This window comes from Luteimonas sp. GW821-FHT14E02 (assembly GCF_058803905.1).
In genome coordinates, this window is sequence record NZ_JBXAPK010000008.1 from 1 (window position 1) to 211,208 (window position 211,208).

Annotated in this window: 176 protein-coding genes, 1 tRNA gene and 2 pseudogenes; 85 read left to right on the plus strand and 94 right to left on the minus strand. The window is 62.4% G+C overall.

Going from position 1 to position 211,208, the window contains the following annotated elements; translation table 11 throughout:
- Positions 1 to 143 precede the first annotated feature (143 nt).
- From AC1RNP_RS13745 to AC1RNP_RS13765, 5 genes are all read left to right on the plus strand, one after another.
- On the plus strand, positions 144 to 905 hold the full coding sequence (locus AC1RNP_RS13745) for an S-methyl-5'-thioinosine phosphorylase (protein WP_493051841.1): 762 nt from the start codon (positions 144 to 146) through the stop codon (positions 903 to 905).
- Positions 906 to 1,017: 112 nt separating this feature from the next.
- Positions 1,018 to 1,224, plus strand: a complete 207-nt coding sequence (cspE, locus tag AC1RNP_RS13750; RefSeq protein WP_226470198.1) for a transcription antiterminator/RNA stability regulator CspE — start codon at positions 1,018 to 1,020, stop codon at positions 1,222 to 1,224.
- A 67-nt stretch (positions 1,225 to 1,291) separates the two neighbouring features.
- Positions 1,292 to 2,557: an FAD-dependent oxidoreductase gene (locus AC1RNP_RS13755; RefSeq protein WP_493051842.1), complete on the plus strand. Its 1,266-nt coding sequence runs from the start codon at positions 1,292 to 1,294 to the stop codon at positions 2,555 to 2,557.
- 124 nt (positions 2,558 to 2,681) lie between these two features.
- On the plus strand, positions 2,682 to 4,361 hold the full coding sequence (locus tag AC1RNP_RS13760; protein ID WP_493051843.1) for an acyl-CoA dehydrogenase family protein: 1,680 nt from the start codon (positions 2,682 to 2,684) through the stop codon (positions 4,359 to 4,361).
- Positions 4,362 to 4,431: 70 nt separating this feature from the next.
- Positions 4,432 to 4,920, plus strand: coding sequence for a L,D-transpeptidase family protein (locus tag AC1RNP_RS13765; RefSeq protein WP_493051844.1), 489 nt, complete (start codon positions 4,432 to 4,434; stop codon positions 4,918 to 4,920).
- Positions 4,921 to 4,986: 66 nt separating this feature from the next.
- Here the strand turns inward: AC1RNP_RS13765 and gnd are convergent, their stop codons facing one another.
- From gnd to AC1RNP_RS13815, 10 genes are all read right to left on the minus strand, one after another.
- Positions 4,987 to 5,892, minus strand: a complete 906-nt coding sequence (gene gnd, locus AC1RNP_RS13770) for a phosphogluconate dehydrogenase (NAD(+)-dependent, decarboxylating) (RefSeq protein ID WP_493051845.1) — start codon at positions 5,890 to 5,892, stop codon at positions 4,987 to 4,989.
- 152 nt (positions 5,893 to 6,044) lie between these two features.
- Entirely contained in the window at positions 6,045 to 7,808 is a 1,764-nt protein-coding gene (locus AC1RNP_RS13775) for an ABC transporter transmembrane domain-containing protein (protein ID WP_493051846.1), read from the minus strand.
- A gap of 178 nt (positions 7,809 to 7,986) precedes the next feature.
- Entirely contained in the window at positions 7,987 to 8,589 is a 603-nt protein-coding gene (locus tag AC1RNP_RS13780) for an IMPACT family protein (RefSeq protein WP_493051847.1), read from the minus strand.
- A gap of 47 nt (positions 8,590 to 8,636) precedes the next feature.
- Positions 8,637 to 9,824, minus strand: a complete 1,188-nt coding sequence (locus AC1RNP_RS13785; RefSeq protein WP_493051848.1) for a hypothetical protein — start codon at positions 9,822 to 9,824, stop codon at positions 8,637 to 8,639.
- Positions 9,821 to 10,417: an RNA polymerase sigma factor gene (locus tag AC1RNP_RS13790; protein ID WP_493052009.1), complete on the minus strand. Its 597-nt coding sequence runs from the start codon at positions 10,415 to 10,417 to the stop codon at positions 9,821 to 9,823. The genes AC1RNP_RS13785 and AC1RNP_RS13790 overlap by 4 nt, the downstream gene beginning before the upstream one ends.
- A 187-nt stretch (positions 10,418 to 10,604) precedes the next feature.
- Positions 10,605 to 12,335 (minus strand): vWA domain-containing protein, encoded by a 1,731-nt coding sequence (locus tag AC1RNP_RS13795; protein WP_493051849.1) that lies wholly within the window; start codon positions 12,333 to 12,335, stop codon positions 10,605 to 10,607.
- Positions 12,336 to 12,452: 117 nt separating this feature from the next.
- Positions 12,453 to 14,978 (minus strand): TonB-dependent receptor plug domain-containing protein, encoded by a 2,526-nt coding sequence (locus AC1RNP_RS13800; protein ID WP_493051850.1) that lies wholly within the window; start codon positions 14,976 to 14,978, stop codon positions 12,453 to 12,455.
- Positions 14,979 to 15,359: 381 nt separating this feature from the next.
- A complete protein-coding gene (locus AC1RNP_RS13805) occupies positions 15,360 to 16,787 on the minus strand; it encodes an aldehyde dehydrogenase family protein (protein WP_493051851.1) in 1,428 nt (475 codons plus the stop codon).
- A gap of 103 nt (positions 16,788 to 16,890) precedes the next feature.
- Positions 16,891 to 18,231, minus strand: coding sequence for an exodeoxyribonuclease VII large subunit (xseA, locus tag AC1RNP_RS13810; RefSeq protein ID WP_493052010.1), 1,341 nt, complete (start codon positions 18,229 to 18,231; stop codon positions 16,891 to 16,893).
- A 67-nt stretch (positions 18,232 to 18,298) separates the two neighbouring features.
- Positions 18,299 to 18,589 carry a DUF2218 domain-containing protein gene (locus AC1RNP_RS13815; protein ID WP_493051852.1) on the minus strand — a complete coding sequence of 97 codons (291 nt, stop codon included), beginning with the start codon at positions 18,587 to 18,589 and terminating at the stop codon, positions 18,299 to 18,301.
- 221 nt (positions 18,590 to 18,810) lie between these two features.
- Between AC1RNP_RS13815 and AC1RNP_RS13820 the strand changes: the two genes are divergently transcribed.
- From AC1RNP_RS13820 to AC1RNP_RS13830, 3 genes are all read left to right on the plus strand, one after another.
- On the plus strand, positions 18,811 to 19,191 hold the full coding sequence (locus AC1RNP_RS13820) for a DUF4180 domain-containing protein (RefSeq protein ID WP_493051853.1): 381 nt from the start codon (positions 18,811 to 18,813) through the stop codon (positions 19,189 to 19,191).
- Between the two features lie 84 nt (positions 19,192 to 19,275).
- A complete protein-coding gene (ispG, locus tag AC1RNP_RS13825; RefSeq protein WP_493051854.1) occupies positions 19,276 to 20,553 on the plus strand; it encodes a flavodoxin-dependent (E)-4-hydroxy-3-methylbut-2-enyl-diphosphate synthase in 1,278 nt (425 codons plus the stop codon).
- Between the two features lie 28 nt (positions 20,554 to 20,581).
- A complete protein-coding gene (locus tag AC1RNP_RS13830; protein WP_493052011.1) occupies positions 20,582 to 21,280 on the plus strand; it encodes a phosphatase PAP2 family protein in 699 nt (232 codons plus the stop codon).
- Positions 21,281 to 21,283: 3 nt separating this feature from the next.
- On the opposite strand, the gene AC1RNP_RS13835 is transcribed toward AC1RNP_RS13830, so the two are convergent.
- The 8 genes from AC1RNP_RS13835 to AC1RNP_RS13870 form a co-directional block, all read right to left on the minus strand.
- Positions 21,284 to 21,901: a hypothetical protein gene (locus AC1RNP_RS13835; protein ID WP_493051855.1), complete on the minus strand. Its 618-nt coding sequence runs from the start codon at positions 21,899 to 21,901 to the stop codon at positions 21,284 to 21,286.
- Positions 21,902 to 21,951: 50 nt separating this feature from the next.
- Positions 21,952 to 23,382 (minus strand): pectin acetylesterase-family hydrolase, encoded by a 1,431-nt coding sequence (locus AC1RNP_RS13840; protein ID WP_493051856.1) that lies wholly within the window; start codon positions 23,380 to 23,382, stop codon positions 21,952 to 21,954.
- Between the two features lie 265 nt (positions 23,383 to 23,647).
- Positions 23,648 to 24,559, minus strand: a complete 912-nt coding sequence (locus AC1RNP_RS13845; RefSeq protein WP_493051857.1) for a DMT family transporter — start codon at positions 24,557 to 24,559, stop codon at positions 23,648 to 23,650.
- Positions 24,560 to 24,663: 104 nt separating this feature from the next.
- Positions 24,664 to 25,716: a UDP-N-acetylmuramate dehydrogenase gene (gene murB / locus AC1RNP_RS13850; RefSeq protein ID WP_493051858.1), complete on the minus strand. Its 1,053-nt coding sequence runs from the start codon at positions 25,714 to 25,716 to the stop codon at positions 24,664 to 24,666.
- Positions 25,713 to 26,771: a quinone-dependent dihydroorotate dehydrogenase gene (locus tag AC1RNP_RS13855; RefSeq protein WP_493051859.1), complete on the minus strand. Its 1,059-nt coding sequence runs from the start codon at positions 26,769 to 26,771 to the stop codon at positions 25,713 to 25,715. The genes murB and AC1RNP_RS13855 overlap by 4 nt, the downstream gene beginning before the upstream one ends.
- A gap of 266 nt (positions 26,772 to 27,037) precedes the next feature.
- Complete coding sequence (locus tag AC1RNP_RS13860; RefSeq protein WP_493051860.1) at positions 27,038 to 27,811, minus strand: class I SAM-dependent methyltransferase; 774 nt, start codon at positions 27,809 to 27,811, stop codon at positions 27,038 to 27,040.
- A gap of 133 nt (positions 27,812 to 27,944) precedes the next feature.
- The gene (amaB, locus tag AC1RNP_RS13865) at positions 27,945 to 29,480 is read right to left on the minus strand and encodes an L-piperidine-6-carboxylate dehydrogenase (RefSeq protein ID WP_493051861.1); all 1,536 of its coding nucleotides are present in this window, start codon (positions 29,478 to 29,480) and stop codon (positions 27,945 to 27,947) included.
- 124 nt (positions 29,481 to 29,604) lie between these two features.
- Positions 29,605 to 29,681 (minus strand) — tRNA-Arg (locus tag AC1RNP_RS13870).
- 138 nt (positions 29,682 to 29,819) lie between these two features.
- On the opposite strand from AC1RNP_RS13870, the gene AC1RNP_RS13875 reads away from it, so the two are divergent.
- The 21 genes and pseudogenes from AC1RNP_RS13875 to AC1RNP_RS13975 all read left to right on the plus strand — a co-directional run bounded on the left by AC1RNP_RS13875 (position 29,820) and on the right by AC1RNP_RS13975 (position 53,082).
- Positions 29,820 to 30,125: a hypothetical protein gene (locus tag AC1RNP_RS13875; protein ID WP_493051862.1), complete on the plus strand. Its 306-nt coding sequence runs from the start codon at positions 29,820 to 29,822 to the stop codon at positions 30,123 to 30,125.
- A 62-nt stretch (positions 30,126 to 30,187) separates the two neighbouring features.
- Positions 30,188 to 31,870 (plus strand): type IV secretory system conjugative DNA transfer family protein, encoded by a 1,683-nt coding sequence (locus tag AC1RNP_RS13880; RefSeq protein WP_493051863.1) that lies wholly within the window; start codon positions 30,188 to 30,190, stop codon positions 31,868 to 31,870.
- A 430-nt stretch (positions 31,871 to 32,300) separates the two neighbouring features.
- A complete protein-coding gene (locus AC1RNP_RS13885; RefSeq protein WP_493051864.1) occupies positions 32,301 to 32,741 on the plus strand; it encodes a hypothetical protein in 441 nt (146 codons plus the stop codon).
- Between the two features lie 76 nt (positions 32,742 to 32,817).
- The gene (locus tag AC1RNP_RS13890; protein ID WP_493051865.1) at positions 32,818 to 33,744 is read left to right on the plus strand and encodes a VirB8 family type IV secretion system protein; all 927 of its coding nucleotides are present in this window, start codon (positions 32,818 to 32,820) and stop codon (positions 33,742 to 33,744) included.
- Between the two features lie 21 nt (positions 33,745 to 33,765).
- On the plus strand, positions 33,766 to 34,524 hold the full coding sequence (locus AC1RNP_RS13895) for a TrbG/VirB9 family P-type conjugative transfer protein (protein WP_493051866.1): 759 nt from the start codon (positions 33,766 to 33,768) through the stop codon (positions 34,522 to 34,524).
- The gene (locus AC1RNP_RS13900; protein ID WP_493051867.1) at positions 34,521 to 35,792 is read left to right on the plus strand and encodes a TrbI/VirB10 family protein; all 1,272 of its coding nucleotides are present in this window, start codon (positions 34,521 to 34,523) and stop codon (positions 35,790 to 35,792) included. The genes AC1RNP_RS13895 and AC1RNP_RS13900 overlap by 4 nt, the downstream gene beginning before the upstream one ends.
- A gap of 21 nt (positions 35,793 to 35,813) precedes the next feature.
- Positions 35,814 to 36,848, plus strand: coding sequence for a P-type DNA transfer ATPase VirB11 (gene virB11 / locus AC1RNP_RS13905; protein ID WP_493051868.1), 1,035 nt, complete (start codon positions 35,814 to 35,816; stop codon positions 36,846 to 36,848).
- A 213-nt stretch (positions 36,849 to 37,061) separates the two neighbouring features.
- The gene (locus tag AC1RNP_RS13910; RefSeq protein ID WP_493051869.1) at positions 37,062 to 37,955 is read left to right on the plus strand and encodes a lytic transglycosylase domain-containing protein; all 894 of its coding nucleotides are present in this window, start codon (positions 37,062 to 37,064) and stop codon (positions 37,953 to 37,955) included.
- 22 nt (positions 37,956 to 37,977) lie between these two features.
- Positions 37,978 to 38,406, plus strand: a complete 429-nt coding sequence (locus AC1RNP_RS13915; RefSeq protein WP_493051870.1) for a TrbC/VirB2 family protein — start codon at positions 37,978 to 37,980, stop codon at positions 38,404 to 38,406.
- Positions 38,399 to 38,719, plus strand: coding sequence for a VirB3 family type IV secretion system protein (locus AC1RNP_RS13920; RefSeq protein ID WP_493051871.1), 321 nt, complete (start codon positions 38,399 to 38,401; stop codon positions 38,717 to 38,719). The genes AC1RNP_RS13915 and AC1RNP_RS13920 overlap by 8 nt, the downstream gene beginning before the upstream one ends.
- Positions 38,720 to 38,890: 171 nt before the next feature.
- Complete coding sequence (locus AC1RNP_RS13925; RefSeq protein WP_493052012.1) at positions 38,891 to 41,353, plus strand: VirB4 family type IV secretion/conjugal transfer ATPase; 2,463 nt, start codon at positions 38,891 to 38,893, stop codon at positions 41,351 to 41,353.
- Between the two features lie 216 nt (positions 41,354 to 41,569).
- Positions 41,570 to 42,391: a hypothetical protein gene (locus AC1RNP_RS13930; RefSeq protein WP_493051872.1), complete on the plus strand. Its 822-nt coding sequence runs from the start codon at positions 41,570 to 41,572 to the stop codon at positions 42,389 to 42,391.
- 49 nt (positions 42,392 to 42,440) lie between these two features.
- Entirely contained in the window at positions 42,441 to 43,265 is an 825-nt protein-coding gene (locus AC1RNP_RS13935) for a hypothetical protein (protein WP_493051873.1), read from the plus strand.
- 56 nt (positions 43,266 to 43,321) lie between these two features.
- The gene (locus tag AC1RNP_RS13940) at positions 43,322 to 44,755 is read left to right on the plus strand and encodes a TrbL/VirB6 family protein (RefSeq protein ID WP_493051874.1); all 1,434 of its coding nucleotides are present in this window, start codon (positions 43,322 to 43,324) and stop codon (positions 44,753 to 44,755) included.
- 20 nt (positions 44,756 to 44,775) lie between these two features.
- On the plus strand, positions 44,776 to 45,294 hold the full coding sequence (locus AC1RNP_RS13945; RefSeq protein ID WP_493051875.1) for a DUF4189 domain-containing protein: 519 nt from the start codon (positions 44,776 to 44,778) through the stop codon (positions 45,292 to 45,294).
- Between the two features lie 214 nt (positions 45,295 to 45,508).
- Complete coding sequence (locus AC1RNP_RS13950; protein ID WP_493051876.1) at positions 45,509 to 46,033, plus strand: DUF4189 domain-containing protein; 525 nt, start codon at positions 45,509 to 45,511, stop codon at positions 46,031 to 46,033.
- Between the two features lie 421 nt (positions 46,034 to 46,454).
- Complete coding sequence (locus AC1RNP_RS13955) at positions 46,455 to 47,114, plus strand: lysozyme inhibitor LprI family protein (protein WP_493051877.1); 660 nt, start codon at positions 46,455 to 46,457, stop codon at positions 47,112 to 47,114.
- Between the two features lie 79 nt (positions 47,115 to 47,193).
- Positions 47,194 to 48,933: a peptidoglycan-binding protein gene (locus tag AC1RNP_RS13960; RefSeq protein ID WP_493051878.1), complete on the plus strand. Its 1,740-nt coding sequence runs from the start codon at positions 47,194 to 47,196 to the stop codon at positions 48,931 to 48,933.
- Positions 48,934 to 49,138: 205 nt separating this feature from the next.
- Positions 49,139 to 50,068, plus strand: a complete 930-nt coding sequence (locus AC1RNP_RS13965; protein ID WP_493051879.1) for a hypothetical protein — start codon at positions 49,139 to 49,141, stop codon at positions 50,066 to 50,068.
- Positions 50,069 to 50,163: 95 nt separating this feature from the next.
- Positions 50,164 to 51,855 (plus strand): annotated as a pseudogene (locus tag AC1RNP_RS13970) (peptidoglycan DD-metalloendopeptidase family protein); the annotation flags it as partial.
- Between the two features lie 366 nt (positions 51,856 to 52,221).
- Complete coding sequence (locus AC1RNP_RS13975; protein WP_493051880.1) at positions 52,222 to 53,082, plus strand: hypothetical protein; 861 nt, start codon at positions 52,222 to 52,224, stop codon at positions 53,080 to 53,082.
- 73 nt (positions 53,083 to 53,155) lie between these two features.
- Here AC1RNP_RS13975 and tsf read toward each other — a convergent pair whose 3' ends face one another.
- The 6 genes from tsf to AC1RNP_RS14005 form a co-directional block, all read right to left on the minus strand.
- Complete coding sequence (tsf, locus tag AC1RNP_RS13980; protein WP_493051881.1) at positions 53,156 to 54,049, minus strand: translation elongation factor Ts; 894 nt, start codon at positions 54,047 to 54,049, stop codon at positions 53,156 to 53,158.
- 142 nt (positions 54,050 to 54,191) lie between these two features.
- Entirely contained in the window at positions 54,192 to 55,025 is an 834-nt protein-coding gene (rpsB, locus tag AC1RNP_RS13985) for a 30S ribosomal protein S2 (protein ID WP_493051882.1), read from the minus strand.
- Between the two features lie 269 nt (positions 55,026 to 55,294).
- Positions 55,295 to 56,320, minus strand: a complete 1,026-nt coding sequence (locus tag AC1RNP_RS13990; RefSeq protein ID WP_493051884.1) for a Csu type fimbrial protein — start codon at positions 56,318 to 56,320, stop codon at positions 55,295 to 55,297.
- Positions 56,317 to 58,740 carry a fimbria/pilus outer membrane usher protein gene (locus AC1RNP_RS13995; RefSeq protein ID WP_493052013.1) on the minus strand — a complete coding sequence of 808 codons (2,424 nt, stop codon included), beginning with the start codon at positions 58,738 to 58,740 and terminating at the stop codon, positions 56,317 to 56,319. Before AC1RNP_RS13995 ends, AC1RNP_RS13990 begins: the two co-directional genes overlap by 4 nt.
- A gap of 19 nt (positions 58,741 to 58,759) precedes the next feature.
- Entirely contained in the window at positions 58,760 to 59,554 is a 795-nt protein-coding gene (locus tag AC1RNP_RS14000; RefSeq protein WP_493051885.1) for a fimbrial biogenesis chaperone, read from the minus strand.
- Between the two features lie 10 nt (positions 59,555 to 59,564).
- The gene (locus AC1RNP_RS14005) at positions 59,565 to 60,089 is read right to left on the minus strand and encodes a Csu type fimbrial protein (RefSeq protein ID WP_493051886.1); all 525 of its coding nucleotides are present in this window, start codon (positions 60,087 to 60,089) and stop codon (positions 59,565 to 59,567) included.
- A gap of 464 nt (positions 60,090 to 60,553) precedes the next feature.
- Here AC1RNP_RS14005 and map point away from each other — a divergent pair, with 464 nt between their 5' ends.
- The 6 genes from map (at position 60,554) to dapE (ending at position 66,958) form a co-directional block, all read left to right on the plus strand.
- Positions 60,554 to 61,330, plus strand: coding sequence for a type I methionyl aminopeptidase (gene map / locus AC1RNP_RS14010; RefSeq protein ID WP_493051887.1), 777 nt, complete (start codon positions 60,554 to 60,556; stop codon positions 61,328 to 61,330).
- 75 nt (positions 61,331 to 61,405) lie between these two features.
- Entirely contained in the window at positions 61,406 to 64,033 is a 2,628-nt protein-coding gene (glnD, locus tag AC1RNP_RS14015; protein WP_493051888.1) for a [protein-PII] uridylyltransferase, read from the plus strand.
- Complete coding sequence (dapD, locus tag AC1RNP_RS14020) at positions 64,030 to 64,950, plus strand: 2,3,4,5-tetrahydropyridine-2,6-dicarboxylate N-succinyltransferase (RefSeq protein ID WP_493051889.1); 921 nt, start codon at positions 64,030 to 64,032, stop codon at positions 64,948 to 64,950. Before glnD ends, dapD begins: the two co-directional genes overlap by 4 nt.
- Before the next feature lie 8 nt (positions 64,951 to 64,958).
- Positions 64,959 to 65,426, plus strand: coding sequence for a hypothetical protein (locus AC1RNP_RS14025; protein ID WP_493051890.1), 468 nt, complete (start codon positions 64,959 to 64,961; stop codon positions 65,424 to 65,426).
- 6 nt (positions 65,427 to 65,432) lie between these two features.
- Positions 65,433 to 65,786 carry a Spx/MgsR family RNA polymerase-binding regulatory protein gene (locus AC1RNP_RS14030; RefSeq protein ID WP_493051891.1) on the plus strand — a complete coding sequence of 118 codons (354 nt, stop codon included), beginning with the start codon at positions 65,433 to 65,435 and terminating at the stop codon, positions 65,784 to 65,786.
- Between the two features lie 38 nt (positions 65,787 to 65,824).
- Positions 65,825 to 66,958, plus strand: a complete 1,134-nt coding sequence (gene dapE / locus AC1RNP_RS14035; protein ID WP_493051892.1) for a succinyl-diaminopimelate desuccinylase — start codon at positions 65,825 to 65,827, stop codon at positions 66,956 to 66,958.
- Between the two features lie 16 nt (positions 66,959 to 66,974).
- Here the strand turns inward: dapE and AC1RNP_RS14040 are convergent, their stop codons facing one another.
- Positions 66,975 to 67,427, minus strand: a complete 453-nt coding sequence (locus AC1RNP_RS14040) for a hypothetical protein (protein WP_493051893.1) — start codon at positions 67,425 to 67,427, stop codon at positions 66,975 to 66,977.
- Positions 67,428 to 67,527: 100 nt separating this feature from the next.
- Positions 67,528 to 68,250 carry an aquaporin Z gene (gene aqpZ, locus AC1RNP_RS14045; protein ID WP_493051894.1) on the minus strand — a complete coding sequence of 241 codons (723 nt, stop codon included), beginning with the start codon at positions 68,248 to 68,250 and terminating at the stop codon, positions 67,528 to 67,530.
- A 263-nt stretch (positions 68,251 to 68,513) separates the two neighbouring features.
- Between aqpZ and AC1RNP_RS14050 the strand changes: the two genes are divergently transcribed.
- The 4 genes from AC1RNP_RS14050 to AC1RNP_RS14065 all read left to right on the plus strand — a co-directional run bounded on the left by AC1RNP_RS14050 (position 68,514) and on the right by AC1RNP_RS14065 (position 72,777).
- Positions 68,514 to 69,173: an ankyrin repeat domain-containing protein gene (locus AC1RNP_RS14050; RefSeq protein WP_493051895.1), complete on the plus strand. Its 660-nt coding sequence runs from the start codon at positions 68,514 to 68,516 to the stop codon at positions 69,171 to 69,173.
- 82 nt (positions 69,174 to 69,255) lie between these two features.
- Positions 69,256 to 70,488: a Tle-like phospholipase domain-containing protein gene (locus tag AC1RNP_RS14055; protein ID WP_493051896.1), complete on the plus strand. Its 1,233-nt coding sequence runs from the start codon at positions 69,256 to 69,258 to the stop codon at positions 70,486 to 70,488.
- 264 nt (positions 70,489 to 70,752) lie between these two features.
- Positions 70,753 to 72,033, plus strand: a complete 1,281-nt coding sequence (locus AC1RNP_RS14060) for a Tle-like phospholipase domain-containing protein (protein ID WP_493051897.1) — start codon at positions 70,753 to 70,755, stop codon at positions 72,031 to 72,033.
- An 84-nt stretch (positions 72,034 to 72,117) separates the two neighbouring features.
- Positions 72,118 to 72,777, plus strand: a complete 660-nt coding sequence (locus AC1RNP_RS14065) for an ankyrin repeat domain-containing protein (RefSeq protein ID WP_493051898.1) — start codon at positions 72,118 to 72,120, stop codon at positions 72,775 to 72,777.
- Positions 72,778 to 72,830: 53 nt separating this feature from the next.
- On the opposite strand, the gene AC1RNP_RS14070 is transcribed toward AC1RNP_RS14065, so the two are convergent.
- From AC1RNP_RS14070 to AC1RNP_RS14110, 9 genes are all read right to left on the minus strand, one after another.
- The gene (locus AC1RNP_RS14070) at positions 72,831 to 73,691 is read right to left on the minus strand and encodes a pirin family protein (protein ID WP_493051899.1); all 861 of its coding nucleotides are present in this window, start codon (positions 73,689 to 73,691) and stop codon (positions 72,831 to 72,833) included.
- 161 nt (positions 73,692 to 73,852) lie between these two features.
- Positions 73,853 to 74,548 (minus strand): class I SAM-dependent methyltransferase, encoded by a 696-nt coding sequence (locus AC1RNP_RS14075; protein WP_493051900.1) that lies wholly within the window; start codon positions 74,546 to 74,548, stop codon positions 73,853 to 73,855.
- A gap of 102 nt (positions 74,549 to 74,650) precedes the next feature.
- The gene (locus tag AC1RNP_RS14080; RefSeq protein ID WP_493051901.1) at positions 74,651 to 75,061 is read right to left on the minus strand and encodes a hypothetical protein; all 411 of its coding nucleotides are present in this window, start codon (positions 75,059 to 75,061) and stop codon (positions 74,651 to 74,653) included.
- 84 nt (positions 75,062 to 75,145) lie between these two features.
- Positions 75,146 to 75,871 carry a deoxyribonuclease V gene (gene nfi, locus AC1RNP_RS14085; protein ID WP_493051902.1) on the minus strand — a complete coding sequence of 242 codons (726 nt, stop codon included), beginning with the start codon at positions 75,869 to 75,871 and terminating at the stop codon, positions 75,146 to 75,148.
- Positions 75,872 to 75,971: 100 nt separating this feature from the next.
- Positions 75,972 to 77,255: a dicarboxylate/amino acid:cation symporter gene (locus AC1RNP_RS14090; protein ID WP_493051903.1), complete on the minus strand. Its 1,284-nt coding sequence runs from the start codon at positions 77,253 to 77,255 to the stop codon at positions 75,972 to 75,974.
- A 15-nt stretch (positions 77,256 to 77,270) separates the two neighbouring features.
- The gene (locus AC1RNP_RS14095; RefSeq protein ID WP_493051904.1) at positions 77,271 to 78,068 is read right to left on the minus strand and encodes a L,D-transpeptidase family protein; all 798 of its coding nucleotides are present in this window, start codon (positions 78,066 to 78,068) and stop codon (positions 77,271 to 77,273) included.
- Between the two features lie 6 nt (positions 78,069 to 78,074).
- On the minus strand, positions 78,075 to 78,926 hold the full coding sequence (locus AC1RNP_RS14100; protein ID WP_493051905.1) for a MurR/RpiR family transcriptional regulator: 852 nt from the start codon (positions 78,924 to 78,926) through the stop codon (positions 78,075 to 78,077).
- 16 nt (positions 78,927 to 78,942) lie between these two features.
- Positions 78,943 to 80,040 carry a dipeptide epimerase gene (locus AC1RNP_RS14105; RefSeq protein ID WP_493051906.1) on the minus strand — a complete coding sequence of 366 codons (1,098 nt, stop codon included), beginning with the start codon at positions 80,038 to 80,040 and terminating at the stop codon, positions 78,943 to 78,945.
- A gap of 33 nt (positions 80,041 to 80,073) precedes the next feature.
- Positions 80,074 to 81,465 carry a C40 family peptidase gene (locus AC1RNP_RS14110; RefSeq protein WP_493051907.1) on the minus strand — a complete coding sequence of 464 codons (1,392 nt, stop codon included), beginning with the start codon at positions 81,463 to 81,465 and terminating at the stop codon, positions 80,074 to 80,076.
- 425 nt (positions 81,466 to 81,890) lie between these two features.
- On the opposite strand from AC1RNP_RS14110, the gene AC1RNP_RS14115 reads away from it, so the two are divergent.
- From AC1RNP_RS14115 to AC1RNP_RS14130, 4 genes are read left to right on the plus strand one after another with little or no spacing between them, the layout of a single operon-like run.
- Positions 81,891 to 83,306: a transglutaminase-like domain-containing protein gene (locus tag AC1RNP_RS14115; protein WP_493052014.1), complete on the plus strand. Its 1,416-nt coding sequence runs from the start codon at positions 81,891 to 81,893 to the stop codon at positions 83,304 to 83,306.
- Between the two features lie 44 nt (positions 83,307 to 83,350).
- The gene (locus tag AC1RNP_RS14120; RefSeq protein ID WP_493051908.1) at positions 83,351 to 86,341 is read left to right on the plus strand and encodes a TonB-dependent receptor; all 2,991 of its coding nucleotides are present in this window, start codon (positions 83,351 to 83,353) and stop codon (positions 86,339 to 86,341) included.
- Between the two features lie 43 nt (positions 86,342 to 86,384).
- Positions 86,385 to 87,965, plus strand: a complete 1,581-nt coding sequence (locus AC1RNP_RS14125) for a serine hydrolase domain-containing protein (RefSeq protein ID WP_493051909.1) — start codon at positions 86,385 to 86,387, stop codon at positions 87,963 to 87,965.
- Between the two features lie 50 nt (positions 87,966 to 88,015).
- On the plus strand, positions 88,016 to 88,675 hold the full coding sequence (locus tag AC1RNP_RS14130) for a M15 family metallopeptidase (protein WP_493051910.1): 660 nt from the start codon (positions 88,016 to 88,018) through the stop codon (positions 88,673 to 88,675).
- A 34-nt stretch (positions 88,676 to 88,709) separates the two neighbouring features.
- Here AC1RNP_RS14130 and AC1RNP_RS14135 read toward each other — a convergent pair whose 3' ends face one another.
- The 3 genes from AC1RNP_RS14135 to AC1RNP_RS14145 form a co-directional block, all read right to left on the minus strand.
- On the minus strand, positions 88,710 to 90,182 hold the full coding sequence (locus AC1RNP_RS14135) for a Gfo/Idh/MocA family oxidoreductase (RefSeq protein ID WP_493051911.1): 1,473 nt from the start codon (positions 90,180 to 90,182) through the stop codon (positions 88,710 to 88,712).
- Positions 90,183 to 90,467: 285 nt separating this feature from the next.
- Positions 90,468 to 90,611: a hypothetical protein gene (locus AC1RNP_RS14140; RefSeq protein WP_493051912.1), complete on the minus strand. Its 144-nt coding sequence runs from the start codon at positions 90,609 to 90,611 to the stop codon at positions 90,468 to 90,470.
- Positions 90,612 to 90,748: 137 nt separating this feature from the next.
- Entirely contained in the window at positions 90,749 to 91,252 is a 504-nt protein-coding gene (locus AC1RNP_RS14145) for a DUF6496 domain-containing protein (RefSeq protein ID WP_493051913.1), read from the minus strand.
- A 611-nt stretch (positions 91,253 to 91,863) separates the two neighbouring features.
- Here AC1RNP_RS14145 and AC1RNP_RS14150 point away from each other — a divergent pair.
- Positions 91,864 to 92,352 carry a hypothetical protein gene (locus AC1RNP_RS14150; protein ID WP_493051914.1) on the plus strand — a complete coding sequence of 163 codons (489 nt, stop codon included), beginning with the start codon at positions 91,864 to 91,866 and terminating at the stop codon, positions 92,350 to 92,352.
- Here the strand turns inward: AC1RNP_RS14150 and AC1RNP_RS14155 are convergent.
- The 4 genes from AC1RNP_RS14155 to AC1RNP_RS14170 form a co-directional block, all read right to left on the minus strand.
- Positions 92,295 to 93,908 (minus strand): MASE1 domain-containing protein, encoded by a 1,614-nt coding sequence (locus AC1RNP_RS14155; protein ID WP_493051915.1) that lies wholly within the window; start codon positions 93,906 to 93,908, stop codon positions 92,295 to 92,297. The two genes, AC1RNP_RS14150 and AC1RNP_RS14155, sit on opposite strands and share 58 nt — an antisense overlap.
- Before the next feature lie 265 nt (positions 93,909 to 94,173).
- On the minus strand, positions 94,174 to 95,064 hold the full coding sequence (locus AC1RNP_RS14160; protein ID WP_493051916.1) for an RNA polymerase sigma-70 factor: 891 nt from the start codon (positions 95,062 to 95,064) through the stop codon (positions 94,174 to 94,176).
- Between the two features lie 85 nt (positions 95,065 to 95,149).
- Positions 95,150 to 95,563 (minus strand): cupin domain-containing protein, encoded by a 414-nt coding sequence (locus AC1RNP_RS14165; RefSeq protein WP_493051917.1) that lies wholly within the window; start codon positions 95,561 to 95,563, stop codon positions 95,150 to 95,152.
- Positions 95,564 to 95,662: 99 nt separating this feature from the next.
- On the minus strand, positions 95,663 to 96,142 hold the full coding sequence (locus tag AC1RNP_RS14170; protein ID WP_493051918.1) for a carboxymuconolactone decarboxylase family protein: 480 nt from the start codon (positions 96,140 to 96,142) through the stop codon (positions 95,663 to 95,665).
- Positions 96,143 to 96,317: 175 nt separating this feature from the next.
- On the opposite strand from AC1RNP_RS14170, the gene AC1RNP_RS14175 reads away from it, so the two are divergent.
- From AC1RNP_RS14175 to AC1RNP_RS14190, 4 genes are all read left to right on the plus strand, one after another.
- Entirely contained in the window at positions 96,318 to 96,584 is a 267-nt protein-coding gene (locus AC1RNP_RS14175) for a sigma factor-like helix-turn-helix DNA-binding protein (protein ID WP_493051919.1), read from the plus strand.
- Positions 96,581 to 97,624, plus strand: coding sequence for a LysR family transcriptional regulator (locus tag AC1RNP_RS14180; protein WP_493051920.1), 1,044 nt, complete (start codon positions 96,581 to 96,583; stop codon positions 97,622 to 97,624). The genes AC1RNP_RS14175 and AC1RNP_RS14180 overlap by 4 nt, the downstream gene beginning before the upstream one ends.
- A 152-nt stretch (positions 97,625 to 97,776) precedes the next feature.
- The gene (locus tag AC1RNP_RS14185) at positions 97,777 to 98,556 is read left to right on the plus strand and encodes an SDR family oxidoreductase (RefSeq protein ID WP_493051921.1); all 780 of its coding nucleotides are present in this window, start codon (positions 97,777 to 97,779) and stop codon (positions 98,554 to 98,556) included.
- A 126-nt stretch (positions 98,557 to 98,682) separates the two neighbouring features.
- Positions 98,683 to 99,216, plus strand: coding sequence for an Ohr family peroxiredoxin (locus AC1RNP_RS14190; RefSeq protein WP_493051922.1), 534 nt, complete (start codon positions 98,683 to 98,685; stop codon positions 99,214 to 99,216).
- 83 nt (positions 99,217 to 99,299) lie between these two features.
- Here AC1RNP_RS14190 and AC1RNP_RS14195 read toward each other — a convergent pair.
- Positions 99,300 to 99,626: pseudogene (locus AC1RNP_RS14195) on the minus strand (SDR family oxidoreductase); the annotation flags it as partial.
- A 146-nt stretch (positions 99,627 to 99,772) separates the two neighbouring features.
- Between AC1RNP_RS14195 and AC1RNP_RS14200 the strand changes: the two are divergent.
- Positions 99,773 to 100,270 (plus strand): DUF2306 domain-containing protein, encoded by a 498-nt coding sequence (locus AC1RNP_RS14200; protein ID WP_493051923.1) that lies wholly within the window; start codon positions 99,773 to 99,775, stop codon positions 100,268 to 100,270.
- A gap of 229 nt (positions 100,271 to 100,499) precedes the next feature.
- Here AC1RNP_RS14200 and AC1RNP_RS14205 read toward each other — a convergent pair whose 3' ends face one another.
- Together AC1RNP_RS14205 and AC1RNP_RS14210 are read right to left on the minus strand one after the other, a co-directional pair.
- Positions 100,500 to 100,949: a fasciclin domain-containing protein gene (locus tag AC1RNP_RS14205; protein ID WP_493051924.1), complete on the minus strand. Its 450-nt coding sequence runs from the start codon at positions 100,947 to 100,949 to the stop codon at positions 100,500 to 100,502.
- A 328-nt stretch (positions 100,950 to 101,277) separates the two neighbouring features.
- The gene (locus tag AC1RNP_RS14210; protein ID WP_493051925.1) at positions 101,278 to 103,485 is read right to left on the minus strand and encodes a TonB-dependent receptor plug domain-containing protein; all 2,208 of its coding nucleotides are present in this window, start codon (positions 103,483 to 103,485) and stop codon (positions 101,278 to 101,280) included.
- Positions 103,486 to 103,839: 354 nt separating this feature from the next.
- Here AC1RNP_RS14210 and AC1RNP_RS14215 point away from each other — a divergent pair, with 354 nt between their 5' ends.
- Positions 103,840 to 104,910, plus strand: a complete 1,071-nt coding sequence (locus tag AC1RNP_RS14215; RefSeq protein ID WP_493052015.1) for a phytase — start codon at positions 103,840 to 103,842, stop codon at positions 104,908 to 104,910.
- A 169-nt stretch (positions 104,911 to 105,079) separates the two neighbouring features.
- Here AC1RNP_RS14215 and AC1RNP_RS14220 read toward each other — a convergent pair whose 3' ends face one another.
- From AC1RNP_RS14220 to wecB, 5 genes are all read right to left on the minus strand, one after another.
- On the minus strand, positions 105,080 to 105,790 hold the full coding sequence (locus tag AC1RNP_RS14220) for a helix-turn-helix domain-containing protein (RefSeq protein ID WP_493051926.1): 711 nt from the start codon (positions 105,788 to 105,790) through the stop codon (positions 105,080 to 105,082).
- A gap of 66 nt (positions 105,791 to 105,856) precedes the next feature.
- Positions 105,857 to 106,759: a DUF4434 domain-containing protein gene (locus tag AC1RNP_RS14225; protein ID WP_493051927.1), complete on the minus strand. Its 903-nt coding sequence runs from the start codon at positions 106,757 to 106,759 to the stop codon at positions 105,857 to 105,859.
- Positions 106,756 to 109,620 carry an NfrA family protein gene (locus AC1RNP_RS14230; RefSeq protein ID WP_493051928.1) on the minus strand — a complete coding sequence of 955 codons (2,865 nt, stop codon included), beginning with the start codon at positions 109,618 to 109,620 and terminating at the stop codon, positions 106,756 to 106,758. The genes AC1RNP_RS14225 and AC1RNP_RS14230 overlap by 4 nt, the downstream gene beginning before the upstream one ends.
- Positions 109,617 to 111,791 (minus strand): glycosyl transferase family protein, encoded by a 2,175-nt coding sequence (locus AC1RNP_RS14235; RefSeq protein ID WP_493051929.1) that lies wholly within the window; start codon positions 111,789 to 111,791, stop codon positions 109,617 to 109,619. Before AC1RNP_RS14235 ends, AC1RNP_RS14230 begins: the two co-directional genes overlap by 4 nt.
- 34 nt (positions 111,792 to 111,825) lie before the next feature.
- Positions 111,826 to 112,971 carry a non-hydrolyzing UDP-N-acetylglucosamine 2-epimerase gene (gene wecB, locus AC1RNP_RS14240; RefSeq protein WP_493051930.1) on the minus strand — a complete coding sequence of 382 codons (1,146 nt, stop codon included), beginning with the start codon at positions 112,969 to 112,971 and terminating at the stop codon, positions 111,826 to 111,828.
- 414 nt (positions 112,972 to 113,385) lie between these two features.
- Here wecB and AC1RNP_RS14245 point away from each other — a divergent pair, with 414 nt between their 5' ends.
- Positions 113,386 to 115,209, plus strand: a complete 1,824-nt coding sequence (locus AC1RNP_RS14245; RefSeq protein ID WP_493051931.1) for a DUF2334 domain-containing protein — start codon at positions 113,386 to 113,388, stop codon at positions 115,207 to 115,209.
- A 1,098-nt stretch (positions 115,210 to 116,307) separates the two neighbouring features.
- Entirely contained in the window at positions 116,308 to 117,075 is a 768-nt protein-coding gene (locus AC1RNP_RS14250; protein ID WP_493051932.1) for a helix-turn-helix domain-containing protein, read from the plus strand.
- Positions 117,076 to 117,126: 51 nt separating this feature from the next.
- Here AC1RNP_RS14250 and AC1RNP_RS14255 read toward each other — a convergent pair whose 3' ends face one another.
- The 11 genes from AC1RNP_RS14255 to azu form a co-directional block, all read right to left on the minus strand.
- On the minus strand, positions 117,127 to 117,855 hold the full coding sequence (locus AC1RNP_RS14255; RefSeq protein WP_493051933.1) for a sulfite exporter TauE/SafE family protein: 729 nt from the start codon (positions 117,853 to 117,855) through the stop codon (positions 117,127 to 117,129).
- Positions 117,845 to 118,048 carry a cbb3-type cytochrome oxidase assembly protein CcoS gene (gene ccoS, locus AC1RNP_RS14260; protein ID WP_493051934.1) on the minus strand — a complete coding sequence of 68 codons (204 nt, stop codon included), beginning with the start codon at positions 118,046 to 118,048 and terminating at the stop codon, positions 117,845 to 117,847. Before ccoS ends, AC1RNP_RS14255 begins: the two co-directional genes overlap by 11 nt.
- Complete coding sequence (locus AC1RNP_RS14265) at positions 118,045 to 120,447, minus strand: heavy metal translocating P-type ATPase (protein WP_493051935.1); 2,403 nt, start codon at positions 120,445 to 120,447, stop codon at positions 118,045 to 118,047. Before AC1RNP_RS14265 ends, ccoS begins: the two co-directional genes overlap by 4 nt.
- A 2-nt stretch (positions 120,448 to 120,449) precedes the next feature.
- Complete coding sequence (locus AC1RNP_RS14270) at positions 120,450 to 120,947, minus strand: FixH family protein (protein WP_493051936.1); 498 nt, start codon at positions 120,945 to 120,947, stop codon at positions 120,450 to 120,452.
- The gene (locus tag AC1RNP_RS14275) at positions 120,944 to 122,497 is read right to left on the minus strand and encodes a 4Fe-4S dicluster domain-containing protein (RefSeq protein ID WP_493051937.1); all 1,554 of its coding nucleotides are present in this window, start codon (positions 122,495 to 122,497) and stop codon (positions 120,944 to 120,946) included. The genes AC1RNP_RS14270 and AC1RNP_RS14275 overlap by 4 nt, the downstream gene beginning before the upstream one ends.
- A gap of 8 nt (positions 122,498 to 122,505) precedes the next feature.
- Positions 122,506 to 122,802 (minus strand): hypothetical protein, encoded by a 297-nt coding sequence (locus AC1RNP_RS14280; RefSeq protein ID WP_493051938.1) that lies wholly within the window; start codon positions 122,800 to 122,802, stop codon positions 122,506 to 122,508.
- Positions 122,799 to 123,728: a cytochrome-c oxidase, cbb3-type subunit III gene (gene ccoP, locus AC1RNP_RS14285; protein WP_493051939.1), complete on the minus strand. Its 930-nt coding sequence runs from the start codon at positions 123,726 to 123,728 to the stop codon at positions 122,799 to 122,801. The genes AC1RNP_RS14280 and ccoP overlap by 4 nt, the downstream gene beginning before the upstream one ends.
- Positions 123,725 to 123,862 carry a cbb3-type cytochrome oxidase subunit 3 gene (locus tag AC1RNP_RS14290; protein ID WP_493051940.1) on the minus strand — a complete coding sequence of 46 codons (138 nt, stop codon included), beginning with the start codon at positions 123,860 to 123,862 and terminating at the stop codon, positions 123,725 to 123,727. Before AC1RNP_RS14290 ends, ccoP begins: the two co-directional genes overlap by 4 nt.
- Before the next feature lie 2 nt (positions 123,863 to 123,864).
- Complete coding sequence (gene ccoO / locus AC1RNP_RS14295) at positions 123,865 to 124,479, minus strand: cytochrome-c oxidase, cbb3-type subunit II (protein WP_493051941.1); 615 nt, start codon at positions 124,477 to 124,479, stop codon at positions 123,865 to 123,867.
- A 10-nt stretch (positions 124,480 to 124,489) separates the two neighbouring features.
- Positions 124,490 to 125,929, minus strand: coding sequence for a cytochrome-c oxidase, cbb3-type subunit I (ccoN, locus tag AC1RNP_RS14300; RefSeq protein ID WP_493051942.1), 1,440 nt, complete (start codon positions 125,927 to 125,929; stop codon positions 124,490 to 124,492).
- Positions 125,930 to 126,139: 210 nt separating this feature from the next.
- Positions 126,140 to 126,604: an azurin gene (gene azu / locus AC1RNP_RS14305; protein ID WP_493051943.1), complete on the minus strand. Its 465-nt coding sequence runs from the start codon at positions 126,602 to 126,604 to the stop codon at positions 126,140 to 126,142.
- A 259-nt stretch (positions 126,605 to 126,863) separates the two neighbouring features.
- On the opposite strand from azu, the gene ubiM reads away from it, so the two are divergent.
- Together ubiM and AC1RNP_RS14315 are read left to right on the plus strand one after the other, a co-directional pair.
- Entirely contained in the window at positions 126,864 to 128,087 is a 1,224-nt protein-coding gene (ubiM, locus tag AC1RNP_RS14310; protein ID WP_493051944.1) for a 5-demethoxyubiquinol-8 5-hydroxylase UbiM, read from the plus strand.
- Positions 128,088 to 128,197: 110 nt separating this feature from the next.
- Entirely contained in the window at positions 128,198 to 128,506 is a 309-nt protein-coding gene (locus AC1RNP_RS14315) for a DUF2249 domain-containing protein (RefSeq protein WP_493051945.1), read from the plus strand.
- A gap of 77 nt (positions 128,507 to 128,583) precedes the next feature.
- Here the strand turns inward: AC1RNP_RS14315 and hemN are convergent, their stop codons facing one another.
- The gene (gene hemN, locus AC1RNP_RS14320; protein ID WP_493051946.1) at positions 128,584 to 129,993 is read right to left on the minus strand and encodes an oxygen-independent coproporphyrinogen III oxidase; all 1,410 of its coding nucleotides are present in this window, start codon (positions 129,991 to 129,993) and stop codon (positions 128,584 to 128,586) included.
- A gap of 153 nt (positions 129,994 to 130,146) precedes the next feature.
- Positions 130,147 to 130,983 (minus strand): 2OG-Fe dioxygenase family protein, encoded by an 837-nt coding sequence (locus tag AC1RNP_RS14325; protein ID WP_493051947.1) that lies wholly within the window; start codon positions 130,981 to 130,983, stop codon positions 130,147 to 130,149.
- A gap of 83 nt (positions 130,984 to 131,066) precedes the next feature.
- Here AC1RNP_RS14325 and AC1RNP_RS14330 point away from each other — a divergent pair, with 83 nt between their 5' ends.
- Positions 131,067 to 131,690, plus strand: a complete 624-nt coding sequence (locus tag AC1RNP_RS14330; protein WP_493052016.1) for an OmpW/AlkL family protein — start codon at positions 131,067 to 131,069, stop codon at positions 131,688 to 131,690.
- 143 nt (positions 131,691 to 131,833) lie between these two features.
- On the opposite strand, the gene AC1RNP_RS14335 is transcribed toward AC1RNP_RS14330, so the two are convergent.
- Complete coding sequence (locus AC1RNP_RS14335; protein ID WP_493051948.1) at positions 131,834 to 132,601, minus strand: oxygen-binding di-iron domain-containing protein; 768 nt, start codon at positions 132,599 to 132,601, stop codon at positions 131,834 to 131,836.
- 213 nt (positions 132,602 to 132,814) lie between these two features.
- Here AC1RNP_RS14335 and AC1RNP_RS14340 point away from each other — a divergent pair, with 213 nt between their 5' ends.
- The 12 genes from AC1RNP_RS14340 to AC1RNP_RS14395 all read left to right on the plus strand — a co-directional run bounded on the left by AC1RNP_RS14340 (position 132,815) and on the right by AC1RNP_RS14395 (position 147,866).
- On the plus strand, positions 132,815 to 134,125 hold the full coding sequence (locus AC1RNP_RS14340; RefSeq protein WP_493051949.1) for an NAD(P)/FAD-dependent oxidoreductase: 1,311 nt from the start codon (positions 132,815 to 132,817) through the stop codon (positions 134,123 to 134,125).
- Positions 134,122 to 134,697 (plus strand): cytochrome b, encoded by a 576-nt coding sequence (locus AC1RNP_RS14345; protein WP_493051950.1) that lies wholly within the window; start codon positions 134,122 to 134,124, stop codon positions 134,695 to 134,697. Before AC1RNP_RS14340 ends, AC1RNP_RS14345 begins: the two co-directional genes overlap by 4 nt.
- Before the next feature lie 34 nt (positions 134,698 to 134,731).
- Positions 134,732 to 134,935, plus strand: a complete 204-nt coding sequence (locus AC1RNP_RS14350) for a YgaP family membrane protein (RefSeq protein WP_493051951.1) — start codon at positions 134,732 to 134,734, stop codon at positions 134,933 to 134,935.
- Entirely contained in the window at positions 134,932 to 136,023 is a 1,092-nt protein-coding gene (locus tag AC1RNP_RS14355) for an efflux RND transporter periplasmic adaptor subunit (RefSeq protein WP_493051952.1), read from the plus strand. Before AC1RNP_RS14350 ends, AC1RNP_RS14355 begins: the two co-directional genes overlap by 4 nt.
- A complete protein-coding gene (locus tag AC1RNP_RS14360) occupies positions 136,016 to 139,324 on the plus strand; it encodes an efflux RND transporter permease subunit (RefSeq protein WP_493051953.1) in 3,309 nt (1,102 codons plus the stop codon). The genes AC1RNP_RS14355 and AC1RNP_RS14360 overlap by 8 nt, the downstream gene beginning before the upstream one ends.
- Positions 139,325 to 139,602: 278 nt before the next feature.
- Positions 139,603 to 140,331: a cyclic nucleotide-binding domain-containing protein gene (locus AC1RNP_RS14365; RefSeq protein ID WP_493052017.1), complete on the plus strand. Its 729-nt coding sequence runs from the start codon at positions 139,603 to 139,605 to the stop codon at positions 140,329 to 140,331.
- A 130-nt stretch (positions 140,332 to 140,461) separates the two neighbouring features.
- On the plus strand, positions 140,462 to 142,789 hold the full coding sequence (locus AC1RNP_RS14370) for a nitric-oxide reductase large subunit (RefSeq protein WP_493051954.1): 2,328 nt from the start codon (positions 140,462 to 140,464) through the stop codon (positions 142,787 to 142,789).
- Positions 142,790 to 142,942: 153 nt separating this feature from the next.
- A complete protein-coding gene (locus AC1RNP_RS14375) occupies positions 142,943 to 144,166 on the plus strand; it encodes an NnrS family protein (RefSeq protein ID WP_493051955.1) in 1,224 nt (407 codons plus the stop codon).
- Positions 144,163 to 144,564, plus strand: coding sequence for a SirB2 family protein (locus AC1RNP_RS14380; RefSeq protein WP_493051956.1), 402 nt, complete (start codon positions 144,163 to 144,165; stop codon positions 144,562 to 144,564). The genes AC1RNP_RS14375 and AC1RNP_RS14380 overlap by 4 nt, the downstream gene beginning before the upstream one ends.
- A 396-nt stretch (positions 144,565 to 144,960) precedes the next feature.
- Entirely contained in the window at positions 144,961 to 146,505 is a 1,545-nt protein-coding gene (gene nirK, locus AC1RNP_RS14385; RefSeq protein ID WP_493051957.1) for a copper-containing nitrite reductase, read from the plus strand.
- Between the two features lie 3 nt (positions 146,506 to 146,508).
- On the plus strand, positions 146,509 to 147,285 hold the full coding sequence (locus AC1RNP_RS14390) for a formylglycine-generating enzyme family protein (RefSeq protein WP_493051958.1): 777 nt from the start codon (positions 146,509 to 146,511) through the stop codon (positions 147,283 to 147,285).
- Complete coding sequence (locus tag AC1RNP_RS14395; RefSeq protein WP_493051959.1) at positions 147,282 to 147,866, plus strand: SCO family protein; 585 nt, start codon at positions 147,282 to 147,284, stop codon at positions 147,864 to 147,866. Before AC1RNP_RS14390 ends, AC1RNP_RS14395 begins: the two co-directional genes overlap by 4 nt.
- A gap of 200 nt (positions 147,867 to 148,066) precedes the next feature.
- Here AC1RNP_RS14395 and AC1RNP_RS14400 read toward each other — a convergent pair whose 3' ends face one another.
- The 3 genes from AC1RNP_RS14400 to AC1RNP_RS14410 form a co-directional block, all read right to left on the minus strand.
- A complete protein-coding gene (locus AC1RNP_RS14400; protein ID WP_493051960.1) occupies positions 148,067 to 148,810 on the minus strand; it encodes a FadR/GntR family transcriptional regulator in 744 nt (247 codons plus the stop codon).
- A gap of 63 nt (positions 148,811 to 148,873) precedes the next feature.
- Positions 148,874 to 149,803, minus strand: coding sequence for a polysaccharide lyase family 7 protein (locus AC1RNP_RS14405; protein ID WP_493051961.1), 930 nt, complete (start codon positions 149,801 to 149,803; stop codon positions 148,874 to 148,876).
- 89 nt (positions 149,804 to 149,892) lie between these two features.
- A complete protein-coding gene (locus AC1RNP_RS14410; RefSeq protein WP_493051962.1) occupies positions 149,893 to 152,829 on the minus strand; it encodes a TonB-dependent receptor in 2,937 nt (978 codons plus the stop codon).
- A 247-nt stretch (positions 152,830 to 153,076) separates the two neighbouring features.
- Here AC1RNP_RS14410 and AC1RNP_RS14415 point away from each other — a divergent pair, with 247 nt between their 5' ends.
- From AC1RNP_RS14415 to AC1RNP_RS14445, 7 genes are all read left to right on the plus strand, one after another.
- Complete coding sequence (locus tag AC1RNP_RS14415; protein ID WP_493051963.1) at positions 153,077 to 155,266, plus strand: polysaccharide lyase 6 family protein; 2,190 nt, start codon at positions 153,077 to 153,079, stop codon at positions 155,264 to 155,266.
- Positions 155,263 to 157,524 (plus strand): alginate lyase family protein, encoded by a 2,262-nt coding sequence (locus AC1RNP_RS14420; protein WP_493051964.1) that lies wholly within the window; start codon positions 155,263 to 155,265, stop codon positions 157,522 to 157,524. Before AC1RNP_RS14415 ends, AC1RNP_RS14420 begins: the two co-directional genes overlap by 4 nt.
- On the plus strand, positions 157,521 to 158,840 hold the full coding sequence (locus AC1RNP_RS14425) for an MFS transporter (protein WP_493051965.1): 1,320 nt from the start codon (positions 157,521 to 157,523) through the stop codon (positions 158,838 to 158,840). Before AC1RNP_RS14420 ends, AC1RNP_RS14425 begins: the two co-directional genes overlap by 4 nt.
- Positions 158,841 to 158,877: 37 nt before the next feature.
- The gene (locus tag AC1RNP_RS14430) at positions 158,878 to 159,630 is read left to right on the plus strand and encodes an SDR family NAD(P)-dependent oxidoreductase (protein WP_493051966.1); all 753 of its coding nucleotides are present in this window, start codon (positions 158,878 to 158,880) and stop codon (positions 159,628 to 159,630) included.
- Between the two features lie 76 nt (positions 159,631 to 159,706).
- A complete protein-coding gene (locus AC1RNP_RS14435) occupies positions 159,707 to 160,870 on the plus strand; it encodes an SGNH/GDSL hydrolase family protein (RefSeq protein ID WP_493051967.1) in 1,164 nt (387 codons plus the stop codon).
- Complete coding sequence (locus AC1RNP_RS14440) at positions 160,867 to 161,979, plus strand: sugar kinase (protein ID WP_493051968.1); 1,113 nt, start codon at positions 160,867 to 160,869, stop codon at positions 161,977 to 161,979. Before AC1RNP_RS14435 ends, AC1RNP_RS14440 begins: the two co-directional genes overlap by 4 nt.
- A 33-nt stretch (positions 161,980 to 162,012) precedes the next feature.
- The gene (locus AC1RNP_RS14445; protein ID WP_493051969.1) at positions 162,013 to 162,210 is read left to right on the plus strand and encodes a tautomerase family protein; all 198 of its coding nucleotides are present in this window, start codon (positions 162,013 to 162,015) and stop codon (positions 162,208 to 162,210) included.
- 263 nt (positions 162,211 to 162,473) lie between these two features.
- Here AC1RNP_RS14445 and AC1RNP_RS14450 read toward each other — a convergent pair whose 3' ends face one another.
- From AC1RNP_RS14450 to AC1RNP_RS14460, 3 genes are all read right to left on the minus strand, one after another.
- Positions 162,474 to 163,394, minus strand: coding sequence for an MBL fold metallo-hydrolase (locus AC1RNP_RS14450; protein ID WP_493051970.1), 921 nt, complete (start codon positions 163,392 to 163,394; stop codon positions 162,474 to 162,476).
- A gap of 618 nt (positions 163,395 to 164,012) precedes the next feature.
- Positions 164,013 to 165,977 (minus strand): TonB-dependent receptor plug domain-containing protein, encoded by a 1,965-nt coding sequence (locus AC1RNP_RS14455; RefSeq protein ID WP_493051971.1) that lies wholly within the window; start codon positions 165,975 to 165,977, stop codon positions 164,013 to 164,015.
- A 108-nt stretch (positions 165,978 to 166,085) separates the two neighbouring features.
- Positions 166,086 to 166,505 (minus strand): MerR family transcriptional regulator, encoded by a 420-nt coding sequence (locus AC1RNP_RS14460; protein WP_493051972.1) that lies wholly within the window; start codon positions 166,503 to 166,505, stop codon positions 166,086 to 166,088.
- A 406-nt stretch (positions 166,506 to 166,911) separates the two neighbouring features.
- On the opposite strand from AC1RNP_RS14460, the gene AC1RNP_RS14465 reads away from it, so the two are divergent.
- Positions 166,912 to 168,822 (plus strand): di-heme-cytochrome C peroxidase, encoded by a 1,911-nt coding sequence (locus AC1RNP_RS14465; protein WP_493051973.1) that lies wholly within the window; start codon positions 166,912 to 166,914, stop codon positions 168,820 to 168,822.
- Positions 168,823 to 168,886: 64 nt separating this feature from the next.
- A complete protein-coding gene (locus tag AC1RNP_RS14470) occupies positions 168,887 to 170,779 on the plus strand; it encodes a di-heme-cytochrome C peroxidase (protein ID WP_493051974.1) in 1,893 nt (630 codons plus the stop codon).
- Between the two features lie 239 nt (positions 170,780 to 171,018).
- Here the strand turns inward: AC1RNP_RS14470 and AC1RNP_RS14475 are convergent, their stop codons facing one another.
- From AC1RNP_RS14475 to AC1RNP_RS14510, 8 genes are all read right to left on the minus strand, one after another.
- Positions 171,019 to 172,266: an acetate/propionate family kinase gene (locus AC1RNP_RS14475; RefSeq protein ID WP_493051975.1), complete on the minus strand. Its 1,248-nt coding sequence runs from the start codon at positions 172,264 to 172,266 to the stop codon at positions 171,019 to 171,021.
- On the minus strand, positions 172,263 to 173,690 hold the full coding sequence (locus AC1RNP_RS14480) for a bifunctional enoyl-CoA hydratase/phosphate acetyltransferase (RefSeq protein ID WP_493051976.1): 1,428 nt from the start codon (positions 173,688 to 173,690) through the stop codon (positions 172,263 to 172,265). The genes AC1RNP_RS14475 and AC1RNP_RS14480 overlap by 4 nt, the downstream gene beginning before the upstream one ends.
- Before the next feature lie 53 nt (positions 173,691 to 173,743).
- The gene (gene phbB, locus AC1RNP_RS14485) at positions 173,744 to 174,490 is read right to left on the minus strand and encodes an acetoacetyl-CoA reductase (RefSeq protein ID WP_493051977.1); all 747 of its coding nucleotides are present in this window, start codon (positions 174,488 to 174,490) and stop codon (positions 173,744 to 173,746) included.
- The gene (locus AC1RNP_RS14490) at positions 174,480 to 174,968 is read right to left on the minus strand and encodes a phasin family protein (protein WP_493051978.1); all 489 of its coding nucleotides are present in this window, start codon (positions 174,966 to 174,968) and stop codon (positions 174,480 to 174,482) included. Before AC1RNP_RS14490 ends, phbB begins: the two co-directional genes overlap by 11 nt.
- 41 nt (positions 174,969 to 175,009) lie before the next feature.
- On the minus strand, positions 175,010 to 176,137 hold the full coding sequence (locus AC1RNP_RS14495) for an ABC transporter permease (protein WP_493051979.1): 1,128 nt from the start codon (positions 176,135 to 176,137) through the stop codon (positions 175,010 to 175,012).
- 2 nt (positions 176,138 to 176,139) lie between these two features.
- Positions 176,140 to 178,821, minus strand: coding sequence for a ribosome-associated ATPase/putative transporter RbbA (gene rbbA, locus AC1RNP_RS14500; RefSeq protein WP_493051980.1), 2,682 nt, complete (start codon positions 178,819 to 178,821; stop codon positions 176,140 to 176,142).
- A gap of 68 nt (positions 178,822 to 178,889) precedes the next feature.
- Positions 178,890 to 179,963 carry an HlyD family secretion protein gene (locus AC1RNP_RS14505; RefSeq protein WP_493051981.1) on the minus strand — a complete coding sequence of 358 codons (1,074 nt, stop codon included), beginning with the start codon at positions 179,961 to 179,963 and terminating at the stop codon, positions 178,890 to 178,892.
- Positions 179,964 to 180,056: 93 nt separating this feature from the next.
- A complete protein-coding gene (locus tag AC1RNP_RS14510) occupies positions 180,057 to 181,832 on the minus strand; it encodes a PHA/PHB synthase family protein (protein WP_493051982.1) in 1,776 nt (591 codons plus the stop codon).
- A 403-nt stretch (positions 181,833 to 182,235) separates the two neighbouring features.
- On the opposite strand from AC1RNP_RS14510, the gene AC1RNP_RS14515 reads away from it, so the two are divergent.
- Together AC1RNP_RS14515 and AC1RNP_RS14520 are read left to right on the plus strand one after the other, a co-directional pair.
- The gene (locus tag AC1RNP_RS14515; RefSeq protein ID WP_493051983.1) at positions 182,236 to 183,009 is read left to right on the plus strand and encodes a DUF4344 domain-containing metallopeptidase; all 774 of its coding nucleotides are present in this window, start codon (positions 182,236 to 182,238) and stop codon (positions 183,007 to 183,009) included.
- A 136-nt stretch (positions 183,010 to 183,145) separates the two neighbouring features.
- Positions 183,146 to 185,512, plus strand: a complete 2,367-nt coding sequence (locus AC1RNP_RS14520; protein WP_493051984.1) for a phosphoketolase family protein — start codon at positions 183,146 to 183,148, stop codon at positions 185,510 to 185,512.
- Between the two features lie 222 nt (positions 185,513 to 185,734).
- On the opposite strand, the gene AC1RNP_RS14525 is transcribed toward AC1RNP_RS14520, so the two are convergent.
- The 3 genes from AC1RNP_RS14525 to AC1RNP_RS14535 all read right to left on the minus strand — a co-directional run bounded on the left by AC1RNP_RS14525 (position 185,735) and on the right by AC1RNP_RS14535 (position 188,828).
- Positions 185,735 to 186,976: an MgtC/SapB family protein gene (locus tag AC1RNP_RS14525; RefSeq protein ID WP_493051985.1), complete on the minus strand. Its 1,242-nt coding sequence runs from the start codon at positions 186,974 to 186,976 to the stop codon at positions 185,735 to 185,737.
- A 220-nt stretch (positions 186,977 to 187,196) separates the two neighbouring features.
- Positions 187,197 to 187,706, minus strand: a complete 510-nt coding sequence (locus AC1RNP_RS14530; protein WP_493051986.1) for a CDP-archaeol synthase — start codon at positions 187,704 to 187,706, stop codon at positions 187,197 to 187,199.
- A gap of 6 nt (positions 187,707 to 187,712) precedes the next feature.
- Entirely contained in the window at positions 187,713 to 188,828 is a 1,116-nt protein-coding gene (locus tag AC1RNP_RS14535; RefSeq protein ID WP_493051988.1) for a zinc-dependent alcohol dehydrogenase family protein, read from the minus strand.
- 144 nt (positions 188,829 to 188,972) lie between these two features.
- On the opposite strand from AC1RNP_RS14535, the gene AC1RNP_RS14540 reads away from it, so the two are divergent.
- Complete coding sequence (locus AC1RNP_RS14540) at positions 188,973 to 190,652, plus strand: ABC1 kinase family protein (RefSeq protein ID WP_493051989.1); 1,680 nt, start codon at positions 188,973 to 188,975, stop codon at positions 190,650 to 190,652.
- Positions 190,653 to 190,941: 289 nt separating this feature from the next.
- On the opposite strand, the gene AC1RNP_RS14545 is transcribed toward AC1RNP_RS14540, so the two are convergent.
- The 4 genes from AC1RNP_RS14545 to AC1RNP_RS14560 form a co-directional block, all read right to left on the minus strand.
- Entirely contained in the window at positions 190,942 to 191,229 is a 288-nt protein-coding gene (locus tag AC1RNP_RS14545; RefSeq protein WP_493051990.1) for a hypothetical protein, read from the minus strand.
- A 92-nt stretch (positions 191,230 to 191,321) separates the two neighbouring features.
- Positions 191,322 to 191,600 carry a hypothetical protein gene (locus AC1RNP_RS14550; protein WP_493051991.1) on the minus strand — a complete coding sequence of 93 codons (279 nt, stop codon included), beginning with the start codon at positions 191,598 to 191,600 and terminating at the stop codon, positions 191,322 to 191,324.
- Between the two features lie 93 nt (positions 191,601 to 191,693).
- Entirely contained in the window at positions 191,694 to 191,903 is a 210-nt protein-coding gene (locus AC1RNP_RS14555) for a hypothetical protein (protein ID WP_493051992.1), read from the minus strand.
- Between the two features lie 105 nt (positions 191,904 to 192,008).
- Positions 192,009 to 193,100, minus strand: a complete 1,092-nt coding sequence (locus tag AC1RNP_RS14560) for a hypothetical protein (protein ID WP_493051993.1) — start codon at positions 193,098 to 193,100, stop codon at positions 192,009 to 192,011.
- Between the two features lie 296 nt (positions 193,101 to 193,396).
- Between AC1RNP_RS14560 and AC1RNP_RS14565 the strand changes: the two genes are divergently transcribed.
- The 3 genes from AC1RNP_RS14565 to AC1RNP_RS14575 all read left to right on the plus strand — a co-directional run bounded on the left by AC1RNP_RS14565 (position 193,397) and on the right by AC1RNP_RS14575 (position 196,421).
- Positions 193,397 to 194,482: a serine hydrolase domain-containing protein gene (locus AC1RNP_RS14565; RefSeq protein ID WP_493051994.1), complete on the plus strand. Its 1,086-nt coding sequence runs from the start codon at positions 193,397 to 193,399 to the stop codon at positions 194,480 to 194,482.
- 173 nt (positions 194,483 to 194,655) lie between these two features.
- Positions 194,656 to 195,675: a sensor histidine kinase gene (locus AC1RNP_RS14570; protein WP_493051995.1), complete on the plus strand. Its 1,020-nt coding sequence runs from the start codon at positions 194,656 to 194,658 to the stop codon at positions 195,673 to 195,675.
- Positions 195,672 to 196,421 carry a LytR/AlgR family response regulator transcription factor gene (locus tag AC1RNP_RS14575; protein ID WP_493051996.1) on the plus strand — a complete coding sequence of 250 codons (750 nt, stop codon included), beginning with the start codon at positions 195,672 to 195,674 and terminating at the stop codon, positions 196,419 to 196,421. The genes AC1RNP_RS14570 and AC1RNP_RS14575 overlap by 4 nt, the downstream gene beginning before the upstream one ends.
- 689 nt (positions 196,422 to 197,110) lie before the next feature.
- Here the strand turns inward: AC1RNP_RS14575 and AC1RNP_RS14580 are convergent.
- The 3 genes from AC1RNP_RS14580 to AC1RNP_RS14590 all read right to left on the minus strand — a co-directional run bounded on the left by AC1RNP_RS14580 (position 197,111) and on the right by AC1RNP_RS14590 (position 198,984).
- Positions 197,111 to 198,049 (minus strand): sterol desaturase family protein, encoded by a 939-nt coding sequence (locus tag AC1RNP_RS14580; protein WP_493051997.1) that lies wholly within the window; start codon positions 198,047 to 198,049, stop codon positions 197,111 to 197,113.
- Between the two features lie 9 nt (positions 198,050 to 198,058).
- A complete protein-coding gene (locus AC1RNP_RS14585) occupies positions 198,059 to 198,352 on the minus strand; it encodes an EF-hand domain-containing protein (protein ID WP_493051998.1) in 294 nt (97 codons plus the stop codon).
- Between the two features lie 107 nt (positions 198,353 to 198,459).
- A complete protein-coding gene (locus AC1RNP_RS14590) occupies positions 198,460 to 198,984 on the minus strand; it encodes a hypothetical protein (RefSeq protein ID WP_493051999.1) in 525 nt (174 codons plus the stop codon).
- Positions 198,985 to 199,177: 193 nt separating this feature from the next.
- Between AC1RNP_RS14590 and ompR the strand changes: the two genes are divergently transcribed.
- Genes ompR through AC1RNP_RS14605 form a run of 3 tightly spaced genes read left to right on the plus strand, consistent with a single transcriptional unit; the run spans position 199,178 to position 202,092 of the window.
- The gene (gene ompR, locus AC1RNP_RS14595; RefSeq protein ID WP_493052000.1) at positions 199,178 to 199,897 is read left to right on the plus strand and encodes an osmolarity response regulator transcription factor OmpR; all 720 of its coding nucleotides are present in this window, start codon (positions 199,178 to 199,180) and stop codon (positions 199,895 to 199,897) included.
- On the plus strand, positions 199,894 to 201,159 hold the full coding sequence (locus tag AC1RNP_RS14600) for an ATP-binding protein (protein WP_493052001.1): 1,266 nt from the start codon (positions 199,894 to 199,896) through the stop codon (positions 201,157 to 201,159). Before ompR ends, AC1RNP_RS14600 begins: the two co-directional genes overlap by 4 nt.
- Positions 201,160 to 201,180: 21 nt before the next feature.
- Positions 201,181 to 202,092, plus strand: coding sequence for an alpha/beta hydrolase (locus tag AC1RNP_RS14605; protein WP_493052002.1), 912 nt, complete (start codon positions 201,181 to 201,183; stop codon positions 202,090 to 202,092).
- Between the two features lie 616 nt (positions 202,093 to 202,708).
- On the opposite strand, the gene AC1RNP_RS14610 is transcribed toward AC1RNP_RS14605, so the two are convergent.
- From AC1RNP_RS14610 to AC1RNP_RS14635, 6 genes are all read right to left on the minus strand, one after another.
- Positions 202,709 to 203,512 carry a CPBP family intramembrane glutamic endopeptidase gene (locus AC1RNP_RS14610; protein ID WP_493052003.1) on the minus strand — a complete coding sequence of 268 codons (804 nt, stop codon included), beginning with the start codon at positions 203,510 to 203,512 and terminating at the stop codon, positions 202,709 to 202,711.
- Between the two features lie 218 nt (positions 203,513 to 203,730).
- On the minus strand, positions 203,731 to 204,624 hold the full coding sequence (locus AC1RNP_RS14615; protein ID WP_493052004.1) for an NAD(P)/FAD-dependent oxidoreductase: 894 nt from the start codon (positions 204,622 to 204,624) through the stop codon (positions 203,731 to 203,733).
- A gap of 80 nt (positions 204,625 to 204,704) precedes the next feature.
- Positions 204,705 to 207,812, minus strand: coding sequence for an efflux RND transporter permease subunit (locus AC1RNP_RS14620; RefSeq protein ID WP_493052005.1), 3,108 nt, complete (start codon positions 207,810 to 207,812; stop codon positions 204,705 to 204,707).
- Positions 207,809 to 208,957, minus strand: a complete 1,149-nt coding sequence (locus AC1RNP_RS14625; RefSeq protein ID WP_493052006.1) for an efflux RND transporter periplasmic adaptor subunit — start codon at positions 208,955 to 208,957, stop codon at positions 207,809 to 207,811. The genes AC1RNP_RS14620 and AC1RNP_RS14625 overlap by 4 nt, the downstream gene beginning before the upstream one ends.
- Before the next feature lie 5 nt (positions 208,958 to 208,962).
- Positions 208,963 to 209,787: an oxidoreductase gene (locus AC1RNP_RS14630; RefSeq protein ID WP_493052007.1), complete on the minus strand. Its 825-nt coding sequence runs from the start codon at positions 209,785 to 209,787 to the stop codon at positions 208,963 to 208,965.
- An 86-nt stretch (positions 209,788 to 209,873) separates the two neighbouring features.
- The gene (locus AC1RNP_RS14635) at positions 209,874 to 210,455 is read right to left on the minus strand and encodes a TetR/AcrR family transcriptional regulator (protein ID WP_493052008.1); all 582 of its coding nucleotides are present in this window, start codon (positions 210,453 to 210,455) and stop codon (positions 209,874 to 209,876) included.
- Positions 210,456 to 211,208: the final 753 nt, after the last annotated feature.

The window sequence follows — 211,208 nt, forward strand, 5'->3', positions numbered from 1 at the left end:
GGGATTGATTTGTCGAGAAAAGCGTTTTTCTTTGGTTCGTTTCTTTTGGGGCTTACCAAAAGAAATGAACTCGCCCCTTCAGGGGCGAAACGCTTTGCTTTTACAATCCAGCCACACCGCCAAATAGCGAGCCAAAAACAACAATGACCACCAACATCGCCCTCGCCATCATCGGCGGCACCGGCCTATACAAACTCGCAGACCTGCAGGACGTGGAAACCCACCAGCCAGTCACCCGCTACGGCGCGCCATCAGGCCCGATCAGGATCGGAATGCTCGCAGGCAAGCGCGTGGCATTCCTGGCCCGCCATGGCGAAGGACATTCCGTGCCGCCGCACAAGGTGAACTATCGCGCCAACCTCGCCGCGCTGCAGGCGCTGGGCGCGACGCGCGTGCTGGCGCTCAATACGGTCGGCGGCATCACCGAGCGTTTCGGTCCGCGCGTGCTGGCCTGTCCGGATCAGGTCATCGATTACACCTGGGGCCGCATCTCGACGATCTGCGAGGAAGAGGGCACCGAGGTGCTGCATGTGGATTTCGGCGATCCCTACACGCCGTCGCTGCGAAAGACGGTGATCGCGGCCGCGCGCAGGGCCGGCATCGCGCTGGTCGATGGTGGCTGCTACGGCGCCACGCAGGGGCCGCGGCTGGAAACCAAGGCCGAGATCGCGCGCATGCGCCGGGATGGTTGCGATCTGGTGGGCATGACCGGGATGCCGGAAGCGGGACTCGCGCGCGAGCTTGGCCTTGAATACGCCTGTCTGGCGATCATGGCCAACTGGGCGGCAGGCGCCGGGCCGGACAGCGATGAGGTGATCACGCTCGACGATGTGCTCGCCAACGTGGCGGCCGCCTCGGCGGGGTTGCCGGCCCTGATCGGGGAGGTTGTGTCGGGCCAGGGATGATTGCCAGCCGCGAATTTGCTTTGCATACTCGCGATCGTGCGCGTTCAGGGGGGCCATCGGGCGCGCACGCTTGGCCATCATGTTTGATCATCTGGACGAGGTAGGGAGAGACATGCAGTACGGCACAGTGAAATGGTTCAACGACGCCAAGGGGTTCGGATTCATCGCGCCAGAGGATGGCAGCGCGGATGTGTTCGTGCACTTTTCGGCGATCAATTCCAAGGGCTTCCGCAGCCTGCAGGAAGGCCAGCGAGTCAGCTACGAAGTCACGCAGGGGCCGAAAGGCGCCCAGGCGGCCGGGGTCGTTCCGGTTGCTTGAGCTTGAAGGCATTGCGATTTCTCGAGCCCCGCTTCGGCGGGGCTTTTTCTTGTGAAGGATCGTCGGCATGAAACCGTTGCAGATTGCGATCGCCGGTTACGGAACTGCGGGACAGGCGGCCGCCGTGTTGCTGTCGCGCGACGGTCATCGCGTGGAAGTGTTCGAGCAGACGCCGCGGCCGGGGCCGGTGGGCGCGGGATTGCTGTTGCAGCCGACCGGGTTGCAGGTGCTGTGGCAGATGGGGCTGTTGCCGCAGGCGCTCGCGCATGGCGCGCCGGTGCGCAGGCTCTACGGCGAAACGCCGCGTGGGCGCGCGGTGATGGACATGCGTTACGCGGGACTGGACTCGCGGATGTTCGGCCTTGGCATGCAGCGCGGCGCGTTGTTCGCGTTGCTCGCGCAGGCTTGGACCGAGGTCGCCGATGACTTGCATCAAGGCGTGCGCATCGATGCCGCTGACGAACGGGGGCGTCGCATCCGCGATGCGGATGGTCGCTGGTACGGTCCATTCGATCTGGTGATCGCCGCCGACGGTTCGGGGTCGCGATTGCGGCAGCACGTCGATCCCGCCGGCCCGGATCGCGTATATCCCTGGGGTGCCTTGTGGTGCCTGCTTCCGCGCGGTGACTGGCCGTGGGCGGACGAGTTGCGCCAGCGCTATGTCGCGGCCCGCAAGATGATCGGCATGTTGCCGGTCGGGACGCGTCCCGACGACGCCATGCCGAGGCTGAGTTTTTTCTGGAGCCTGCGGGCCCGGGACTTCGACGATTGGCGGACACGCGGACTGTCATCCTGGCGCGAGGAGGTGGCGCGCATCTGGCCGGAGGCCGACGCGAGGCTCGACGGCATGGAAGACGCCACATCGCTGGCGCGCGCTGGTTACCGTGATGCGGTTCCGAAGCGCTGGCATCGCGAACGCCTGGTGTTGCTGGGCGACGCCGCGCACGCGATGAGCCCGCAATTGGGGCAGGGCGTCAACATGGCGTTGCTGGACGCATTGGCGCTGCGCGATGCCCTGCGCGCCGAGTCGGAAGTCGCTGGAGCGCTCGCGCGCTACGAGCGTGCGCGTCGCAGGCACGTCGCCATCTATCAGTTCTGGAGCCGCTGGCTGACGCCGCTGTTCCAGTCCGAATACGATCTGATCGCGAAGGTGCGGGACATCAGTTTCCTGCCGCTGGGCAAGCTGCCGGGCGGGCGCGGGCACATGCTGCGTGTGCTGAGCGGCACGCAATTGGACATGTTCGGAAAACTTGCCTTGCAGAAGGAATTCATCGACGCACTGCATGCGAGCCTGCCTTCCGGAATCGAGAAGCCAATGGCACAAGTTGGCTGATGGATGGCCGGAATACGTGAGTTATCCGCATCGGCGGGCGTTTTAACCAAAACCGAACACATCCCCTCTCAAGCGGCCGGAATTTGATGGACAATCCGGATTCCTAACAGGACGTCAGGTACCGATGAAAGCAGAACTGCCGCAGCTCCCGCCCTTCGAAACCCACGCCGTCGACAATCAGCCACCGGAGTTCGCGCCGCGTGATCTGTGGGCGGAGGATGTCGTCCTGCGTGAAGCGGTGGCGCGCGAAGGCGGCGGCGCGTTCGCCGATCGCATCGCGGCGTATGGCGCCGTGGCGGGTGGCGATCAGTACGCCCTGAGTTTCGATGCGCATCGCGACAAGCCGCGGCTGCGCACGCACGATCGCTTCGGGCATCGCATCGATACGGTCGAGTTCCATCCCAACTACCACCGGATCATGCAGGCGGCGATCGAGCATGGCGTCGCCGGCCTGTCCTGGGCCGAGCGGGCTCTCGACAAGCATGCGTCTGGGGCGCATGTCGCACGCGCGGCATTGAGTTATCTGCATCATCAGGTGGAACCGGGCACTAGTTGTCCGTTGACGATGACGCATGCCGCTGTGCCGGTACTGCGCCATGCGCCGGAACTGCACGAATGGGCGGACAAGGTGGCGGCGTGCCGCTATGACGCCCGCGATGTGGCGATCGCCGACAAGTCCGGCGTCACGCTCGGCATGGGCATGACCGAGAAGCAGGGTGGCAGTGACGTGCGCGCCAATACGACGCGTGCGACGCCACTGTCCGCTTCGGACAATTCATACGCGCTGGTCGGACACAAGTGGTTCTTCTCCGCGCCGATGTGCGACGGCTTCCTGGTGCTGGCGCATGCGCCCGCGGGGCTGAGCTGCTTCCTGATGCCGCGGCGCCTGCCGGATGGCACGAAGAACGCGTTCCGGCTGATGCGGCTGAAGGACAAGCTCGGCGATTGGAGCAATGCGTCGAGCGAAGTCGAATTCGTCGATGCGGTCGCCTGGCGCGTCGGCGAGGAGGGCAGGGGGATCGCCACCATTCTCGAAATGGTGATGCTCACGCGCCTGGACTGCATGCTCGGCTCGTCCGGGCAGATGCGCATGGCGCTGGCGCATGCGCTGCATCATGCCGCGCACCGGCGCGCATTCGGCCGGCGCTTGATCGAGCAGCCGCTGATGCGCAACGTGCTGGCCGATCTGGCCATCGAATCCGAGGCTGCGCTGGCGCTTTCGCTGCGCGTGGCGCGCGCCGTCGATGCGGCGGAGCGCGGCGGTGCCGATGACGCGAGCCGTTACGAAACCGCGTTCGCGCGAATCGCCACCGCCATCGGCAAATACTGGATCTGCAAGCGCACGCCCGCTTTCGTCAACGAGGCGCAGGAGTGTCTTGGTGGCGCGGGTTATGTGGAGGAGTCGATCCTGCCGCGGTTGTACCGGCAGGCGCCGTTGAATTCGATCTGGGAAGGCTCGGGCAACATCCAGTGCCTGGACGTGCTGCGCGCCCTGGCCCGGGAGCCGGATACGAGCATCGCCTTGTTCGCCGAGTTGGAATCGGCGCAGGGATTGCACAAGGCCTACGACGACGCCCTGGTCGCGCTCAAGGATGCATTGTCTCCGGGTCGCGTCGACGAGGCCGGCGCGCGCCTGTTGACCGAGCGCCTGGCATTGGCCTTGCAGGCATCCATCCTGTTGCGTGCCGGCAGCCTGGCCGCGGACGCGTTTTGCGTGAGCCGTCTTGGCGGCGAGCGGGGGCTGGTGTTCGGGACGCTGCCGTCCGCGCTGGATTGCACGGGCCTGCTCGAACGCGCTCTTTGACGACACGCTGCTTCGACAACAACAAGCCTAGACATTGAATAGGGGTGGCAGGATGCCAGGCGGGAATCTGATGAAACATGCGCTGGCGATGGCTTGCATGGCCATCGCCTCGACGGCGATCGCCGCGACGCCACCGGCGATGGTGCCGGCATCGCAACGCGCGGATCGCATCCGCGTCGACAAGTCGGAACGGCGCATGCAATTGCTGCGAGGAGACAAGGTGTTGCGCACCTACCGCATCCTGCTTGGCGATGCGCCAGTGGGACACAAGCATCAGCAAGGCGACGAGAAGATGCCGGAAGGCGACTACCGGATCAGCGGACGCAATCCGAACAGCCGCTTCCACCTGTCGTTGCGCATCTCGTATCCCAATGACGCCGATCGCAAGCAGGCGCGGAAACGTGGTGTGGATCCGGGCGGCGACATCATGATCCATGGCGGCAACAGCGTGCTGTATCCCTTCGACTGGACCGACGGCTGCATCGCCGTCAGCAACAAGGAAATCGAGGAAATCTGGAGCCTGGTGCCGACCGGCATTCCGATCAGGATCGATCCGTGAACATTAGTATGTCATTCCCGCGAACGCGGGAATGACGAAAGAAAACAATGAGCGGGCGGAGATTATTTATTCCTTCTTGATCGCGTGCCCGCCGAACTCGTTGCGCATTGCCGCCAGCAGTTTGTCGGCGAACGAATCGTCATCGCGCGAACGCAGGCGTTCCAGCAGCGACAGCGTGATCACCGGTGCCGCGACGTCGAGCGCGATGGCCTCGGCGGCGGTCCAGCGGCCTTCGCCGGAGTCGGCGACCCAGGGCGCGATGCCGTCCAGTTCCGGGTTCTTGCGCAGTGCGTCGGACGTGAGGTCGAGCAGCCACGAGCGCACCACGCTGCCGGTGCGCCAGATCTCGGCGACCTGATGCAGGTCGAGCGAGAATTCGGTCTTGTGCTGCATGATGGCGAAACCTTCGGCATAGGCCTGCATCAGGCCGTATTCGATGCCGTTGTGGACCATCTTGGTGAAATGTCCGGCACCGCTCGGGCCGACGTGGCCCCAGCCCTTGTTGGCGGCCGGTGCCAGGGTTTCAAAGATCGGCCGCAGGTGCTGCACGGCGGTGTCTTCTCCGCCGATCATCAGGCTGTAGCCTTCTTTCAGTCCCCAGACGCCGCCGCTGGTGCCGCTGTCGACGTAATGGAGATCGCGCGCGGCGAGTTCGCCGGCGCGGCGCATGGTGTCCTTGTAGTAGGAGTTGCCGCCGTCGATGACGATGTCGCCCGGTGCGAGCAGCGGAAGCAGCGAAGCGATCGTCGAATCGACGATCTCGCCGGCGGGCACCATCAGCCACAGCACGCGCGGCGCGGGCAGTGCCTGGACCAGCGCTTCAAGCGAATCGGCCGCGACGATGCCGCGCTGTGACGCGGCATCGCGCGCCGCCTGCACCGCATCGAAGCCGTGCACGCGATGACCACCGCGCAGCAGGCGTTCGGCCATGTTGGCGCCCATGCGGCCGAGGCCGATCATTCCAAGTTCCATGGTGACTCCGTGCGTGGGAAACAGGCGGGATTGTCCCACGCGATGCCGCATCGTGCCCGTCAAGGGTCAGGACAGAGCGTCTGGCCGAGAATGAGGAACCAGGCCGCGCTCGTCATTCCCGCGAAGGCAGGAATGACGAGCGTAAAAACGTTCTAGTCGAGGAATTGCAGCTTCGCCAGATCGGCGTACAGGCCGCCTTGCGCCAGCAGTTCGGAATGCGTGCCCTGGGCCACGATGCGGCCGCGGTCCATGACCACGATGCGATCCGCCTTGAGAATGGTGGCCAGGCGATGCGCGATCACCAGGGTGGTGCGGCCCGCCATCAGGTTTTCCAGCGCGTGTTGCACCGCGCGTTCGCTCTGCGCGTCGAGCGCGGAAGTGGCCTCGTCGAGCAGCAGGATCGGCGCGTCCTTGAGCAGAGCACGGGCGATGGCGATGCGTTGCTGCTGGCCGCCGGACAGGCGTGCGCCGCGCTCGCCGAGTTGTTCGTCATAGCCACTGGGCAGGGCGGTGATGAACTCGTGCGCCTCCGCGGAACCGGCCGCGGCTTCGATCTCGGCATCGCTCGCTTCGAGGCGTCCGTAGCGGATGTTGTCGCGGGCGCTGGCGGCGAAGATGGTCGGATGCTGCGGCACGAGGGCGATGCTTTCACGCAACGCTGATGGGTCGAGCGTGCGGATGTCGACGCCGTCGACGGAAACGCTGCCGGATTGCGGATCGTGGAAGCGCAGCAGCATCGCGAGCACGGTGCTCTTGCCGGCACCGGAAGGGCCGACCAGGGCAACGGTTTCGCCGGGCGAGACGTGCAGGGTGAAATCTTCCAGCGCCGCCGCGTCCGGCCGTGACGGGTAATGGAAGGCGACCCGATCGAAGCGCAATTCGCCGCGCACCGGTTGTGGCAACTCCGCCGGTTGCGCGGGCGCGACGATGTCGGAGCGCTCATCGAGCAGTTCCGAAATGCGGCTCATGCCGCCGGCGGCCTTCTGCAGTTCGTTCCAGGTTTCCGCCAGGGTGCCGACCGAGCCGGCGCCCAAAAAAGCGTACAGGACGAACTGTCCGAGCGTGCCCGCGCTGAGCGTGCCGTTGACGACGTCGTGAGCACCCGACCACAACACCAGGACGATCGAGCCGAACACCAGCGTGATGGTCGTGGCGGTGACGATGGCGTGCATGGTGATGCGGCGCCGCGCCGTGGCGATGGTGGTGGCGACGGCGTCGGCGAAACGGCCGCGTTCGTAAGGTTCGCGCGCATGCGCCTGCACGGTGCGGACCGCGCCGAGCGCTTCGCTGGCCAGGGCATTGGCGTCGGCGACGCGGTCCTGGCTCTGCCGCGCGATCTTGCTCAGCCGCTGGCTGCCAAGGATGATCGGCAGCACGCACAGGGGAATGCCGATCAGTGTGTAGGCGGCCAGGCGCGGGCTGGTGACCACCAGCATCACGATGCTGCCCAGCATCATCACGCCGCTGCGCAGCGCCACCGACATGCTGGAGCCGACCACGCTGCGCAGCAGCTCGGTGTCGGCGGCCAGGCGCGAGACCAGCTCGCCACTGCGGTTGCGCTCGAAGAACGACTGTCCGAGCCCGATCAGGTGCGAGTACAGCTGCATGCGCAGATCGGCGACCACGCGTTCGCCCAGCAGCGAGACGGTGAAGAAGCGCGCCGCGGTGGCGAGGGCGAGCGCGATCGCCACCAGGAGCACCAGGAAGAAGGAGGCGTCGATGTTGTCGCTGCTGGAAAACCCATGGTCGATCATCTGGCGCACGGCCAGCGGCAGGGTTAGCGTCGTGATGCTCGAGGCGGCCAGCGCCAGCAGCCAGGCGACGAACAGCGTCTTGTGGCGCATGACGAAGGGCCATAGCGCGTTCAAGCTGCCGATACGGGATTTTGGTTTTGCATCTGACGCTGGAGAAGACATGAATCGTTCCGATGATGACGTGAGCCGACAGCACTCAGCGAATGACAAAAGTGCTTATGCACGATTGCGACGCACGATCTGGAGAAAAGCCCCCTTGAGTCAAGGGGACGCCGCGGCAGCGGCGGGGTTGTGGGGGTTACGGCCGGGACCCAAAGTTTGCGTAGCGAACTTTGGGGCGCTAGCGGGCAGCGCCCGATAGCGCGGCCAAGCGTACCCGATCCCGTGTGGCGTCTCTGAGATGGTCTTTCAAGGTGTCGACACGGTCCGCGGGCAGGCGCAGCCGCAGGACGGCGCCGGCGACATCGAAGCTTTCGTCGAGTTTTTCCGCATCGAACGCCGCCAGCGCGGCATGGATGTGACCGAGATCATCAAAGCCGGCCTGCAATTCGACCAGGGCGTACTCGATCAAGGGCACGCGTTCGGCGCGGCGCAGGCATTCGGCGGCCGCGCCGCCATAGGCACGGACCAGCCCGCCGGCGCCAAGCTTGACCCCGCCGAACCAGCGTGTCACCACGACCACCGCGCGATCGATGCCCTGGCCGTCGATGGCTGCGAGGATCGGCCGTCCGGCGGTGCCGGCCGGCTCGCCGTCGTCGCTGGAACGGTATTCGCCGCCGATGCGGTAGGCCCAGCAGTTGTGGGTGGCATCGGCCGCGGACACCGTTTCGACGAAGCGCAGCGCGGCTTCCGCCGAGGTCACCGGCGCGGCGTGGGCGAGGAAGCGGCTGTGCTTGATCTCGATCGCATGCGACGACGCGGCCGCCAGGGTGTACGCGTTCATTAAAAGTCTGCGCTCATTCCAAGCCTGTGCTCATTACAGGCACGGGCTCATTCCGACAGCAGCGGGCGCAGGTCGTCCGGAATCGCGGCACCGGGATAGCGGCGCCGGTATTCGCGCAGGCTGTCGCGCGCGGCGTCGCGGTCGCCCTGCGTGACCAGCTCGCGCACGCGCTTGAGCCAGGCTTCGCGCACTTCGGGCGAATCGGCGGAGGCGGGCGGTTCGTCGTCGATCGGCTGGTCCTCGAAGCCCTGGACGCGCGAGCCGGTCACTTCGATCGTGTCGAGGGACTTGGCCTGCTTCTCGGATTCTTGTTTCTGGCGCTGCTGATTTTCGTTGGCCCTGTAGCCGTAGCCCGGAGCCACGGTTCCGCTGGCGGCACTGTCGGATGCGACCGGAGCCGATGCTGGCGCCGGCGCTGGCGCCGCCATCGCGCCGGGAGACGGCGCGGGTGCGCGGCGCTCTTTCGCACGATAGAACAGCTGATCTGGCTCGGCTTGGGGCGCGGGCGCCGCGATGGCGGGCTCCGCCAGGGTTCCCGAAGGCGGTTCCGGCGCCGGCGCCATGAGGACAGGCGGCTCCTGGGGCGGCGGCGGTGCCGGTGCCGCGGGCGCGATCGGGGCCGTCCGCGCGGCATCCCCGGCATCCGGCACGGGTTCCATTGTGAAGACTTCCTTCACCTCCGCTGCGTCTTGCGCTCGTGGCGCGCTCTGCTTGAGCACCTTCGCCTGTGCGGTATCGGCGACCGCTTCCGGCGCCGCGACGGCAGCGGCGGCTTGTGCGGCGTCATCGGCGCCGGCTTCATCGTGCAGCACCACCATCGCGGCCTGATCCTCGGCCGATGGCCCTCCCGCGCCGGCCTCGGGGCGCGGCGGAATGCTCGGCGCTTCCGAGGTCATGACCCGCACCTCGTCGACCGGCCGCAATTGCCAGGCCAGCCCGAATGCGAGCGCCAGCGTCGCGGCGACGCCGAACACGGCCGGCCAGCGCCGGCGCTGCGCGCGCCTGCGTGCGGACGTGGCGCGTTTGGCCACTGCCGCGGCGGCGGCCGCTTCCGTGGGATGCGGTGCCGCGACCGCCACCCGTGCGGCACGCAGGATGCTCGCGTCGAGCGCAGGCGACGGCCCCCGCTGCGGCGCGGCGCGGGCGATCTGCTCCGCCAGCGCGCGCTCTTCGGGCGTCAGCACCGCATCAGCGCCGCGCGGATCGATGCCGGAGTTGTCGTGTGGGGTATTCATGCTGGCGGGGCCTCGGCGGACCCCAATCGGGTACGTAGCTTGTCCATCGCGTAGCGCAATCGCGATTTGACGGTTTCACGGCCGACGCCGGTGATGGCGCCGATTTCCTCCAAGGTCAGTTCCTGTTCGAGGCGCAGCAGGATCACTTCGCGTTGTTCGTCCGGCAGTTCGTCCAGCGCCAGCTGCATCAGGCGGCGCTGCTCGAATTCCGACAGGCTGCGCTCCGGCGTGTCGGGATCGGGGATGCGCGCGGCGCGTTCGTCGGCGTTGTCCGGCGCCGGCGGGCGGTGCTTGAGCGCGCGCCAGTGGTCGCCAAGACGGTTGTGGGCGATCCGGTACAGCCAGCTGGAGAACGAGCCGTCCGGCTTCCAGTCCAGGCGCGCGGAAATCACGCGCTGCCAGACATCCTGGAACAACTCGTCGGCGAGCGCCCCGTCGCGCAGCTGCCGCAGCAGGAAGCGGTGCAGGCGCAGGCGGTGGCGGCCGTAGAGCTGCTCGAACGCCGGCACGTCGCCCCCGGCATACGCCGCCATCAGCGATTCGTCGCTGGGGTCGTCATTGACTGTGGCGCTGGCGGCGGCGACATCGTCCATGCGCGGCAGGGTAAGCGTTGCAGCGCCGGAGGTGAAGCCCGCGTTACGTGTGAGCCAGCGCGGGCTCTGCGCGGCACTGCTGCGCAGAGCTGGCGAACGCCCGGCCACGGATGGCCGGGCCGGACTTTCCGGCGCCCATGGCGTGACGTCATGGATGGCAGCGGAATGACGTGTCATGACGCATGGCTCAGTCGGCGACCATGCCGATCTTCGGCGTGTCACCGGCGGTCAGGGCGCGCGCTTCCTCGGCCAGTTCGACGAATTCGGCACGCTGATGCCAGCGATCCTCGCCTTGCGCGCCACGCGCCGTGCGCGTGATGTCATCCCACGTCCAACTGCCCAGATGCGTGCCGCCGCGCAGCGCATCGGCATAGGCGGCGACGGCGCTGGCGAAGCGCAGGGTGTCGCTCGGCGTGGCACGCAGGTCGCGGCGCAGGATGGGTGTGGCGATCAGCCGGCTCTTGTCCTCGCCGGGGCGCTTGTAGCGCAGGCGCAGTTCGGCCAGTTCCTCCGCCTTGGCGCCGGTGGCCGGTTTCGCTTCGTTGCCGTAGCGCAGCGCCGGCAATTGTTCGGCGCCGGAACCGACCGGCGTGATCTCGTACAGCGCCGTCACTTCGTGCCCGGCGCCGATGTCGCCGGCATCGACCTTGTCGTTGCTGAAGTCCTCATTGCGCAGCACGCGGTTCTCATAGCCGATCAGACGATATTCGGCGACCTGCGCGGGATTGAACTCGATCTGGATCTTCACGTCCTTCGCGATCGTGAGCAGCGTCGCGCCCACCTGTTCGACCAGCACCTTGCGCGCTTCCTGCAGCGTGTCGATGTAGGCGTGATTGCCGTCGCCGACGTCGGCGAGCTTTTCCGCCAGCGCATCGTTGTAGTTGCCCTGGCCGAAGCCGAGCGTGGTCAGCGCGATGCCGGACTTGCGCTGATCGGCGACCAGCGTTTCCAGCGCGCCCGGATCGGTGACGCCGACGTTGAAATCGCCGTCGGTGGCGAGGATCACGCGATTGACACCGTTCGCGATGAAGCCTTGCTTCGCCATCGTGTAGGCGAGCCGGATGCCGTCGCCGCCGTTGGTGCTGCCGCCGGCTTCGAGACGATCGAGCGCGGCGAGGATTTCGCCCTGCCTGTCGCCCGGGGTCGGCGGCAAGACGAGGCCGGCGGAACCCGCGTAGACCACGATGGACACGTGATCCTGCGGCCGCAGTTGCCGCGCCAGCTGCGTGAACGCCTGTTTCAGCAGCGGCAGCTTGTCCGGTGAGTCCATCGATCCGGACGTGTCGATCAGGAACACCAGATTGGACGGTGGCAGTGTCGCCTTCGGCACGTCGTACCCTTTGATGCCGACCATCAGCAGCTGGCGCTTGCCGTTCCACGGCGCCGGGCTGAGTTCGGTGGTGACGCGGAAGGGCGTCTCGCGCGTGGGCGGCGCGGGATGGCCGTAGCTGAAGTAGTTGATCATTTCTTCCGCGCGCACCGCATCGGCCGGCGGACGCGTGCCTTGCTTCAGCATGCGGCGCACGTTGCTGTAGCTGCCGGTGTCGACGTCGATCGAGAACGTGGAGACGGGCTGCTCGCTGGCGCGATGCACGGGGTTGTCCTCGCGCTCGGCATATTTCTCGGTGTTGCTCGGTTGCCAGTAGCCATGCGGTGGAGGCGGGGCGGCTGGCGCGGGCGCATACGCCAGATAGCCGACGTTGGATTTGACCCGTAGCTGCATGCGGGTGCCGGCAATGCCATCGACCGAGGTCGCGGCTGCCGCTTCCAGGGGCTCGGAAGTGGGGGCGATTGACGCAGGGGCGGCCTGGCGCGTCTCGTCGCCGTCGGCGACCGATTCCTTGACCTGTTCGGTGGTCGTGCAGGCGGAGAGCGCGATGGCGCAGAGCAGTGCGGCGGCGAGCGTGCGGCGTTGCATGGGAGTCTCCCGAAGTGGACGGGAGAGTGAACGCGCGGAGCCGCGAAACGGGGTTGCGCCGGACGGCGTGCCCGCGGCGGATCGATCCGCCGCGGGCACGTGACGCGGATCAGTGGATCAGAACCTGAAATCGAGCTTGGCGTAGTAATAGCCGCCGTTCGTACCGAACGGCAGCGTTTCCCAGCCGTACTTGAAGCCGAGCTGCGGGAACGGAGCGCCCTCCACCGGATCCCACTTGTCCGGATAGGCATCGAAGACGTTGTTGGCGCCGATGGTCAGCTTGAGGCTGTCGTTGAAGCGATAGCCGACCGCGATGTCGCCGAGCCATTCGCCGCCCCAGGTTTGCTTGATGCCGGGCGTGAAGCCTTCGCCGGACACGCTGCCGAAATAGTTGGCGCGTGCCAGGAAGCTCCAGTCGCCGACGGTGTAGACGCCTTGCAGCACGTGGTGGGCGCGCGGCTGGCCTTCCTCGATCAGCGTGACCTGGGTATCGTCGAAGAGCCTGTCGGGCGGCAGGATCGCCGATTGCGACTTGCGCTTGGTCACTTCGGTCTTGTTCCAGTGCAGCAGGGCGGTCAGGTCGAGGCGCGAGCTGTCGCCGAATTCCATGCTGTGCTCGGCGACGATGTCGATGCCCTGCGTCTTGGTATCGATCGCGTTGGTGAAGAACAGCACCTGTCCGACGCCGAGCGGACTGAGGATGTTGGCGATCGGGCAGTTCGGATCGCCGGGGCCTGCGCAGGTCGACTCCGGCACGATGTTGCTGGAGAAGATGATGCGGTCGTCGATGTCGATGCGGAACACGTCGACGGTGAACGTGGTGTTCTCGTTGGGCTTGAAGACCACGCCCAGCGTGCCGCTGACAGACTCTTCCTCCTTCAGCGGCTGGATGCCGAACGCGCGCGTCACCTCGCTGTCCTGGCGCGCGGTCAGCGTATCGACGAGCACGCCGCTGGGATCGAGGTTGGTGGAGCGCTGGCTGTAGAACAGCTGTTGCACGCCCGGCGCGCGGAAACCGGTGGCGAGGGTGCCGCGGATCGCGAACTTTTCGGTGGCGTCGAAGCGCAGCGACAGCTTGCCGGTGGTGGTGGTGCCGAAATCGGAATAGTCCTCGAAGCGGACGGCCGCGCCGACCAGGAAGCGCTTGGTCAGCCGCGACTCTGCGTCGAGATAGACAGCGTAGTTGTGGCGTCCATCATCGACGGCTTCGGTCGGCGAGAAGCCTGGGAAGCCCTGCATGCCGGGCTGCGCCGTTTCGCCGGCCTGCCCGAGAATCGGAATGCTGCGATCGTTGGTGCGCCCATAGGTGTAGGAGACGGGATCGCCGGGCGTGATCTTGTAATCGTCCTTGCGGTATTCGACGCCGGTGGCCAGATACAGCGGTTCCTCGCCGATGCCCCAGTTGATCGGGCCGCGGAAATCGAGGTTGAAGGTGGTCTGATCGGCCTGCAGCGTGCCGGTGTCGGCGCTGGTCGGCGATTGCCGGTACAGGCACGCCTCGGGATTTTCGGGCACGCATGCGACGCCTGGAATCGGTTCGTACCACCAGCTGACGTTGACCGAGTTCGATTCGACGAATCCGAACTTGTTGCGTCCCTTGTTCACCGAAACGTCCCAGTTCCAGCTTTCGCCCAGCGGCGCGCGATAGCCCAGCGCCAGCGAAGTGTCTTCGACCGTGGTGAGGATGTTGGGCAGGAAGCCGTCGGGATAGAGGTCGGGCACGGTGCGGTTGTCGCCGGCGCTGCGGAAGAAGCCGGACGAATCGCCCTTGCGCTTGGAGTAGCCGCCGAACCAGTACAACTCGCCCTTGCCGATCGGCAGGCCGCCGTTCAACCACAGGTAGGCGTCCTTGGCGTCGGCGTCGCCGAGCCGTTGCGTCACGCGCGGCGGGTCGACGCGCAGTGAGTCGGGGCCGGCGCGATTGGTCTCGCCGCGATCGCGGTATTCGAAGGTGAAATTCAGGAAGCCGTCGTCGGCGAGCGCGAAGCCGGTGTTGATGCCGCCGTGCATCACTTCGCCGTCGCCAGCATAGGTCTGTCCGATTTCAAACGAACCGGACGTGTCGGTACTGCGCTTGAGCACGATGTTGATCACGCCGGAAATCGCGTCGGAACCATACTGCGCCGCGGCGCCGTCGCGCAGCACTTCCACGCGTTCGATCGCCGAGATCGGAATCGCGTTGATGTCGGTGCCGGCCGAGCCGCGACCGATCGTCTGCTGCACATTCACCAGCGCCTGCTGATGGCGGCGCTTGCCGTTCACCAGCACCAGCACCTGGTCGGGGCCGAGTGCGCGCAGCGTGGCGGGGCGGAGGATGTCGGTGCCGTCGCTGACGAAGGTGCGGGAGAAGTTGAAGCTCGGCTCCAGCATCTGCAACGCCTGACCGACTTCCTGCACGCCGGCCGCCTGCAACTGCTCGCGGCTGATCACGTCCACCGGCGCCGGCGCTTCCGCGGCGGTGCGGTTGCGCGCGCGCGAACCGACGACCTCGATCACATCGAGATTCGTGGTCTTGGCTTCCTCGGCGGGTTGAGCCGGTTCCTGCGCCCGCACAGCGGCGGGCATAGCGGCAAGCAGGGCGAGACTGAGTGCACTCAACGGCACTAGCGCGCGTGCAGTCGTGGCATGGCGTTTGAAGGTCATATCGGCTCCCGGTGGCGACGCACGCAATCGCTGGCACCCGGATGAGCGCTCTCCCCGCGATTACGACGTTGTTGTATCTGGATCCCCCGGGGCGGCTTGTAGCATCAGCACGCCGGATTGTGAAGCTTCGATGACGCGTATGGATGCGTGTGCGTTTGCAGCAATCGAGCGAAATGCCGATTACAGAGCGCGGACCTTGAAATGAAAGCAGGCACGAGAACGCGGACAGCGCGTGCGATGAAGTGCACGGATGTCAAAACATTGCCAAGTGTCTCGTTCCGCACGCGACGCCTTGCGGCGTCGAGTGACGAAGAACGTCGATTGGATCGTTCGATCGTGTGAAGGAAATGTGTAGACGAGCCGCGCCGAATTCGTTCCGGGTCAGCTTCGGATCACCAGCAGACGCGGCTCGCTCATGTCCTCGATCGCGTAACGCACGCCCTCGCGGCCGACGCCGGAATCCTTCACGCCGCCGTAGGGCATGTTGTCGACGCGGAAGCTGGGCACATCGCCGACAATCACGCCGCCGACCTCGAGCCCGTCCCAGGCGCGCATCGCGTGTGCGATGCGGCCGGTGAAGACGCCAGCCTGCAGACCAAAGTCGCTGTCGTTGACGCGGGCGATGGCGTCCTCGAAATCGTCGAAGGATTCCAGGCAGGCGACCGGGCCGAAGGCTTCCTTGCGATAGAGATCGGCATCGCGCGGCACGTTCTCCAGCAGCGCCGCCGGCAGCAGGTTGCCGATGCGCTCACCGCTGACGAGCACTTTCGCGCCGCCTTTCTTCGCCGCCTTGATCCAGGATTCGACGCGCTGCGCGGCGGCTTCGTCGACCATCGGGCCGATGAAGGTCTTTTCATCGCGTGGATCACCGGATTTCAATTTGGCGACGGCAGCCTTCAATTTCTTGCGCAGCTTCTCGTACACGTTGGCGTGGGCGAGGATGCGCTGCACACTGATGCAGCTTTGTCCCGACTGGTAGTAGGCGCCGAACACCAGGCGATCGACCAGGGCATCGAGATCGATGCCCGGATCGTCGTCGATGATGCAGGCGGCGTTGCCGCCGAGTTCCAGCGTGACCTTCTTCTTGCCGGCGCGCGCCTTCAGGTCCCAGCCGATCAGGCCGCCAGTGAAGCTGAGCAGCTTGATGCGTTCGTCCTCGACCAGCAGGCTGGCGTCCTCGTTGCTGCAGACCACGACCGAGAACGCGCCGCTCGGCAGATCGGTCTCGGCCAGGATCTCGCCGATGATCAACGCGCCGATCGGTGTTTTCGGCGCCGGTTTCAGCACGAACGGGCAGCCGGCGGCGATCGCGGGCGCGACCTTGTGCGCGACCAGGTTCAACGGGAAATTGAACGGCGTGATGAAGGCGCACGGGCCGATCGGCACGCGCTTGACCAGGCCGCGGTAGCCGCGGGTGCGCGGGGAGATTTCCAGATCGATGATCTCGCCGCCGAGGCGGGTCGCCTCGCCAGCGGCGATGCGGAAAGTGTCGATCAGGCGCGTGACTTCGCCGCGCGCGTCCTTGATCGGCTTGCCGGCCTCGATGCACAGCGCCAGCGCCAGCTCCTCGAAGCGTTCCTGGAAACGGCGCACACAGTGTTCGAGCACGTCGCGGCGCGCGTCGTGCGGCATCGCCGCCATCGCAGGCGCGGCCTTGTGCGCCGCCACGATTGCCTTGCGCACGGCCACCGCGTCGGCGAAGGCGACGCGTGTCGCGCGCTTGCCGGAGTATTTGTCGAGCACCTCGAGATCGGTGTTGGCGGCGACCGCCTTGCCGGCGAGATAGTAGGGATAGCGTTTCTTCAGCATGGGGGATTCGCTCTGCGTGCCGGCGACGCGACTTGATGCACAGGATCGCGCATGCGGCGTGAAAGATCGGTTGCTTGACAGTGACGTGGCGCGTTGTTGTGCATCAGGATTCGGATTCCACGCGCACGCGCAGGCGGCCATCGCTCAGGCGCGCGTCGAGACGATCGCCGGGTCGCGCATCGCCGACGACGCGCACCACGCGGCCATCCTCGTGCTGCAGGATTGCGTAGCCACGTGCCACGGTCGCCAGCGGGCTGACGGCCTCCAGCGAGCGCGCCACGCCGCGCAGGCGCAGCGCTTCGCGTTGCAATTGCCGCGCGATGGCCGCTTGCGGTCGCGGTGCGAGCGCGGACAGGCGATCGCGCAGGATCGCGAGGCGCCGGCGCGGATGCATCGCGCGCAGCACGGCATCGGCATGACGCAGCGTGGCGTTGTCGCGATCGACACGGGTGCGCCAGGCCGCCGACAGGCGCCGGATCGCCTCGCGCTGGCGCTCGCGCAGCGCCTGCAGGCGTGCCTGCGGGCGCAAGGCATTCAGCCGCAACGCGGCGCGGTCAGCGCGCTGTATCGCCGTGCGCATCTGGTGCAGATGCAGGGTTTGCAGACGCCGGTTGAGGTTGGTGAGTTGCGAGAGCAGGTCGCGACGATCGGGCGCCAGCAGTTCCGCCGCGACCGACGGTGTCGGCGCGCGCAGGTCGGCAGCGAAATCGGCGAGGGTGAAATCTGTTTCGTGGCCGACCGCGGACACCACCGGTATCGGCGATGCGGCGATCGTGCGCGCCAGCGTCTCGTCGTTGAAGGCCCACAAGTCTTCCAGCGATCCGCCGCCGCGGGCGAGCAGCAGCGCGTCGTAGCGGTTTGATGCCGCCGCGCGTTTCAGCATTGACACGATCTGTGCCGCCGCCGTCTCGCCTTGCACCGGCACCGGCAGCACGTCCACGTCGAGCAACGGGAAGCGTCGTGCCAGCACGCTCAGCACGTCGCGCACGGCGGCGCCGCTCGGCGAGGTGAGCACGCCGAGCCGGCGCACGTAGGCGGGCAGGGGGCGCTTGCGTTCGGTATCGAACAGGCCTTCGGCCTGCAGCTTCGCGCGCAGTTCCTCGAACGCGCGGCGCAGCGCGCCTTCGCCGGCTTCCTCGAGCGAATCGAGGATCAGCTGATAGTCGCCGCGCGCTTCATAAAGCGTGAGCCGCCCGCGCGCCAGCACGCGCAGGCCTTCGCGTGGCTGGAACCGCAGCCATTGGCTCTTGGGCTTGAACAGGGCGCAGCGCACCTGGGCGCGCGCGTCCTTGAGCGTGAAATAGAGATGGCCCGAAGCCGGTCGCGACAGGTTTCCGAGTTCGCCTTCCACCAGCACGAGCGGGAAGGCGTCCTCCAGCAGATTGCGCGCCAGCGCGTTGAGCTGGCTGGGCGTGAGCACGTTGTCGCGGTCGGGAGGCGGCATCATCACGACAGCCTAGACCACGCGGCCGCTGGCGTCATGTTTCAGGGGCATGCTCGCAGGGCACGCTTCAAGAGACGGCGGACCACGCGATGGTCAGGGTTTCGCCGCGTGCCATGCGGTTCAGGTGTTCGGCGACGACGTCCTGCAATCGCGCGGCATGCGCGGCGTCCGCGGTTTCGATGGCGGCCACCAGCGTCTCGTCCGTGGCGTTCAGGCGCACGCGGGTCTGTGCGTCGAAGGCGATGTCGCCGTGGCCTTCGCTGGATTCCGCTGGAAACTTGTGGCTCCAGTGGGCGCACAGGCGCTTGATGAGGCGGGCGCCGTCGACGGTGGAAATGGTGGCGGAAGTCGTGGCCATGCGTGGCTCCTGGGGGAGGTCGAGCTTCTGTATCTGGGCAGGATCGAGGATTGCAAGGCGGCTGGTGCGCCGAGGCTGCGGGAAGCTGCGTTGCAGGCCTGGGGTCATGATCCGGGTGATCCGCCTGCGTCGGGCGCCCTACGGCACGCATTGGTACAGCCCGCGCGGGGCATGATGGCGGGTAAAATGCCGTCAGGCGGCATCCTGAGCCGTGGAACACCATGTCCGACCTCGATCAGAGCGCAGTCCAGAAGGCGATCCTCGCCGCGAGCGATCATGCGATCTTCATTCGGTCGTCCGGAGACGTCTCCGACGCGCTGGGGGCCTGCTTCGGCGCGCGCGGACTGATCCTGACCGAGGACCGGTTGTCGAGGGAGTTCTTCGAACTCGGGACCGGTCTGGCTGGCGAACTGTTCCAGAAGTTCGTCAACTACCGGATTCCCCTCGCGATCGTGATCGAAGATTTCTCCGCGCATGGGCTTCGTTTCTCGGAACTCGCCCGCGAGCACGAGACGCACGGTGCGGTTCGCTTCGTCCGTTCGACCGAGGAGGCGAGAGCATGGTTGGAATCCTTGTCGCAGCGGGAGATGCTGTTCTCGTGATCCGCAGCCTTTCACCGAAGCCGGAACCCTCGCACGGCGCCATTTGATCGACGCCATTTGATCCAGATAACGATCCAGAGACCCATGTCAGCCCAGCCCTTGCCCTGCCACCAGGAATCGCTACCGGCCTTCGGCCCGCAGCCGCGCCGCGCCACGCGTCAGGTGCATATCGGCGGCGTCGCCGTCGGTGGCGATGCACCGGTGGTGGTGCAGTCGATGACGAACACCGACACCGCCGATATCGCGGGCACCGTCAAGCAGGTGGCCGAGCTGTGGCGCGCCGGTTCCGAACTGGTGCGGGTGACGGTGAACAATCCCGAATCCGCCGCGGCGGTGCCGAGAATCGTCGAGAAGCTGGCGATGATGGGGATAGAAGTCCCGATCATCGGCGACTTCCACTACAACGGCCATCAGTTGCTGACCCACGAGCCGGCCTGTGCCGAGGCGCTGGCCAAGTACCGCATCAATCCCGGCAACGTCGGCTTCGGCAAGAAGAAGGACGTGCAGTTCGCGCAGCTGATCGAATTCGCGATGCGCTACGACAAGCCGGTGCGCATCGGCGCCAACTGGGGTTCGCTGGACCAGGCATTGGCGGCGCAATTGATGGATGAGAACCACCTGCGCGCCGTGCCGTGGGACGCCGGCCGCGTGCTGCGCGAGGCGCTGATCAGGTCCGCGCTGGATTCGGCGGCGCGCGCGGTCGAACTTGGTCTGCCGGCGGAGCGCATCGTGCTCAGCTGCAAGGTCAGCGGCGTGCAGGAACTGATCGCGGTGTATCGCGATCTTGCCTCGCGTTCCGACTTCGCGTTGCATCTGGGCCTGACCGAGGCCGGCATCGGCAGCAAGGGCATGGTTGCTTCCAGCGCCGCGCTGTCGGTGCTGCTGCAGGAAGGCATCGGCGACACCATCCGCATCTCGCTCACGCCGGAGCCTGGTGCGCCGCGCACGCAGGAAGTCGTGGTGGCGCAGGAGCTGTTGCAGACGCTGGGGCTGCGCGCGTTCACGCCGATGGTAACGGCGTGTCCGGGCTGCGGGCGCACCACGTCGGAGTTCTTCCAGGAACTGGCCAAGGTCGTGCAGCAGCACGTGCGCGACAAGATGCCGGAATGGAAGGTGAGCCATCCGGGCGCGGAAAATCTGACGCTGGCGGTGATGGGCTGCGTGGTCAACGGCCCCGGCGAGTCGCGGCACGCCAACATCGGCATTTCGTTGCCAGGCACCGGTGAGGCGCCGGCGGCGCCTGTGTTCATCGACGGCGAGAAGTCTGTGACCTTGCGTGGCGAGAACATCGCGCACGAGTTCGTGGGCATCATCGACGACTACGTCGAGCGCAAATACCGCCGTGCCGAAGCGGCCGGTTGATCCATCCCTGCTTGATCGGCACTCGGTCCTGCGTGAGGAAGCGCAGGTCGGGGCCAGCTTCCTGCGTCGCTATGGCTGGCGGCTGTTGCTGCTATTCGCCGGCGTGCTGTTGCCGCTATGGCTGTTCGTCGAGCTGGCCGACGAAGTGCACGAATCCCAGGCGTTCGTGTTCGACGAGCCGATCCTGCTGTTCGCGCACGAGATCGCGCGATCGGGATTCGATCGCGTGTTCCTGCTGTTCTCCGCACTGGGCTATCAGTACGGCGTCGTGCCCATCGACATCCTTCTCGTGTTGGTGCTGGCGGTGCGCAGAAGGTTTCCCGAAAGCATCTTCGCGGCCGCGGCGCTCGGCGGCTCGGCGCTGCTGAACCTCGCGACCAAGCAGATCTTCGCGCGTGAACGTCCCAGTCTGTGGGAGTCGATCGCGCCGGAAAGCAACTACAGCTTCCCCAGCGGCCATGCGATGGGTTCGATGACCCTGGCGCTGGTGCTGATTCTCCTCGCCTGGCCGACGCGCTGGCGCTGGTGGGCGGTGGCGGCGATGCTCGTGTTCGTGCCGATGGTCGGGCTGTCGCGCATCTATCTGGGCGTGCATTACCCGTCGGACATCCTGGCCGGCTGGGCCGCGGCGGCGGCGTGGGCGGTTGGTGTGTATTCGCTGGTGTTCAGGGGCGGCGTGCTGCCCTGGAAGATGCGAGCCAGTCGTCAAGCCGCGTCGGCCGATTGAGGGTTACTGCTTGTAAGCCTGCTCGCGTGCCTGTTGCAGTCGCTGCCGCAGATATTGATCGCGGGTCAGTCCGCCGGGAATCTCGCGCATGGCCATCACCTCGGCGACGATCGCGCGTTCTTGCGATTTGTAATCCTGGAACTGCGGATCGTGCTGCAGCTGCGAGTTCCACTCGGCCTGGCGACGTTCCGCATTCTGGCGATATTGCTGCACCAGCGCGGAGATCTGTTCGGCACGTTCGACGTTATCGGGCACATTGGCCTCGATCAGGCTGGCGCGCAGCAGCATCGCTTCGCCGGCGGAAAGCTCCTTCGATTTCTCGTAGGCATCGATCCAGGCCGTGTAGACGCGGGTGAATTCCGAACGCTTCACGGGGCTCATGCGTGGCGCGTCGCGCAGGAATTGCTTGATGTTCGCCTCGAACGCCTTGCGGGCGCGCATGTCCTGCGCCTGTGGCGTGGCTTCCAGGGCGGCCAGTTCTGCGTTGGCGGGGGCTGGGGCGGTTGGGGCGCTGGCCGCCGCGGCTGCGGGCGCCTTCGGGAGCTTCGATTGTGCGATTGCCCAGATCACCCCGCCAGCAGCGATGGGTATCAACAGGTATCCCAGAAATCCGCGTTTCATATGTCCTCGTGCGAAGGCGGGAGGCGCCCGCCTTCGCACGAGCGTCCGCATCAGAGCAATTGATCGATGAGCCAGTAAAGCAGATTGAACGGCTTATTGCGATCGGCGGTGTCGTCGGCTTCGGAGGCGTCCAGCACCTTGCCCTGGCCGTCCAGCACGCTGTCGATGAAGTTCTTCAGCTGCAGATTCTGCGCCTGGATGTCGCCGTTCTTGAAGTCGATGATGGTCGTGCAGTGGCTTTCATTCACGGCGCGGTACTGCGGGAAATAGCCGCCGAAGTTGTCGAGCCCGTCCAGCGTGAAGCGCAGGTTCCCGGTGTCGACGAACCATTTGCCGTGGATCAGCTGTTCCTTGGTGGCCTGGTCCGGGGCGTTCTCGATTTCAGGATAGAACCGCTCGTAGGAATAGCTGGAGAAGTTCAGGTCCTGCCAGAAGTGGGTATGGCCGAGCCGATCCTGCGCGAACTTGGACGACAGCGCCGGATAGATCGTGCCGAGATCGTTCTGGTCGAGTAGCGGCAGCAGGCTGGCCAGGTACGGCACGGGGCCGTTCGGCGCGTCCAGGCCCCAGGCGCTGCGGATCTTCAGGTTGAGCGGCTGCGAGGGATACTGCTGCGGATCACCGTTGACGGGCGCGGAGTACACCGGGCCGGAGTCGTCGATCAGGAAGCCCTTGTCCGGCGCGATGTCGCTGCGCAGGCCGACGTAATTGGTCAGGCTGCCGACGCCGCCGGCGCTGCAGCCGGTGGAGAGCATCTGCGTCGGACGCGGCAGGTTGTCCTTCAGCCACGCGGTCACCGCGCGCACGTTGCGCAGGCCGTTGTGGTGCCAGATCAGCGGTGCGTTCTGTCCGGTGGGGTCATCGTAGACAGTGACCTTGTCGCCGCTGTAGATGTCGCCGGTGCAATAGGGCACATAGATCATGTTCCACTGCTGCGTCTTCACCGAATCGAACGGGCTGATGCGCGTCACGAACGGGCTGACCAAGCTGGATCCCGGATTGAGCAGGCTCATGTAATCGTCCGGAATGCCATTCGGATTGCGCGCGCCGCGGATGCCGGTCGCGCCGGTGCAACTGCCGTAATCCCAGCAGGCGCCGCCGCCTTCCATGTAGACGATCGTGTTGCGCGTGTTGGCGACGCGGTTGACGAAGAACTTGTACGGCGAACCGTTGCCGCACACCGCGCCGGTGCCGGGCGCGAGCTGGACCGTCTGCCAGGTGCCGTAGGCGCCCGGATCGAAACCGTCGGCGAATCCCGACGTTGGATTGCTCAGCAGCGGATAGGTGCCTTGTCGCTGCTCCGGCTTCACCTTGTTGTCGGCCGGTGGCGGCGAGACCAGGTTGACCAAGGTCTGCCAGACACTGTAATCGCCTGCTTCAGCCTGCGCCGATTGCGCGGCGAACACCGTGACGGCGGCGGTCGCCAGGACCAGGGGCAAATGCTTGGGCGCGCGCTGCTGCTGCAGCTTACCGATAGCCATGATCCACACCTCCTGAAATGGATTGAATGACGAATTGCGATGACACGGATGGTGTTGCAATCCATTGCTGCATCCGTCTTCGTACGGCGATGACGCTTCGTACGGCGGCGTATGGAGTAGCACCGCGTTTGTGAAGGGGTCAATCACAAGATGCCCGGAATGAGCGAGGTGGCCGGAAATGCCACGCTCTCTTGCCGGTTTGCCCCCCGAAAGTAGTCATGTTGCAACGCGGGAATTCGTGCGCTGCAACATGATTTTGCGGCGACTACTCGCCGGGTTTGGCTGCTTCCACGGGCGCGGCGGTAGCCGCACGCTGCGCCAGCACCGCTTCGCGATGGGCGATGTAGGCGTTGGCGATGAAGATGATCGCCGCGCCGATGAGGGTCGCACGGCCAAGTGCTTCGTCGAAGAACAGCCAGCCGGCGAAAGCGACGATGGGCAGCTGCATGAAGCTGATCGGCGTCAGCGCCGACACGTCGCCGAGCTTCAGCGCACGTGTCCACAGCAACTGGCCGCCGGTGCCGAACACGCCGGTGCCGATCAGCCACAGCCAGGCGATGCCGCTCGGCCATTCCCAGACGAACAGCGCCGGCACGAACGACAGCGGCACCCAAAAAAGATAGGTGTAGAACACGATCGTGTCGGCGGGATCGATGGCCGAGAGCTGCTTGATCTGGATCGCCACCACCGCGCTCAGCACGGCCGCGAGCACCGCCACCAGGCTGCCGGCGGTGAACGCGTGCGACCACGGCTGCACGACCACCAGCACGCCGATGAATCCCACGCACACCGCCGCCCAGCGCCGCATGCGCACGGTCTCGCCGAGCCAGAGCACGGCGGCGATGGTGACGAACAGCGGTGTGGAATAGGACAGCGAAATCGCCTGCGACAGTGGCAGATGGCCGATGGCCCAGAAGCCGGCCAGCATCGATCCGATGCCGATCGCGCTGCGTAGCAGGTAGCGTGGCAATTGCCGCGTGCGTGGGAAGCCGCGCGCGCCGCGCAGCAGCAATGGCAGCAGCACCAGCAGGCCGAAGGCGTTGCGGAAGAAGGCGATCTCAAACGTCGGCAGCGACTGCGAGGCGAAACGGATGGTGATCGCCATCAGGCCGAACGAGAACGTGCTCGCCAGCATCAGCAATGCCGCGCGGATGGGAGTAGGCAGGGGAGGGGACATCAAAGGATCGTTTGGTTTCGGTTCGCGATGCCTGCGGCGCAGGATCGAGGTTGTTCTTGTCTGTCTGTTCTTCGCGATCCGTGGCGTGCCTCAATCCAGAGTTCTCAGTCCCAGATGCCTTGTACGATGCGCGGCTCCGGTTCCAGAGACACGCCGAAGCGTTCCCGCACCGAGGCCGCGATGCGACGGGCGAGGCCGAGCAACTGCGCACCCGTGGCGTGGCCGTGATTGACCAGCACCAGCGCGTGTTTGTCGGACACCCCGGCATCGCCTTCGCGCACGCCCTTCCAGCCGCAGCGATCGATCAGCCATGCCGCCGACAGCTTGCGCGTGTCCGCGCCGCTGCCGGGGAACATCGGCAGCGAAGGATGCTCCGCCTGCAAGGCTTCCGCGAGCGCGAGCGGTACGATCGGATTCTTGAAGAAGCTGCCGGCATTGCCGATCACGGCCGGGTCGGGCAGTTTGCGGCGGCGGATGCGGATCACGGCCTCGGCGACCTGCGACGCATTCGGTACGGTGATGCCAGGCGCGATTCCCATTGCGGCGAGTTCGTCGCGCAAGCCCGCGTAGTCGAGCGCGGGCGCGGCCTCGCGCGTGAGGGCGAACTCGACCGCCGTGACAATCCAGCGCGTTGGATCGCGTTTGAACGCGCTGTCGCGATAGGCGAAGGCGCAGTCTTGCGGCCTCAGCCGTTGCAGCGTGCCGCTCGCGCGTTCGAACGCTTCGACGCAATGGATGCGCGTCTCCACTTCCACGCCGTAGGCGCCGATGTTCTGGATCGGCGCCGCGCCGACGGTGCCGGGGATCAGTGCGAGGTTTTCCAGCCCGCACAGGCCGTGCGACAGCGTTTCCATGACGAAGCGATGCCATTCGACGCCGGCGTCGGCGCGCACGATGATGTGATCGCCTTCCTCGCCGAGGATGTTGATCTGCTGCGCATCGATCGACAGCACGGGAATGTCGGGATCGCCGGCGAAGAGCAGGTTGCTGCCGCCGCCGAGTACGAGCGGCGCGGCGCCGGCCAGTTCGTTGACGAACAGTAACGGCAGGGCGGCGGTGTCCTGCACCTCGACCAGCAGCGGTGCCCGCACGGCGACGCCGAAGGTATTGCGCCGAGTGAGATCGGCGTCCGCGAGCAGTCGATAGCCTGCCGTCATTGCACGATCGGCAGATTGCCGCGGCTGGGACTTTCCTTGCGACGCCGGATTGCGGCATTGCATTCGCCGATCAACCCTGGCCCGCGATAGATCAGGCCGGTGTAGCACTGCACCAGCGTCGCGCCCGCGGCCATCTTCTGCACCGCGTCGGCGCCGGAGAGGATGCCGCCGACGCCGATCAATGGGATCTCGTCCGGCAGGCGCGTGCGCAGCATGCGCAGTACCGCCGTCGATTTCTCCATCAGCGGTGCGCCGGACAGGCCGCCGGTCTCGCGCGCGAGCGGGTGCGACTGCAGGCCCGGGCGCATGACGGTGGTGTTGGTGGCGATCACGCCGTCGACCTGCAGATCGGCGAGCACCCGCGCGGCGGCGGCGATGTCGTCCTCGGACAGATCGGGCGCGACCTTCACCAGCATGGGCACGCGCTTGCCATGCTTGCTGCCGAGGCGTTCCTGTGCTTCGCGCAACGCGCCGACCAGGCGGCGCAGGGCCTGTTCTTCCTGCAATTCGCGCAAGCCGGCGGTGTTGGGCGAGGAGATGTTGACGGTGACGTAGTCGGCGAGCGGATAGACCCGCTCCAGGCAATACAGGTAATCGGAAACGGCCAGCTCGTTCGGCGTGTCCTTGTTCTTGCCGATGTTGATGCCGAGCAGTCCGAGCTTGCGCCGCGCTCGCCCCACGTTGGCGATCAGGGCGTCGACGCCATCGTTGTTGAAGCCGAGCCGGTTGATGATCGCGCGCTGCTCGGGCAGGCGGAACATGCGCGGGCTTGGATTGCCAGGCTGCGCCTTCGGCGTCACCGTGCCGACTTCGACGAAACCGAAGCCGAGCGCGAGCAGGGCGTCGATGTGCGCGCCATTCTTGTCGAGACCCGCGGCGAGACCGACCGGGTTGGGGAAGGTGAGGCCGAAGGCGCGCGTGGGGAACGGTGTCGGCTTGCGCGCCAGCAGCGGCGTCATGCCGGTGCGGTAGGCGGTTTCGAGCGAAGCCAGGCCGAGTCCGTGCGCGCGCTCCGCGTCGAACCCGAACAGGAAGGGGCGGGCGAGTCTGTACATCAGGGGCTATCAACCGCTATGAAAGGGGTCGCGCCGGGGCTGCGGGCGTGCGAGGCAAGGAAGAACGAAGGCGCGTATGTCGATACGCAACGGAGTGACGCCGCCGCATCGCGCGCCCGCAGCCCCGGCCCTTCTGGTTGCTTCTCAATGGCCGCCATGCGGCGCCGCACGGCTTGGCCTTGCAGGCAGCAAGGCGCGGTGCCGCGCGACACCACCTGACGGCCATTGAGAAGCAACGCGACCCCTTTCATAACGGTTGATAGCCCCTAGTTCAGCGTGCCCACGAAGACGCGAGTCTGATAGTCGAAGTCGACGCGGCCATCGGTCGCGGTCTCGTCGAATAGCTTCTGTAATGCGGCGATCATCGCCTCGAAGCGCGGGTGCCCCGCTTGCGGCGCGTATGAGGATGACAACAAGCGTCCGCGCAGGCCGTCGAAATCGATGCGCTGGCGGTTCGGAAACCGCGCCATGCCATGGAAGCCGGCGCCGAACCAGCGCTGCATCGTCTCGTCGTCCTGGTAGCGCTCGGCGACCCCGACGTAATCGGTGCCGAACTCGCGCAGCAGGCGTTCGTAGCCTTCCAGGAACGGCGAGCCTTCAAGAAGCCGCGAGTTCCAGTAGACGACGGCGAGTCCATCCGGACGCAGGATGCGCGCCCATTCGGTACGCACCTTGCCGGGATCGAACCAATGGAAGGCCTGCGCGGCCGAGACCAGATCGATGCTGCCATCGGCGAGCGTGGTGGCTTCGGCGGTCGCCGCTGCCCATTGCAGGTTCGGAAAGTCCTTCAGCCACTCGCGCGCCGCCTCACGCATCGCCGCGTTCGGCTCGACGCCGGTCACCGCATGTCCCGCCTCGAGCCACATGCGCGTGGAAATGCCGGTACCCGCGCCGATGTCGGCGACGCGCCATCCCGCATCCACTCCCTCGGCCTGACGCAGCCAGTCCAGCAGTGCCGGCGGATAGCCCGGCCGATAACGGACGTAGTCGTCGACGCGGCTGCTGAAACGTTCGGTGGGAGCGGGGGAGGCGTCTGTCATGGCCTGTCGGCTTCACGTCCTGTGTTGTCTGCGAGTTTGCGTGCGGGCGTGGCGGCTCATGTTTTTGAGCCGCCTCGCACCCTGATGCTTCCTTGCATGTGAATGGGACGATATGTCAGGCACGGTCGCCGCGTCAAAGATCGAACTTGATGCCCTGCGCCAGCGGCAACGCGTCCGAGTAGTTGATGGTGTTGGTCTGGCGGCGCATGTAGGCCTTCCAGGCATCCGAGCCGGATTCGCGGCCGCCGCCGGTTTCCTTCTCGCCGCCGAAGGCGCCGCCGATCTCCGCGCCGCTGGTGCCGATGTTGACGTTGGCGATGCCGCAGTCCGAACCCGACGCGGCGAGGAAGGCTTCCGACGCCTTCAGGTTGGTGGTGAAGATCGCCGACGACAGGCCCTGCGGCACGTCGTTCTGCTGGGCGATGGCGTCGTCCAGATCGCGATACTTCATCACGTACAGGATCGGGGCGAAGGTTTCGGTCTGCACCACCTCGGCGTCGTTCGACAGGCCGGTGACGATGGCCGGCAGCACGAAGTTGCCCTTGCGGTCGGTCAGCGCCTTGCCGCCGCTGGCGATGGTGCCGCCCGCGGCCTTGGCCTTCTCGATCGCGTCCAGGTAGGCCTTCACGGCATCCTGGCTGTTGAGCGGACCCATCAGGTTGGCCGGGTCGGTGGGATCGCCGATCTTCTTCTCGACCTGGCCGTAGGCCTTGACCAGCTTGTCGAGCACATCGTCATGGATCGACTCGTGCACGAACAGCCGGCGCGTGGTGGTGCAGCGCTGGCCGGCGGTGCCGACGGCGCCGAACACGATGGCCGGAATGGCGAGCTTCAGGTCGGCGGTCTCGTCGACGATGATGGCGTTGTTGCCGCCGAGCTCGAGCAGCGAGCGGCCCATGCGCTGCGCCACGCGTTCGCCGACGTTACGGCCGACCTTGGTCGAGCCGGTGAAGCTGATCAGCGGGATGCGGCGGTCGTCGACGAAGTTCTGCGCGAGTTCCGTGCCGGCATCGTTGAAGAGGTAGAAGAGGTCCGGGAAGCCGCCCTTGCGCAGGGCTTCGTTGCAGATCTTCATCGCCGCGATCGCCGACAGCGGCGTCTTCGGCGAGGGCTTCCAGATCGAGATGTCGCCGCACACGGCCGCGACGAAACTATTCCAGGCCCACACCGCGACCGGGAAGTTGAACGCGCTGATGATGCCGACCAGCCCGATCGGATGCCATTGCTCGTACATGCGATGGCCGGGGCGTTCGCTGTGCATGGTCAGGCCGTAGAGCTGGCGCGACAGGCCGACGGCGAACTCGCCGATATCGATCATCTCCTGCACCTCGCCGTCGCCTTCCGGCTTCGACTTGCCCATCTCCAGCGCGACAAGCGAACCCAGCGCGTCCTTGTGCGTGCGCAGCGCCTCCGCGCACAGGCGGATCGCCTCGCCGCGGCGCGGCGCGGGCGTGGTGCGCCAGATCTTGAACGCGGCCTGCGCGCGGCCGATCAGCGTTTCGTAGTCGGAGTCCGACGACGCCTGCACCTTCGCCAGCACGCTGCCGTCGGTCGGGTTCACTGGTTCCAGCACGCCGGCATCGGTGGTCTTCGACCATTCGCCGTTGCCGAGATAGGTGCCGGACTCGTTATCGCCGAGGCCGAGAGCGGTGAGGACAGGGTGGGTCATGCGGGGGAACTCCTGAAAACTGGGGGACGGGGCACGAAAAACGAACGGAGAGGGGCGAATGACGAGTCGGCACGTCGTGCGGCGTTCTCTCGTTTCGCTTCTCTCCGCGCGTTTCCGGCTTGACTGGCGCCCCCGGCGCGATTCGAACGCACGACCTTTCCCTTAGGAGGGGAACGCTCTATCCAGCTGAGCTACGGGGGCTTGGCCTGCAATTTTCGCATGAACGTCATTGATCCGGGAACCAAAGCACGGAATCGGCGCAGGCATGACCGGGTTGTGACAGGTGGCAAGCCGTGGCGGTCGGGTACTATCATCCCTCGATCCAAGGAGGACGACCCGATGACGGAATACAGACACCCCATCCTCATCAAAGGCGGGTATCAGGTCATGGCCATCACGGAAGGCCGGGAATACGATCCGAGCGCGGTCGTGGCCTATGCGGTGGTGACCCTGTCCGGCGCCAAGATCCGGCACGAGTTGTCGATCGACAGCGCCATGAACTGGATGGACCGGCTGGTCGACGAGGAAGCGCAACGGCAGGAACACGAGAAAGAACGTCCGTCGACGGAGCGCCCGAACAAGCGGCGGTCCTCGAAGCGGGCGGGGAAGGGCGCGGGCCGCAAGCTGCTGCGGTTCCTGGGCTAGAGTTCCTGGATTAGGAACAGACAACGAGCGGGTAGCACGGCACCAAGATCGGGGGCGATACGTTGAAGGGCAAGATCATTTTCGCGGCAGTGCTGGGACTGCTGACGTTTTTCGTCGGACTTTACCTGTCCGGATATCTCACGCTTCTGTTCCTGAAGCTGAACTCCGGAATCATGAAGTGGAACACCTACTGGACCTACTTCCGGGCGCTCGACCTGCCATCGGTCAAGCCCTACGTCACCAAGATCAAGCTCGCCGGCGGGATCGGCTTTGGTCTGCCGTTCCTGGCCTACGCTGCGATGCTGGTCCTGATGTTCAAGCCCAAGCCGCGATCCACGCATGGCGAGGCCCGCTTCGCGACTGGGGGTGATCTTGCCAAGAAGGATCTGCTCAAACCGTCCAAGAACGGCATCGTCGTCGGCAAGTTCAAGGGCAATCTGGTCCGCCTGGGCGGCCAGCAGTTCGTGATCCTTGCCGCCCCGACGCGCTCGGGCAAGGGCGTGGGCATCGTCATTCCGAACCTGCTCGACTACCAGGAATCGATGGTGGTGCTGGACATCAAGCAGGAGAACTTCGACCTCACCTCCGGCTGGCGCAAGTCGGTCGGTCACGAGGTCTTCCTGTTCAACCCCTTCGCCGAGGACCGGCGCACGCATCGCTGGAATCCGCTGACCTACGTGTCCAACGATGCGGCCTTCCGCGTCTCCGACCTGATGAGCATCGCGGCGATGCTGTATCCGGATGGCTCGGACGACCAGAAATTCTGGGTGAGCCAGGCGCGCAATGCCTTCATGGCGTTTTCGCTGTACCTGTTCGAAAACTGGGACGACGAGCAGCAGACCGGTTTCCCCGGCACGCATGGCACGCCCACGCTGGGCGCGATTTACCGCCTGTCTTCCGGCGACGGCACCGATCTCAAGAAATACCTCACCGGGCTGTCGCAGCGGCGCTTTCTCAGCAGCAATGCCAAGAGCGCCTTCGCGAACATGCTCTCGCAGGCGGACGAAACCTTCGCCTCGATCATGGGCACGTTCAAGGAGCCGCTCAACGCCTGGATCAACCCGATCCTCGACGCCGCCACCGCCGCCGACGACTTCCGTCTGGATGAGGTGCGGAAGAAGAAGATGACGATCTACATCGGCATCCAGCCCAACAAGCTGTCCGAGTCGCGGCTGATCATCAATCTGTTCTTCAGCCAGCTCATCAACGTCAACACCAAGGAACTGCCGCAGAACAACAAGGAACTCAAGCATCAGTGCCTGCTGCTGATGGACGAGTTCACCTCGATCGGCAAGGTCGACATCATCGCCTCGGCGGTGTCGTACATGGCCGGCTACAACGTCCGCCTGTTGCCGATCATCCAGAGCATGTCGCAGCTGGACGCCACCTACGGCAAGGACGTTTCGCGCACCATCATCACCAACCACGCCCTGCAGATCATCTATGCCCCGCGCGAGCAGCAGGACGCCAACGATTATTCGGAGATGCTGGGCTACACGACCTTGCACAAGCGCAACCGCTCGCGCTCGCACGGCCAGTCCGGAAGCGTGACGATCAGCGAAGCGGAAGAGCGCCGTGCGCTGATGCTGCCGCAGGAACTCAAGGCGATGGGCTTCGACAGGGAGGTGTTCCTCTACGAAGGCATCCCGCATCCGGTGATGTGCGACAAGATCAAATACTTCAAAGACAAATATTTCACAGAGAGACTTCTGCCCAAAACAGAAGTGCCCAAGCTCACGTTCTGAGATGGGTGTCAGTCCGAGGCGCGGTTTAACGATAAACACATCTTGACCGCGCGTTACGTTCCGGGCTAACTTCTCCTGAACAAACCCGAATGCATCGTGATGGTCATCACGATTTTCGCGGATAGGACGTCATGGGGCGAACAAGGAGCCGGTTCGGCGGGGGTGTTGAGTGGTGTCTTCAAATGCGGCCGTGACAGTGGTCGCAGTAACAGGGAATCGTTGTCAGGCGGGGAAGGCATATGGGTAGCTTTGTGCGCGCGGGTGTGACACCCCCATTGACGCGTGAACTCCCGGGGAGTATCTGTTCTTCCCTCATTCATTTTTGTCCAGAATCCGTTGGGGCGGCTCGTTTGAGCCTGCTTGGCGGGTTTCCGCTGCGCACGCCGAGCGGGCGCATGTCGGTCACTTCAACCTCATCGATTGGTGAAGCGTGAAACGTAGAACTTCCTTCCGCTTTCTTGTGCTTGCTGGCGCGGCGATCGCGTTGCTGGGATGCGCGACGCGCCCCGCCCCCGATTTCCACGGACGTTGGAAGCCGGTGAATCATTTCTCGGAAACCACCGAGGCGATCCCGCTGCAGCAGACGTATGCCTTCTATGCCTCTCCGATGGATGGCACCTTGAAGAACATGCTCACCCGGTGGGCCAGGGATTCGAAGCTGACGCTTTCGTACCTGCATCCCTACGACTTCACGCTGTACGCGCCTCTGGCCGACCTGCGCACCAGCAATCTGCAGGAGGCCGTTTCCGCGCTCAACACCGCCTATGCGGCCGAGCACGTGTCGGTGACGACCGACGGCAGGCAGATCGTGGTGCGGGCGACGACAGCGTCGGCCGATCAGACTCCACCGCCTGCCGCCGAGACGCCGTGATGATCGAAGGTTTCGATTCGCGGACAGAGCGCGCACGCGGCTCCGCGTTCGTCATTTTCATGGGGGATGACGCATGATGCGGCGAGAGAAAAAACAGACGGCGAAGACCGGGGAGATCGTCTCGAAGTCGGTTGACTTCGAAGTGACCATCGCCGATGTCGCGCGTCGCAGTGAAAAGCGCGCCTGGTGGACCGCCTTCAGCGCGATCCTGATGGCGCTGATCCTGGCCTGCGGCTATTTCCTCATGCTGCCGCTGAAGGAGAAGGTGCCGTATCTGGTGATGGCAGACGCCTACACCGGTACCAGCACGGTCGCCAAGCTGCGCATGGATTTCAACACCAACACGATCTTCAGCAGCGAAGCGATCAACAAGAGCAACGTGTCCCACTTCGTGGTGGCGCGTGAATCGTTCGATCGCGACAACCTGATCCGCAGGCGCGACTGGACCACCGTCAACGCGATGGCGGCGCCGAGCATCAGGCAGGTCTACAGAAGCCTGTTCGATCGCAGCAATCCGGAAAATCTGTTTACTGTTTACCCAAGTAACGAGGCGATCCGCGTCGTTCTCATCAGCGTGCAGCTGGCTGGCACGCCCAAGATTCAGGTCGGCAAGGACGCGCCGCAGAGCAGTGCGACGGTGCGCTTCCAGCGCCTCCTCTTCAATAAGGAGAACGGCACTTCCAAGGTGCTCGACACCAATATCGCTGCGATCCAGTTCACCTACCGGGATGACCTGGAGATGGAAGAGCCGCTTCGTATGGAAAACCCGCTCGGCTTCTGGGTGACAGGCTATCGCGTCGACAAGGAGTTCATTGCTTCCCCACCGCCGCAACAGATTGAGGAAACCGCGATGATGCCAGCTGATGCCGCCACTCCTGCGGGCGCGGCCGTGACGGATCCGGCAGCGGCGGCGAATCCCGCGGCTCCCGGAACTCCAGGAACAGTGAATCCCGCTGCTCCTGCCGCAAATCCCGCCACCACACCACCCCCGCCGAGTCCTTGATATTTAATGGAGCAACATTCGATGAATCGCCCCAGTAGACATTACCTGGCAGGGATTTTGGTCCTGGCCATGGCCTGCGTGGCGCAGCCAGTCGGCGCGCAGGCCATCCAGGAATACGAATACGCGGACAACACCATATACACGATCCGGACTGGACTCGGTATCACGACGCAGATCGAACTGAGCAAGGACGAACAGATCCTGGACTACAGCACTGGCTTCACCAGCGGCTGGGAACTGACGCGTCGCGACAACGTCTTCTATTTGAAGCCGAGGAACGTCGACGTCGACACCAACCTGGTCATCCGCACGGCCACGCATTCCTATGTGTTCGAGCTGAAGGTGGTCGCGACCGACTGGCGCGCACTGGAGCAGGCCAAGAATCAGGGCGTCCAGTACAAAGTCGTGTTCAAGTATCCCAACGAGACCAAGTTCGTGGCGGAGGCCGACGTCGCCCCCGAGATCAGCACCGAACTGCGTTCGGACAGGGAATACAACTTCAATTACGACTATGCCGTGCGCGGGAAGAAGCTGGCATGGCTGGTTCCGGCGAGCGTCTACGACGACGGGCGTTTCACGTACATCAGGATGCCCGATCTGAGCAAATTCCCAAGCGGCAATTTCCCGGCCGTGTATGGGCGTGAACGCAAGAACAGCGAAGATTTCGTCGTCAACACCACGGTCGAGAACAACATCATCGTCGTTCACGGCATTTATCCGTTCTTGGTCATTCGTCACGGCAAGAACGTCATCGGCGTGCGCAGGAACCAAGCACAATGAACCAGAACATTCCTCCGAATCAGCCGGGCTCTCCTGAGTACGGATCGCCGCAGGGCGGTGGCTACGAGCAGCAGCCCTCGAACCCTTATTTGTCGCAGCAGGAGGCCGCGCCGCCCCCTGACCTGGACGCCAACGCGCCATTCCTGAAGTCGCCACGCGACCGCAAGGTGGACGCGAAAATGCTGATGTTCGTCGGTGCCGCGCTGCTGCTGCTGATCCTGCTGCTGTTCTTCATGTACAAGCGCGCGACCACCAGCGAAGACACGCGGGCGAAGCCGGATGATCAGGAAAAGGTCGCCGTTCCGGATCTGCCGGAAGTGCTCAATACACCACCGCCGCTGCCGCCGCCGGCACAGGAGCCGACGCCGCCGATCGGCCTTGTGCAGGAACCGCCACAACTTCCCCCGGCGTCTTACTCGCAGCAGCCTGGAATGGAAGGTCCTCCGCAGCCCATGGGTCCTTCGCTGACGGAGCGGCGCATCATGGGTATGGGAGCCGGTGGTGGTGAGCAGGGTGGAGGCGCTGGCGGTGGGGCCGATCCGGTCAGTGCTGCGATCGATCAGCAACTGGCAAGGCAGCAACAGGCCATGCAAGCAGCCGGCATCGGCGGTGCACCGCCGCCGCAGAAGGAGTCGCTGATCAGCAAAGCCGCCAATGCGCAGACGCTTCGCAATCCGGATACGCTGCTCGTGCGCGGAACCTTTATCCGCTGCGTGCTCGAAACCCGCATCATCACCGACATCCCGGGCTTCACGTCCTGCATCGTCACCGAGCCGGTTTACTCGATCAACGGTCGCAAGCTGTTGTTGCCGAAGGGCTCCAAGGTGCTGGGTGCCTACGACACGGATGCGAACGGGCCGCGCGTCGCCGTCATCTGGGATCGGATCATCACGCCGAACGGCTTCAACGTCACCATGAAGAGCCCTGGTGTCGACGGTCTCGGCAGCGCTGGTCATCCGGGCAAGTATGATGCGCACTGGCCAGCCCGCATGGCCTCCGCTCTGATGATCAGCCTGGTCGCGGATGCCTTCAAGTACGCGGCGGCCGAGCATGGGCCGACACAGAATGAGGTGTCGACCAGCGGCGTCATCGTGCAGTCTCCGTACGAGAGTGTGACCGCGAAGACGATGGAAAGGCTGGCCAATCAGGCCCTGACGAAGAGCATGAATCGTCCGGCCACGGTCACCATCAACCAGGGTACGGTGCTCAACGTGTATGTCGCGCAGGACGTCGATTTCGCCTACGTGCTGCCGAGAATCAATCGCTGATGTCGATGGGGATGGTCAGTAGTGGATGACGAGTCGCCGCTAGCGAAAGTTTCCAACGACTTTCTGGAGTATCAGTACCAAGTACTCGGAATCTTGGATTACATGGCTTCGCCGGATGTGACGGAAATCTGCATCAACCGTCCCGGCGAGGTGTATCTGGAAACCCGGAACGGCTGGGAGCGCGTCGAAGTACCGACACTCAACTTCGAACGCGCTCGCCAGTTCTGCACTGCCGTCGTCAACGAGAGCAATACCGGCCAGCGCATCACCGATACAGATCCGGTGGTGTCGCTGACATTCCCGACGGGGCAGCGCGCGCAGTTCGTCATCCCGCCCGCCTGCGATCCGGGAAAGGTTTCGATCACCATCCGCCTGCCGGCCAAGCAGACGCGGACGCTGCAGCAGTACCAGGACAGCGGTTTCTTCGACCAGATCCTCGAACAGAAAGGTACCGTCAGCGAGCACGACCGCGAATTGCTCGAGCTGCGTCGCGAGCGCAACTACGCCGAATTCTTCAAGAAGGCGGTCTCGTACAAAAAGAATGTCGTAGTGTCCGGCGCGACCGGCAGCGGCAAGACCACGTTCATGAAGTCGCTGGTGGAACACATCCCGGCGGACGAACGGCTGGTCACCATCGAGGACGCCCGCGAACTGTTCATCAGCCAGCCCAACGTCGTCCACTTGCTGTATTCCAAGGGCGGGCAGAGCACCAGCAACGTCACCGCGAAGAGCTGCATGGAGGCCTGTCTGCGCATGAAGCCGGACCGGATCATCCTGGCCGAGCTTCGTGGCGACGAAGCCTTCTACTTCATCCGTAACTGCGCGTCCGGCCATCCCGGTTCCATCACCAGCTGCCATGCCGGCAGTCCCAGCCAGACCTGGGATCAGCTCGCGCTGATGGTAAAGGCTTCCAACGAGGGGTCAGGTCTGGAGTTCAGCACGATCAAACGGCTCCTGATGATGACCATCGATGTCGTGGTGCACATCAAGGCGCATGCGGGCAGCCGCTATATCACCGGCATCGACTTCGATCCCGAGCGGAGCCTTACGGAATGAGTGCGCCTGTGACGTTCGTCTCGCCTCGGATTGCAACTCGTTGCAGAGGCGAAAACGTGCCTGTGAAGGCGTTCGTTAAGATTGACTTGTCAGATAAGCCGTGCATCATGTCGGAAAGGAATTTCCGGCGATGGGGTAGGGAACGTCCCAAGCGCCGGTTGTCGCTGTGCAAGGGCTTCGCTCTGCATCGACGGGGGAAGGAGTGGAGTGGCTATGTTGCCTGACATGGATCTTGCGAGTTGTCCGGGCTTGGCGGTTTCGATGGACGTCATGCACCATGTCGTGCGCGTCGAATCCTCGTACAACCCCTACGCCATCGGCGTGGTAGGCGGGCGCCTGGTCCGGCAGCCGAAGACGCTGCCCGAAGCGCTCGCCACCGTGCGCATGCTCGAGAGCCGCGGCTACAACTTCTCGCTCGGCCTCGCGCAGGTCAACCGCTACAACCTGGCCAAGTACGGCATCGGCTCCTACGAGCGTGCCTTCGAAGTCTGTCCGAATCTGCAGGCCGGCTCGCGCATCCTGGCGGAGTGCTACTCGCGCTCGAAGGGTGATTGGGGCAAGTCCTTCAGCTGCTACTACTCCGGCGATTTCCAGACGGGGTTCCGGCACGGCTACGTGCGCAAGATCTATGCTTCGATCCAGAGCGGTTGGACGGGTCGCAGCGTGGCCGTGGACCCCATGGCCATTCCGTTGGCGACGGATCCGGTGGCGCGCCGTGTTGCTGCCACGCAGACACCGGCTCCGGCACCCGCGGCGGCGTTCCAGGCGCCCGCGGCAAGCGCGCCGCAGGCGAACATGACCACGCCCGCGCAGCGGATGCCGGCTTCCACGTCCCGGTTGTCCGCGGTGTACGCGGCTCCTGTTCAAACGGCGCAAGCGCCTCAGGTTTCCGCGCCCGTCAATCCTAGTGTCACGTCTGTCAATTCCAGTATCCAGCCCAGTATCCAGAACCCCGAGACATTGGCCGCGGCGACGGCGGGACTCCCGCCAGCGCTGGATCGTCCGGTCATGCTCGGTGCCGAGGATCAGCCGCCGTCGCTGCAACCGGCGGTGGCCGCGTCCGCTGGGGCGGCCGCAACCGTTGTCGATAGTGCTTTTGTGTTTTGAGTTTCGCTACCTAGTGAGGCAAATGAATGCCTCGTTTCAACCCACCCAACAGAGGGATCAAGCAATGAAGTCATCCACCAACATGATCAACCAATCTCGCGCAAACGCCTGGACGAGGTTCGCCGTCGCCGCCCTGGTACTGCTGCCGATGTCGGTCTGGGCGCAGGACGAAGCGACGGGGCAGGCCGGTGCCGTCTGTTCGTTCCTGACCAACATCAACACGATCCTGAACATCGCTTCGATCGCGGTGGTGACCATCGCTATCATCTTCGCCGGTTACCAGATTGCTTTCGCGCACAAGCGCATCTCCGACGTCGCCCCGATCCTGATCGGCGCGGTGCTGATCGGTGGCGCGGCCCAGTTCGCCAAGATGATCCTCCCGGATACGATGACGAACGGTTGCGGCGTTGCCATGAACGTGCTCCAGAGCCTCCAGCCGATCTATGCATAAAAATGTAGTTTTCCGGGGATGTACCCGTCCCGCCATGTTGTTCGGCGTGCCCTACGTGCCGTTCGCGTTCGGCGTGGGCGGGGTCTTCCTGCTGGCGATCTACACCAACTTCTTCCTGTTGTTGCTGTGTCCCGTCGTCATCTGGGTCATGCGGATGATGGCCAAGCGCGACGAGATGATCTTCAGGCTGCTGGGGCTGCGTCTGCAGTTCAAGTTCCTGACGCGCAACCGCCAGTTCCACAATGGCATGTGGGTGTATTCGCCCAACCGGTTGCGTGACGAAAAAGACAACAAGAAGAAAAAGGGCAAGTAGTGGTTTCCCGGAACGCGATCCCCGGAAGGGTGTCGCGTTCCGGTTGCTTTACACGATTGATTTATACAACGCGATACAGAACGACGCCGCCACGGAGCTTTCCCGGTGCGGAATCCCGGCCGAAGGCCGGATCCATGGCGGTCCCCATGCTCCCCGAGGCGACGTATGCCCATCTTCAGCCGCGATACCTCCATCGACGAGTTCATCACGCTTTCCACCCATGTCTCGCCGACGGTCGTCAAAACAACCGGTGGCGACTACCTGATGACCTGGCACCTTGGCGGGTTGCCGTTCGTCGGCCGGGAAGAGTGGGAGCTCGAGCACCGGCACAACACCTTCAACCGCATGTTGCAGACCTTGCGGGCGCCTGACTTCGTCAACGTCGCCTTCTGGGTCCACGACATCCGCCGCCGTCGCCGCGTCAACATGCGGCCACGCTTCGATCATGTCTTCAACCAGACGCTCTCGGACGGTTACTACGAGGCGCTCTCGGGTCAGAAGCTCATGCAGAACGAGCTGTATCTGACGATGATCTACCGGCCGATCGTGAGCGGAAAGCGCTTCGTGGCCAAGACTTCCGACACCGAACAGCTGAGGGCGGAGGAAGAGCAGGCGGTTGGCAAGATCCTCGAGCTGGCGGGCAACGTCGAAGCCGTGCTCAAGGACTACGCACCGTATCGCCTCGGCATCTACGAAGCCGAAAATGGCATCGTCTTCTCCGAAACCCTCGAATTCTTCGGCTATCTGCTCAACCGTATCGACGAGCCGGTGCCGGTGCTGAAGGCGCCCGTCAAGGATTACCTCGCCGTGAGCCGGTTGATGTTCTCCGACAAGACCGGCGACTTCATCATCAACACGCCGAACGGCGCCAATCGCTACGGGGCGATCCTCAATATCAAGGAGTATGCCGAGGGCACGTATCCCGGCATTCTCAACGGCCTCAAGTACCTCGATTTCGAATATGTGCTCACCCATTCCTTCAGTCCGATGGGGCGGCACGACGCGTTGAAGGTACTTGAGCGCACCAAGGGCCAGATGATTTCCTCGGGCGACAAGGCGGTCAGCCAGATCGTCGAACTCGACTACGCGATGGACCAGCTCGCCTCGGGCAACTTTGTGCTCGGCGAGTACCACTTCATCATGACCTTGTACGCGGACACTCAGGAGCAGCTCTCGCAGCAGATCGCCACCGCGCGCGCCGAACTGTCCAACGCCGGCTTCGTGTCCGCGAAGGAAGATCTCGCCGTCGTGTCCTCGTTCTATTCGCAGTTCCCGGGCAACTGGAAGTACCGCACTCGTCAGGCCAGTCTCAGTTCGCTGAACTTCCTCGGTCTCTCGCCGCTGCACAACTTCGCCACCGGCAAGAAGGACAACAATCCCTGGGGCGAGTGCGTCACCACGCTGCAGACCACCAACGGCCAGCCGTACTACTTCAACTTCCACGCCACCCATCCAGCCGAGAATTCACTTGGGGAGAAGGCCATCGCCAACACCATGGTGATCGGTAAGTCGGGTACCGGTAAGACTGCGCTGATCAACTTCCTGCTTAGCCAGGTGCAGAAGCTCAAGCCGACGCCCACCATCTTCTTCTTCGACAAGGACCGCGGCGCCGAGATCTTCGTGCGCGCCTGCGGCGGCAACTATCTGGCGCTGGAAAACGGCCAGCCCACCGGCTTCAATCCGTTCCAGTGCGAGCGCAACGAAGCCAACGTCCAATTCCTGGCCGACCTGATCAAGGTGCTGGCCGGCAAGCGCGAGTACAGCGCGCGCGAGGAAGAGGACATCTTCCGCGCCGTCGAGAACATCCTCGACACGCCGCCGCACCTGCGCACGATGACCAACTTCCAGAAGAGCCTGCCCAACATGGGCGACGACGGCCTCTACGCACGCGTGCGCAAGTGGACCGCCGGCAACTCGCTGGGCTGGGTGTTCGACAACCCGAAGGACGAGATCGACCTCCACAAGGCCAACATCATCGGGTTCGACTACACCGACGTCATCGACAACCCCGAAGTGCGCGTGCCGGTCATCAACTACCTGCTGCACAGGCTGGAGGAGTTGATCGACGGTCGTCCGCTGATCTACGTCATGGACGAGTTCTGGAAGATCCTCGACGGCTCCGGTGGCCTGAAGGAATTCGCCAAGAACAAGCAGAAGACCATCCGTAAACAGAACGGCCTCGGCATCTTCGCCACCCAGAGCCCGGAGGATGCGCTCAAGAGCGACATCTCCGCCGCCCTGATCGAACAGACCGCCACTCTGGTGCTCCTGCCCAACCCGAACGCCAGCCGCGAGGACTACGTCGACGGCCTCAAGCTCACCGACGCCGAATACCAGGTGGTCAAGAGCCTCGACGAGCGTTCGCGCTGCTTCCTGGTCAAGCAGGGGCATGGCGCCAGCGTCTGCCAGCTCAACCTGCGCGGCATGGACGATGCCCTGGCGGTGATCTCGGCCTCGACCGACAACATCGACATCATGCATCGCATCCTGGCCGAACGGGCCCGCGCGGAGGGGGTGAAACCCGACGATCTCAAGCCCGAGCAATGGCTGGATACCTTCTATGACCAGCGCAAAGGCTCGGGCAAGGGGGCCAAGGCGTCGACGGGACGGACGACCAGTCATGCCACTGCCTAGTTACCCCGGGCATGGTCAGTTTCGCTTGCCGGTTTCCGGGCGGGCAGGCGGACTGGGCGGCCATCGGACGAACGGGCGTTTGACGGCCCTGAGTGCTGGTTTAAGTGCTAGTTCCAGTAATCAAATTTGTGTTATTTTTACCTTGTAGAAGTACGACCGGGCCAGCGTGGCACGCTGGTGGTAAAGGACCCAACCCAAGACTTAGGGGCTAGTATCATGACGATCACTACTGCACAGACTTCTTCGCGCCGTTCCGGCGCCTCCACCCGCCTCAAGGCCACCGTCCTGACGGCTGCTCTCGGCCTCTCGCTGACTGCCGGCAACGTGCAGGCGCAGGCCGTGGTCGAGATCGGCGGCAACCTGTTCACCAACATTGCCAACCAGGTCAATACGTTGGCCACGCAGATTCAGGAAAAGACTGAGTTTGCCCAGCAAGCCATGCGCTGGACTCGGACACTGCAACAGTTCCAGGACATGATGAACAGCATCGACAGCTTGATTACCGGACTCGGCTTGCCGACAGGAGTGAAGCTGGAGAAAGTGAAGCCAGACTTCATGGTCGTGGAGCGCTGCGGCGGGGCAGGTGGCGTTGGCGGAGTGTTGAGCGGACTGGCGGTTTCCGTTATCGGTTTTGATCCGGACAAGGACAACGTCAAGAAGGCTCAGCAACAGGTGTGCATCATGGACCAACGGATGCGCAACCAGCAGTACAACGAGATGGTCGACTACATGACGACGACCATGGCCCAGATGAATACGGCCAAGGCAAATCTAGACACGCTTCGCGGCACCGGCACGCGGACATCCGGACAAATGGACGGAGCAATCTACGAGGTCCAGAAGACCAACGGGGAGATGCAAAAGACCAAGGAAGAGTTCGAGTCGCGTATGACGGCTTACAACACCTTCCTGGAAGCACAGGCGAAGACGCAGGCAACGCTGGCGCAGGTGGCGATGCGGGGCAAGCCAAGCGTGCTGGGACAGGTGATGAAGGCAGCGGCGTTGGAAACGGCGCTGAAAGTGAATGAAAGTGATTGAGTAATCACATCTAACTTTCGCTCTTCCACCATTTGGGGAGTTTGCCGTCATGTCTTCTCGTAGTTCTCAACTGCAGCGGCGTCGAATGATGCCGCTGCGCTCGGCCATACTGGTTGGCGCCCTGTCTCTGGCAGGGGTTGGCACGGCCAATGCGCAATTTTGCTATGCGTTCTGGATGTGGGGGGCGCCTTGCCCGGTCATGGAGAGCGGTGGCTCTCTGATCGCCAATGTCAAAAGTCAGATCGACACTCTTACGCGCAAGGTGCAACAAATAGCCGAGTTTGCTGAAGAGGTCTCGCGCTGGACGCGGATGTTGAAGCAGTTCCAGGACATGATGAACAGCATCGACAGCTTGGTTACCGGGCTCGGCTTGCCGGCAGGGGCGAAGCTGGAGAAGGTCAAGCCGGACTTCAACGTCGTTGAGAAATGCGGCGGTACTGGTGGCGTCGGTGGGATTCTCAATAGTGCCCTGGCGGTAGCGGGGTTTGGCGACAACGACAATGTGAAGAAGAAGCAGCAGGAAATTTGCGTCAACATTCAACTGATGCAGAACCGGCAGTACAACGAAATGGTGGATTTCCTCACGGATGCCAGCGCGCAGATCAAGACGATGTCCACGCAGTTGGATGCGGTGCGTGGCACGGGGACGCGTACATCGGGTGAAATGAGCGGAGCCATCTATCAGGTCGCCAAAACCAATGGCGAAATCGAGCAGAAAATGGCTGAATTCAAAGCAAGAATGAAAGCCTACGACACCTACATCAAATCGCAGAAGCAAGTACAGGAAGTGCTGGCGCAAGTAGCGCTTCGGGGCAAGCCGTCCGTGCTGGGGCAGGTGATGAAAGCGGCGGCGTTGGAACAGGCGCTGAACTAGGTCGAGCAGACGACACGGCCGGCAGGCGTGCGCAAAGAAATTAAGGAGAGCGGAACATGGCAGGGTTACAGGGGATGATCGGATTGGGGCTGTCGAACGTATGGCAATGGCTGAATCCGAAAGTCATTGCGATCGGGGATTTCGGCGACTACGTATTCTTCAAGCTCATCCTGAATTATCTGAAGCATGAGATCGAGAATCTGCGCGAGGGCATCCTCGAGCGGATGATGGAACTGGTCGGCTTCGTGGCAGTGATCGCCTTGACGATCTGGATCATGTTCCAAGGCTACCGCATGGTGACCGGGCAGATGCGCGAGTCGGCGGCAGCGCTGATTACGAGTACCGCCAAGGCAGTGGTGATCGTTACGATTGCAATGACCTTCTCACTGGGTGGAGAGGATCTGAACGAATTCTTCACCACGAAGATGGAAAGCAATATCCACGAAATTGTCACGGGCGAGGCTGGCGATCCAGCGGATGCGATCGACGAGAACCTGGGCTGGATGCAGGTGGCGATGACGAGCCTGGACGTGCTGGATACGGTAGGCGACGCGGGGCTGAGCAGTGAGAAGGATCGCAACTATCTGCTGATCGGCATCGGTTCTGGTGGCCCGGCCATCGTGGCGGGCGCCATGCTGTTGATGTATCAGGTAGCCATGGCGCTGTTCATTGGCCTGGGGCCATTGTTCATTTTGTGCCTGTTGTTCGACTTTACCAAATCTTTGTTCCAACGCTGGCTGTTCTATGGGATTGGCACGATGTTTAGCTTGGCGGTGCTGAGCGCGATGACCTCGATTGCCTTGGACATGGTATCGGCGGTGGCGGAAGCCATGTGGGGCGCATCAATCGCCGGAAATCTGATCCTCGGAGACAGTAGCAAAGTAGGTGGTTACAACAGCCAGGCGATGCAGCAGGGCGGCATGGGCCTGATTTTGACCACTCTGATTCTCACTGTGCCTCCCATGGCGGCGAGTTTCTTCCAGGGCACGTTGGGACAGTTTGCAGCCTACGGGACAATGGGGGCGCATCTGACCAAGGGGGGCCAGCCGCCTGGGCAGGGCGGGTTCGGGGCTGGTGGTGGAGGTTATAGTGGCGGGGGATATCAACCTCCGACACCCGCCGCTAATACTGCGCCTGTCGAAAGCAGTGCAGGGCGGACCTCTGGTGCATTCAGTAGTCAAGCGACACCCTCCACTTATGCCGTAAGTGGAGGAGGCGGAGGAGCCCCTGCGCCAGACCAAGTTAAACAGGGTTCGCAGCTGTCGGCGCGCGGAAATAACCCATATGAAGTTCCGCAGGTCCTGCAGTCGCCACCTCAAACTTATGGCCCAGGTGCCAGTAGTAACACTGGGGGCGGTAGTTTTGCAGGCGGGCCGACCAGTGGGACCGGGGTAACAGGTGGTGGCAGTCCGACGACAGGAGGTGGCCAAACTAGCTCTGGTTCACCGTCTGCTCAGCCTAATAAGCCGCCTAATAAGCCGACCGTGTGACGACGGTAAGGAGGCGATTTATGAACACCAAGGCATTCTTCGTGATCGGCTTGTTGGCGATGAGTTGTTCTGCCGCGCATGCCCAGCAATCCAATCAGCAGTATTTTGAGGAGCAACAGCGCAACCAGCAGCAACAACATGCGGCTGAGCAAGCCCGCCAAGGCTATATGGCTAGCCAGGAACAGCAGGGTATGCAACAACGGCAACCTACTGGAGAATGGAAGACGACCTGGGGGGCCATTGCCACAGATAATGTGAAGGGTGTCTTAGGCTCCGTTGTCGGACGTGCCAGTAAAGGCGAAGCGAGCAATGCTGCTTTGGCTGACTGTCAGTCGAAGGGCGGCGCCGAGTGCAAGGTGGACTTGGCATATTTCAACCAGTGTGCGGCTATGGTGGTTGGTGCCAAGGAATATCGTTTATATGGTGCTGCTACAGTCGAAGAGGCATCACAGCGCGGGTTGAAGACCTGCAATGCGACCGACAGCAATTGCCGCGTTTATTACACTGAATGTAGTAAGCCTCAGTTCATGCGATATTGAGTCGATTGTCCAACTTGTCGCTGTCTCGACTCACTACTCCTGAGTTAATTAACAGAGCCCTCGCATTGCGGGGGTTTTGTTTTTTATGCGGAAAGCTTCAGTCGTAGGGATTTCCTGATAGACAACGCAACTGAAAGTTGGCAGGATTAATTTGTTGCCCGACCATCAAATATGGTTGGGTGCAAGCTGGAATTGCTAGGGCAAGGAGGATTCGATGCGCCACCGTCTAATAACGAGCATATTTTGCATAGTCGCGGCACTGCTTTCTGGCGACGTGCTGGCGCAGGCTCGGCCCGGTGGTAATGGCCCACTGCCAGGGGATCCGAGCTATCAGCAGCCTGGTTATCCGGCCGATGGTTACCAGTCCTATAGCTATCCCTCATCGCCACCGCAGGACGATGGATTGGTCGATTCCTATGGGGCCGTTGTATTCGGTACCAAGCCTGGCCAAAAAGGGGGCTTTTACTGGTTCACAGGTCAGCATGGCTCTTGGGATGAAGCCCATTCGGAAGCGCTTGCCTACTGCGCAAGAGATGGTGGGCAGAACTGCGTGCTCGCGGAGGATGCGATCAACGGATACATAGGGGTGGCTACGAGCGATGACGGCACGCTTTTTAGCGGAATCGGTGCATCGGAAGACGGTGCGAGAATCGTGGCCGTTGGAAATTGCAAATATGAAGGCCATAAGGAAGGGTGTCGGCTTCTCAATGTGCATGCCTCCTTGCCGTGGCGGAAATAGCGCTATTGACGACATGTCTGGGCCTGGCATTGAGGAAGTTCGCTGCGCTACCATATCGGCCGAGTGCGATGGCAAGTCCCACGAACCAGCGGCCAGGATGGCTGCGGATTGCCCGGCAGGCGGGTACGGAAGTTGTTCTGATTCTGTCCGCCGCGAACATCGCCTCGGTGCGCCAGGGAAAGGGTTTCGGTCAGCGAAATCCCGATCCGGGGCCGCACTGAAATTCGGTACGTCGCTCGGCGTGCCAAGCGTTGCAGGATCGCAATATGCTGGAGTTCGTTTGCCGCTTTCCAAATTACCCGGCTTCCGCTGTCGTGGAGGCGGGCGTTCGTGCGCGCGCCGGAAGTGGATCTGGACCGAACACGGGCGACTCGCGGTACTGTTTGCGGGTCGTATCGCATTCTTTCCTGGGAGCCGCATGATGAAACGCCGCTTGATGAAACCAATCCAGCACACCAGCTTTTTCGCACTGCTTGCCCTGTCGGCCGCTGCCTGCAGCGCGGGCAGTTCGGCCGCCGCCGATCAGGCGGTAGCAACCGGGCAAAAGCCGACGGCGTCGACGTCCACTGAAGCCAAAGCCGATGCTGCTCAGGCCTCCCCCGATGGCGTAGCGAAGGATGTTGCGGCGCAGAAGGCGACTGCTTCCGCCGGAGATGTGATCAACGGCATCGCGATCGTGCCTGGCGTGGAGCGCCTGTCCTACATCTCGCCGCGCTATTACGGCATCCGCGAGAGCTACGACGCATGTCTCGACAAGACGCAGGGCCGGATTCCGGCACGGGGAGACTGCGCCGACGACGAGTTCGACTACCAGGATGCGCGCCTGAACAAGGCCTACCGGGCGTTGCTGGCGACACTGGGAACGGGCGAAGGCGATGCCAAGTCCGCGACGGCGCCGGTGCAGGCCGCGCAGCGCGCATGGCTCGCGTTCTACGAGAAGGATTGCTCGGCGCGGGCGGACCGGTTCGGGTCGGATGCCGCGCCGGCCATGCTGTCGATCTGCCGTATGGAAAGCGTGGCGCGACGGGCGCAGGAATTGGAAGACTGGCGAGACAGTTATGTGGGAAGCCACCGGCCTTAGCCGAGTGGCGGGACATGAATCGTGACATCCGCATAGGGATGTTTGCTGGCATCAACACGGATCAAGTTGGAGGTGAGCGATGAGCAACGAGCGTTTCACGGGAGGAGATTCCCTGCAGCCGGGTACCATGGAGTATTACGTCCATCGCGCGATGATGAAGAGCGAGTTGAGGAACGGATACGGCGCCTACGAAGTCAGCAATGCGGTGCTCGGGGCCAGCGGCCCGAGTTTCGGTCCTTTCCAATACGATGTCGGCGGAAATCAGGACGGGCGCGACCTGTTGGAGCGGATCGCCAAGAACGCCACCGGCGCGGACGGCAATCGCATCATCGACGATGACGAACTTGCCGAGATCCGCGCGCATCTCTACAAGCCGTTCGGCAAGTTCGACGACAAGGATCGCGAAGTGTATGCGCGGCTGAAGCCGGAGCTCGACCAGATGCTGAGCTCGACGGCGGGCAAGGAGGCGATCAACAGCGATTACCTCACCCACCTGGACGGCAAGATCAAGAAAATGGATGCCGTCGTCGACGGTATCTCCAACGAAACCAACAAGGAGTTCGTCAAGGACAGCCCGTTGGCGAAATTGATCATTCTGGACACGCAGAACCAGTATGGGCCGCCGGTCAACGACGGCCTGAAGCAATTCATGGGTATGACCTCGGGCGACGCGGCGATGGACATGCCCAAGCGCAAGCCTGCTTCGACCATCAAGGTGGAAGGGGATTTTGGCCTGGAGGACATGATCCGCTACAAGCTGGAGACGCAGTACGGCCAGGACGACAAAGGCGCGAAGGACGTGCTGCGCCGCATTTCTAACTTGGTCGATTCGGTGGGGGCGGAGAACGTCAAGCTTTCCGACGAGGACAAGAAATTCCTCGAGTCGGGCCTGCGGCAGTATCTCGTGGACAACGGCCGTGATCCGGACATTCTGAAAGCGCCGGAGCTGAAAGGTTTGCGCGATCTCGGCGTGTTCCCGGATCGTCCGCTCAAGCTGGACGACACCGGCAAGGACGTGGGCGCGTTGCAGGATCGCCTGGGCAAGCTGGGCTTCACCGCCGAGGGAATGGAAGCCGGCAAGTTCGATGCCGCAACCAAGTCATCGGTGGAGGCGTTCCAGAAGGACAGAGGGTTGACGGTGACCGGCGAGGCCAACATGGAAACGTTGAAGGCGCTGGACGAGAGAATCCGTGCCGTGCAGGAAGATCTGAAAGCGCTCGGGTACAAGGATGCCAAGGATCGTCCGCTGAAGGTCGATGGCGATTTCGGCAAGGGGACGACCCACGCGCTGCAGAATTTCCAGCGCGACAACGGACTCGACCCGACCGGCATCGCCGACAAGCAGACCATCGATGCCATCGCCAAGAAGCTGCCGGACGCGAAGCTGTCCGCGGGCCGCGACGCCGGCGAAACGACGCGGACGACGTCGGCCAACGAACAGTTGGGCAAGGACAATCCGATGTACCAGCAGGCGTTGCAGCAGCTGGAGAAGCTCGGTCCGCAGGCGGGCCTGGCCAATCCGGAGGACCGGCAGCGTGCGGCCGCGGCGATCGCGTTCGAGGCCAAGGTGGGCGGCATGAGCCGCATCGACGAGATCGTGCCGAGCACCAATGGCCGGGGCGTGATCGCGGTGCAGAACAATCCGAACAATCCTGAGGACGTCAATCGCGCCTACGTCGACAAGGCGACCGCGGCGCAGCAGCCGCTGGCGCAGAGCCTGCAGCAGTTCGATCAGGAGGCGCAGCGCCAGCAGGTGGAGCAGGCCAAGCAGGATCAGCAGCGAACGCAGCAGCATGCCAATCCTGTCAAGGCGGCTTGAGACGATGGCGGCTTGAGATGAGAGTGATCGCGCAAGGTCAAGGGGAAGGCGGCCGGACCCCGCTCAGGCGGGGTCCGGCCGGCCGTGATGCCTCGGGGAGGGCGATGGCGCCATACCCTGCCGTTCGGAAATGGCGGCGGCATCGTTCCGGAGGTTTCCTTGTAAGATCGTTGCCGGTTTCCCCCGACCCCCAGGACGCGACGGCATGACGCACGGCAAAACGCTTCTATTGGCGCTGGCGATTTTGTTGCTCAGCGCGTGCGATGCCAAGCCTCCGGAGGGCGCGTCCGCCGCCTCCGGCGACAAGGCGGCGTCTTCACAGAGTACTTCCGCTCCTTCAACACAACAGGATGTTCCGACAGTGCCCAACGACAACCAGAATGCCTCCGCCATCAAGCCGCCATCCCCGGACAGCGTGCTGTACATGATCTACAAGAAGGACGGTGACGGGGCCACTTCATACGAGGTCGACTACGGCAGCTGGGTGACCTACTGGTACGGCCATCAGTTCGATTTCAAGGGCAAGCATTACTTCACCGGTTTCGCCTACAAGACGCCGGAGAAGTTCGGCGAGGAAGAACAGGACGCGCCGGCCGATCCCGAAGGGACAGTGGCGATCTCGCAGGCGACCTTCGAGGTGACCAAGCCGCAGGACAAGGCGCCGTGGGCGCTGCGGGAGGCGGATGGCTTCGTCGGCGAGTTCGGCGCCTACGGCAAGGCGAGCGACATCGACGAGACGCGCCAGCCGCAGAGCTACGAAACGCAGGACGGCCGGCTGCTGCTGGCGGTGCCGACGACCACGTTCTCGACCGGCGTGGCGACAGCGGGCTTCGCGCTGTTCGTGTTCGATCCCGCCGAGGTGAACAAGCTGCGCGACAAGCACTGGGCCTACATCGGCAGCATCGTGACCGGATCGGACAACGAAGCGGCCTGCGACGAAGGCAAGGTGATGCCGTGTGCGAAGAGCACCGGCACGCTGGCGTTCCTGGCGCCCAAGCAGGACAGCGGCCTGCCGACATTGCAGGTGACGCCGTCCGGCACGGTGATCGACGCGCCGGGCAAGACGCGCACGCTGGGGGCTTCCGACGTTGCGACCTACGCATACGACACGGAAAAGAACAGCTACAACCCCTGACACTTTTTTATTGTTGACCGAGAACGCGAGACTAAAGGACGAGTCCGGTTGGCGCATCGCGGCACGACGCCGCACAACACCAAGAGGAGCCAGAGATGGCACAGGATTACAGCAGAAGGGAAGTTCTCGATATCATCGAACGCGTCGCCGGCGAGCGGGGGATTTCCCGCGACGATTTCCTGCGATTCGCCTACATCGAGACCGGCGGCAATTTCAACGAACGCGCGCACAACCGCGGCAGCGACGCCAAGGGTCTGTTCCAGTTCGTGCCGGGAACGGCGGCCCAGTACGGGATCACCGGTCGCGAGTACGATCCGAACGTCAACACCGAGGCGGCCGCGCGCTTGTATTTGAACAATCGCCGCGATCTGGTCAATGCGCACGAGCGCAATGGCCGGCCGTATCTGTCCGGCGCGGCGGAGCCGAACGGACTGGACATGTACCTCGCGCACCAGCAGGGCTCGGGCGGCTATCGTTCGATCCAGAACGCGATCGCGACCGGCGAGTTCAGCCTCTCCAGCACGCGCCGCAACATCCTGGCGAACGTCAGTTCCGATGATTTCGAGCGGCTGACCGGTCACAAGTACCAGGACTTCCGCGGCATGGCCCCGCGCGAGATGGCGACGGCGTTCACCCAGTACTGGGATGCCAAGTTCGATCGCGTGCGGATTCCCGAGAAGGGCATCGAGCCGATCACCGCTGGCCAGCAACCGGCCCAGACCCCGACGCCGGCGGCTTCCGCACTGGCCGATGGCGTGTTGCGCAAGAACGAGCGCGGCCCGGAAGTGGTCAGCATGCAGCAGTCGCTCAACCAGCTGGGCTTCCGCGACGGTCGCGGCCAGCAGCTGGAGACGCGCACCGGCATCTACGGTGATCGCACGGCCGAGTCGGTTCGGAACTTCCAGCAGGCGAACAACATCGAGCCCACCGGCGTCGCCGATCGCCGCACGCTGGATGCGATCAGCGCACAGCTGCAGCTGCCGGCCGAAAGCCGGAATCGTCCGCCGGCGCCGCAGGCCGACGGCAACTGGCCGGCGCCCGGCAACACCACCATCAACCGCGCCGACAAGCACGGTGAAGGGCATGGCGAATTCGGGACTTCCCGCTCCGGCGGTACCCGGACGCACAAGGGCGTCGACATCCAGGGCAGGGAAGGCGATCCGATCCAGGCCTACGCCGGCGGCACCGTGCGCGTGCAGCCGAACAACGGCGGTGCCGGCAACACGGTCACGATCGACCACGGCAACGGCGTGGTGACGCGCTACTTCCATCTGAAGGACATCAATGTCCAAGACGGCCAGCGCGTCGAAGCCGGCGTGCAGGTCGGCACGATGGGCCGCACGGGCAACACGCCGCGCCAGGGCGACACGCATCTGCATTTCGAGATGTGGCGCAACGGCCGCGCCGTCGATCCGATGAACTACCTGACGGTGCCGGGCCGCGAACGCGCGGCGCAGCCGACGACGGAAGCTCCGGCCCCCAGGCCGACGGCTCCGAGCAACGCCGAGCTGGGCCGCGACAACCCGCTGTACAACCAGGCGCTGGCGCATCTGGAGAAGCTGGGCCCGAACGGCGGTTTCAAGAATCGCGACGAGATGGAGCGCGCCGCGGCCACGACCGCGTTCGAGGCCAAGGTCAGCGGCCTGAGCCGCATCGACGCCCTGGTGGCGAGCACGACCGGGCAGGGCCTGATCGCGGCGCAAACCAACCCGAACAACGCGCATGACATCCAGCGCGTGTACGTGGACAAGACGCAGGCGGTCGCGCAGCCGGTGGCGGAGCGGTTGCAGCAGTTCAATGCCGAGGCTAGTGCGCAGGAGAAGGCACAGCAGGGTCAGCAGCGGACGGCGACGCAGCCGCAGGGGCCGGGTTTGTAAGAACCTCCTCCGCGAATCGGTCCGCAAGGGAAGACGCAGAAACCCCACTTCGGTGGGGTTTCTGCTGTCCGGGTTCCGGTCGGCAAGCAAGGCTTGCCGTCGAGATGCGACGTTCATCGCGAATTGCGACTGTTGGCGACAAGCGGGCGGCAGCGGCCGGTCCGTAATGATAAAAATTATGGGGCGGGCTGCCGCTTGACTGTGTGGCCCGTTGTCCGACCTTTGCCGGGCACCATCGCTGATCACTCAAGTCATCACGATCTCTAGGGGGGAGATATGAAGACGCAGATCGCCATTTTCATGGCGTTGTCTTTACTGCTGTCCGGCTGCACCAGCATGCGCAATAACCTTCGTGATGCCAGGCCCGATCGGGTGCCGCTCGCGGTCAACACGCCGCCTGAAGTCGCGAGCGAAGATCCCGATGTCAAGCTCTACTACGGTGATCCCACGAACCTTATCAAGAATTTCCGAGAGGCCGAGGGCGTCGCGCTAGGCAATGCGCCAAGCAAGGCTGAGCTGCAGCGCTACATGCACCTGGGGTTCGCGTTGTCCGACGTGTACTGCGGCGTCTATATGAACCAGATCACGCACGCGTACAACCATCAACGCTTTGCACGCAGCACGACGTCGGACGTCGGCGGCTTGGCCGCATTGGGACTAGGGTTGTTGAAGAATTCAGCGCAGATCATCTCGCTCACCGCGGGTAGTTTCGCGTTCGCCGACAACATATTCCGCAACTATACGACCGCGTACATGCCACCAGACAACATCAGGAAGAACTTCGATGTGCTTTCTCGAGCGCGGACGCAGTTGCTCGAACAGCTGAGCAAAAAAGATGTAAGTAACGTTGCACAGGTCGGAGCGAGGATCAATTTCTACGCGTCCACGTGCACGATGGCTTGGATGGAGCGATTGGTGTCCTCGGTTGCGGAAACGGCGACGCCCGATCAAATCCAAAAAGTGCTGGAGCCATCGAATCCGACAACAGAAGTGCAGACTTCTTCGGATTCGATGAAACAAGCGCAGCCCCCACCGAACCAAGCGGCACAGGCGCAGACACCCTCAAATCAAACGACCACTTCGGTCGAGTCCTATCTGAGAAAGGTCCCCGAACCACCCAAATCGAAGACGCCCTGAGGGAGCCGGAAACAAAAAAAGAAGCCGCGGATCACCGCGGCTTCTTCGTTCCTAGCGAGGGCAGGGAAGTGGCTTACGCCAGACCGGCCTGCTTCATCACTTCAGTGCGGAAGTCGTCGCCGCCATTGGTTGGCTTCTCGATGCCTTCGCCAACGGCCAGGCGCTGGAAGGAGACGACTTCGGCGCCGGCGCCCTTCAGCACGGCTTCGACGCTCTTGTCGGTGTCGAGCACGTAGGGCTGGCCGTACAGCGTGACCTCGTTGACGATCTTGGCGATCTTGCCGCCGATGATCTTCTCGAGGATCTCGGCCGGCTTGGCCTTGTCCTTCTCCGACATCTTGGCCAGTTCGATTTCCTTTTCCTTGGCGACGAACTCGGCCGGGACGTCGGACGCCTTGATGTGCGGCGGGTTCATCGCCGCGATGTGCATGGCCAGACCGCGCGCCAGATCGGCGTCGCCACCCTTGACCTCGACCAGCACGCCGATGCGGCCGCCGTGCACGTAGGCGGCAATATTGTTTGCAGCGCTGTCGATGCGCGAGAGGCGACGCACCTGCACGTTCTCGCCGACCTTGGCGATCAGCAGTGCACGTGCTTCCTCGACCGTGTTGCCACCCGAGGTCTTGGCCGCCTTCAGCGCCTCGGCGTCCTGGGCGCCGCTGCTCAGCGCGGTCTTGGCGACTTCATCGGTGAAGGCGACGAAGTTGCCGTCCTTCGCGACGAAGTCGGTCTCGGAGTTGATTTCCACCAGCACGGCCTTGCCGCCGTCCTGTGCCATCGAGATGCGGCCTTCGGCGGCGACGCGGCCGGCCTTCTTGTCGGCCTTGGCCAGGCCCGACTTGCGCAGCCACTCGGCGGCGGCGTCGATGTCGCCGTTGTTTTCGGTCAGCGCTTTCTTGCATTCCATCATGCCGGCGCCGGTGCGCTCGCGCAGTTCCTTGACCAGGGAAGCGGTGATTTCAGCCATTACGGGTTACCTCGAAAAATATGTAGGGCGGGCCTTGGCCCGCCGGATCGACAGGCGGGCCAAGGCCCGCCCTACGCAAATGCTCGGGAATGACGAACAGAAGTGCAGCCGCGCAGCATTGCGCGGCTGCGTGACGGCCGGATTACTCGGCGGCCGGCGTTTCGGTCAGGCCGTCGTCCTTGGCGGAAGCGCGCTTGGGCGGTCCCTTCTTGGCCGGAGGCGCGCGGCGCGCGGACTTGCCTTCGCCATCGGCTTCGACGAACTCTTCTTCGCGCACGGTCGCTGCCTGCGGAGCGGCGGCCTTGCCTTCCAGCACGGCGTCGGCGGCGGCGCGGGCGTACAGCTGCACGGCGCGGATGGCGTCGTCGTTGCCCGGGATGGCGTAGTCGACCAGGGCCGGATCGTAGTTGGTGTCGACGACCGCGATCACCGGGATGCCGAGCTTCTTGGCTTCCTTGATGGCGATGTCTTCATGGCCGATGTCGATCACGAACAGGGCGTCGGGCAGACGGTTCATTTCCTTGATGCCGCCGAGCGAGGCGTCCAGCTTCTCGCGCTCGCGCCGCAGGCCCAGCACTTCGTGCTTGACCAGCTTCTGGAAGGTGCCGTCGGTTTCGCCGGCTTCCAGTTCCTTCAGGCGCGAGACCGAAGCCTTCACGGTGCGGAAGTTGGTCAGCGTGCCGCCCAGCCAGCGCTGGGTCATGTACGGCATGCCGCAACGCTCGGCCTCTTCCTTGATCGCTTCGCGCGCGCTGCGCTTGGTGCCGACGAACAGGATCATGCCGCGCTTCTGGGCGATCGCGGAGATGAAGTTCATCGCGTCGCCGAACAGCGGCACGGTCTTTTCGAGATTGATGATGTGGATCTTGCCGCGGGCACCGAAGATGTACGGCGCCATCTTGGGATTCCAGTAGCGGGTCTGGTGGCCGAAGTGCACGCCGGCTTCCAGCATCTGGCGCATGGTGATCTGGGGCATTGCTTGGTAACTCCTGGGGTGTGGAATCGCGGGCATCGCGCGCGATGCCTTCAACAATTCCGGGGTTGGGCCTCCCCGACTGCCGCCGTGACCGACCTTCTCGCGAAGGACCCCGGCACGGGTGTTTGCAGCGGGTGTGTATTCGCCGGTGACGCCCGGCGTGGGCGACTTCCATGGGCCAGGGGCCCACAAAGCCGCGGAATTATAGCTGGAGGGGGGATTTCGCTGCAAACCGATCCCTGGGCCAGCTTCCGGCCTCGGGAGACCGGCTAATAGGTGATCGTGACGGTGATGGTATCGCTGTAGTCCCCCGCCACCGGGGTCTGCGGGGCGGGGACGCGGCCGTAGACGGTCAGGGTCTGGGGCGTGCCGGTCCCGGTGCCCTGGGCGGTGTCGGTGTTCAGGGTGTTGCCCCAGCGGAGTCCGCGGGAGGCATCGCGATACAGCTCGTAGGTCACGTAGGTCGTCGAGGTCGACAGTTTCATCCGGCGCACGCTGCCGCTGGCGTAGAGGCCGTTGTTGAGGCCTACCTGCCAGGCGGTGCGGCCGGTGCAGGTCATGCCGATGGTCGAGGTCTGGTCGACGTTGCCGGTGATGAAGCCCGGGACGCTGCCGAAATCCAGGTCGGTGGTGGTGTAGGCCTGGCACTTGGGCGGCACGGTGGCCGTGGCCGTGAACGGGAAGGCGTTGGTGGGGTTGGCGCCGCCGATGCCACCGGAGGTGCAGCTGGCCGGGTAGGAGGCCGTGCCGAGCAGGGTTTCGTTGTAGCGATAGTTGAGCGAGGTGTGGACGCCGGTGAATGGGTTGCTGTAGTTGCCGGCGATGAACAGCTGCGTCGGCACGCGTCCGTAGATCGTGACCTGGATGGTCTGACTACCGCCAAGCAGCGGCACGGGGTAGTCGAAATCGAGTTGCAGCGGAGTAGGGACGGTAGCGTTGCCGAGCGAACCCCAGATCTGCGTGCGCGCCGCGTTGGTGTAGATCTGGAATTGCAGCGCGTCGCTGGTGACGTTGAGCATGCGCCGCGGATTGAAGTTGCCTCCGCCTTGCGTGCCGTCGCCGATATTGAGGCACATCCGCACTTTCGCGTTGGCGAGCAGGGCGAGCCCGAACGTCGAGCAGGTGACGTTGAACGTCGTGGCGACATCGGTGTTGCCGGTAGTCGATACCGTGCCGAAGGCCAGCGTGGACGAAGTGGCGGTGCAGGTGGTGGCGGCCTTCGCAGCCGGCACGAAGGCCGTGCCCGTGGCAAGCAGCAGCATCGCGAACAGCAGGCGCAGGCAGGATGACGTCATGGCGATGCCTCCTTCCGGCAGGACAGCGGCCCGATGCGCGGAATCGCTTGGCCGTCGACGGGATAGTCGAAGCTCACTTCGCACGATCCGTTATCCGGCAGTTCGATACGCAGGGTGTTGTGCGCGTCGAGCGTGTCGAGATAGGTCTCGCCGTCGTAGCCGACGACGGCCGGTTCGCTCAGGCCCGGCGCATGCACGCGGCTGCCCAGCGGCAGCGGCGCACCGGAAGCATCGTGCAGGATCACCACGGCCGCGCGCACCGGCTTCATGCCGAAGCGCACGCCGATGCCGGAGCGATCGCGCGGCGTGGCCAGGGTTTCGACGCGATCGATGCGCAGGTTGGCGGGCAGGTCGAGCGGATCGATCGACAGCTTGTTGTCCTGCCAGGCGCGCAGCGGCGTGACCAGCAGCATGCCGTCCGGGTCGGTGTGCCCGACCAGGCGGTTCTCCAGCTTCACTGGCACGCCGGCGCGCCCGTCCGTCGAGACCACCGCGAAGGCGTCGGTGATGTTGCGCGAGGCGAATGCATGACCGCCCATCCATACCAGGCTGCCGGTCGCGCTGGCGTAGCCGTAGCTGTGGCCGTCGAAGCCGGCGATGCCCGCGCCGTAGCGTCCATATGGCGAGATCCAGCCGATTTCCGCGAGGCCGCCCTCGCCATCGTCGCCGGTACGCGCTTGCACGCGCCAGCCGTAGCTGCGGTCGATGTCGCCATCGCCCGGCACGGGCCGCGAGACGTCGATGACGGCGTTGTCGCGCCGGCCGGTGCGTTGCAGCGACAGATTCGCCTGGCGATCGTCGCCGAGTGCCACGCTGATGCCGAGATAGAAGGTGCGATCGTCGTGATCGTCGAGGTTCTGGTTGTACGACAGGTTCGCCGTCCAGCCGCGCCGGAACGTCTGCGACCAGAACAGGCCGGCGTAGCGCGAGTCGATGCGCTCCGGCACTGCTTCGCCGTCCTGTGGTTCGGCGAGTGGGTAACGCAGGCGCAGGTAGCTGACGCTGAAATTGCCGAGCTTCGGCACGGTGACGCCGGCCAGCACGCGATCGCTGATGTCGGGCGGAGGCGATCCGTACAGCGAGGCGATGTCGCGGTAATCGCCGTGCGTGCGCTGGCTTTCGAGGGAAAGATTGAAGCGGTTGTCGTTCCAGCTGTAGCCGAGCGCGGTCTGTCCACCATGCACGTCGTCGAGCGAGCTGCGCGCGTATGACGCGTTGAGCACGCCCGCGCGTCCGAGCAGCCACAGTCCACCCAGTCCCGCATTGGCGAGTCCGCCGCCACCTTCGCCGTGCGCCTCGAAGGTGAAGCGGTCGCTGACGCCGTAGCGCAGGTTGCCGCTGCCCACCAACTCGCTGGCGTAGGAGAAGGAACGGATGCCGTAATCCTCGCGCACCAGGCCGGCGCTCAGCGACCAGTCCGACAACCCCTTGGCCAGCAGCTGCTGCGTGGCATAGAACGGAAAATCGATCGTGCGCGTGCGCCCGAACGCGTCGGTGACGACGATCTGCGCATTGCCCACACCATTGATGCCCGGCACGGTGGCGAGCTGGAACGGGCCGGCCGGCACCTCGCCGCTGTACTGGCGGATACCGTTGACGTACAGATCCACCGCCGACGGCACCGCCGCTTCACCGAGAAAGGCGGGCAGGGGCGTGGTGATGCGATACGGCTGCAAGCCGAAGTTGCGCCCGATCTGCACGCCGCCCAGCCGCACCGCGCGCGTCCAGTCGAGGAAGCCGCTGTAGGTGTCGCCGAGCGTGAGGCTGATGGCCGAATCGGGCAGTGACAGTTGCCAGCTGGTATCCAGGCGCACGGTCTCGCCGCGCCAGCCGTTGTCGCGATCGCGGGAACCGGGCTCGTCATCAGTACGTTCGCGATAGGCGCGCGTCACCGCCGAATTGCTGAAGACACCGTTGCCGATGCCGAACACGCGCAGTTCCGCCGTGGCGGTGAGATTGCTCGCATCGCGCTCGTGGCTGGCGTACAGATCGTAGTTCAGCAGCATGCCGGGCGAGGCGCCGGCCGGGTTCGAGGCGACGCCCGAGGGCCGGTTCAACACCGCCGTGTCGAGCGAGAGCAGCGACAGCGGCGCATCGAGACGGATGCGCTGCAATGCCGCGTCGTAACGCACGGACAGGCCGGGCAGCGTGCCCAGGTCGACCATCTCCGCCGGATCGCGTCCGGGCAGGGCGAAACCAATCTCGCGCAATGTCGACGAACGCGCGCGCATCCGACCATCCGCGCCGCGCACGAAGCGGGAAAGCCGGCCGGTGTCTCTCTGATTGAGGGTCACCTGCAGATACAACTCTTCATCGCGATCGGTGCGCGCGGGTGCCACCGCCGGATCGAGCGTGACATCCGACAGCAGGCGAGCGCTTTCTTCCGCGGCGGCACTCTGGGGCAACCCCGTCAGCAGCAAGGCGGACGGCAGCAGCCACTCAGGGGGCAGCCTGCAAAGCCAACGGCTGGAGAGTGGCCGCACCGTTGATCCTCGCGATGAAGGTGCCGCCCGTGAATCGGGAGGCGGGAGATTGCAGCGGCCAGCGCATGGTCTGTCCGGCGAGCGCGTATCCGAGCAGGCCAGGCATGACCGGCGTGGCGGTCTTCGCATCCTTGCCGTAAGCGAGATCGGCGATCTGTGCATGCTGCGTGCCGCGATTGCGCACTTCGAGAACGCCGGCGCCGTTTTCGCCGCTGACCAGGCGAGTTTCGAGTGCGGGGGCGATGGCGGGCGCTCCGGCCGCGGTTTCCGGCACTACGAAGATCGGAATCGAATACCGCAGCACGAACTGCAGGCCCGGACGTTCGGGCACCGCCGTGGGCAACTCGTCGACGATGACCCGATAGCTCGTCTCCGCCGCCACCGCTTCCGGTGTCGTGCGGATGATTCGGACGAGCTGTTTCTGCCCCGGCGTCAGCGTCTGCATCGCCGGACTGACGACCAGATCGCGGGTGGTGTCGAGCGACTCCTTGCCGTCGGCCTGCATCCAGCGGAACACGCGCAGCTGCACTTGCACCGGCGCCTTGCCGCTGTTGCTGAGCCACAACACGTCGGCGTTCTGGCGGCCCTGCATGGTCAGTGAAGTCGGTGCGACCTGCAGGCTGGCCGCGGCCGCGATCCCTGGCCACAGCACGGCCACCAACCACAGGAGACCGGCCGCGCCTGTCGCAGCCGGAAAGCACGATACGGCCGGGAAACGCGGTACCCCGAGGCGGTGGCCGTTCCGTGCCATGCGCCGTTGCTCAGTAGATGATCGTGGCGGTGATCGTGTCCAGGTAGTCCCCGGGCGCGGCATTGTCGGTGCTGGGGTTGGCGACGCGGCCGTAGACCGGATAGGCCTGGTCCAAGCCGGTGCCGGTAGCCGCCAGGGTATTGGTGCCGACCGTGCTGCCCCACACTGCGGTGCGTCCGGCATTCTGATACAGCTGGTAGGCGACGAAATTGTTGGTGGTCACCGCGCCGTCCGTGTTCTTCATGCGACGGGTGTTCACGTCGTTGGCCGTGGACGCATTGAGGCCGGCGTTGAGCGCGATGTTGTACGGCGTCAGCGGACTGCAGCGAGCGGTGACGCTGCCATCGGCGTCGACGTTGGCGGTCGAGTCGTTGGCGACGCTGCCGAAATCGACGTCGGTCGCGGCGGCGGCGGTGATCGTGCAGGCCTTGAGGATCGTGATCTTGACGTTGAAAGTGGTGGTATCCGCTGCGAACGCCTGACCGCCAGTGGCGAGCAGGGCAGTGGCGAGCAGGGTGGAAGTCAGCAGGCGCATGGGAATCTCCGAAGCCGTGAACCGGGGTGCGGACCGGCGGAATTGCCGGGCAACCGGATTCAAAGCACGTTGCATGCCAGTGCTTGCATCCGTGTCGCACCAGCGACATTTTTCAGTGCTGGATGTTGCGAGGGTGTCACCAACGACAGGAATTGGCTTCCGTAACTGGTTGGTTTGGCTTGACCCAGTTCACAGTTCATGAAAATAGATTGTAACTGTTTGATTTTAAAGGTCGAAGAAATAGGTGATTTTGGGGAGTTTGAGCTCCAAGCGCGTCACTTTTTGACGAAAAATTAACTTTCTCGCTTCGCGCTGGCCATGGATGCGGCAACCGGGAAGGCGTTCCGGCGTGCAGTCCCGACGACATCGCGAGCACCGCAATGAACTCCGCTGCCTGAAGCGCGACTCTCCCCGCCACGAGGCGAGTCCATTCAGGCATGCACACGATCGGCGATAATCCCCGCATGTCTATCCAACTGAAAACTCCCGACGAGATCGAAAAGATGCGCATCGCCGGCCGCCTGGCCGCCGAAGTGCTGCAGATCGTCGCTCCGCACGTGAAGCCCGGCGTCACCACCGAAGTGCTGGATCGCATCTGCCACGACCATATCGTCAACGTGCAGCAGGCGATTCCCGCCAACGTCGGCTATCGCGGCTATCCGAAGACCATCTGCACTTCGGTCAACAACGTGATCTGCCACGGCATCCCGAGCGAAGCGAAGGTGCTGAAGGAAGGCGATATCGTCAACATCGACGTCACCGTCATCAAGGACGGCTGGCACGGCGACAGCAGCCGCATGTACTACGTCGGCACGCCCTCGGTGATGGCGAAGCGATTGGTCGAAGTCACGCGCGAGGCGATGTTCCGCGGCATCCGCACGGTGCGGCCGGGCGCCACGCTCGGCGACATCGGCCACGCCATCCAGAGCTACGCCGAAGGCGAGCGCTTCAGCGTGGTGCGCGAATACTGCGGGCACGGCATCGGCAAGGTCTACCACGACGAACCGCAGGTGCTGCACTACGGCCGCCCCGGCGATGGCGTGGTGCTGCAGCCGGGCATGACCTTCACCATCGAACCGATGATCAATGAAGGTACGCGCTACACCAAGGTCCTGCCCGACGGCTGGACCGTCGTGACCAAGGACCGCAAGCTGTCCGCGCAGTGGGAACATACCGTGGCGGTGACCGAGACCGGCGTGGAGATCCTCACCCGATTGCCGGGCGACGACAATGACCTCTAGCAGGAAGCCCGCAGATCGCAGCCGCGCCGTCCGCGCGGCGAGGAATGCGGGCTTTTGCGGAGGGAACCGCACCACATGAAGACGGCCGTCTCCGATGACGCGGCGACAAGCGCGGAGACACAGTGGGCGCAGGACGCGCGGGCCGCGCTCGCGCAGACCGATGCACGGCTGGCGAAGCGCTTCGACCAGGGCGAGCGCGTAGAGCGGCTGGTGGCGCTGCGCGCGCGCGCCGTCGATGAACTGATCCGGCAGGCCTGGTCACGCTGCATTCCCGGGCATTCCCCGCTGGCACTGTTCGCGGTCGGCGGCTATGGACGCGGCGAGTTGTTTCCGCAATCCGACATCGATCTGCTGGTGCTGGCGGACGAGAACGCGCAGCACGACTACGGCGATCACGTGTCCCGCTTCTTCGCCTCGCTCTGGGACGCGGGCTTGCAGGCGAGCCACGCCGTGCGCTCGCTCGCGCAATGCACGCAGGCGGCCGCCGATCAAACCGTGCTGACGGCCTTGCTGGAAGCACGGCCGCTGGTGGCGCGGGATGCCGATCGCGGCGCGCTCGCCGAAGCCATCGCGCCCGACAAGGTATGGCCGGCGCGTGCGTTCTTCCTCGCCAAGGTCGAGGAGCAGCGCAAGCGCTACGCACGCTTCGGCGATACGTCCGACAATCTCGAACCCAATCTGAAGGACGGGCCGGGTGGCCTGCGTGATCTGCACACCCTCGGCTGGATGGCCTTGCGCAGCTTCGGCGTGCGCGAACTGGAGCCGTTGATCGGCCTTGGTCATCTCGGTGCCGACGAGGCCGTCGCGCTGGAGCGCGAGCGCCGCAATCTCGGCCGTCTGCGTTACGGCCTGCACCTGGTGGCCGGCCGGCACGAGGAGCGTCTTGGCTTCGATTATCAGAAGGCGCTGGCCGCGCATCTGGGCTTCGCCGACGACGCGCAGAATCTCGGCGTCGAGCAGATGATGCAGGGCTTTTACCGCAGCGCCGCGATCGTGCGCCGGATCAGCGAGCGCCTGCTGCAGCGGTTCGAGGAACATTTCGACGGCGCCGCGACACCGCAGCCGCTCGACACCCCGCATACGGAACTGCGCTTCGAATCGCGTCGCGACTATCTCGCCGCCACCGATCCGCAGTGGCCGCACGATGACATTGACGAGGTCTTCGCGCTGTTCGCGACATGGGCCGCGCACGACAATCTGCGTGGCCTGCATTCGCAGACGGCGCGCGCCCTCGCGGAGGCGTTACCAAAACTGCCGGCTTACGACACGACGGAGCAGGGCTCGCGCGATGCCTTCATGGCGCTGCTGCGTGGGTCGCAACCGGTGAAGACGCTCGAACGCATGGCGCGGCTCGGCGTACTCGGACGCTGGCTGCCAGCGTTCGCGCAGGTCTCCGGGCGCATGCAGTTCGACCTGTTCCACGTCTACACCGTCGATCAGCACACGCTGGCGGTACTGCGCAACCTCGCCATCTTCTCCTCCGGCGCCGCCGACGAACGCTTCTCGATGGCGCACGAAGTGTGGCCGACGTTGCGCCGGCCGGAACTACTGCTGCTCGCGGGCCTGTTCCACGACATCGCCAAGGGACGTGGTGGCGATCATTCCGAGCTCGGCGCCGACGATGCGCGCGCGTTCTGTCTCGCGCACGGTTTGTCCGACACCGACACGGCGCTGGTCGAATGGCTGGTGCGCAAGCACCTGCTGATGTCGGTGACGGCGCAGAAGCAGGACATCTCCGATCCCGCGGTGATCCATCGCTTCGCCGCGGAAGTCGCCGATCGCGAGCGGCTGGACTATCTCTATCTGCTCACTTGCGCCGACATCGCCGGCACATCGCCGAAACTCTGGAATGCCTGGAAGGATCGCCTGCTTGCCGATCTGCGCATCTCCACGCGTCTGGCATTGCGGCAGGGGCTGGAACATCCGGTCGCCGCCGCCGAGCGCATCGAAGAGACGCGCGCCGAAACACGCCGCATGCTCGCGTTGCAGCAGATCGGCTTTGCGGAAATCGACGCGCTGTTCCGACGCTTTCCCGAGTACAGCTTCCTGCGTGCGCGCCCCGACCAGATCGCCTGGCAGGCATTGGCGCTGCGCAATTGCGAACCCGGCGAGATCGCGGTGGCGGTGCGTTCGCTCGCCGCTGGCGATCATGCGCTGGAAGTGTTCGTGCATTCGCCCGATCGCGACGGCCTGTTCGCGGCGATCGTCATCTCGCTCGATCGGCTCGGTCTGGCGATCCAGCAGGCGCGTGCGCTGGATGGCCCCGGCGGTACCATCTTCGACAATTTCCAGGTGCTGCCGAGCGACTCGCGTGCCACGCCCGATATCCGCGGCATCGAGAACCGCTTGCGCGAAGCACTGAATGGCCCACTGGATCGCATCCAGCCGGCACGTCGCGCACAGCCGCGCCACCTGCGTCACTTCCGTCTCGCGCCGCGCATCACCTTCGATGCCGCCCCCGACGGCCGCAACACCGTGCTCAGCTTGATCTGCAACGACCGTCCCGGCCTGCTCGCCGACATCGCCCACGCCCTGCGCAGCCAGCACGTGCGCGTGCACGACGCGCGCATCGCCACGTTTGGTGAGCGTGCCGAGGACGTGTTCCGCATCAGCGACACCGGCAACCGCGCATTGGACGATACCGCCTGCGCGGCGCTGCATACCGCATTGCTAGTCCATATCGATGGAGAATCTCCCCCATGAGCCCACCCCGGAGCGCCAAGAAGACGGCCCCCGAATCCGCGAAGAAGAAGACGCCGAAGAAGAAGGTCGCGCCGAAAGCGCCTGGCGCCGACGAACTGAAATTCATGATCGAAAGTGCCTGGGAACGGCGCACGATGCTGACGCCGGACGAGATCGACGGTTCGACGCGTCCGACCGTGGAGCGTGTGATCGACGGCCTGGAAAGCGGCGAATTCCGCGTCGCCGAGCCGGACGGCAGGGGCGGCTGGACCGTCAACGAATGGCTCAAGAAGGCCGTGCTGCTGTATTTCCGCACGCAGGAGATGGAAGTCGTCGATGCCGATCCGGCGCCGTTCTGGGACAAGATCCCGGCGCGCTTCGCGGGCTTCGACGAGCATGCATTCCGCAAGCTCGGCGTGCGCGTCGTACCTGGCGCCGTGGCGCGTCGCGGCGCGCACATCGGCAAGGACGTGGTGCTGATGCCGAGCTTCGTCAACATCGGTGCCCATGTCGGCCCCGGTACGATGGTCGATACCTGGGCGACGGTCGGCTCATGCGCACAAATCGGCAAGGACTGCCACATCTCCGGCGGCGCCGGCATCGGTGGCGTGCTCGAACCGCTACAGGCCTCGCCGACGATCATCGAGGATCATTGCTTCATCGGCGCGCGTTCGGAAGTGGTGGAGGGCGTGATCGTTGGTCATCACAGCGTGATCGGCATGGGTGTGTTCCTCGGGCAGTCGACGCGCATCTACAACCGCGCGACCAAGGAGATTTCCTACGGCGTCGTGCCGCCGGGCAGCGTGGTGGTGGCGGGATCGCTGCCAGCGGCGGATGGTTCGCACTCGTTGTATTGCGCGGTGATCGTCAAGCAGGTCGATGCGAAAACGCGTGCCAAGACCTCGGTCAACGACCTGTTGCGTGGATTGGCAGACTAGAGGGTTTTATGGAAACGATCTCTTCCGGGCAGACATTTTTTCTCAAACGGATTTTTCCGCTGCTCTGGATCGGGATCTTGTCGGCGGTCGTCGTGCCCGCGCTGTTGAAAAACAATATTTCACAGGACTGGTTCGTCATCATCGTGATGCTTTTCATGCTGGTGGGAGGCGCGGCCGTATTCCGTTTTTTTGTCTGGAGCCTTGCGGATGAGGTGAAGCTGGGAGCCGATTCCCTGCTGATCAGGCGTGGTGGCGTCGAGGATCGTGTGCGGCTGTCCGACATCATGAATGTCGATATCAGCCGATTCTCGAATCCGCAACGCATTACGCTGTGGCTGCGAACGGCTGGAAAATTCGGAAATGAAATCGCCTTCGTCCCGAAGATGTCGGGGTTCCAGTTGAATCCATTCTCGCGAAACAAGATCATGGAGCGTCTCGTTGAAAATATTGATCGCGCAAGGCGGGCAGGCAGATAGTGACTCATGACCACGCTCTACGGATTAAAGAACTGCGATACCTGCAAGAAGGCGACGAAGTGGCTCGACCGCTTCGGCGTCCGCTACAACTTTGTCGACTACTGCGACAACAAGCCTTCGCCGGAGACGCTGGTCGAATGGGCGCGCCGGGCGGGCGGTTTCGATGCGCTGATCAACAAATCGTCGACGACCTGGCGGCAGTTGCCGGACGGCCGAAAGTCGCCGGGTTCCGAGGCGGAATGGAAGCTGCTGCTGCGCGAGCATCCGCAGCTGATCCGGCGGCCCGTGGTGGTGACCGATGACGGCGTCGTCACGCAGGGGTTCAGCGACAACGGGTTCAAGAAGCGATTCGGGATCTGACGGCGGCCTCCGATGAGACGTTCCCGCGGGACATCGCCATGACCGACGTGCTGCAACTTGCGCAAGCGCTGATCCAGCGTGCTTCGGTGACGCCCGAAGATGCCGGCTGCCAGGCGCTGATCGCCGATCGGCTGCGACAGGCGGGTTTCGTCTGCGAACATCTGCGCTACGGCGCTGTCGACAATCTCTGGGCGACGCACGGCAGTGGCGGCCCGGTGCTTGTCCTGCTCGGGCATACGGATGTGGTGCCGCCCGGGCCGCCTGAAGCCTGGACGAGCGGTCCGTTCGTGCCGACGATCCGCAATGGCGCGCTGTACGGGCGCGGCGCGGCCGACATGAAAGGCAGCGTGGCCGCGTTCGTGGTCGCGCTGGAGGAGTTCGTGACAGCGCATCCGGATCATCCCGGCACGGTCGCGCTGCTGTTGACCTCGGACGAGGAGGGCGATGCCATCAATGGCGTGCGCCGTGTCGCCGAGACGTTCCGCGGTCGTGGCGAACGTATCGACTGGTGCATCACCGGTGAGCCTTCTTCCAAAGAGAAGCTTGGCGATCTGCTGCGCGTCGGCCGGCGCGGCACGTTGTCGGCGACGTTGACGGTGAAAGGCGTGCAGGGGCACGTCGCGTATCCGGAAAAGGCGCGCAATCCGATCCATCAGGCGTTGCCGGCGTTGGCCGAACTCACCGTGCGTCGCTGGGATGAGGGATTCGAGACGTTTCCGCCGACGAGTCTGCAGATCAGCAATGTGCATGCTGGTACTGGGGCCAATAATGTGATTCCCGGTGAGCTGCAGGTGCTGTTCAACCTTCGCTACAACCCGAATTGGGATGCGACTCGGCTGGAAGTTGAGTGCGAGGTGGTTCTGCGCGCGCATGGACTCGAATACGCGATTCATTGGCATCGTGGCGGGGAGCCGTTCTACACGCCGGAAGGTGTGCTGCGTGCCGCAGCGCGTGAGGTGTTGGCCGGCTATTTGGGTGAGCGGCCTGAGGAAAGTACTGGTGGCGGAACTTCCGATGCGCGCTTCATCGCGCCGCTGGGGGCGCAGTGCATCGAGGTTGGGCCGGTGAATGCCAGCATCCACAAGGTGGATGAGCATGTAGCAGTGGGAGATCTTGAAGTGCTGCCAGAATTATATTTGGCGCTTATTCGCAAGCTTCTGCTCGATCGCTGACTCTTTGTTTTTTGCGCTACGTGACTTCGCACAACTCGTGCAGTCGGGTTCCGAGATCAAAAAAATTGCCGTAGATGTCTAGGTCCGCGTCGAACCATTCCTGGTGCGTAACGACATAGTCCACAATCGGCCGTAGCCTCTGATAGATCAAGGAGACGCTGCTTGGATCGCGCTCTTCACGGGAGATGAGAAGCCTTAGGAACGGACTGGCTGTATCCGGATCGTCTTTGGCTTCCGGAGACATCACATACTGCGCGAAGGCAAAGACATAGTATTGAAATGCGCGCCTGGGCATGAACAAGAGCTCATCTGCGCGATCAATCGATTGAGCGCCGCCAAATAAGTGCTGTATCTCTTCATTGCTCTTGCCGTACATCAATCGATGGGCGTACTTCGCGTCCAAGTCTGATTCGTACCCTATCCAGTCGTCTTCCCCTGGAATCTTGAGGGGTTTTTCTTTCTTGGCCATGACTTGATGTCGCGATCTTCTGAGATCATGGGACTTTAATCGGCGCGCATAAAAAAGCCACGCCCTTGGGCGTGGCTTTTGCGCCAACCGGCGTAGCGTGTCAAGCGCGCTCGCTACCCAACCACCGATAGATGATCCCGCCAATCAAACCACCCAGGATCGGCGCCACCCAGAACAGCCACAGCTGTGCGACAGCGCCGCCGCCGACGAACAGGGCCACGCCGGTGGAGCGGGCCGGGTTCACCGAGGTGTTGGTGACCGGGATGCTGATCAGGTGGATCAGGGTCAGGGCCAGGCCGATCGCGATCGGGGCGAAGCCCGCCGGCGCGCGTGCGTGCGTGGCGCCCATGATCACGATCAGGAAGACCGCGGTGAGCACGACTTCGGTCAGGAAGCCGGCTGCGGCCGAGTAGCCGCCGGGCGAGAAGGCGTCGACGCCGTTGGTCGCGAAGGCGCCGGCCGAGGTCGGGTCGATGGTGAAACCGCTCGCGCCGCTGGCAATCTGGAACAGCACCCAGCCCGCAGCGATCGCACCGACCACCTGGGCCACGACGTAGGGCACCACATCCTTGACCGAGAATCGTCCGCCGGCCCACAGGCCGAAAGTGACGGCAGGGTTGAAGTGTCCGCCGGAGATGTGGCCGAACGCGTAGGCGCCGGTCAGCACCGTCAGACCGAAGGCCAACGAGACGCCGAGCAGTCCGATGCCGAGCGGATTGCCGTCGCCTCCGAACTTGGCCGCCAATACCGCGCTACCGCAGCCGCCCAGCACCAACCAGAAGGTGCCGAGGAATTCGGCCGCCAACCGTTTCGTAAGTTGCATTGAGGGAGTCCCCGTGAAAAAGCCGCCAACCGGCCGGTGCAAACCCTAATCCAAACAAAGGGTGAGAATGTTGCTGTTACGTGAAGGCCGTCACGCAGTTCACATCGGCTTTGAAAGCTTGCTATCCTCATCACATCGCGGCATGGAGGCCGTGTGGGGATCAGGGACGAGGGACGTGGTCATTCCGTCTCGTTCGTGCCGAAGTCCATGCTTATGATGTCGGCCTTGCCGGCAGCTTGGGGCTGCGCTCAGGAGGAGTGACGATGACAGAAGTGGATGTTCACCAGATATTCGCCGATCCGCGGGTGGCCGAACTGGCCGAGGCGGTCGCCGAAGGCGACGCCGCGCGCGTGCAGCGCCTGGCGCAGGGCACTGACCTGCGGGCGCATGGCGACAAGAATGTCACGCTGCTCGAATGGGCGGTGTTGAACCAGAGTCCGAAGGGGTTGAACGCGCTGCTCGTCGCCGGCGCGGATCCCGCCGAGACAGGCATCGATGGCAGCAACGTCGTGCATCTCGCGGCGATGGCCAAGGATCCGATCTACCTGCAAACACTGTTGGCGCATGGCGCCCATCCCGACACGCCGCACAGCCAGACCGGCGCCGCGCCGCTGAGTGCCGCGCTGATGGGCGAGCGTCCCATCCAGTTCAAGGCGCTGCTGGCCGCGGGCGCGAATCCCAACCACGCCGACCGCCAGGGCAATACCGCGCTGCACGTGGCCGGCAAGATCAACGAATCCGGGCACGCGCTCGATTTGCTGCTGGCCGGTGCCGATCCGGTTGCACGCAATACGCAGGGCGCCACCTTCCAGCGTTACCTCAACATGACCCCCGTCAAGCTGCTCACGGACGAGAGCCGGCGTGATCGCGAGGCCGTCCAGGCCTGGCTGCGCGAACACGGGATCCCGGTGGAAGAGGGTTGATTCACAGCGCCGGAGACGCCGCGTGGCGACCTCCGGCAACAACTAGTCTCGACAAACTCAAGGACATAAGGGGAGTTTCAGGATGAGCCAGCAGACCAGTATTCCCGCGGCCGGAGAAGGCCCTTCGTTTGCTTCGCAGGTGCGGGGCCAGGATGCCAAAGAAATCGACCTGACGCTCGCGAAGCTCATGGCCGATCTGTACGACGATCACTACGGCCGCGACCGTCCAACCAACGTCGACGGCTGGAGCGCGCTGAGCGACGATCAGCTGAAGGCGGTGGGCATCGACCCGAACAAACTGCACGATGAAAGCTCGGGCTTCCGTTCGCTGATCTACGGCGATGGCAAGGGCCATTACGTGCTGGCGTTCTCGGGTACCGACGAAGGCAAGGACTGGCTCACCAATTTCCGCCAGGGCCTCGGCTTCGAGGATGCGCAGTACAACCAGGCCATGGCGTTGGCGAAGGACGCGCGCGTGGCCTTCGGTGACGAAGTCGTCATCACCGGCCACTCGCTCGGCGGCGGTCTGGCCGGCGCCGCGGCGATCGCCAGCGGTATCCCCGCGGTGACATTCAATGCCTCCGGTGTGCACGACAAGACGATCCGACGCCTCGGCCTCGATCCCGATGCGGTCAAGGAATATGCCGAGGACGGCCTGGTCCGACGATACGCGGTGAAGAACGAGATCCTCACCGACCTGCAGGAAAAGAGCATCCCGTTGAAGTGGGCGATGCCGGACGCGGTCGGCCACAAGATCGAACTGCCTGATCCGAATCCGCAGAATTTCTGGCAGAAACTGAACCCGATCAGCGACATCAAGCATGACGTCAAGAACCACTACATCGACGCGGTGATCGACGCGATGGCGCTGGCGAAGCCGGAATGGTCGAAGGATCGCGGCACGATGCTCTCCGACAACGGGGCGAGCGGTGCACGCTCCGCCGGAGCGTCGCTGGCCGATCCCAGCCATCCCGGATATGCGTTGTTCGACCAGTCGCTGCGTGGCTTGCAGAAAACCGATACGGCCGCGCTCGGCTTGCGCAGCGAGCAGGATGTCCAGAACGCGGCCGCGAGCGCCGCGGTGGTGGCGAAGAACAACGGCTTCGATCGCATCGACCATCTCGTGCCGGATCGCAACGGCAACGGCTTCTTCCTGATCGCCGGCGACCTGGGCGATCCGGGGCATCGCCGCGTGTTCGTCGATGGGGAAAAGGCGCGCTCGCAGCCGATGGAACAAAGCGCGGCGCAGCTGCAGTCGTCGCAACCCGAGCATCTGCAGGGCGAGCGCGAACAGCGACGCACGATGTCGGTCTGACCGACCGGTTTTTTTGGCACATCGAAGGTAGTCGCGATCATGCGGCTGCCCTTCGGTGTGTCGTTTTTCAATGTGCGTGGCTGTTCCGGCAATCCTGTGGCCGGAGGCGTTGCCTTGGCATCGTCACTGACGGACGTGCAAGACCGATGACTGCCTGTGCGAGTTTCATGTCGATTGAAAAATGAATCATCCGTCACGGCAGGAGACACTCCGTGACCTTATCGTCCCGCATCTGAGCGAAAACCAAGGCAAGGGGAATTCGAAATGGCGAAGCAATTTCTATGGCGAGCCACGCTCGATGCGGCTGCACCAAGAGCGAGCCATGCCCTTGAGACGACCGTCCCAAGGGTGAGCACCCATCTTTTTTCACAGGCCCGAAGCCTCGAAGCGCTCGACCTGAAGACGTCGACCCCGATGCTTTCCCTGGCGAGCAAGTTCCACGGCACCGAACCGAAGCTGGCGGACATGACATGCGCCTTGCTCGCGAAGGACGTCTATGGACCATCCGCCATCAACCCCATGCTCACTTGGAAGCCACTGGGGGAGGATCGGCTGGCGAAACTGGGAATCGACCCCAGAATCCTGTCCACCAAAAGCGGATTCCAGGCGCGCGTGTACGAGGATCCGGACCTGGGCGGCATCGTCTCGTTCAAAGGCACGAGTTCGATGAAGGATTGGCTGGCCAACTTGAAGCAGGGAGCCGGATTGGATTCGCCGCAGCACAACGAGACCGTCCTGTTGGCCAAGCTGGCGCAGAAAGCATACGGACCGGATTTGATCTTCGTCGGACACTCGAAGGGTGGAGGGCAGGCGGCGCTCGCTTCCGTCGTGACTGGCAATACGGCGATCACCTTCAACGCGGCTGGAGTGCACAACAAGCTCCTGTCCGACATGGGATTCGATCCCGAAAAGGTGCGGGATAAGCTCAAGGACGGGCAGGTCAGAGCCTATTCCGTTACCGATGAAATCCTCACCAGGACTCAAGAGAATTGGCAGGGCTGGGTGCCAACCGCGCTGGGATATCAGATCAAGCTGGACGATCCGTTCCCGCGTGAAGGCATGATGTCATACGTGCCGGGCAACAAGTCCGTGCACGACGTCAAATCACACTTCATGTCGAATGTCATCGAGGGGCTGAAGCTGCATCTCGATCCTCTCGAAAGGCTGCGGGCGATGGAGATGCTCGGTGCCGATCCCCTCTACAAGCAGGCGCTGCAGGCGATCGAGCAGGTCGGCCCCGAGAAGTTCAACATCAAGAGCGAGCGGGAACTGCAGAACACCGCGGCGGCGGCAATGGTGGTCGCGAACGCGAACGGGCTGGAACGCATCGATGGCATCATGCCGAGCCTCAACGGCAAGGATTTCTTCGTCCTGCAGGGGGATTCGCAGAATCCGGCGCATCAGCGGGTTCCCATGAACACGGCGGGGGCGCTGTTACAGCCGTTTCAGCAGAGCGTCCTGGAATTCATGCAGGCGCGTGACCAGGCGCCGCACATCGCGGCGGCACAGGATCTGACGCAGTACCGCCAAGGGCCGCAACTCTGAACCCGTCACTCAGGTGGCAGGACCGTGTACGATCTCGCCGGAACACATCGCTGTTTCGGGGCATGACAACAGCAGGAACTGGATATGGCAAGCATTGATACTCGCGAAATCTTCGAAGACCCGTCGGTCGCGGAACTGGCCGAGGCGATCACTGCGAAGGACGATGCGCGCGTGCGGCAACTCGCACCGAAAGTCGATCTGGCCGCGAGGGGCGATCAGAACGTCACGCTGCTCGAATGGGCGCTGCTGAACCAGAACGTGTCGGCGATGAACATCCTGCTCGATGCGGGGGCCGATCCGGCGCAGACGGGCGTCGACGACAGCACCGTCGTGCACATGGCGGCGGCGGCGAACGATCCCGTCTATCTCGAAGCCTTGCTCTCGCATGGTGCCAATCCCAACGTTCCGGACGCCGGGAGCGGAGCGACGCCGTTGAGCTCCGCCTTGATGGGCGATCGCGCCGATCAGTTCAAGATGCTGCTCGCCGCGGGGGCGAATCCCGACCATCCCGATCGTAGCGGCAATACCGCCTTGCACGTCGCCGGCCTGATCAACAGGCCGCAGCGCGCAATGGATCTGCTGGAAGCCGGCGCCAATGCCGCGGCCAGGAACGCGCAGAACGCGACGTTCGAGGAATATCTGTTCGTGACGGATCCCGATCTTCTGAACGACGAAAAGAAGCGCGAACTGGATGCGTTGGTGACCTGGTTGCGCGCACATCCGACCCAGGGAGCGGATGGCTGATCATCCTGGCGCGGGTTTCCCGCGCCAGCGAACAGCATGGGTGGAAGGCGGGATCAGCGTTCCGGCAGCGGAATGAACTCGTCGTCGCCCGCGATCTTGCCGAAACGGCCTTCGAGCCAGTCCTGCTTGGCCTGCTCGATGCGTTCCTTCGAGGAGGACACGAAGTTCCACCAGATGTGGCGATGGCCGTCGAGCGGTTCGCCACCGAACAGCATGGTTTTCAGTGGCGTTTTCGCGCGCAACACGGCACGGCTGCCGGGATCGAGCACGACCAGGTGGCGTTGCGGGATGTCGGCGCCGTCCAGCTGCGCTTCGCCTTCGAGGATGTAGAGCGCGCGCTCGACATGATCGGCATCGATCGCGATTTCCGCGTCCGGTTCCAGATCGATGGCCACGTTGAGGATCTCGCTGAAGGCGCGCACCGGCGACTCCTCGCCGTAGGCGCGCCCTGCGATCAGGCGCAATGATGCACCACCGCGTGTGATGCGCGGCAGCGTCGCGGCGGGATGGTGATGGAAGGACGGCGCGGTCTCCTCGTCCGGCTTCGGCAGACCGACCCAGGTCTGCATGCCGTGCACCGGATGCTCGTGCTCGCGCAACGTCAGCGGCGTGCGTTCGGAATGGGCGATGCCGCAACCGGCAGTCATCCAGTTGACGTCGCCGGGCGTGATGTCCTGATCCGAGCCGAGCGTGTCGCGATGCGTGATCGTACCGCTCCACAGAAACGTCACCGTCGCCAGACCGATGTGCGGATGCGGCCGCACGTCGATGCCGCGTCCGCGCTCGAACACCGCCGGTCCCATGTGGTCGACGAACACGAACGGACCGATGCTGCGTGCCTGGAGTGACGGCACGGCGCGACGGACTTCGAAACCGCCCAAGTCATGGACACGGGGCGCGATGATGGTGGTCATGCGAGATTCCCTGCGAAAAGCGATGGCGGTCAGCATCGCACTTCGAATCGCGCCTTGCACGATGCGCTGCGAAACAGTGCATCCCGGTCGGGGCGTAGCCTGTAGGGCTTGATCGGAACGCGTCGTCGGCCCAGATGCCGGAGTCCGCCCGCGCTGCCGAATCAGGGCTTCGACACCGAAAAGAATATGAAGCGAGGCGCTGTCGTCAGGCTTCGATAGGCATTGGGGAAAAGGGTGCGGGCTCTTTCGTCCGGTTGAGGCTCGGCCAGGGTTTCGATGCGGAACCCGGCCGATTGCAGAGAGGCGATCATTGCATGCAGCGGGCGATGCCAGAAACGCATCGAGAAAGACTTGCCGCCACGTTCCCAGGTGTCGGTGAAACTGTAGGTCTCGAAATAGTTGTCCCCGCCGGCGAACTGGTGATCCATGAAGGGGTGATGCGTGGAGAAGACCAGGCGTCCTCCCTTGACGAGCAGCCGGTGGAACTCGGAGAGCGGAAGCGACCAGTCGCGCATGTAATGCATCACGAGCGATGCCATCACCAGATCGAAGGCGCCATCGGCGAATGGCAGGTGGTGTTCGAGATCGGCGAGCTGGAAGTGCGCGCCGCCGTTGAGGCGTCGCCGTGCGATGTCCAGCATGCCGGCGCTCGCATCGATGCCGGTCAGGATCGCGCCGCGTTCAACCAGTGCCTGGGCGTGCACGCCGCTGCCGCATCCGGCATCGAGGACGCGCAGGCCGACGACATCGCCGATCAGCGACAGAATGGCCGGCCGTTCGTAATAAGCATTCCAGGCGTTGTTTTCGTTGTCGGCACTGTAGTCCGCCGCGAACGCGTCATAGTTGTTCGTGATCAATCCGCCCCTCCGGCGAGGAAGCCCTTGAATGGCGATCCCGCTGGTGACACCCCATGACGGCGGCATGAGGCCGTCGCCTTTGTTGCCAGATGCTTGTCTGGATTAGTTTTGCGGGGTGGTATCGAGCCGTAGCCGCGCTTCCGGATCGGCGCCGCGCGCCAACGATTCCAGCGTCACGCGGCGACCCTCGAGATCCTTGCTGCGATCGCCACGTCCGGTGTGCAGGATGAAAGACTGTGGGCTGCCCGAACCGCCTGTCCATTCGAATTCGACTTCCGCATCGCCCGCCCACACGCATTGCACGTCCGGCGCGCAGCGCGAATCGTTGACGAGCTTGACGTAGCGCAGCGTGCTCTTGTCGGGAAGCGCGACCTGTTCGCCGTGCGCGATCGCGAAGCTTTCGCCATCCTGCACAGTGCGCTGGCCGCTCGCGCCGGCGGGCGAGGTGGAACATGCGGCGAACAGAAATGGCAGGAAGCCAGCGTACAACGTGGATGCGAATCGACGGCGCATGATCGATCTCCTCGTGGAATGGTTCCGAGTCAGCTACGCAGGGCAGTCCCGGATGTCGCGATACAGATACTAAGCAACGCGATTCTAGAGGTCGAGTTCGGGCTCAGCGTGAACGTTGTCCCGGTCGCGGCGCGAGGCGAGCCGGTCCGCAAGCCGCGTCGGTTCCGGAAGCCGGTACGTGGTGACGTAGCGCATCACCAGGTCGGCGACGGACGCCAGCGCGACGCGATGCCCGGGCGAGACGAAGAGCGGATTGCAGTTCGGCTTGCTGCGCAGGATCCAGCCGATCTGGCGGCCGCCTTCCCGCAAGGCGGTGTAGGCACCGCGCACCTGATGCGGTTCGGGGCCGCTGCCGGTCAGCAGCTTCTTCGCCACCCCGATGCTCGGCAGGCCGGTGGCCACGCCGAAATGCGCGGCGATGCCGAGCCCGCGTGGGTGCGCGACGCCATGGCCGTCCACGAATACCAGATCGGGTTTCTGCCGCAATTGTTCGAGTGCCTTGAGCAGGGCGGGAAGCTCGCGGAAGGACAGCAGGCCCGGCACGTAGGGCATCGACGTGGGGAGGCGCGCGACCTGCATGTCGATCGGCTCCATCGTCTGCGCGTCCAGCAGGACTGCGGCGGCGCGCGTGGTGGCGCCATCATCCTCGAAACCGACGTCGAATCCGGCCAGCACGCGCAGGGATTTGGGGAATTCGTCGCGCAGCACGACCGATTTCGCCAGCTCCGCCTGCAGCGCGCGTGCGGACGCGACGCTGCCGTCCCAATCGCCGAAGATGCCTGCTGTCGTTCCGGGATCGCTTGCCGTCATCCCGACACCATGGCGACGATCATGGTCGCGATCAACCCCGGCGAGCGGCTCATGTGGAATCGTTATGTGGAATCGCTCGGCGCGCGGCGTTGCGGCGGGATCAGGCGTCGGGAACGCGCGTCCGGTCGTCTCCCGCGTTGTCGGCGAGCTCGACATCGTGGGAGGCCCCCTTCGCGACCACGCTGGTGGCGGTCAGGCCACCGCTGACGTTGCCCACCGTCGCGAACACGTCGGGAATCGTGTCTACCGCCATCAGTACCGCCAGCGGCTCCACTGGCAGCATCATGGCCTGCGTCACCGGCATGTTGGTGAACATGAAGCTGACCTGTCCCGGCAGGCCGACCGAGCCCATGCTGATGATCACAGCCAAGCCGATGCCGGCGACCAGGTGCATGGTCGGAATCTCGATGCCGTACAGCCACGCCACGAACGCGGCCACGCCCATGTACTGGATCGGGCTGGTGATGCGGAACAGCGACACCGCCATCGGCAGCACCAGCGAAGTGACGTGCAGGGGATAGCCGAGTCGTTCGCGCGCGCTGTCGATCATCGCCGGCAGCGAGGCCAGCGACGACTGCGTGCTGGCGGCGATCGTCTGCGCCGGCAGGATCGCCAGCGCGAAACGCTTGAACGGTTCGCCGCCAGCAACACGCGCGACCACGTACAGCATCAGCGTGACCGAGATGTAGAGGCAGCATTGCATCAGGATATAGCCGCCGAGCGCGCCCAGCGTCTTCAAGCCGACTTCCGCGCAGACCGCGAGCACGAGCGCGAACACGCCCAGCGGCGCCACCCACAGCACCCAGTGCACGATCACGATCATCACGTCGGCCAGACCCTGCACGAGTTCCAGCATGCGTGCGCGGCGTTCGGCATCGATGCGGGTCAGGCCGAAGCCGAAGAACATCGAGAACACCACCAGCGGCAGCATCGCGCTCTGCGCGGCGGCGGCGATGGCGTTGGAGGGGATGATCGCCGCGATCGAGGCGCCGAGCGTGGTGGCCTCGGCATTGGTCGTGGCAGGCGCCAATGCGGTGCGGAAAGCGGCGGCCGCGGCTTCGTCGTGCGGCAGCAGCGACAGGAACAGCGGCGCGGCGAAGGCGGCGAACGCGCTCGCCAGGGTGAGGAGGATCAGGAACACGATGATGGCGTTGCGCGCCACGCGTCCGGAGGCGGCGGCATTGCTGGCCGTGTTCACGCCCAGCACCACCAGTGCGGCCACCAGTGGCACCACGGTCATCTGCAACGCGTTCAACCAGAGCCGGCCGATGGGCTTGACGAACCCGGCCGTGGCGCTCGCGGCGCCGGGATCCCAGATCGCCAGCCCGAGTCCGATCGCTGCGCCGAGCAGAAGTCCCAGCAGGACCCGTGTGGTCATCGACATCGTGCGGTGTGCTCCTTACGGCGTTGGCAACTGCCAGGTGGTCTTGAGGCGATCGTATTCGTTTTGCGGCAGCAGCACGAATACCGGATGGGCTTCGGGCCGCAGCCAGGCGTAGAGGCGCTGCATCGCCGGTTCCGCCATCGCGGTGCAGCCGGCCGTGGTCTGTCCGGGCGCTTTCCACAGATGCGCGAAGATGCAGCTGCCAGCGCCGGCGCGGCCTTCGCGGTTATGTTCGATGACGAAGCCATTCTTGTAGCGTTGGTCGCCGTTGTTGTGCAGGTCCAGGCGCATCGGTTCGCTGGAGCCCTGGATCGCGGCCTCGCCGACCTGTTTCGCATCGACGATGCGGTTGTAGAGCGGGGATGCGGGAACGTCCATGCACCAGTTCGTGTCCCGCATCTGCGCGTAGGGCAGGGCGGTTTCGGCGCGCTCGCCGTAGCCGAAGGCTTCGCCGATCGCGAACACGCCGGCGGGAGCGCGCCCGTCGCCTTCGCGCTTTACCGGCGCATCGGCTTGCGTTGGTTGTGGATGCAGTCCGAGGCCCCAGGCCGAGCCGTTGCGTCCGATCGTGACCGGGACTGGATCGCCATCGGCCTGCCAGCCGCCGTCCTGTGTTTTCACGTATGTACGCAGCGTGCCGTTATTCGCGTTCCAATCCGCCGTGGTGACCACGATCATCTGGGTGGCGTTGCTCCATGCGACGGCCTGACCGCCATCGGCCTTCGGCGATTGGTGAACGCAAGCGGCAAGCATGAGCGTGGCCATTGCGAGGCAAACGGGGGCGAAGCGGGCGAAAACGGAAGATCGGTTCATCGGCACTCAGTGGTCCAGCATCGGCTGGATGCGTTCGAGGTTGATGCCCAGCTGCTCGAAGTGTTTCGCGTCCTCGCACAGCAGCAGGAAGATGAGATCGAGCAGGTGTTGCAAGGCGGATTGGTAGAGCAGCGGTTCGATATGCGCACGATCGTCATGCGCCGAGACCAGCAGTGAAAAATCGGCATGCGCCTGCAAGGGATTCGCGGTGTGGCGCGTCACCGCCACGGCCCTGCCGTGATGTTCCCGGAACAGATGCGCCACCTGGCACAGCGCCGCCTGGCGGCCATGCTCGGAGAACACGATCAGCACGTCGCCGGCACCGGCGCTGGAAATGCTGGACGGCATCAGCGCCGGATCGAAATGATGCACGGCGAGAATGCCGAGCAGCGACAGCTTCATGGCGAACGCGCGCGCGGCGATGCCATCCGACCCCTGGCCCAGCACGAACACCTTGCCGGCCTGGCGGATGGCATCGGCGATGGCGTCGATGCGTTCCGGCGGATTGATCAGCCGCGTTTCCTCCTCGGCCCGGGCCTTGGCATGCCAGAGTTCGCCGGCGAGCGCCGCATGTGGATGCGTGCCGTTCGGGTCCGGCGTGGTTCCGTTGCCGTCGTCACCGGCATCGCCGCGCGCGACCGACACGCCGATCGAATACTTGAGGTCGGGATAGCCCTTGTAGCCGAGCTTTTGGCTGAACTTCACCACGCTCGACTGGCTGATGCCGAGCGCGCTGGCCAGCTGCTGCGAGGAGTAGTCGCGCAGCAGGTGCGCGTTCTCGAGCAGGAAATCGGCGATGCGGCGTTCGATCGCCGACATCTGGTCGCGCTGGGAGCGGATTTTCAGCAGCGGGGACATCGCCGCAATCCCGTTGTCAGGCCGTCATCGCTTCGAGTCCGCGAATCTCGCGGATGCCGAGGCCCGGCGCATCGCTGATCGAGATTTCCGACTCGTTGAAGATCACGCCGCCATCGACCGGGTTGAACGCGCACAGCGAGGGGCCGTCGAGATCGACCTTGGTGATCACATCCGACTTCGCCACCGCCAGATGCACGGCGGCGGCCACGCTGATGCTGGTCTCGATCATGCAGCCGATCATGCACTGCACGCCGTACAGCGCGGCGATATCGGCGATGCGCACCGCATTGGAGATGCCGCCGGTCTTCATCAGCTTGATGTTGATGATGTCGGCGGCATGCAGCTTGATCAGATCGATGACCTGCAGCGGGCCGAACACGCTTTCGTCGGCCATCACCGGCGTGTGCACGCGGTCGGTGACGTACTTCAGGCCGTCGATGTCCTGTGCCTTCACCGGCTGTTCCAGCAGTTCGAGGCGGACGCCGGCATCCTCGAGCGTCTGCACCGCGAACACGGCTTGCTTGGCGGTCCAGCCCTGGTTGGCGTCGAGGCGGAGCAGGGCGCGGCCTTCGACGGCGGCGTAGATCGCCTTGACGCGCTCGATGTCGACGCCGATGTCCTTGCCGACCTTGATCTTGAGCGACTCGAAGCCGCGTTCCACGGCCGAGAGCGAATCCGCCACCATCTTGTCGATGTGGTCGACGCTGATGGTGATGTCGGTGGTGATCACGGGCTCGCCGCCGCCCAGCATCTTGTACAGCGGCGCGTCGTACAGCTGTGCCCACAGATCGTAGACGGCGATTTCCACCGCGGCCTTGGCGCTGGTGTTGCGCTCCAGCGCGGTCTGGATCAGGCGCGTGATGCGATTGAGGTTGGCGATGTCCTCGCCGATCAGGCGCGGGGCGATGAATTTGCGGATCGCCTCGATGATCGAGCCGTGCGTATCCCCCGTGATCACCGCGGTGGCCGGCGCCTCGCCGTAGCCCACATGCCCGGTATCGGTGTGGATGCTGACGACGATGTCCTCCACCGTCTCCACCGTGCGCAGCGCCGTCTTGAAGGGCGTCTTCAGCGGGACGCGCAGCATGCCGAAGCGGATGTCGGTGATTTTCACGGGAGAGCCTTCATGCGTTCGTCCAGAATTGTCTTACGGCCGGATGCGCTGGATGTTGGTGATGCGGTCGACGTAGGTCTGCTTCTGGTTGATCCGCAGTGGCGGCAGTGGCGTCACCGAGACGCCATTGAGATCGCCGCGCACCAGTTTGCCCGACGCATCCAGCCAGGCGCCGCCATTGGTGTCATGGATGACGTAGGGCATGCCATTGTCATTGCCGATCACCATCATCACGTGGCCCGGGATGTAGACCAGATCGCCGATCTGCAACTGCTTCACCGCCGCCGCGCGCTTGCTGCGGTCGGAGGGTTTGAAGGTGAGGCGGTTCAGCGCCGGGCTCACGCTCTGATCGCTCGTATTGCGCGGCAATTGCACGTTGAAACTGCGATATACCTCGGAGACGAAGCTGCTGCAGTCGCGCGTGCCGTAGTCGTTGCCCCAGCCGTAGCGTTCGCCGAGGAACTTGAAGCTCTGGCGCAGCAGATTGGCGGGCGTGAGCGGCAGATAATCAGGTGAAACATCGGCCGTGCGCGGCAGCAGCGCGGGCACGGTGCGCAGCGAGCCGTCGTCGTTGCGCACCGGCAGCTCGATCACGTGCGAAGTGTAGGCGGCCTGGCCGTTGACGCTCTGGTTGCCGGGCCATTCCTTCAGCAGCGGAACGCGCACGCCCATGTCGAGCTGTAGGTCCGAGACCTGCGGCAGGTTCGGCGTGTAGACGGTGCGGACAGTGGCACCGGTGACGATCAGGTACGGCACCTTGCGCACGTAGCTGAAGACCTGGGTCTTCGAGCCTTCCGCCACGGCTTCCTTGTCCACCCAGGCCGCATAGAACGTGCCGACCACGAACCACCACTTGCCGTCGCGGCTTTCATGTGCGATCACCACCGGCGTGCCGGGGAAGAAGGCGGTTTCCTGGAAGCGATCGATATCGGTGTCGCCGCGCGCACTGAACACGCGCTGCGTGGTGGGGAAGGTGCGCAGGTCGGCGCGTTTCACGATCAGGCCATAACGCGTCGGCTGCGATTGCGGCACCGCCTGCAGGTTGAGGCGATCGATCCAGCCGTCAACGGCCTTCTTCGGAATCTCCTTGCCGCTGCTGTCGTACAGCGTGCGCGCCGGTCGTACCGACAGCGCCTTGATCCAGTCCGTGACCTGCTTGCTGTCGAGCGTGGTGGGGATCGACTCGATGTTATGCAGGGACGGATCGTTCTGCTGCAGCTTGCGGTTCTGCGCGGCGATGGCGCCGCGATCGAGGATCACCTTGCTGGCCTGCGGCTGACGGCTGATCCAGTACTCGGGGTCCAACTGCGAAGTGTCCACGCCGACCACGCCGGTGGCTGCGCCGGCGGCGCGTGCCGGTGAGAGCGGCGCGAGCGCGCCCGCGCACAACACCAGAAGGACGGCGACGAAGGCGAATCGGGACATGCGGGATGGGGAGATCATGGCGTCGGGTCTGGGCAGATGAAGAGAGTCATGTTGGCGCGTTCATTGTGAACGGACGAATGGTCTGTGCACCACGAGCCGTGCCACCAGATCCCCGTTTGGCCCCCACGATGGCCCTCTCCCCGCCAAGCGCTTCAAGGCGTTGGCGCGCATCATGGAATACATATTTCTTAACTTGCAAGTTTTTGGAATAAATTATTGACCCTAGCAAGGCGCCATGTTAAACAGATGTGACAGGGGAATTTGAGCGTCGGCCGTCAGGTCGACCGTCACGGGGCGACCAGGCGCGGCATGGCGTGAACCACACCTCGGCCAATCGGACTCCAACGCCCGGCGTGCCGCGGGCGCGCGGGCGCCGGTTGGCGACCATCTTCTTACTGGCCCTGGTCGTGCCCGCCCTGGCCGGTATGGGCAAGACGGCGCCGACGCCGCTGCCCGAGGTCATCGCGGCCATCGATGCCGGCCACTTCAAGGCCGCTGAATCGGATATCGCCGCAGCGTTGCAGGATTCCCGGCTGACGGCCGAGCAAAAAGCGGCCTACGCGTTCCAGCGCGAGCGCATGCGTCGCATCCTGCTCGATTTCAGTCTCACTGAGGATCAAGTCCGGGAGCGCGTGCGCAAGCAGATCCCCGATCTGACGGACGCGGAATTCACTAAGTGGAATGCCGCCGGCCTGTTCGAGCGCATGACTATCGACGACCGCACCGTCTATTTCAGCCGTGCACCCTCGAATCTGTTTCGGCTCAGTTCCGAAGCGCTTTCCCGCCGCGACTCGCAGCTGTCGCGGCTGGGCAACGCCAACGGCCCCATGGAATCGCCGAATCCGCATCACAGCGAGGTGCGCGATGCCGCGCTCGCGCAGCACAGTCGTCACGTTGCGCCCAGGCGCTTGCAGGTGATGCAGTCGTTGACCGTTCACGCGGACACGGTCCCGGCAGGCGAGACGGTGCGCGCCTGGATTCCGTATCCGCGCGCGCTGCCGGGACAGCAGGAAGAGATCCGCTTCCTGCGCAGCGAGCCGGCACGGCACAAGATCGCGCCGGAATCCGCGCTGCAACGCACCGTCTATCTGGAAAAACCGGCGCGGAAGGGGCAGCCGACCGTCTTCTCGATCACCTACGAACTGACGATTTACGGTCAGTACGTCGACATCGATCCCGAGCGGGTCGTCCCCGCGAAGGTCACGCCGGAACTTGCTCCCTTCGTTGCCGAACGGCCGCCGCATGTCGTGTTCACCGACGCCATGCGGCTGTATTCGGCGCAGGTGGTGGGCGATGAAAAGAATCCTTACCGCATCGCGCAGAAACTCTTCGCCGCTGTCGACCGGATTCCGTGGGCTGGCGCGCGCGAATACTCCACGATCAGCAACATCAGCGACTACACCCTGCAGGCGGGCCACGGCGATTGCGGACAGCAGACACTGCTGCTCATCACGCTGCTGCGCATGAACGGCATCCCCGCCAAGTGGCAGTCGGGCTGGATCTATTCGGATGTCGGCTACGACAACATGCACGACTGGGGCTGGCTGTACCTCGCTCCCTACGGCTGGGTGCCGATGGATGTCACCTTCGGGAAACTCACCGGCGGTGCTCCCGAAATCGAGAACTTCTACCTTGGCGGCTTCGACGCCTACCGCATCGCGTTCAACGACGACTACAGCCGCGACTTCGTTCCGCCCAAACGCTTCGAGCGTTCGGAGACCGTCGACCTGCAGCGCGGCGAAGCCGAATGGCGCGGCGGCAATCTGTATTTCGATCAATGGGATTACGACTTTGCATGGAAGATGCTGCCATTGACCGATGGCGTGCAGGGCAAGCGCTGAACAGCATCATTCACCACTAACACGGCATTGACGGGGAGAGCGTCATGAATAGCAATAAATCGAGTCCGCGCCGACGCGCGCTTTGCATGGCGATGGGCCTGCTCCTTTCAGCGATAGCCGCGGAGCCGGCGATGGCGCAAAGCGCGACGGGTGCCGTGGTTGGTCGAGCGGAAGCCGGCTCGCAGGTCACCATTACCAATCCGGATACCGGCTTCACCCGCACGGTGACCGTACCCGCCGATGGCAGCTATCGCCTGTCGTTGCTGCCGCCTGGCAACTACAAGATACAAGCGAGTCGCGATGGGGCGCCGGTCGGTGAGTCGCGGCAGGTGGTGGTGAGCCTGGGCAGCGCGACAACTATCAACCTGGGGGGGAGCGACACCACGAATCTTGCCGTGGTGCAGGTGGTCGGCTCACGGGTGTTGACGCCGGTGGATGTCAGCTCGACCGAATCGGCGACGAATGTTACAGCGGCAGAGATCGCCAGGCTGCCAGTGGATCGCAACGTGACATCGGTTGCGTTGCTGGCGCCGGGCGTATCAAAAGGCAGTGCGAGTTTCGGCGGCGTTTCCTTTGGCGGCTCCTCTGTCGCCGAGAATGCCGTCTACGTCAACGGGCTGAATGTCACCGACTTCTACAACCGCGTCGGATTCTCAGAAGCCCCGTTCTCGTTCTACAAGGAATTCCAGATCAAGACAGGAGGTTATTCGGTCGAATTCGGGCGAACCACCGGCGGCGTGGTCAATGCCGTCGCGCAGTCGGGCAGCAACGAATTCCACTACGGCGCACAATTGGACTGGACGCCGGAAGATTGGCAGGCCTCGCAGAGGAACAGTTACCTTGGCCAGGATCGCTACCTTACCCGAAGCAAGGATACTTCCGATTCAACCAAACTGAATGTCTGGGCGTCCGGTCCAATCGTCAAGGACCGCTTGTTCTTCTTTGTCAATTACGAAGGGCGGGATCTTCGCCCGACCAGCACGAATGATCTGGGAACCTCCCTGGTGGAGGGGAAGTCGGACAATGGCTTCTGGGGCGCGACGTTGGATTGGCAGATCAGTGATCGCAATCAACTGAGCCTGATGGCGTTCTCCAACAAGGAGAGTCGTGTTGATGATGTATACAAGTACGATTTCGATAGCGACGACAAGCAGGAGAAGATCAACACGGTATCCGCGGATTCGGGAGGGACGAACTGGGCTGCGACTTGGTCGTCCTACCTGACTGATAACTTCACGATGAAGTTGATGCATGGGCGTACCCATCGTGACGACAAGCAAAACTCGCCGCTGGACGCCGATTGCAACTATATAACGTCAGTGTCAAGCCTGGCCCCGGCCGGTATCAACGTTGGATGCACGACCAACCAGTCGGTTTACGATCGCGAAGACGAGCGTACCCAGACGCGCGCGGACTTTGAACTGACGCTGGGAGATCACCTGATCCGTTTCGGCATCGACCGTGAACGCAATATTTCCGACCTCCGGCAATATTATCCGGGACCCGGTGGCCTTCAATTCAACGTATATAGCACCACGCCGGGAAGTACGATCCCCAGTTCGGGCGGCGGAGTCGTCCCGGATGGCTATTACGCCTATGTCAGAGCCCGGCAATACGAGTTGTTCGGCGTATTCGAAAGCAGCAACAAGGCTTGGTACATCGAGGACAACTGGTCGATCACCGAGAATGTCGTGTTGAATCTCGGCGTCCGCAACGAGAGTTTCATCAATCGGGACGCCGGCGGGCGGCCCTATATGAAGATGGACGACATGTGGGCGCCCCGGTTCGGCGTTTCATGGGACGTGAAGGGTGATGGGACCATGAAACTGTTTGGAAACGTCGGGCGCTACTTCCTTCCGGTTGCCAACGTCATCAACATCAAGCAAGGTGGCGCGCTGCTCGATGCGCGGAGCTACTACGGCTTCGATGGTTGGGATATCCGCGAGCAGAACGGCGTCCAATACGCTTATCCGATCTTGGGCCCACAGTTCGGCTACTACGATGGGCAAGGCAACGGCACGGTAGGCGATCTGCGTGCCGAAGTCGATCGCGATCTTGACCCTGTGTACCAGGATGAGTTCATTTTAGGCTTCCAGCAAATCCTGGATGGTGCCTGGTCTTGGGGGGCGCGAGGGATCTATCGCAAGCTCAACAACGCGATCGATGACATGGAGATCAGCGCGACAGGCGCTTGCGGGCCGGATGGATATGTCGGCTGGGTAATGGGCAACCCTGGGGAAGTGGCGACGGTTTGGGGTGATACCAATTGCGATGGCGAAGCCGATGGCTGGATCGATGTGGACACTTCCAAGGAAGGGTGGGCCATGTATGACAGCGAGGGAAATTATCTCGGTCAGCGAGGCTGGGTGAAGCCGAAGCGCACATACAAGGCGCTCGAACTTCAGCTCGACCGCGCATGGGACGGAAAGTGGGGATTCAATGCTTCCTATACGTTGTCATGGAACGAGGGCAATGCCGAAGGGCCGGTGAATACAGACACCAATTTCGGCGACACCGGGCGCACCGAGAATTTCGATGATCCCTGGGTCAATTATCGTGGTTCGGGGCCGTTGGCTAACGATCACAGGCACCAGTTGAAGCTGCGTGGGACGTATGCACTGGATGAGCACTGGCAGATCGGTGCGACACTGGATGCCAAGTCAGGCGCTCCGATCACGGCATTCGGCGTCGGTAATCCGTTCGATGCCACTGCGTACCATAGCTATTTCATCTGCGTCGCCAACTGCACTTCGGAAGATTCGACGCAGCGTGTCTATGAGCATTCGCGTCGTGGAGGTGCCGGCCGCCTGCCATGGATCATTGATCTTGGAGCAAGCGTTTCCTACGAGCGCTCCTTCGGCGCGGCGAATTTCAAGGCCAAGCTGGCATTTTTCAATTTGTTGAACAAGCAGCGCCCGGTCTGGGTATATCAGGAGCTGGAACCCGCGATCGGGGATCGTGATGAATTCTTCAAGAAGGAGCGGTTCCTGCAGGCGCCACGCTATGGGCAGTTGACGCTCTCGTTGACCTTCTGAGAATCTGTGACGGCCTGGGATCAGGCCGTCACAGACTCGGATAATGCGAATTCCCTCATTTGCGGTTTGCCTCCTGCTCGCGTTGGCGCCTGTCGTAGGTTATGCGCAGCACTCCACGAAGGAGTTGGATGATCATTTCGACACGGCCCTGAAACGTTATGGGTTACCCGGGCTGGCAGTTGGTGCGGTCCGTGATGGCGAAGTGGTCTACGCGATGACGGATGGCGAACTGGCGGTCGGTGGCGGGGCGCGGATCAATCCCGACACCGTGTTCAAGATCGCCTCCAACACGAAGGCCATGACCGCCGCGGTATTGGCGCGTCTCGTCGATGCCGGCAAGCTGAAATGGGATGATCCGGTCATCAAGTACCTGCCGGATTTCCGCATGTACGACCCGTGGGTGACGCGCGAGATGCAGGTGCGTGACCTGCTGGTTCACAACAGCGGCCTCGGTGCCGGCGCGGGCGATCTGATGCTGTGGCCGGAGCCGAATCTGTTCTCGCGAACGGATGTAATTCACGGTCTTCGCTTCCTGAAGCCGGTTTACAGCTTTCGTTCCCGCTATGCCTACGACAACAGCCTGTATATCGTCGCGGGAGAGGTGGCGGCCGCGGCCAGTGGCATGCCCTATGAAGTGTTGGTGCGAAAGGAACTGTTCGAGCCGCTGGGCATGACGCGATGCCAGGTTGGGGAGTGGAAGCGGGATGTCGTCGGCAATGTTGCGCAACCGCATGTCCGCAAGGAAGGGCGATACGTGCCGGGGCGCGTCGATGGCGAGACCATCCCGAGCATTCCCATGGCCGCAGCCGGCGGCATCCGCTGCAGCTTGAATGACATGCTGAAATGGATCTCGATGTGGCTGACGCCGGACAAATCGGGTCTGGTTAGTGGAAAGCCATGGCTGTCCGCGGAGCAACGCAAGGCGGTCTGGTCGTCGCAGATGATCATGACGCTCACACAACGCATGCGGGACTGGGACGACAGTCATTACTCTGCCTACGGCTATGGCTGGCGTCTGGCCGATGTCGATGGCACGCAGAAGGTATCCCATACCGGGACGTTGTCCGGCATGTATTCGGCGGTGACCCTGCTGCCCGAAAAGAACATCGGTTTCGTGATTTTGATCAATGGCGATGCCGACGATGCGCGTACCGCGCTCAATCAGGTGTTGGTCAAGCACTTCACGGCGCCCGAGCAGAAGCGGACGGTGGCGTATTACGCCGATCTTCTTGAGGCGGAGACTCGTGCCTCTCAAAAGGATGGGAAGGAACCGGAAACGCGTGAACGGCGGTCGGTTTCTGTCGCTGAAGCCAGTGGCAATCTTGGTGTTTATCGCGATCCCTGGCTGGGTGAAGTCGATATCTGTCCAGTGGGAAAGAGTGTCGTTTTCTCGGCGCGGAAATCGCAGAAAATGCGAGGCGAGGTGATGCAGGCAGGCCGGCGCTGGTTTGTGGAGTGGGAGAGTGACGGGCCAGATGTCGCGGCCTGGCTGGATTTCTCGTCTCCTCCCGATGGCGGCGGCATTGCATTGAAAATGTCGAAGGTCGATCCGGAAGGCGATTTCAGCAATGACTTCGAGGATCTTGCGTTCGAACGGATCGGCGCGTGTCCAGGGGCGCATTGAAACGCTGGAGCTCCGCCGTGGTGCTCGTGGCACTTGCAAGTTGTGCGAGTGTGTCCACGAAGGATAAGCCTGAAGTCCACGGCGCCCGAACGCCAGAGGAAGCAGGCTTCGTCAGCATGCGAACGCTTGTTCCTGATCTCAGGATGGAGATTCGCTACGCCGGAAGCCACAACTTCGTTGGCACGCCGATCGAGGGTTACGAGGCGCCGGAATGCTACCTGTTGCGGCCCGTGGCCGAAGCCTTGCAGAGGGTGGAGCAGGCGTTGCGCGAAAAGCGGCAACGGCTGTTGATCTACGACTGTTATCGTCCGGTCCGGGCAGTCGCGCATTTCATGCGCTGGGCGCGCGATCTTGGTGATCAGGCTCACAAGGCTGCGTTCTATCCGATGCTGGATAAATCGCGCCTGGTTCCGCAGTACATCGCGGAGCGATCTGGCCATAGTCGCGGAGCGACCGTCGATCTGACCCTGATGCAATGCGACGTTGACGCGCACTGCGTACCGCTGGATATGGGAACCAATTTCGATTATTTCGGCGAACTCGCGCACACGGACTCGTCGAATGTCTCCCCGGTGCAGCACGAGAACAGGCACATGTTGCGTGCCGCGATGGAGCAGGAAGGATTTCGCAACTACCCGGACGAATGGTGGCACTACAGTCGCGTGCCGGAACCGACGCCGGGGACCGCGTATGACTTTCCCGTGCGATGAGGTTCGCCAAGGACGCTGCCCCAGGGTGATGCGGTCACGCGGAACGTTCGACGAAGTCGCTGCGGTCTAGGGCCAGAGAAGCCACCGGATTCGCGCCATGCGTCCGGTTGACGTGGGAAAGATAAATCGCGCTCATCAGCCTGGCCGGGATGACGTGGTCATCGATGTTCGACTTCAGTTGCGACCGATCGATCCGGCCGCTGATGAAGAAGACGAATTCCCGCAGCGCCTCCTTCTTGACCTGTTCGATGTGCAGCCTGCTGTTGTCGAAATCGGCCAGGTCCCCTGCGCGGTACAGGCGATACGGGGCCTTGTCCCCGGTGATGGCCGAGTTCCGGAACACTTTCACGTCGAAGTGGTTGTTTCCACCGGCATGCATGTCGGTGTGATCGTTGGTTTCGTGCTTGTCGTTCGCCTGCCTGGATTCCAGCACGATGGTCTGGTACGGGCCGCAAACCACTTCGTGCGTCTCATGCTTCACCCGGCCCGCGGCCTTGTAGAGGTCGGGGCGCGGCCACAACCAGTGGCGGCGCGAGAAGCCGTTGTGGCGCAGGTCGATCTGCGCCTGTCCGATGATGTCGCCGCCGGCGTTGAACTCGATCAGCGTCTTGGCGTCGATCTCACCGATCTTCGGCGACATGGCCACGACTTCGGCATCCGAATGGAGCGCCGCACCTGCGTACTCGTCACCGAAGATGCGTTCGTACTCCTGCCGGCGCACCTGTTTCACAAATCCGGCTGGTTGCAGGAAACTGGAATAAACAGAGGCACTGTCGGGCGCGGTTTCCCGCGTGTAGCTGGCTTTGAAGAAACGGTAGACGGCATCGATGATGTGGTATCCCGAATGCGAGACTTTCCCGTAGCCCTGATTGAACGGGTGATAGTTCATTTGCAGGATCTCGGTCGGGAAACGCCATTTGCCGTCGCAATGCGACGACGAGACCGAGGTGACCGGGCAGCCAGTGAGATCGCGTATCTCGCGGATCAGGGAGAGGGTGAGATCGAAGGCCGGATGCCAGCGGCGATGGCTGTTGACGATCAGGCAGAGCGGGCTTCTGGCCGCGGCGCGCTCGTAGCAGGCGAGGATCTCGGTCGCATCGTCGGCGATCAGCTGTGCCTGCCTCGCATCGCTGACCGCGTTCGCGCGCGTGGTGACGGGTTTGTCGAGTAGCACGCTGAGGCCGCGCGATAGTGCCCAGAGTGCGTAAGCCCGATGACTCAGGGGTTCGGTGCTGATGATGACGGCATTGATGCCGCGCCGATCGACGATGCGATTCAGTTCCGACTCGACATCCGCGGGAAGTTCGCCAGTGAAGGGCGGCACGAACAAAGTATCGGCATCGAGTTCCTTGGCGCGGACCAGTGCGTCGATCCGCTCCCGTTCGCTTTCCAGTTCGACGATGCCCGCGAGCCGAACCGCGAGGCCGTCACGGTGTGCCAGCTCGTGGGTGTGGCGCACATAGGTGCGTTGCGCATGTGGCCCGAGCCCGATCAGGAGGATGTTCACGACGTCCTGGATGGAGCGTGCTGCTGTGGAGTGGGGTGTCGTACTGGAGGTCATACCGGACGCGGAGCGCGCGAGGCTTGGGTTCGTGGAGGCAAGGTCGATCGTGGGACGGGCGGGCACAAAAAAACCGACGAAAAGAATCGCCGGTTCCTAGGAATCGTGTGGAAAGAGAATACATGAATTGCCCCTTTTCGGGATGGGGCTGAGGGCTGTCTAATCCATGTATTCAGCCAGAGGTTTCATGGTTGCGGCGGCGCCCCCGTTCGTCTCCTGATGGGTGGTGCATCAAATTCGAGCCAGGTGCCGCTCAGTGGTGGCGAGTGTCATCGTTTTCACTGCCGACGACGCCATCGCGATCCTGATCGCGTCCAGCCTGGTTGCGGCGCTGATGCTCCTGTACATCGCGATCCGTTCGCGGGTCTTGCGCACGGCTAGGGTGGGGTTGCGTTGGCGAGCGCGGAGGCGTGTGGTTGCGTTCGCTCCGGGACTTTGAATTTTTCATCGCGACACCTCGTATGCGGGTTGTTCCAGTGGCGACACATCCGCTCACCAATGGATGGGTGGTTTCAGTGACTGCTGCTCTTCCTGGCGCGCGTCCTTGCCGCTTTCTTCGCGGCTGCGGAGCGTTGCTGCGGGCCTTTGGTCCTGGCTGCTTTCTTCGCTGCCGTCGAGCGGTCCGGGGCGCTTCGTTTTTTGGTCGCCGACTTCGCCTGCCGGGAAAGCGCCTGTTTGGAAGCCGACTTGCGGCCGGCACGCTTGAGCGCTTTTTTCACGGCCTTCGACCGTGCGCGCGATGGTGCCTTCTTCGTGGTCTTCTTCGCCGATTTCAGTTCTCTCTCCGCTTTCTTGCTAGTCGCTTTCTTGCTTTTCTTCGGAGGCGGAAGCTTGACGCCCGCGCGCCGCGCCTTCGAGAGCCCGATGGCGATCGCCTGCTTGGCCGATTTGGCGCCGTGCTTTCCTTCCCGGATATGTTCGATTTCCTCGTGGACGAACTCTCCCGCCTGGGTGCTCGGCGATTTGCCTTCACGTTTGTCCTGTTTGGCCCGATCGAGGGTTTTCTTCTCTGGCATGATCTGACTCCATTGCGGGTTCAGCCGGTGCCGGGGCTTTCATGGGCGGTCGGTCTTATGACGGATGTCAAACCCATTCCAACTCGCTTCCGAGCGAATATCCGATCGTTGCGATGGAAAGCATCCGGACCGAGCGCTTGTCGGCGGGGGCGATTCAGCGAGGAAACGATGCCGACGAACTCGCCATTTGCCGATTCACTCTCGCACCGCGGCCGTTCGCCATCGGTGAATCGCACATCTACGGCACGTAATCGGCAGGGTAAGAATGTGTGAATTGCATGGGCACGGTCGCAGAAAACGTTTTCCGCGAGAGGGCGGGTCTGCGGACGTGCCTGTCTGCCGAAGAGAGGAGCTTGGTCATGGGCCAAGGCCGGCTGCTCTAGCCCCACAAGTGACATCAAACCCGAGCTGATGCCTCAAATGCCATGGGCTTGGCATAACAAAAGTGAACCTGCCGGGGCGGCGACCACAAGGGAACGCTATCGCTTGTGCTAGCTTGCAACCGATAGCGCATAATCTGGCGCATACGAGCCGTCTTGCAGGACGATGAAATAAGGTTCCGGCAGGTCGTTTCGGTTTTCGCTACCTTACCCACGAGAACTGGGGGCAATATGGCTACACCGCACAACACACTCATCTATGCGATCGCTGCAAGTCTGCTGATACCGACGGTTGGGCCAGCCTTGGCGGCTGGGGATGGGGACGGCAGCGGGGGAAGCTCGTCCGGTGGGCATGGTCTGGTGGTGCCGCCGCCTCCTGTCACTACTGCCGGCATGGGGCAACCTCAGCCGCAAACCCCTGACATCAGTCGGGATCCTCGCTGGCGTGCGTACAAGTTCGAGCAGGACGGCATTCAATATCTGCAGGTGAATGACAGCGACGGAAACGTGCGGGTCACCCTGGGCATCATTGATGGCACGGTTTGGACGCTGCCGATGGGCCGGGATGCTGGCCGAGTGTCCACGTCACAGCGCCGCCTGGTCACGCCGGCGAATGCTGCGCGCTCGGTGATCTATCACACCCCGGACTTCGAATTCGTTGCCTACGTTGGCACCAACGGCGTCGTCTGGGCGGTCGAAGCCTCCGACGGTACCCCGTAGGTCGGCGTGGCTGTCGCTGTTTTAGCGACAGGTTCGCTCAGCAACAGGCAGATGCGATTACGGCGGCAGCGCACGGTGCCGCCGTAAGCCAGGGCACGCCCCGCCAGCGTTTCGACCACGCGCTTGGATGTTTCGGGCCCAAGATTGAGTGAGGCATCGAGCAGGGACACGGTGATGGCGATGCCGCGATATGCGCCTCGCTGTCCGCAACGCGCCCGGATCAGGATCGTCCCGGATTCCAACTCCAGCAATAGCGCGACGGCGTCACTGACACTGCGATAAGCCGCCAGCTGCATGCCGAGGCCGAGCTGGCAGGGGTCACCTTTCAAGCGTGGAGTGGCGAGCCGGCCAGTCTGTTCCCACACGCCCGCGATGGCACTGGATTCCAGCACCAGGTAGAGGCCGTAGTGCTCGATTTCCGACGGGTAGACCAGGCTCAGCTGTTCCCGGAACAGGCGCGACTGGATGACGCTGGTGCGCAGCATGTCCATCGCCGCGGCGTGATGGCCGCGCCCCTGCAGCCACTGCACCGCCTTGCGGAAGGAGATGTCCATGTCCTCGCCGATGATCTTCATCCGGATCGCGCGCTCGCGCATCTCGCGCTCGCTGGAGATGATGCTGGTTCGGGCAATCGTGATCGCCTGCTTTTCGATCAGGCGATGGTGCGTGAACTTGTGGTAGTGGTGCGAGATCGTCGCGCCGAACCACAGCAGCGCCGTTCCCATGACGGCGAGAATTTCCTGGGCGATGAATGCTTCCGCGTCATGGAATCCGCGCACCCACGGATTGTTCATCGTCGCGCCGATGGCCAGGTTCACGCCGATGACACCGATCGCCGCGCCTCGCCAACCATGCAGGCAGGTGAGCGCGATCGCGGGCAACACCATCAATATCCGGATGCTGTTGGCCTGCAGACCATTCGCATCCGGCGCCTGGACCAGATAGAGGCCGAGCAGGAACGTGATGGTGAAGAGCGCGAAGAATGCATCCAGGCGCAGCTTTCGAGCGGAAGGAAAAGACAGTTTGCGCTGCTTCCACAGCAGGGCCAGCGGCGCCAGCATCAGGATGCCGAGGTAATCGCCGATGAAGTATCTGAACCATATTTCCCAAGACACCGGCTCGTTCTTGGGAGACATGAGGAAGTAGGTCGCTGCAATGTTCAGGGCGCTCACTGAAACGGCGGCGAGCGCGACAACCGAAAGCAGCCAGTCCTGACGGCCTGAGGCACGAAGCTTTTCGTGCTTGTAGATGATGTATCCCACGGTCGGCATCAGCACGGCGGATGCCACGATCGCCCAGATGATCCCGAAGTCATCAACCATCGAATGACGGAAATAGGCGAACGCCAGGTATTCCCCGACAAGCAGGTAAGGCCAGGTGCGATACGGGAAGAGCAGCAGTGCCGCCACGCGCAAGCCGGCCGGCAGATACCACTGGTCCATCGATATCTGACGCAGAACCAGGTAGCAGACCGCATAAGCCACGGCCAGCAGAAGACCACTCGGCCTCAAGCTCAGGCGAAGTTCCTTTTCAAGCCAACCAAATCGTGCGGTCATCAGCCCCCCTTTTGCTGAAATGGTGAGTCAGGGGCGTGTTATGAAACTGCGAAGATGCCGACCCACCGCACGAGAGAATCCCTTCCCATGGCCCCATTCGTCAAGCGAACTCGGTCCGGGAATCCGTATCGCGACCACACAATGATGATCTCCACATCGATGAATGCGGCGCGAAGCTTGAGTAGACAATTGGATACTTGTCGATCAGCGTGAAGACGTCGAGCCTTTGCAGGGAATAAGGAATTGGACTTCGAGCGAGCTGCGGTCAATTGAAAAACGACGCACGATTGCTGGCAGCAATGCGCCGGAGCTTCTCGGGATTGCGCTGCACATAGATGCGCAGGATGCGCTCTCCGTCGGTGTCATAGGCCTGCGCCGACTCGAGCTCCTCGCCGAAGTAGCGCAGCACGCCGAGGCGACCATTGATCGGAGCGAGCCTGATCCGCAGCTCGTGCTTGCGGCGCAGGGTGCAAGCAAAGAGAAGCTGGGCGATGCGCTGCCCGCCGATCATCGGTTTCGGGAGGCTGGTCACGATGCCGCCGCCATCACCGACCAGGGTGGCGGACTCCGCCATCATCTCCTTCATGGCCTTGAAGTCGGCGTTGGACCACGCCTCGGCGAAACGCCGCATCAGGCGCTGGTGCGCTTCCGCGGAGACGACATAGCGTGGCCGTTCCTCGCGCAGCTGGCTCTTGGCGCGGTGCACGATCTGGCGGCAGCTGGCCTCGCTCTTGTCCAGGGTCCTGGCGATGTCGATGTAGTCGGCATCGAACACCTCGCGCAGCAGGAACGCGGCCCGCGCTTCCGGCGCGAGCCGCTCCAGCACCGTCAGGAAGGCGATGGACAGGTCGCTCGAGGCCTCCTGCATCTCCTCGGGCGTGGCGGGGCCGTCGGTGAGGATGGGCTCCGGCAGCCAGATGCCCACGTAGTGCTCGCGGTCCGTGCGCGCCTTGCGCAGGCGATCGATGGAGCGCCGTGTGGTAGCGGTGACCAGCCAGGCTTCCGGGTCGGTCACCTGGCCGGGGTCGGTGTCGTTCCAGCCCAGCCAGACGTCCTGGACCACGTCCTCGGCCTCGGCCAGCGAACCGAGCATGCGATAGGCCACGCCGAGCAGGCGTGGCTGCAGCTGGGTGAAGATGTGGGTGGGACCTTCCATACAACCAGGACGGGCCAGGAGGCCAGATTGTGACGCCTCCGGTGCCCGGCGGGCGTGTCGCCCGCCAAACAACGGCCAGCGCCGGTCACGGCACCGGGATCAGCGCGGGCTTGCCGGCATCCTTCAGCAGGAACACGAGGAACTTCGCAGGCTTTTCCTTGCTGGCGTTGCGGCCGACCGTGTGCAGGTCCCCGGGACCCTCGTGGAAGCTCTGCCCGGGCGTCAGCGTGACTTCCTTGCCGCCGGCCACGCCCATCACGATCGAGCCCTCGAGCACGTAGACGAAGGCATGCGCGTCGTGGCGATGGATCGGATCGGCGCCGCCGGGCGGGTAGTCCACGGTGAGCATCAGGGCTTCCTTGCCCGGGTACTCGGGCAGCGCCTGGGTCATGACTTCCGTGACGACGGGGGGAGGGGCGTCGTTGGCAGGCTGGCCATGGGCCGCGAGGGTGCCTGCCCATAGCAGTATCGGCAGGCTCAGTAGAGGGGGGATGCGCATAAGTGACTCCCTTGTCTGCCGTCGCGGGACGGCGTGAGGATGCGTCGAGTCCGCTGGCGCGCGCGGCGCCCGGTGGCCCGACATCAGGACGGCTTGGCCTTAGGACAGCTTGGCCTTGTCGAGGCCGAAAGCCTTGTCGGCGGTTCCCGGCACGGTGCGGAAACCGACGTTGGCCCGGTTCCAGGCGTTGATCGCCATCACGTCGAACGTAAGGTCGGAGATATCCTTCTCGGACAACTGCGTGCGCACGCGCTCGTAGATGTCGTCCGGCACGCCTTGCGACGGCAGTTGCGTCAGCACCTCGGTCCAGGCCAGGGCGGCACGTTCGCGCGGCGCGAACAGTGTCGACTCGCGCCAGGAGGCGAGATGATGCAAGCGCAACGGGCGCTCGCCGTGGATGGTGGCTTCCTTGATGTGCATGTCCAGGCAGAACGCGCAGCCGTTGATCTGCGAGGCGCGGATGTTCACCAGATCACGGATCGGCTGCTCGATCGTCGAATGCTTGGTGAGCATGCTGAACTCGACGAACTTCTTGAACAGCTCCGGGGACTGCTGCTGGTAATCGAGGCGTTGACTCATGACGAAGTCTCCATGGCTTGGGTGGGGAAACCGATGCGCGTTCGCGTCCGGTCTGGAGCCAATCTAGGCGCCGCCACGATGGGCCGGTAGGCATCCGTGCGGACGCGCGGTGTTGAGCGAGGCGCACCAATGCGCGGCCGTGTCACAAACCGGGGCCCTGGAACGACCTTGATGCATGACAACTCCAGAATCCGATCAGGACGCCAATCGCACATCGTTGAACGCCGAACGGATCTGGTCTGAGTTCATGGCGGCACTGGACACGCTCGCGCCGGACGTTCGAGCGGCGTTCCTGCTGCACGAGATATTCGAGACCAACTACGACGACATCGCCAGATTGATCGGGCAGCCGGCGGACACGTGCCGCGGCCATGTCGAATATGTCCGCGAGCATGCGTTGCTACGCATGCCGCACGGACAAGCGAAGGTGCCATCGCGATGAACGCAATCCCCCAGATTCCGACGGATCACCACGACTCGTTATCGTCCAGCTTCTCCGCCAGCTATGCCGGCGTGGTGGCATTCATCACCGTGGCCACGGAAGGCAGCTTCGCACGCGCGGCGGATCGCCTGGGGGTCGGCCGTTCCGCAGTGAGTCGCAGTGTGCAGAAACTCGAAGGCCAGCTCGGCGCGCGATTGTTCTTGCGAACGACACGTTCCACCTCGTTGACCAGCGAAGGAGAGCTGTTCTTCGAGAATTGCCGTCCCGGCGTCGAGCGCATCGTGCAGGCGCTGGAAGAAATGCGGGATCTGCGTGAAGGCCCGCCGCGCGGGCAATTGCGGATCAGCTCGCCCCATGGCTTCGGCCGCAAGGTACTGGCGCCGCTGATGGCCGAGTTCCGCATGCGCTATCCCGATATCGGGATTGAACTGATGCTGGACGAGCGTGCGGTTGATCTGGCCGTGGATCGCGTCGATGTGGCGTTCCGCGATGGCCGTCTGGACGACAGCCAGGTGATCGCCAAGCAGATTATTCCCATGCAACTGTTCGTCTGCGCATCGCCGGAATATGCGTGCCGGCATGTATTGCCGACATCGATCGACGAGTTGGAGGCGCACACCTGCATCAACAGACGATTGCCGAACGGCCGCCTGCAGAGTTGGGAATTCAGGATCGACGGACGTCCGCACAGCGTCATGCCGCAGGGCGATATCGTCCTCAACGATGACGATCTGCTGCTGCAGGCCGTGATGGACGGGCAGGGACTCGCGCAGCTGCCGGCGTACCAGGTTTGCGATGCGCTGAGAAAGGGCACGCTGGTGGCTTGTCTGGGCCAATACGCGCCCGACGACCGGGGACACTATCTGTGTTATCTGAGCCGGCGGCAGCTGCCCAAGCGCATCCGCGCCTTCATCGACTTCATCACCACACAGGTGCGCGCGTTGAATCTGGACTGCGCCACAGAGATGACGCACATCCGGGAGGATACGATCGCAGGGGAAGGCGTGCGCCGCAACGGCCATGCCGGCGCCGTGACCTGACACGCGCGCGATTGGTGCGTGTTGGTAAACACCGTGCATCCGGGCGGATGGCTACTGCGAGAAAAGCCGGACTTTTAGCATCGTCCTTGTACTCACCGGCTCCTGTTCAACAGGACAGCGGCTCATTTGCCAGCGCACACGAGAGGTGGATCATGAAATTCGTCGTCATCGGCGGTACCGGGTTGATCGGAAGCAAGGTGGTCTCGCGTCTTCGTGACCAGGGGCATGAGGTGATCGCCGCGGCACCGTCGACCGGAATCAACATCCTGACGGGCGAAGGGCTCGATGCTGCGATGGCGGGCACCGATACCGTCGTCGACCTCGCCAACTCGCCGTCCTTCGAGGATGCGGCGGTCATGGACTTCTTTCAGACCGCTGGCCGCAATGTGCTGGATGCCGAAGCCAAGGCAAGAGTTGACCATCACCTGGCGTTGTCCGTCGTTGGCACCCAGAAGCTGTCGGCCAGCGGTTACTTCCGCGCCAAAAGTGCGCAGGAACAACTGATCCGTGCCTCCGGCATTCCCTACACCATCGTCCATTCGACCCAGTTCTTCGAGTTCCTGCCCGGCATCATCCAGTCCGGAGCCGATGGCGGAACGGTTCGCCTGTCACCCGCGCTGGTGCAGCCCATCGCGTCGGAGGATGTCGCCGACGCGGTCGCGCGTTTGGCCACGCAGCCACCGGCCAACGGCATCGTCGAGATCGCGGGGCCGGAGCGCGAGCCGTTGTCCGGTCTCGCGCAGCGGTTCATGCGCATCGTCCAAGATCCGCGCGAACTGATCAGCGATGTGCATGCGCGTTATTTCGGCGCTGAATTGCAGAACGAAACGCTGGTGCCGGAACAGGCGACTTGGCAAGGCGCGTTGAACTTCGAGCGTTGGATCGAGAAGTCGGAACACGCCCGCTACGCGCCGCATGCGCGGACCGGATAGCGAAAGGCGTGGACATTCCAGATAGAGCTGACCCCTGTGTCGGCTCATGAATCAGCGCGCGCAAACCAGCATTGGTCAGTGCGGCCATGCCGTGCTCGACGACAACGACAGGGGCGTCGCAAACGCATGAGCCCGTTGCAGCCACCACCGACAAGTCTGCTGGACAAGTATTGTGGCGAGGAAATCCAGCCGCTCTACATCGGTCGCGTGCGCGTGACCGGGGGCGAGGCTGCGCACGGGCGCGCATCGGGCATTGTCAGGTCCGATGACGGCGCGCTCGAGGTGGACCTGCGTTTGCCCACAGAACTTGGAGGGCCGGGCGGCGGCAGCAATCCGGAACAACTGCTTGCGGCGGGTTACGCCGCCTGTTTCCACGGCGCGCTGACACTGCTTGCAAACCGGGCGGGCGTGGTGCTCACGGCCCTCATCGTGGATGCCGCAGTGACGTTCGCGCGCGATCCGATGGACGGCCTGTTCCTCTTGTCCGCTGACATCCGCGTCAGTCTTCCTGGCCTCGATCGCGCACTCGCAGCGGAACTGGTCCGCAACACCGAGCGCATCTGCCCCTACGCCAAGATGTTCCGCCACGGCATCGATCATGTGGTGGCGGTCGCACTCGAGCACGAATCGCCGGATTTCGACGGTAAAGCTCCCGGCTGACGATGCATCAGGAGATGGCTGCGGCCTGTAAGGGATGCACGCCACAGAATCAATGAGTCAGCCTGGAGTAGGGACTATGGGATCTAACCGTGAGGACCTCCCATGACCGGCAGAACGATGCCATTGACGTATGACCCGGTTACGGGCAATGCCAGAAAGACAAACGCGGGAGAAATTTCTTCTGGCTGGGCAGGTCGTCCCATGTCACTGTCCTGGCCAAAAGACTGGATATCGTCTTTTGACTTGTCTGCAGGATTGAGAGGAGTCAAAACCGGACCCGGGGCCACGCAATTCACCCGAATCCCGCGCTCAAGCAAATTGCTGGCAAGCGATTTGGTGAAAGCATGGATGGCGCCTTTCGTTGCGGCGTAATCCAGCAGATGCTTGCTGCCAAAGAGGTCTGTTTCAGAGTCCATCAGACACCTCCCCGTGGATGATTCCCCATCCGGACAGGAGTAGTGTTCACCGGGCCCGCCTAGAACGCCCTTATGCTCAAGTTCACCCGAGCGGTCCTTTGCAGGGCTGGAAAACATCCGTCAATTTTGGAGCTTCTGCCATGTTGAATATCAGTCCGTTCGGCATGTTCCATACCATCATCGCACTGATCGCGGTGATCTCTGGTCTCCTTGCATTGTTTCGTTATGGTGAGATCGGTACCCGCACACGATCCGGGGCGCTTTACGTCTGGTTTACCGTGGCCACGGCCGTCACCGGTCTTTTCATCTTCCGCCATGGCGGCTTCGGCGCACCGCACGTATTGGCGATCCTGACTCTGCTGGTACTGGCGATCGCCTATGCCGCCGAGCGGCGTGGCAGTTCCGGTGTGTCACGTTATCTGGCTGTGCTTGGTTACTCGCTCACATTGTTCTTCCATCTGATTCCGGGATTGACCGAGACCGGGACACGCGTTCCGATCGGTGATCCCGCTTTTACCGGCCCAGAGGATTCGACGCTGAAGGCGCTCGTTGGCATCGGCTTTCTTGTCTACCTGGTAGGCGCGGCGGTGCAGGTAGCGCGTATTCGACGCTCGCGCCGGTTGGCTATCTCCACCTGAGCTATTTGCCTGCGGAGAACATCCCGCCATGCACGAGATCTGTGCGTCCAGGCGAATAGGGGGTTGAGAAATGAAAAAAGCCGGCGAGAAATCTCGCCGGCTTTCAAAAAATCGGATCATCTTTGTGTCGTGGCGGATCAAAGGAAACCGAATGCCGAAAAGTATCCAGTGAAAATTGCTATAAACGCGACAGAGATCCTTCTCTGCCGCATGAGATTGCTAAAAACGATTATTGCTTGGTCTGTGTCGCGGCAGGCATGTTGACCTTGTCGATGCCGTGTATCACGCCATTGCTCGAATTCAGATCGGCCTGGGTGATCTGCGCGCCGTCGATACTCACCTTCGTACCGACCAGCGCGACCGGAGCGGACGCCCCGCCGAGTGTCTTGGCGAATTCCCACTTGCCGATATCTGCGGCACTCTTGCGGCCGTTGATGACGTGATAGGCAAGGATGGTGGCAAGTTCTTCCTTGTTCTCGGGCTTAAGCAAGCTATCCAGCTTGCCTGCGGGCAGGCTTTCAAACGCGGCATCCGTCGGAGCGAAGACCGTAAATGGGCCGGTGCCTCGCAACGTGTCGCTCATGCCAGCGCTTGCCAGGGCCTTGCCGAAGGTCTTGTAAGATGCGTTGGACGCAAAAGTATCGACGAGGTTCTGGGATTTTTCGTTCGTGGTGCTCATGACTTATGTGCCTTTTGTGCGATCTCTTGAATACGAGATCGATGACGGCCAGGGCCGCGACCCCCGCAAATGCAAGGGAGATAGGCTCAGTGCGGGAAGTGGGCGGAAATGCATCACCCTGAGTTGCCGCTACGACATTGCATCGTAGTGCTCAATGACAATGCGCCATCGCTGGTTACTTTTCTGTTATCCCATGACCATGGCTGCGCAATAGTTACCTGGTATTGTGCGCTCGAGACGCTTCTTGTATGGCGCAGGCCGCATTTCGCGGTCTCCATTGCCGCTTGCACTCTTGCAGTTCGCTCGGAGCAGAGCAGGTCAACTGCGATCAGAACGCCCACCGCACGACCAGCTGATAGCTCGGGCCGGCTTCCTCTGTTTCTAGCTCGTACTCGTCATAGTCGCGGTCGATCTGATCGGCCTGGTTGTCGAACTTGTGGAAGAATTCATCCTTCGATGCGTCCAGCAAGTTGGCGGCACTTAGGCGAATCGACAGTGTTTGGCCGAAGCGCTTCTCGACGAACACTTCCAGGTCAGCATCGTATTTGACGCTCACTTCCTCGGCCAGGATACGACTGAAGGCGTCGCCTTGCTTGCGGTAGGTCGCGCCGAAGCTGGCAGCCAGCGAGGGCAAGTCGTGGATGAAGCCGATGTTGTAGACGTTCTTGGCCTGGTCGTTGAAGCGGCGCTTGCCGATGAAGTCGGTGACCTCGCTGTTGAGATAGGTATAGTTGAGGAACACGCCGGTGTTGGGCAGACCGAGCGCAGTCAGCGGAGTCGACAGGTCGAATTCGACGCCGTAGACCTTGCCGTCGCCCACATTCGCTGATGTGAACACCCAGCTTTCCGGGTCGAACACGAAATCGCCTTCGGTGGAACCCGGGTTTTCCTCAAGGAATTCCTCCAAGTCCTCTTCGTAGCTGTCTTGCGCGTCTTCGCTCCAGTCGCCGGTGTTGACCAGTTCGATCAGGTTCTTTACATCGCGATAGAAGAAATTAACGCCGATCACACCTTGCTTTCCGAGGCGGTGTTCAAAGCCCAGGTCGATGCCGTTGGCGGTTTCCGGATCAAGATGCGGGTTGCCGATGTAGTCGTTGTCGCCGAATTCGCCGTTCAACAAGGCTGGGATCAGCTCGTTGAAGTTCGGGCGTTTGACGCTCTTGGCCAGCGACAAGCTGATGCGGTCGGCATCGGTCAGGTCCCACTTCAGGTGCAGGGAGGGCAGCAGTTCGTTGTAGTCGTTGCTGGCGGCTCCTTCGACTTCGTCGTCCTCGCTATAACGGATGTCGGACTTTGTCGTTTCGTAACGCAGGCCGGCTTCCCATGAGAACACCTCGCCTTTTCCCGAGAGCATGACGTATGGATCAACACGGGTTTCCTCGATCAGCGAGCCGATGGTGCCGTCCAGTTCGTAGACGACAGGATCGCCTTCTTCATTGCCTTCCCACTCGTAGTTGGTGTAGGCGATATCGCGTTTCTTCTTGCGGTAGTCCACACCGAACTCGAGTTCAGTGACGCCAGCAGGACGCTTGTGCGCGATCTTGAAACTGGTCTCGGTGTCATTGGTTTCCGCGGCCGAGGCCTCGGCTTCGGATGCGTCCCATTCGCCATTGACGTACTCGTGCGACTCTTCGCGTTCGGCACTATCGTCCTCGAACTTGGCGTAGCCTAAGTCGAATTCGGTGATGCCGCCTGCCATATCGAACCTGTACTCGGCACCGATGCCCCAATTCTTCTGGTTGATGGGGTTGAAGCCTGGCACCTTGGCCTCGATCACATCCCCATCGTCGAACTCGACCTCATGCGAGACCTCTTTGACGTCGCGGTCGGTCTTGACGTAGAAACCGTCGATGCTGATGCGTCCGGTCTGGCCGACGTCGGCGGCATAGGAGATGTTGGCCGAGTAGTCGCGACCGTCCTTCACTTCGGTCTGATCCTCCCAGCTGACCAGTTCTTCACGCGATGGGTCCGTGAAGCGGTCGGAACGCTTGGTCTTGGCGCGGTAGCGGTCTTGCACATTGATGCCAGCAAGAATGCGGCCGCCCAGAGCTTCGCCGCTGGTGACGGCACCGAAGGTCGGGTTCACTTCACCGTCGTACCAGCGGTTGACGCCGATGCGGATATAACTTCCATCGAATGCGTAGGCGTCTCGGAGCACGATATTGATCGTGCCGGCAATCGCATCGCCGCTGCGATTGGCGCTATTGCTGCGGAGGATTTCGATGTGATCGACCATTTCAGCCGGGATGCGGTCCACCCAGAACGAGCGGTCGTCGCCCGCGCCCGGAACCTTCTTGCCATTGATCAGCACCTGGGTGTAGCCGGCGGCCATGCCGCGCATCATCGCGCCATCGAACTCCATGATGTCGGAACCGACGAAGGTCACGCCCGGGACGCGTTTGAGCATGTCGCCTACAGTATTCGGCTCAAAACGCTGGAAATACTCCAGATCGTAAGAGAGTGCCGGCTCGATGTCAGTGGTCCGGTTGCGGTAGGCGATTTCGCCTTGCACCACAATCCTGTCGAGTTCCTTCACGGCCGCGTCGGCGGAACCATCTGGTGCGACAGTCTGCGACCATGCATGACCTGCAGGAAAAAGTGTGGCACAGGCAAGCGCGCGCATAAGGCCGAGGCCCAAGGCGTGGTATTTCATGCAGGGATCCCCATAAATAAAGCTAAACGATCTTTGTACGTAGGGAAGATGGCGGGAATATGACCGGATTGCCAAATGAGATCGTCGCGTGAAAAGTAACCGTCATGCATCATGCGTACATTCGATCGTTTGTTCTGACATGATTGGGGCATCGCAGTGACGATTCGCGTACTTCCTTTTGTCGCGTTGCTGTGGCTCGCGGCCTGTTCTACTACGTCACCATCCGTATCCACCGCCATGCAGGTTGCGCATGAGAAGGAGGGGGACGAGAAGGACAAGGACGATCTTCTTTTCAGCGAGCACCAAGCCGATATCCCTCACGTAATGGCGAAAGAGGCCTGGATCAGTGCGGCCAAGTCGGAAGACAATGTCGATTCGCCAGCCAGTTGGCTGCAGAACGGCAAGCTGATGGTCGCGGCCACGGCCAAGTCCACCGACCAGATCATTATTTATGACGGTGATACGGGGCAGCGTTTGCGCACTGTGGGGAGTTCCGGCAATGGGTTAGGGCAGTTGAGTCGCCCCAATGGCATCGCCACGGTGGACGACGAATATGCATTCGTCGTCGAACGCGATAACCACCGTGTGCAGATGTTCACCTTGCCGGGTTTCCAGCCGCTGCTGACCTTCGCTGATGCGGACCTCATCCAGCCCTACGGCCTGTGGGTGCGTAAGCGAGGTGAAGGCTATGAAGTGATCGTCAGTGACAACTACACCATGGGGGAGGATGCCAACGGCGATGACATCATTCCGCCGCTAGCAGGGCTGGGTAAGCGCTTCCGCCGCTACGAGGTGCATCCGGAAGGGGCGGGATGGAAGGCCAGCGCCAATGGGTACTTTGGTGATACGAGCGAAGCGGGTGCGATCCGGGTAGCCGAATCACTGTTTGGCGACGAAGCCAACAATCGGCTGTTGATCGCTGAAGAGGATGTGCTCACCGGGACCCGATTGCGTGAATACACGCTCGATGGCAAGTACGCCGGCCGCGATATCGGCGCAGCCAACTACAAGGCACAAGCCGAGGGCGTCGCATTGATGGCCTGCAAGGACGGCAGCGGCTGGTGGATCGCCAGCGATCAGTTTGACGATCGCACCGTGTTTCACTTGTTCGATCGCAAGACGTTGGAGCACGTCGGTTCCTTTGTCGGTCACAGTACCGGGTTGACCGATGGCGTGTGGCTGGACGTGCGTGGTGACGCACGCTTCCCGCAAGGAGTTTTCTATGCTTCGCACTTGGATATAGCCGTATCCGCATTCGATTGGCGTGACATTAGTCAGGCGCTGAAATTGCGGGAGTGTGTGCGATAAGCTGCCCAGGCACTAGGCCAATGGAATGAATGATGATGATCGTCGTGACGTGCTCATGCCGGATTCGACATGTTCCGGCAGAAATCGATCGATAAGACCTCCGACTTCGATGGCGTCTCTGTTTCGCACAAAGAGATTCGAGGCGGTGCTCCACTCTGCGGGAGCGCACTCAATAAGGAGTCAGCATGCGGCGTAGCGCGACTGCGTTCTCGATTCGTATCTCGTGGCCGTCCACGGCGATGAAGCCAGCGGCGGCCAGTTTCGACAGCGCCCGCGTTACTGTTTCCAGCTGCAGGGCCAGGAAATTGCCCAGTTCGGCGCGAGTCATCCGCAGCGGCAGATGTCGCGCGGAAAAACCGAGGTTTTCCAGGCGCTCCGCCAGATCGAGCAGGAATGCCGCCACGCGCTGCTCGGCGCCGAGCGTACCCAGCGCCAGCATCCACTGCCAATCGCGGCGTATTTCCCTTGCCATTTGTGCGGTGAGATAGGGCATCAAGTCGAGTGTCCGCGCCTGTAGATGCGCGATCGGCAATTCCCAGACTTCGCCGATATCCAGCGCGATTGCATCGCAAGCATAGTTGGGCAGGTCGAAGGAATCGCAGCCGAGCAGGTCGCCGCGCAGATGGAAGCCCGTGATCTTTTCGCGTCCATCCTCGCTCAGGATACAGGTTTTGAAGAATCCCGCGTGGATAAGATACAACGCATAGCAACGCTGCCCGGTACGAAACAGCGGCTGCTTTCGCCGTACATGGCGGCGCTGCACGAGAACTTCACACAGCAATGTTTCCAGTCGTGGGCGCAAGGCGCAGTGGGCTGGAATCGAAGCGTCAAAAACCCGACCTTCTGGCGGTGCGCGAGATGTGGATGCGGTGCTTAACATGACGGTGTTCTCACCATTGCGACGGGACACAAGTAGATTTGGAGCCGCGGTAGTGGCCGTGATCGCTCAATACGCCAGCTTGCCCTCGGTGGAGGGCAGATAGCGCAGTGAGAAAAACACGCTGTCGCCACCGCAGGGCGCGCGTTGCCGCAACGCCGTCGACATGTCGGGTAGTGGAAGCGGCCGTGCGTGAAACTGGCCTTCGGTCGAATCGATCTGCTGAAACACTTCGAAGATCAGGCCGCGCATTGCCGTTGCGTCACATTGGGCCGCAAGCGCCAGATAGGGGGCGCGTCCGGCTGCATCGAGGCGGCCGGTGCCGGCGCCGTCCTGGACCCAGATGTGCAGGCCGCGGACGTCGAGGTCGCGGATCAGGTCCGCATAGGCACCGGGTGGCATTTGTGCGGTGAAGAAGGACGTCGCGTAAACAGGTCTGGACAGTATCGAACGCAGCTTCTGTGTTTCGATTGCCAGGTGACGCGCCAGTTTGCGGCGCCGGCTGGAGTCGCGCCAATGAAGGTCGTCGATTTCGAGCGTCAGATACCAGCCATCGATGGCGTCCGGTTCCAGGGTGCGCGCCCAGGTTCGCGCCAGTTCCAGGTCTTTCGCGCGCAGGGCCGAGAGATAGCGCTTGAGCGCATTCGGAGGCTGCGCCAGGCGATCGAAGAAAGCCGGATCGGCATGCAGGCCCAATACCACGCGCAGGCCCGCCGCACGGGCCTGTTCGATCCGTTGCCGCAGCCAGTCCCTGCCTTCGACATCGGCGAAGGCCTCGCCATGGCGGGTCCATTGCAATACGACGGTGTCGAATCCTGCGGCTCGGGTGGCGGTGAAGAGGGCAGGCCAGCGTTCGGCCGGCAGATCACGATCGCGCAGTTGCGGCTGATAGAAAATCGCTATCATCTCCGCGCTTGCTTCCGGCATCAAAAGCGTCGCCATCGCCAGCATGACCCCCAGCAACCGCTTCACAAGCGCACTCCCACATACAGCATCACCCGGTTGTCTTCCTTGAGGTAGGAATCGAATGGATGCTGATATTCAAGTTCGAGGGTGACCTTGCGCCGATAGGCGTCATATCGCGTCTGATCCGACCAGAGATTCCAGGCAAGACCGATACCGCCACGCACGTCGCGCCGATAGTGGGAGTCGCCCGTGTCACGATCGAGAATGCCGGTGTATTGCGCGCGAAAATAAGGTTGTAAGGTCTGTCCTTCGCCGATCTTGAAATGATGCCCGAAGCGATAATCCAGAGTGGCCACGCTCTGCTCGGCGCGCACGTAGTGGGCGAAGTCCAGATACAAGCGCTGGCTCAGCCAACCGCTGCCTTGAGGATGCCAGTCATCGTTGTGGCGTCCGTTACCCAGCAGTGTGGTGCTTGCGCGCAGCATCAGGTCGGTATGCCGCCGTGAGTTGTCGCCAAGCGCGAACTGGGTTTCGGCCGCGAGGTACAACACCTTGTCGGAAAACGGCTTCCAGCGCAGGCCAGTGCCCAGCGTGGCATCACGATCCGGTAGAAAATTGCCGGTCTCGCCGCTGCCGGAGAAGATGCGCGCGTAGGCGACCAAGTGTTCGACATCCGTGGCGCGATCGCCTAGCAGGCGATAGTCCGCCTCGATCTGCATGTAACTGCGGTACGCCGTGCCGGGCGCGGCCTCGTTGCCGACGCCGCCGGCCTTGTTTCCCAGGGTGGCATCGAAGCTGAAAACCCAGCGGCGGTCTAGATTTTCGTGCAGGCGACGCAGCCCGTACACGCGTTCGGTCAGGCCGGCGTTGTTCTCGCGCGATTGCAGGTCGTCGATCGCCGCTTCGGCATAGCGGCTGGCGCGCTGGCGGTCGCCAAGCTGCTGGCTGACATAGACCAGCGGTTCGGCCAGGGCACGATCGCCCTTGCCGTCGCGATAAGCGGCCTCGAAGCGGCCGAGCGCGTTGGCGGAGTCACCGCTGCGTTGATAGGCATAACCCAGTGCCGCTTGTAGATTGGTGTCGTCAGGTGACAGACGCGCGGCTTGGATCAGTGCGGTGGTGGCCTGTGCGTGATCGCCATCTGCCTCGAGCCATTGCGCGAGTTGGGCGTAGTAGGAAGCGTCAGGGCGCAGTTGCAGTGCCCGTTGCAGTGCTTCGCGCGCGGTGGCAGGGGCGTGGTCGGCTTCGGCCTGTGCGAGCAACCACCAGTAACGATCGTCGTTCAACAGCTTGGCGCGATGGCCTGGATCTTTCAGCCATGTCCGCGCACGCGCCGGCGCGTTGGCCGCCAGCGCGACATCGGCGGCCGCCAGCGGATCGAAGCCCGCCGCGTATCCATCGGCAACCGTCTGCCAGGCAGCCAGGCTTGCCGGATAATCCTTGTTCGCGGCGGCCTGGAACGCCAATGCACGCAGGCTCCCGACATCACGGTCGCGCTGGAAAGCTTCCGCATAGGCGTGTTGTGCCAAGACCGGATCGTCGGTCCGATGGCATTCGGCGAAGTCGCGCCAATCCTGCGCTGTGTATGCGGGATCAAGATCGCCCAGTACCGCGACCACTGCCTGGCAATCCTGCAACTGGGCGAAGATGCGTGCTTGGGCGCTGCGCAGTCGCGGGTCAGGCAAGGGGGCGCGCAAGCGTTCACGATCGGCGGGCAAGAACGCATCCGGTCGTTGCGCTGCCAACTGGGCCAGTCGTTGCAGAAGAGGGGCGCGATAGCCGTCAGCGGGAAAGGGATAGGCGTCGAGCAGCAATTGTGTCGCTTCCTGATGCATGCCGGCCGATGCGAGGCGGTAGCTGTTCGCCTCTAATGCCGCGCTTCCCGTGGCTGTGCTTCGTGCCCAATGCAAGGCTTGCATGGCATCACCGCGCCACAGCGCGACGGACAGTCGCAACTCCGGGTAGGTACCTGGAGGCAGCGCTGCGAGTAGTCCGGACAATGCCGCCTGATCCCCTCTGGCTTGCGCGGCGGGAAGCGCCAACTGGGCCTGCAAGGCGCGATTGGATACGAAGCGTGGCACGTAGGCGCCGATCAGATCGCGGTTCGTCCGCGAGGCATGCGCCAGCAGCATGAGCCACTGGCGTTCGTCCGCGGCCACGGTGAAGACGGGGCGCTTCCCAGGCAGATAGGTCGCCAATGCCGTTGCGTCGGTGCGACGCAGGGCGAAGGCGTATGCCAGTTGCAGATCCGGCGCCTGTGGCCCGGTCGGTCCCCATAGTGCGCTGGCGGTTTCGACTTGATCCTGCGCTAGCAGGAGCCGGAACCATTGCTCGCGTTCCTCCGCGCCGAGCCTGCGTTCGGTGTCCAGATGCGCGAACAATGCGTCGGCCAGTGGCCAGTCGTGCAAATGGATGGCGCGCTGCGCCAGGGCACGGCGAAACGCCACGCCAGCGTCGCTGGCGTCGAGGGCGGGATCGCCCAGTTGTGCATTGGCGACGTCCAGCCGGCCTTCGCGCAGTGCCTGCCATCCACGCGTGAGGCGGCATGCGGGGGAAAGGGCGCTGGTGCAATCGGGCGCGGGGGGTGGTTGAAAGCGCGGATCCGCGGGCGAATAGCGGCGCTGTCCGGTCATTACCTGCGCGGCGCGCGTGGGCATCCCGGCCTGCCGGTACGCTTCCGCCAGATACAATGCCGTTCGCGCGTTGTGTGGCGCGATGGCGCGGGCACGCGCGAACTCTTCGATCGCACGCTGGCGATCGCCCTGCCGGGACGCAGCGAAGGCGCGCTGCAAATGTGGGTAGGCCAGGAAGCGCTGATAGGCGCTGACATCATCGCCTAGATCAAAAGTTTCCGCGGCATGCGCCACACCCAGCGACAGGGAAATCGCCAGCGCCAGCACCAATAGTTTTCTTCCTGGACGATTCATCGCGCCACCCCCATTTGCTGCCACGTTACGGCGGGGGGCGGGGTCGCGCTGGATTGGAATATCTTCTGCAGTACCTGCGCATATGCGAGGTCGGTCCTGCCGACCGCACCCGCCCTGACCAGGAATTCCCCAAGCAGCAGCGTGCTTCGTTCAAAATCGAGCAACAGAGAATTGAATGCCGCCCGGTCGAGGACGCCCAGCGACACCAAGATCTCGCCGATCAGAATCTGGCGCGACACGAACTCGCGCGACGGCGTGCTCTCGGTCTTTCCGAGGACATCATGCTGCCGCGACGTGGCGGCATCCACGGCATACCAACGGCGCAGACCCACCGTGACCTGTCCCTTGGGGACGATGACATAGCGCACCGGCCGGCCCAGCTTGCGGCCCAGGGCCGCGAGCGATACGGGGTCTAGATAAGATTCGCTGGCGAGGACCAGCGTGTGGTCCTCCTCGCGCAGCGGCAGCACCGCGTAATGCCGGGCCAACGGCGCCGGCAGCATCTCGACGATCCTGTCCGGTAGCGCGAACGCATCGATTTCCTCGCAAGGCGCCTGTGCCTGCTCAGCGACGGCGTGAGCCAGTTGCTCGCAGTCGATCCGCCCCTCATGCACCAACTGACTGCCCAGGCGCATGCCGGGACGGCGGTGGGCCAGTGCCCAATCCAGTTCGGCTTGGCCGATCGCGCCCTGTGCCACCAGGATGCTGCCCAAAGGCCTGCGGATGCGATTTTCCTCGCCCACGCTCGGGAAATCGTGCGTCGTCTTGTCCCAAGCCACGCGGTGCGGATCACCGTAGCGGATGGTCTGGCGCAGCGCACGCCAGTTCGCGAAGAAGTTCACCGCCACGCTCCAGAACAGGCGCGGCACCGACATCAGCCCCTGCCACGCGCCGTAGTAGATGGAGACGAAATAGATGCGCTGAATCACACGGTTGCACATCAGCACCAGATTGGCGGCCAGCAAGAGCCCCAGAGTCTCGCCGTCGAAGATCGACAGGAATCTTGGCGCGCCGGGCCAGATCGCTTGCATCAGCCAAAGCACGACCAGCTGCAGGAGTAACAACATCGCGGCGAAACTGACGAAGTTGGTGATCACGCTCTTGCGATCGCCCCACAGCAGGTAGTTGAGCCTCCAGTTGTCGGTCCAGCCGTGGGTCTTGTAACCCTGGTAGACGATACCGATGATCCATCGCGACTTCTGGCGCACCGCATTGCCGACCCGATCCGGAAAATATTCGCGTACGCAGACGACGTCGCGCTCGCGGCGCGACTGTCCGAACTTGACCGGCGATGCGTCCGCGTCCGGTGTCGCCGAAAAGCGCACGAAGGTTTCCGACAGGCCCTTGGCCTTGAGCCGAAAGCCGACGTCGTAGTCCTCGGTGAGGCTTTGCACGTCGAATGCGATGCCATTGCCGTCGGCGAGAAGCGCCTGGATGGCGCGGCGGCTGAAGCATGTGCCGACGCCAGCGCTGGGCATCTGACCGGCCAGGGCTTCGCGCGCCGGCAGGTTCTTGGCGTGCCATTCGGCGAACTCGTCCAGATAGTGCAGGCTGGTGAAGTTCCACCAGGGGCGCTCGAACGGATAGACGGGAATCTGGATGAGATCCTTGTCCTCGACGAGGCGATTGAACAGCCGCAGTTCCAGCGGCGAGATCACGTCCTCGGCGTCGTGCAGGACGAAGCCCGCGAATTCGATGTTGGCACGCCGCTCGAACTGGAAGATGGCGTCGAGTACATTGTTGAGGCAGTCCGCCTTGCTGGTCGGGCCGGGGCGGGCGCAGACGATCTTGTGCACGTTCGGGAAGCGTGCGCGAACCTCGTCGACATCGCGCTGCGTATCTGGATCGTTCGGATAGGTTCCGACGAAGATGTGGTAATTCTCGTAATCGAACCGGGTCGCCGCCAGCTCGGCCATCTTGCCGATCACCCCGGTTTCCTGCCATGCGGGCACCATGATGGCCAACGGTTTTTCAGGCGCTGCACGCAACGCCTCCACCTGGAGTTCGTCGCTTTGATGGCGAGATGACACGGCGCGTCGGGCGCGCCGGATCCAATACACCAGGTCAATGAAAAGATCGTCCAGGCTGCTGATGAGTACCAGCACGGCGATCGCGATCGCCAGGAACCTGAGTACGTACAAATAAGTCGAGAAGATATCGAGCACAGACATGGTGCCACCTCGGACGGGTAGGGTGCGGAGCGACTCAGCCGGCGATCGCCAGGGGAATCGGCTCTGGCGTCGCGTGCATCGGGACGGATTGCTCCCGGGTCAGCGCCGTGCCAAGGAAATCGACGATCCTCGTGCAGGCACGACCATCGCCAAACGGATTGTGTGTGGGGCGCATGTGGTGATAGGCGACTTCGTCCAGCCACAATTGCTCCACCTTCTTGACGATCGTTTCGTAGCCCGTGCCCAAAAGGCAGGCGCATCCGGCCTCGACCGCTTCAGGACGTTCGGTTTCCTGGCGCAGCACCAGTAGTGGAATGCCGAAGCTCGGCGCCTCTTCTTGCAGGCCGCCGGAATCGGTCAGCACCAGCCAGGCGTCGGCGAGCGCCTGTTGCATCTGCAGGTAGTCGAACGGCTTGCTCAGACGCACATTGCGGAAGCCGCCCAGCAGCGCTTCGACCGGTTGCCGGATCGTGGGGTTCAGATGCACAGGGAACGTGACCTGGAGCGCGGGATGTCGCTGCGCGAGCGTTGCGATCGCGCGGCAGATTTCCTCCACGTCCCGGCCCCAGTTCTCGCGCCGGTGCACGGTCACGAGCATGTGCCCGCGACCGATGGTCTTGCGCCGTATTCCGCGGTACATGCGTACCCAGTCCTGGGCATCGACCACTGTGTTGCCGCTGAGCAGGATGTGCTCGCTCGGGATGCCCTCGGCCACAAGCGCGGCTTGCGCGCGCGGCGTCGGCGCGAAATGGAAACGGGCGACACGGCTGATCATCTGTCGCAAGCCTTCTTCCGGGAAGGGGCGCTCCAGATTCCACGTGCGCAGGCCGGCCTCCACGTGTGCCACAGGCACGCGGCCGTAGAATCCCGCCAATGCGCCCAGGAATGCACTCTCTGTATCGCCCTGGACCAGCACCAGCGACCAGTGGCGGCTGTCGATCAGGCTGTCGAGCTGTTCGCGGCAGCCGGCGCTGAATTCATGCAGCGCCGCGCCGCGACGTTGAAAGACGACATCGGGCGTGATCCCGAAGCATTGCAGCATCTGCGTCGCCATCTCGTCGTGCTGGCCGGTATGGACCCAGCACACCCGCGTCCATGGCTGGCGGCACAATTCGTGGTAGAGCGGCGCGAGCTTGATGATCTCCGGCCGCGTTCCCGAGACGATCGCGATCTCATGCATGACGAACCCCCTGTGGGTTGTTTTGCAGGACTGCTGCGTTTCTCGCATGCGTGCGACAGCCGCACCGGATCGGCGAACGAGAGGCCGGCGCAGGGTTTGGTGCGATCAACGACAGCACTTGTTTTTTTTCGTGTTCCCCGGATACTGCGGGGTTAGCGGTCTGGCTCTCTTCTCGCCGGGATTGGTGTTTCGAATACCCGTGCCGCGCCCTTGGTCGAGATAATGGGCGCACGTCTCAGTTTTATATTGATCCAGATCAAGTTTAATGCGCCGGATCGAGATACCGGCGATTCCCCACCTCCATTGATCCAGATCAATGTTCTCGTCGGCAGGGGCTGCTACTGCTGCCCGCGTATGGCCTTGGCAGCCCGTCAGGCCGTGGCGTCCTGAAATACTGGACGGGGAATCATCGATATGTTCGGAATCATGTTGTCGCCGCTCTCGCGGCGCATCGTGGGACAGTGTGCGTGTTTGATTTTGCTGTTTGTGGCGCAGCAAGGCGCCACAAATGCCAGAGTCAAAGAGGCATCCCAGGATGTTGCGGACCGTCGCCATGCTGAAGTGGCCTTGCAGCGTTCGCTGCCCGCGCCGCCGATGCCAGCCGATGTCATGCGCTGGCGAAAAAACGAAGCCACCAAAATCAAGGCCAAAGCAAGGACGAAGGCGGTGCTCCTGAAGCCCGCAGTCAGTACGTCGCTGCTCGCCGCGGTCGACAATCAGCGCGAATACTCCGCAGCGCCAGGCGCGAACAGCACTCGCCGCACGCTGGTGCTTTACGACACCGATGGTCCCTGGGGATGGCTGGGCGAGGCGTACGCAGTGATGGCGGGCAATCTCGCTTCGCACCGGAGCCGTTATGTGCTGCGTCCGGTCGCCGCCTATCAGGCGGGAGAACTGTTGAATTACACCAGTACGATCTACATCGGATCAGTGTATGACCAGCCGTTGCCGGTGGCATTTCTGGATGACGTGTTGAGTGGTGGACGCCCGGTCTTGTGGATGTTCGACAACATCTGGCAGCTGGCGCAGCGATCTGGAAATTTCGCCGGCACGTATGGATGGGTGCCCGGGACGTTTGATTTCACCTGTTGCACCCGCGTGCGTTATCGCGGTGCGGAATTGGTTCGCGATCCTGCCACGCTGGCATCGGGATTGCTGACGGTCAGCATCAGCGATCCTGACAAGGCGACCGTACTCGCCACGGCTTTCGATGCGGCGAGCGGAAAGGAGATCGCCTGGGCTACGCGTTCCGGAAGTCTGACGTACATCGGCGATCTGCCCTTCAGCTACGTGGGTCCGGACGATCGTTACCTGGCTGCGGCCAACTTGATTTCCGAACTCGCCGATCCAAACGGTCCCGATCGCAAGCGCGCGCTGGTACGCATCGAGGATGTCGGCCCCAACAGTGATCCCGCCGCCTTGCGCGCGATCGCGGATTATCTGTTTTCACGCAAGGCACCTTTCAGTGTCGCTGTCTATCCGGTCTACATCGATCCATACGGGCTCTACAATAACGGTCGGCCGGAGACGATCACGCTGCTGCAAGCGCCGCGGATAGTGAGCGCTCTGAAGTACATGCGTTCGAAAGGCGGAACACTGATCCTGCATGGATACACGCACCAGTATTCGAATGCCTTGAATCCCTACAGCGGGGTCAGCGCGGACGATTTCGAGTTCTATCGCGCGCATGTGGATGCGAGCAATCGCGTGATCTACGATGGGCCCGTCCAGGAGGACTCCGCATCCTGGGCGCAGGGACGCATCAATACAGCCCTGCTGTGGTTCATCTCGGCTGGATTGCCGCCTCCGACCGTCTTCGAGTTTCCCCATTACGCCGGATCAGCCATCGACTATCAGGTCGTGCAGCAGAAGTTCGGCAAGCGTTACGACCGTCCGATCATCCCCGCCAACTGGTGCCCCGGTGGCAACTGCGGCACCGGTATCGCCGATTACAGTCGAATCTATGGGCAGTACTTTCCTTACCTGGTGCGCGATGTATACGGATCTGTGGTGATTCCAGAAAGCCTTGGCAACATCGAGCCAGAACCATTCAACCAGAATCCGGCTCGGTTAGTGCCCGACATTCTGGCCACCGCAAGGAACAATGAGGTCGTGCGAGACCGTGTGCAAAGCTTCTTCTTCCATCCGTATCTTGACATCACATACCTCAAGCAGTTGGTGGAAGGCATTCAGGGAATGGGATACACGTTCGTGTCGGTCACCGAGGCTTCGCAATAAACCGGAACACCCGCTCAGCACGCGCTAATGATGAAGTGCGCGTCACCACATGCGGCGACGCGCAGATGACGGAGGAGTCGCAGGTGCTGCGATGCGGGCAGGGAACATTACGCGCCAATTCTGGTCCGACTGCGGACCGGATGCAGTCCCGGGAGAATTTGAGTGACAAGAATTACGAAATCGTTATGGTTCACTGCCGAAGGCCAGGAGCCCGATGGCACGGTACGTCAATTTGCCGTTTACAAGAAAGGTCGCTCGGTCTTCATCCGAGACCCCGGGCTTCAGGAGCATGCCTGCCAGCGTTCCGTGCGTACCCTGGCCTCGGTGAAGCGAGAGATCCTTCATATCTTTCGCGCATCCATCACCCGGGTCGACATGCCCTGAGATGACATGGCGGACTTCACGTTTTGATGGGCGGCTTCGCCAAGGAGGACGGCTGATCCTGCCGGGCCATGTGGCGGCGTATTCTGGAGACGCGCCGTCACTGGCGTTGCGAGTGCATTGCCGGCACTGATTCTTGTGGCAGCTTCCGACCCGAAGCGAGCATTGAATGGCGTCTTGACAATGGTCAGTGCGGGGGGAGCTTCTTGATCTGAATCAATACTCCTTGCAGATGTCCGTGCTTTCATTACATCAAGCCCCGCAGCAGGAGGCGATGACAAGCGCGATGCGACGACACTGCGATTCCGAACCCCAGGCGCCGGGTCAGACCGCCGCTTCATGATGGCAGGCACAGGGCTAGCCAGCGTGATAGGAACACGTGGATGCAACCGCATTACCCGTCAGAACGCGCTTGCTGCGGGGTTTTTTCATGACCATAACGATCAGGCCGGCCAGTATCGGAACCGCTTCAACGTCGATGCGTAGCGCCGCACGGCTCTGTTCCAGGATGTCTGCCTTGGGCAACACAAGCATGAGTGGGGACGTCGAAGTTGCCTGTGGACCCGCAGTGCCCGCCATCTATGGGAATGTCTCGGGTAGCGTCAAGCTTGGGAAGAGAGAGGGCTCCAAAGGGGCCTGCGGGCAGGCCAAGAAGCTGCGTTTTTCGTTGTGAACAGGCTTCGCGGCAACTTTGGCGCCGTGGGACAATATGCGCCGATGAATGAGCACGCTCCTCTGGACTTGATGCGCTTGCGCCATGGTTGCGCGCATTGCTCGCTGCAGCAGTTATGCCTGCCAGCGGGCATTGATGCCAACGAACTGGCGCGGCTGGACGATCTCGTGCGTCGGCGACGCACCGTGAAGCGTGGAGAACGTCTATTCCGGATCGGCGATCCGTTGGTAGCGGTTTACGTTGCCCGCGAGGGCGTATTCAAGACAGCCAGCCTCAATGAGGACGGCGAGGAGCAGGTGCTTGGATTCCACCTGCCCGGCGAATTGATGGGGCTGGATGCCCTGGGCTCCGGTGAGCACCGTTGCGAGTCGATCGCGCTGGTCGATGCCAATGTCTGTGAAGTGCCGCTCAAGGCGTTGAGCGCGGTGGCGGCGCAACTGCCAAGTTTGCACGAGCAACTACTGCGTGTGATCGGGCACAGCCTGGATCGCGTCCATGGGCACATGGGCATGCTGATGCGTCGCCAGGCCAACGAGCGTATTGCCTTGTTCCTGCACAGCCTGGTCGAGCGTTACGCATTGATCGGGCAGTCTCCACACTTGTTGCAGCTGCCAATGAGTCGCGAGGACATCGCGAGATATCTGGGGTTGGCGCTGGAGACAGTCAGCCGCGGCTTCACGCGTCTGCAAGAGGACGGCGTCATCGCGGTGCATGGGCGACGCGTAGAAATCATCGATATGGAAGAGTTGATGGAGCTCGCGCACGGTGCCGAGGCCAGCGATAACCGCCGCAAACGACAGTTGTCGACATAGGCGCCAACGTATTGGCGGCTCGATGTGCTTTGATACATGAAATCCCCGCGCCTATCCTCCTGGCAGGCTGCTGCAGCCGAGCATTTGCAGCAGTCCATGCAGCGCAGGCACGCGGATCAGCCAGGGCGCCGACAGTGTGACCAGGCCTGCAGCAAGCACTAATAGCGCGGCGGCGTTGCGCCAGCGTGGTTGTTGCAACCAACGACCGAGCCGCATGCCGGACCAGGTCAGCGGCAACATCACAGGTAGTGTCCCCAGACCGAATGCGGCCATGGTCAGTGCGCCGTTGACGGCATTGGCTTGCAGCCATGCCGCCGCCAGCAGGGTCGTGCTGAGTCCACAAGGCAGCCAGCCCCACAACAGGCCCAGGCCGATGCGCTTGCGCATCGAGTCAGCCGGCAGCAGGTGTTGCTGCAAGGGGCGCAGCATCTGCCAGAAGCGCATGCCAGGCGTAGCGAGGAACCGAAGCTGCCCGCGCTGGTCGAGCAGTCGCAGCGCAAGTACGACCAGTACGCCCCCCACCAGCATTCGTAATCCGACAGCAAGCGCATCGAGGCGCGCGACCTGCACGATACCGTGACCAATCCCACCGGCGATCGCGCCAGCCAGGATGTAACCGCCGATGCGCCCGAGGTTGGCCTCCAGCGCTGAACGAAGTCGGCTTTGACCAGACATGGCGGAAAACCCGGTTGCGATGCCGCCGCACATCGCCGCGCAATGCACGCCGCCAAGCAAACCGGTGAGCAGCGCCGCACCGAGAGTCAGCCAGTCAATCGGCATCGCGTTTTTCTGTTTCTACCCTTGAAAGCAAGGGCGTAGGGGAATGGGGCTGCGCCTGTGAATCACGCAGGATATCCAATGCCGGGGTGTCGAGGTCGTCGAATTGTCCATGCCTTACCGCCCAGGCAAAGGCGGCGATCGCGATGCCGATCAGCACCAGGCTGATGGGGACGAGCAAGAGCAGGATCGTCATTCCGTCATCTCCTCGGTAGAGCGTAGCAATCTCAGCGCGTTGAGCGTGACCAACAGCGACGATAACGCCATCCCAAGCGCGGCCAGCCATGGAGTGACATAGCCGCCAACGGCCAGTGGCAGCGCCAGGAGGTTGTAGCCAAGTGCCCAGGCCAGGTTCTGGTGGATGATCGTCCGGGTGCGTCGCGCCAACGCGATGGCCTGCGGAATGCGCAGCAATGACGGACTGGTCACGACAAAATCGGCCGCGCGTTGCGCCAGTGCCGCGCCTTCGGCCATCGCTAGCGAGACGTCGGCGCCGGCCAGTACCGGCGCGTCGTTGAGGCCGTCGCCGACCATCGCGACCTTGTGACCCCGTGCCTGGAGGGATCGCACGCGCGCCAGTTTCTGTTCCGGCGTTTGCCGTGCCCGGGTTTCGTCGATGCCCACCCGCCTTGCGAAGCGCGCGACGGACGCCTCGGCATCACCGCTGCACAACTCCACGTGCAGCCCCTGTGCATGCAGCATCGCGACTGCGACCCGCGCATCGGTACGTGCGGCTTCGCGAATCGTGAAGCGCGCGATCGCCCGCATTTTGTCGCCGAGCCAGAGCGCGCCGTCGTCATCCTTGCCCACGGCGAACTCGGCGCGCCCGAGATACCAACGACGACCATCGACCATGCCTTCCACGCCGTGGCCGGGCACGGTGCGTACCTGGAGGGCCTGGGGGATTGCCGTCGCCGATGCGAACGCATGCAACAGCGGGTGCCCGCTGTACCGTTCCAATGCGGCAGCGATCCGCAAGACTTGGTCACGGTCAAAATCGGCGAAGGTCTCCAGCGTATCCAGTTCCGGCCGGCCGTCGCTGAGCGTGCCGGTCTTGTCAAACACGACATAGTCGGCATGCGCGAGCGCCGAAAGTGCATCGCCGCGCAGTCCAAGTACGCCGAATCGTGCCAGCGTTCCATGAGCGGCGGTCAGCGCGGTCGGGATCGCCAGCGAGAGTGCGCACGGGCAACTGACCACCAACACCGCCAGGGCGACTTCGAATGCGCGTGCCGGATCGTGCTGGCGCCACCATGCATACGCCGCCACGGCGCATAGCAGCAGGACCGCGACGAAGCCGCCGGCGATGCGGTCGGCGATGTGAGACAGGGCAGGGCGTTCGTTCTGCGCTCGTTCGACCAGGCGGGTCAGCTGCGACAGTCTCGTGTCGGTGCCGGTGCGGGTCACCTGTAGGCGCGCCGGGCGTTCACGGCAGAGACTGCCGGCCAGAACCGCCTCACCGGGTTCGCGCTGCACTGGCGAGGACTCGCCGGTGAGCAAGGCCTCATCGAATGCGGATGATGCCTCGATCAGCATGCCATCGGCCGGCACCGCTTCGCCGGCGGAAACACGCACGATGTCGCCTGGGGCGAGTTCGGATAATGGCACCTGCTCGCAGCGGTCGCCAACCTCGCGCGTGGCCAGCACGGGTCGCGCGCGGGCGAGGGCATCGACACGGGCGCTGGCGATGCTGCGCGCACGTTGTTCCAGCAGGCGCGCAACCAGCAGCAGCAATACGAACATCACCGCGGCGTCATACCAGACATGCGGCCCGCCGCGCATGGTTTCGGCCAGGCTCGCGAAATACGCCAGCAGCGTCGAGCCGGCGATCAAGGTATCCATGCCGAGACGGCGGGCGCGTAGCTCGCGCCACATCCCCTCGAGGAACGGCCAGCCGGAATAGAACACCACCGGAGTGGCGATGAGAAAGGTGACCCAGCGAAAGAAATCGCGCGTCGCCGTCGGCATCGCGTTGTCGAAATCAAGATACAGCGCTTCGGCGAACATCATGGCCTGCATCGCGCCGATTCCGGCCACACCCAACCGCAGCAGCCAGCGCCGCCGCTCGCGCTGCCTGGCGCGCTCGTGCGCTTCGCCAGTCGCGAGCCACGGCCGGTACCCGAGCGCGGCCAGTCGTGCCATCAGTGTGGACAGCGCGACACGCGCAGGATCCCAGGCGACCGTAATACGGCCGGTGATTGCATTCGCGCCGGCGTCGAGCACGCCGGATTCGCGGCGCAACGCCCGATCAATCAGCCATGCGCATGCAGCGCACCGCATCGCATCGGTCAGCACAGTGATCTCGCGGCCGCCTTCGATGGCGCGGCTGTGCTCGGCGAGAACGGCGTCGCGATCCCAGGCGGCAAAGTCTGGCGCCTGTGCATCGACGCGGCCAGCCGGGGTGTCACGCAGGCGATAGTAATCATCGAGATCGGCCTGTACGATCCATTCCGCGGCGGCGGCGCACCCTTGACAACAGAAGGCGTGCTGATTGTCATCCCGCACGGATTGCCCGGACAGCGGTTCGCCGCAATGGAAACAGCGAAGCGCATCGCTCGCGGCATTGACAAGAATGCGATCGGCCGCGATTGCCATGCTCACTCGCTCCGCAATGCCGGCCCTACGCGAGCGGCGAGCTGCTGCGCTTTCAGGCGCCCGTGCAGACGCCAACGATTGTCTTGCGGCGCGAGCTGCAGCAGCCAGTCGTGATCCACGTCGATCCTGATCGGAGCACGCCAACCCAGTTTGCTTGGTGCCAGCGTCGCGCGCTTGTCCTGTGCGGCCTGACTCGGGTGCGACAGTACCAGCGTCAACGGCTCATTGCGTACGAAGTCGCCGCTGACGGGCAGCACCTCCAGCGTGCCTTTATCAACACGGACGACGGCCGAAAGCTTCAGCGCCCGGGCGCGTTCGTCCGGGCCGAGTTCGCTGACCTGGATTTGTGCGGTGCGCTGCACCGGATCGATCACCATATCGTCGCCGCCACTGCGCAACGCCACCACGACGAGTCCGACACCGGCCACAACCGCCGCCGCGGGCAGGGCGATCGTCAGCCAGAGCATCGGTTCGCGCAGGGGATGCCGCTGGTTTTTCATCGCATGGCTCCGAAGAAACTGGATTCAACCTCGGCATGCGATTCACTGTCGACCGCCTCGATCCGGAAGATCACCGTCCGGCGGCCGTGCACGCTATTTGATGCGGAGAGCGTCAGCGGCAGGGTCAACACCTCCTCGGCCGGAACGTCGAAGGTGCGACTACCGTCCGCCAGTGAAATGCCGTCAGGCGCGTCAACGCTGATCCGGTAGCGCTGCGGTTCCATCGTCTTGTTGACCAGCTTGAGCGTATAGCTGTTCTCGATGCGTCCGTTACCGGCTTCCTGGTACAGCGCCTTGCGGTCACGCAACACTTCGGCGATCAGCGCGCTGCGATGGGTCACGCCCCAAGCCCAGCCGGTGCACAGGGCCAGTAGCAGCGCGCCGTAGACCAGTACGCGCGGCCGCAACACGCGACTGGGCTTGCCGTCGATCGCATTCTGGGTGGAGTAGCGGATCAATCCGCGCGGATAGCCCAGCTTCTCCATGACCTGATCGCAGGCGTCGATGCAGGCACCGCAGTCGATGCACTCGTACTGCAATCCGTTTCGGATGTCGATGCCGGTCGGGCACGCCTGCACACAGATGGTGCAGTCGATGCAGTCGCCAAGTTGTTCCGGCGCGAACCTGGGAAGTGGTTCGGCCGCCAGGCCGGCATCACTGACCGAAGTGGTGCCAGGTGCGTGTACCGTGCTGCCGGCGTGGTGCGCCGCGCGGAATACGTAATCGTTGGCGGTGGCGCTGTCGATCAGGCCGCGCGCGCGTTCCAGAACGCTGGACAGTCCGCGCTTGCGCGGGCCGCGCGGTTCGCCGCGCATGGGGTCGTAGGCGATGATCAGGGTATTGCGGTCAAACATCGCGCTCTGGAAGCGCGCATATGGGCACATGTACTTGCATACCTGTTCACGCAGGAAGCCGGCATTGCCCCAGGTTGCCAGCGCGTAGAACAAGACCCAGAACGTCTCCCAGCCACCCCATTGCATCGGGGCGCGTGTGGCCAGGTCGTGGATTGGCGTAAAGAAGCCGACGAAGGTGAAGCCGGTCCACAACGCGAACAGTATCCATAGCAGGTGCTTGCCGGCCTTGCGCAAGAGTTTTTCGCGCGTCCACGGGCCGGCATCGAGCTTCATGCGTGCGTTCCGGTCACCCTCGGTCCAGCGTTCCATCCACAAGAACACTTCGGTCCACACCGTCTGCGGGCAGGCATACCCGCACCATAACCGTCCCGCCAATGAGGTGAAGAAAAACAAGGCCATGCCGGCGATGATCAGCAGCATCGCCAGGAATACGAAGTCCTGTGGCCAGAAGTTCAGGCCGAACACGTAGAACTTGCGCGCAGGCAGGTCGAACAGGACCGCCTGGCGGCCGTCCCAGCGCAGCCACGGAAACACGTAGAACATGCCGAGCAGCACGACGACCGCCCGCGTGCGCCAGGTACGGAAGCTGCCGGTGACATCGCGCGGGTAGATCTTGCGCTCGCTGACGTAAAGCGCGTTACCGCCTTCGTCGAGACGGCTGCTATCGAGCATGCTGATGTCGATCTTCTTGCTCATGCCGCGTCCTACTCCCGAGGCAGCGGTTTGTTGAAGCGGCTGGCCGGGCGCAACAGGAGCCAGGTAAACAGGCTGGAGGCGACGGTTGCCAGCCAGAACATGAAGAAGCCGACGCTGTAGCCGAGCGTGCGGCTGATGTCCAGCGACGGAAACGTCATGTCGCGCAGCACCAGCGGATCAACGAAGGCAAAGAACACCATGGTCGCGATGCCGGCGGAGAAGAAGCTGGGCCAGACGATCGCGCCGATCCGCTGGGCATGCGGTCGTGGCGGATGGTCGAATCGCGGAGTGGTGTAGTCGGTCATTGTGAAGCCGTAGGCGGCTTGCCCTGATGCGACAGCGACCAGACGTAGGCGGCAGCCAGGCGTGCCCGGGTTTCACCGAGGATCGGTCGGTGCGCCGGCATCGTGCCGCGTCGGCCATCGGCGATGGTCTTGTGCAGATCCGCGCTACTGTCGCCATAGAGCCAATAAGCATCCGTCAGGTCGGGCGCGCCGAGTTCCTGGTTGCCCTTGCCGTCGGTGCCATGGCAGGCGACGCATACGCTTGCATAAAGTTTCTCCCCCTCCGCGGCTGCATAGTTGTTCCGCATCAGATCGGGATCGGACAATGTGCGCACATAGGCGACCACATGATCGACTGCATTTTCGCCACCCATGCCGGCCAATGCCTGCCCCCATGGCGGCATGACGCCTTCACGGCCGTCGAGGACGGTTTGCAGCACATGTTCCGGTGAACCACCCCAATGCCAGATGTCGTCACGCAGGTTCGGATAGCCGACGGCCCCTTGCGCCGAAGAGCCGTGACATGCCGCGCAGGTGTTGTTGAAGATCGAGCGGCCGAGTGCGAGTGCCTTCGGGTCCCGCGCGATCGCATCAATGGGCTGCCCCTTGTATGGCGAGAACGCCGCTTCCAGTTTCTGGGTTTCGCGCATCTGGTCGCGGGCTTGTTCCTTCGCCGAGGTCCACTTGCCCATGCCGGCGAACGCACCAAGTCCCGGGTAATAGATCAGGTACCCGATCGCGAACACCACGGTCAGGTAGAACAGGTTGATCCACCAGCGCGGCATGGGCTTGTTGTATTCGGTAAGGTCGCCGTCCCAGATATGGCTGGTATCGGTGGGGGCGGGATCGCCGGGACGGCGTTTGCCAGTCCACCACAGAAGCCAGACGCAACCGAAGATGTTCAGCGCGACCAGCGCGATGATGAACCATGACCAGGCTTGGCTCATTGCCGCGTCTCCTCATCCGACAGCGGCAACCGCGCGGCGGCATCGAATTCGCGTCTGCGCTTCGGGCTCCACACCCAGATCCAGCCGGTCACGAATAAAACAAGCAATACGAACGTCACGATTCCGGACACCATTTTCATTCTCCCGACGGTGCGTGTTTGCCGAGGCCCTGGAGGTAGGCGACCATCGCGTCGAGTTCGGTCTTCTCCTCCACTGCGGCGCGTGCGCCGGCGATGTCCTCGCGGGTATATGGATCGCCGATGCGCTGCAGGGCGCGCATCTTGTCCTCGATTTCCGCACCGTCGACCTTGTTCTTCGCCAGCCATGGAAAACCGGGCATGTTCGACTCGGGGACCACGTCGCGCGGATTGATCAGATGCACCCGGTGCCAGTCGTCGGAATAGCGACCGCCTACGCGCGCCAGATCCGGGCCGGTACGTTTGCTGCCCCACTGGAATGGCCGGTCGTAGACCGATTCGCCTGCCAGCGAGTAGTGGCCGTAACGTTCGGTCTCGAAGCGCAGTGTGCGCACCATCTGCGAATGGCAGTTGTAACAGCCCTCGCGCACGTAAACGTCGCGGCCGGCGAGCTCCAGGGCGGCATAGGGCTTGACGCCCGGCAACGGCTTGATGGCTTCAGCCTGGCGCATCAGGGGAAGGATTTCGGCCAGGCCGCCAAAGGAGATGGCGATCGCGATCAGTACCGCCATCAGGCCGACGTTGGTTTCGATCTTCTCGTGGGAATGACTCATGACGCTGACCTCAGGCGCGGGCGGTGGAAGTGTCCGGCGCGAGTACCGGCGTTTCGACGACGGAGCGGGCTTCCTGCCACGTGCGGACGATGTTCCAGGCCATCACGAACATCCCGCTCAGCACGAGCAGGCCGCCAGTCAGGCGACCGAGGTAGTAGGGGTAGGTGGCGTTGAGGGACTCAACGAAGCTGTAGGTCAGCGTGCCGTCGGGGTTGGTCGCGCGCCACATCAGACCTTGCATCACACCGGCAATCCACATGGATGCGATGTAGAATACAACCCCGATCGTGTGCAGCCAGAAGTGCAGGTCGATTGCCTTGGTCGAATGCATCTGCGTAAGGTTCAGCAGGCGCGGCCACAGCACGTAGATCGAGCCCAGGCTGATCATCGCGACCCAGCCGAGTGCGCCGGCGTGCACATGGCCGATGGTCCAGTCGGTGTAGTGCGACAGCGAGTTGACCGTCTTGATCGACATCATCGGCCCCTCGAAGGTCGACATCATGTAGAAGCTGACGGCGACGATCAGGAACTTGATGATGGGGTCGGTGCGCAGCTTATGCCACACTCCCGACAGGGTCATGATGCCGTTGATTGCGCCGCCCCAACTCGGCGCCAGCAGTACCAGCGAAAACACCATGCCGAGGCTCTGCGCCCAGTCCGGCAAGGCGGTGTACTGCAGATGATGCGGGCCGGCCCACATGTACACGGCGATCAATGCCCAGAAATGCACGATCGAAAGCCGGTACGAATACACCGGGCGCTGCGCCTGCTTGGGCACGAAGTAGTACATCATCCCGAGGAAGCCCGCGGTCAGGAAGAAACCGACTGCGTTGTGGCCATACCACCATTGCGACATCGCGTCGACCGCGCCGGAATACAGCGAATACGACTTGGTCAAGCTGACCGGAATCACCAGATTGTTGACGATGTGGAGCAGTGCGACGGCGAGAATGAAAGCGCCGTAGAACCAGTTGGCGACGTAGATGTGCTTGACCCGGCGCTTGACAATCGTGCCGAAGAAAACCACTGCGAAAGCGACCCAGACCAGGGTGATCATGATGTCGATTGGCCACTCCAGCTCGGCATACTCCTTGCTCTGAGTGATGCCGAGGGGCAGAGTGATCGCCGCGGCGACGATGACCGCCTGCCAGCCCCAGAAGGTGAACGCGGCGAGCTTGTCCGAAAAAAGCCGCACATGACAGGTGTGCTGGACCACGTAATAACCGGTCGCGAACAGCGCACAGCCCCCAAAGGCGAAAATCACTGCATTGGTGTGAAGAGGGCGCAGCCGGCTGTAAGTCAGCCAGGGGATGTCGAAGTTCAGCGCCGGCCAGTACAGCTGGGCGGCGATGATCACGCCGACCAACATGCCAACGATGCCCCAGACCACGGTCATCGCGGCAAATTGGCGCACGACCTTGTCGTTGTAGGTTTCGGCGGGTGCTTGCATGCGGATTTTTCCTGAGGCCCGATGGTGGGCATTCTAGGAATGCCGTTTCGGACACATTTGATATGGATCAGGTTTTCTGGGCGCGTGTTCGGAGACAGGCCTTCTCGTGCAATGAGGGGCGGCCTCAGAATGCGGACGCCTGTCGAATGGGCGTCCGCAAGTGATGGGCGAGTGTTGCGGCCCGCTTGTATGAGCCGGTATCGCGCTAGGTCATGGAACGATGACGAGCTTGCCCTTCATCAAGGCCGAATGGCCCGGAAAGCTGCAAAAGAATGTGTAGTCGCCGCCGGCCTTCAGCTTCTTGCCCGGCAGCGTGGTCTTCACGGTCTGACCGCCCCCAGCGATCGATGTTGCCGCCAGTACGCGGACATCGCCCTTGGCGACATAGCCGGCGGACGCGCCAGCCTTCAGGCCATCCGCACTGATCGCGGAGACATCCTTGGTTTGCGCGATGACGATGTTATGGCCCATCACCTGTGCGGTCATCTTGCCAATGTGGGTCAGTTCGAGACTGATCGTCGGGCAGGACGACGATACGGTGACGGTTTTCAGATCGTACTGCATGCGGTCGTCGCCCTTGAGCTTGACAGTGCAATTCGGTGTGGCATAGGCGAAGCCAGTTGCGGCAAACAGGGCAACAGCAAGCAAGGCGGGAGGGAGGAGTCTCATTTGCATTCCTGGATTGGATGGTGCTGGAAGAGGGGGCGGAGCACAGCAACAAGCTGCAAGGCGCCCGGGCCATGGCCGGCAAGCGTGATCCGTATGGGAGGCATCTGCCCTGATCTGGATCAAATCCGGCGCACCTGATTTGAATCAAGGCGCGAGCCCGCGGGAAAGGCGAATCTTCCAACCGTGGTTTCGAGCATGGCCATTTCTGCTTCAGGGCAGGGGATGGTCAAGACGAGGTTCGCGTAGCGTCATCGGAGATGAGTTCATGGTGGAGTCCGTAACCCTACCTGCGGTGTGCGGGCAAGACGACAATCCCGATATCGTCGTCGTCGGTGCCGGGCCTGCAGGACTGTGCTTCGCGCGTGCACTTGCCAAGACAGGGCTGAGAATCACGCTGGTCGAGCGCCAGCCAGAAGTAGCGCTGGCTGATCCGCCATTCGACGGTCGCGAGATCGCGTTGACCCACCGCTCGATGCAATTGCTCCGTCGGTTGGACGTCTGGCAGAGGATCCCGAAAGATGAGATCTCGCCGTTGCGTGATGCCCACATCATGAACGGTCTCTCGCCGCACGTGCTCCGCGTGGATCATCGCGACTCGGGTCGCGACGTGCTCGGTTACCTCGTGCCAAACCACCTGATCCGTAAGGCTGCCTTCGAATCTGTGCGTGAAGTGCCGTCGGTAACCCTGCGAGCCGGTGTGCATGTGCAGAGTGCCAGGACCGATACGCGTCAGGCGCGTGTAACGCTGTCGGACGGTAGTACGCTCAGAGCAAGGCTGCTGGTAGCGGCTGACAGTCGTTTTTCAGAAACGCGTCGGGCGATGGGGATCGCTGCACGCGTGCATGATTTCGGCAAGAGCATGCTGGTATGCCGAATTTCACACGAGGTTGATCATAGGCAGACTGCCGTGGAGTGGTTCGATTACGGCCAGACATTGGCGTTGCTGCCCCTGCGCGGCCGCCGCTGTTCGGTGGTATTGACGCTGCCCGGGCATGAGGTGCGCGAGATCGCAGCGATGGATGAGGACGAGTTCTGTCGCGAAATGAACCGGCGTTTGCATGGCCGCCTTGGCGCGATAACGCAGATTGGATCGCGACATGTCTATCCGCTGATCGGCGTCTATCCAAAGCGATTTGTCACGACGCGCTTCGCGCTGATCGGCGATGCAGCGGTCGGCATGCATCCGGTCACAGCGCATGGTTTCAATTTTGGCCTGCTCGGGCAACAGACACTGGCGAACGAGATCACGGCATCGCTGCGGCGTGGCGAAGATATCGCCACACCGATGCTGCTCGCACGCTACGATCAAGAGCATCGTCGTGCGACGTTGCCACTCTACCTGGCCACGCGCGCAGTCGTCGGTCTGTTCACCAACGATCGCGCACCGGCCCGATTGGCGCGGGAGTGGGTGCTGCGTGCGAGCGCGAGCGTTACCCCCTTCGGACGCGCATTGACAAAGCTGCTGGCCGATGGCCGTGTGACAGCCTAGCCTTTACCTTCACCCGGCGCGAGGCTGAAGGATGGAGTCTGATCCGGATCAAAGCGTCTGGCGGAATCGTATCGCATGATGTTCTTCCGATCATGCATCCAATGCCACCCATGACTGCTGGCGAAAACTCAATCCAAAACGAGGAAGCTTTTCCTTTCGATGCGCGCAGCGTCAGCCCGCGCTTCCGCCATGCCGCTATCCTGGGAGCGCTTGACGTGCTCAAGTCGGGAGAGATCATGCGTCTGGTCAACGATTGCGATCCGTTGCCATTATTGACGCAGTTGCGACAACGATACGGCGGTACCTTGGCGATCGGTTATTTGAAGCGTGCCCCGGGCGCGGTCGTCATCGACTTCGTCATGACCGAGGACGCGGAAGAAAGGCCGGACAATTGCGGCTATTGCGGCAGGTGCGGGTAATATCGAAGCGAGGATCTATGAAGTCAGAGATCGGAGGATTGAGGCAGGGCGCGCCTGCACGCTATGGCTTGCGAGGCTCATATTGCCCGTGAGAATTTCGGTCGTATTGGGTCGACGTGAATGTCGAGATACTGGTCGAAGCACATGGCGATGTTGCGAAGAAATAGCCGGCCGCGCGAGGTCACTGCGATGCGTCCAGGTTCGCATCGGATCAGATCGTCATGAATCAGGGGCGAAAGCTTGTCCATTGCATCGGCGAAATACGTGTTGAAATCGATCGCATAGCGTCGCTCCAGTGCGGCGATTGGAATCTCGTTCTGGCACATCAGGCACTGGATGAGTGTCAGGCGAAGCTGATCGTCTTCGCTCAGTCGAAAGCCGCGGAACACAGGCAGACGGCCATCGTCGAGCGCAGCCTGCCAGCTGGGGAGGTCGCGGTGATTCTGGCTGTAACTGTCGCCGATATGGCTGATCGCACTGACGCCCAGTCCGATCAGATCGCAGTCGGCATGAGTGGTATACCCCATGAAATTGCGATGCAGACCGCCGCGCGCAGATGCGCGGGCAAGATCGTCGTCGGGAAGGGAGAAATGATCCATGCCGATATATTCGTAGCCGGCCGCGTTTAATGTTTCGATCGCCAGTTGCAGCAACCCCAGCTTCTCCTCGGCGCTTGGCAGATCGGCGGAATCGATCTGCTGTTGTGGTTTGAACAGCGCCGGCATATGCGCATAGCTATAGACGGCGAGTCGATCAGGGCGAAGCTTCACCACCGTCTCTAGTGTGTTGGCGAATCCTTCGCGAGTCTGTTTTGGTAGGCCGTAGATCAGGTCGATGTTGACGGAGCGAAACCCGTGTCGTCGGCAGGCATCGATCACTGCACGGGTTTCGTCAATGCTCTGGATACGATTGATCGCACCCTGTACCGTCGAGTCAAAATCCTGCACGCCTAGGCTGGCACGGTTGAATCCGGCGCTCGCCAATTCGGAGACGTCTTCGGTGTTGATGAAGCGCGGATCAATTTCGATCGAGAGGTCGCGATCTTCGGAATCGGAAAAGCGAAAGTGGCGGTGCAACATTTCCACTGTTTCGCGAAGTTGTGCGGAGGTGAGGAAATTGGGTGTCCCGCCACCAAAATGAAGCTGAATCGTTTCACGGTCTCGGTCGAAGAGTTGTGCCATCAGGCCGATTTCGCGATGCAGGCGTGCCAGATAGCTATCGGCGCGCGAGCGGTCTCGAGTGATCACGCGGTTGCAGCCACAATAAAAACAGGGGCTCTGACAGAAGGGAACATGTACGTACAGCGACAGGCGGCGCGGGATCGGGTCGCCGTTGCTGAGGGTGGCCACCTCGCGCAATTGCACTTCGCCGAAATCCGATCTGAACTGTGGCGCGGTCGGGTATGAGGTGTAACGTGGGCCGGGCCGATCGTAACGGCGCAGCAGTTCAATTGGAAACGACCGGTCGGAGATTACGGGCTTGAGCATGCGGCCAAGATTAGGGCGGCAGTCGGATGCCTGCCTTGATTTTAGTCAACTCGGCGACTTGTCCTCCCCGTGCCAGAAGGAGGGGGCGAAGACGCGGCAGGCCATGCGAGCTGCTCCACTCCGGCAGCTGCGATTCCAAGGCCGTCCGACAGGTCAGGCGTGAGGCCGCGGATCACCTGGAAGGCGATCTCCGTCTTCGCTCTGGAACGCCCCGGCGCGATATGTCAACACCAGTGTATCGCGATATCCGGTGTCATCTGTCGGCTGGATTGGCGTGCATTCGTGGATCATGCGCGTATCGTCAAGCAGCAGCGCTGACCAGGGAACGTCCAGTGTGAAACGTTGACCGTTAGGGTTCTTCGCCTCGAAGAGACGGGTTTCGCCACCCTTGATGGCGTGACGGCTGACCAGGAAGATGGCAATGAAGTCGACGCCGTCTCGATGTGCACCTTCGGGAGTGGGGCGGCCGATACCGTCGCTGGTGTCGATGCGGAACTGATGTGCTTCCACGCACCATGGAGGCCCAGGTTTGAGCATGGAAAAGAGATTCCCCAATGCCGACAACAGGTGCGTCCAGACAGGCCGTTTTATGATTTCAGGACGGATCGGATCGAACCAGCGTTGCATTCCGCCATGCAATGCATTGTGTTCCAATGATTGCCAATGCGCGCGATGTGGCACTTGTTCGATGTGCGTGCCATTGACGATGAAGCAGGAGTGACGGCGTTTCCGATAGTGGCCGCCATCGCGAAGATAATTGTCGGGAGGGAGGTCGTCCCAGCTCGGTCTCAATGCATTGAACGCCTCGAGCGGCTCGTGGCATAGCTCGGCGACGCCATGGGGCGTCAGTGCCAAAAATCCGCGCTCCCGCAACGCGGGTAACACCGCTTCAACCGGCGTGAAAGGGGCGGAAAAGGTAGTGACCATGGTGTCGATCTTTCCAGGCCGAAGTGTGGGCATCACGGCGGATACGACCTTACCTTCGAACATTCCCGTCTTATTTGATCATGATCAAGGCGTCGGTTCGGAGTGGAGGGGATATTGGCGTCACACTACGTCAAAGAGCAAACATCATGCGAAAAGGAACAGTTTGTAACGTCGTCTTCCTGTTGTTGGCTGCAAGTGCTGCGCCGGCTTATGCACAATCCGCCGGCGATTGGACCCTAGGTTTTGGCGCGCACGTGATCGATCCGAAGTCCGATAACGGAAAGCTCGCCGCCGGCACGCTTCCGGTCGAAGTTGATAGCGATGTCAAGCCAACGGTCACATTCGAGTATTTCGTCGCCGACAACCTCGGTCTGGAAGTCATCGCCGCCTGGCCGTTCGAGCACGACATCGCAATCCAGGGCGTAGGCACAGTCGGCAGTACCAAACAGCTGCCGCCGACGGTGTCGCTGCAATACCATTTTAATGGCCAGGGACGAGTATCTCCGTTCATTGGCGCCGGCGTGAACTACACAGCCTTCTTCAGCGAAGACACGTCCGGCGCTCTTGCCGGCAGCAAACTGAAACTGGACGATTCCTGGGGGCTGGCTGCGCACGCAGGCATCGACTTCGCAGTTGGTGAGCGTGGCGCGATCCGCATCGATGCGCGCTGGATCGATATTGACACGGACGTATCGCTGAATGGCACCAAGCTGGGGACAGTCAATATCGACCCATTGGTTTATGGTGCTTCTTATGTGATGAAGTTCTGATCGCTCGGCCAGTTCAAGCGCTGATGTTCGCAGGACTGGCTGATGCCATGGGAACAAGGAGCAAGCCGGCGGACCGCGCCGGCTGTCGGAAATCAAGCCAGTCCTTCATTCCATCCTTGCCTGATTGCGAGGGGGCGATCCGATCACGCCGTGTAGTCCGCCGGCCCCAGCAGATCCACCCCGCATTCCAGTAACTCCAGCCAGTCAAGAAACTGCTCCATGACTTCGCCCCGCATCGGCAGGCCATGTTGAGGCACGATCATGGCCGGTGCCAGTCTACGCACCATTCCTGCCCAGAGTCTGGTGACCCGGTTGGAAGCCATGTAGCGCTGATGAAATCCGGCCATCTTCGATACATGTGTGTCGAAATCCTGGACGAAGACATAGGGTGTGTTGCTCGGGATCAGCGACGAACCGATGTCGCCAGAGAACAGAATCCGGCTGATCGGATCGTAGAAGCTGAAATTGCCGACTGAATGCATGAAGTGTGCTGGCAAGGCGTGTAAACAGGTGTCGCCCATTGGCACCGGGCCACCTGAGTCTGGCAGTAACAGGTAACGGTCGCTTCCGCTATTGACGATGTGGCGGGGCACCAGGTGTGGCACGAAGCGGCCCCATAGCCGGGAGCACACCACCGTGGCCTTGGTGTAGAGCAGCCACTTGTCTACCGACCCAATGATGTCGGGATCCTGATGCGAGCACAACAACCAGGTTAATTGGGTTGGCTGCATATACGCGCACAATGCCAGGATCAGCGGGTTGTACAGAAGCTGTCCTCCGGGATCGAGCAGTGCACTGCTTTCTTTGTGCTGAATTAGGAACTGGTTGGCTTGGATGCCGTCTTCTCCCCGGACCAGGTCGCTGAAGGCCACGCAACGATGGTCTGAATGCTCAAAGAGAATCGTGGCCATGCCGCCCCCTGAAAAATGTCGGACTTTAAGACGGAAGGGCGGTACGCATTTTGAGCGGGATCAAATTGAGCGTATTGATACATCGCTCATCATCGGGGGAAGTCCACTAGCCAGGATTCATTGTGGACCGTCTTCTGCTACTCATTGATCAGGATCAAAGGCAGGAGGGGGTGTAGCGCCTAGCATTGCGACAGTCCATACAGGGAAAGCACGATGGCTCACATCCTGATCATCGGCGCCGGCCTGGCCGGAATGAGTGCTGCCTACGAGTTGCGCCACACCCTCGGCGCAACGCATCGCATCACCGTGATCGGTGATGGCGATAAGTTCAGCTTCACGCCGTCCAACCCGTGGCTCGCGGTCGGATGGCGCACGGCCGAAGACTTCACCCTCATGGCCGCGGAGCCGTTGGCGCAGAAAGACATCGCGTTTGTGTCACACGCGGTGATGAGGATCGAGCCCGAGCGGATGCGCGTGCACACTGCGGACGGAGGGCAATACGACTACGATTATCTGGTCATCTGCACGGGCCCGAAACTCGCCTTCGATGAAGTGCCTGGGAGCGGTCCGGAAGATGGTCATACCCAGTCAATCTGCACCACACCGCATGCTGTGCGGGCATGGGAGGCTTATCAAGCATTCCTCGATAACCCTGGCCCGGTCGTGATCGGGGCGGTGCAGGGTGCAAGTTGTTTTGGTCCGGCTTACGAGTTCGCACTGATCCTTGATGCTGACCTGCGCAAACGAAAACTGCGCGATCGTGTCCCGATGCACTTCGTCACCAGTGAGCCGTACATCGGTCATCTGGGCCTTGGCGGTGTCGGCGATTCCAAGGGAATGCTCGAGTCGGAGTTGCGTCAGCGCCACATCCATTGGATCACCAACGCGACGGTGCGGCAGGTGCGCGCGGGCGAGGTGGTGGTTGTCGAGCATGACGACGAAGGAAAGCCCGGGCGGGAGCATGTGCTTCCGTTCCGATATTCGATGTTGTTGCCGGCGTTCAAGGGGGTTGATGCGATCGCCGCAGTCGAAGGATTATGCAATCCACGTGGTTTCGTGCTGGTCGACAAGCATCAGCGCAGTACGCGTTACCCGAACATCTTCGCCGCAGGGGTCTGTGTTGCGATCCCGCCGGTGGAAGCCACGCCAATCCCGACCGGCGCGCCGAAGACCGGTTTCATGATCGAGTCGATGGTGACCACGGTCACTCGCAACATCGATGCTGAGATAAAGGGCGAGCCGGCGACGTTCGAAGGCACCTGGAACGCGGTGTGCCTGGCGGACATGGGGGATTCGGGGATCGCTTTCGTCGCACTGCCGCAGATTCCGCCACGCAATGTGACCTGGGCCAAGGAAGGTCGCTGGGTGCACTTGGCGAAAATCGCGTTCGAAAAGTATTTCCTATTCAAGATGCGGCATGGCACGTCCGAGCCGATTGTCGAGAAATACGTACTCGAAGCGCTCGGCATCGAGCGGCTCAAACCATCCACAGGCGAGCACATACATCAGGAGAAAACATCATGAGCGCGACTGCGCCGAAGACGGCGCGCTGGTTGAACACGCGGGAGCGCTACGGGGTGGTGTCCATTGTCCTGCACTGGTTGATGGCCCTGCTGCTGGTCGCAGTCTACGCCACGATGGAATTGGAAGAAGGACTCCCCGGCGGGGAGGAAGCGATGAAGGCATGGCACTACGCGCTCGGTTTGAGTGTGCTGGTCCTGGTCGTCATACGCCTTGCGGTACGCCTCGCCGGATCCGTGCCGCGCATCCATCCACAGCCGGTTGCATGGCAGCGCATGCTCGCGAAATTGACGCACCTGGCGTTGTACCTGTTCATGATCACGATGCCATTGCTCGGTTGGCTGACGCTCAGTGGTGAAGGCGAAGTTGCACGGTTGCCTGGGCTTGGCTGGTCGGTTCCCCTGCTTCCGGGAGTGGATGAGTCTCTTGCCGAATTCGCGGAAGAGTTGCACGAGACCATCGCGGTACTCGGTTACTGGCTTGTGGGATTGCACACGATCGCCGCACTCGCTCACCACTACCTGATCCACGACGACACCTTACAGCGCATGCTGCCGCGCAGATCTCGCGTGTAATGCAGCTCCCCACGATTTCCTGATGGAGACTTCCATGAATATCGACCGTGCCGTGATGGCATTTGCTGGCGTGATGATCCTCGTCAGCGTTGCACTGACCCAACTGGTATCGCCGTGGTGGTGGCTGCTCACCGCCTTCGTTGGACTGAATTTGCTGCAAGCCAGCTTTACCGGCTTCTGTCCGGCTGCGATGTTGTTCCGAAAGCTTGGTGTCGGCAGCGGTTGCGCGTTCCGTTGAGCGAAGAGGCCGGCCGGGTGATATCGCGCACTGCCATTTTGCTATTGTTCGCGCTGCTGACGCTATCCGCGTGCGGCGCCGACCCGGTTGCGGGCACGCGTTTGTTGTCGCCACCGCTGCAGACACAGATAGTGAAAGCCGGTGCCGACACAGGCGGCCATGCCTGGGACGGTGTGGTTGAGGCGGTACAGCAGGCGGATCTGTCCGCGCAGACCTCTGGCCGAGTCACCTCCATCGAAGTCGATGTTGATGATCATGTCAAACGCGGTGACGTGTTGTTGCACATCACCGCATTCGAGCAACAGGCCGATGTAAACGCTGCGCGGGCACGATTACGTGCCGCTGATGCCGTCGCAGTGGAGGCTGAAAGCAATTATCGACGCTTCGCCGCACTGGCGTCGGGTCAGTATGTCGCACGCGCACAGCTCGACCAGGCGCGTGTCGCACGCGACAGTGCCGTCGCCGCTCGCGACGCTGCACGTGCCGATCTTGCCCAGATCGGACAGCAGGCCGTCTATACGGTGGTGCGTGCTCCGTTCACAGGAGTTGTCAGCGCACGCCTGGTCGAACCTGGCGAGACCGTTGCACCCGGACAGCTGTTGATGTCGGCGTATGCGCCAGGCGCGCTGCGTATCGAAGTGCGGGTGCCGCAATCGGAGGCGGCTGCTATCCGTGCCGTCGGAAGTGCGCGGGTCGTGCTGGCCGATGGTCATCGCGTCGGCGCGGCCAGGATCATCATGTTTCCGGAGGCGGATGCCATCACACATAGCGTTGTTGTCCGGGTAATGCTTCCATTCCTGAAAAATCCCCCGCAGCCCGGCGTCACCGCGAAAGTGATCTTTCCTGTTGCTGATGACGTGCAGATGCCGCGCGTGCCGTCAGCGTCGCTGGTGCAGCGCGGGGAGGTCAGCGGTGTCTATGTGATGTCCAATGGTCGCCTTGGCCTGCGTCAGGTGCGACTGGGTCAGCGCTTTGGTGATGAAGTCGAAGTATTGGCCGGCCTGAAGGCGGGCGAGCGCATCGCGACGGACCCGGTTGCCGCAATACAGGCATTGGCCGCGCAGCGCGAGGCCGCCGCGCGTGACTGAGCGCCCTCGCCTGGGTTTGTCGGGCCGCCTCGCGGCGACCTTCCAGGCCAATCCGTTGACACCGATACTCGCGCTGATCGGCTTGTTGCTAGGCCTGGTTGCAGTGTCGATCACGCCGCGCGAGGAGGAGCCGCAGATCGATGTGACGATGGCGAATGTGCTCGTGCCGCTGCCGGGCGCAAGTGCGCGCGATGTCGAACAGATGATTGCCACGCCATTGGAGCAAAAACTTGCCGAGATTGAAGGCATCAAGCATGTCTATTCGATCAGCCGGCCGGGACTGGCAATATTGACGGTCGAGTATGTCGTCGGTGTCGAGCGCCAGCCGGCGATCGTGCGCCTGTACAATCAGGTCTACTCGAACATGGACTGGTTGCCAGCCGGGCTCGGCGTCGGGACGCCGTTGATCAAGCCCAAGGGGATCGACGATGTGCCAGTGATGAGCCTGACGTTGTGGACGGATGATCCGCAGCGCAGTGCGAACGATCTGGCCGAAGTCGCCCATTCGCTTGAAACCGAGCTCAAGCGGATCCGCGGGACGCGCGACGTGTATACGATCGGTGCGCCCGATCGTGTGGTGGCGGTACGGCTGGACTCGTCGAAGCTCGCTGCGTATGGATTCACGGTATCCGATCTGAGCGAGTCACTGCGGGCGGCGAATGTGGTGAAACACGCTGGTGAGCGCGTGAGCGTCAGCGGTGCGACGCCGTTGACCGCGGGCGAGTTCCTGGCCGATGCTGAGGACGTCGCCGGTCTGGTGATCGGCCTGCGCGATGGCCGCCCGTTGCGTCTTTCCGATGTTGCCGACGTGCGCGCTGGCGGGGATGTCGCCTCGCGTTACGTCTGGCATGGTGCTCCGGCCGGGCGCGCCGGGCCCGGGCAGGGAGTCGCTCCGGCGGTGACCATTGCGATCGCGAAGAAGCCGGGCAGCAATGCTGCTGATGTGACAGAAGCAGTGGGCCGTTCTGTGGAGAGGTTGCAAGGTGAGCTGATCCCCGATGGCGTCCACGTCACCGTTACCCGCGACTATGGCCGTACCGCGACCGACAAGGCGCGCAAGCTGATTCAGAAGCTGGTGTTTGCGACGGGCTCGGTGGTGTTGCTGGTGTTGTTTGCACTTGGCTGGCGAGAGGCCATTGTGGTCGGCAGTGCGGTGGTGCTGACGTTGGCGGTGACGTTGTTCACATCGATGGCGATGGGATTCACTCTGAACCGCGTATCGTTGTTCGCGCTGATCTTCTCGATCGGGATATTGGTCGACGATGCGATCGTTGTGGTGGAGAACATCCACCGTCACATGGCACAAGGCGGCAAGACGCTGCGTGAGGCGATCCCGCCGGCGGTGGATGAGGTCGGTGGCCCGACCATCCTGGCTACCCTTACCGTGATCGCGGCCTTGATGCCGATGGCGTTCGTGTCCGGGCTGATGGGGCCATACATGCGGCCGATTCCGATCAATGCATCGGCGGGCATGCTGTTGTCGCTGGCGATCGCGTTGGTGGTAACGCCTTGGCTGTCGTTGAAGCTGTTGTCTCGACATGTTTCGAATCCGTCCTCCTCCGAAGAAGGAAAGAGTAAAGAGGAGAGGGAGACCGAATTCCCAGAACGCAATAATCCTGCCTTCGTCTCGGATCTCTCTTTGAATGGAAGGCAGACAAGCCGCTTGCACGCCTTGTTCGGCCGGATAATGCGACCCTTCCTCGATCCCGCTCGAGGCACCCGGCGCCGCCGTTGGTTGTATGCCGCGATGGCCGGGCTGGTGCTCGCGGCGGCTTCGCTGGCGGCGTTGCAATGGGTTGTGCTGAAGATGCTTCCGTTCGACAACAAGTCCGAACTGCAAGTGGTCGTCGACTTGCCGGAAGGCCGCACACTCGAGGATACCAACGCATTACTGATGGAGCTGGCCGCAGCTGTCGATACAGTGCCGGAAGTGCTCGACTACCAGGGTTACGCCGGCACGTCCGCACCAGTGAACTTCAACGGCCTGGTGCGGCAATACTATCTGCGTAGCGGCAGCAACGTCGGCGATCTGCAGATCAATCTGGTGGACAAGCACGAGCGTGATCGCCAGAGCCACGAGATCGCGCGTAAGCTACGCCCGCAGCTTGCCGCGATTGGCCGGCGCCACGGTGCCTCGGTGAAGGTGGTCGAAGTGCCGCCTGGACCTCCGGTGTTGGCACCGTTGGTCGCCGAGCTCTACGGTCCGGATTATGCAAGCACTCGTGCGCTGGCGAAAGCGCTGGAACAGCGTTTCGAGGCCACGGAGGGCATCGTCGATATCGACACCAGCGTCGAAAGTGACGCTACGCGGGAAACGCTGGTGATGGATCGCGTTCGCGCGGCGCGCCTGGGGGTGTCGCAGTCTTCGATCGCGGATGCGATCACCGCTTCTGTCGGGGGATTGGATGCGACGTGGTTGCAGGATGGGCGTTCCAAGTACGTGCGCCCTGTTCGGTTGCGCGTGCCGGTCGCCGAACAGGCGACACTCGGCCGTCTGCTTGCGGTCAAGGTGCGTGGCGGGGAAGGGCAGCTGATCCCGCTGTCCGAGCTCGTCATGGTGAAGCGTGGGCGCTGGGATGGCGCAATCCATCACAAGGACCTGTTGCCGGTGGTGTATGTCATCGGTGATGAAGCGGGTGAGTCGGATAGCCCGCTGTACGGCATGTTCGAATTGGTCAGGCAATTGCGTCGTGAAGATGTTGGCGGCCAGCGGCTGCGGCAAACCTTCATAGCTCAACCAGAAGACACTAGCCGCTTCTCTGTGAAGTGGGATGGTGAATGGCAGATCACTTACGAAACCTTTCGCGACATGGGCATCGCCTATGCTGCCGGCATGGTGTTGATCTATCTGCTCGTGGTCGCACAGTTTCGCAGTTATCGGACGCCGCTGGTGATCATGGCTCCGATTCCGTTGACAGTGATCGGCGTGATGCCAGGGCATGCGCTTCTCGGCGCGCAGTTCACCGCGACGTCGATGATCGGCATGATCGCGCTGGCTGGCATCATCGTGCGCAATTCCATCCTGCTCGTGGACTTCATTAATCAGTCCGTCGCCGAGGGGCGGCCGGTAGCGCAAGCAGTGGTCGATGCCTGTGCGGTCCGCGCCAAGCCGATCCTGCTGACCGGCTTGGCGGCGATGCTTGGGGCGCTGTTTATCCTTGACGATCCTATCTTCAATGGATTGGCCGTGTCGCTGATTTTCGGGATCCTGGTCAGTACCGTTCTGACATTGATTGTGATCCCGTTGTTGTACTACGGGCTCCTCGCAACACGAGATGGACGCGGTTACTTGGCGGGTTAAGGAAGGGGGCATCGCTGACACGCCATCCGGCCAAGATTGCGCGAGTGTGGTTGCGATGGAGCCCGCGAATTTTGGTTGGATGCGAAGATGTGGAGGTCGGTTGGCTTTTACAGCTTCCCGGATAGTAGTGTCTTCGCAAGAACGGCTGTTACTGCGTAATATTGCGATATGCTTCAGCCGTTGTCTTCACGAAGAACCGTCCATCGCCGCGTCCCGGCGATTCTCCCGCGTCATCTGAAACGGTGAGGCAGGATGTGAGCCGCATTGCATTCCCGCGCATGGATGGCAGTACGCTCGCCGACGACGGTGACGCCCTGAGTTTCTGTTCCACTTGTGCCTTCTCGCAGGCCTGCTTGTCAGAAGGCATGGACAAGCGCGCCCTGTTGGATCTGCACATGCTTGTCGAGCATGTCGGGCCATTGCATGCGGGTGCACATGTTTTCCGCGAAGGTGATCCGTTCGATGCCATTGCCGCGGTACGGGCAGGAACGGTCAAGACCTACGTCGTCGATCCGGACGGGCGTGAGCATGTGCTCGGCTTCCATTTGCCCGGAGAGGTGATCGGGCTGAATGCGATTGACGAAGAACACTATCCCTGCAATGCGGTGGCACTGGACACGGTGATGCTGTGCCGGTTTTCCTTCCCGAAGATCTCGGTGTTGGCAACCAGGCTGCCGGGTTTGCAGAGGCATCTGTTCCGTCTGCTGAGCCGGGATATCGGACGCGCGGCATTGCTTGCGGGCGACTGGACGGCGGATCAGCGCATGGCGGCGTTCCTCACCGGCATTTCTCGCCGCCTCGCGGCGCGCGGCTTCTCGCCGTCCCGTTTTCAGCTGACCATGGCGCGTACCGATATCGCCAACTATCTGCGGCTGGCCCCTGAAACAGTGAGCCGCGTTCTCAAGCGGTTTCAGGAAGACGGGTTAGTGCATGTAGACCGTCGCGATGTGGAACTGGTTGGCATGGCACGGTTAGAAGCGTTGGCTTCGCCGGTCCTGCGAGCCTAGGCTCCGGTGGATCCTCGCGATCCCCGCTACGACGGGACGATATTGCCCGGACGCTCTCCGCGCTTGATCTAGATCATGGTGGAGGCTGGCTCCCGAAGAGACCATGCGCCGGTCGATTAGGGAGAAAACCATGACTGATACGCGCAAGCTGTGGCTGGGTTTGGCCGCCCTGTTGCTCGCTTCGTTCGCCGTGTTGCTGTGGGCGGGCGGGGAAATCTTCCGCGCCGCGCCGCCGATGCCGGAGCGGGTCGTGGCCGAGGATGGCACCGTGATCTACACGCGCGACGATATCCAGACCGGGCGCCAGGTCTGGCAATCGATGGGCGGCATGCAGTTGGGATCGATCTGGGGCCACGGCGGCTATGTCGCGCCGGATTGGAGCGCGGATTGGCTGCATCGCGAAGCCATGGGGATACTCGACCTCTGGGCGCGGCAGGACGGCGGCAGCGCGACCTATGCACAGTTGCCGGTTGAGGAACAGGCCGCGTTGCGCAGTCGTCTGCAGGAAGTGATGCGGCGCAACACCTATGATCCGGCCAAGGTCACGATCACGCTTGCCCGCGATCGCGTGGCCGCTTTGTCGAACGTTGCCGCGCACTACGAAAGCCTGTTCGGCAACGATCCGTCCACGCGCGATCTGCGCGAAGCCTACGCGATGAAAGAAAACACGGTGCCCGACGCCGCGCATCGTCGCGCGCTCACCGCTTTCTTCTGGTGGACGGCCTGGGCGGCGGGCACCGAACGTCCGCAAGCAGCAGCTGACGCGCTCATGCCGGATCAGGCGGGCATGCCTGACAAGCGCGTCACCTACACCAACAACTGGCCCAGCGAGCCGTTGATCGGCAACACGCCGCCGCCGCCGTTGTGGGTGTGGTCGGCCTTCAGTGTCCTGTTCCTGCTGGCCGGGATCGGCCTGCTTGGCTGGCACCACGCCCGCACGAATGATCGCGAAAAGGCACCGCCGCTACCCGCAACGGATCCGCTGGCAGCATTGCGCATCACGCCGTCGATGCGCGCTACGGCCAAGTATTTCTGGGTGGTACTGGCCTTGTTCCTGGTCCAGATATTGCTCGGCGCGATGACTGCGCATTATCAGGTCGAAGGTCAGCAGGCCTACGGCTATGCGCTGTCGGACGTGTTGCCATACTCGATCACGCGGACCTGGCATACACAGCTGGCGGTGCTGTGGATCGCAGTGGCGTGGCTGGGGACCGGCCTGTACATCGCACCGGCAATGTCGGGACATGAGCCGAAGTTCCAGCGTTTCGGTGTGAACTTCCTGTTCGTCTGCCTATTGGTGATCGTGGTCGGCTCGTTTGCCGGCCAATGGCTGGCCGTGATGCAGAAACTGGGACTGGCCGACAACTTCTGGTGGGGGCATCAGGGCTGGGAGTACGCCGACATGGGCCGGTTCTGGCAATGGTTCCTGTTCGTGGGGCTGCTGCTGTGGCTGACCCTGGTCGGCCGCGCGTTGTGGCCGGTGCTGCGGGGGCCGCAGAGCGACACCAAGGCAATCGTGGGGCTGCTGTTCCTGTCGACCGTCTGCATCGGCTTGTTCTTCGGTGCGGCGCTGATGTGGGGTGAGCACACCCACATTTCCGAAGTCGAGTACTGGCGCTGGTGGTTGGTGCACCTGTGGGTGGAAGGCTTCTTCGAAGTGTTCGCCACCGCGGTGATGGCGCTGATTTTCACCCGGCTGGGCCTCGTGCAGGCCAAATCCGCGACGACCGCGGTGCTGTTCGCGACCATCGTGTTCATGGGCGGTGGCGTGCTGGGCACGCTGCACCATTTGTATTTCGTCGGCACGCCGACGGCGGTGGTGGCGTTGGGGGCCAGTTTCAGCGCGCTGGAAGTGGTGCCGCTCGCCTACATCGGCTTCGAGGCCTACCACACCTACAAGCTGGGCCGTGCGACGCCGTGGATGGCGCAGTATCGCTGGCCGATCCTGTTCTTCGTCGCGGTGTCATTCTGGAATCTGGTCGGTGCGGGTCTGTTTGGTTTCCTGATCAACCCGCCGCTATCGTTGTACTTCATGCAAGGCCTGAACTTGACGCCGCTACATGGCCATACCGCATTGTTCGGCGTGTATGGCATGCTCGGCATCGCCCTGATGCTGTTCTGCATGCGTGGTCTGCGCGGGCAGATGCAATGGGACACGCGAGCGCTGAAAACGGCTTTCTGGTGCCTCAACATCGGGCTGACGCTCATGGCGCTGTTGACCTTGCTGCCGCTGGGCACGATGCAATTGCTCGCGGCGATCGAGCATGGCTACGCCTATGCGCGTTCCGCCGAGTTCATGCAGAGGCCGATTGTCGATCTGCTGGTGTGGATGCGAGTGCCCGGGGACACCATCTTCAGCATCGGTGCGTTGGCGCTGATGTGGTTCGTCTTCCGGTTGTGGGTGGTGCCGAAGCGTGTCCTGGCTCTGCAGGGACGCCCCGAGGGCGCTGGCCGCTGAATCGCATGACGAGATTCGCACGCATGCAATTCTGGCTTTGCATCGATGCTCAGGTTTCGGTCCGCAGGGCGACAGGGTGCGCAGTCGCCATGCCAGGTCCTGCCGTGCTGCGACGACACAGCCGCTTGTCGTCGCAATATTGCGGGGACTGCGATGGATGAGCCCATCGCGAGCACCGTATCGCCACGCCTGCTCATGCGGGCTCCGCACCGCTTGATGTTTTTCATTGGTGCGACCAATTTGCTGCTGGCAATGAGTTGGTGGGGCATGTGGCTGGCCGATGCGCGCTGGCAAGCGTTCGGGTTGCTCCAGTCGCAAGTATGGGCAGGCTGGCTGCATGCATTCGTCATGCAGTACCAGATGTTGCCGAGTTTCATCTTCGGCTTCCTGCTGACCGTTTTTCCGCGCTGGATGGGGTTGCCTGAGTTATCGCGCCGACGTTACCTGCCAGTCGGCGTCGGATTGTTTGGCGGCCAGCTGGCGACCATCGTGGGTGTTTTCGGTTACTTGCCCGGTATTGCCATCGGCTTCTGGTTGACGCTAGCGGGTTGGCTGGTGGGTGTCTTCACTCTCGGTTCCATGCTGTTACGGGAGCAGGGCGCCACTTGGCATGCGCGGGCCTGCTTCATTGGCTTGCTGCTGGGAGTCGCCGGCATGCTGGCCTGGGGGGCGTTCCTGCACGACGGGAACGCACGCTGGGCGTTCGCCAGCATCAAGCTAGGGACGTTTGGCTTGTTGCTGCCGGTGTACTTTACGGTTGCGCATCGGATGTTCCCGTTCTTTGCCGGCAATGTCGTCGCCGGATATGTGGTGTGGCGGCCTTTATGGTTGCTTGGTACGGTGCTGGCATTATCTTTATCGCATCTGGCGCTGGAGTTGATGCATGCCTATGCGTGGCTGTGGCTGGCTGATCTTCCCCTGTTGGCGTTGTTGTTGTTAACGCTGTGGAAGTGGTGGCCGCGCGTCAAGGCGCCGGCATTGCTGAGCGTTTTGTTCATCGGCCTGGCATGGTTACCGATCGCGATCGCGCTGTATCTGTTCCAGAGCATCGCTTATGAGCTGACTGGCATATTCCTGCTAGGTCGCGCACCGGCGCACGCGCTATTCGTGGGCTTCTTCGGCAGCGTGCTGGTGGCGATGGTGACGCGAGTAACGCAAGGGCACTCCGGCCGCAAACTGGTGATGCCGAAAGCGGCCTGGTTCGCGTTCGCGCTGGTGCAACTGGTTGCGTTGATGCGCATCTTTGCCGAAGTGTTGCCCGACAGCATGGTTTGGCAAGTCATCGCCGCGACGGGATGGCTGGTGGCATTCTCGCCATGGGTCGCCCAGATCGGCAGGATCTACCTCTCCCCGCGTGCGGACGGGAAGCCCGGATGATCGAGTTCTATCCGCAGATCAGGCAATTCCACATCTTTGTTGCGCTGCTCAGCGGATCGATCTTCGCGCTGCGAGGCGCCTTTTCGCTGGCGGGGGCACGCTGGCCGATGGCCTCGCCGGTGAAATGGCTGAGCTACGCCGTCGATACCGCATTGCTGACAGCAGCGCTCATGCTGTTGACCATCCTGCCGTGGGCGGTATTCGGCAATGGCTGGTTATTGGCGAAAGTCACGTTGATAGTGGTGTATATCGTGCTCGGTGTGTTCGCCATGCGTCGCGGCAGAACACGGCGGGCGCGGGGGGCGTGTTATGTGCTCGCCTTGCTTGCTTTCGGAGCGATCTACGGGATCGCTCGTGCGCATCATCCTTTGGGCGTATTCCTGCGGATGCTTGCTTGAGATGACGCGTGATTCAGTCGGTTCTTGACCGATTGAACAGGCCAACATTCGAGCAAGGGTCCTGCGCGGCCTCCTTTTGCGTTCTGCCGGCTTCCGAGCCAGGCGATCCGGCATGATCCAGATCAAGAAGAGATCTCTCAGGCGATTCCATCCCGGGCAGAGTTGACCCAGATCAGGGCGCCGCATAACCCGGAATCTCAGAGTGCGCGTATCGCAACATTGCAACTCCAGGGGATTCGTCGATATGAAAACTGTCAGTTTCAATCTCGCATGGCTTGTGGCTTCGATCCTCGCGATCGTGCTGGTTGTGATGGGGATTGTCTGGGCGGGCGCACCAGGTTCGGATGTCGGGCCGGAAACGATGTCACGACCGGCCACGATGTCAGTGCCCTTCTGATGGCCGGGGAGCCGCTCATGAAGACTAGGAACCAACGCCGCGTTGCATCAATCACTCTCGCTGTGCTCATAGCAGCGCTACTAGCAGGCTGTCAGCGCGATCATGGCGCCGACGACCGGCAGGCGTCCGCACAGTCCGACAGCGGAGGCTCGCAGAAAGGCGATTTCGGTCCGCCGCAGGGCCAGCCCATCGAGGCAGTGCTCACCTCGCCGCCACATGTGCCTCCGCCGACTCGACGGAAGGCGCCGGCGAAAGTGGTCGTGAAGCTGGACGTCGTGGAAAAGGATTTGCCGATTTCCGAAGGCGTCACCTACACCTTCTGGACGTTTGGCGGCACGGTGCCGGGAAGTTTCATCCGGGTGCGCCAAGGCGATACGTTGGAATTCCACTTGCGCAACCTTCCGGAATCGAAGATGCCGCACAACATCGACCTGCACGGCGTGACCGGACCCGGTGGCGGAGCGGCCTCCAGTTTTACGGCGCCGGGCCATTCCTCACGTTTCACTTTCAAAGCACTCAATGCGGGTCTGTACGTCTACCACTGCGCCACCGCGCCAGTGGGCATGCACGTGGCCAACGGCATGTACGGATTGATCTTGGTCGAACCGCCGGAAGGCATGCCGCCGGTCGACCGGGAGTACTACGTGATGCAGGGTGACTTCTACACGACCGGCAAGTACCGCGAGAAGGGCCACCAGCCTTTCGACATGGAAAAGGCGATCGACGAACATCCGACCTACGTACTGTTCAACGGCAGCGAAGGGGCGCTCACCGGCGATAAGGCGCTGACTGCCAATGTTGGCGACACGGTGCGCCTATACGTGGGCAATGGCGGTCCGAACCTGGTGTCCAGCTTTCATGTGATCGGCGAGATCTTCGACAAGGTCTGGTTCGAAGGCGGCACGCGTTATCAGGAGAACGTGCAGACCACCCTGATCCCGTCGGGCGGCGCGGCGATCATGGATTTCCACATAGAGGTGCCCGGGAGCTACGTGCTGGTCGATCACTCAATCTTCCGTGCCTTCAACAAGGGTGCACTGGCGATCCTCAAGGCGAGTGGCAGCGAGAACAAGGCGATCTATTCGGGCAAGGAAGTCGACTACGTCTACCTCGGCGACCGCGCGCAGCCGAACATGAAGGCGGTAGAGACCGCTGCGATCGCGGCGAAGAGCGGCGAGCCTTCGCTGGAAGAGCAGGTTGCCGCGGGCAAGGCGCTGTTCGCCGGCACGTGTTCGACCTGCCATCAGCCCGAAGGGCAGGGCTTGCCCGGCGTGTTCCCGCCGCTGGCCAAGTCAGACTACATCGCCGCCGATCCCAAGCGCGTGCCGAACGTTGTTTTGCATGGCTTGAGTGGTGCAGTGAAGGTCAATGGCACGGATTACGACTCCGTCATGCCCCCGATGAGCCAGCTCACCGACGACGAGGTGGCGAATATCGCCACTTATGTGCTCAACAGCTGGGGCAATCAGGGGGGGCGTGTCAGCAAGGCCGAAGCCGCGAAGATTCGCCAAGCTCAATCCGTCGCCGCACCTGCAAGCCATTGAACGATGCGCCGCCTGTTCGCCGTGTTGATGCTCGCACTGCCCGTCGCTGCTTTCGGCGCGGGGACGATCGGGCGTTACGCAGGATTGCCGGGAGGACTCTTCGAATCCGTGCTGCGCTTCGAGGACCAGCGGGGTGGAACGCGTATCGCGCCTTTCGCATTGATGCGCCGACCGGTCACCAACGCGGAGTTCTTGGCCTTCGTCAAATCGCACCCACAATGGCGCCGGGATCGCGTGCCGGACGTATTGGCGGAATCGAGATATCTGGCGCATTGGCGATCGGCCACCGAACTCGGTCCCAACGCGCTGCCCGGACAGCCTGTGACGTCGGTCAGCTGGTTCGCGGCGAGTGCATATTGCAAGACATTGGACGCGCGCCTGCCGACGTGGGCGGAATGGGAATATGCCGCCGCCGCCGACGAGACGCGGCGCGACGCACGCAAGGATCCAGCCTGGCGCGAGCGTATCCTGGCGTGGTATTCCAGATCGTCCCGACAGGCGCTACCGCGGGCCGGACTGCAAACTCCCAATGCTTACGGCGTACAGGACCTGCACGGTCTGGTCTGGGAGTGGACCGATGATTTTTCGTCCCTGCTGGTGTCCGCCGACAACCGCAATCAGGGCGATGTCGACAAGACGAAGTTCTGCGGTGCGGGCGCCTTGTCCATGGCCGACCGGGAGAACTATGCGGTCCTGATGCGGGTCGCGATGTTGTCCTCGCTGGAGGCGAGGGATACCACCGTGAACCTTGGTTTCCGTTGCGCGAGGAGTGCCCGATGAAACATCTCTGTACCGCGGCGTTGGCCCTGTTGATGCTGATGGCCGCGAGTATTGCGACCGGTCAGGCACTGCCCCCATTACCGAAGGATTCGGTGTACCAACTGCCCCTGCGCCTCACAGACCAGGATGGCAGATCCTGGGACTGGGGTGAAAAGCGGGGCAAGCCCAAAGTCATGGCAATGTTCTACACATCTTGCCAATACATCTGTCCTTTGATCGTCGATAGCGGCAAAGCACTGGAGTACGCCCTGACTCCGGCTGAGCGAAGCAGGCTGGGCATTCTTCTGATCAGCATGGATCCTGCGCACGACACTCCGGCCGCGTTGCTGACGATAGCGAAACAGCGGAATTTGGATTTGACGCATTGGGCGTTGGTCAGCCCGGGGATCGAGGATGTTCGAAGCGTGGCGGGTGTTCTTGGTATGCGTTATCGGAAGTTGGCCGATGGTGGGTTCAATCACACTAGCGCGCTGGTATTGGTGGATGCCGGTGGCCGCGTCGTCGCGAGGACGGAAAAGGTGGGCAGCGTCTTGGACCCGGAGTTCGTTGCAGCAGTGCGGCGCGAGATTTCGCGGAACTGAGCGCGCGTCCGCGGGAATGGGAGGAGCCCACCTGCAGTGACGAGAAGGATGCACAAACGCGTCGACAACTTCTTCACGAAGAAGAGCAGCTTCTCGACCGGGCCATCGAGGCCCGCATGCCTTGGACGAAGAGCCTCGTCGGGAGAATGTAGCGAGGCGTGGTCCGCTTCGGGCCGACGGTGTCACGTCAGAAGAGGCGTTCAGGCCCGGATGACCGTCTTGAAGCGTTCCCGATACTGTTGTGTGCGGCGGCGAACTTCAGCCAGCGCATCGCTCTCCGTCGCTTCCAGCATTGCCTCGAACAACCGTTGGAAATGATCATGCATCGTACGCCGGGCCGCCGCCGAATCGCGTGCGCGCAGTGCATCCAGGATCGCGCCATGTTCGCGCATTCGATCGTTGGCGTCATGGTGGCAGACGCGTTCGTATACTGCGCTTACCAATGGCAATTCGTCGCGCATTCTCCAGATTGAGCGGATGGCGTACTCGATCGCCGGGTTGCCTGTGATGCTGGCAATGCGCAGATGGAATGCACGATCGGCTTCCCCCGCGGCCTGATCGCTCGCATCCGGTTGTGACATGGCCTGAACCAGCTCTTCCAGTTCCAGGAGCTCGTCATCGGTAATGTGGCTAGCCGCCATCGCGGCAGCCTCCGCTTCTATCACCGAGCGTGCTGCGGTCACGTCGAAGGCGGTCACGTCCGGCAACGCGCCGGGGGCGTCCTGCGGGCGTTGCTTCACATACACGCCCGAGCCGATCTTGATCGAAATCCAGCCCTGTGCTTCCAGCGCGATCTCGGCTTCGCGAATCGTAACCCGGCTGACGTTGAAGCGTTCGGCCAAATCGCGCTCGGCCGGAAGCCGTGAGCCGGGCGGAAATTCGCCCGACTCGATTTGCCGCAGAATCTGCGCAGCGATGGATTGGTAAAGGCGGCTGCTTGACATTGCGAAATGGGCGGGAGAGACGTGCCGAATGATAACAGTGATTTTGAAAAGACGCCGCGGTGGTCAATTGCCCTTTGGGTTCACCGTCAGATTATAAAGAATGGCCTCGGACGTATTCGTTTCGGTGCCTGGATCCTCCCAGGTAAAGCCGTTGCTGAGGGGGTAACTTTTACTGCTGCAGGTCGCGTTGGTGCTGCCGTCGATGAATTTCTTGGTGCAGCCCTGGTGATAGTTGCCGGCCTTGAAATAGCATTGTCCGATCACACCGCTGAACGCCTTGGTGGCCGAGGCGGTCTTGTTCTGGGTTTCGTTGGTGTAGCTCACCTGCATGTTGCCGGCGCCGGGATAACCGTTGCTGGTCGAGCCATTGGCGCGAATGATGACCTTGATGATGTCGCCGACGACGTAGGCGCTGTCCAGCACGGTCTCGGAGGTGCTGTCGTTCCATTTGATCAGAATCCTGCCTTTGTCGCCCAGGGTGCCCGCGGCCGGCAGCACGCCCCCGTTCTGCGCCTTGTCGTAGCGATAGAGGACGATCAGGTTGTCGTTTTCCGCGTCATGGATCTGGGCGACCGACATCTCCGGTTTGTTCTTGGGCGTGCTCTTGATCCGGAGCCTCGCCACCATTTCCTTCTGCTTGCTGGTGCAGTTCCAGGCGGCCGGCGAGGTCTCGCTCGCCATCTCGCGCAGCTCGGTGCGGGAAAATGCCGTGCCTGAGGATGTGAGGGCACCGCCGAATTGCGCCTTCATGGAAACGCCGCCGCCGGTGACGACGCGAAAGAAGCTATCGGTGTAGGTGGTCAGGTCATCGGGGTCGAAATCCAGCGAGTTGGTGTAGTTGCCATCGGTCGGCAAAGTTGAATTCAGGCGCCAGTACGCCAGGTATTCGAGTTCGGGTTTCTCGGCGGGGTAGGTCTGTGCCGACACATTCGTGGACGTGAGGGCGCCGGCCACGCAGCAGGTCAGGGAAAAGATTCGTTTCAGTGGCGTCATGGTGATCTCTCCAGGCGGTTGATAGAGATAACGACATCTGTGAACAAACGTACTCGTTGGAAAACGGACTTGTTGGAAGCGGTTTGGTCTTAGAAGCGATAGCGGACACCGAAGTAATAACGGCGCCCGTAGCCGTGGTACTCGTGGAAATTGCCCAGGATCGGCATGTCGGAGATTCGCGGCTCGTCGGTCAGGTTGGAGGCTTCCAGCGAGAACGACAGGTGGTCGTTGACCCGCCAGGTGGCGCGGAAGTCCACCGTGCTGCCGCCGTGGATGTAGCGGTTTTGCGAGGGGGCGCCGACGAAGCGCTGGTAGTACTCGGAGCGATATTTGTAGATCGCCTGCAGATCCACCGGTCCCAGCGACCAGTACACGGAGCCGGAGGCCACGTGCTTTGACAGGCCGAAGATGTTCGCCGGTTCAACCAGGCCCGGCGTGATATCGCCGGTCTCCGGATCGATCTGGTCGCCGAGCCGAAGATCGTGGTTCTCGAAGTTCGAATCGGCATAGTTGTAGCTGACCTTGACCCCCAATCCGTCGAATGGCGCGGGAAGGTAGGAGAAGCGATGCGAACCGGTCAGTTCCACGCCGAACAGATCGCTCTTCTTGTCGGTCGTGACCGACTGTTCGACCGGCACCACCACGGTTTCGCCGCCGATCACGAAGGTTTCGTCGATCAAGGCGGGAATGTCGCCGCCGGTGAACTGCTTGTAGTAAAGCGCGGCGCTGAGCATCGAATCCGGGTTCGGGTACCACTCGAAGGAGATGTCGCCATTCCAGGACAGCAACGGCTTGGTGCCCGGATTGCCGGTGGCGGCGATGTTGTCGATCGCCTCACCGATGCTGCCGAACTCGCCGTCCTCCACTTCGATCGTCCGGCCCGCGCCGAGAGCGCTCAGGTCCGGGCGTGCCATGGCGCGGTATACGCCCAGGCGCAGGATCTTGTCGTCGGCCAGTTCGAGCGCGGCGTTGAAGCTGGGGAGGAGCACGTCGTTGGATGCTTTCACCACCTGGGTCTCGAACTCGCCGGTGGGCTTGAGCGTGATCGTGCCGTCGCCATTGCGGATCACATCCAGGCCGCTGCGCAATCCCACCGCGCGCACGTCGGTCTTGACCCAGCGCGCGCCGAAGTTGCCCGTCACCGGGAGGCCGAACCATTCCGACGCGAACTCGCCCATCAGATAGATCGCCTGCGTTTTCTCGCCGACGTCGTTGTTGGCGGGATTGCGCAGGTCGGAGCTGCGTCCGGTGTCATCCACGCCAGACAGGGTGCGGAAGAGGCAGCGGGAATCAAAGGTCGCCCATTGTTCGATCGTGTTGCCGCTGGCCTCGTCGAGAAAATCGCTCTGCGGGAACGCGGTGCGGCAGGCGAGGTTGGCATCCCGGACCAGGTCGCGATCGGGGCTGATCTCGACCCGGTCGTCATAGTCGCGATACTCCGACTTCGCGTAGCGAACACCCGCCTTGATCGCGGTGAAGAAGCCGCTTTCGGGGAAGTAGCTGCTGTCGAAGCGGAACGCACGCAGGGTGTGCTCGCGCAGCTGCTCGTCGCGACGCAGACGCGGGACGTCGCTGAAATTCTCCCAGCGCGTGATGTCGAAGGCGGGATCGATGACGAGCGCGGGCACATCGCCCTTGTAGTCGTAGCTGTAGTCCACGTAGCGTGCGCCCTGGATGCCGGCGACATCGTTTCCGTAGATGTCTTTGTCGTCGGCGCGCAGTCGCGTGACCCAGTCGTTTTCGGTGCGCAGCGTGTGCGAATACGCCAGGTCGGTCGAGAACAGCCACGCGGCGCTGGGGCGCCATTCGAAGTTGAGCCCGGCGCCTTCGTATTTCTCCTTTCGCACCTTGTAGTTGGAATTGGTCTCGATGCCGCTTTGCCCGGTGAAGGAGCGCAGGGCGCCATCCGCATCGGCGACCACGTTGTCGATATTGCGGCGCCCGTCGGGCAGCACCAGTTCGTTGCGATCCTCGGTGAAAGTGCGATCCGACCACTGATAGTCGAGGTTCACTTCCATGGTGTCGTTCGGTCGCCATTGCAGGGCGGCGAAGGCCGCGTCGCGTTTGTCGTGTTCCACCAGTTGGCGATAGGTGCGGCCGTTGGGCATCAGGTAGAAAGGTGTATTGCCGGTGTTCGCGTCGCCCGGAACGATGGCGGGGCAATTGCCGTTGGTCGGTACCTTGGTGGCATCGCATGCGGTCCAGGTGGAACTGGTGGCGGCGACTTCCTCCGGATTGGTCCCTTCCAGGCTCTGCACGCCCAGCGACAATCCCAGCTTGCCCCCGTTGGCGAATTCGAACTGATCGAGATAGCTGGCCGTTCCGCGCCAGCCGACGCCGGCGCCGTCCTTGAGCTTGCTGTCGTAATCCGAATAGGTTGCGCGTCCATCCAACTGGATGCGGCGCTCGTCGAAGGACAGCGGCTTGACCGTCTCCATGTTGATCGTGCCGGCGATGCCGCCTTCGATGAAGTCGGCCTGCTGGGTCTTGTAGATCTGCACCGTGTTGATCAGCTCGGAAGGGAACTGGTTGAAGTTCACCGAGCGGTCGCCGCTGCCGTTGGTGGCTTCGCGTCCGTTGAAGGTGGCCGAGCCCAGGAACGGGCCCAGGCCGCGGATCGAGATCTCGGACGCGCCGCCCTTCTCGCGGTGGGTGGATGCGCCGGTGATGGTCTCGATCGCCTCACCGATGGACAGCGCCGGCAGGTCGCCGATGTCCTTGGCCGACAGCGCGTCTGAAATCACGGTCGCGTTGCGTTTGGTCTGGATCGAGGACTGGATCGAAGCGCGAATGCCCTGGACCACGACCGTGTCCAGTTCCGCCGGCGATGCGTCCGTCTGGGAGGCTGGCGATGATGGAGGAGGCGAGGTCTGGCCAGAAGCCGGTTCCACCGGCGGCGGGGACGCGGTGTCCTGGGCAAGCGCGATCCCGGTCGGCGCCCCGGCGCACAGTGCGCAGAACAGGGCGTTGGCGAGGGTGGATGGACGGAATCGCCTTGGCTGACGCGACGTTTGCGGGTGACGCATGCTCTCTCCTCCCAGAGTGATGTGCCCGTGTGTCCGGGCTCGGGGCGGAGATTTCACCGTTTGCTAGCCAATGTCAAACAATTGGTAGTATTAAGTGATATGCGATATTGGATAGGCCATTTAAGCCGTATTTTCATGTGCAAATGCAGCAATGCTTGCCAGTATCTGCGCATGCCAGTTACGTTATATTGGACTGACCAACTGATGGGCGGGGCTGGATGAGATCGGCGAATCGGGAAAAGGCAGCATGTGCAGGCTGAAAGCGGCCGCGATCGCCGGGATGCTCTTGCTCGTTGTTGGCTTGCAGGCAATGGCCGGCGAGCGGTTGGTCCACGATCCGGCGGCCTTCGCCCGGGCCGTGCGTGACCTGCGGCCGGGCGACACGGTGGTGCTGGCCGATGGGCAATGGCGAGATTTCCAGGCCCTGTTCACCGGCAAGGGCACGGCCGATCGCCAGATCACGCTCACCGCGCAGACGCCGGGCAAGGTCGTACTGACGGGGCGTTCCAATCTGCGCATGGCCGGCGAATATCTGGTGGTGTCGAACCTGGTCTTCCGCGATGGCTGGTCGCCGACCGGCGAAGTGTTCTCGTTTCGCCGCTCGCCGGAGGCGCGCGCCAACCACAGCCGCGCCACCGGCATCGTGATCGATCGTTTCAACAATCCCGACCGCCGCCAATCCGACCACTGGGTCGCCATGTACGGGCATGACAATCGCTTCGACCATGGTCAGCTGGTCGGCAAGAACAATGCCGGCACCACGCTGGTGGTGATCCGTGATGCCGGGCAGGGCTTGGACAACCGCCATCGCATCGACCACAACTGGTTCGGGCCGCGACCCAATCTGGGTTCGAACGGCGGCGAGACCATGCGTGTCGGCACCAGCCACGATTCGCTGTCGGATTCGCATACCGTGGTCGAGGACAACTGGTTCGAGGGCTGCGATGGTGAAGTGGAGATTGTCTCCAATAAGTCAGGCGGCAACACCTATCGGCGCAATGTCTTCCATCGTTCGCAGGGCGCGCTGGTGTTGCGGCATGGCGACGGCAATCTGGTCGAGGACAACATCTTCCTTGGTGGCGGCAAACCGCATACCGGCGGCGTGCGGGTCATCAATCGTCGCCAGATCGTGCGCAACAATTATTTCGAAGGCCTGCGTGGCGACGGCTTCGCTTCCGCGCTGAGCGTGATGTATGGCGTGCCGAATTCGCCGATCAACCGCTATGCTCAGGTCGACGGCGCGGTGATCGAAGGCAACACATTTGTCGATGTGGACAGCCTCCTGCTCGGTGCCGGCAAGGACGAGGAGCGCTCGCTCGCGCCGGTGAACAGCCATTTTCAGAAGAACCTGATCGTCGGTAAGCAGGATCCGGTCAAAGTGTTGGGCGATGTGTCGGGTATTGCCTTCGCCGGCAATGTGCAAAGTCCCGAAGCTTCGCTGCGATTGCCGGAAGGTGTGCACGCTCGTCATGTGGACCTGCGAAAGAGTGCGACCGGATTGCAGGTCCCGCGAGACCCCATGGACGCCGGTGCTCGACCGGAGTTGCGTCCGATCCCGCGAGAAAACGTCGGTGTCTCCTGGTATCCGAAGGAGAGGGCAGGGATCGACTTCGATACAGGCGTGACATTGCGGGTCGAGCCGGGCGAAGAAACACTGTCGCGCGCCATCGCGCGATCGTCCGTCGGCGACCGGATCGTGCTGGGAGCCGGGCGTTATCTCGTCGAGGAAGTGCTGCCGATCGCGCATCCACTCACTGTTACCGGGCCGGCGCGCGGAGAGGCGACACTCCTCTTCTCGCGCTCGGTGTTGTTCGAGATCGCGCAGGGCGGCAGCCTGAAACTGGAGAACCTGGCGATCTTCGGCAGTGCCGCGCCGGATCAGGCGGGCAACGCAGTGATCCGCACGCGACCCGGATCGGGCGCGGCGAACTACGCGCTGGTACTGGAAAACGTGAAGATCAGCGACCTGAAGGTCAATCGCGCATTCGATGTGATCGCAATGGGCAAGGACACGATGGCCGACACGGTGACACTGCGCCGGGTCGAGGTGCGGGACATCACCGGTTCCGTGCTCACCGCCGCATCCGAGACCGACGATCGCGGCACCTACAACGCCGAACGGGTGACGATCGAGGATTCACGCTTCGCGCAGATCGGTGGTCCGGCCGTGGATCTGTATCGTGGTGGCACCGATGAAAGTACCTTCGGGCCGCAGCTGCGCATCGTCCGCTCGCGCTTCGATCGCGTCGGCGGCGAAGTGCCGAGCCTGCGGATGCATGGCGTGCAGCACGCCGAACTCGTCGGCAACGACTTCGAACGCAGCGGCGCCGTGCGTTTCGTGCGGACAGTAGGCGAACCGGTCTTGCTGGCGTCAGGAAACCGGTTCGTGGAGACACCTGCCATCGCGTCGGATGTGCCGGTCGGAGTAGTGCGATGAGAGCGATCGTGACATGGCTGGCCCTCGCGTTTGTCGTGACGGGGGCGCATGCCCGGCCGGGTGCGGAGCGTTCTGCAGCAGCGGACGAGCACGCGACGCAACCGGTGCTGGTAAGTGAAGGCGACTGGCGACGCATGCGGGCCGAAGGGATGCATGCGCCGATGTTCGCCGCCGAGCAGGCACGCGTGGAACGCCTGGTGCGCGCGGCGATGTCCCAGGGCGTGGTGGTGCCGGTGCCGAAGGATCCAGGCGGCGGCTACACGCACGAGCAGCACAAGCGCAACTATCTGGCGTTGCAAGGGGCGGGCGCGCTCTATCGGCTGACTGGCGATCGCGCCTATGCCGATTACGCGCGCGAGATGCTGCTCGAGTATGCGCGCCTCTATCCGACGCTGGGTCCGCATCCGGCGCGGCGTAGCGAGCAGGCCTATGGCCGCCTGTTCTGGCAGCAGCTCAACGATTCGGTGTGGCTGGTGCATGCGATACAGGGCTACGACGCGATTCGGGACACGCTGGCTCCGGCCGATCGCGATCGCATCGAGGAGAATGTATTCAGGCGCATGGCGCGTTTTCTCTCCGAGGAAACACCGGGCCGCTTCAGCGCCATCCACAATCATGCGACCTGGGCGACGGCTGGCGTGGGCATGACCGGCTACGTGCTGCGCGATCGCGATCTGATCGACAAAGCACTGCTCGGGTTGGCGAAAGATGGTCGAGGCGGCTTCCTTGCGCAGGTCGATCAGCTGTTCTCGCCCGACGGCTATTACGCAGAAGGCCCTTACTACCAGCGGTATGCACTGGCGCCATTCGTGATCTTCGCCGGCGCGATCCAGCGCAACGAACCGCAGCGCGGCATCTTCCAGCGCAAGGACGGTGTCCTGCTCAAGGCGGTCGATACCCTGGTGCAGACCAGCTATGCCGGGTATTTCTTCCCGATCAACGACGCCATGCCGGACAAGGGCCTGGACACCGAGGAACTCGTCGCCGGCATCGCCACTGCCTATGCGCAGACGCAGGACACGCGCCTGTTGTCGGTCGCGCAACGCCAGGGCCGCACTCTGCTGACGCCCGAGGGCTTGCGGGTGGCCGAAGGTGTCGCCGAAGGACGTGCCAAGCCTTTCGCGTTCCGTCCGCTCATGCTTCGCGACGGTCCGGAGGGCGATCGCGGCGGCCTCGCGATCCTACGCATGCGCGGAGAAGACGGCCAGACGCTGGTGATGAAGAACACCTCGCAAGGCATGGGGCACGGCCATTTCGACAAGTTGAACTGGCTGTTCTACGACAACGGCCAGGCCGTGGTGACCGATTACGGCGCCGCGCGCTTCCTTAACGTCGAAGCCAAATCCGGTGGAACCTATCTGCCGGAAAACACCAGCTGGGCGAAGCAGACGATCGCCCACAACACGCTCGTGGTGAACGAACGCAGCCACTTCGACGGTGACTGGAAACGTGGTGAGGCGCATGCGCCGGAGCCTCGGTTGTTTGCGGTCGAAGCAGAGACGCAAATCGTTTCCGCGCGCATGCGCGACGCCTATGAGGGCGTGGTGTTCACGCGAACGCTGGCGCTTGTGCAGCATCCGGATCTGTTGTTTCCCGTGGCCGTCGATCTGCTGCGAGTGGAAGGTACCAGGCCCGCACGCTACGACCTGCCGCTTCACTTCAACGGTCACATCGTGACTGTCGGCTTTCAGGCGCAACGACACGACGAGGTCCGCCCGGTCCTGGGGAAGCGCGCCGGTTATCAACATCTCTGGCTGGATGCCGAGAGTGCTGCTTCGACCGAAGTCCGTTCGTTGTCGTGGCTGCTCGGCGGCCGTTTCTACACCTACCGCTTTGGTGCCAGCACGCCAAGTCGCGCGTTGCTGGTGGAAAGCGGCGCTCACGATCCGAATTTCAATCTGCGCCGCGAGCAGGCGCTGGTCCAGCGCGTGGGCGACGCCGGCGAAACGACTTTCTTCAGCGTGCTCGAGCCGCACGGCGAGTACAACGGCACCGCCGAATACGTGCGCGGTGCAGAGAGTCGCATCGCGGACATCGCATACGTCCACGGCGATGGGGCGTCGGTAGTGGTGTTGACCTTGACGTCCGGCAACACGCTCGCGCTGGCCGTGGCGGACGATCCCGCGCCTGGCAACACGCATCGAGTGACCGCGAAGGACGGCCAGATCTACGCGTGGGAAGGTGCTTGGGCGCGCTTTGACCGTCCGGCCGCGCAATCCGCGCGCTCCGGTTCGACCGATGTGGAGAAAACGCCATGACCAAACGATCAGCGGTGCGCTGGATCATCGTCAGCCTGATCGCCGTGGCCACGGTGATCAACTATATCGACCGCAATGCCCTGGCCGTGATGTGGCCGGAGATTTCCAGCGACATTGGCGCCAGCAAGGAGGACTATGCACTGCTGGTGACGGTGTTCATGCTGTTCTACGCCGCCGGACAGCTGGGCTTCGGACGGCTGTTCGATGTCATCGGTGTGCGTCTTGGCTTCGTGTTGTCGATCGCGGTGTGGTCGATTTCGATCGCGCTGCACGCCGCCGCGCACTCGATCCTGTCCTTCAGCATGTTCCGCGCATTGCTCGGCGTCAGCGAGGCGGGCGCCTGGCCGGGAGCGGTGAAGGCCAATGCGGAATGGTTTCCGGCACGCGAGCGGGCTTTCGCGCAAGGCATCTTCAACGCCGGCGCATCGATCGGCGCGATCGTGTCTGCGCCGTTGATTGCCTTGTTGTTTCTTGCCTTCGGCTGGAAGGGCACCTTCCTGCTGATCGGAGCGCTGGGCTTCGCATGGTTGCTGCCCTGGTGGATCGTGTATCGCGCCGGGCCGGACAAGCATCCCTGGGTCAGCGAGGCCGAGCGTGTGTTGATTCTCGATAGAGCAGTTCCCGATGGATCGGCTCCCGGTAAATCGACGCCGGCCGCGCCCGCCAACACTCCGGAACTTCCGGAGCAAGCCCTCGGCATGCGCGAGCTGATGTCGTATCGCCAGAGTTGGGGAATCGTGCTGGCGCGCTTCTTCCTGGATCCGATCTGGTGGCTGTTCGTGTCGTGGCTGCCGATCTATCTCGTCGAAACCTTTGGCTTCGACATCAAGCAGATCGGCCTCTTCGCCTGGGTGCCATATGTGGGCGCGATGCTGGGCAGCCTGTTCGGCGGATGGCTTTCAGGCCGCCTGATCGCACACGGCTGGAGCGTGCATCGCGCGCGCAAATGGACCATCACGCTGGGCTGCGCGGTGATGGCGCCGGGACTGCTTGGCGCGGTGCTCGCGGCCGAGCCGACGGCCGCGGTGCTGACCATCGCGGCGGTGCTGTTCGGCTTCCAGGTTGCGATCGGCAACATCCAGACCTTGCCCGGCGACGTGTTTCGCGGCAGTTCGGTCGGTTCGCTGGCGGGGATCGGCGGATTGTTCGCGGTCGGCGGCACCTTGATCACCACTTGGCTGGTGCCGGTCATGACGAAGCAGTCGTTCGCACCGATTTTCATCCTGGTCGCGGCCCTGGTTCCGCTGTCGCTGGCGGCGGTGTGGTGGATCACGGGACGCATCGAGCAAGTAGACCGCGCGGCGGGACGCGATTGATCAACGTTGAAACACGAAAACAAAAGGGCACACGAGCATGGATTTCAAAGACAAGGTAGCGATCGTGACCGGTGGTGGCCGCGACATTGGTCGCGCGGTTTCGTTGAAGCTGGCAGCGGCAGGTGCCAGGGTTTGCATCAACTACGCCAACGACGAGGCCAGCGCCCAGGAGACGCTGGAACGAATCCGTGCCGCGGGAGGCCAGGCCATCGTGCACCGCGCCGATGTGTCGCGCAGCCAGGACGTCGGGGAACTGGTCGCGGCCACCCGGACGGCTTTCGGCGAGAACATCGACATCCTGATCAACGTCGCCGGCGGCATGGTCGCGCGCAAACCGTTGGCGGAGATCGACGAGGCCTACTTCCATCAAGTCATGGACTTGAACTTGAAGTCGGTCTTCCTCATGACGCAGGCGGTCGTACCACACATGCGCGAAGGCGCGGCGATCGTCAATTTCGCGTCCCTGGCCGGTCGTGACGGTGGCGGTCCGGGCGCCGCGATCTATGCCACCTCCAAGGCGGCGGTGATGACATTCACCCGGGCCACGGCCAAGGAGCTGGGCCCGCGTGGCATCCGCGTCAACTCGCTGTGCTGCGGCATGATCGCCACTCGTTTCCACGACGACTTCACCAAACCCGAAGTGCGCACGGCCGTCGCCAATGCCACGCCGCTGCGCCGTCAGGGCCGGCCGGAGGAAGCCGCCGACACGGCCGTGTATCTGGCTTCGAACGAGGCCAGTTTCATCACCGGAGCCAATGTCGATGTCAACGGCGGCGTGTTCTTTTCCTGAGCAAGTTCGCAACCGCATCGCGGAGGACGACAGGATGGCATGGCCTGGAATCCAGGCAGGATCGATCAAGCGATGGATGGCGTCGGTTCTCCTCGGGCTCGCACTGGCCATCGTGGCGGACAGCGTCGGCGCGCAGGTGTGGGTGCCGGCATGGACGGCATCGCCGGCGCCCGATCGTCGCGACGGCACCACCGAGGCGCCGTTGCAGTTCGCCGATCAGACAGTACGCCAGGACATGCGCCTTGGCACCTCGGCCAAGGCGCTGCGCTTTCGCATCAGCAACGAGTTGGGCGATGCGCCGCTGAAACTGGATCATCTTGTTGCGTGGCGCGTCGATGCGCCGAACAGGCGACTCCCCGTGCGCTTTGGAGGCCGGGATGCGATCGTGATCCCGGTCGGCGCGGCATTGTTGAGCGATCCGGTCGCCATCGCCACGCCCGCTTTCGCCGAAGTGGCGCTGAGCCTGCACTTTCCCGATCCGACACGTCCGGCGGTGCGGCGCACGGCGTTGCGCGTGGCACCGGGCCAAGTCAGCGTGGCCGACGATGTGCCATTGGAATATCGGCAGAACGTGATTTCAGCGGTGCTGGCCGAGCGCAACAACGATCCGAAGACGATCGTCGCGCTGGGCGACTCGATTACCGAAGGCGCAACTGCGGGCCTGGGAACGGAAGGCGATTGGCCAGCCATGCTGGCACGGCGCCTCGAGCAGGCTTGCCCAGGCCAGTATGTGGTGCTCAACGCCGGCATCAGCGGCAACAAGGTGCTCGATGCCGGGCGTAGCCACAGTGCGCTGGCGCGGCTCGACCGCGATGTGCTGTCGTTGCCGGGTGTGGACTACGTGATTCTGCTGGAAGGCATCAACGATATCCGTCACAGCGGGGCGCCTGACTTCCGTCCAGGCCGCAGCGCCGACGATGTGATCCTCGGCTACCGGCAGATCGTGACACGCTTGCAAATGCACGGGATCCGCACTTTCGGCGCCACGCTCACGCCCTTCGGTGGATCCGAGCGTTATGAGCCTGTATCGACAGCGGCGCGACAGCAGTTGAATGCATTCCTTCGAAAGGGCGGCGTCTTCGCGGGTGTCGTCGACTTCGATATGGTGCTGCGCGATCCCGCGCGGCCCGAATTACTGCCCGATGCACTCACCCGCGATCATCTGCACCCGAATCGTGCCGGGTACGCCAAGATGGCGCAGGCGATTGATCTGTCCCTGTTCGGATGTCAGGCGCCATGACCTCGATCGACACCGTGCTCGCACTTCCGCCATCGGACGGCCGACACTGGGATTGCGTGGCCTTGGGCGAGGTGATGCTGCGCTTCGATCCGGGCGAAGCACGCATCCGTTCCGCGCGCGAGTTTCGGGTCTGGGAAGGGGGCGGCGAATACAACGTGGCGCGCGGATTGCGCAAGACCTTCGGGCGGTCGACCGCGGTGCTGACCGCGTTGCCGCGCAGCGAGATCGGCATGCTGGTCGAGGATTTGATCCTGCAGGGCGGTGTGGACACCAGCCGGATCCTCTGGCGCGAATACGACGAGGTTGGCCGCAGCACGCGCGTGGGTCTGAATTTCACCGAGCGCGGCTTCGGTGTGCGTGCGGCGCTGGGCGTGTCCGATCGCGGGCATTCGGCTGCATCGCAGATCGGGCCGGATGCGTTCGACTGGGATGCGCTGTTCAGTGCCGGGGGCACGCGCTGGCTGCATACCGGCGGCATCTTCGCCGCGCTGTCCGAAAGTACCGCGCAGACCGCGCTGGCCGCCGTGCGCCATGCGCGTCGCCATGACGTTGCCGTGTCCTACGATCTGAATTATCGCGCGAGCCTGTGGAACAGCCATCCGAACCCGGATGCCGCGCGTGAGGTGAATCGCGCCATCGTCGCCGAATGCGATTTGCTGATTGGCGACGAGTTTTCCTTCGCCTCTTGCCTCGGATTGGCGACCGACGGCATCGCGCGTGTCACGCCGATGGATTCCGCGCCGGCCGATGCTGCCTGTCTTCGGGTCTTTGAATCGTTTCCGAATCTGAAACTGATCGCATTCCCGCTGCGCGATGCGCGTTCGGCCACGCACAATGCCTGGGGGGGCGTGCTGCATGCGCGCGATGGCCGGCGTTGCCGGTCGCTGTTGCGACATGAGCTGGACATCCTGGATCGCGTCGGCGGCGGGGATGCCTTCGTGGCTGGCTTGATCCACGGTCTGCTCGACGGCTCCGACCTGCAGCGCGCGCTCGACCTGGGCGTGGCGCACGGCGCGTTGGCGATGACCACGCCCGGCGACAATGCGATGGTGTCGTTGAGCGAAGTCGAAGCCGTCATGCGCGGCGATGGCGCGGCGGCTCGCCGTTGATGGCAAGAATTCCCTATCTGCCGGAGTACATCGATGCCTGAGGTGATCGTCTATGCGCTTTCGGGGCGTACCCGCGAACAGAAGCGGAATCTGATGAAAGCCATCACGGACGCGGTCGCCGAACACTTCGCGATTCCCGCGGCCGGAATTGTGGTGCAGATCGTCGAATCGGATCGTGAGTCGAAATCGAAGGGAGGCGTACCATATGCGGACACGCCAAGCTCGACGTGAAATGGTCTTCGCCTTGGCAATCAGGCTGCGCTTTCGAGAATTGCGGCGTATCGGGATGGGTGCCTGTGCAAAAACTCCAAAAGTCTGAAAAAAAAGTTCTTTGAGTGGAAAAAAAACCGACAGAGACCCGTCGGTTTTTAAAGGATAGTGGACTGAAGGAAACGTAACACTGAAAAGTCTCTACTATCGAATGATAGCGTTTGCGGTGGTTGATCCAGGATCGCACCGCCTTCAGCATGAGTTGTCCGCTACGAAACCAAGGATCAGAAGTCCCAGAACACCGGAACCCATCGGAAGGCATCACCATTGACGGACACACGGCCGACCGATGGGAACGGCAGGTGCGTCGCCACCAGCATCTCGCCGGTACTGGCCAGATCCTTCAGCAGTGCGATGCGCACGCGTGCAGACTCTTCCGGATCATGCTCGAAACCGTTGTGCCAGTTCGGCTGCTCGAAGCCGACCGCGAACACCGCGTCACCGGCGAAGGTCAGCGCTTCACCACCGGAGGCCAGGCGTACCACGCTATGACCCGGAGTATGGCCGCCGATGCAGCGAATGATCACACCGGGCGCCACTTCGCGCTCGTTCTCGAAGGTGCGCACGTAGCCCCTGTACTCGGCCCAGAAGTGCTTGGCGGTCGCGCGCAGCGCGTCCGGGAAGCCCTGCGGCATGTTGGTATGGGTGAAGTCCGGCGACTTCCAGAACTCCACCTCGGACGCGGCGATGTGGATCTGCAGGTCCGGGCGTAGACGCTCCTTTACCCCATCCACCAACAGGCCGCCAATGTGATCCATGTGCATGTGTGTGATCACCACGTCGGTGACCTCGGCCAAGTCAATGCCGGCCGCGCCCAGCCGACGGACCAGCTGGCCGGCACGCGGCAGCTGCAGGTCCGGGTCCATGCCCAGGCCGGCGTCGATCAGGATGGTGCGGTCGCCGCTGTGCACCACCATCACGTTCAACGCCCAGTCGAACGCGTCCTGTGGCAGGTACATCTTGTCGAGCCAAGCCGCGCGTTCTGACGATTGGACGTTGTGACCGAGCATCTGGGTAGGCAGCGGCAGCACGCCATCGCTGACCACCAGCACTTCGATATCGCCCACCTTCAGCGCGTAGCGCGACGGAACGAGTTCGTCGAGTACCGGCGTGGCGGGAGTTGCAGTGTTTTCCAGGCTGAACATGTTGGGTTCTCCACAAGGGTTGGCTGGCGGGCAGCAATGCGGGGCTGGTGCTGTGCAGATCGGGTGATTTGCCGACCGAATCGAACAGCTCTGGTGCTCGCATCGCACGACACAGGCACATCGATGCCAGGGCAGGAAAGCCCGGTGGACAGCGTTGTGGTTCGGTTGAAGGCGAGGTCCTCCGCCGGGGCGTTGGACTCAGACCACGACAGGACGCCGTGTGGGATCAGCGTAGATAACGCGGGGGAAGGGCAGTAGACCCGTGGGAGGGCTCACGGTGTTGCCTTGTGGGCAGCAATAGGGGCGAAGACTGTGCAGAAGTTCGATCCGGCTGAATGTCATGCACGACTCTCGAATGCAGGGAGCGGATATGCGGCGTTGGCGCCGCCCGCCCAAGATGCAGTGGCCACAGGGGAGAACCAATGAGCGGTGACAATTCATCATCGCTCAAGTCAAAGTCCGGCAGCCTTGCCACTCGGGGATTATCTTTGCCGACGGATTCATCGCTGAGGTCGACCTGCGCGCCACTGCGTAGATCAGATCACCGAAATCCGCTTCCGACTCGAAGCAGACATGCGATGCGGCGGCGACGAGGCGGGGATCCTCTGTCGAAACACGCTAAAACTTGAAGCGAACGCCTCCATTCACTACAAAGCCATCCGTTGGCGCCCAGGCATCCACCGTCCACTGACCGTCGGCTGCCCGCTGTGGCAGCGTCATGGGGTGATAGCCGGTCTGCCGGATGTTGAGGATGTTCTCCAGGTTGAGAAATAGGCTTGCCTTGCCAAGCGTGATCTCGCCCAGCGCACCAAGTTCGACATAGGGCCGTCCTGTGCGCCGATACGGGTTGTCATCCAGTGACTGGGTGCCCGTGTAGTACGCCTCGATGCCAACGCGGCCGCGACCATGTTGCTCCCACATTGCAACCAGGCCAGCCGTGTGGCGCGGCGTCAGCGGTACTCGACGCCGGCCTGGGCCATCCGCCTGCGGTTCGGTTGCATCGGTAAACACGTAGCTGCCGGTCACGACGAAGTCTTGCCAACGATAGCGGAGCAACAGTTCGGCGCCGCGTGTGCGGGTAACTCCTTCGACATTGATCAGCCGGACGCGTTCGACACCATCCGGTGACACAGGTGCGGCTGCCAACCTGACGGCGTGGTCGATGTCGGACGCGAACAACGCCACGTTGGTCTCCCAAGGGCCGTCGGCATACCCGATGTCGACAGACGCGGTCCTCGCAGTTTCGGCCTTCAGTCCGCTCAGTGGCTCGAGGCGCGATAATCCTGCCGCCTCAATCTCCTCAACGAACGGCGTTGGCGCGTAGAAGCCCCGGCCCAGCGAGGTGCGCAGGGTCCATTTGCCCGGACGATACAGCACGGAAAGTCGAGGACTTACGTGTGTGCCGTACTTGCTGTGCCTGTCCCATCGTGCGCTTCCGGCGAGCACCAGATTCTCACGCAGCGTATGTTCGATCTGCGCAAACACGCCCGGCACTGTATAGCGATAGTTGAATGCGGGAAACGTCCGCGAAGTGAACCGGTCTGATTGCACGGCCGCGCCCGCGAGCCATGTCGTGTCACCGGACCCTGCGGCATAAGACGCCTCCGCGAAGCTGGTCTGGTGACGGTCATCCTCCACCACCTCGCCATAGCGGTGGGTGTGGTCGGTCTTCATCGCCGATGCACGTAGATATAAGCGGTCCGTTTCACGCATGGGAATCTCGATGACCGTGCCCGCGTCGTATCGGGTGGTGTCCTGAGTCAGGGGGAATGGCTGGCCATCAGGCATCAGCCTGCTCCCCAGCGTGCCGCCCATGCGATCCTCCTTCGTGGCGCCGAAGGTCAGCAGCGCCTTGGCACCGTTGTCCGCATTCCAGAACAGACGCGGCCGCACCGTCCATCGCTCATATTCCGGCATGTCAATCCAGCCGTCGTCATCGAGGTCTTGGCGATCCTGCTCGTGATAACCGCCGACAAGCGAATAGCTCCACGTGTCGGTAATTGGAGACGCCGTGTAGGCAGTGGCGTCATGGCCGCCGCGGCTGGTGACATTGAGCAGCACTTCGGCCTCACGTTCGTCACGTGGCCGTCGCGTGATCAGGTTGATGACGCCGCCGAGCGCTGCCGGTCCATAGAGTGCCGACGCGCTGCCCTTGATGATCTCGACGCGATCCAGGTCCGTGGGCGGGATCTGCAACAGACCGATCGATGAAGACTGCCCGCCATACAGCGGCAAGCCGTCAGCCAACAGCTGCGTATAGCGCCCGCGCAAGCCTTGAATACGGATGTTCGAGGCGCCCAGGGCCGGCGAGGTGCTTTGCACCCGGACACCGGCGGTCTCGGCTACTAGCATCGAGATATTGCCGGGGGACATCAGCAGCTTTTCCTCGATCTCTTCCCGGTTGATGACATCCACGCGAATCGGCTCCTCGGACACGCGGCGTCCCGAGCGCGTCGACTCGACGGTCACCGCATCCAGTTCGACAGCATCCTCGTCGTGGTGGTCGTGCTCATCAGTGGGAGCATCTTGCGCAATTGCGGAGTGGGCAAAGGCTAGAAGAGACAGATGGACCGTGATCGCCAAGGGACGACGGCGAAGCGGGGAACTTGGGGGCATCGAGGGCTCTCTGCGGCGTGCCGGAAGATCGGCCAGATGAGAGGGGCCGTTTTAAACCTTAGAGCAGCTACAAGGTCAACCGGATGGGGCGCCATCGGGTGCATCAAGCGCCTCCAGAATCCGGCACTCCGCGATGTTGCCTCCGGGGCAGCTGCTGATCATCCGAGTGAGTTCACTGCGCAGCGCCTGCAAGTCGCGGATCTTGCCCTCGATGTCCTGGACGTGGGACCTGACCACGTTGTCGACGGTGGAGCAATCAGATTCCCCATAGCTGGAGAAGGCTATCAGCTCACGAATCTGGTCGATGGCAAATCCCAGTTCGCGGCTTCGGCGGACGAATCGCAGGCGCCGAGCATCCCCCGCCGAGTAGGACCGATAGTTGCCGGCCGAGCGCATCGGTGCCCCGAGAAGCCCAATCTTCTCGTAGTAGCGGATGGTCTCCGCCTTGGTCCCCGTCTGCCGGGCAAGCTCGCCAATGGTGAAAGTGGTGGACATGGCTTGACCTTGTAGTGGCTACAGGGTTGATGCGGTCGTGCTGAAGCGAGATCAAGACTACGGCAGCCCTTTTGCGGGTTGACTGGAAGTTTGCAAAGCGAGACGACCATGGAGCATCGCTGTGGGGCAACAGGCGAACCTGTATCAGTTCGCTGTGGCCGTATGGTGGGCGTCTAACCTGGGGTCATCGGCTGGAAAACGTCATATCGCCTGAGCATTCGCTGGCGAGGTATTCCGAGCCTTGGCCCGGATGCCGTTCCATAAGAAATAGTGCGCCAAATAAAGCTTGCTCTGAGGCTCACATCCGTTGCATTTCATGCCTTGTTGAGGGCTTTCACGTCCTCCATACGCCACAGTGTGTATCCATTCGTCCACTCGGGTTGAACTAAACAGGGCATGGTGGACGGTGAGAAACGTTACTTCGATTGCACTGCCAGCTGCATTGGCAATTTGGATTGCGACTGCCTCGCCGTTGTCCGCGGCGGAGAACGTAACAGTCGTCGATCAAGGTTGGAGCGAGCAGCAACGGCAGGCGTGGTACGACGCTTCCGTCGGTTCGCGGATGCTTCCCTTGTCCTGGCTGCTGGCGTTTGAGGAGGGAGGCTCAACCGAGCCGCTCCTGTCCGCCGAGAACGCCAGGCGCTGGAAACTGCCCATGCGTAGCTGGCAGGGCGGCAGTCTGCAATTGCCGCGCGGCATGGCGGTGGACGTGCAGGATGACAGTTGGCTCGCCGAGACGCGCCTGCGCTGGAAGGCTTGGCAAAGTCCGAGTGAGCCGTGGGTGGGGCTGAATTGTTCGGCCTGCCACACGGTCGACCTTACATACAAGGGGACCAGCCTGACGGTGGACGGCGGGGCGACGATGACCGACAGCATGGGGATCATTTACGAAGCCCTGGATGCGGCGCATGCCGCTCTCGAAGATGCCGCCAAATTCGATCGTTTCGCCCGCGCGGTTCTGGGTCCCGACAACTTGTTTGGCACCGGGTACAACGAAGTGAACAAGAGCGCCCTGAGAAGCGCGGTAACGCAGCGGATCAACTCACTGGAAACCTGGCTGCGAATCTCGCATAACGACGTTGTGCCAGGCCCGGGACGCATGGACGCGACTGGCATGGTGCTCAATAAGCTGGCCATCAATTCGAAAGCCGCCAATCTCACTGTCAACCCGACGGATGCGCCCACCAGCGTGCCCGCGTTGTGGCGCACCATGCAGGTGGACAAGCTGCAGTCCAACGGCTTCGCTCCGAACCTGAAGTTCCTGGACGCCAACGGCCATATGCTTGATCTTGGCTATCTGGCCGGCGATGTCGGCGTCGTGATGGGTGCTTTCGGGGACGTCAACACTCATCCCCTTGCTCTCCTGGAGGGATATGCGTCCAGCATTCGCGTCGGCAATCTGATCCGCGTCGACGATCTGATCCAGCAGCTGAAGCCGCCCGCGTGGCCTTCCGCCGTGTTCGGAAATATCAGAACCGAAGCGCTCGCGGAAGGTGCGGTGTTGTATGCGAGCAATTGCGCCAGTTGCCATGCTCCGATTGACCGGAACGACTTGAGAACCCCGCTCAAGCTCAAGCAAGTACGGCTGAAGGCCCACGATGGCGAGGCGCCGATCGGCACCGATCCCTGGATGGCTTGCAATACCTTTACTTTCACTTCGCCCAGCGGGAATTACTTCGGACTTCCGATTCTTCCCATCGGGACCCCGACAAAATTCGGAGTCGTAGGGACCGAAGCCAAGATTGCGGACATGCAGCCAACGGTTGCCTTGCAGGTCATTCTCGGAAAGAAGCTGGAGATGGCCGCAGGTACGGCAGAGATCCTGGCGGGAATCCTGTTTGGAAATGTTCCGTTGCCGACATCGAGTTCCACGACGATGTGGGCATCGACAAACACAAGCACCTTCGAGTCCGGTGGTAGCACGGCCTCGTACCCGGCGCCTCCACTGCTTGCTTCAGCGATTTCTGCAGACAAGGCGCAGCGCAAGGAATACTGCCTGAACACCGATCACGACTTCCTCGGTTACATCGCTCGGCCACTCAACGGCATCTGGGCCACCGCGCCCTATCTGCACAACGGTTCGGTGCCGACCCTGTACGACTTGTTGCTGCCCGCCGAGCAGAGACCCGTTACGTTCTATACCGGCAGCAGTGAGTTCGATCCCGTCAAGGTGGGATATGTCGCGGCCTCCGGTGGCGATAACCATTTCTTGTTCGACACTGCCGTGGAAGGTAACTCCAACGGAGGACATGACTTCGGGCGATTGCTCACTGCGTCGCAACGGCTCGCACTCTTGGAGTATCTCAAGACATTGTGAGCACGTGCCGCTAGCAACGATTTAAAAATCGAAACGCCAGCCTTTAATTAATCTGGAAATATCTATGAACAAAACTTCAAGCTCTCATGCTTTTGCCGTCGCTGTCGCAATCATGCTGCCTATGATTGCTGTCAAAGCCGAGGCTGCAGAAGATCTGAACCAGGGATGGACGGAGTCGAAGAAGGCGGCTTGGTTTGATCTGAGCCAGGGATCTCGCGTGATTCCTTTGTCATGGACACTTGCCTTGGAACGCGCGGATTCCACGGAGCTGTTGTTCTCGGATGAATCGGTGGCAAGGTACGGCGCAGTCATGCGTGATGTGCCAGGGCAGAACGTGCGTCTTCCGCGAGGCATGACGGTCGAGCAAGCAGATGATTCTTTGTTCACATCCACCAAGCTTCGTTGGAAGGCATGGCAAGGCAGCAACGAAAAGTGGTTGGGAATAACCTGTGGCCTTTGCCATACTTCCCAGATTGACTACAAGGGAAACTCCTTCACTGTATATGGCGGGCAAACTCAGGCCGATTTTTCAAAGTTTCTGTTTGAGGACGCTATCAGTGCCTTTGAGGCTGTGCTGAGCGACCCGGCGAAGTTTGATCGATTTGCAAAATCTGTTCTGAATAAGGACATCGTGTTTTTGCCGGGAAGCGGAGACACGCCCGAGAACCGGCAGATGCTCAGAAACTCGATAGCGACTTACATGTCCAAGGTTAAGAGTGTCTATGATGTGGCCGGGATAGATCCGAGGAAAGCCGGTCCCGGACGACTGGATGCAATCGGCTTAATCTACAAGCGGATGACAGCAGAGGCTCATGGCACATTGCCCTCGTTGAATACTGGGCCAGAAGCGCCAGTCAATTATCCGTTCTTGTGGAACTCCCACCAGCAGGACAAAGTGCAGTGGAATGGTGTGGTTCCCAATGACATATGGCTTGGTGGGATCAACCTTGCTGCCTTGGCTCGCAACGCCGGCGAAGTGCTCGGTGTGTTTCCTGATATCAATGTCACGTCGCTGCCGTTTGGCGGAATGGACGGTCTCCTTTCGCCCGGCTATTACTCGAGTATCAATATCCCGAACCTGATCGCGTTGGAGGAGAGCCTCTACACGTTGAAAGCGCCAACCTGGCCGACCAGCTGGCCCGCGCCTGATCCGGCGCGCGTGGAGCGGGGGCGTCAGTTGTACGCGCAGGAGTGCGCCGGATGCCATACGCCTTTGGATCGCAACGATCTGGCCACAAAACTGAACGTGTCAATGAGTTATCTGGCTCCTAATGACGGGAAACCTGGTCTTGGCACGGATCCGTGGATGGCCTGCAATACAGTGACCACTACGGCCAATACTGGTGTCATGAAAGGCATGTACGTCAGTCCGTTCAAGAATACCGGTTCGGTTGCACCGCTCAATACCCTGCTTGGGAATCGAGCTTATTCTGCCGACCTGCTGATCATGCAACCTCTGCAGGCGATTCTGGCTCAGAAGGCGACAGTGATTGTAGATACTATTTTTCAGGGGCCGATTAATATTGCCGTGGCTTTGGTGCAGGCTTTTGGCCTGAGCGATCCTCCCTTCTTCCCGCAGACGGTGGAGCCCAGCGAACTCCCGACAGACGTAGCGGCTCGCAAGCAAGCTTGCCTGAACATCGCAGACCCTCGCATGGCTTACAAGGGACGTCCGCTCAATGGCATTTGGGCGACGGCGCCTTACTTGCACAATGGTTCGATACCCACGCTTTATGACCTCCTGTTGCCCCCCGAAGAACGCCCGAAGACCTTCTATACCGGTGGCATTGAGTTTGATCCTGTTCAAGTGGGCTATGTCAGCACCGCCGGCGGTAAGAACACATTCCGTTTCGACGCTACGGTGGAAGGAAACTTGAACGGAGGTCACGATTATGGAAATGCACAGCTAACCGACGAGCAGCGCTGGGACCTCGTGGATTATATGAAAACTTTGTAAGCAGATTGATTGGCTTCAGTGTCGTCATTGGTTTGACGAGATGCGCGGTAGCTGATTATTAAAAGATATGCGAGGGGCGCGTTTTGCGCCCTTCGCGTTGTCTGATATAAGTTTACCAAGAAGATAATTCTGTGTTATGGCTATAGCTTGGCTCATGATTTGCTGAGTTGTGATGCTGGCGCAAGCAAACTAAGCCATGAAGTTTTTATGTGAGAGCCATGGCGTCTCAGTTGCTGAAATCAGTAGCCAGTAGTCTGCATCGTTGTAGCGACGGTAGCCGCGGCCGCGATCCATTCCTCGTTGGTCGGCTCTACAGCTACCGCGACCTGGCTGACTGGAGCCGAGATCAAGGATGCGCTGGCGGCGTTGGCTTCCGGCTCTAGTTCGACGCCGAAGCAAGCAAGTCCATCGGCAATTCGACGCCGGATTTCCACGTTGTGCTCGCCCACACCAGCAGTGAAGACGAGCATGTCGAGACCCCCGAGTACCGTGACCAAGGCGCCGATCTCACGGACGATGCGGCGAACGTACAGATCCAACGCGATGCCTGCGCGTTCGCCGGCCTTTCCACCTTGCGCCTCGATCTGCAGCAGGACGCTAGGATCGGAGGAAATCCCAGAGACGCCGAGCAACCCGGATTCGTGGTACAGCATGTGGCCGATCTGTTCCAGGCTCAGCTTTTCGATCTCCATCAGATAGATCACCGAACCAGGGTCGAGCGCGCCGGTGCGGGTGCCCATCATCAGTCCGTCCAGTGCTGAGAAGCCCATCGTGGTAGCGATGCTCTTGAGGCAGGACATGGCGCACAGACTGGCGCCACTCCCCAAGTGGGCGGCGATCACGCGGCCGCGTGCCAGGTCGCCGTGGCGCTCCGGAAGGGCAATGGAAAGATACTCGTAGGACAGACCATGAAAACCATAGCGGCGCAGGCCGCGTTCCCAGGCGGTGTACGGTAGCGGCAGCATCTGCTCGACAAGGGGCAGGGTATAGTGGAAGGCGGTGTCGAAGCACGCGACCTGCGACAAGTCGGGGTGCTCGCGAAGTAATACTTCCATCGCTTCCAGCGCAAAAGGCTGGTGCAGCGGCGCTAGTGGGATGTAGCTCCTGAGATCGGTCAGCACGTCAGCATCGATGCGCACGGGCGCGGAGTACTTGCTGCCTCCATGGACGACGCGGTGGCCGACAGCGTGCAATCGGCGTCCACTGAGTCGCGCCGTCACGCGTTCACGGATGTATTCCAGCGCATCGTGAAACGGCCGCTCATGACCCAGATCGATCGATGTGAGCGGGACGCCGGTTTCACAGAAGGCAGGCGTGGAGCCGCCGATGTCCTGTATTTTTCCGTTCCATGCCGGCGCGCGGGACAGTGGCGATCGACCGGCGTCGAATACGGCGAACTTGATGCTCGACGAGCCGCAGTTCAGCACCAGGATCAGATCGCCACAGGTTGGGTAGCGATCGGCTGGAGGAAGCTCAGCGGCGATCATGGCGGATTGGTACGGTAGTGATGGGCGAGCAACACGGCGATGGCGCAGGAGGCGATGCGCGCTTGGCGTGAATCGGCACGGCTGGTCAGCACGATCGGCACCTTGGCACCCAGCACGACTCCGGCACTGGAAGCATGACCGAGGTATTCCAGTTGTTTGGCGAGCAGGTTGCCGCTCTCCAGGTCCGGCACGACCAATATGTCGGCGCGGCCTGCGACCTGCGAATCGATTCCCTTGATCCGCGCAGCGGCAACGGATACGGCATTGTCGAAGGCGAGAGGTCCGTCGAGCAGGCCGCCACTGATCTGGCCGCGATCGGCCATCTTGCAGAGGGCGGCGGCGTCCAGTGTGGCGGGCATCGCCGGGTTGATCGTTTCCACCGCGGCCAATATCGCGACTCGCGGTTCGGCCACGCCGATCACGTGCGCCAGATCGATGGCATTGCGGACAATGTCGGCCTTCTGCTCAAGATCAGGGTTGATGTTGATCGCAGCGTCGGTGATGATGAAAGGGCGAGGGTAGGCCGGTGTCTGCATCAGGAAACAGTGGCTGGCCCGGCGCTTCGTGCGCAGCCCGGAGGTGGACGCGAGCACCGCGCCCATCAGTTCGTCAGTGTGGAGGCTGCCCTTCATGAGCGCCTCGACCTTGCCTTGGCAAGCCAGCTCTGCGGCGCGAACAGCGGCAGCGTGGCTGTGCGGTACGTCCTCGATCGTTATGCCTGCAAGATCAAGTCCGGCTTTTGCGGCTACCATTTCAATTTTCGCGCGTGGCGCGACCAGTATCGGCTGAATCAATCCGGTGGCTTGCGCGTCCAGCACCGCCGCGAGGCTCAGTGCGTCGCAAGGGTGGACCACCGCCATACGGATCGCGCCCAATGGACGCACATGTGCAAGCAGACGCTCCACTCCATCGCTTCCAGGTAGCTCGAGCCGAACATCCGGCAAGGTGGTGCGACTGCGTTCGATCCGTTCGGTGGGTGCGATAACCTCGAGATCGCCGTGAATCACGGTCTCGCCGGACTGGTTGACACAAGCGCAGGCAAGGATGACTCGTTTGTTTTCCGGGTCGCGTTCGGTCACGGTGACGCTGACGCGTAGGGTGTCGCCGATCCTTATCGGGTGCAAAAAATGAAGAGTCTGGCTGCGATAAACCGTGCCCGGACCGGGCAGGCGTGTGCCGAGCACCGCAGAGATCAGCGCAGCACCCCACATGCCGTGGGCGATCACATCATGGGAACGGTTGGAGTTCGCATATTCTGGATCGATGTACTCTGGATTGATATCGCCCGATTGGATCGCGTAGAACTGAATATCTTCCAATGTGAGCGTGCGCTCGATCCCGGCGCTTTCGCCGATAGCGATCTCGTCGAATACGCGGTTGCGAAAGACTTGCAGGCCGTCTGAGATGATGTGATTGAAAGTCATGTCGTGATGTCAGAACTGAATTAGGCATGGCCCAGGTTGTGCCCGTGGCCTTCTCAGTACATGTGCTGTCCGCCGTTCATGGCCAGGTTGGCTCCGGTCATGAATGCGGCTTCTTCACTGCAGATGAAGGCGACCAGGGCTGCGATTTCCGCCGGCCGACCCAGTCGTCCGACCGGGATATGCGGAAGAATCTGTGACTCCAGTATCTCCTTCGGTACCGCCGTCACCATCTTGGTTTCCAAGTAGCCTGGCGAGACGGTATTGACCGTGATGCCCTTCCTGGCCACTTCCAGCGCCAATGATTTCGTGAAGCCGTGAATACCCGCCTTAGACGCCGCATAATTGGTCTGGCCGAACTGACCTCTGGAGCCGTTGATTGAGGCGATATTGATCACACGTCCCCATCTGCGTTCGAGCATGCCATCGATGAAGGGCTTGGTGACGTTGAACATCGAATCCAGATTGGTGCGCATCACCGCATCCCAATTGATCTTGGTCATCTTGTGGAAGGTGCCGTCTCGGGTGATGCCGGCGTTATTGACCAGGATGTCAACCTCATGGTTGTCGGCCTGGATACGCGAGGCCATGTCCAGGCACGATGCTTCGTCAGCGATGTCTGCGCCGTAAGCTGTGAACAGATAGCCTTCAGCAGCCTGATGATCAAGCCAGGCGGCGACATGATCGTTGCCAGGAGAATGAGCAACTAGAACGGTATTCCCCGCGTCGTACAGAGCCCGAGCGATCGCTTCGCCAAGACCACCCATGCCGCCGGTGACCAGCGCCGTGCGATTACTTGTCATGGGCAGCCTCTTTGATGTCCTCCTTTGTTGCGGTCTCGTTCTCGGCCAGGACTGTTGGCGGGGCCGGGTTCCATGTCTTCAGTAGATCGTTCCAGATGCCGCCAGAGGAAGCATCGATGCCGGCTCTGCTTACGATCTGGACGGTATCCTTCTGCCAGGCCCGCATCGCATTCTGCAGACCGGCCACAAACGAAGCCTGTGCTTCCAGGGCGATTTTCGCCGCTGCTTCAGTGTCGCCAAGGCCCAGTAGGAGCCGGTGCCAGAGAATCTCGCCGGGCAACGTTGAGAATGTCCCAAAATCCCGGGCTTTCAACAATTGTTCCGCTTCGTCAGTGGATTCGACGATGTTGTCGTCCATGACGCATTTGCCCAGTTCCAGGCATTTCTGCATGCTTTCTTGGATCAGTCCGGCGATGCGCAGTTGCAGTTCGAGATTGGTCTTGTACAGGTTCAGCGGAAGTTCGGTAGCAGTGGTCATATCGGTTTCCTCAAAGTTGACGCAATCCGTTGTGGGCGACATCAGGCCATCTGGCCGATGGTTTTTCGGAAGCGGGTGAGTGCGACGGTGAAAAGAACGGTGCCGATCGTGGCGATGGCCAGGAACTGCGGCCACACCACATCGAGCCAGGCGCCTCGAAAGAGGATGGCTTGCGATGCGGAGACAAAATGTGTGGTCGGTGCTGCCAGCATCACGGCCTGTACCAGGCTTGGCATGCTTTCGCGAGGCGTCGAGCCGCCGGACAGCATCTGCAGCGGCAATAGTGTCAATATCATCAGCAACGCGAATTGAGGCATCGAGCGCGCTACCGTGGCCATGAAGATCCCCATGGACGTGGTTGCGAAGAGGTGCAGTACAGCGCCAGCCAGGAACAATCCAACCGAGCCATCAATGATGACTCTGAGCGCGCCCTGGACGACCAGGATCAGGGACAAGGCTGCCGCCACCACTACCACTAGACCCATCGACCAGATCTTCGCCAACATGATCTCGGTTGGGGTTACCGGCATCGCCAGCAGGTGCTCAATGGTGCCGTGCTCGCGTTCGCGGATTAGCGCCGCACCGGCCAGCAGTATCGACAACATGGTGACGTTGTCGATGATTTCCATCAATGCGCCGAACCAGCTGCGATCAAGAGTAGGGTTGAAGCGCGCACGCATGGCCAGATCCACTTGTGGCCCGTTTGTGTTGCGGGTGCGCTGCACAAACTCGGCGACTTCGCCCAGGACGATCTGCTGGACATAGCCGCTACCGCTAAACGCCTGGCTCATGCGGGTGGCGTCGACGTTGAGTTGGACTGCCGGCGTGCGGCCAGCCAGTACATCGCGCTGGAAATTGGGTGGTATGTCGAGAGCGAAAGTGAATGCTCCGATGTCCAGGCCGGGATCTACTTCGTTTGACGCGATCATCGATGGCGCAACGAACTGCGGTGGATAGAATGCGGCGGCGATGCGCGCCGAAAGCGGAGATCCGTCCTCGTCGACGATTGCGATCGGCGCCTTGTTCAGTGTTTCCGGCATCGCCGTGGCTGAACTGTAGACCGAGCCAGTGAACAGGAACACCACCAGCGCCCCCATCATCGGGTCACGCCATAATCCCCATAGTTCCTTCATGCCAAGGTGATAGATGTTGGCAAGGTGGCGACGCATACTTAGTTCTCCTGTTTCCTGAGTAGCGCGATTGCCAGGGCCGGGATCGCCAGCGCGAACAAGAGAAGAGGCCAGAATGAGGGCATCAGATCGCCGAAATTCAACGCCTTGTTGAACACGCCGCGGCTGATGGTCAGGAAGTGGCTGGCTGGATACACCTGACCGATTACCGCGCCGGCGCCCTCCAGCGAGGACACCGGATCGATCATGCCCGAGTACTGAATCACCGGAATCATGGTGCCGATCATGGTCACGAAGATCGCTGCGACCTGACTGCGGGTGAAGGTCGACGCCAGTAGCCCCAACCCGGTAGCACCGACCACGTAGACCAGCGCGGCTGCTGTGAGCGTGGTGAAGCTGCCCGTGAGTGGCACGCCGAGTGCAGTCACTGCCAGAAGTGTCATCAGCAGGAAGTTGAGCATCGCCAATGCGATGTACGGCGCCTGTTTGCCGAGCAGGAACTCGCTGCGGGTGACAGGGGTGACATAGAGGTTGACGATCGAGCCCAACTCCTTGTCGCGCACCACTGACAGCGCGGTCAGCATTGCTGGGAACATCATCAACAACATCGGGATCACCGCCGGTACCATCGCTGGCAGGCTCTTGACATCGGGGTTGTAGCGGAACCGGGTCTCGATTGCGGCGGCGTTAGCTGCCGTGTCCTGTCCAAGCTTGTGCCGGGCGATGTCGGCCAGCCAGGTCTGGTGCATACCTTGCACGTAACCTTGTACGGTTTCGGCGCGAGTTGGCATGGCGCCGTCGATCCAGGCGCCGATCTGCACGGTGTTGCCGCGTTGCACGTCGCGTGCGAATCCGGGAGGTATCTCCAGCGCTAGCGCTAATTCGCCGCTGCGCATGCGCCGGTCGAGTTCGATGTAGTCGGCGATCGGCGGATGTTCGATGAAGTAGCGAGAGCCTGTCAGGCTCAGCGTGTAGTTTTGGCTGAGCGTGGTCTGGTCGCGGTCGAGAACGGCGAAGCTCAAATTCTCCACGTCCATATTGATGCCGTAGCCCATGATCAGCATCAGGATCAGGCTACCTGCCAATGCCAGGGTCGCGCGTACAGGATCCCGACGCAATTCCAGTGCTTCGCGCCTGGCGTAGCTGGCGGCGCGATGCGGATCGAAGCGGCGCCGGCGCTGTGGCGCCACGCGGACTGCCGCCTCGGTTGTGGCAGACCAGATGTCGTCTCCGGTCGGTGCGGATTTTCGTGCACCCAAATCTTCCAGATAACCGATGAAAGCCTGCTCCAAGGTGGTGCTGCCGCGCAGACGGGTGAGTTCGGTTGGCGAGCCACTCGCCAACACGCGGCCGGCATGCATCAGTGAGATGCGGTCGCAGCGCTCGGCCTCATTCATGAAATGAGTGGAAACAAAAATCGTGACGCGGTCGCCGCGCGCCAGTTCGATCAACAGTCGCCAAAAACCGTCACGCGCGATCGGGTCGACACCCGACGTCGGTTCGTCCAGGATCAACAAATCTGGTTTGTGCACCATCGCCACCGCCAGCGATAACCGCTGGCGGATACCCAGCGGCAGGCTTTCTGGAAGAGCATCGATCACCGTTTCCAGGTCGAAGCGGCGTGCCATCTCTGCAATCCGCGCTGGAATCTCCGCCTTCGATACCTGGAACAACCGCGCGTGCAGCACCAGGTTCTGGCGTACGCTCAGTTCGGTGTACAGCGAGAAGGACTGTGACATGTAACCGACACGCCGGCGCGTGGCGATGTTCCTCGGATCAACTTGCTGGTCGAATAGCCAAGCCTGACCATCGGTGGCGGGCAACAGGCCGGTGAGCATCTTCATCGTGGTGGTCTTGCCGCAACCGTTGGAGCCGATGAAGCCGAAGATCTCGCCGCGCCGGATCCGAAGATCCACGCCGTCCACTGCCAGGAAATCGCCGAAGCGCATGGTCAGGCCTTTGGCCTCGATGGCAACAGTGTCATCGCCATTTTGCGGCGGCACGATCGCCACGTTTTGGTGATCCCGTCGCCGCTCTTCCGGTAACAATGCGATGAACGCCGCCTCCAGAGATCGGGAATCGGTGTGCGCCAGCAACTGTGCAGGACTCCCGGTTGCGAGCACCCGGCCCGCATCCATCGTCACTAGCCAGTCGAAGCGCTGCGCCTCGTCCATGTACGCGGTGGCGACGATCACCGACATGGCTGGCCGGGCGCGGCGAATGCGCGCGATCAGTTCCCAGAACTGTGCACGTGCCAGTGGATCGACGCCCGTGGTCGGTTCGTCCAGGATCAGCAGGTCGGGATCGTGAATCAGTGCGCAGCAAAGACCCAGCTTTTGCTTCATGCCGCCGGAGAGCTGGCCGACCGGCCGTTGCAGGAATGGATACAGGTCCGTGCTACGGGTCAGTTCGTCGATGCGTCGACGACGCTCATCCGCAGAGTGACCGAACAAGCGGCCGAAAAATTGCAGGTTCTCCTCTACCGACAGGGTCGGGTAAAGATTCCGACCCAGCCCCTGTGGCATGTAGGCGATACGCGGACAGACCTGCCCGCGATGGCGGCGATTGGCCATGTCGCCCCCCAGCACGTGCACATGGCCTTGGCGTATCCGGCGCGCACCGGCGACCAGAGCCAAGAGACTGGATTTGCCCACGCCGTCGGGCCCGATTAATCCGACGGTGCATCGGCTCGGAATATCCAGGCTGACATTGTCCAATGCCACGGCCGCGCCGTAGCGTAAGCCGACGCCGGCTAAGCGCGCGACAGGTGGGGATGTAGTGGCTCCGACGTTCATTCCGGCAGCCTGATGGCCAATTCGGCGGGCCACTGCACCTGCGGATCGAGCTTGATCCAGGCGATTCCGGGCACTCCTGTCTTGACATAAGTGATGTGTTTTTTCAGCAGATCGCGATCGATCCTCGCCTTGATCCGGAACATGAGCTTCTGCCGCTCGCTGGCAGTCTCCACGGTCTTGGGTGTGAACTGCGCAGTGCTGGCGACGAACGACACAGTGGCCGGAATCACGTAATCCGATGCAGCGTCCAGCACGATTCGTACCTCACCGCCCAGCGCCACCCGGCCTGCGACGGTTTCCGGCAGGAAGAACGTCATGTGGACATCCGACAGATCCACCAGATTCAACACCTTGCCGCCGCTGCCAAGCACTTCGCCAGGCTGAGCGATGCGGTACTGCACGCGACCGTCGCGCGGGGAACGCAGTGCGGCGTCGTTGATCTCGGCATCGATCCGCGCGATCACCGCCGCAGCGGCATCGACCGCAGACTCGGCGCCGATCACCTGCGATTTTGCGGTCTCGATCGCTCCACTCGCCGCTGCGGTTTGCGCACGCGCTGTCGCCACCGCTGCGGTGGCGCTTGCCTGTTGGGTTTGCGCATCATCCAGTGCCTGTCGCGACATCAAGTTCTGTGCCGCCAACGCGCTGGTGCGCTGCAGGCGCTGGTTTGCGCCGCGCAATTCCGCCTGATATTGCGACACGGTGGCGACTGCGGCTTCATGCTGGCTCTGCTGCTGGGCGACGTAGTAGCGTGCAGTGGTGACCGCAGTGCGCGCCTGCACCAGCTGCGCGCGAGCTTCTTCGCGTTGTGCCTGCAGGGTTTGCGTGTCCATCTGCGCCAGCACCTGGCCGGAGGTAACGAACTGGCCTTCCTCAACCATCACCTCACGCAACCGTCCAGCAGTTTTAGCGGTGATGTCGATCTCGGTCGCCTCGATCCGGCCGTTGCCGCTGACGAAGCCGGGACCGGGGCCGCGCGGTCGCAGTCCGCGCCAAGCCGGCACGGCGACCGCTGCGATTACAATGAGGGCGCCGATGCGCAGAATCCAGCGACGGTATTTCTTGTCCATAGGCGGCTCAAACTCGATCAGGAGGAGAGAAGTGGATGTTGGCTGGTGACCTGTTCACTTGTTCGCCAGTCGCAATGCCACACGACACCCACGTCAGCGCGCCAACACGTAGTGCCCTGGCGCATCGTCGATCGGTTTGTAACCTTTTCTCGCCGCACCGATCCGTGGCGGTGCCGTTGGCGTTCCGGAATTTGCTTGCAGCCATGCGACCCATTCCGGCCACCAACTGCCGTCGCGTTGCGGCGCCTTCTGCAACCAGTCATCGACTGCCAGCGATGGCGCATGTGCGGCGCGCGTCAGGACTTGATAATGGCGGTGTGGATGACCAGGCTCGCTGACGATGCCGGCGTTGTGGCCGCCAGAGGTCAACACGAATGTAACGTCGCCGACGACCTGATTGTGGATCATGTATACCGAGCGCCAGGGCGCGACATGGTCGGTTGACGTGCCAACACTGAATACCGGCACGTCGATGTCGTTGAGTTCCACCGGCTTGTCTCTCACCGGATAGCGTCCGTTGCTTAATTCGTTTCCAAGATACAAGCGACGCAGGTATTGCGAATGCATTCTCGCCGGCATCCGCGTGGTGTCGGCATTCCAAGCCATCAGGTCGTTCATCAGCCGGCGTTCGCCGAGTAGGTATTCGTTGACCAGCCGGGACCACAGCAGGTCGTTTGAGCGTAGCATCTGGAACGCACCGGCCATCTGCGCGGCAGTCAGGTAGCCGGTCTGTTGCATCTGCGCTTCTAGCAGGCTGATCTGGCTTTCATCGATGAATAGCGCCAGTTCACCTGGCTCGGAGAAATCCGTCTGGGCCGCCAACAGCGTCATTGTTGCCAGCCGCTGCTCGCCGTCGCGGGCCATTGCCGCCGCTGCGATAGCCAGCAATGTCCCCCCCAGACAGTAGCCAACGCCGTGAACCTGCCGTCCAGGCATGATGGTGTTGATCGCAACCAGCGCGGCGTCGACACCAAGGTCCAGGTAGTCATCCATGCTCAGGTCGCGATCGTCTGCATCCGGATTCTTCCAGGAGATGCAGAACACGGTGTGTCCGTGGTCCAACAGATACCGGATCAGTGAATTGTGCGGCGACAGATCGAGAATGTAGTACTTCATGATCCAGGCCGGGATTGCCAGGACCGGTTCAGGATGCACTTTGGCGGTGGTTGGTGCGTATTGGATCAGTTCGATCAGACGGTTCCGGAAGACAACCTTGCCTGGAGTGACGCCGAGATCGCGGCCGACTACGAATGCCTCGGCACCGACAGGGGGAGAGCCGGCGAATTGGCGTATCAGGTCGTCGAGCCAGTTCGATGCGCCTCGGATGAGGTTGGCGCCTCCTTCTTCCAGCGTGCGCTTGAGCACTACCGGATTGGTCGGTAGCAGATTGCCCGGTGAGAAGACGTCCAGCCACTGCCGTACGGCAAACGCGGTCACATGCTCATGGTGGCGCGAGACACCGCTTACTCGATGCGTGGCGCCATTCCACCATTGCTGGTGCAACAGAAACGACTGGTGCAACAGATTGAATGGCCACTGCTGCCATTCCGCGGCGGTAAAGCGCCGGTCGGTGACGGGCGACTCGACACAAGCATGCGCTGCACCGGGGGCGGCTATCAGGCATTCGTGCAGATAGCGACCGAACTGTTCCGCCTGCGTCAGCGCCAGCCGGGCCAGGTCCATGCGCTTGCCAGGTGAAATGGCCAGGTGCAAGGCCCAATCGGTAAAGGCTAGCTGCAATGCTTCCAGGGAAATGGATGAGTTCAGCCGCGCTTGCAAGGCGCGGACTTGAGAATCTAGTGAATCCGCGCCAGCGACGGGGGGGCTATCCACACGTTCCTCGGGGGTATCGTCGTCAAACGGAAGCATTTCCGATGAGCCACGGTCATGACATGACCTGGATCAAGATTGCTGATCGAAAAAGGTGGATAGTCGCCTCACTAATCTAGTCATCGACGTCATGATCAGGGCTGGCAGCCCAGCGTCTACTGCATCGATGGGTGCTGGCCGCACTGTTGCCTTGCGGGTGCTATCGGGACTTTTCTAGCGCAGTCAAAGAATAGGGATGCAAGTGCCATTTAGAGTCTCAATCGCCTGCTGGTTGATGGGTTTGACCACAATCGCATGCAGCGGGTGTGCGAATGTGGGGAGGCTGGAGATTGTCAAGACGCTACCGATTGCTGAGCAGGAGAGCGTCCCGCGCATGCCGTCACAGGCTGCAGTGCGAGTTAGAGCGAGAGCACATGGCAAAGGGGAAGAGCCTGCCGGCCCGATGTTCGAATACGCATATGTCGAACCAAAATCGCCAGATTTGCAGATGATCTATACACGCGTGAGCGAGGTTGATCTGCTGCGCCACATGCCGGAGGTACGGGCGATTGACGGGATGTTTCGATTGCCGCGTCGTTTACGTTATGTCACCACGGAATGCGGCGAGTTCGGTGCCTTTTACAGGTCAGAAGCAGCCGAGATCATGCTCTGCTACGAGACTCTGAGGACGTTATATGAGCGCGGACAAGAAGAGCAGGAGGCAGGTCATCTTGTGCAGGACTATCCTCTACGCTATACCCGCGCCAATGTGCGCTTCATCGTGTTGCACGAGACGGGTCATGCGTTGGTCGACATGCTCGATTTGCCGATTACCGGCCGACAAGAGGATGCAGTTGATCAGCTGGCGGGAATGCTCATGCTCCATTTTAGCGGCTTGGATGAGGCGCCTGAGCAGGTTATCGAGAACCTTCGCATGGCGGCCAACTGGATGCTGGCGCAAAGTACGGGGGCGTATAACCTGGATGCCTATGCTGACGAGCACGCGCTTGGCGAGCAGCGCTACTTCAACCTGCAGTGCCTGATATATGGAACCAACCCGATCAAGTACGGCGATATCGTCAGCGCTGGCGACCTGACACCGGCGCGCGCAAAGATTTGTCCTCGGGAAACGCGGGCAGTCGGTCGCGCTTGGCTGCGTTTGCTTCTGCCGCACTTGGCGCCAAAGTACGAGATGACCGAGGTCGACGCGATTCGCTACTTCGAGCGTCGGCGGTGAATGCTTCCGCCCATCGGAAGATGAAGGCCCGCGCAGACAACTGGCGGGGCGTTTGACAATGTGCGACTGATCTTATGGATCAGAGCCGGAAAATCTATCGATCTACGGATCTTTGCCTCCCCTATGATGGATTGCTATGGATATTCTGTCGCCAGAACGCAGGAAATTGATGCACGCTTGGTGGCGTGCTGCAAATTATTTATCCGTTGGCCAAATCTATCTGCGAGACAATCCGCTGCTGGAAGAGGCTCTGACGCGTGAGCACATCAAACCGCGGCTGCTCGGTCACTGGGGTACCACGCCGGGATTGAATTTCATCTACGTGCACCTCAACCGGCTCATCGTCGATCACGATCTTGACATGATCAACATTATCGGGCCTGGACATGGTGGGCCGGCGCTGGTGGCGTCGACCTATCTTGAGGGTACCTATGGCGAGATCTATCCCGATATCGGTGCAGACCGCGAAGGTATGCGCAAGCTGTTTCGACAGTTTTCCTGGCCTGGAGGTGTTCCTAGTCACGTGGCGCCCGAAACGGCCGGCTCCATTCATGAAGGTGGCGAACTGGGCTATGCGCTCCTGCACGCGTATGGGGCCGCATTCGACAACCCGCAACTAATCGTCGCCTGCGTGGTGGGCGATGGCGAGGCGGAAACCGGCCCGTTGGCGGCGAGCTGGCATTCATGCAATTTCCTCAATCCCATCAACGATGGTGCAGTACTTCCGATCCTGCACTTGAACGGCTACAAGCTCGCCAATCCGACTTTGCTCGCGCGCATAGGGGACGAGCAGCTCGCTGAGTTGATGCGCGGTTACGGTTATGAACCCCATTTCGTGATAGGGGATGCCCCGGATGCGATGCATGAACAGTTCGCCGCCACTCTGGAGACGGTGTTGACCGCCATCCGCGGCATCCAGTCGCAAGCTCGCGCGCCCGGTGCGGAGCGCCCGCCGAAGCGACCGCGTTGGCCGATGATCGTATTCAAGACGCCGAAGGGCTGGACCGGCCCCAAGATCGTGGATGGCAAGAAAGTGGAAGGCAGCTGGCGTTCTCATCAGGTGCCGATCGCAGAATTCGAGACGCCAGGACACGTCGAACTGCTCAATCGGTGGCTACGAAGTTATCGGCCGGAGGAATTGTTCGATGCCGATGGAAAACTTCGCGAGGAAATCGCTGCCATCGCGCCTCGCGGCGAACGGCGCATGAGCGCGAACCCGCACGCCAATGGAGGCTTGTTGCTGAAACCTTTGGTTCTTCCGGATTTCCGTGATTTCGCGGTTCCCGTTTCCAGTCCGGGGGGCGACAATGCGGAAACTACCCGTGTGCTGGGGGGCTATCTCGCCGAAGTGATGCGGCAGAACCTGGCGAGCCGGAATTTCCGCGTGTTCGGTCCCGACGAAACGGCATCGAATCGGCTAAGCGAAGTCGTGGAGGTGACGGGCAAGACATGGATGGCGGAGATAGAGAAAGGCGAGGCCGATCTGGCGGCCGATGGCCGGGTGATGGAGGTGCTCAGCGAGCACCTATGCCAAGGTTGGCTGGAAGGCTATCTGTTGACAGGACGCCACGGCCTGTTCTCCTGCTATGAAGCCTTTATCCACATCGTGGACTCGATGTTCAACCAGCACGCCAAATGGCTCAAGGTCTGTCGTCAATTGCCATGGCGCAAGCCCGTGGCATCGCTGAACTATCTGCTGACTTCGCACGTGTGGCGACAGGACCATAATGGATTCACCCATCAGGACCCTGGTTTTCTAGACGTGGTTGCCAACAAGACTTCTAACGTCGTTCGCATTTATCTGGCGCCTGATGCGAACTGCCTTTTGTCGATTACCGATCACTGCCTGCGCAGCCGCGATTACGTGAACGTAATCGTGGCTGGAAAGCAGCCACAACCGCAGTGGCTGGACATGGGCGCGGCGATAGCGCATTGCGGCATGGGAGCGGGTGTTTGGGAGTGGGCCAGCAATGACGGCGGCGATCCCGATGTGGTGCTCGCCTGCGCTGGCGACGTGCCGACGATGGAGGTCTTGGCCGCGGTGACGCTTCTGCGTGAATACGTGCCGGACATGCGGATCCGCGTAGCCAACGTCGTCGACTTGATGGCGCTACAGCCGCCCACAGAACATCCGCATGGGCTGAGCGACGAAACATTCGATGCAATATTCACCCGGGATCGGCCGGTGGTGTTCGCTTTTCACGGTTACCCGTCGTTAGTTCATCGCCTGATTTATCGGCGGCACAACCACGACAATTTTCACGTGCGGGGGTACAAGGAGGAAGGCACAACCACCACGCCATTCGATATGGCGGTACTCAATAGCATCGATCGTTATCGCCTGGCATATGATGCGATCTATCGGGTTCCACGATTGAGGCATCTGATCGATGAAGCGAGATTGCGTTACGACCAGTCGATCAGTCGGCACAAGGCATATATCCATGAGCACGGCGAAGATCTTCCGGAGATACGCGAGTGGCGCTGGATTCCATGGCGCTGATTCATTTGTCCTCTCGGACCATGCCCGCGCTCAATGCGGGTTCGTTTTCCTGGGATTCGGTTTCTTCTCGATCGTTTGGAAACCGGTCAAAGCATTTCTGGTGAGTTTGGCGAAAACGCGATGTGCGATGGAGACGGAGCTTTCGCCTGGCGCTAATCTTCAAAGGATTATCAGCAGGCTGGGGCGGATTCGTTCGTATCACGCGATCGACACGAATACCGGCTAAGCAAGTGTCAGATATTGGGCGAGAATAAAGGTGGCCACCATGATGGCCACGCCTGGTACAAGGCGCCAGCCGAAGGGTCCTCCGCCGGTCGAGAACGCGACTACTAGCTTAACCACCGAATTGGTGGTCAGGGCACTGGCCAACGCCCATGCCGCAGCCTCCGGTGTGATTCGGTTTTCCGCTGCGAGCTGGGCAGCCGCAGCTGCAGCGGCATGGACATCCGCTAGTCCAGAAGCAGCTAGAGTCCAGGGAAGCGCCCTATCATCGAACCAATCGAGCGCAGCAGCCGAAACAAGCAATGCGGCTGCTACGATCGCGACGAAAGTCAATATATGCTTGACCCCAAACGGCCGACCAACGAGTGTCTTGGCCGTTTCTTCATGTTCTTCCGTATGGACACTGTAAAAGAGGGTGATTAGAGCGACGGCAAGGCCTGACGCGATCAATGGCAATGCAATGACGCGTAGCAGGGGCGGGGATAATGCGCCAGTAACCAAAGCGAGCTGGATGATGGTGCTCACGTTAGATATGAGTGCTGCCCCGGCATAAGCACGTGACAGAACCGGTTGGGCGCGCCTTTGCGTGCCCATCGCCGCGATGGTCGCGGTACTGGAGACGAATCCACCGGCCAACCCTGCCAAGAGGAGGCCTTTTCGTGCTCCCAAGGTCCGTAGCGCAATGTGACCGCCAGTGTTGAGTGCCATCATGATCAGCGCTAGGAGCCAGAGCCGGCGTGGATTTAGCGCGTGCCAAGGATCAATGGCATGATCGGGAAGTAACGGCAGTATGATCGCGGCGCCGCCGGCGAGTAGCAGCGCATCGTGTAACTCCTGTTCGCTAAGTACTTTGTTTACGAAGCTATGTAACCTGGTCTTGGCTATGAGCAGCGCTGTGACGATGACTCCGAGGCCGGCGGACAACGCTGCATGACGCATTGCGAGCACACCAAGTAGGAACACCAGCAGTAGCGCCACCTCTGTGGTGAGCCCGGGATCGCGGCCACGGGTGGTGCGATAACTGGCAAGTGCGGCAAGCACGACGAATGTGCCCGAAACTAAGATGCCGGTCGTGCCAATGAGGTCCGAGATCGCGCCGGCCAACGCCATTAAGGTAAAAGTTCGCACGCCTGCAGCGCCGGGCTCGGTTCCTGCGCCCTTGCCGCGCTCGCGCTCGATACCGACTAGCAACCCGATGGCGAGGGCGACCAAGAGGCCGATCAATTGTGCATATTCCACCATGCGGACAGATTGCCATACTGTTTGTGCCGCGTGTGCAGGATCACCAGCAGCTGGTGCTATCTCATTGAGCTCTGACAAGTTCGGCAATGTGGTCGGTATGGATGGCGATACGAATACCCCTTCATCTTTGGGGTGCAGCCTTCAACCGAATGGAGAGTGCCAGGAAGAATGGGATGATCGGCAGCTACGACTGCAACGTCATCAACAGGGCCAGGCGGGACTACCAAGGTGTCGTCTTTATGCCCAGACGAAAGGCCACCCAATTGACCGCGATATCGCCTAGTAGCGTGACTGTCAAAATCAGGGCAAGGTCAGCCCATCCGAGTTCGGAAAAGGGGGCCGTTAGCAACAGCGCACCCAGTACAAAATCCAGTTGGTCAAAAGGAATCCATCGGGCTCCTGAGGGGAGGCCGCGCAGACGCTTGAAGTAGCTCTTGAGGCTGTCGCCCGTCATGGCTCCAACGCCAAATGCCAATCCCAACCAGGGCCAATGGGCGTAGTCGACCAATGAAAAGGGCGCATCGATCATGGCCTGCGTCGCGGTAGTCGCCACCGCAGCAAGAACGCCCATCACATAGCCGATGACGGTCTTATGACTGCCCAGGGAGCGCGCATGAATTGGGCGGTTCCACCCCTTCCAGTAGCGCGCGAAAGGCGGCGCCATGTTGGCGAAATAGGCTGGGGCAATGAAATACAACAGCTGCAACAATCGATCAGCAAGTTCAACCATTACGAGTCACTCAGGAATCAGCACGGCGGCACCTTCGAACCGGCCTTCGCGCAGATCTTCCAAGGCCACATTAGCGTCGGCCAGCGGATACTTGCGTGTGTGCGTATGCACGCCGGCAGCGGCGGCAGTTTTGAAGAAGGTACCGGCATCGTGGCGCGTCAGGTTGGCCACTGACACGAGTTGGCGTTCCCCCCAAAGCAGTCGGTAGGGGAATTCTGGGATATCGCTCATGTGGATACCGGCGCATATCACGCGACCGCCTTTTCGTACAGATTCCAGTGCTGCGGGTACAAGTTTTCCCACGGGTGCGAACAGAATCGCTGCATCCAGGAGCTCTGGCGCCTGTTGGTCGGAATCCCCAGCCCAACAAGCGCCAAGCGAGCGGGCGAACGACTGTGTTGCCTGATCGCTGGTGCGAGTGAACGCAAAAACGCGTACGCCTTGCCAGCATGCGATCTGTGTGACGATGTGGGCCGCCGCGCCGAAACCGTAGATGCCCAGGCGTTTACATGGCCCGGCAGCATTCAATGCGCGCCATCCGATCAAGCCAGCGCAGAGTAGTGGGGCGATCGAGGTGGGGTCCGTCCATGGTGGCCTTAAACGTATGCAGTAATCGGCACTGGCTAGGAGATGGGTGGCGTATCCACCATCTCGGGTGCAGCCGGTGAACTGGGCGGTGTCGCACAGGTTTTCGTGATTGTGTTTGCAGTAGTCACACAGGCCGCAGGTATGTGCCAGCCACGGAACACCGACACGATCTCCCAGTCTAAGCGAACGGACCCCCGCCCCCAGTGATTCGACGATCCCGACCACCTCGTGTCCCGGAACGATCGGATAGATGGTCTGCGGCAACTCGCCATCCATCACATGCAAGTCGGTACGGCATACCCCGCAAGCTTCAACGCGAATTCGTACTTCACCAACCATGGGGTCTGGAAGTGTCCGCATAGTGGCAACCAACGCATCGCCAGGCTTGCGCAGAAGCATTGCCTGGCTTTCGATTTGCATCGCAAACCGCCCCTCAAAAAAGGTTAAAGAGATCTTGGAGGACCATGACATAGATCTCATATTGCGATGTTGCACTATCGTGGCGTCGCCAGAAGAAGCTTTGATCTCAATCAACCATATGGATCTCATCCTGAGATGCCGGGAGATCATTGATGCAGATCAATTGTTCGGATGGTCAGAGACATAGTCTCTACAGGTAGACGCCCAGATCGATGGCGAAGTGAGCAGAGAAGTAACAAAGACGGGAGCCATTCGGCCATGTGGGAAACGCTGATCGCTGCTCATGACTTGGGTCGGCTTCAGATGCTGTCCGCGATTCTGGTTCGTCATGGCTTCGGTGACTTGGTTCGCCGATTGGGGTTGGAGCGGGCACTGGCTCGACTCGATAAGGTCTTGCCGCTGAATCACATAGAAGAAATGGTGGCACTGCCGCCCCATGTTCGGGTGCGACGGGCCCTGGAGGAAATGGGGCCTTGTTTCGTCAAGTTGGGACAGGTTCTGGCGACGCGTGTCGACCTGTTTCCGCCGGAGTGGATTGCCGAGTTCAGCAGATTGCAGAACGCCGCGCCCTCGGTCGCTTTCGAAGCTATTCATGTTGAGATGACTCAAGCGTTGGGGCGTGCTCCTGAATCGGATTTCCTTTGGCTCGACCCGGAACCGCTGGCGGCTGCTTCGATCGCCCAGGTTCATCGCGCCCGCCTCCACGATGGGCAAGACGTGGTAGTGAAGGTTCGGCGTCCCGGCATTCGTCCATTGATCGAGGCGGATCTGAGGCTTCTTCAATTCGCGGTGAACAAATTTGAAAGAAGATTTCCAGAGCTTCGCCGCTTCAATCCGGTCGGTGTGGTGCGCCAATTTCGTGCATCATTGTTGCGCGAACTCGATTTGGCGGCAGAGTGCCGACACGCCGAGCGCGTCGCTGCGAGCTTTGTGGATGAAGATAAGATCGTCGTGCCCAGGGTGCACTGGTCATTCACTAGCGAACGGATGAATGTCCAGGATTTCATCGACGGCATTCCGGTAGCCGATATCTCAGCATTGGAAGCAGCAGGGGCAGATCGCAAGGAAATTGCACGTACCGGAGCGCGGGCAGTTCTGAAAATGGTTCTGGAGGATGGCTTTTTCCACGCTGATCCCCATCCAGGCAATGTCTTCGTACTGCCGTGCGCGCGCATAGCAGTCATCGACTTTGGCATGGTCGGGCGGCTGTCGCCCACACGTCGCACAGAAGTTGTGAGTTTGCTGTTCGGGCTGGTCGAGCACGATCCCGAGCGCGTTACCGAGGTGCTGCTTGAGTGGACTCAGCAGTCAGATGTCGACGAACTGCAACTGGCCATGGACATTGATGCGTTCGTCGATCACTACCATGGCGTGCCATTAGGCCAGCTGGATCTGGCAGGAATGCTGATGGAAATAGCGACACTGCTTCGGTCACACCGTCTAATGCTCCCCGCCGATCTGGCTTTGCTGATCAAGGTCTGCCTGACGTTGGAGGGGTTGGGACGCACCCTCGATCCAGACTTTGATATGGCGCGTCAAGCGCAGCCCTTCTTGCGCAGCGCGATGACCGCACAGCTTGGTCCGCGGGCAGTAGCGAGACGCGGCATCCATGCTTTGATCGATACCGCGGGCTTGTTGGCCGCATTGCCTCAGGAGTTGCGACGGCTTCTGCGTGCCGTGCGTGGTGGAAATGCTCGATTGCACTTGCAAATGGAACATCTGCCTGAATTCAGTCGTCAGGTTAGTCACTCGGCCAATCGCATTGCAGGCAGCCTAGTGATCGCAGCGTTGATCATCGGTTCGTCGACTGCCATGACGGTCAAGGGAGGGCCGACTCTGTTGGGTTTGCCGTTCTTTGGCCTGCTGGGGTTTATTGGTGCGTCAATCGTAGGTCTTTGGCTGCTGTGGTCGATATTTCGTAGCGGTGGCGGGCGATAGCATGGGCGATTTTCACGCTCATCCAGCCATTGATTTGGACCAAATCCACTCATTGGGAATGGTTTACCGTAGCTCAGCCGCAAGGTAGCCGCGCAGTGTCGAGGAGAACATGGCGACAATGAATGATGGTGAGGGCGGTAAAGGAGGCGACAGGCAGAGTCTAGGACAAAAGAAAAAGCCAGGCATTGCTCGACCGCCAGCAGGCGCGCTTAGCGCTGTGGCTGATCCGGCAGCAGCACAAGCGACCCGGCGGCCACCAGGACCGCCAGCACCAGCGCAGGCAGGCTAGCTAGCCGGCAGAGCGGAACGCATATACGCCTGCCACGATATGCTGATAACTGGGGTCTTCGTCGTGTCTTGGCTTGAACTTTGATGACGGATCAAGAATGAACAGCCCTTGCGCCTCAACAAAGAATTCATAGGTGTGGATGTAGACACCGTTGTAATTGCGGATCACACGCAACGGTTTAAGCGCTGACACGGATTGCGGCCAGTCCGATGCAGGGATGTCCCCTTGTTCATGGCGCAGCAATTGGCTGCTCTCCTTCGCGATCGCTTCGGCCTGCTGCTTGGACACGCTGGGCACACACCCTGTCAGCGCGAATGCTAAGAGGAGGGAATAGAACCAATGCTGTGACCGCATGTCCTGTGCGCTCCAACTGTGGCGGGCTATGAGAACAGGCCTAAAGCAATGCCGATCAGGATCAGCGCGCCGCCGATCAATCCTAACCAGTCAATGAGCGTCCAGCGTGGCGCACCCGCGCCGAATGGTTTCAGGAAGGAAACCGGATGGAAAAACGCCTGCGGGACAGCCAGCAGGCAGCCAGCGCCAACGACGAGCGGGTATAGCACCATGCCATTCTGGTGAAAGTAGGTGGCGACGTTGTAGATGCCCCCCGCTGTCAATATGATCGACCAGAACCAACCGCGCCCCTGTGTGCCGTTCATTGATGCCCCTGCATCCGGTATCCGAAGGGATTCTAACCAAAGAAAAGGCCGGACGTTGCCCGGCCTGTTTTCAATTCCCGTTGTCGGCAGCGGTTAGCGCCGTGGCCGATCCGGCAGCAGCACGCATCCCACCAGTGCCGTCAGCACAGCCGCGTAGAACACGCTCCGTGCGCTCGCCAGCGCGGCAGGAACACCGCGCCACAGATCGCCAGCCAGACCGCACGCAGGGCCGTCGGTCAGATCGTGAACGCTGATGAGGCCATCAGGTGCGATGACGGCAATGCTGGTGGACGGCCTGTTCAATGGTGCACGACGCGGTTGTCGATGCCTCACGCGCCTGCCTTGGATGCGCCGTATCGTCGAGAAAGTTGGGAATTGGCGATGAGAATTCTTCCGATTCTTGTGTCCTCATCTGGCGCTTCTCTTCATGGTGGAAAGATTGCAGTTGTCTCCTGCCATCTGGTAATCAAAAAGACGCCCGCCGCTCTTCTTTCCGCCCTCGCGAAGAACGAAAGTGAGCTCGCACTCGCGTAGCTCGCCTGTCACGGCTACATGCCCATACTTGGAAACAACGTTCGCGACGCGCTCATCCTTCTCGCCGTAGTACACCCACAGTCGATTCCCGCCAACTTGTCGCTCATCATCGGGGTAACCCATGACCTCGATGATCTCTGGCTCGCTCCATCCTTTCATGCTAAGGACGAGCTCTTGGAATTGCTTGGGATAGCTCTTCTTGCTGAAGTTGCGGTCCACTTGGGCCATGAACGATTCCTCCGCATGAGAGGATTCAATATCCCTTCGCAACGCTTGCTCTTTACCCCGCATCTCGGACTGGATTGCCTCTCCGCGCGTAATGGCCTCCTTCCTGAGGCGATCGAGTTCAGCAGGTGACTTGTCCGTGGTGAACTCTGGTTCCGCCCCATCTCGCCAGAGCGTGGAGAAAGAGAGGTCATTGAGCCCCATGGGCAGAACATGGTCGCCCACCACGACCAGGCCAAGCTTGTTCAGTTCATCCTGCCCGGTGCCTCGGCGTCTGTCGGCCTCGAGCGCCTTCTTCCAGCGCGCTTCATCGCAGGCCAATAGCCTGGCCTGCGCCTGCCATGGTGCGGTTATGTCGCCCCAGTCCTTCCCGGGAACCTGTTGCTTTCGACCGTTCTTGCGGTAGTGCTGCTCCTGCTGGGTGATCCGCATCTGCTGACTGCCGCATTGGAACTCCAGGGTGAACATCGTCAACCAGGGGCCTCCAGCGGACTCATGAATCTCATTGACGCGTATCTGGTTGACCTTCGTGGCCGCTTCGGCCTTGATCGGATCGCCAGTGCGCTGTAGCTCGGCGAGAAACGCCTCGGGCGACGTCCGGCTCTGAATGTCGTCGAACGCCGCGTAGTAGACGGTTCTGTCCGGTTTCTGCCCATCGGCGTAGACCATCATCCACATGCCGGCCCTGGCCGGAACCGCGGTCAGGAGAAGCAATGAAATCGAAAGAGCGGCAAGCTTCATGGATAGGATCCGTCCTGGAGTCGTGAGTACGCATGAGGTCAAGTCGCCATGCGTGCGATCAGGGAATATGGTCGCCCAGAACTCCGCGGGGCGACGGCGCCCTGGCGCACGCAATGCACGGCTCAGCGCCAACGTCGAAGTTCCCTGACGGCCATCGCTTCGACATCTGGCATCGTTCCGTCCATCGGCAGGCCCCCCATTCAACCTGAGGGATAAGGAAAATGAAGATCGCAAGACGCAGCCTGATCGCAGCGGGCGCAGGACTCACTGGCGGACTGCTGCTCGCTCCGGGTCCGATGGGCCTGCTTGCGCGAGCAACGACACCGGCAACGTCGAACCCGGCGCTGAGGGCCATCATCGACGCTGCTGTGGAATCGCAGAACGCGCCGGGCGTCGCCCTCGCGGTGTGGCGAGATGGCACGGAGGCGTATTCGTGCTACGCGGGGTACGCCAACCTGGAGGCGCGGAGCCGTGTGACCGCCGACAGTGTCTTCCGCATCGGATCACTTACCAAGCAGTTCGTCGCGGCGTTGCTTCTGAAGCTCGAATCGCAAGGCCAACTGTCGCTGGGCGATCCCGTACAGCGCTATCTGGCCTTCCTGCCCGCCAGCGAACCCTTCTCGATACGCGAGTTGCTCCAACACACGGCCGGTGTCAGTGACGGCGAATACACCACGGAGAACGTATCTTCCCAACTCGCCCAGGCCGAGCGGATCGCGCAAATGAAGCCGTTCTTCGACTTCGCCCCCGGCACCGCCTGGCGCTACAGCAATGCCGGCTACATCCTGCTGGGCGGCGTCATCGAGAAAGTTACGGGGCTCCCGTTGGCAACCGCAGCGTCCAAGCTCCTGTTCGAGCCGCTCGGCCTGACCCGGACTGCGTTCGATAATCCTGCCGACGTTGTGGTGGGACGCGCATCGGGCTACACGCCGACAGGCGTGCAGGCTTCGCCGTTTCACAACGCGGAATATCTCGACGTGTCGCTTGCCGGAGCCGCGGGGGCGATGCGCTCGACGGCCAGCGACCTGTGTCGATGGCTCACCTTGTTGTTCCGCGGCCGCTACCTGCCCGCACCGAGCGTTCAATCCATGCTGGCCCCGGCACGGCTCCGCGATGGCGCCCTGGCGGGCACCAGGCGGCACGATCCGCAGGCGCAGGGCATGGGCGATACGCAGTACGGGCTGGGTTTCATGCTGGATTCGCACACGATCGATGGCAAGCCCGTCGCCGGCCATCATGGCGGCATTTATGGTTTCGCCGCCTATCTCGCATGCCACCCTTCCAGCGGCCTGTCGTATGCCTGCCTGTGCAACGCCGACACCCATCCCGGACTCCCCCTGCGCGATGTGCGCAGGCAGGTGATGGGTTCCGTCCTGGCATAGATGAAGGTCGCATCGGAGCGCGCGCCGGGTCGCCATGGGGCCTGCTGGGCTGACGTATATTTAGGTCGTTCGTTACGGGGCACTCTGCGATGTCGATCCACCATGGCCGATCCGAGGTCCCGCTTCCCCCCGTTTGGCTGCCTGTCGCGGCGAGCATTCCCGTCGGGTTGTGCATGGTGGTGTTGACCCTGCCATCGATTGGCGACGAGGTCGCGGAATGGCGCCGCATGCTCTGTCTCGCACTCTATCTGCTGCTGTGTTTGCCGCTGTTGTTCCTGCAACGCACGCTTTGGCGCAGGAGAGCGCCATGGTGGGTGCTGGTCGCGGCCCTTCTGGTCGCCAGTTACGCGCTGTCCGTTGGTAGCAATATCGCAGACCTGCTGGTTTCGAGAGCGGCCGGCTGGATACCCTACAAGCCCGTGGAGCTGGCGCGGCTGGTGAAGGGCATCGATGCGTTCTGGCTGGCGCTCGTGGCGTTCTGCGCGCTTCATGCCGTGGTTTGCTATTACGTCGAGTTGGGCCACGAGAAGACCCGGGTCGCCGAAGCTAAGGCCCAGATGCGCGAGGCGGAGCTCAGAGCGCTCAGGTACCAGCTTCAGCCGCACTTCCTGTTCAATACGCTCAATGCGATCTCTTCGCTGGTGGTGTCCGGCCAAGTGGAGCAGACCCAGCAGGTCATTTCCAGGCTCGCGGACTTCCTGCGCGCGACCCTCGACGATCGGATCGCGCATGAGGTCTCTTTGGCTGAAGAAGTCGCCCTGACCGAGACCTACCTGGCGATCGAGAAGGCGCGCCTTGGCGACCGCCTGATTCTCCGCTGGAACGTGGGTGCGGACATTCTCAACAAGCGAGTCCCGCATCTGCTTCTGCAACCCTTGGTCGAGAACGCGATCCGGCACGGCATCGCGCTGCGCAGCGAGCCTGGCGCCCTGGAGATCGGCTTGCGGCAGGAGAGGGGAAGGCTGCGGGTGATCGTCAGCAACGATGGAGAAGCCGGCGCCCTGGACGCGATGGCGGACGGATCTTCTCTGGCCGTGGGGATGCGCAACATCTCCGAGCGTCTGAGTCGATTGTATGGAGAAGCGCACGGCTTGCACGCGGCGGCCAGAGCGGATGGCGGCTTCAGTGTGGCCATCGATATTCCTCTGCGCGAGTCCGCATCGCAGGGCGCCTACTGGGAATCGAATCCATGATCCGGGTCGCCATCGTGGATGACGAGCCCCTCGCCCGGAGCGGTGTTCTCGCCCGGTTGGCGCGACACCCGGACATGCAGGTCACGGGCGAGTACGCCGATGGCAAAGCGGCCCTCGAAGGCATTCTCGAGACCGCTCCTGACCTGATTCTGCTCGACATCCAGATGCCCAATCTGGATGGATTCGGGCTGCTCGCCGAGATTCCGCAGGAGCGACGGCCTATGGTCATTTTCCTGACCGCTTACGACAACTTCGCCGTTCGCGCTTTCGATCTCAAGGCGATCGATTACATTCTGAAGCCGATCGATGGCGATCGATTCTCGGAATCGCTGGACCGCGCTCGCGAAGCATTCACCTCCCGTCAACTGGCGGGAGCCTCCCTCCATCGGAGTGAGGGCGAATTCAGGCGATGTTTCCCGATCCGCACGGGTCGACGCGTGACCTTCATCGATGTGGCCGATGTGGAGTGGATCGAAGCGAGCGGCGACTATGCGATCCTGCACACCAGCAAGAAGGAGCATTTGCTGCGCGAATCCCTGGCGGATCTCGCGCAGCAACTCGATCCGGCGCATTTCATCAGGGTGCATCGCTCGACGATCATCCGTCTGGATTGCGTGGCGGAGATGCAGGCCCTTTCGAATAGGGACGCGCTGCTCCGTTTGCGGGATGGCGCTCCACTGCGAGTCAGTCGTACCTACATCGCGGGTCTTCTCGACAGGCTTCACGAACGATCCATTCGTCGCTGATCTATGTGTTAGAGGGTCTAGGGTGTCTTGGAGGTCAGAATTTCATTACAGCTGGTGCTTGGGTCGAGAGGGGCGGAGTTGCCATTCCTGAGAGTCGTTCTCGCTTGAAAACAAATAATTCATTCAAGCCGACGCCGCTTCGCGGTGCGGTCCGATTCGAGCGTTGGCCGATGTCCGCCTCTGGCCCTGGATTCAACCCGTTTTGACGCTACGGTGAAAGGAAGCTTGAACGGAGGTCATGATTATGGAAGTGCACAGCTGACCGACGAGCAGCGTTGGGACCTCGTGGATTACATGAAAACTTTGTAAGCAGATTGATTGGCTTCGGTGTTGTCATAAGTTTGACGAGATGCGCGGTAGCCAATTATTGAAAAATATGCGAGGGGCGCATTTTTTGCGCCCCTCGCATTGTCCGATGAAAATTTTTCAATAAGATAATTCTACGTTTATGCATCGCCTCGATGCAGGCTTCGTGTGATTTCCACACATCTTTTGTTCTGTCGTAATCAGTATTCATCGATGCTGTAGCCAGACTGATCTTCGATCCGCTGGTGCACGTCCACGCGCCCGGCGTGTACCAGGGCCGGATTCATGGCGGCGGGACAGGTGTCGGCGCCTACGCCGTTCCTCGCTGTGGAGCCAAATCGATGGATAGCCATTGCTGCCTAACCCCGACCACCGGGAGCCCGTCAGCGTCCAGCGGGATGTTGATCATCAGCTGGAACGCTTACGCTTGACCCCCGCTGGCCTCGGTGCTGGGCACGCCCACGCGGCACGCCTTGGGAACTGACGTCGCCCGGCATATAGCCTGGGGGCCCGAACAGGATCATCCCCACCTGCCGCAGGCCACGCGCCCGGCGCAGGTCGCGACCCAGCTTCACCCAGGTGTGGAAGGCGATCTTCACCGGGTTGTAGCTACGCACCGGGTCCACCAGGCCGTACCGGATCGGCACGTCCGGGCGTTCCTCGCGGCAGGTGCCGAACAGCCGGTCGAACACGATCAGCACGCCTCCGTAGTTGCAGTCCAGGTATTCGGGATTGCTGGCGTGGTGCACGCGGTGGTGCGAGGGCGTGTTGAACACCCACTCGATGGCGCGCGGCAGCCGTGGGACCAGTTCGGTATGCAGCCAGTACTGGTAGAGCAGGTTCGCCGCCAGTGCGCCGACCACGTACGGCACCGGGAAGCCCAGCCAGACCAGCGGGCCGAAGAACACCGCCGCGCCGGTGAGCTTGCCGGTCCAGCCTAGGCGGTAGGCGGTGGACAGGTTGTACTGCTCGGCCGAGTGGTGCACTGAATGGTTCAACCAGAACCAGCGCACGCGATGGTCGGCGCGATGCATCGCGTAATAGCAGAGCTCCTGGCCGAGGAAGAGCGCGATCCAGTGCCACGCCTGGTCCATCGCGATCGTGCCCAGGCGGAACTCCCAGATGGCGAACAGCAGCACGCCCACCACGCCGCCCTGGATCAGCAGGCCGAGCACGGCGCGCCCGGCGGCGTCGCCGAGCGAGGCCCAGTAGCCTTTCCAGTCGTAGCGGCGTCCCCGCCGCATCAGCCATGCGGCTTCCACCGCCGCGATCAATGCGAACAGCAGCAGCGGCAGGCCGGCGAAGACGCGCATGCTATCCATGGCGCGCTCTTATTGTCCGCGCCGTTCGGCCATCTTTTGGCCGGCGGCGCGCAGTTCGTCGGGCGAGAGCTTGCCATCGCCGTTCGCATCCAGAGTGTCGAAGCGCTTGGCGACGCGTGGCAGCTTGGCGTCGGCCTCGGCCTTGTCAATCAGGCCGTCGCCGTTGGTATCGGCGGCCTTCAGGCGCTCCTGCAGCGTGACCTTCTGTTCGTCGGTCAGGGTGCGCTGTTGCGCATGGGCGGGGGCGACCAGGGCGAAGACGGACATGGCGGTGGCGAGGGGAAGCAGGATGGATCGGGACATCGGGGTTCTCCGGTGGGGAATGAAAGGCGCAGGCGCGGCGGCGCGGGAGTGCATCCGTGCGGCATAGGGGGTGCTTGGCCGCCGCGCCTGCGAAAACACTTCAGGACTCAGTGGCCGCGCGGGCAGGGGATCGTCTCGCCGCTGGCGTTGGTGCAGGTGCCGGTGTGCGACACCGTGCCGTCGGACACCGTGGTGCTGCCGTCGTAGTGGTTGCCGTTCGCGCCGGTGGCGGTGGTGCTGCGCGCGCCGGTCACGTTGCCGTCTGCATCGCGGCTGATGCCGCCGCTGGTGCTGGCGCTGCCGCCGTTGGGACCGTTCGCGTACGCGCTGCCCTGACGGCCGGCACTGCCGTCGGCACTGCGGTAGGCGCTGCCTTCGTAACCGGCGCTGCCGCCGTTGGCGCCGCTGATGCTGCCGCTGCGCGCGGCGGTCGCATTGCCCTGGCCATCGGCCTGCCAGTTGCGCTGGCGCTGGCTGTCGAAGCGCGCGTTGCTGCGCTCGGTGGCGATGCTGCCGCCCTGGGCGCTGCGCTGCACGGCGCGGCTGCGCTCGCGCGCTTCGGCATGGTTGGCGAACAGCGTGGTGGCGCACAGGGCGAAGGTGGCGGCGATCAGGAACGGGGTCTTGCTCATGGCGGAATCCTCGTCGGGGTGTGGGATGGCCGCGCAGGGGAGCGGCGGCAGGGCCACGGTAGGGCGTGCAACGCGGGCAGGTGTGTCGCGGTTGACAGCAGATGTGTCTGCCGGCCGCGCCGGAAACATCTGCTTACAAACAGGCCGTCGGCGGGGTTTGCCGGGCGTCGCGGTGCCGGGCGATAGTGGCTCCATGGAAGACGTCCTGCCCCGTGTGCTGCTGGTCGACGACGACGTGCGCTTGCGCGACCTGCTGCAGCGCTACCTGCAATCGCAGGGTTTCGACGTGCGCGGCGCTGGCGATGGCGCACAGATGCGGCAGGCACTGGACCGCGGCCACTTCGACCTGATCGTGCTGGACCTGATGCTACCCGGCGAGAACGGCCTGGAGCTGTGCCGCCGCCTGCGCGGTCAGGGCGACGCGACGCCGATCGTGATGTTGACGGCGAAGGGCGATGAGATCGATCGCGTCGTAGGGCTCGAAATCGGCGCCGACGATTACGTGCCCAAGCCGGTGAACCCGCGCGAGCTGCTGGCGCGCATCCGTTCGGTGCTGCGGCGCACGCGGCCGACGCCCGGGGCACCGCAGGTCGACGGTGGCGAGGTGGTGTTCGGGCCTTTCACGCTCGACCTAGGACGGCGCGAGCTCACCCGCAACGGCGCGCTGCTGCGGCTGACCAGCGGCGAGTTCGCGGTGTTGTCGGTGCTGCTGCGGCATCCGCGCCAGCCGCTCAGCCGCGACCGCCTGATGAGCCTGGCGCGCGGCCGCGAGCACGAGGCCTTCGAACGCAGCATGGACGTGACCATCGCGCGCCTGCGTCGTCTGCTGGAAGACGATCCACGCCAGCCACGCCTGATCCAGACCGTGTGGGGCGTGGGCTATGTGTTCGTGCCGCCGGAGGCCGTGCCATGAGATCGCCATTGCCGCGCAGCGTGTTCGGCCAGCTTGCGCTGGTGATCGCGCTGGTGCTCGCCGGCGCCAGCGTGCTGGCGCTCCTGCTCGGCCGCGAGCTCGCCACGCGGCCCGCCGCCGACCAGTTGCTGCGGGCGATGCAGGGTTTCGCCGAAGTAGTGGAAGCGCTCGATCAACACCAGCCGCATGCGCGCACGGTCGCGCAGCTGCGTGAAGCCGGATTGGAGGTCCGCAGCACGCCCCCCGCCGACGCGCGACCGCGTTTCGCGCCGTTGCTGCGCGAAATTCGCGAGCAGGCAACAGGGACCCTGGGCGCCGGCCGTGAACTGCGGATGGAGGCTGGCCGCGGATTGCGGGTGATCTGGCTGAAGCCAGCCACGCGAGAAGCGTTGTGGGTGTCGTTCGCTTATGACCGCCCGGGCACCGGCATGCGCCGCTTCTCGGTGTTGATGCTGATGGGCTGCGTGGTGCTGGTCTGGTTGGCCGCGGCCTACTTCGCCCGTCGGCTCGTGCAACCGCTGCGCCAGCTCGCGGCGGCCGCGCCGGCCATCGTGCGTGGCGATGCGCCGCCGCCCGTGCATGGGCGCGGGCCGCGTGAAGTGGCGGATCTGGCACAGGCGCTGGGCGATGCCAGTCGCGACGTGCGCGCCGCGGCGGAGGAACGCGCGTTGTTGCTGGCCGGCATCTCGCACGACCTGCGCACGCCGCTGACGCGCCTGCAGTTCGCGCTGGAGATGGTGCCGGATACCGACCCCGAGCTGACCCGCAGCATGCATCGCGACATCGTCGAGATGGACGCCATCCTCGGCCAGTTCATCGCGTTCGCACGCGATGGTCGCGACGAAGGCAGCGAGACCGTCGACCTCGCCGCGATCTGCCGCCATGCGGTCGCCGCCGCAGCCAAGGGCTGGCGCGCGGACCTGCCGGAGCACGCGCTGCTGCCCGGCAAGCCGATGGCGCTGTTGCGTGCGGTCGAGAACCTGCTGGTCAACGCCGAGCGGCATGGCGCGTTGCCATTGTCGTTGCAGCTGTGGGCCGAAGGCGCGGCGTGGGTGGTTGAGGTCGCCGACGGCGGCCCCGGTCTCTCCGCCGAGGCGGCCGAGCGCGCGCGCCAGCCCTTCGTCCACGACCAGGCGGGCGGCGGCAGCGGGCTGGGTTTGCCGATCGTCGATCGCGTGGCCCGCCAGCACGGTGGCGAGCTACGCCTGCTGCCGAATACTCCCCACGGTCTGCGTGCGCAACTGTGGCTGCGTGCAGGCTGATCCCGCCACCGAGGTGATCCGATGAAGACGATGCTGTTCCGCACCGGCCTGCTGGGCTGCGTGTTGCTGGCTGCGCTGCCCCCACTGGCCGCGCAGACCTTCCGCGAGCGCCTGCAGGACATGCGCGATGCATCGCGCCAGCCGGCAGCGCGCGCACCGACGCTGCCGACGGGTGCACGCGCGGTACGCGACGTGTCCTACGGCAACGATCCGCGCCAACGCTACGACGTCTACCTTCCCGAAGGAGTGCAGCGCGCGCCGGTGATCCTGTTCGTGCACGGTGGCGGCTGGGCGAATGGCAACAAGGACAACCCAGGCGTGGTCGAGAACAAGGCGGCGTACTGGTTGCCGAAAGGCTATGCGCTGGTGTCGATCAACTATCGCATGCGTCCCGACACCGCGCCGCTGGACCAGGCGCGCGACGTCGCGCGCGCACTGGCCGACGTGCAGAAGCGCGCGCCGTCATGGAACGCCGATCCTGCGAACGTGATGCTGATGGGGCACTCGGCCGGCGCGCACCTCGCCGCGCTGGTCGGTGCGTCCTCCAGATTATGGCGCGAGGCAGGCGCCACCCGGCCGCGCGGCGTGGTCTCGCTCGACAGCGGCGCGCTCGATGTGCCGCAGACGATGCAGAAACCGCCACTGCCCGGCATCTACGATCGCGCGTTCGGCAAGGACCGCGACGATTGGATCGCCGCGTCGCCGTACCACCAGATCAGCCGCGATGCGGTGCCGATGCTGTTCGTCTGCTCCTCGCGCCGCAAGGACGCCTGCCCGCAGGGCCGCGCGATGGCGGAGAAGGCGAAGACGCTGGGCGTAGCGATGGAGGTGCTACCGGAGGATCTCTCTCACGGCGAGGTCAACCGTCTGCTCGGCGCGCCATCCGCGTACACCGAGGCTGTCGCGCGCTTCATTGCACTGATCATGCGCTAAGGATCGAAGGTGACTTTCGACTCGATAAGTTTGGCAGCATTCCTCGTACATGGTGGGCGGTCATCAGTTTCACCATCGCTGGCGGCGATGTTTAGCTCATCACACCTGCCGGCAAATTTGTCGCCGGGGTTGGTCGCTATCTCGGGCACGGGCGTATCGCCATGCTCATCGGAATTCCTGCCTCAGCATTCAGCAAATGCCATGCACAAGCGGTAATAAGCGGATGGCCGGCCCGGCTCGGTCTTGACTCGCTCTAGCGGCCGATATCTTTGCAGGAAGGGGCGGAAGATCCCCTGTTTCAAAAGCAACTGCAAATGGAAGAATCGCTGTATGCGCGTATCGCCATGCAGCAGTTCCTTGACTCTGTCAGCGCCTTATCCCTCAGAGATAAGGGATGTTTTCAATAGATTGCGCCAAGACTTGGTGTGGCAGAGCGAACTCGCTTGGATGTCTGTTTTGGGTCGAAAGCGGACATTGGCTCGACGCCATTACGCGGAAGAACGAGCGACCGCTTCCGGCCATAAGCGGACATTCTCAGAGTTGGAGTAGGGCGGCAGCACCATAAAATGATCCGCCATGACCGAGGCGGAAATCGTCTCCGCACGCGTCGACTATTTCAACGCTGTCGATACCGCCACGCTATTGCTGCAACTGCCAGATTCAATGCGGCCATCGAGACCCAGATCGACAGACCGTTGGCCTGGGCCTGGGCAAGATCTCCGAAGATGGGCCGCCAAAGTGATCCGTCGCTCGTTCGCATCAACGCGTCCTGGGTCAGGTTGTTTGCTATGTGGAATGCCGCGACGAACGGCAGGTTCCGGGTCGCCAACATCAAACTCGCATACATGAATCCACAAGATCCCACCACCAGCAATGCCGGCTCCCATGGAAGACCGCCGGCGATGTGTGCCGCGACAAAGATCAGGGTTGGTAGCAGTGCGGCCAAGAAAGCACCTCGCTCATGGAACAGGCGTTCCATGCCGTAACTCCGGTAACCGACTTCTTCGGCGATGCCGATCGCGATGGAGGCTAGCGTCGCGGTATACAGTACGCGAGTGTCCAGCGTGGGGTTCACCTGCCACGAGAACGGAGCCCACAACGCCACCAATGCAGCCCACCCCAACGACAGCAATATACCCGCGACAAGGCCCGCAATGCATAACAGTAGTGTGCGGGGTCGCGCGACCACCCCATAGCGAAACCAGTGCAAGCCGTCTCGGCGAACATAGATCGCAGTGCATCCCACGACCAATGCCATGACGAGTACGCACTTGAGCAGCCACGTGATGGTTTCCGGGACATCGCGGCCCGCCAAAAGAATCGCCAGGAAGGTCCCGCCGAACGCGAGGCCTGCAATCAAGGCGTAGTACACCCAGACGAACCAGGATGGACGTTGCGGCATTCGCAGTTCCCTACTCATGTGCGTGGCGAGTATAGGGGACTTGATGCAACCCACCTGCCCGCTTTGGGTCGAAAGCGGACATTGGCTCGACGCCATTACGCGGAAGAACGAGCGACCGCTTCCGGCCAGAAGGGGACGTTCGTTTCAGACGCCTTCCAGCCTTAGCGCCTCATGAAGACGGCGATCGCCGTTGCGACCTCGAATCGCGTTGATCGCGCCTTGGTGGTGCTGTCGTCTCAAACCAGCATCGACTGCTGGGCGAAGATGCCCGCCATCGCGCCTTGCCATGATGCCGTGGTGACTGAGGGAATGAGGGGGTTAGTGAGGTCGCCGGCGGCGTAGATGCCGGGCATGCTGGTTTCGCGGCGCTCGTCGACCTTGAGGACGATGCCTAGAGGCGTATCAACCGTGGCGAGACCCAGAGCTTCATGCAGGCTTGCGGACGGCTTGTTGCGCGGATGCGCGAACAGGATGTCGACCGCGACACTGGGACCGGTATCGAGATTGACGGTGGCAGCATGGCCCCCGCAATGGGCGATCTCGGTGATCCGGCCTTCAACGACAGGTATGTTGCGGCGCGCCAGATCGGCCCGGATATCGGGAGGAATGTCGTGACCATCGGCGAAGAGCGTTAACTTGTCGGTCCAGTCGTGGAACAGCCTGACCTGATTGTGCGACTGGGGGCCCGACCAGACGAGGCCCCAATGCTGGCCGGCGACTTCAAAGCCATCGCAATAGGGGCAGGGCACGATGGACGTGCCCCAGCCTTCGGCAAAGCCCGGAACATCAGGCATCTGGTCGACGACACCATAGCTCAGGACCAAGCGGCGCGCCCCAAGACTTTCACCATCGGCAGTGAGTACGGTGAAATCGTCGATGGCGCCGGAGATGCTGTCGGCCCGGGCATTGACCAGCCTGATCGTGGGATAGCGCACTAGTTGCTGCCGCGCCTCGGCCAGGATATCCAGCGGTGGCTTGTGATCGTGGCCAAGCAGGCCATGCGAGTGGCCCGCGAAGCGATTGCGCGGCAGACCGGTATCGAGAACGATGACCTTGCGGCGAGCACGGCCGAGCTGCAGGGCGCCGGCGAGGCCGGCAAAGCTGCCGCCGATGATGATGACGTCATGCATGGTGCTGGGCTCCGTGTGTGTGGCTGAAGGGGTTGGACTGGGCCTTGGTGATGCCAATGCCCATTGGCGAAGCCGGTCGATCACGCTGGCTGGGCATGCGGCTGCCCGGGCGACGCGTCGCGGCTACTGCCCGGAGGAGGCAGGATCTTGAACCAGATGGAGTACATCGCCGGCAGGAACACCAGCGTCAGGATCGTGCCGGCGAACGTGCCCCCGATCAACGTGTACGCGAGTGTCCCCCAGAACACCGAATGGGTCAGCGGGATGAAGGCGAGCATCGCGGCCATGGCCGTCAGGATGACGGGCCGTGCACGCTGCACCGTAGCTTCAACGACCGCATTGAACGGACTCAATCCTTCCTGTTCGTTGTGATGGATCTGGCCGATCAAGATCAGTGTGTTTCGCATCAGGATTCCCGAGAGCGCGATCAGGCCGACTAGCGCGTTGATGCCGAACGGCTGCTGGAAAATCAGCAAGGTCGGCACCACACCGATCAAGCCGAGCGGACTTGTGGCAAATACCATGACCATGGCCGCGATCGAACGAACTTGCAGGATGATGATGAGCAGCGTGAGCGCGATCATGATCGGGAACAGCGGCAGCATTGCAGTAGTGGCCTTGCCGGATTCTTCGATCGAGCCGGCCTGTTCGATTCGGTAGCCAGAAGGAAGCTTCTCGATAATCGGCTGCAACTGCTTCAAGACGGCAGTGGAAACGTCCGGCGGTTGCAGCCCTTCGGCGATGTCGCCGCGAACCGTCATAGTCGGCGTGCGGTCGCGGCGACGCAGGATGGGATCTTCCATGCGTACATCGACCGTCCCCACTTGAGATAGCGGAATACGCTGTCCTGCCGATCCGACCAGCGTAAAGCCGGCTATTTTCGCGGGATCAAGGCGGACGTTACCCGCTGCACGGCCCGTTACCTGCACCGAGCGAATGTCCTCGCGCACTTCCGTGAGTGGCACCCCGCTCAGCAGGAATTGCAGTTGTAATGCCACAGAGTTGGAGGTCAGCCCCACGGCCTGCAAGCGGTCTTGGTTGAGCGTGAAGTGCAAGGCGGGTACGCGCGGGCCCCAATCCGTGTTGACGGTGCGCATCATCGGACTGGCGCGCATGACGTTCTCGACTTCATGTGCAATCGCGCGCAGCTTGTCTGCGTCCGGTCCCATGACGCGGTAGGCAACAGGAAATGGCGAAGGGGGGCCAAATACGATCTGTGTGACACGTACCTGCGCTTCGGGCGCCAATCCGTCGGCCACCGCTCGGCGCAGCCTGAACTTGAGGATTTCCCGTTCCTTGTCATCGCCCGCGAGCACCACGATTTTGGCGAACGACGGATCGGGCAGCTCAGGTGCCATTGCCAGGAAAAAACGTGGCGCGCCCTGACCGATGTAGGAGGTTACGACCCTTGCTTCCTTCTGCTTTGCCAGCCAGGCTTCGACCTTCACTGTTGCGGCACTGGTTTGCTCAATCGAGGTGCCATATGGCATCTGTACCTCGACAAGTACCTCTGGCCGGTCGGAAGTCGGGAAGAACTGCTTCTTAACCAGCCCCATGCCAAGGACGGCCAGCACGAACGTGCCGATCACTGCGCCGGCAACCAGCCATTTGCGTGCGATGACACGCCCCAGCACCTGGCGGAAGCGGTTGTAGTTGGGGGTGTCGTAGATCGCCTCATGCCCGCCTTCGACCTTTTTAATGTCAGGCAGCAGCTTCACACCCAGGTAGGGGGTGAACACCACCGCCACGATCCAGGAAGCGATCAGAGCGATGCCGACGATCCAGAACATGTTGCTGGTGTACTCGCCTGCCGTGGAGCGGGCGAATCCGTTGGGCATGAAGCCAATGGCCGTGACCAGCGTGCCGGAAAGCATGGGGGCCGCCGTGTGGCTCCAGGCGTAGGCCGACGCAGCAACGCGGCTATAGCCTTCCTCCATCTTCACCACCATCATTTCGATGGCAATGATGGCGTCGTCGACCAGCAGGCCCAGCGCCAGGATCAGCGATCCCAGCGTGATGCGGTCGAAGTTCTTGCCGGTGGCAGCCATGATGACGAACACGGCGGCCAGCGTCAGCGGCACGGCCGCTGCGACCACGATGCCGACACGCCAGCCCATGCTGAGAAAGCACACCACCATCACGACGAGCAAGGCGACGAAGAACTTGACCATGAACTCGTCTACCGCTGAACTGATGTTCACGGCCTGATCGGTCACCTTGGTCAGCGCCATTCCCAAAGGTAGATCCGCGTTGATCTTGGTGACCTCCGCTTCAAGTGCCTTGCCCAGATCGAGTCCATTCCAGTCATCGCGCATGACGATGCCAAGCAGAAGTGCCGGTTCGCCGCTATTGCGAACCAGGAAGGTAGCCGGGTCTTCATAGCCACGCTCGACGGTCGCCACATCCGACAATTTCAGCGTCCGCCCCTGCGTGACGATCGGGGTTTGTCGGATCTTGTCCAGGTTGTCGAACGCGCCATCGAGGCGAACGAAGACCTGCGGCCCCTTGGTCTCGATAGAGCCCGCTGGGGTCAGCACGTTCTGGCTGTTGAGCGCGGCGAAAATGTCCTGCGGTGCCACTCCCAATGTCGCCAGGCGGTCGTGGGAGAAGGAGACGAAGATGCGTTCGGGCTGTTCCCCGATGATGTTGACTTTCTTCACCCCCGGAACGTGCAGCAACTGCTGGCGCAGCGATTCTGCGTCGCGTACCAATAGACGCTGCGGTTCACCCTTTGCCTTGAGGGCAAAGAGCGCAAACGTCACATCCGCGTACTCGTCGTTGAGCATGGGGCCGATGACGCCGGCGGGTAATCTCTTGGCCTCGTCACCCAACTTCTTGCGGGCCTGATAGAACTCCTCTTGGACCTCAGAAGGCGGAGTGCTGTCACGCAGAGAGATCATAGTGAAAGCGAGGCCAGGGCGCGTGTAGGTTTCCGTGCGGTCGTACCACCGCAGTTCCTGCAGGCGCTTTTCCAGCGGTTCAGCGATCTGATCCTGCATCTCCTGGGCCGTCGCGCCTGGCCATACGGTGACGACCGTCATCTGCTTGATCGTGAACGGAGGGTCTTCCGCGCGTCCGAGCTGGAAGAACGCGAGGATGCCAGCGGCGGAGATCAAGAAGATCAGGAACAGCGTGATGGAACGTTCGCGGACAGCAAGCGCCGACAAGTTGAAACGGCTCGCGCTCACGGCCCGGCTCCTGCGGTCGTGGCAGCGGATCGGCTCAAGATTCGGACCTGCTCGCCTTCGCGCAACAGATGGGCCCCAAGCGCGACGATGCGTGCGCCTTGCCTGAGCTGGCCGGTGACATGTGCGCTTTCATCGTTCATGCGCACGATCGTGACCGGCCGCCACATCACCTTCGCAGGGTTGCCATTGATAACCCACACACCCGGCCCATTGCCCGCGTCAAACAGGGCGCCGACCGGTACCTGCCAGCCGTCACGCTCGCCAGCACGGCCATCGGCAATCTGGATGGTGACCGTGGCACCCAGCGGTGCGTCGGCCAACTCTCCTTCGAGCACGTATCGCGCCTCGAAGGTGCGGGTCAGCGGGTCGGCGGCATCCGATAGTTGCCGGAGTCGCGTCGGAACCACGACGCCGTCCTTGCCGAAGAGCGTGGCATGCCCGGTGGATCCGATCGCAGGGCGCAAGGTTTCCGGCAACTGGACGATGGCCTCACGCGGTCCGGCGTGGGCGATGCGTATGACTACCTGCCCCGCGCTGACGACCTGGCCAGGTTCAACCAACGTTTCCATGACGACGCCGTCGGCATCCGCTTCAAGCGTGGCGTACTGGCTCGCATTGCGCGCCACCGCTGCCTGCGCGTCGACGGCGCGAAGTTGCGCGCGGGCGGCGTCCGCCGCTGCCTTCGCTTGGTCATACGCCGATGCCGAGATGACGCGGCTGTCGAGCAGCTCGCGATAGCGGGCTTCATCCGCGGCTGTCTGCTTGGCCAGTGCGCGTGCGGCCGCGACCTGCTCCTGCTGCGCATGCGCCGCGAGATTGAGGTCCACCGGATCGACCCGTGCCAGCGGCTGTCCGCGCTTGACGTTTTGCCCCGTGTCGACGAATCGCTGCACCAGCTTGCCGGGGACCCGGAAGCCCAGGTCGCTCTGGACCCGTGCGGCGACCACACCGGTGAACGCGCGGGAGGCGGCGTCGGTGTCGTGCACAAGCGTGGTGCGCACCAACGGTGGCGCGGTGCGTGGGTCCGCAGCGGATTCGGCAGTGCAGGCGCCGAGCGTTATTACCGAGACGGCTCCGATGGCGATCAGGAGGGCACGGCCGCGGAGGGCGGTCGATACGGGTGTCAGCGAGTTCCCCTGGGACATGGCCGTTACTCCGTCGGCAGCAGGTGCAGGCGAAGGTTCTTGCGGATGCCGGCATCGACCGCCGACGCCGGCGCGAAGGCACGCAGCAGGCTCAGGACCTTGGCTTGCTTGCCCGCGGTGTAGCGCAGCTTCGGACGCTCGGCGGTGGCCGCCTGCAGCACCGCCTCGGCCACGACCGCGGGATCGTCACCCTTGGTGAACAACTCCTTGGTCACCGCGTCGACATGCGCACGCACCTTCCCGTATTCGGCCATCGGGGTATCGGCCGTGATCGCGCTGGTCAAGAACTGCGTGCGCGTGTAGGCCGGCTCGATCGTCGACACGCGGATGCCGTGCGTGCGTAGCTCGTGATCGAGCGATTCGGAGTAGCCTTCGACCGCGTGCTTGCTTGCGGAGTACAGCGCGCCATAGGGCATTGGCAGGAAGCCGAGCACGGAGCTGATGTTGATGATCCGACCGCTGCCCTGCCGGCGCATGTGCGGCACGACGACCTTGGTCATGCGCGCCACACCGAAGAAGTTGATTTCGAAGATCGCCTTGGCCTGCTCGATCGAGCTTTCTTCGGCACCAGCCGCGGTCGTGCCGAAGCCGGCGTTATTGACGAGCAAGTCGATGCGGCTTTCCAGGCGGATCAGTTCGCTGACGGCGGCGGCGATGGACGTGTCGCTGGTGACATCCAGCGGCAACATCTCGAACCCCTTCTTCGATACGCCACCGCGTCGGCTGGTGCCGTACACCTTGTAGCCGGCGCTAAAGAGGCGCTGCGCGATCGCTTCGCCGATGCCCGACGACGCGCCGGTGACCAGAGCAATCTTTCCTTTGGAGTTCATGACGTGCCTCTATGTTCGTGTAAGTGGGTTTCTATATGACGATCGTCATATTGGTTGATGAAAGAAAACGCGGTGACGCCACCGCGTTAGTGAGAAATCGGATCGAGGTGTTTGAGTGCCGCTTCGCGCAACGCGTCGGACAACCTTGGATCGTCAACCGCGCGTGCCAACACGATCGTGCCGACCATTGTCGCCAACGTAACGAGCGCGCGCTCGTGCGCGGCCGGCTGACCCCAGTCCGGGAACTGCCGGGCGATCAGATCGATTGTTTCCTTGAGTCGGCGGGTCGCCGCGTGCCGCACTTCGGGCACTTGCCGCGGCATCTCGGAACCGAGCGCGGCGACGTGGCAGCCGGTCTCCACGCCTTCCATGTGGTCCTTGGACAGATAGGCCTGGATCATTGCCTGCAGCGCCTGCGGCCCCGACGAACCCGCGGCTTGATGCTGCAGCGACTGCACGCTCTCGAAGCCGGCACGGTCGGCTGCCTCTGCGAGCAAGGCGTCGCGCGAGGGGAAGTGGGCATAAAAACCGCCGTGGGTCAGGCCGGCGGCCTTCATGATGTCGGCGACGCCAGTGCCGTGGTATCCGCTCTTGCGGATGGCGCGGGCCGCCACTTCGACGATGCGCTCGTGGGTGGCTTCCTTGGAGCGGGCGGGAGCGCGTTTCATATGACGATCATCATATTCGCTTTTCCAAGCCATTGCAAGTGGCCGAGCAACGTCGTCGCACCACGATTGGGCACGGACTCCCACGGGCCGCTTTGCGGCTCCACAAAGCCATGGCCACTTTGGGTCGGAAGGGGACATCGCTCTGCGCTCTATGAGACTTCGCTATTCCTACTTGCGGTGTGTATGCCGCGGCATGATGCCCGAGACGGGCGATGTGGAGCGCTGCCCCAGTTGTAGGGCCGCCTCCCTGTGCTCCTATCGCGACTTTGCTGCTGAAACCGCAACGGCTGTCTGATCGCTTTTATGATGTTCCTCTAACGAGGGATCCATGTTTTCTTCGGACATAGGAAGGGGCGCATCGGTGGCGTGCACCGTCGATCGAGTCAAATGCGCGCCAGTCTCCGCGTCCTACATATGTATCCTTTGGGGTGCGGAGGCTACACAAACAGCGACAATTTCATCATCGCTAAGTGCCTGCTGTGCAAAGAATTTTTCGACAAGCGTGCGAATGACGTCATTCGCAGCTTGGAGACTGGAGACCGAGCGGAGACGCTGACGCGGAGAAATTTCGACTTTCCGACGAATGGCTGACATTCGCAGAATCGCGAAAACACTGCGGGAAAAGGGGTTTTTCGGACGAAAAAAAACCGACGGAGACTCGTCGGTTTTTTAGGAGTGGTGGACCAAAGGAAACCTAACACCGAAAAGTCTCCGGGGCTTAGTGGGGCCTCATGGGGTCTAAAGAGCACTCCT

Coding starts and splice junctions, on each gene's coding strand:
- AC1RNP_RS13745 (WP_493051841.1), top strand. CDS start 144: ATGACCACCAACATCGCCCTCGCCATCATCGGCGGCACCGGCCTATAC.
- cspE (WP_226470198.1), top strand. CDS start 1,018: ATGCAGTACGGCACAGTGAAATGGTTCAACGACGCCAAGGGGTTCGGA.
- AC1RNP_RS13755 (WP_493051842.1), top strand. CDS start 1,292: ATGAAACCGTTGCAGATTGCGATCGCCGGTTACGGAACTGCGGGACAG.
- AC1RNP_RS13760 (WP_493051843.1), top strand. CDS start 2,682: ATGAAAGCAGAACTGCCGCAGCTCCCGCCCTTCGAAACCCACGCCGTC.
- AC1RNP_RS13765 (WP_493051844.1), top strand. CDS start 4,432: ATGAAACATGCGCTGGCGATGGCTTGCATGGCCATCGCCTCGACGGCG.
- gnd (WP_493051845.1), bottom strand. CDS start 5,892: ATGGAACTTGGAATGATCGGCCTCGGCCGCATGGGCGCCAACATGGCC.
- AC1RNP_RS13775 (WP_493051846.1), bottom strand. CDS start 7,808: ATGTCTTCTCCAGCGTCAGATGCAAAACCAAAATCCCGTATCGGCAGC.
- AC1RNP_RS13780 (WP_493051847.1), bottom strand. CDS start 8,589: ATGAACGCGTACACCCTGGCGGCCGCGTCGTCGCATGCGATCGAGATC.
- AC1RNP_RS13785 (WP_493051848.1), bottom strand. CDS start 9,824: ATGAATACCCCACACGACAACTCCGGCATCGATCCGCGCGGCGCTGAT.
- AC1RNP_RS13790 (WP_493052009.1), bottom strand. CDS start 10,417: ATGGACGATGTCGCCGCCGCCAGCGCCACAGTCAATGACGACCCCAGC.
- AC1RNP_RS13795 (WP_493051849.1), bottom strand. CDS start 12,335: ATGCAACGCCGCACGCTCGCCGCCGCACTGCTCTGCGCCATCGCGCTC.
- AC1RNP_RS13800 (WP_493051850.1), bottom strand. CDS start 14,978: ATGACCTTCAAACGCCATGCCACGACTGCACGCGCGCTAGTGCCGTTG.
- AC1RNP_RS13805 (WP_493051851.1), bottom strand. CDS start 16,787: ATGCTGAAGAAACGCTATCCCTACTATCTCGCCGGCAAGGCGGTCGCC.
- xseA (WP_493052010.1), bottom strand. CDS start 18,231: ATGCCGCCTCCCGACCGCGACAACGTGCTCACGCCCAGCCAGCTCAAC.
- AC1RNP_RS13815 (WP_493051852.1), bottom strand. CDS start 18,589: ATGGCCACGACTTCCGCCACCATTTCCACCGTCGACGGCGCCCGCCTC.
- AC1RNP_RS13820 (WP_493051853.1), top strand. CDS start 18,811: ATGTCCGACCTCGATCAGAGCGCAGTCCAGAAGGCGATCCTCGCCGCG.
- ispG (WP_493051854.1), top strand. CDS start 19,276: ATGTCAGCCCAGCCCTTGCCCTGCCACCAGGAATCGCTACCGGCCTTC.
- AC1RNP_RS13835 (WP_493051855.1), bottom strand. CDS start 21,901: ATGAAACGCGGATTTCTGGGATACCTGTTGATACCCATCGCTGCTGGC.
- AC1RNP_RS13840 (WP_493051856.1), bottom strand. CDS start 23,382: ATGGCTATCGGTAAGCTGCAGCAGCAGCGCGCGCCCAAGCATTTGCCC.
- AC1RNP_RS13845 (WP_493051857.1), bottom strand. CDS start 24,559: ATGTCCCCTCCCCTGCCTACTCCCATCCGCGCGGCATTGCTGATGCTG.
- murB (WP_493051858.1), bottom strand. CDS start 25,716: ATGACGGCAGGCTATCGACTGCTCGCGGACGCCGATCTCACTCGGCGC.
- AC1RNP_RS13855 (WP_493051859.1), bottom strand. CDS start 26,771: ATGTACAGACTCGCCCGCCCCTTCCTGTTCGGGTTCGACGCGGAGCGC.
- AC1RNP_RS13860 (WP_493051860.1), bottom strand. CDS start 27,811: ATGACAGACGCCTCCCCCGCTCCCACCGAACGTTTCAGCAGCCGCGTC.
- amaB (WP_493051861.1), bottom strand. CDS start 29,480: ATGACCCACCCTGTCCTCACCGCTCTCGGCCTCGGCGATAACGAGTCC.
- AC1RNP_RS13875 (WP_493051862.1), top strand. CDS start 29,820: ATGACGGAATACAGACACCCCATCCTCATCAAAGGCGGGTATCAGGTC.
- AC1RNP_RS13890 (WP_493051865.1), top strand. CDS start 32,818: ATGCGGCGAGAGAAAAAACAGACGGCGAAGACCGGGGAGATCGTCTCG.
- AC1RNP_RS13895 (WP_493051866.1), top strand. CDS start 33,766: ATGAATCGCCCCAGTAGACATTACCTGGCAGGGATTTTGGTCCTGGCC.
- AC1RNP_RS13900 (WP_493051867.1), top strand. CDS start 34,521: ATGAACCAGAACATTCCTCCGAATCAGCCGGGCTCTCCTGAGTACGGA.
- AC1RNP_RS13910 (WP_493051869.1), top strand. CDS start 37,062: ATGTTGCCTGACATGGATCTTGCGAGTTGTCCGGGCTTGGCGGTTTCG.
- AC1RNP_RS13915 (WP_493051870.1), top strand. CDS start 37,978: ATGAATGCCTCGTTTCAACCCACCCAACAGAGGGATCAAGCAATGAAG.
- AC1RNP_RS13920 (WP_493051871.1), top strand. CDS start 38,399: ATGCATAAAAATGTAGTTTTCCGGGGATGTACCCGTCCCGCCATGTTG.
- AC1RNP_RS13930 (WP_493051872.1), top strand. CDS start 41,570: ATGACGATCACTACTGCACAGACTTCTTCGCGCCGTTCCGGCGCCTCC.
- AC1RNP_RS13935 (WP_493051873.1), top strand. CDS start 42,441: ATGTCTTCTCGTAGTTCTCAACTGCAGCGGCGTCGAATGATGCCGCTG.
- AC1RNP_RS13940 (WP_493051874.1), top strand. CDS start 43,322: ATGGCAGGGTTACAGGGGATGATCGGATTGGGGCTGTCGAACGTATGG.
- AC1RNP_RS13945 (WP_493051875.1), top strand. CDS start 44,776: ATGAACACCAAGGCATTCTTCGTGATCGGCTTGTTGGCGATGAGTTGT.
- AC1RNP_RS13950 (WP_493051876.1), top strand. CDS start 45,509: ATGCGCCACCGTCTAATAACGAGCATATTTTGCATAGTCGCGGCACTG.
- AC1RNP_RS13955 (WP_493051877.1), top strand. CDS start 46,455: ATGAAACGCCGCTTGATGAAACCAATCCAGCACACCAGCTTTTTCGCA.
- AC1RNP_RS13960 (WP_493051878.1), top strand. CDS start 47,194: ATGAGCAACGAGCGTTTCACGGGAGGAGATTCCCTGCAGCCGGGTACC.
- AC1RNP_RS13965 (WP_493051879.1), top strand. CDS start 49,139: ATGACGCACGGCAAAACGCTTCTATTGGCGCTGGCGATTTTGTTGCTC.
- AC1RNP_RS13975 (WP_493051880.1), top strand. CDS start 52,222: ATGAAGACGCAGATCGCCATTTTCATGGCGTTGTCTTTACTGCTGTCC.
- tsf (WP_493051881.1), bottom strand. CDS start 54,049: ATGGCTGAAATCACCGCTTCCCTGGTCAAGGAACTGCGCGAGCGCACC.
- rpsB (WP_493051882.1), bottom strand. CDS start 55,025: ATGCCCCAGATCACCATGCGCCAGATGCTGGAAGCCGGCGTGCACTTC.
- AC1RNP_RS13990 (WP_493051884.1), bottom strand. CDS start 56,320: ATGACGTCATCCTGCCTGCGCCTGCTGTTCGCGATGCTGCTGCTTGCC.
- AC1RNP_RS14000 (WP_493051885.1), bottom strand. CDS start 59,554: ATGGCACGGAACGGCCACCGCCTCGGGGTACCGCGTTTCCCGGCCGTA.
- AC1RNP_RS14005 (WP_493051886.1), bottom strand. CDS start 60,089: ATGCGCCTGCTGACTTCCACCCTGCTCGCCACTGCCCTGCTCGCCACT.
- map (WP_493051887.1), top strand. CDS start 60,554: ATGTCTATCCAACTGAAAACTCCCGACGAGATCGAAAAGATGCGCATC.
- glnD (WP_493051888.1), top strand. CDS start 61,406: ATGAAGACGGCCGTCTCCGATGACGCGGCGACAAGCGCGGAGACACAG.
- dapD (WP_493051889.1), top strand. CDS start 64,030: ATGAGCCCACCCCGGAGCGCCAAGAAGACGGCCCCCGAATCCGCGAAG.
- AC1RNP_RS14025 (WP_493051890.1), top strand. CDS start 64,959: ATGGAAACGATCTCTTCCGGGCAGACATTTTTTCTCAAACGGATTTTT.
- AC1RNP_RS14030 (WP_493051891.1), top strand. CDS start 65,433: ATGACCACGCTCTACGGATTAAAGAACTGCGATACCTGCAAGAAGGCG.
- dapE (WP_493051892.1), top strand. CDS start 65,825: ATGACCGACGTGCTGCAACTTGCGCAAGCGCTGATCCAGCGTGCTTCG.
- AC1RNP_RS14040 (WP_493051893.1), bottom strand. CDS start 67,427: ATGGCCAAGAAAGAAAAACCCCTCAAGATTCCAGGGGAAGACGACTGG.
- aqpZ (WP_493051894.1), bottom strand. CDS start 68,250: ATGCAACTTACGAAACGGTTGGCGGCCGAATTCCTCGGCACCTTCTGG.
- AC1RNP_RS14050 (WP_493051895.1), top strand. CDS start 68,514: ATGACAGAAGTGGATGTTCACCAGATATTCGCCGATCCGCGGGTGGCC.
- AC1RNP_RS14055 (WP_493051896.1), top strand. CDS start 69,256: ATGAGCCAGCAGACCAGTATTCCCGCGGCCGGAGAAGGCCCTTCGTTT.
- AC1RNP_RS14060 (WP_493051897.1), top strand. CDS start 70,753: ATGGCGAAGCAATTTCTATGGCGAGCCACGCTCGATGCGGCTGCACCA.
- AC1RNP_RS14065 (WP_493051898.1), top strand. CDS start 72,118: ATGGCAAGCATTGATACTCGCGAAATCTTCGAAGACCCGTCGGTCGCG.
- AC1RNP_RS14070 (WP_493051899.1), bottom strand. CDS start 73,691: ATGACCACCATCATCGCGCCCCGTGTCCATGACTTGGGCGGTTTCGAA.
- AC1RNP_RS14080 (WP_493051901.1), bottom strand. CDS start 75,061: ATGCGCCGTCGATTCGCATCCACGTTGTACGCTGGCTTCCTGCCATTT.
- nfi (WP_493051902.1), bottom strand. CDS start 75,871: ATGACGGCAAGCGATCCCGGAACGACAGCAGGCATCTTCGGCGATTGG.
- AC1RNP_RS14090 (WP_493051903.1), bottom strand. CDS start 77,255: ATGTCGATGACCACACGGGTCCTGCTGGGACTTCTGCTCGGCGCAGCG.
- AC1RNP_RS14095 (WP_493051904.1), bottom strand. CDS start 78,068: ATGAACCGATCTTCCGTTTTCGCCCGCTTCGCCCCCGTTTGCCTCGCA.
- AC1RNP_RS14100 (WP_493051905.1), bottom strand. CDS start 78,926: ATGTCCCCGCTGCTGAAAATCCGCTCCCAGCGCGACCAGATGTCGGCG.
- AC1RNP_RS14110 (WP_493051907.1), bottom strand. CDS start 81,465: ATGTCCCGATTCGCCTTCGTCGCCGTCCTTCTGGTGTTGTGCGCGGGC.
- AC1RNP_RS14115 (WP_493052014.1), top strand. CDS start 81,891: ATGGGCAAGACGGCGCCGACGCCGCTGCCCGAGGTCATCGCGGCCATC.
- AC1RNP_RS14120 (WP_493051908.1), top strand. CDS start 83,351: ATGAATAGCAATAAATCGAGTCCGCGCCGACGCGCGCTTTGCATGGCG.
- AC1RNP_RS14125 (WP_493051909.1), top strand. CDS start 86,385: ATGCGAATTCCCTCATTTGCGGTTTGCCTCCTGCTCGCGTTGGCGCCT.
- AC1RNP_RS14145 (WP_493051913.1), bottom strand. CDS start 91,252: ATGCCAGAGAAGAAAACCCTCGATCGGGCCAAACAGGACAAACGTGAA.
- AC1RNP_RS14150 (WP_493051914.1), top strand. CDS start 91,864: ATGGCTACACCGCACAACACACTCATCTATGCGATCGCTGCAAGTCTG.
- AC1RNP_RS14155 (WP_493051915.1), bottom strand. CDS start 93,908: ATGACCGCACGATTTGGTTGGCTTGAAAAGGAACTTCGCCTGAGCTTG.
- AC1RNP_RS14160 (WP_493051916.1), bottom strand. CDS start 95,064: ATGGAAGGTCCCACCCACATCTTCACCCAGCTGCAGCCACGCCTGCTC.
- AC1RNP_RS14165 (WP_493051917.1), bottom strand. CDS start 95,563: ATGCGCATCCCCCCTCTACTGAGCCTGCCGATACTGCTATGGGCAGGC.
- AC1RNP_RS14170 (WP_493051918.1), bottom strand. CDS start 96,142: ATGAGTCAACGCCTCGATTACCAGCAGCAGTCCCCGGAGCTGTTCAAG.
- AC1RNP_RS14175 (WP_493051919.1), top strand. CDS start 96,318: ATGACAACTCCAGAATCCGATCAGGACGCCAATCGCACATCGTTGAAC.
- AC1RNP_RS14180 (WP_493051920.1), top strand. CDS start 96,581: ATGAACGCAATCCCCCAGATTCCGACGGATCACCACGACTCGTTATCG.
- AC1RNP_RS14185 (WP_493051921.1), top strand. CDS start 97,777: ATGAAATTCGTCGTCATCGGCGGTACCGGGTTGATCGGAAGCAAGGTG.
- AC1RNP_RS14190 (WP_493051922.1), top strand. CDS start 98,683: ATGAGCCCGTTGCAGCCACCACCGACAAGTCTGCTGGACAAGTATTGT.
- AC1RNP_RS14200 (WP_493051923.1), top strand. CDS start 99,773: ATGTTGAATATCAGTCCGTTCGGCATGTTCCATACCATCATCGCACTG.
- AC1RNP_RS14205 (WP_493051924.1), bottom strand. CDS start 100,949: ATGAGCACCACGAACGAAAAATCCCAGAACCTCGTCGATACTTTTGCG.
- AC1RNP_RS14215 (WP_493052015.1), top strand. CDS start 103,840: ATGCAGGTTGCGCATGAGAAGGAGGGGGACGAGAAGGACAAGGACGAT.
- AC1RNP_RS14220 (WP_493051926.1), bottom strand. CDS start 105,790: ATGTTAAGCACCGCATCCACATCTCGCGCACCGCCAGAAGGTCGGGTT.
- AC1RNP_RS14230 (WP_493051928.1), bottom strand. CDS start 109,620: ATGAATCGTCCAGGAAGAAAACTATTGGTGCTGGCGCTGGCGATTTCC.
- AC1RNP_RS14235 (WP_493051929.1), bottom strand. CDS start 111,791: ATGTCTGTGCTCGATATCTTCTCGACTTATTTGTACGTACTCAGGTTC.
- wecB (WP_493051930.1), bottom strand. CDS start 112,971: ATGCATGAGATCGCGATCGTCTCGGGAACGCGGCCGGAGATCATCAAG.
- AC1RNP_RS14245 (WP_493051931.1), top strand. CDS start 113,386: ATGTTCGGAATCATGTTGTCGCCGCTCTCGCGGCGCATCGTGGGACAG.
- AC1RNP_RS14250 (WP_493051932.1), top strand. CDS start 116,308: ATGAATGAGCACGCTCCTCTGGACTTGATGCGCTTGCGCCATGGTTGC.
- AC1RNP_RS14255 (WP_493051933.1), bottom strand. CDS start 117,855: ATGCCGATTGACTGGCTGACTCTCGGTGCGGCGCTGCTCACCGGTTTG.
- ccoS (WP_493051934.1), bottom strand. CDS start 118,048: ATGACGATCCTGCTCTTGCTCGTCCCCATCAGCCTGGTGCTGATCGGC.
- AC1RNP_RS14265 (WP_493051935.1), bottom strand. CDS start 120,447: ATGGCAATCGCGGCCGATCGCATTCTTGTCAATGCCGCGAGCGATGCG.
- AC1RNP_RS14270 (WP_493051936.1), bottom strand. CDS start 120,947: ATGAAAAACCAGCGGCATCCCCTGCGCGAACCGATGCTCTGGCTGACG.
- AC1RNP_RS14275 (WP_493051937.1), bottom strand. CDS start 122,497: ATGAGCAAGAAGATCGACATCAGCATGCTCGATAGCAGCCGTCTCGAC.
- AC1RNP_RS14280 (WP_493051938.1), bottom strand. CDS start 122,802: ATGACCGACTACACCACTCCGCGATTCGACCATCCGCCACGACCGCAT.
- ccoP (WP_493051939.1), bottom strand. CDS start 123,728: ATGAGCCAAGCCTGGTCATGGTTCATCATCGCGCTGGTCGCGCTGAAC.
- AC1RNP_RS14290 (WP_493051940.1), bottom strand. CDS start 123,862: ATGGTGTCCGGAATCGTGACGTTCGTATTGCTTGTTTTATTCGTGACC.
- ccoO (WP_493051941.1), bottom strand. CDS start 124,479: ATGAGTCATTCCCACGAGAAGATCGAAACCAACGTCGGCCTGATGGCG.
- ccoN (WP_493051942.1), bottom strand. CDS start 125,929: ATGCAAGCACCCGCCGAAACCTACAACGACAAGGTCGTGCGCCAATTT.
- azu (WP_493051943.1), bottom strand. CDS start 126,604: ATGCAAATGAGACTCCTCCCTCCCGCCTTGCTTGCTGTTGCCCTGTTT.
- ubiM (WP_493051944.1), top strand. CDS start 126,864: ATGGTGGAGTCCGTAACCCTACCTGCGGTGTGCGGGCAAGACGACAAT.
- AC1RNP_RS14315 (WP_493051945.1), top strand. CDS start 128,198: ATGACTGCTGGCGAAAACTCAATCCAAAACGAGGAAGCTTTTCCTTTC.
- hemN (WP_493051946.1), bottom strand. CDS start 129,993: ATGCTCAAGCCCGTAATCTCCGACCGGTCGTTTCCAATTGAACTGCTG.
- AC1RNP_RS14325 (WP_493051947.1), bottom strand. CDS start 130,983: ATGTTCGAAGGTAAGGTCGTATCCGCCGTGATGCCCACACTTCGGCCT.
- AC1RNP_RS14330 (WP_493052016.1), top strand. CDS start 131,067: ATGCGAAAAGGAACAGTTTGTAACGTCGTCTTCCTGTTGTTGGCTGCA.
- AC1RNP_RS14335 (WP_493051948.1), bottom strand. CDS start 132,601: ATGGCCACGATTCTCTTTGAGCATTCAGACCATCGTTGCGTGGCCTTC.
- AC1RNP_RS14340 (WP_493051949.1), top strand. CDS start 132,815: ATGGCTCACATCCTGATCATCGGCGCCGGCCTGGCCGGAATGAGTGCT.
- AC1RNP_RS14345 (WP_493051950.1), top strand. CDS start 134,122: ATGAGCGCGACTGCGCCGAAGACGGCGCGCTGGTTGAACACGCGGGAG.
- AC1RNP_RS14350 (WP_493051951.1), top strand. CDS start 134,732: ATGAATATCGACCGTGCCGTGATGGCATTTGCTGGCGTGATGATCCTC.
- AC1RNP_RS14365 (WP_493052017.1), top strand. CDS start 139,603: ATGGATGGCAGTACGCTCGCCGACGACGGTGACGCCCTGAGTTTCTGT.
- AC1RNP_RS14370 (WP_493051954.1), top strand. CDS start 140,462: ATGACTGATACGCGCAAGCTGTGGCTGGGTTTGGCCGCCCTGTTGCTC.
- AC1RNP_RS14375 (WP_493051955.1), top strand. CDS start 142,943: ATGGATGAGCCCATCGCGAGCACCGTATCGCCACGCCTGCTCATGCGG.
- AC1RNP_RS14380 (WP_493051956.1), top strand. CDS start 144,163: ATGATCGAGTTCTATCCGCAGATCAGGCAATTCCACATCTTTGTTGCG.
- nirK (WP_493051957.1), top strand. CDS start 144,961: ATGGCCGGGGAGCCGCTCATGAAGACTAGGAACCAACGCCGCGTTGCA.
- AC1RNP_RS14390 (WP_493051958.1), top strand. CDS start 146,509: ATGCGCCGCCTGTTCGCCGTGTTGATGCTCGCACTGCCCGTCGCTGCT.
- AC1RNP_RS14395 (WP_493051959.1), top strand. CDS start 147,282: ATGAAACATCTCTGTACCGCGGCGTTGGCCCTGTTGATGCTGATGGCC.
- AC1RNP_RS14400 (WP_493051960.1), bottom strand. CDS start 148,810: ATGTCAAGCAGCCGCCTTTACCAATCCATCGCTGCGCAGATTCTGCGG.
- AC1RNP_RS14405 (WP_493051961.1), bottom strand. CDS start 149,803: ATGACGCCACTGAAACGAATCTTTTCCCTGACCTGCTGCGTGGCCGGC.
- AC1RNP_RS14410 (WP_493051962.1), bottom strand. CDS start 152,829: ATGCGTCACCCGCAAACGTCGCGTCAGCCAAGGCGATTCCGTCCATCC.
- AC1RNP_RS14415 (WP_493051963.1), top strand. CDS start 153,077: ATGTGCAGGCTGAAAGCGGCCGCGATCGCCGGGATGCTCTTGCTCGTT.
- AC1RNP_RS14420 (WP_493051964.1), top strand. CDS start 155,263: ATGAGAGCGATCGTGACATGGCTGGCCCTCGCGTTTGTCGTGACGGGG.
- AC1RNP_RS14425 (WP_493051965.1), top strand. CDS start 157,521: ATGACCAAACGATCAGCGGTGCGCTGGATCATCGTCAGCCTGATCGCC.
- AC1RNP_RS14430 (WP_493051966.1), top strand. CDS start 158,878: ATGGATTTCAAAGACAAGGTAGCGATCGTGACCGGTGGTGGCCGCGAC.
- AC1RNP_RS14435 (WP_493051967.1), top strand. CDS start 159,707: ATGGCGTCGGTTCTCCTCGGGCTCGCACTGGCCATCGTGGCGGACAGC.
- AC1RNP_RS14440 (WP_493051968.1), top strand. CDS start 160,867: ATGACCTCGATCGACACCGTGCTCGCACTTCCGCCATCGGACGGCCGA.
- AC1RNP_RS14445 (WP_493051969.1), top strand. CDS start 162,013: ATGCCTGAGGTGATCGTCTATGCGCTTTCGGGGCGTACCCGCGAACAG.
- AC1RNP_RS14450 (WP_493051970.1), bottom strand. CDS start 163,394: ATGTTCAGCCTGGAAAACACTGCAACTCCCGCCACGCCGGTACTCGAC.
- AC1RNP_RS14460 (WP_493051972.1), bottom strand. CDS start 166,505: ATGTCCACCACTTTCACCATTGGCGAGCTTGCCCGGCAGACGGGGACC.
- AC1RNP_RS14470 (WP_493051974.1), top strand. CDS start 168,887: ATGAACAAAACTTCAAGCTCTCATGCTTTTGCCGTCGCTGTCGCAATC.
- AC1RNP_RS14475 (WP_493051975.1), bottom strand. CDS start 172,266: ATGATCGCCGCTGAGCTTCCTCCAGCCGATCGCTACCCAACCTGTGGC.
- AC1RNP_RS14480 (WP_493051976.1), bottom strand. CDS start 173,690: ATGACTTTCAATCACATCATCTCAGACGGCCTGCAAGTCTTTCGCAAC.
- phbB (WP_493051977.1), bottom strand. CDS start 174,490: ATGACAAGTAATCGCACGGCGCTGGTCACCGGCGGCATGGGTGGTCTT.
- AC1RNP_RS14490 (WP_493051978.1), bottom strand. CDS start 174,968: ATGACCACTGCTACCGAACTTCCGCTGAACCTGTACAAGACCAATCTC.
- AC1RNP_RS14495 (WP_493051979.1), bottom strand. CDS start 176,137: ATGCGTCGCCACCTTGCCAACATCTATCACCTTGGCATGAAGGAACTA.
- AC1RNP_RS14505 (WP_493051981.1), bottom strand. CDS start 179,963: ATGGACAAGAAATACCGTCGCTGGATTCTGCGCATCGGCGCCCTCATT.
- AC1RNP_RS14510 (WP_493051982.1), bottom strand. CDS start 181,832: ATGCTTCCGTTTGACGACGATACCCCCGAGGAACGTGTGGATAGCCCC.
- AC1RNP_RS14515 (WP_493051983.1), top strand. CDS start 182,236: ATGTTCGAATACGCATATGTCGAACCAAAATCGCCAGATTTGCAGATG.
- AC1RNP_RS14520 (WP_493051984.1), top strand. CDS start 183,146: ATGGATATTCTGTCGCCAGAACGCAGGAAATTGATGCACGCTTGGTGG.
- AC1RNP_RS14525 (WP_493051985.1), bottom strand. CDS start 186,976: ATGGTGGAATATGCACAATTGATCGGCCTCTTGGTCGCCCTCGCCATC.
- AC1RNP_RS14530 (WP_493051986.1), bottom strand. CDS start 187,706: ATGGTTGAACTTGCTGATCGATTGTTGCAGCTGTTGTATTTCATTGCC.
- AC1RNP_RS14540 (WP_493051989.1), top strand. CDS start 188,973: ATGTGGGAAACGCTGATCGCTGCTCATGACTTGGGTCGGCTTCAGATG.
- AC1RNP_RS14550 (WP_493051991.1), bottom strand. CDS start 191,600: ATGAACGGCACACAGGGGCGCGGTTGGTTCTGGTCGATCATATTGACA.
- AC1RNP_RS14560 (WP_493051993.1), bottom strand. CDS start 193,100: ATGAAGCTTGCCGCTCTTTCGATTTCATTGCTTCTCCTGACCGCGGTT.
- AC1RNP_RS14565 (WP_493051994.1), top strand. CDS start 193,397: ATGGGCCTGCTTGCGCGAGCAACGACACCGGCAACGTCGAACCCGGCG.
- AC1RNP_RS14570 (WP_493051995.1), top strand. CDS start 194,656: ATGGTGGTGTTGACCCTGCCATCGATTGGCGACGAGGTCGCGGAATGG.
- AC1RNP_RS14575 (WP_493051996.1), top strand. CDS start 195,672: ATGATCCGGGTCGCCATCGTGGATGACGAGCCCCTCGCCCGGAGCGGT.
- AC1RNP_RS14580 (WP_493051997.1), bottom strand. CDS start 198,049: ATGGATAGCATGCGCGTCTTCGCCGGCCTGCCGCTGCTGCTGTTCGCA.
- AC1RNP_RS14585 (WP_493051998.1), bottom strand. CDS start 198,352: ATGTCCCGATCCATCCTGCTTCCCCTCGCCACCGCCATGTCCGTCTTC.
- AC1RNP_RS14590 (WP_493051999.1), bottom strand. CDS start 198,984: ATGAGCAAGACCCCGTTCCTGATCGCCGCCACCTTCGCCCTGTGCGCC.
- ompR (WP_493052000.1), top strand. CDS start 199,178: ATGGAAGACGTCCTGCCCCGTGTGCTGCTGGTCGACGACGACGTGCGC.
- AC1RNP_RS14600 (WP_493052001.1), top strand. CDS start 199,894: ATGAGATCGCCATTGCCGCGCAGCGTGTTCGGCCAGCTTGCGCTGGTG.
- AC1RNP_RS14605 (WP_493052002.1), top strand. CDS start 201,181: ATGAAGACGATGCTGTTCCGCACCGGCCTGCTGGGCTGCGTGTTGCTG.
- AC1RNP_RS14610 (WP_493052003.1), bottom strand. CDS start 203,512: ATGAGTAGGGAACTGCGAATGCCGCAACGTCCATCCTGGTTCGTCTGG.
- AC1RNP_RS14615 (WP_493052004.1), bottom strand. CDS start 204,624: ATGCATGACGTCATCATCATCGGCGGCAGCTTTGCCGGCCTCGCCGGC.
- AC1RNP_RS14625 (WP_493052006.1), bottom strand. CDS start 208,957: ATGTCCCAGGGGAACTCGCTGACACCCGTATCGACCGCCCTCCGCGGC.
- AC1RNP_RS14630 (WP_493052007.1), bottom strand. CDS start 209,787: ATGAACTCCAAAGGAAAGATTGCTCTGGTCACCGGCGCGTCGTCGGGC.
- AC1RNP_RS14635 (WP_493052008.1), bottom strand. CDS start 210,455: ATGAAACGCGCTCCCGCCCGCTCCAAGGAAGCCACCCACGAGCGCATC.